This is a genomic window from Aurantimicrobium sp., from assembly GCF_036667855.1.
In the GTDB taxonomy this organism is placed as follows: Bacteria; Actinomycetota; Actinomycetes; order Actinomycetales; family Microbacteriaceae; genus Aurantimicrobium.
The window spans coordinates 57,672-259,245 of record NZ_JAVWTF010000001.1 but is presented as its reverse complement, the minus strand read 5'-3'; the positions used below and the strand labels follow the sequence as shown (position 1 = coordinate 259,245).

Below are 201,574 nucleotides of genomic sequence, written 5' to 3'. Positions count from 1 at the left end.
GTTAGTCAATACAGAGTTCGCTTCAGTCAAAACACAGTTGATGCTTCTGTCTATGAAGATCAAATAAACAAAAAAAAAAGACTCTCCGTAAGGGGAGTCTTTTATGACGCCTAATTACTTAGGCAGTTCACAGACGATCCAATCATACTTGACTTGATCGTTGTCAACCATGGGGCCAGAGCAAACAGTGTCGCCACTGGCTACAACCTTACCGGTTGGGTGATCAACCATGTGGTCGAGGTGGATGTTGAAACGTCCACCTTCAACCGTAAAGGGAATGATCGCAGGAATGCTCCGACCTTGCGTTTGAACTTGATTGAAGATGTGTGCGTCAACGTGTGGGATAAGATCCATGATGAAACTCCTTAAAATACTTAACGATCATCACTCGTTAAGCGGTTAGAAAATATGCTCCACTATTAAGAGTATCGGTGGCTAACCCGACCTTTCTTAAAAGCAGAGACTTTTGATTTATACGTCCTTAGCCAGAGGATCGCCTATTCAATCATAGGTGAAGTTTAACATCTAAAGTTTAGAGTCCTAGGCGGTTACCAGATGAGTAGATCTCACCACCAGACTTGTTTTCCTAGAAAGGTAAATGAATTAAGATTACTCTTAACTCACATTAAGTATATATCGCTGAAATGTTTTTATTTGGTTATACGACATAAAAGGTATCCCGAAGGATACCTTTTTAGTTAATATGTCTTAGTAAGATCAAGTAGCTCAAACTTGGAGACTTCAGTGATGCTAAACGACTGCTGGTTAAGTTCAGTAATAGATTCAAGCAAATCTATTACAACGTCAGGGTGTGGTCCCATATCATTTTCAACAACCATATTCAGATGAGATGGTTTCTTAACGATAAGGATCTGTCCATTAGCCACACTAATCATTTCAAACTTATTCTTCTTAGAATAAGCGTGAACAGCTTTAATACGACCATCTAGACCACGTTCTACGATGTAGTATTCTTTCTCGAAGATTTCGGGATTGTTATTATGCAATCCAATAATCGAGTTAAGATCACTGTTTAACATAGTTATCCTTTCCAAGTTTTACTTCACCGGGTTTGAATTGAACATAGATGACACCTTGATTATCGTATTTAATCACACTACCAGTATCAGTAGTGAGAATGTAACGTTTAGGTGTAGTATCAGTTGCTTCTTCGATCTTGTACGATCTGATATCTGAAATGAAATAGTTCTCAAAGATACCATTCTCGAAAGCATAACACTTAGAAGACTTCAGTAGCTTCTCTGAAATAGGTAAAGCTAACAGATTACCTTCTACGTGTCCTACTTCACCAGGTCCATACTCATCAACAATGATACCAAGTTTGTTCTCATAGATGACTTGTTTAATTTCATCTGTGAGGCAATCCGATACCCAGTGTTCCTTTACTTCACCAAACTTTTCCTTGAAGAGATTGGCAATCCAAACATCGGATGCATCAGGTTGCTTTTGCTTATTGAGTTCAGGAATGGTTTTTACCCATTCCTTGACATCAAAGCACGGACATTCCTTAGTAACACCAGGAAAATCATGATGACCACAAATTTCAGCTTGAGGCCATTGTCTCTTTAACTTCACCAACAAACCAATGAGGCTAGCGATTTGTTCATTGGTATAGTTGACTTCACCTGTTACACCATCTTCTTCTTTGACACCACCAATTAGGCAAATGCCTAAAGTGACAGTATTCCATCCAAAGACATGTGCCCCAATAGAGAACATATCACGGCCATCCTCTACCTGTCCGTTTCGTCGGATAACGAAATGGTAACCGATAGTAGTCCAGCCTTGTTCTAAATGGTTATTGGTAATTTCGGCTACGCCAATATCCTGAGACGGTTTAGTAGCAGAACAGTGAACAACCAAATAGTCAGTCTTCTTACGTGGTGCTAATTTTTCCATGTCTTTTACCTTTTAGTAATAGTCGCTAATGAGTGTGGTTTTCTTTTCATTCAAGAAATGGAAACCCAGAGTTTCGAGAATCAGATAGAAAACCTTAGACAGATTTACTACCATTTCACGAGTATCGATTGCAGCCAGAATCTCCTTAGGGATACCCTTACCTGCTGCCGCTTGAATTGGAATCTGCATAGTAGGGATTTGATCCTTTCCATTTGCATGTAGCCAACCAGCAATACGTTTAGACAGAACTTTGTCTTCCATGGCATCAAGCCACTCTTTAGTAGCACCAGGAGTATCCAGTTTAGTCTTAACACGAAGCACTTGATATGGAGGCTCTCCAAAGTCACCGTACTTATCAGCAAAGCAACCCTTCCACAACAGGTAATGCATGTAGTTAGATTCCATTGGTGGTTTGGTGTAAGACTCACTAGTCTTGATTTCACCCAGACGGAAGAACTTGGTATCAGCATCAGCAATACCTTTATAGATCTCACGTTCAATATCGGCAACGAATGTGAGTTTCTCTTCAATCTTAATCAATTCACCCTTACGAACTGTATAAAGGATATCCTTCATCAGTTTCTGTGCAGCTTCATTGATATGTTTAGGCGCATTGGAAGACTTAAGGTGAACGCCCTTAATATCAAACTTGTACTTCGCTTCTGTGTAGACGTTACCCTCTTGACAGCTAATCACACCAAAGTAATGTTTAGCCACCTTGGTAGGAACAATCACTGGATAATAGAACTCGTTCTTCATCGCAATCTGACGAAGACGTGAATCCTCCACGCCAGCATTCTTAGACATAATAGCCAATACATTAATGATCGACTGACTAGCCAAGAACACCATCATAGCACCAACTGCAATAGCCTCTGGATGGAAACCCAGTTTACCGTGATACCAAATCTGCCAATCCTTGACGGTAAAGATGGTCGAGTCTGTATCACTGATCAGAGCAGCACGACGAATACTGTCTGGGAAGTAGGGAGTAGCAGCAGGAATGTTCTTAGTTACCAAGAATGCATCGATGAAATCAGTGAAGTCATGGATAGTTTGGCTAACGTTCAAACTAGTAGCAGCCAAGGTATTGAGTTCCTTGGTTCCTTCAATAGCCTTGTAATCTTTACCTTTACCTTCCATCTCCACGCTACAGATTTGATGAGCAACCACAACGTGGTCTTCATTCAGTGTCTTTACAACACTGACTGCATTGTCGATTTGTTTATCTTCTACCTTGGTAATCAAACGTGTAATCAGATCACGCATAAAAGCTTCATTGTGCTTCTTGATGTGGTGCAGGTCACCAGTATAGACGAAAGCAGCACGTTGCAGACCGTTGAGTCTCTCAACGTAGGATCGAACCTTCAACATGTTACGGTTCATATCCAAACCATAGAGCGAAGCACTGTAGATAATGCAATCCATGACATCATCTACTGAAGGAGTATGAAGACCGTACTTCTCCATTGCAGCAGCAATCTTCGTATAATCACTATAACTAGTAATACTAACGATATTGTTGAGGATGATGTTAAAGTTAAAGTAATGTCGATTACCCGAGAGTAGCTTCTCGTTGTTTGCATTACCATAACCACTAGTCATACGGCAGTTACTAGTGAGCGTGCTGTGACTAGATGGATTAAACAATGGATTACTTGGTGTTGCATGGGCACCAGAGATACTATTGTTTTGAAGCTTAGTACCCTTTTGTGTAATGTTCTCGAAGAACTGACGAACCTTATCACCACGAGCTTCTGCTGCAAACATGGCTTTCTTAGCTACACCACGTTGCTTAACCTTATCATCAATATCCAGTGCCAGAATACTCTGACGTTTATCTGGAGGCATGTACGTAGTCATGGTGGGTGCCATGATCTCACGATTCTTAATTACTTCACCGATGTATCTACTCAGAGGAATACGTTCTACACGACGATCACCAGTATCTTCATCTCGGTACAGATACGTAACCATCGGATCTCTCATACGAGGGAACTCACGATTCTTGATCTTCTCAATTACTAGCTCTCGTGCTCGCTCCACCGCAATACCTTTGGTAGTATGGAGGAAATGTGCAGCCTGCTCAACGTAATGTTTCACTGGACTGATATCACGAGTATAGTGCTCAGCAGGGAGCAGGAATGGATTTTTAAATTCCGAAGACATCTTTTTTCTACCTTTCTACTTCACACAAAAGATAGGTCTAGCTGATAATAATTACAAAATGAAAAAGACGCGGCATAAAGGTAGGGGCAGCCCAATGGCCACCCCTACCCTCTCGCTTCAACAACACAACAACAAAATATGCACCTTTTTGTTTTTACAGGTTCCACCTTACACCGATTAGTGGAAACTATTTAATAACATCTTATACGTCTTCGCCTGACGATATGGTGGTAAAGGAACAACGACTCGAATCCACCTAGTGTTATTTATAGCTCTGTCTACCTCTTACATAAAGACCCTTTATTTTGGACGAGGAACCAAAACGGGTGCATATCGACGTGGGTCTTTAGAACTCTTCTTTTTTCAATACATACTATATAGGTTTTTTCAAAAAGAAAAATAGACAACATAAAAGGACAGCCCTGAGGCTGCCCTAATATTAGTACTGACGCCAGGTGAAGGAACGCAGCTTGGGGTACTTAACGTAGTCCCAATCTTCGTAATCTGCGACGTTTTTGTTTTGCTTGAAGGATTGACGCCAAGCACGTTTTTCGTACTCAGTGTAGCCCTTGCAAACTCTGAGATCAATGGGACCAGCCCCATTGAGTCTAGCCCAGAGATCCTTATCGTTAGCTGCTTGAGCTTTCTTCAAAGCAACGATCAGACCGGGATCTCGTCTGTAGTTCTCATCGTAGAAACCCTCGACGCTCAGGTAGTGGGTAGCGTAACAGAAATTACCATCGTAGAACTCACCGAAGTGTTCGATTTCTTTAACGATGTTGTAATCCTTGTAGTACCACTTTTGGTGACGAGGATGAATACGGCGGATAGTTCTTGACATACATGCTCCTAGATTAACTAATATCTACTAAGCATGATGCCTCCTGTTGAGTTAAACAAACAAATCTCCTAACGGTTAGGTGGAGAGAACACTCACTGTGCTGAAACCAGCCAGTCCCAGAATATTCTTGATAATGGCGATGTCCTTTTGAGACGCGCCATGGATGCGAATGTCTTGATAGGTGTCAAGACTCTCCTGAATAGAATCAGTTCTGATCCATTCAGATGCAATCATCAGATCACTACCACTGTCCTCAGACCTGAAGAGGTAGTAGGTATAAGTGGTCTGATCACGACTGATGCCTTCTGGTAGGTAAGCGGCTACCATAGCGGCTGTAGTATCCACAGGATAAGTCTTAGCTGCCAGACGATAGCTAAACTCACCCTCCAGTACCATGTTTCTGAAATTGTGCCCTAAGACTGCTGGTGCAATCGTAGCGAACGTGTATTTGGAACCATTCTTTAAAGTACCCATTTCAAATTCCTTTTAAATGGTATCCTCTTCCAAAATAACCATTCCATTATTGACATCTACGACAATATAAGGAAAGGTATCTCTACCTCCCTCCTTGAAAAGTTTATTCTGGTAAATGATACCGAACAAAGCCAGACCTACTGGCTGCAACATATTCATCACAAGATTTAATTGTTGCTGCGTAAGCTTGACTAGATTCGGCATGGTTCCAGTATCAGTAGCAAACTTTGAGAGTGCTTTGATATTCCAGAAGCTACTAGCGTAGGCCATGTTCAGATCCATGTTCTCGACAAGGTAGACAATGACTTCGTTAATAGCTCTGAAAGGAATCGTCTCACCAGATGCCTTCATCATATCGTTGATGATAGAGAAGGCTTCTGATGGACTAAAAGAAGCCAATTTCTTTGACATTTATGTTTCCAACAAATGGCTCTGCAATGAATACACAAATTCCACATGCATCCACCGGCAAAGGCACATAATGCATTCGGTCATTGCGATGAATCTTCAACGCTAAGACAGTTTCCATAAGCTTCATAGCTAGCGCCATGAGAAGCTCGTGGTTTTTCTTGTTGTACTCATCACCATCGTATTCATTAACGACGAGATCTTCCCGTAGCAGATAATCATTGAGATTGATACCTGATACGGCACGTTTAATATCCAACTTATCTTCGATCTTTCTATCGAGTCGATTGAGGATGTCTGTGATAATCTGAGGATAATCTAACAGACCATCATATCGGTTGTCTAGTTCACCAAGGATTGCAAGATGTTCACGAAGAGAAACGTTCATGTGATCTCCAGTATTGGTTTCTAAGAACATGTCCCTCACATCGTTGTCTATTTTACCTTTAAAATTCATTTCACGATCTTCCAGAATTAAGGTTAATTCACCATCAGAAGATATATCCTCGAAACTTACGTAGGCTTTACAAGCATCAGGATTGTCAGCCACGAGTTTCATCAAATACGTGAGAGTTTTACGTGTTACGCTTTCCAAATCATCGTAACTATTATCGCTAAAGCCTTCAAGTACTTGAATGCTATCGTAGATAAGCCAATTCAGATAAGTCATCTGAACTGCATTGTTTACCTTACAGATATTGATACCATCAACCAGTGCATCCAAAAACCCATCGCGGTCAATTGTAGAACCACCTGTGTTTTCAAAAATATCAATAGCATCCAGTAAACTTTTCATTACAGCAGTGGATATTTTATCATCCAAAACCAGTTTACGCAAGATCAATTTACATTTAGCCATACGACTAATCCTTCCTTACCTAAAACCTTGATTCTCTGACTGTGATTGAAATCTAGGTTCAAGAGTGTGAATTGTGGCATGAGGTATCTATCGAAAAGCATCGTATAGAAATACTCTAACCCTAGGTATAAGACACTGTGGTCTATACTCATGAAATCGAGACTGTACTCTAATTCATCATCCATAATGCTCATGAAGTCATCCAATGTAGGACACTCCAAAGCATAGTAGAACAAATGCCAGAAGCTAAAGTTCCTTCTCAATGCAGAAAAGAAACCTTGTTGAGCACTCTCGAAAAGATAAGCAAAGTCACCTACTGACAACGAAAAAGTGCGTGATCCCCTCTCAACAACAGAAAAGGAATCCTTTGTCATTCTGTGGACGAGCGCTGTATCTCTTGATAGTTGGGTTAAAGACACCATGGTTACTCATTGCCGCTGATAGTTGTTGAAGAATATAATCCTCAACCATCTTTTTTAAGTGTTGAGCTTGTAGAAGTCCATCCTCTAACGTTGCACCATTATGGATAGAATACTGTACTGTGAGTAACTCCATCAAACCAGAGATATCCTCAACTAACTGCAACGATTCTTTCGGAGAGTAGTACTTTCCAATTGATTGTGCAATTCCAAACACAAACTTCTCTAAATGTGTTTGCACAGTGTGGATGAGGTTGTTGTGATCAATACCTTCCTTCACCCACTTCCTACGAACATAGGCTGCTACATGGTCTTCTGCTACACGCAGATTAATGATGTAGCAGCGTTCATTAGGATTGTTCGGTATCTTGCTGTTGCTTATCATATTGCTGTTGATTCCACATGTAAGCACGCCAGTCACCGTAGCGCTTCAATGTAAGACGGAATCCATCATATTCCACTTCATGGACATTCCAATCCTTTCCATGATAATGATCGATAATGGATCTGATGAACGGATCAATGCGTTCGACAATGTACCCACAAACATCATTGACATCGTACTTTCTATCGATGTAGGGCTCAATAGCCTCGTAGACATCAAAGACTGCTTCCCAGTTGGAGCGCTTTGAGATATCATCCTTTACGAATGCAATCAGAATCTCGGTTGCAATTGCAATCTTGGTTCTGGGTCGATAATTCTTTCTAGAACTGAGGGAGTTGAGCACAATGGGATTACCATTGAGCAGATAATCACCATCCAGCTTCAGGAAATTCTCAAAAGCCACTACCTCACCTTTAGAATCGAGGATTTTATCTGACTTCTTAACAATAACCTTTGCACCACTATTAGTGATGTAAGCTGGCTCCATTTCGATGAGGTACTCTTCAATCATTGTTGTGAAACGATTGACGACATCCACGATGTTGATTGTTACAACATGCTCAGGTATCTTAAAGAACTCCATCGGATCTTGAATAATCATCTTGTTGTTCCTAGATATCAATCTTAGCAGTTGTTGCGATGATAACGTTTTCATTTGATAGCACTGCTTTTGCTGTTAGGTTCTGTGGAAGCCTATCGAGAATATTGGCATTCTGGTCTAAACAATAAACAAATGCTCTAATGTACTCTGGTTCGATGGCACTGAAGATATCGCGGTAAATGGCATTGACAGTGTGGCCTCTGACATCTATGAAGAATCGTTCTTTCAAAATATGATTGAACGACCATTCAAACCAATTACCTAAATCGAAAGTATCCGTTGGTTGCTTTACAAATGAAAGGATCTCCCTAAATTCAGCACTGATTATAGGTTTATACTTACACAGTAAAGTTCCCACATTGGATATGAGAATATACGACATTTATACCCTTTCAAAAGTACGGGATTGTCATAAAGCCCCTACTCTACACAATATATAAAACGCTTGTAAAATTTTAAACATTCTATATGTTGAATAAAGATAAAATTTGCAATCATAAAAGCTACTACCCGAAGGTAGTAGCTCTTTGATTATCAGAACATCAAGCCATTGCTCTCAGCCTTGTCACCGCTGCTGAGGATGCTACGCTTGCTGGTGCGTGCACGAGCTTCCTCGTCCATGTCTTGCAGCATTTTTTGCTGCTTCTTGAACATAGCTTCAATCGTGCCGTCGTAGATCAGATAGTTGACCGGCTCGTTGTTGAGCTGATCATTGGTCTTCTTTTGATCGAAATACCCAACCGTCTGATAGTCCACCATGAAGCCGTAAGACTTATGGTTGTCACGGCTAGGTGACAGGACAGCCGAGGCAATCAGATGATGCTCAGGGCTCTTATTCACGTCTCCAATCTGGATAACCAATTGGGAGAAGGAAGGAGCAAAGTGCGTCACCTTGTCGTAGTTGAGCCAGTTGCGCAGATCTTGTGTATCCAGTCCTTCGTTGTTACGAGAGAACAGGGCAGAGAGCATGATCACGTTATCCGAGATACGCTTGTTCACAGCGTTCTCAGACGAGTCCACACCGTTTTCGAACATGCAGGCCACCACAGGCTTCTCGCGCAGCTTAGAGATCGATTCATACGTCTTCATGGACGCAATCACGTTCTCCAGTGCCTTGCGGTCTTCGTAACTGTTAACGCCGAAGAAGATCACATTCTCACCACGAGAGAGCAGCTCGCTGATCAGGCTCGGTGCAATCACAGAACCAGAGCCACCACTGTTGGAAGCAATGACAATGTTGATCTCAGCGGGCTTGAACTTGAGCAGGACTGGGTTGACGTTTTCCATGATGACATTAGCCACATGGCGACGATTCTTACCAGCGCCGTCTGCATCTTCGTAGATGTAGACATTCGGATCTTTGGCAGTCAGACCACCGAGGTTGCTTGCTGAGGTGTCCAGGAAATAGATCTCACGATCTGCAAAAGCATCGGAGTTGAATTCCTGTGAACGATTCGCAATATGGCGAGCAATGTTGATGCCAGTGCCGCCGCAACCATAGATGTTCATGATACCTTTTGTCATTTGGATTCCTTAGAAAAGTGGATATGAGAGGTTTTGAGATTTTTAAGCGTTCTCGTCGCTTTTTCCGAGCACGATGCCATCTTCACCAACAACTGCATTTTCAACAATTGCGGTTTGGACATCGTGACCAAAAGTATGGTCTTGCTCTTCTGCTTCATCGACAGCCAACTTCTCTTTGACGATGTTGTTGTGCATCTTGAGCAAATCGGTCAACTGATCTTGATCGAGTTCATTGAAGTCAATGGATTCGATGTTATGACCAAAGAGACTATTGGTCACAGTGAGTGATTGCAGAACACGAATAGCTTTGGAGCCATCCGTATTGGTGACTGGTTCACAGATGATCGTGGTTTCGTTCATCTGGAGAATCGCATCAGGATTCTTGAGGACCATGTCGAGAGCAGCTTTCAGAATAGATTCTTCAGCCACACAGATTGCCACAATAGGATCACGAGTCACCTTGGACTTGACAATGATGCCCCAATGCTTTTCATTAGGCAGAACATCGTCACTGAAACGCAAGTCAGTAGTGAGCACATCCAAGAAGAATGTGAAACGCAGCATTGCGAACGAAGGTGGGGAGACCATGATTTCGTTGGTACGAATATCTTGACCTGCCAGATCTTCTTCAGTAACCGGATTCATAATGTCGGACATGTTACCCTTTCAAATGTTTATGTCGCTATTACACACATCAATGATATATTGTCGTAAACTTTTTAAAACAACAAAAAAAAGAGTACCGTGAGGTACTCCCTTTATGCTGCCTTAATAATCAACAGGGAATTTGTACACCATCTGCACACGACCTGTGAGGATGGAGGTAATCAATTCCACTACCAGATAAGAGTTCATATCGTCACTGATTGCTGGATCAGGATCTTCGATAGTGATTTTCTTATGACCGATGTGAACATCTTTCGCATTATCACCCATGAAATGATCTACCACAATATCGTAGAGGATCTTGGAATCAGCCCATCCAGTCAAGTCCTTGTTCTTTTCAAAAGGACATTCCTTAATAGCCTTGTAGAAGGCATCAGCTAATTCATGAGAGTTTTCGGCAGTATGATGGAGGTTGAACATGATTAAATATCCTTAATATCACCGTTAAGTCTGGCGAGGATATATTCATATTCCATCTCAGCCAGCTTGGCATGATATTGACGTGGCTTATTAAATTCAGACAAAATAGTTACAGGTTGTTCTTTCACGAACATTTGTGTAACCAAAGTCTGTTTCAGCTCACGATGGGTCTTAGCAATCTTGGCAACGTACTTACCGCTACTACCACCCAAATAGCAACCTAATGCACGATTGACATTATCGTTATACTTTTCCAAGCAGTCATTGATGATGATAGTACCAACTTCAATGTTCACTGCAATGTCGTTAATATTTCGACCACGGATTTTATCCTTGTGCCAACGAGGTAGGACTTGCATCAAACCTCTTGCTCCACTACCAGACTTTGCCGACGTTTTAAAGGTCGATTCGTTCTTGATAATAGCGAGTAAAAGCAATGGGTCAATCTTATGTCTTTTGGCCTCTGTAAAGACATGACGAACGATAGTGTCAGCTTGCGCTTTGCTAACGTTCTTATTGACTGAAGGAATCCAATCACTAGTTATTAATCTGTTATTCACTCGTACTGGATCAGCAGCTAATGCACTGGTCATGTGAATGAATACTAGACTAACGATTAATAAAATATGGCGAATCATTTTAAAGCTCCTTAAAAGAGTGGATCATTGATAAAGAGTCGTTTAAACTCGATGCAATGATATATGACTAAATAAGTTTTGTATGGAGTTAAGCTATGCAGTTAAACCCAATTGATAGAGCAATCTTTGAAATAAAGTTTGCGATACCAAGGGAGATTTTAACAGAGGTCTTTAAGCCACTTACCTTTTCGTGGACACCAGCCTCAGTAAATCTCGATGAACAGATCCTGAATAAAGTTATTAGACCCAAGGTATTTGTAGACGCTAACATCGTAGGTGGATCGGAAGTAATTATTCCTACCCATTCCCTAGCTAGAGATAGTAGCGACGAATACACGACAATTTTTCACATTCCGAAGAACTTAACTCAAGGTAGAAGTATCCTAGCAGTGCTAAGTATTTCTTATATGGATGCAGCTACTCTGTCAGCTTATAACAGAACAGCTATCTATGATCCTTGTAGTATCACTGCGAATGGACAGGCAGCAGAAGCTTTGTTTAATTCCGCAAACACTATTATCATGCCGTCTACAGCTAGAGTCGAACTCGTAGCTGAGAACACCGTCATGGTCAGAGATACAGCTAGAGTACAAGCAACAGGCTTCCTCAGATGCCTACTCGCTTATGATGCCTCTATGTCTCAGATCCAGATCGGTTCTATCTTAGACTTTACGGAACTTGCCGTATTAGGTACTAAAGCCTACATCTATAATGAATATAGAGTGAAGTTAGATGAAGGTAAACTCAAAGGCGGTTTTGAGTTAGGCTCCTTTCGAGAAATCGTAGAGTCCTATTCAGACTCTAGAGAACAATATAATGAATACCTACGTACCATCTGGCGCAAAGTCGCACACATGAACGATAGAGAATCTTACGAACGATTAATCCGAGCACAAGTCGGTGGCTTTAGATAACAGGAGTTTTAAATCATGTCACTTATTCAATCTGCACTAGAAGAATGCAGTTCTTGCAACTCTAACAAATACGGTTATTCCGAAGTTAAGCAAGGTCAAGACACCAACGGTAGATTAAAAGACGGTTTCACCTATGACGATAGCAAAGGTGTTAAGGATAGCGTTATCCTGACTGGTCCCCTTTCTGAAGTCTACACAAAAGCATTAAACATTACATTAAGAAAAACACCACTGATTAAACCAGAAGAGGATACTCCTGATCTTAATACGAATGTTCGTGTCAAAGATGACAATGGTGTTAATCCGATTGTTGGTACAGAAGCTTTGAAGGAAGAAGATGATACCTTGATAGTACTCAATCTCCTCAAAGACAAACTGACTAAAGAAGAAGCTACTGAAGTAGATGAGAACTATGAGTTCACTACTTTAGCTAGCGATCCTTCTAATGTGGTGGCTAACATTGCTGTTATGACAGCATCTGATGCTATCCGACCAGAGATTGTGGATAAGATCCAATCCTACAAAGAAACTAACGCCAACCATGATACGATCTTGGTGGTGTCCGTTCCTACCAATAGCGGTTCAGAAGGTACTAAGGTCTATCAGAAATTGATTAACCTCAACCCTAGAGCTAATGTTCTTGGTAATGATGCTCCTCAGCTTGAGAAGGCTTTCGAGAGTCTGTATGAGAGAAACGGCATTAAAGTGTTCTACGGTGCCGAGGGTCTGATTGAAGCTATCAGCTACATTGGTAGGAATTTATAATGTACGCTGTAAATAACGTACTTGGTTTGAGTCTGGAAGAAATGGCTACCTTTGATAAGATTCTTGAAGGTAGTCTTGCCCTAGCGATGGAAGATAATAAGACTTCTTCCATTGGGCAACTCAATAAGATGTTTGAAACGTTTGCTGACTACGTTGACATTGATCAACGTTTAGCAGACAGGATCAACAACTTCCAGATCTCCTTCGTTAATAAAAACGAAGACCATATGGCGTTCTTTGGCGGGAACCTAACTGGAGTGCAAGTGGTTAGGTTTACGGTGGACGATCTTAATCGATTCTACTCGGACGTTATTGGGATTGATGATGTCGAGATTGAAGAGCAGCTCCATGCTCTTTCGGTCATCAATACAGAACGAATAGTTTCTTCTGATGTTTTCGTGCATATCTGCATGTGGTTGATCCACAAGTTCATGACTTCTAAGCTGAACAAGAAAACTATCGAGAGAACAATTCAAAGTTTAAACTTGATTATTCTATATAAGTTCTTAACCAGCTTATTATTTAATTATTTCAAATTCCCAGCAGACCCCCAAATTGCTGCTGCGACATACGCACAATTGAGTAATAAGTTCGCTATCAAACAGTTCGGTTCGTGGTCAGCACTGTTAGAAAATCGTACTAAAGATATCTGTAGTGAGCAAGGTCTTCATTACAAAACAATCTATAATTACATGGACGATGATGCCATCCTCTATGCAATTACGGATACTCAAAGTAGAATTCGTGACATGCTCAAGAACATCTACTCTGAGTTTATGAAAACCTACGAGAGAGGTAACAAAATCAGAACGTCTTCAAACTCTTTTGAATTTGAAGGTGAAGAAGTTCTAAAGGATAAGACCAAGAATCTTGGATCTTACGTTAACTATGTGTATTCCGTTCTTCCAGAAAGAAATACATTCATTAAGCCTGAGATTCTCGATGCACTAGAAGGCGTGGTTCATACCGCTCCGAGAAAACTAGTAGAGCAAACTTTAGAATGGGTCTCTGATAACTATCGCTATCATAGCTCAAAAGACATTGAGGAGTTGGTTAAACTAACTCTACTGCATAGCTTCAATTATCTCTCTGATAATAGAACCGTTATGAAGAATAATGCCAACCTGATCAATCTCTCGATCAGGCTTAAAGGTATTTACATGTCTTCTAAAACTAATGATGCCGAGATTAAACGCATTAGAGAACTCTCTGAGAAGATTGTTAGAAAAGCAACCACCACTAAAAATAACAGCTTGGTTATTAGTGTGAGAGTAGCTCTATTACTTTATATTGTTATCCGAGCCTTTACGATGCATTATTATTCGGGATAATAGAAGTATGGTTACTTTATCTAAATGGTTAACTTATCTCTTTTACGCAATCATTGGTAAATGGGTGGTTACAAAACACACTACAGATGGAAGAAATAGTCTTCTGTTTGAGGGTGATATAAAAGGTTATTCGGTAAAGTTCTATTGCCAAGACATTGTGTATATAATGCATTTTGAGAGGCGATTCATACCTGATAAAAAGATTAGGTCTTATAGATTCAGCACTGTCATCGATGATTCGGCGCCTGCTGAGATTAAAGAGAAATGTAAAGAGGTTATCTTCTTCCCGGACTTCAGTCCAGGATTTCTCCTTAGTACAGATAAAAAGAAGCATATGTTGAATGTGTACCTTGATGTTATCAACCTTAAGACTACTTAATCGGCATAAAAGGAGTGGCCTAGGCCACTCCTACTTATGTCGTCTTTATACCTTCTTGATTGGGAGACCAGCCACTGAGAGCTTCAGTGTATTGCCAGCATCAATCTTCAAGAACTCAATATAGATATTGGAGTAAAGATCCAAGTTACTGTTAACAGTAATGTCTTTATCCCAAGATGTGATTGGTTGCTCGAACCTAGCACCATCCACCACGATAGCGAAGTGGGTAGGCATTACAGCACGGTCTTCTCTGATGATATTGAAGAGTGGTTTAGTGTTGTAATAGAGTTGATCAATCCATGCACCAATATTACCGATATCATTCTTCAGGTTAACCTTCCAGAGATTCTGGTTAGTCATAGCTGCTGAAGCTTCAAGGTTCTGACCAAAGAGGTTAGCTTGATTAGGTTCAAAACCAATCTCAAACTTAGAACCAGCCACGTTACCTGCACGGCGAAGGATGATAAACAATGTCTGAGTATGAATGTAGTCAGGGAAGGATTCCGAGACATCACTCAAGTTTACACGAACAGACAGATTCTGAATGTTGTTGTAAGTATTACCAGCCCAGACATCACTGTTCTCATTGAAGCGAACAAATGCTGTAACATCAATCATGATATCACGGCGCAGATCCATCAGGAACCAACGAAGCGTATATACACTCAATGTATTGTTCCACTCTGGGTAAGCGTAGAGCTTAGGAGTGAACACACCGTTTTCGACTTGAGTCAGCAGAGTAAACGGTTCAGTGATGAACTTACCATCAGAAGAAACCGCACCATAGACCGTTTCATCAGCATCTAAACGATAAGACAATACTAGAGGTACTTCTTGACCAACAATAGTCGCTACGAACGATTCAAGACCCAGCAGTCTAAACTTAGTACCATCTACAGGTAAGCTACGGATACTACCATCACTATAATGGACATTACCGTAGATATTCAAACCAGCTACTGGAACGTTGATAGGATACTTGATAACACGAGTATCGGTAACATCCAAGAATGGTGTCTTGATCGAAACATGTGAGATGTACTTCTGATTAGCATTCACACTTCTAATGTAAGAAGTATTCTCAGCCATCAGCACTTTCTTACTTACTACTCGATCAGTTTGGCTATAGATCACCAACGTCAGAAGTTCACCATCTTTGATAACCTTGTTGGTATGGGCAGGTGGAACATTCTTGATTGTGTGGTTATCATGGCTATCGTAAGCAGCCAACTCCAGAGCGATCTTATCATCAAGATATTGACCATTGGAGTAAACCACAGATACCACTTCACCAGTTGCCGACAAATCAGTACCACGGAAGATTCTAGCATAGCTAGTCATGCTACCCATGACCTTCAGTCGTGCATCCACACAAAGTGTAGCTGGCACAGTGGAAGCATCAACATAGACACGGTAGGTTTCAGATTGTCTACCAGCACTAGGGCCGATAATCAGATCTTCGTCCAACACATCCCCATCGATAGCGTTGACATCAACCATAGTAGGTATCAGTAATGCACTGAGACCAGTAATGATGAAAGTTTTTCTATTAACCAGATCACGGACGTAGTCGTTGATCTTAGGTACGAATTTACGAGTCGCAGGTCCACCAATGTAGATTTCATCTAGATTCCAGATAGTCCATCTACCATCGGGATCATACTGCGGTACGGCTCCATCTGAGCCGATAATGTTCGGATTACTAGTTGCCATAGTTAAATTCCATTATTAAGCCGTTTTTACTGAAGGTGAAAGAGTTACCAGACCTCTGCAATACTCTTCAACGACCTTGTGAATGAATCTATAAGAGTTCAGATTCAACTCAATGACGTATGGCATTGGGTGAGGATGGATAACTACGTATCTTATATCTTGAGAGTTAGGATCTTTAATAGGATCAGCCTCAAGCAAATACTCATAGGGTTTACAGATATCCAATACTTCTTGTCTACTGTATCCCTTAGCTGTAGGTGGAATTCTGAGATAACCTAAACGCAGATCCATAATCAGTTTCGTAATGAAGGGACTGAATACTTGATAACGTCTTGGAATAGCCACCAGATCACCTCTAGGAGGTTGTGGGATCTTGATAGTCATGTAGTCACTCACTACCTTGTCAGTAGCAATTGACTTATCTCTTAACTCGTAAGTATCACTCACAGTGTATGGTTTCACTGGGACTAAGATATCTTTCACCAGATAAGGTAAACCGTTGTGGTCATCAGTAATACTGACTCCGCTATGGAATTCAGAGAATACTAAATCGTTTTTGTGGTAGAATCTACCACCAACAATTACTCGCTGAACCTTATCATCACGGATATCGTATCTATTGTTATTAGATAAGAGACCATGTTCAATGAATCCAACATCTCCCTCCTCCATAATGGAGAGGTCTTTCTTACAGAAACCAGCAAAACGGACATGGATATTCTGTTTGAGTCTCAATGGATCATTCAGATATTCCTTGTTGGTAATAATTACCTTACCTTCTCTGTAGAAGTAATCTAATCCACGGATCAAAGATTTCTTATTGAGGAAGACATCTAATTGACCTAATGGGACATCCATCTTGTACAGAGCCAATCCAGTACCACGATCTTGCTTAGCTGCAAGTTCTATCTCCAGTTGACCAGCAGTCATGAAGATCTCGTAATCCTTGGCGTAGAAACGTGAATCACTTCTGAGCAAAGGATACTCAGTAGTATCGATACTCTTCCATTCAAACAACCCATTGGTTACGGTGTATTTATCAGTACCAGTAATGTCTTTATATTTCGTAAAGATGTTACCGACTCTGTTTGACGAATAAACACGATAACCGTAGACATCATTTAAAGTGGCTGTACGAACATCTGGAGTCTCATCCAATACATCGCCACCCCAACCCACAATAACCTCAGCATAGGCCGTTAAATCAGATTTAACAACATAGTTCAGTCCAGTGTAGTGATGATGCCAACCAATGAGAAGACCTTCTGCATCGTATTCGTAAACAGTACAACCGTGTCTAGCTCTCAAAGGTAATTCGATAGCAGCTAAAACAGGACTAGGAGTAATCTTAACTGGAGTGTCAGCCAAGTATTTACTAGCAGCGTTGTACATGTAAGCTTTTTCAGCTAATTCCACAGTAACATCATTGAACATGCTTCTGAGCATTAACATGTAGTCACTGTTTTCAAGATTAGCAGCTTCCCAGACATCCACAGTAGAGTCGAGTCCAACCATAGCTCTGATAATTTCAGAGTCTGCAAGCTTATAGAGTTCTAAGATACGTTGATGTTCAAACTTCAACTCTCTCTTAACACCAGCATTTCTGATATGTAATCTTACAAACATATCGTCAGCAGCTAATGATGCTCTTGGAACATAGAGCTTCTCGAAAGTATTAGCGAACTCTCTAATATAAGATGGAACTACTGAATAGTCTCTATGAGTCAGATTACGGAGACTGTCTTCATCGTTCTTATGGTAATAAACACCACGTTCACTAGGACCACCTGCTCCTAACTTTTGTATCAGATAGACATCAATATCATCTTGATAATCAATCTGGAAAGAATCGTTCTTTGGTCTATGAACCAACAGCTTACGTTTCTTATCTAAGATACTCTCAAATGCTTCCAGGGTCTTTACCTTGAATTCAATGACATCATAGACAGAAGAGTCGTAGACTAATTCAGCACTATCACCTACTTCTAGAGGATGATCGTTGAAACTCTTTACTAAGAGACCATTGACATAGCAAGAGACAAGTCCAGTGTTATGTGCAAGTAGTTCAGTTTCTTTTTCGTGTAATGCATCGATATCAGCAGCAGTAGCATTCTTACCGAAGACTACTACCTTAGGGATATCTGTTGATCTCACAGAGTTGAAGTAAGCATTAGAGTATACTCTCAAGTACACCTGCTCAACATCCAAATCAATCTTGTACTTGTCGTTAAACTTAACAGCTAAGATCAAGCTGTTATTTTCAGTATAACGATAAAAGGTATCAAATCTAGGTAATTGGAAACCAGATGCAACGTAAGCATCAGCCAACATACCACGATCATTACAGGTATCAGCTAAGCTAGTCCAATCATCACACTTGATAAAGAAGTTCAAGACTGTGGGATGGATAGCACCAATTTGATAGACATGCCAAGTGGATGTATCGTCTGGTAGGTTAACAGAACTCCACAGATCAACAGTAGCGAATCGTTTCTTTCCATAGACTGGCGTAAGTCTGAAAGGCTCGATGATACACTGTCTATCTTGAGTTGGTGAAATGAAAACATTGCTTAGAGCATGTTTCCTAAGATAATCGTATTTGTTCATTGTTGCTCTCAATAAAAAAGAATCGTCATAAAGGAGTCAGGCTAAATAACCTGACTCCAATATTAACTTAAAACATTAGAGCCTATCAGTAACCTGACTTTGCTTTTGAAAACAAATTCTTCATCGCTCTAGTGAATTCAACTTCACCCTTGTTGCCGCGATACTTATCAACGACCTTAGAGAGACCTGAATTCTTAAATGATCTTTCAGTGAAAGCACTGTAGAGGATAGTCACCCAAGTAGGGGGATGTTCCAAAGCAGCACTAACAATAGCTTTACCATTAGTACCAAACCAAGTACCAGAGATCACACTGATAATAATACCAACGTTCAGATCATCCAGTCGTGGATTCTCAGTACAGACTTTGATAGAATCTACCAGATCCTTAAGATTCGAGAGATTATTGATCTTATCAAGAGTCTCAAAAATCATGTCCGACTTAGCAAAGGTAGCTGCTGCGATGTTAGGCACACAGGCTACTTTCTGATTCTCAGTCAGAGTAGTTTGTTCGTTAAACAAGTTAGAATAGAACGCAGATGCAACGATTGAGATAATCAGTTGATCTTTAGGATCTAAGCCATAACGACGAGCAATACTCTCAGATACCAGTGAAGCATAAGCTGCCATAGGAGTCTTAGAGAGATACTTGAAATCGTTATACTTCTCACCACCCCAGTAAGCAGTCAGAATAGCCATAGCTTTATTCAAACTGTACTCAGTGGTCAGTCTAACATTAAGTTGACCAGCAGCATCGAGTTGATTGCCACTAATAAAGGGTCTGCCATCAAAGACTACGTAAGACTCACTCTCTTTATCTTTAGTAGGACTATTAAAGAAAAGAGGAAACGGAAATGCAGGAATAGCAACTTCTTCTGGTGTAGTATTGGTCAACACAGTAGCTGCTGGATTCTTACAATTGCCAAAGTCTTCATTAGCAATACGACGATTGTTATCGGCGAAATTTACTTTAATGACAGCCATCTGGAGTTGCTTCACGATAGAATCGTAATTGGTTTTGAAACCCGCTCCAGTGCTGGTATCAAAAGCCGTATTGTAGATAGTCATCTTACAATCCTTTATAAATCTAGGTATATTTAATCTCTAATTAGAAAAGAGGCCCGATACCAAAAATAAAAATTGGATATTATACAGCTATCACAAATAGCGGATTCCATAATACTTATGATTCGGGCTATAGTTGCAGACGGCCTGCATCTTTTCTTACACATCATTTAAAGTTTGCTGCCCGAGTAATATAGTAATATTTACATTGTTTTAGATAGACCTTTATAGGAGAAATTTGATGACAAACTCAACGATCATCAACGCAGCACCTATGCATAATCCGCTAGGTACTCAGGATCTGAGTACTCGTGCGTTGCCTTTCGAATTTGAGTCAGTACCGACCCACCTTCCTAAGCAATACATTTATGCAAAGCGTGGCCCTACTACTCCACAATTGGTGGTGGGTGCAAGCCGTAACCAGATGTACGGCGATGATACATTTGATCTGAGAAAGAAGTGGGCTAACCACTCTACTCTGTATTCAAATATGTTCAATAGCCAAGGCAATGCCCAGATGATCGAACGTATCATCCCTGCGGACATTGGCCCAGTTGCTAACGTATTGCTGAGCCTCGAAGTGACCGAGACCCTGGTTAATGTTTACGAACGTAATCCAGATGGCAGCTATGTGTTGGATCAATTGACTCTCGAACCAGTGGTCAAGGGCCAAGCAATTGGTCACATTGGTAAGTGGGTGACTTCTACCATCTCGGATAAGGATCAGATCCATACCTTTGGTGAAGCTGAAATCCAAACCGGATCTTCTACTGGTTCACTGCCTGAAGGCGACCCTACCTCTATTGAATTAGTGGGTATCGTGGTTAATCCAGGTACTGTTGCTCCTACCACCTCTAAGGTTTATCCTATTCTCCAATTCAGAGCTTCTTCTGTTGGTGAAGATGGTAACTACACCGGTTTCCGTATCTGGACTCCTACCGAGACCAGCGCTTATTCGTTTGACTCACGTATCCTGCCTCGTGGCAAGTACTACCCCTTCCGTATGGCTGTGGTTCGACGTGAAGAAGCAGCTACCACGGTTACCATTAAGGAAAACCTGTCTGGTGAGAAGAACGTCCTCGTGACTCTGGCTCCTAATGCTACTAACCCGATCACTACTGGTTCTATCAGCATTGGAGATGTGTTCCTGGATGCTTACCAGAACGTGAAGGATGTACGTTATCCTATCCAGTTGGGTGACTTCGGTGATGTGCATGTGTATCAAGAAAACATTGATCTGCTGCTCAAGAAGTTCTCTGACCGTGAAATGGCATACATGAAGGCTCTGCCTGTTGGCACTGAGTATTCTTCAGACTTCAATCCCGATTCAACGGAAGATCAGAAGTACTTGATGAACATCTTCGGTGGTCACAGCTTCTCTGGTTGGAAGTATGATACTTTCCAATTGGATACGACTGGTACTACTCTGTCGTCTGTAAGCAACATCTTCAACCAAAGCGGTAGCGATGGTACGATGAATGATGTTGAGTTCGCTAAGCTGGTTTCAGCTCGTGTGAAGGAATACAACAATCCTAACTCGGAACTGCAAGAGAACGCTATCCACGTTGAGTCGGTTATGTACGACTCGGGTTACCCTCTGGCAACCAAGTACGATATGTTGAACTTCATTGCTCAGCGTAGAGATACTTGCGTGTTCCTGTCGACCTTTGAATCAGGTGCTAAGCGTCTGACTCCTTCGGAAGAAACCTCACTGGCTATCGCTTTGCGTACCCGTGCTGAGAACTTCCCTGAGTCTGATTACTTCGGTACTCCTGTGATGCGTGCTTATATCCAAGGCCGTACTGCCAAGCTGCGTTCTAGCACTTGGAAGGGTGATGTTTCGCCTCTGTACGAAATCGGTAAGAAGCTGGCAGCCTACATGGGTGCAGCTAATGGTCGTTGGAAGATTGGTGGTGGTATCGGTGGTGCTCCTAATTCCATCATGGAAGAGCTGACCGACTACAGTGCTCTGTTCACCCCTGCCCTGGCACGTAACCGTGACTGGGAAGCTGGTCTGAACTGGATCATGCACTTCGACCGTAAGAATGCTTTCATTCCTGCGACGAAGACGGTGTACCAAGACGACACTTCTGTTCTGAACAGCGTGGTTACGGTACTGGCGATCTGCGAACTGAATAAGATTCATGATCGTGCTTGGAGATACTTCTCTGGCGTTGATAACCTGTCCAATGGTCAGTTGAAAGAACGTTGCGAGAACTTCATTAACAACGCTATCGAATATAAGTTCGATGGTCGTTTCATCATCGAGCCTGAAGTTTACTTCACCGATGCTGACTTGAAGCGTGGTTATTCTTGGTCCCTGCGTTCCAAGATCTTCGCTGCTAATATGAAGACTGTAATGACCTCTAGCGTTGCGGCTTACCGCCTCGACGACTACGAAGGCAACCAAACACGTCAATAAAGTAAATAGCTCCCTACTATCATCCGTAGTAGGGGGTTTCTAAATTTTAACAGTTTACAGAGGATATCAAATGACAACGAGAGTTACTGAAGCCTTGCTAGAAGGCCGCGCCCAGTCTGAAGGCGTAACTAATCCAATGCTCGACCTCCGTTACGGTGGTCAATTTGGTCTGTCCAATGCATTGGGTGAATGGGTCAGTAACGCTGCTTATGTGCAGCGTAACATGTTCCCTATTCTGATTGCAGCACCTAAGTTCTTCCAGAACAGTATTCACAGTGCTTCACTGACTGCACAGCTTCGTGCATTGGTGGAACTGCATCCTCGTTCTATCGAAGGTCTGCAAAGTGGTCTGACTGTCGACACTACTACTACTCCTGTGGGTGGTGCTGGTGAAGAACAAGATGAAATCATCGATGTGAAACGTGCTCGTAGTGCACCGGTCTTTAACTTCTTCGAGAAGTATGGCCGTCCTATCCAGTCGTTCCTGTCGTGGTGGATTCAATATGGTCTGATGGACCCTGATACGAAGCAAGCAAACGTTGGTACGCTGGCCTCTGGCTATCCTACTGACATGCTGCCAGATCAGTACGCCATGACCATGATGTTCATTGAACCTGATCCTACTCATCGCCGTGTAGTGAAGTCGTGGTTGTGCACTAACATGTTCCCTAAGGGTACTGGTGATATTATCGGTCGTCGTGACGTGACTAGTGCATTGTCACTGCAAGAACTCTCTATTGAGTTCACCGCTATCACTCAGGTTGGTTTGGGTGTTGACCGCTTTGCTCAGCAGATCATGGATACGATTAACATTACCAATGCTAATCCTTATCTGCGTGAAGCTTTCATCCGCGAGATCAGCCAAGAAGTTCTGAACGCCAACGTTGGTTACGAGCCTGGTATTTCGAATCTGGCAGCTTCTGCCGTTCAAGCTACTGGCAACTTCTAATCCAACAAAAAAAGAAGAACCATAAGAGAGTGACCGTGAGGTCACTCTTTTTATGCTATCCTTTACCATATATTATGAAAGTACTTTAATTGAAGTATAGTTGGAATGCTTTACTTCCTGAAGAAGCTTGCACCCTTTTCATAAAGAACTTTCCTGTGAGGAGTTTCTCAATTTGATTGAGATCCAACTCATGTCTCCATTTACGGAGCAGCTCTTTAGCTATTTCTTGTTTAGACATTTCGGGTCCTCGAAGAAGAGTGGTTGAAGGGATCTTTATTCGTCTGGTGGTACATTCGAATAAAGGGCTATTAGTCCAGGGAAAACCCTGGGCTTTTATGCTGTCTTTTTCTTTGGATAATCCTTTTTAGTTAACGGAAAGATAATCTTCAAATTACCTTTGAGTGTTTTTCTGATGTAGAAGTTACCTTCACGAAGAAGCTTCTTCTGACGATCATCGAGATCATGGATATGTTTTTCAATAACCATCTTACCAAGCTCTTCTTTTGTCATACGTCATAAAGCCTAGGGTTTCCCCTAGGCTCCTTATGTTGTCTGTTTACGTTGCCAGAGCAAGTACCTTGATAGGTACATCGTACTTCTTCTTGTCCAGACTACGGTAGATACCGTCTACTGTGTAATCGTCAGCCAGCAACAGATTACGTTTCCCATTGTCTGGGAAGACATCTTCGGCTGCATTGAGTTCACGAACAGTCAAGAAGATACGAGCACCCACAGCTTGTCGGAGATTCTTAGGAACGTTATCCAGAATCTCTTTCTTGGTGTGACTGAGCTTGACTAGCAATGCCACGTTACTTTGGAGAAAGTCTTCCAGGAAGATCTTCTTCAGAGTCTGGGTTTTACCAGTTTGACGAGGGATACTAAAGCCAAGAGTATTGAACTCCTTAGAAGCCATCACATTACCCATGAGTGCTTCAGGTGGAGAATTCCATGGAGTTTCCAAGAAGCCCTTGATTACTTCATTGAGCAGCGGAATTCGGAGATACGGTTCTGGATGAGTGAGCATATTACTTCCTGTTCAAAGATTGGACAATCCAGTGATTGACATATCGTTTACGTGATTGGTTAATTTTACAAATCACACTGTCGATACTTCGAACCACCCGTTGATTGTTAGGATTCTTGTCCTTGATCTTCTGGAGTTGCTTGAGGGCATCTTCCTTACTTCTCCAGTTTGCAAGGTAGTGCCAAACACCGTCTTCCTCAATAACAGCAGCTTTGATGAACTTTACTTGATCTGATACAGGATCATAATTAAGAAAAGCTTTACCAAGTTCAGTGTAGAAGAAACTTTGCAATATCTTAGTCTTGGCTGTCGACATTATTGTTTAGCTTCCTTTGCTTTCTCACCAGCCATGGTTCTGGCATCATCGAAGATTTCTTTTCGGATACCGTGCTTAATTGCTTCTTCCATGGTTTCAGCAAAGATGCGATCATAGTTCTCATCGAAGAACTTTTGCATCTTCTCTTTCATCTTCTCAGATCCAAAGAGTTTATCGAGCATACCTTCAATCTCAAGATAACCTGGGCCAGTCATCTTGATCACACCACCTTGAGTATGCATGTTGTACTTACTGAAATGCTTACTGACCATAGCTGAAGCAGTTTGATGTGCAAGAGTAGTGAACTCAGCTTTGATACGTTCCGTAATTGGCTTACGGAGAGATTCTGTCATCTCGGCAATGATATCAGCCATTTGTCTACCTTTTTAAGTTATGCTAGAGTCACGTTCGAAAGTGTTCTGGTAAGAAGGACATTGACGCAATGTCTGAAGCATTACTTCACCATCTTGAATATTGCGCATGAAACCACGCATCTCTTCAAGATCAGCATTCGTATTTACTTCCACTTTAACATTTGGGAATTTGGAATCTGGCTCAACAGAAACCATTGCAGTAACTTCAGCTTTCTCGCATTGTTCTTGGAAACCAAAGAGACCTTTAGGAGTCACAACAAGGAAAGAGAATGTTTTCAGAGACAGAGAACGCATGATTAAGCTCCTTTTAAAATGGATTGATGTTGAAATCACGTTCGAGTGAATTCTCTTTCAGAGGGCACTCGCGCAATGTTTGAACCATGACGTGGCCATCTTGCACTTTACGCATCAAGCTGCGAAGATGTTCCAAGTCTGTGTCGGCTTCGAGTTCTACCTCGACATCTGGTAAAACCTCATCTGGTGTGATCTGTGCCAATGTAGACAACTTTGCTCTCTCACACTCGACCTGGAGAGCAGATACATCTCGCGCACACTCAGCGCGGAATGAAAAAGTCTTCATGCTATTTTTCCTTTCAAAGATTGCTTTTGGATATTAGGGTTTTGTTGTTCAACAGCTTCAATGCGTTTCACAACTTCATGGTACTCATGGATAATAACATCCACAGAGAGTGGTGCGATAAGTAACACAATACCAGCAATGAGGCTGAGTACTGGTTTACCTTTACGTGCACCATAATAGAACAACAACAAAAATGCGATGCTGACCAAAGTAACCATGACTGTTCCTTAATTGCGAGAAGACTTGAGTTCTTTACCGTGTTTCACGATATACTTACAGTCTCCAGAGTTATTCTTAACGAATAGTGCAATCTCTGAAACCTGCTCTTCTGTTGCCGAGAACAAAAGAACATCGTATTTCTCAACTGCTTCTTTCAAGACTTCGATATCAGCAATGAGGAACTTGCGATCCCTTCGAGCTTCTACAGCCAGTACAGTCTGAAGGAGCTTTTCTTGAATCGTCTTACAATCTACATCCATGCTATAGTTGTAGATAAAAGCACGCATGATGTTATTCATGGAGACCATGTTCATGATGTGCTTGCGGAGTTTTGAACCTTTCTCGATGGCCTGCACAGATGCACGAACATCTGCAACAATATTGTTAATATCCTCTCGGCTAAGAACAATAGATTCATCTTCCATTTGGTGTACCTTAAATAAGTGGCATAAAGGGAGAGTTATTTCTAACTCCCCTTTATTATATATTGCTTACTTATTTTGGAATAGAGGCTTGAATTTCCTTGTGCGCTTCTTCAAAGAAACCAACGTAGAACTTAACATCTGCTTCCTTAAAAACGGTTAGCAGTGTTTTGTTCTGACGCTTAGCCATGAAGAAAAGTTTCTGATAGAAAGCATTCGGCACACGTTCTCTCAGATCCTTTGCAAACTGGGCCATGGCTTCTCTGGACGTATCCTCGGAAGAAACACACATTCCCTTATAGATTGCTTCCAGTGCTTGGAATCTGAAATCAACAACCTCCTTGATGTAACGAAGACTTTGAGCCCACTCTGGGAAGTAGGCAGAGAACTCCTCGATCTCACCAGTGTATGGAATCTGTGCGAGTTTAGACAAGCTAGGGGCTTCATCTTCACCCTTGATGTTCGCCACCCAAACATAACGGGGACTCTTCATCTTCAAACGGATACCATTTACTGGATCGTAAACCACCAAACCTTCTTTCAGACCGTTTAGAGATTTACAATACTCAAGAGCTTCTTCCTTGGAATTGATTCCAGTAATCTCCTTCACCGGTTCAACGTTTTTGAACGTCTTACCAAGATAATCGGCCAGTTGATCGAAATGTTCTTGATCAATCGGATACTCATCGGGATGATTCAAGAAGATATTCAAGAGGATCATCTTGTCTTCTTGATAATCTGTGATCACTTTATTTTGTTTGGTGCAAAGCTCAAAAACAAAACTGAAATCACGGATGTCATATTGAAAAGCATTTGCAATGATGTCCATCTGTAGTTGGAAAGCTTTCTCATTGCTACCCAATGTTTCATAGACCAATTCATCGAACAGTTGATATGGAGGGCCACCTACTGTTTTGACTGGACCCTTACCGTCAATGGTTCCCTTGGTGCTGATACGCCATTTATTCAGATCTCTATCAAACCAGAAAGCAATCAGACTGCCATCTTCCTTAGGATAGTATTTGGCTCTGCTGAAATCGACTTGACCAGTGATATCAATCATTTCTCCAAAATTGAAGAAGCGATCATATTTACGACCAACTGTCATACCTTCACTGTTAACGATAAGACCACGACACTTCTGACCATACGGGTTCGAGTTGGAGCAACTGATCATGCTATAGATCAAGAGATACTTTTCCGTTTCTGTATCCTTCTTGACCTTAATCCCGTTCTCCTCTAGGATCTTAATAGCATCAGAGATTGTATTGTTCTGAAAGAGATCATAAACAATACCACTGCATTCGTAAGCTTGAGTCATTTTCTATTCCTTTAAAGCAAAAAAAGAAACCATTATAGTTTCTTTTACCTACTTGTTAGGTAGGTTGTTGTTCGGTTGGTTCGAACGGTTTGAGACGATTTCGACGAAACTTAGCTTGTTCTGCTAAGCCTGTAGATCGGAAAACATGTTTGATATCAAGTTTAAAGAACTCATATTCCGAGAACTTGATAAACAAACTAGGTGTCATTCCATCGTAGAGGCTGAACTTTATCGTGTGAAGATCTTGATAATCGATATTGATTAATGCAAAATCCATAAGGAAACTTTTGATGATATCACCGGCATCGCCGAGAAGTCCTTCTACTTGTTTCTTCACTTCGACAAAACTCTTAATCTCCGTTTCGGTGGTTTGGAGATTATAGGCGGGATTATGGTTTTGTTGATTGACTATAAGAGTCTCAAGTTTATGGGAGAGATCGTGTTCAAACTTGAAAGACTTATCTGGATCACTTAACGAATCAGCAGCAAAGCTACAGACCATATTGTGCGTAGTATTGACATTCCCGTGAATCGATAGGAACTTCATGCCATTACGCTCGAAGCACGTATTGATAATGTCCAGGTGTTTTTTCAGATCACTCACCATTTGGCATCTTCTCCCGAAGAGTCTTTGCAAACTCATTGATTTTGAAATTATGCATCAAAGCCTTGATAGGCTTAAGCTCTTTATTGGAAGAATTCCCAAAGAAGTTAAAGACCATCTCTTCATTGAAGAACACTTCATCATCTTTACCAATGATAATGTTCGTCTGAGAAATGGATTTACCTTCCATGAAAGGAACTAGCCGATTGGCTATACCCTTTAACATAGCAAAGAAAGGTAGCAGTTCAGCATCGTTTATTTCGAAATCAGGGAATACACGACTGGCGCAATTCTGAGAAATGAAATAGATTTTGTAACGTGTTTCACTAACAGCTACAATTTCAGCGATGCTGGATAATTCATCACCATGTTCACAAGCTTCCAAATGAACAGTGAGATTACCACAGATAGGAATCAATACACGGATCTCTGTTCCGAAGATATTGTTATCCTTCAGAAACTTAGCAAGATACAAGAGAGAGGCGGAAGATTTATTTACCATGTGCTTTAAAGTATGCTGTTATGGTTGTTAAACGATTATATTCAAATTACTAGAAGCTTCAGATTCCATGGTTTGGAGATCTTTATACAACTCTTGAATCGTTTCGGACTGAATATAAATATTGTCAGATCTTTCACCCTCTAGTCTAGAGATGTTAATAACGACAATTTTATCATCTGTAATAGAAGTGGGTAATGGAATATGCTTCCATCTAGATCCAGTTCCATCTTTTTCTGGTTTTGTTTGTATATTAAAGTAGATACCATTACCGCCATCTGGATCTTCTCTAACAATAATAATACTGATGAAATCACAGCCTTTTTCTTTAAGGACTGTTTTGATTCTTTTAATAGCGAAATGATGCTTTACGTAATCAATCTCCATTTGAAATCCCCTTTTTGATTAATGTGATTGCAATCTTAACGCCAATCTTTTCCATGGCGTTGATAATTGCTTCCATTCCCATTTCCTTATTGCCTTTACTGACTTCGAGGGCAGACTGTCTGGCAACATCCGAGATAGCACTAATCAAAAGAACTTGATTTTCATCACCAGCAAACTCTTTCAAATAGAGCGCACATTCTTCTGCTGAATTAAGATACTCAGCAGCGTCGAAATCTTTTAACTTGATAGCTTTTGTCAACTGACACTCCTATGGACGTGGTTGGAATTGCATGGCTCTGTAAGCCATATCGGTTGCTGTTCTCAGATTAAGAGTATCAGTAGGTTTGAAACTCTTATGTACATATTCACCTTTGTACATGTGAGTCTTCACACGGTCTTCCATACGGAAGAGATGAATCTTTGTTTCTTCAACATAATCGAAGTCAATCGTATTCATGTTGATAATCAATTTCCAGATAGTAATATCACGAACTTGATTCTTTGGATTGAAGGTTCTGATAGTTTCGATGATATAACGAAGCGCTTCAAGAACCTGCAAATCGGTGAACTTAATCTCTACCTCTTGATTCGGTTTAGTCGAATAAGAAATAACGATATAGCCGTTGGCGAGAACAGCTATCTTTCCAATCTTGACTTCTGGAACACCACCATTACCTGTAGCCAATGCACAAGTAAACTTTACTCGGTTGTCTCGTTCCACAGATGCAGAAACATTCAGTAGCTTGGTTTGATACTTAGCACATTCTGAACGCAGTGCATGAAAGCCTTTAACATGGTTATTCAATACGAGTTCCACAGTCTTTTCCTTTTTGAAAACATGGAACTGGAGTCATAGAAACTCTCAGTCATGATATATCATCCAAAAGGTTTTATTACATTTTTAAAATAATATGACTAACTACGGCTTTCCTTTATAAGGAAACAAAAATAAAGGAACTATGTATGATATTATTTTTAGAGGATTGGGCTAGATACCCCAATGCTAAACCAGACTATGATACCAAGAATGAATCCTACCTAAAGCTAGCTGGTACGTACTATGCCATGGGTATAAAGAACTATGCCTTTATGTTAGCTTTACATGATCAATCTTTAAAAGGTATCGATCCATTCTCTCCACTACTTACTGAGTTGGAGATGATTAAAATTGCTATTGAGTGTAAAGTTAATCCTTGGTATTACTTTAGAGAAATTGCTAAAGTACCAGCACGTTCAGGCTCTGATGCTGTGCCTCTCTTAGCTAACCGTGGAAACATTGCTCTGTATTGGAGTTTCTTCAACCATGTGATGACCTATCTAGTGCAGATTCGTCAGACTGGTAAATCAATCTCCACAGACGTTCTCGATAGCTATCTGTTAAACATTCGTTGCCGTGGCACAACAATCAACTTACTTACTAAAGACGATGCACTTCGTTCAGAAAACATTCAACGTTTGAAAGACATTATTGATGAAATGCCTTTCTATCTGAAGCAACGTAGTAAGAAGGATTTGGATAACACTGAGCTGATCAATATCAGCTCATTAGGTAACTGGTACAAAGCACACCTTCCACAAAAGGCTAAGAAGTTCGCTCTTAACACTGGACGTGGTATGTCTTCTCCAATCTTCCGAGTTGACGAAGGTCCTTTCCAGGCCAACATTGAAATCTCCTTACCTGCTGCATTGGCTGCTGGTGTGGCTATGCGTAATAAAGCTAGAGCTAATAACGAGCCTTTCGGTACTACTCTTACTACGACGGCTGGTAAGAAAGATGACCCGGATGGACGTTACTTCTACCAACAGATCTGTGCTGCTGCCGAGTGGACTGAGAAGTTTTTCGACGCTAAGGATGCTACAGAGTTAGAAATCATGATCCGTGCTGTGAGCCGTGGTCTTAAAGAAAAGATGAGAGTTGGTGATGAAGTTATTCGTGGTGAGTTCGCTGTGAACATTACCATGAACCATCGTCAATTAGGTTATGATGATGCCTGGCTCTTGACTGCTTTGGAAGAAACTAAGTCTGTAGGTGATGCCGCTGACCGAGACTTCTTTAACAGATGGACATCAGGTAGCTTGAGTTCACCTTTGACTATCCAGCAAATGGAAACCATTCGTGGTAGTCAAAAAGAACCGATGTACGTTGAAGACTGTAAGATTGGTTCCTTCCGTGTTCCATGTCGCTGGTACATTCCTAGGGATAGTATAGAGATGTACATGGCTAAGAATAGCTCTATTCTCTCTGCTGATACTTCAGATGGAGGAGGTGGTGACGATATTAGCTTATCGTTAACTGATGTTAAGACAGGTATGCTTATTGCATCCTTTAACGTTAATAGAATTAACTTACTGGCTTTCAGTGAATGGGTTTGTGAGCGTTGGATTATCCAATCTCCTAACGTTACATTGATCCCAGAACGTAAATCTAGTGCTATTGCTCTCATTGACCATTTACTGTTGATTCTCCCTGACCGTGGAATAGATCCATTCAAGAGAATCTTTAACAGAATTGTTAATGAACCAGATGAGAACAAGACTGCTTTTGAAGAAATCAAACTCCCACTGAGTAGAAGACCTCATGACATCTACGTTAGATACAAGAAAGCTTTTGGTTGGGCTACCTCTGGTGGTGGTTTGACTAGTCGTTCTGATTTGTATTCTACTACGTTAATGTCTGCTGCTAGAAACTGTGGTCACATGGTAAACGATAAAACTACTATTGATCAGATTCTCTCTTTAGAGACTCGTAATGGTAGAGTTGACCATGCACCAGGAGAACATGACGATGCTGTTATTGGTTGGCTCTTAGGTCACTGGATGCTCACTAAAGCTAAGAATCTGGTCTACTACGGTATTCAGGTTACCGATATTCTCTCTAGGAATAGAGGTGGTAGTGAGAATGGTGGTCAGATTACCAAAGAGCAACGTGATCAAATCTTCTACAGAGATAAGATCAAAGAACTCTTAGGTAAATTAGAGCAAGAACAAAACGAAATCATCTCAATGAAGATTGAGAATGAATTACGTTTCTATAACTCTAAGTTGGTTATCGAAGAAAATGAAGTATTGTCTCTGGATGAATTGATCGCTAAGACCAAAGAAACTAAGAAACAAAACATCATTGGTAGAAATAGAAACAACTATGGAACTGGAGTCTACGACAGATACAATAATCCGTATTCTAGTAGAGGACAGTCAGTATACGAGTACAAGTACTAATACGTCATAAAAGCAGTACCTTCGGGTACTGCTTTTTTATGTTGTCTTTCTTCTTAAAAGATCTCAACTACTACGGATTGTAGTTCCTTCGGTGAATAGACAGTCAACGAAAGATAGAAGTCGTCTTGATCTAGCTCAATATCGAAGAAGTAATCCTTCGAAGTTTGATAGACTAGTTTTCTAATGAAGTCTCCGACCTTTGAGGCAGATACATTAGAAAGCAAACCATTAAGCTTTGCTAGATCTTGGTTCAGTTTGAGCAAGGTACATTGTCTGCGTGTAACATCAATGGCCTCACCAGTGACTTGTGCTGACTTATACTTTACCAGAATTTCAGTGAAGTTATCGGGTCTATCATTGTTCAGAGTAACTTCTTTTTCAAAGAGTCGCTTATAAACACTGGAAGTAACCTCACCCTCCAATTGAAGATCCTTTACCAAATCAATCAGAGACTGATCTAGAAAATGTAGGAGCTTATTGGGGCCGAAGTTATTTTCATTACCCTCTTTCAACTCAGACTCGAAATTAGTCTGAATTCCCGTATCGTTATTCACCACTTTTGTTTCCTATAAAAAGTTTGAGGAGATTACTCAAACCATTTACAAAAAAGAAAAAATAGAAGCAACTTATAAATAGGACACCCGAAGGTGTCCTATTTTAGCTTAAGCCTCTACTCTTACGCCAAACAATCAATCGAACTTGAGTGCGTCACGAGCAGCACGGTTTGCGTGCGACACAATCAGATTGTGTTGACCCATGTTGGTGCCAACGTGATAGTGCTTCACGTCAGTAGTGATCATGCCAGCCGTTTCAGGGGAAGTACCACGATGGATCGTGGATGTGATGCTGTCACGGCCGAACATAGGAGTGGTCAGAGTGAACGATTCTGCTTCGGGGTTCGCAGCCAGATGTTCAACGCCGAGCACCATTGCTGCATGGTCATTGATGTTCGATGCCGAAGCGATGTAGTTCAGCAGGATCTTTGCTTGCTTTTCATCAACGCCTTCGGGCAGATTGCTGGAATGGAAATCCTTGGTCGCCTTGGCTGTGTTATCCTTGATACCACCATTTTCTTGGCCCTTGATGTTGGCAACGAGCTTGGCACTACCTTCGGTAATGTGGGCTGCAACATCCTTCAGTTCTTCAGTTGCTGCGGTGGTAGCTGTGTTCTTGGACATGAAACTATCTTTCAAAGTTTGATTTTCGGTAGCGTTTAAAATAGGTGCTACCAAACCTCGTGGATATCAGTAGCGGCGGCTGGAGTACCCGCCACGAGACTGATAGGGGCGTTGTTGGAAACCATCACGACGAGGCGGTTGCCACTGTCGTTGAAGATCTTCAACACGTTCTTCTGCCACAGGCTCTTGATGAGCATATGACTTAAGCGTATGTTTGGTTGCAAGACGTACATCACGATAGGTGACGGGCTTGACTTCGTCTTCAGTGAGCGTAGCTTCCTTACCAACTGCATTGGATGGAAGAGCCACCGCGATCATGTTGCCTTCGTATTGAATGACAACAGGAAGCTTGATTTCATCATGGATGAAAGGAGGCTTCAGAGGACTGACAATGTATCCATTATCAGGCGTGATCTTCTTGAACATGGCTTGGCCTTTCAAGAAGCGATCAGTGTCGTAAGTGACACCGTTGAAAACAAATGTCTTCTCAGTATTCATTCAAATCTTTCATAAGGTGTGTGAATGTTCATACTGTACCAAAGCTGATTAATTTTTTCAGTTTTAATACAGTATGAATTAAAAAACTATCAGAAGCTCACATTGATGATATATGGTTGAAAAATATTTAAACAGACTTTTTACTACCTGTATAAACCTTGTATTCTTCAAACAACTCAGTCACTGGTATTACTTTGATCACTGTCATCTTATTGAATAAGAGTCTTTCTATAAAGTTAGCCATTCTAGCAACCTTAACAGTTTTCTCTGTAAGGTCTTCAAGCTTCACTCTATAGATCGTTTTACGTTTCCTAAACAAACGTACTCTGTAGAAGTAGTTCTCTAGGAAGATATCAATAGATGAGAGTTTCTCGCTATCCTCTTCTGATATTGTCGTTATGGGAAAACTCACTAGACCTGAATCAGCATCTGGTTTACTCTCCACGTTGAAGAAATGTAGACTAGCCAATTGCGATACATTGGCTATCATGATTTCATTTACTTTCACACCTAAGGGATTAACTAATGTTCTAACAGTATAACGAAAGATTTCATCATAGTTACTAGTATCCATGGTGACACCATTGATCTCATAGATACTGTTAGTTTTCAAATCCTCGATAATAGATCCAACATACAACTGGCTTATTGACATTTAGGTTCTGATTTCAACAACATCTTTGTTGATGAATTCTCCTGTAAGTTTTAAGATTGGGATATAGTCCAGTAATCCACCCCACATGTTAATAGTAACAGTATTGGTAGTTTCTTCTGGATACGTGATCTCTTTGAGTTCGAATTCAGTAACATCTTCCTCCAAGCTCTTTTCTATATCCCATTTAGTTTCCATGACCACATCGGGTTCTGGTGAACTAAAACAAATGAGGATACTCTCCAAGAGTTTCATGAAGTATGGGTTCAGATTTTTGACGATAAACTTAGGAAGCTCAGTTAACTGATAACCAAACTTACCCTCATTATTGACTACCACCACATTCGATAAAACTCCCAGACTATTAGGAGGTGTAATTCCTGTATCTTTATCAAAACCAAAGATATGGTTGAATTCATCCACTCTGACTTTGAAAGCTTGGAAAGTATAGCCTAAGAACTTACCAGGTTCTTTCTTACTATAGACCTTGACATCGGCACTACTGTTGGCTAGACCAAACATATACCAACCATCTTGAATATCAATAAGTATCCAAGTAGCATCACCTTTCTTATAGGTGAGTGTGGTTCCTATTGGAACATGTAGATCTGCATCAACTTTGGAGAAATCTCTCTTTACGAAATCAATTGGACTTAATTCATTAAACTCAATGAGGTTGTTTAAATGAAAGTAATCAGTCGGTTTTCTTTTTTCCATCATAAACCCCATATAAAGTATTCAAATAGCTTTTCATAGCTTTATCATAATTAATAAGGTAGCCTATAAATAATCCATATATCAGTGGCATGATTACTCCAATTTATTCCAATATTTCATTTCAGCAACATGGTAGTGACTATCATCACCAAGTACCAAACCATAAGAGGCTGTTGCTGTGCTAATTACTGCTTTTAAAGTACCTTTCATCTCTGTGAATGTATTGAGAACTCTTACTCCTTGAAGTGGGCTACCTAAATCGATATTAGTAATCTCTTTGTCTTTACCAAAGATTAGGCTAGAGAAATTAGTAATAGCGGTGTTCAAGCTACTCATTCCTAAGCTGGATACTTTACTAGCATCCCCTACAGTTAAATATTCTCTAACCAGTTTATCGCCACCATATGGTGACATGGATAACATAGCGTCCAGTTTCTCCAGAGCTTGTTCTTCGACATCTTTAGCTTGAATCTTGTCAGCCAATGGAGCAGTCTTTGAATTTCTTACCAGATGAGCCAGGTGAATTACATGGTCTTTGATTTCACGAATAACGTCGAGCATAATGTTTCCTTAAGTTGCCGTCATAAAATGAACAGATCTACCCGAAGGTAAACCTGTTCACTTGTTTTTAGATGCTAACTGGATTCAGATCAATATCACCCGAACCACCACCGATGGCAACACCATCACCAGACATTGGACGTACATCTTTCATATTTTCACCTCTTGATTTCAACATCAACTCTCAAGTCCAGGCAATACATCATCTCAATTAAGATGTCAATTGAGAAATCAGATATCTTACCTTTCATAAGATTCGATATTCTGGGTTGCGTAGTCTTACACATCTTAGCAACACGGCTTTGGCTATAACCTTGTTGTTTGATATGTTCTTGCAGATTTTGCATCAGTTTAGATTTGATCCTCATCACTGCTGCTTTTTCTGGAGTCTCAATAGCATCCCAAACACTATCGAATGTAGCAGGTTTGGTCTTGTTATCGAATGTTGTTGGAAGACACATTCTTTATCCTTTCATACTGAGGCTCATGCATTTCTGAACAAGCTTTAGACAAGATCTGATGCATCTTATTCCAGAACTTATACTCGACTGCGTCATTGGCTTTCTTAGCTGCTTGCCTATTAAGAGAAGCAATGGATAGCGAATGACTGATATGATTCAGGAACTGAGGAACGTCATCTTTAATCTCTGCCATATTTATCCTCAAGACGTTTAAGTTGTCTCAAGTTCTCCACATTAGGTTTGGCTTTGATATAACCCAGTTTCAAACCTTCTTCCCAGTGGAAATCTTCAGCTTCATAGTAAGCTTTCAGAATGGCATCATTACGAGGCATTCTGGTATCCAGATCAAAGACTTTATAGCCACCAGTGAAACGAGTGAGTTGCACTCGTTCAATAATGTCGTTGAGATCCTTAGAGTAAGGACGCTTAGCCTTGATTATTTTGTAGTTAGGTCTACCAAAGGTACGACCAGGACTAAAAATAGACATCAGGAAAGCTTCAGCTTCTTGAAGAGCAACTCTCCAATCACCATTATGGTCACGATCAAAGAAGATCATTACACGACGCTTATAACGAACTACCCATGACTGTGTAGCAGTCTTAGAAGCACGTTTAACACCGTTGTAGACCATTACACGATCACCGTTACTGTGTTGATAACAATAACGTGTGGGCTCTCTTACAACCGTATTACTTTTCATGTGGCAGCAGTGGGTTTTGGCTTTTGATTAGTTCGACGTTGACAGATTCGCTGTAGTAACCGTTAGATTCACCAAACCAGCGAAGATCAACATATCCCTTAAGAGTTCTGAACTTATAGAATGTCCAGGTTTGACTCTCTGGCTCATACTTATGTGAAAAATGAGGCGGTGTATCAGTGCTACTAGATTCAGTAGCATCGAGGATAGGAGTGTTGATTAAGTCCTCTACATCTCCAACAATGCTTTCGAGATAAACACATTCACAGCAGTCTTGATAGTGATCCATTTTATAGACACTACCGTCACTACATGTGAAAGTAATCTCTTTACTCTCTGGTGTCATTCCTTCGATGCTAACGAAGGTCTTACCAATAAAACAATCAAGCTTATTGATAGGTGTGACATCTGCAATTTTAGAATCAGTCATTTTCTTTTCTCTCCACAATTACATCAAAACCATTGCTGAGTAATTGATCTTTGAGGTGTCCTATTACCGTATCGCCATGACAGCGTTCGGGCGAACAGAAACAAACAAGTTGCAATACCCCATGTTCAATAGCTAAGTTAAGTAACTCACCTATGAGTTCAACATGATAAGATAATGCACTTTGGAAGTAGGATTCGTATTGATCACAAACACGATTCCTCTCCTGTATGGTTTTAACCGTCATTGCAAAAGGATTACCCAGAGGACTGGGTCTTCCAATATAGTAATACGGTTTGGTTGCATCGTAGGTACGATTACAAAGCCTTAACGTGATGGTGGTTAACATCTTGTAAGGTATTTCTTCTCAGTGATAAGAAGTTCATCGCGCCTTTGAACAACACTGATCCCATCAGTAGGAAAATACAATACTTCTTTCATCATGATAGCATCACCATCAAAGTAGTGGTATCTCATATCTCCAACCTGAACGTCAGCACCGAGCTTATGTAGCTCTGAAGCTACTAAACTCATGGTATGGGCATCCATCAAAGTATAGGCAAACTTACTAATAACACTTTGTAAAGATTGCTGGATGACAACCTTCTTTAACTCAATATCAGTTGACATGATTTACCCTTTACCAGATTTGTTTCCACTTACGTTTTATGAAATCTTTGAGATCAGCTACTAATAAGCAACATACTAGTACAAATCTCGCCAGTTCTTTACGCATAGAGCAAATCCACAAAAGAAAGACCACCACTAATAGGAAGCGTAAAGCCTGCGGCGTTCTTATGGCCGCCACCACCTAGTTCATGAGCAATGTCTTTACCTACATCCAGTTCACGAGTATTGTCACAACGTAGACTGAATACAATCTTACCATCCTTCGGAACAATGAACCAGCAAATAGTGAAATCTATTTCTGGGTGCTTTTTGAGGAGCTTGTTTCCGATTTTCGAGAGATTGTGGGTGGTTTGATAAATTGCGACTTTATACTCCTTACCGGGAGCAGTGAATTTTCCGAACTTAATCTTATCGCTGTTGATAATGTCGTCAATCTCAATATTTTCAAAGTAGAGTTTTTCATGGCCATGAGAGAGTAATTGATCGAGGGTCTCTGGGAACTTGTATAACTTATCCCAGAATTCCATTGATCGAGTATCATGTAGAGTCGAGATAGCATGGAAGGCTTCAGTCCCAGGTAGATCGAATTTCCAAAGATCGTAATCGTCTACCAACTTTACAATTGCAGGTGGTTCTTGATTATTAAACAAGATATCCCATGTCATACCTGCACCAGCTTTGGTATCAGAGAACTTAGCAAAATCCAAACCTTCGAGTTCAGCCTTTGCAGTAGCATGGTGATCAAAGACGTGAATCTCTTTCACCAACTTCTTCATAGCGAGTAGTTGATCACGTTTGTACGAGAAGTCAACGATATATAGAATCGTGTCATTCCACAGATGATGCAGTGGTGCAGGACGGCTATACTGTACCGGTACAGTAATAACTTCTGCGTCTTGCTCCGTTACTTCATAGTAATGTTTAACTACCCAAGCTGCACAGCAGCCGTCGTTATCGTCATGGTGGAAGACCACTACACGCTTTGTCATGATAATCCTTGTTTGGTTGTATCAAGTGATTTCGATAGAACGTTAAAAAAACAAAAAAAAAAGAATATACTAGATATTCTTCTTAGCTAATGTTAGTTAGCTATTGAGAGGATATGGGATAAAACAGTATCCAGTGCAGGAGTTAATTCAACTCCTAAATCAGACGCTACATCTTTATAGAAACCTACATAGATGTGGACGTTCTGCGATTGTGCAAAAGTGTCATCTTTGTACTTTTCTTTTCCTGCTTTATTCACTCTGATGCAAGAGTTCAAGATCTGAAGAAAATCGAGTCCTTGCTTTTTGAGTTGCTTGACACTATGCGACTTTAAGATTGCCGTCAGCTCTTCATTACTAGCATTGTATTCCATGGTAAACATCCCTTCTTTTAAAAAACTACTGTAGAGTCAAAGAAAGTATATATTGCTAAGATATTTTTATTTACCAACATAAAGAGAGTACCCGAAGGTACTCTCTTTTTATGATGTATAAACTGTATCAACCCATTCAGGTAGATCAACCGTTTGACCAGCTAAGCTATGTGTACAATCAGATAAGAATTGAATCCTACCTTCTTTAACAAATGAATGACAAACAGCAGGAGGTGCACCATCCTTACCAGCATCTTTACCTTCATACGTAACTAGTACTGAAGGATCAAATGTAGGTTTAGTGAATGAACCATTCCAATTCCATTTAGGAGTTTCTTCCCATCCAAACTGAATAGCGTGTTCAGTATTACAGCCAGGACATCTGAATCTCAGAAGTTGATCATTTTGTTTTATCAGTGGTGCTTGCGTAGTCATTGAGTTTCTCTCTTACTTCTTTCTCCATCTTAATACGGATATCAGGTGGAAGTTTCTGAATAATCCCCTCAACGCCTTGTTCCAACATTAAGTTCATTAATTTGGAACGCTTTATCTCCGACATTGCTGAGATCATATTCAGATTAAGTAAAGTTCTTCGATCTAATCTCAAAGAAACCTGTACAGTCTTTTTACCGTGATAGTTATTTAAACCATTATTCAGTTTGATTCTATCAATGATCTTATTAAAACGGTTAGCAGTGTTTTTCATTTTTGACCTTAGGCTAATGGCATGATAGGAGTTGTCTCCAATGTTTCATAGAAATATGGGAACTGTTTCTTAATCTCACTATCAACCGTACTGTTTAAGAACACTTTACCTAAAAGCATAAAAGCTTCATCCTTGTAGTTCTTTGGATCAATCTTCAATACTTCTGGTTTAACGTACTTATCAGGTGGAATGATAACTTCATTACCAGCCTCATCTGTTGTAATAGTTGGATCAGGTAATCCGATTTCATTCAACAGCTTAGTAGGATTGTCTAAACCATCCATCGGATAAGCAACTTGAAGATTACCCAGATTGTATTCAGGGTTCTTCATTTCGTTCAATTGTGCTTCCAATAAATCAGCGAAGAATGGATTCTCAGCAATACCAGTAGCATCAATAGCAGTTATCTTACCAGATGAGTATCTAGTCCAAGTAGGATTGATATTAGCAAAGATACCCTTAATCACTTTATAGAATCTAGCATACTCTTGTTGAGAGAGGTTATCTGGTTTCTTAAGCTTAGCTTTAATCTCTTTAATGAGATTAGGAACAATGACTGGAATTTCTTTACTAACAGCAGTGGTAGCAATATCACGAATCATCTCGAAATCACCTTCCTCTACTGCACGACGCAATAAAGGTTTAGCAATCTCAATCATTAACTCTGGTGACTTATGTTTAGCAATAGTTTCAAAAGGTTTAGGAAAACCAGCCTTACTAGCTAAATGTACAGCACCTGCGATAACATTACAATCTGCTCCATCAGTTTTGCTCTTTACTTCATAATTACCACCAGTGATGGTATTAATGATATTAGCAATAGCATCTTTATTCTGTTCACTAACTTGTGGACTGATAGTTCCAGCATTGCCAGCTACAGTAACTTTATTATCAGCAAAGATTTTCTCTTCGGTTAGACCACGTACCAAAATCTCTTGAGCTTCTGGAGTAAGGTCTCTTACAGCGGAAGATAAATCATTGTTAGTAATATTCTCAATCAAACGAGTTGGTGTAAGAGTGCCATTATTCTTATCGTACTTGGTTGGTTCAGCCAAAGTACCGACTCTATTAATGGCTGGTCTAGTGATAGCTGTTACAGCACCTCTATCACCGCCTAGGATGACATCTAGATCATTATTGATAGCAGAGCTTAGGTTGTTAGCTAAAGGGCTCAGAGAGCCGTAATTCACAATACTGGAAGCTAGTGTCTCTTGCAGTGAAGTAGATTGATTACTGGTTGTTCTATTTCTGTATCTGTTATTAAGACCACCTGAGAGTCTATCGCTAACTCTACCGATAGCAACCACACCTCTGAAATCAATATTAGGATTAAAGAGATTATCTATTCTAGTGGCAGTACCTAAGAAACCATTGGCCAATTGACCACCAGCACCTAAGATACCAGAGATGGTTCTTCCTGGGAATTGAGCTACGCCATTGAGAATACCAACAACACTACCTACAGCTCTTTGAGCAGAACCGATAATGCCATTGACACTACCGAGTGCTCCATTGGCTACATTCATTACACTACCAATAACACCATTGACCATTCCATATGCGGAATTAATAGCACCACTGATAGCATTAAGATTAGAGTTAATAAAATCAAGGCCACCTTTAAGACCTTTACCGAAACCAGAAACACCGGACAGAAATCCATCCAATGAATCCATTACACTGTGAAATTGTTCCTGATAGCTGTTAACAATAGAGTCACTAGTTTCTTTGTAGACATCAACTACGCCTAGCTTATCCTCCGGTCCAGCTATGAACACTGTAGCAGTAAGTTTTCCTGACGACATATGTTCTTCCTTTGTTTATGGTAAGTCATAGTGATTTCAACAAAAAAAGAATAGACATCATAAAAGGAGGAGCCAAAGCCCCTCCTTTTAATTATTCAATCAATTAGACTGATTGATGCTGAACTTCTTCAGTGGCTTTGTCCAATTGGACAGAACCCAGTACTACGTTTTCCGAAACAGTCTTGACTGCGAGATCAACTGATTCTTCCACGATAGGTTTGTCTGCTGAGCCTACCTCTTCAGCAGCCGTGTCTACCACACTGGGAATAGCACAGTTAGCGCTGGTGCTGATGCGTTCTTCAATCGAATCAACCTTAGGACCATTTGCAGGGTCTTCCAGATTCTTTTGAATGTCGTCCAGCAACAGATCACCTTCTTTACCATTCTCAGGAACAGCAGTTGGGATATTCAACTTACCAGCAGCGTCATCCAATGCCGCTCTGGCTTCTGCAACCTTAGCTGCACTAGTAGCAATACCAGCTACGTAACCAACATCGCCATTAGACGTTTGTTCACGAGGCTTTTCAATCCCCAGGTCAATCGTGAGCTTAGACAGTTGTGGCTTAGGCCAGTCAGCAATCGCTTTGTAGTACGACTTCTTCATGGCATCAGGGCTGAGCAGAATATTCACAATGTATTCATGACGATACACTGGCAGTATATTCGAAGCCTGCTCTTGATCTGCACGAGAGAGGAATGATTCCAAACGCGGGAACGTCTTGAACTTCAATGCACGACGGACTTCATAGAGAGCATTGACCATCAGCTTAGAGACTGCGGTACGCTTCTTGACGCCATTGCGGACACTGTAGTAATCGAACGGCAGCTTGCTATTCACCAATGCATCAGCCAGCGCAGGATACGCCAACATCTTGCAATAATAGCCCAACACCATGACAGCGAAGATGCTTTCTTGCTTGGGGAATTCATTGATAGTGCGATACAGTTTTCGGATCTTGAAATCCTGAACTTCACGGAAACCATCAATCAGACAACTGGTACGATAGTACGCCCAGAGACACTTCAACGATTCAAAGGTATCTCCTTGAACCTTACCATCTTTATCTACTGGGCCGAAAGCAAACGGTAGTCTGTTCTCGGTAGACAGCAGTGCACCAAGCTCTGTTTGAACATTGGTGAAGAAGTTGATATGGTCTTGTCCATCCACAGCCTCTTGGCGAAGAGGCAGCAGGCCACGAGTCGAGACTTGTTGACGGTGATCAACTTGTTTCGATTCATTGGACTGGGAGATCTTGAACAGTTCAGACAGCTTATTAGCCATTTGATCGTTCAGTGGTGGTTGCTTACGTTTTTGAAACCCCTTCTTTTTACGGGGATCAAATTTCTTCTCTTGTACGGTAGGAGCAGTCATGTTTAAGTTCCTTCATTTTTTACAGGAGGACGTTTGATGTCGTCCATAACCTTCAAGGAACTAATAGAAAAAACATTTAACAGCAATACCGCGATATACCAACGATTCTTGGTGAGATACTCCTTGACGGTGTTATTCGTTGGAACAATACCATCGGTCAAGTTCTTGATCAATGTTTTACTGACCTCAGTATCAATCCCCAAAGAGATAGTACTAACTGCCACATTCTCAAGAGACGAGATCAGATGATTAACACTGAAGTTCTTATCACGAATACTCATGATAGTAGCGAACTTCGTGAAGAGAGTCAGGATAAAATCCCTGACCATTGCGTCGGCAATAACCTCGTTCTCAATTTTAGCCAATGTATTCCTGTTGAACATTAAGTACAACGGAAAAGAGCAGACAGTAGCGACAAACTTAGTTTGCCTTTCAAGAACGGCTGATCCCTGAACAATGCCCATACCATGGACATACGCTAATGTCTCCGCGAAGGTTTCCTCTACTCGTGTGTCGTCAATGAATAGAGGAAAAACCTTGTCAGAGTCTTTCGAAATAGCCATCTTAATCCTTTTTCTTATTCATCTCGATCAAGTCTTCCAGCCAAGAGTCCATTTCTTTGTTGTTCAATGGTGTCTGTGGCAATTGGAATTCACTTGCATCGAAGTTACCTTCATTTTCCAGTTGCGAGATGTTGACTGTTTCATCAACGTAGAAGTTACCACCATCGTCATTTGATGCAATGATGATGATACGGAATTTAGTAAAGCGCAGGAAACGCAAACCCTTGCAGAATACAAACCAACTCATGCGATCATTCATGAGTTCGTTCTTGGTGTTACCACGAGTGTAAGTGCTTTGTTTGGGTGTCAGGGGTCTTGCCTTATTGGTGGAGGCAATATAGTCATCCATGTACTCATTCCACTTTTGTACAGGATTGCGACCCGAGGAGAACACCAACTTACGAAAGATCTTACTCAATACGCTCTTCACATCGGCAGAGCTTCCATTGATGTCTTTCGGAGAAAAGATTTGCAGACCACCGTTGCGATTACGTGGTTTGTTGTCATTGTCCTTAGCCATTTCAAATTCCTTTACTTGATTGACTTACCTAAGAATACGTGAGCCAAATCACCAACAAATTTATACATATACTCCAAATGCATGTACAGCGTCTTGCAGTTGGCATATGCTTGCGTGCCTTCCGTATTTCGATTCTTTTCAAAGAAGTCTATCAGAAATACCAGGGCCTCTCTTATACGTGTAACATAGTCTTGAACATTCAAGATGTTACCGGCTTCATCTGTAAAGAAAACGTAAGTTACTACATTCTCTAGTTTGATGGTTTGCCTATCTTTTTCCTCGAAGATGTTCTTCTTGCAGTGTTTTACCAACCTTTCTAAATTAAGGGTCACCTTTACAATGTCAGAACCAATCGCTCTCATCGAGAGATTAGCATTCTGAGACAAATTTACATCTTCATTGAAATACTTCTCAATACCTTGAACCAAGAGCTTGAGTGGTAACAGTGAAACTTTTGGCATAGCATCGTTCTTGAATGGGAAGAACCTATTGATAAGGCTCAATTCAAATTCATAGTAACGTTGCTTCAAAGACTTACTTTTCATAAATAGCTTGTTCTTTCTTACCTAGGTATTCGGTTGCGACCAGTCATAAGACTATATAGTTTTATGGACTCTTTTACAAGTCTCAACCATATCATTTCTTATTGAGAAATTCAGCTATTTTGATGATCCGGCCAAGCAGTACATGAATGATTGGAATGACATTTTCATCAGGCATACATTGCGTAAACTCGAAGTCATCATACTTCAACGCATGTGGGCCACGACGATTGATGTAAGTTTTGATTCGGATTCGATAGAAAGCACCATGGCGAATACCTTCTTCGATTTTATCCAAGGACTCGTAATCAACCTTGCGAATCGTGTCATTAGATGACAACGTAATCACAGCGTTATAGTCTTGTGGATTTTTCAATTCCAAACTGACTTCTTTACCACTCTCATACCTAGGGTAGTCGAAGTACTTGGAAAGAGAATCGTTTTCTACTTTGATGAAGGACATGTTTAATGCCTGAGTTGGATGTTGTACTTCGAAGAGAATTCTTCAAAGATCGGTCTGATTTTCAGTTTACCCTGATCGGTATATGGTGAGACTCTTACTCCTTTACCAAGCAACCAAGCTTGATCGAAGAGTACATTAATCATTCCTCGTGCTAAACCTTTTCCTTGGAACTTAGGATGCACAGATACGATACCCACACCGACAAAATCTGGATCTCTACCAGATGATTCAACATAGGTTATGAGACCTACTACTAAACCATCTTGTTCAGCCACGATGATCTCTCTACACATTCGTAGATCATCACCCCAATTCCAGATCCCTTTTTTAACTTTGAAACGATATCGTTCTTCCTTAGGAATTTTACGGAATAACATAATTAGTCTCTAATTAATGTGACTGATGTAAAAAACATTTTACATGCTCTATTCTATTATATATTGTCATTTATTTTTTAAAATTTTAAGGAGAATCTTAAATGTCACAAGAAAACAAGATCATTCCTTTCAATGGCCCACAAGACGCTTTATGTGATGAAGCGGAGCTGCTCTTCTCTAGAAATATACGTTTAGAATTAGTTAAACAGTATACCAGAGACGGTAAGATTCCTCAAGATCCAGAACAAGCTGAAGTTTTACTTAAAGCCTTGAAGGATATGGATGCTTCTACCTTTACCCGTATGAAGATTAAGTCTGATGAGAAAAATACTGCTGCTGTGGCTAACTCTGCCGCATTGGTTGCTGAAGCTCTGAAGTCTATTAATGGTAATACTGGTCGAGGTGAAATTATTGATGTAGCTGTGGCTACTGTCGTAACTCCTATAGTTCAAGAGTTACCAGATCACTTAAAGAGGAAGGACTTTATTCCCGGTGAAATGGATCAGGGTACTCAGAATACTACCTACGATGCCTTCATGAAGTCTACTGGTGCTGCTGCCGCTGAAGCAGATAAATAACAAACATAAAAGGAGTGGCCTAGGCCACTCCTGATTATGCGTCATTTAAACCTAATTCCTCTTTTCTCTTTTGGATAAAGTCTGGAGGAAGTAAGGCAGAGAACAATGGTGTTTCATAATACTCAAGACCAATGAACTGACCACAGATGAGTTCGATTTCTCTGAATGGGTCAAAGTTACCTGCATCAATGTGTTCTTGATAGTCCTTCTCATTGTAAGTTTCATTTAAGAAAAGCTTAGGGGCAATGAGTGTAGTCTTAGGCATTTTGTGTTGCATAGTCCTGGGATCATCCAGGATATTATTCAACCACCTCATGTAATCGTACATTACAATGAATGCGAACTTCTGACCAAACCAGCTTGCTGGTAGTTCTTTCGGATCAACATTTAAAGCATGGACGTTTACACGGTTTTGCTCTAGATCATAGATGGGTTTGAGAATCATCTCAATGCCTTCTTTGTCAAACTCATAAGGCCAGACATTGACATAGACATTGATCTCTTTCCCACCTGGAGTATTTCGAAGATGTTTAACGTTCTCTTTGAGATGATCTTTCACCATTCCAATAACGTTTGTGAGTAATGCTCTAGAGAGGACATCATTATCACGATCATCGAATAACTTCTTGAAAGCTTCTTTACTGAGCCTAGGGAAAGCATCCTCAGTACGATTGGTATAACCAGCCTCGTAAACTAAGGTCGCGTATCTGGTATCGATCTTATCTAGAATAGCTAAACGAGTATCGAATAGAGAATCCAAATCAACGTAGATATCTCTGCCAGCTATAGGCTCATTTTTAAAAGTAGCTGCCTTTTGGTTCATAGAAGTGTATTGCGTAAGTGCATAGATGTAAGGTAAGCACTCAATGTCTTGGTAGACTCAACACCTGTAGCCAGATGATTAATACCCTTGAGTGTTACAGTGCCATCAGTGCTAATGGTTCTATTCATGGCATTAAAACCACCCTTGTCGCCACCACGGAACTTCATGAACTCAATCAAGCTATTAGGTAGATTCATCCCCATCAAGAATTGTAATTCTGGATATGAGATTCTAGCTGATCTGGAATCCCCAGCAGCTTGACCTGATAACTGATCGATGCTTCTATTGTTCTCTGGTACAGAAATCTTCTTTACCAGTAACTGTGATTGACGCCTAATAGGTAACTCTAAGATAATGTATGGAACATTAGTTAGATACTTAGGACGTTCAGGATCTTGTTGGTCGATCCAAACTTTCTCGAAGAAATTATGACCAATCTTCTTTGCTATTGCAAAGTTTCTCTCAGTGGACAGTTTATGTTTACCACCGTTAGGGACGTAGATAAACGGTCTTTCTTTACCGTTGTTAATATCTTCCATCCATTGGTCAAAATCTCTATCGGACATCTTGGAGAAGAATACTTCGTAGACTTGACGGTTACCGCCACCCGGTAGGATGGCTTCAACCATATCTAAAATTATCTTCTCACCTTCCTTGCGGTTTCCAGCCATATAAACCCTTTGGTAGATCGTTGTCTACAATAAAGGGTACAAGTTTTTCAACGAATACCCTAATCCAATCTGAATCACTGAAGGGTAAACCCAATACGGCACGCTCCTCGTAACCACCAACTTCAACACCCATGAACTGTAGATTCCAAAAAGCTATCAGTACATCACGTTGAGCCTTAGGTCCAAGGTTAGTTGCGTAAATAATGTTTACGTCAGTATCAAATAATTGCTCAACTTTATGCTTGAGCCCGTGGCGGATCAGGATATCACGTACACATTTGATCATGTCAAGATCGCCAATTTGGCGTTCGTCTCTATGGACGGTGTTGACAGAGGTGAAAGAAACAGGAGCGTTCATTTTATTCGTAAGGTTTAGAGTTTGCGTATTCAGGTTTGCGTTGCTTAGTAGCTGGGTCCATCCAATATGGGAAATACAGACCCTTACGCATCCTGAGTAAGTCAATTGTTGAGAGGAAGGGAATCAGCTTTGGATCATCATTGTTAGGGCAATACCAACCACGAGTATTCAAAAGCACATCCCAGTCGTAGCCTTGATCCTTCAGATCTTTGTAAAGCTCTTCTGGAGAGCAATTAATATCGTCACGAGCAACGATAACAGGCTTCAAATCACGGAACTGAAGTAATTCAGATAGGATATTGGTAGCACGCTTTAACTTATAGTCGTCTTCAAGCTTTCGGCGGACTGTAGTTCTTGACAGTTTGACCTCGGGATACAAAACCAAGTTATAGTTCTGAAGATTACCATCGAGACCAAAACGACGTTCCTTAATATAATGGAACTCTGTAAGTTCTCGTTGAACGCCTAGGGACTGTGAGAGGATCACCGTCATAGTGAATCCTGATGGCCCATACTTGTTTCTTAGGCATTTCAACTGAATTTCAAACAGGTCGTTGTCGTTCTTAGCCTTGAAATCTTTATCAGATTTTTCCATCGGATAAAGTGGCCCATCTTCCATACGACTGCCGTTGAAAAGACCCTTAGCAGTAATTGGTTGATAAAGAATGCTTGACAGGAATGAGAACTTGCTAGTGACGTTCTTCATCACTTCACCGTTCTTCATTGCACCTAGAGATTTCTTAGGCGCAGCAGGCATCGGACCAGATTGGATAGAAACTTCATTACCAATCTGAGCTACCATGCTCATGTAATGAAATTGAGAATTGATGATTGGGGAGAGTTCCATCAAGAAACGTGTCTTGAACAAGCCACTCTTCATAAACCAAGTATTTGCACCTGACTCACCCAGTTCATTCTCTTCACTCATGTTACGTTCAGTATCTGTGTCGAACTCAGTGAGGGAGTCTACACCACCAAACGTTGGAAACTTACACTTATAAAGTGTTTTGTTATCTCGATCAAGAAATGGCAGCAGAACAAAATCTTTACTGCCATCTTTCTGTTTCAAAGACTCCTTCATCACTTCAAAGAACTTATTGCCAGAATACTTTGATTTATCCGTGACCACCATATTACCAGAAGTAATAGGGTCGATCAGACGGAAAGTCGGGAACTCTTTAGCAAAAGTACGGATGTGGTCTTCGTTCTTGTTGATCTCAGTATCGTACTTCAACGTATCTGGGATAACATCAGTGCCGTAATGAATTCTATCCTGTGCTGCCAATTCAGCCCACTCAAGGATAGCAGATTTAAAGACGTTACCAGTACCTGCCATTCCATTAAACAGTGTATACCCACCGTTCATGATGGACTCACCGTACTTACCACGAAGTACAGATGCAGTCGGAACGTCGAAACAACCACCAATATTCCACAGAGGTCTTACTGGTTCAGATCGGTCGACTGTACTAAAGATGCTCATTTTAATGTGATTCCTTTTAGAGAAAAAGTATACCCTTTACAAACTATATTAACGGATATTTAAAATTAGAAAAACACAAATTGTTTGAATAGACATATGGAACTTCGTCCAACACATCTTTTATAAGGTACGTATAATGTTAAATGTTAAAGGCAATACCGTCACTGGCACAGTGGCACTGGAGATGCTGGCCTTGGAAGCTGAGAATTCCGGCAACATCCTACAATCAGCCGTCAGTCTGATCCCTAATGTAATGAACGATTTGTCTACCAGTATGAATGCTCTGGTGGAAATGGGTAAGGCTTTCTCGTTCTCTGAACTGAAGTCTAAAGTTCATTCAAACTTCTTTGGTGTTAAGGATGTACCAGAAGATGCTTTGAATAAGGTGTTCGTGGCTACTCCTGAAGGTTTCATCGGTAACGTTGATAAATATCAAACGTCTTTGGGCTTCAGTATTGATTACTACGAAGAAGTTACCTCAGTGTTACTCAGAGAGTTCTATGTTACTGTGGCTGCTTTTGTCACTAATAAAGATAGAAAGCTCTCTATCAAAGATGACACTGCTAAATTCAAGGGTTACGAAACTGCTCGTGCTGGATTGACCAAGGACATCTCTTCACACTTCAGTAAGGGTAACACTGGTCGTACTCTGTTTCATGACGCCTACGACTCATATGGTGAGTTTAAGAAGGTCTGTAAGGACAACAACTCCCTGACTAAGCGTTTGGATCAGATTGATCTGAAGAAAGTAGCAGGTCAAGTCAAGAAGATCGTTGATACCTTGGACATTGCTATCAAGTCAGCAGAACGTGGTGACTACGATAAAGCCAGTAACGAAGCATTGATGAATATGGCTAACGGTACTTTTGAGTTAGCACAGCAAGTAGAATTCTTTGCAGCTACCGCTTATCGTATCAAAGCACTCACCTTTGCAATTGGTGAGACTGAAGACAAGATCAAAAGTCTGTAAGTAAGAGGACTCTCCGAGAGGGGAGTCTCTTATGACGTATCCTGACCTGAGTAAAATATCCATATAACACTACAGGGGGGAACCCTATAGGGGAGGGGGGCTTTTATGTGTGTATACTTTATACAAACAAAGTGTAGTATAAACACTTAAGGTTAACTACGAAGTAGCTAGTTTCTTTCTACTATACGTCATAAAGGGAGAGTACCGGTTGGGTACTCTCCTTATGTAGCATTAAGCTGGTTGTAACCCTTTAATGTTTTTAAACAAATGCATAAGGTCATTACGCATTTCTTTCTTGCTGCCATATCTTAAGAAGTGTGGTGAATTCTCGATGAAGGCATTGCTGAGGATTCTCAAGTCTTTCATTGAAGTCTTACCTTCTTTGAATTTAATAATGTCAGCGTACACTAGACCTTTGAGCTTGAGTTCCCTATCTGGATCAAAATCACACCAGATCTTAGAATTGAACATGATTGGGAAAAGTAGAGAGTTACTCCTATTGCCCATGTTCATTAAGTTGTTAAGTCTTTCAGCTAAGGCTGATTCCGGTGTTTGGATGTCTCGTAAGTATCCTGTTATACTGGATATGAAAATAAGTCTCTTCACGTTGTCGGGAAGAAACCTATTTAGTGTCTTACAAGCCAGTCCTCTAAAAGATAGACTCGCAGTCATTTGAATTCATGTTAAATAGATTATTGAATGAAAAAGATTCCTATCAAAACAGATAAACTTGATTTGAAAAGAAACCTGCCCAAATGCCAATTTCGTTTTTGGCATTCTTGATCACAATGTAATACCTAAAGCACTTGTCGGACTCCATTTCAGTAATGCAGAATACTTCAGGTGTAGTTGAATCAATACGCTTTAAGCAATTACGATCAGGTAGATCGATGTTAAGAGAGAGAACAATTTCTTTTTCTCTCTCCTCAGACTCATAGGTTCCTGAGGTATGTCGTTCCTTAATACCCATGTACTTAACTTTAACTTTGGTACTTGGAGTGCCAACCTTAAAGCTAGTCTTGAGAGTTCTGGTAACTACCTCTTCACCCTTGACCGTCTTTTTACTGGTATCGTAGAAATGATCAGTGATATCTGTAATAGCAAAGTTTCCTCGTACACCCAAACGTCCATCTTGGAACATTTGTAGACGATTGAACAAAGTATTCAGATTATCAAACGTCCTCAGAGCCAATCGTGGTGGATTGATATCTCGAAGGATAGGCTCCTTATCAGCAGAGTTCAGATCAATACGTTCTGGGTTCTTCTGAATGAAAGCACTAATACCGTACTTGACCACATCTTCCGATCTATTGTTAGCGAATAGTGCATCAGTCCTGATAAACGCTAGTCGGTTGATATCTCCAGACTCTTTGTGCACATACTCTTTTAATAGATCCAATACAGGATCTGGTTCTGCCACGCAAACAACTCCTAGGGAGCCATCTGGATCAGCGCGCCCAATGAAATCATCATCCTTACCATGGTTCCCCACAAAGTAGACGTTTTTCAAATTATGACTTTCACCAGTAATGTACAAAGTTCTGTGTGAAATCATTGGGTTTCGTTTGGAAGTATTCTTCCAGTAACCTTCTACATCGGTAACATTGATCAGAATTTCATCAATTCCAACCTTAGCTTTCTCGCTACCAATATTAGCTAACTTATCTGCCATAATGTTTCCGTAGATACCGAAAACATCTTTGATGGAGTCTGTATGACCTTTGACCCACATCACTTCAATTGTTTGACCGTTTCTGTTAGCTTCAGCAATCTCAGCTAGTACATCTTTCCAGATATCAGCATTAGGTACAGGAGTACCATCACGTTTATGCCAGTTATTAGAGATCCATGATGCCGACCAGATCTTAATACCACGCTCAACGTATTGACTATCTGTTTTAATCAAACCAGTTTTAACGTTTGATCTTGCGATGACCTGAATGGCTGTACGTGCTGCCAATAGTTCTGCGGTATTGTTTGATCCAAAGATGTCAGTAGAGCCAATCACATCTATGTAACATGTAGGTTCTACTACAGGATCAGGATTTTCCATTCCTTTATATTGCTTCGAATCAACATACCCTGTCTGAGTCAGTACCTGTAAGTGATTACCTGTACCTTTCTTAGGTGTACTGTTGTTGAAAGCAAAACCATGGATACCATAGCCGTTGTGACCTGGGTTCTTAGGCTTAGTGCTTCCATCACAGTAGAGGACGATACCGTCCCCACTGATTTTGTCTTTATCAAGAGATACGTTTTTCATCTTTTCATCCGCCAGAGTAATATACATTAGATTCGTGTAAAATCTAAAAAATTGATTATTCTGGTATCTTAGATATTACTTTCCCGTCTTTTTTGATGACCACTTCCTTATCTGGCATTCTCTTTTGCAAGATGTCTGACAGAATTTGGTTGGTCTCTCTCAAGACTAGGACTTCGTGCTCGACTTCCTTTAATCTCTCAACTTCGGCTTTCTTTACTTTCAGCGTCTGTTGGGTAGAGTACAGCTCTTTAGTTAATATACCAATAGCAGCGAAGCAGGTACTGATAGTTAGGATCAAAATAGCTATAATTAGCTTACCTAACCATTTGGTTTTTCGCTTCCTGTTGTTACTATTAAAGACTTCCCTCACGAGATCAAATAAGGAGCTAATTATTTGAGGTGACATCATTCCTTATTCTCCATAGGTTTCTTTTTATGTTTATTATACCAGTGAGGTAGATAAACATCAATAAGTCAAAAGGTTTTTTTATGCATCAGATTAAAGGTTTCTATAATGTTGATGGTCAAGTCAACAACAGCCCTGACACTGTAGCAATGTTTGGGGAGTTATCTTCCAAGTCTAGGACCTACGCTCGTGACATCAAAGAATACTTCAATGCAACTTATCAGAACGTAAAGTTCACATTATTTTCATCGAAGTCAGGCTCTGAAGAAAAGGCGTTAGATCTAACGACTAGGGATATTATCCTTAATATTGGCAGTTGGCTGTACAGTCTAGGTGATGCTGTAACTGGTAGTACTACTAGCTCTGGCTTGGCTACTATGCTCCAAAATAACTTTAATACGGTTATTGTGGATTCACGTTGCGGCCCTATTACATATGACACTATTCGTAGACTCCCTGCTTGGGTAAGTTTCAGATTAAGAAACAGTACCGTAGAGACAGAGATCAAAGTTTGGTTAAGTGATTCAGCTTTCCAGACTGAGTATGATTCTTACACTATTAAGATCATTCCTCCGTTTGAGAACATTGATCAATTCTTTATGCCGACTCCTGAGCTTAAAGAATTAGTCGCTAAGATCAACCCAATTGAATTAGCGGACCGTATCAATGAAGCCAGAGGTGAGTATCCTGACACGATGCTTCGTGCAGAGTCAACTACTTACATCAATCCAAGCAACATCAATGATACTCTGACCGTTTATTGGCACGCCATTATTTACGGTAGAGCAGGTGATGATTCTAGTTTGATTCGTCAAGCTATCATTGAATACATTGCAGCTAACTCTCGTTCTTCAGAAAATGAATGGAAGACTATTCTTCCTGATCTGTTTAACGTAACTGCTTTCTATATCTTACCACGTTGGGATAAGTACGCTATCCCTAGCCGTAGAACCATCCCAGGTATCTACTCTCCGATTACTAATCATAGTGAAGTCGTTAACTTTGTTAATTTGAAGTTAAACGGAATGATGTCTAAGGCTCACATTGAACAGAATCTGGAGATCACTACTCATCGTTATAAGAGTTTGACTCTTACCATGATTGGTGGTGAAGATAACCGTAGAGGCTTGTTCAAGATTTCTGATTACTACGGTGATTACATTGGTGAGGAATCTACCAATGAAGACTTTAACCGTCAGAAGGAATCTACCAAGAATTGGACTAACATGGTTACGGAGTTACTCATCAAGGCTGAGAACTACGAAAATAATCCAACTCTGCCATCTAGTACCAGATTGGTTTCTCGTAACGGATTGAACTTCTTGGTTAGAAAGTTTGAGAACATTGAATACTACGTTGCTCTCAAGAGTAATTATTCAGCTAACTAAAGGAGTTTAAATGTTTACGCCACTAGTAGATAGCGCTGGTACGTTTAAACTCAAAGCACCTTTTGATAAGCTAGTCACACCTAATTCAGTTTATACTTGTAGAAGTATTCGATCTATTAATGATTATCTGGCATTAGGTGATAACGTATTCGAGAAGTTCTATGAACCTTTCAATATCGACCTTGAGATCTATCAAGACGATTTAAAGAATAACGTTAAGATTGCATCTTTGCAGGCTGGTATAGGTGAATGGATCTATGTACCGTGTAGCTTCATTGAAGAAGCCCCCAGTATTAATGGTGTTAAATATGTCTCTTTGGCTTTAGGTATCTTGTTAGGAGCTATTCCTGACTCAATGAACCTAGAATCGATCATTGAGCAATTTAAAGAAATCACCGCACATACTTTGGGTATTGAATCAGAAGTCAAAGCAGTACTCCTAGATCATCCAAGTTTAATTAGCCACGAAGACCATCTTAGATTAGAAGCAATCCGTGCTAGTAAGATTACTAGCTCTGGTTCTGACAAGTTCATTATCCAACAGCTTCAACGTGAAGGCGAGTTAAAGGATAAAAAGATTGCAGAGTTAGAGAAGTACATCAAATCTAAACTTTAACGTCATAAGTAGGAGTACCCTAGGGTACTCCTCTTTATGCCGCCTATGGCGTTTCTAGTACGTCTACGCCTAGATTTAAGAAGAAGGCTCGACTATCGTAGTAGAGTCTATGCGGTGTATCAGTACCAGCATTGATTACACGATGCTTCTCATTAACAGAATCAAAGGTTCTATTTGGCATGTAGGAGTTAACTACGTTAACTGCCCAGTGTCCATCTTCATAGGTTTTCCAGTATTCTGCTGTTCTACCTCTACCCACGAAGAGTAGACTCTTGGGCTCGTCGTATGACGTGAACATACCAGGAAGCTTAGAACCTCGTATGTAATCAGTAGTCCTGATAAGACTAGGTGTATCGACAACAATAAAGAAAGACTGTTCATGGGTAATGTACTTCTCAAGTACCTCATCTGATAAGAACTCTTCCACATTAATCTTGTCAGGATTGTCAGGGAAGACCGTTAAGTTCAAGCTACTGTAGTCGATAAAGTTTCTTGATTCGAAATACCTTTCAATAATTGGCAGATCAGACATACTGAGCAGCCATTCATTGTCACCAATCTTTCTGAAGTTATGTTCATTAGGGAATACCAAATGACCAGCCAAGCTAAGAATGATAGATTTGTTCTGGTATTTAGGATCGATACTGAACACTACCTCGTTGGCGTACTTACCTTCAGCGCTCATCTTGGAGATGATATTCTTAGTAACAGGAAACTGCTCGATCTTAGCAACATCTTGGAAACTCAAGATACCAATCTGATTACGTCTTGATCTGAGTAACGACTTACCACCATTGAGAATATAGAGGTTATCATTATCGCAGTCTGTAGGATAGAAGTAACCATTCAATGAGACTAAGCAATGATCGTACATGTACTTAGCATTCAGTCTTGATCTAGTGATACTGACTTCCGTCTTGTTATCACGTCTACCAGCACCATCTGGTGCACGACCAGGTTCATTGATATCTACTTTATAACCTTGAGAGAAGGCATCTCCAAAGGTAGCCCACTTCGTTTTGTATTTAGGAATACTATCGACAGTAGGTAATGCTCTATCACCAATCTCAGTGAACAAGTCTACTAACGTACCATCGTAGTTAATGAACTCATCTTTAAGATCAGCTAAGTTTACGTTAACAGGGTCGCTGATGAGTGGGTTAGTTAATACTAAATACATTTCTCTGTATTGAGTATAGATCTGCTTCACAGCTAGGGTGGTGAGATCTGCATTCCCCCAAATACTATCCAGTGAAACACCAACACCATAGGCTTTTTGTAAAGAATACATTTAAACCATCCTTAAAAAATTAAAAATCTACTATCCAGTAGATCGAAATACTATAGGTTTCATATACCTTCTTATTCAAAGGTACAATATGTTATTTTTAATCGACTTACTACAAGGGGTATAGTTAATGGCTGATTATACATACCCAGAAGATCGAACTGGCACTAGAGCTAGTAATTTGATCACTGGCGAAGAACACGTTCTAACTCCTGATAATCACAGGAACTTCCACTTCATCATACCGAAGTTTGCACCTTTCTATGCAGAGTCTGTCAAACTATTTAAATCTATCAACGGTACGCTGTTGGAGTTAAAAGAAGGTATTGACTACCACTTCTCTCTCGAATATGTCTCTGCTAGTTTGAGTACTGGTAAACCTGTTTATGGTGGCATTTCTTTTGTAGACTTAAGCTTAGATGCCAAGGTTGTTCTCCAACAATACAGAACCGTTGGTGGACAGTGGACTTTAAATACACAAGAAATGTTGGAAACCATAGCCAACATTGTCTTTAACCCTAGAAAACTGACTTGGGATCAGATTAGTGGTAAACCTGTAACGTTCGGGCCGACTGACCATACCTTTGACTTTAACAATCTGCTCACCGAGAAACAGATTGGTGATAAGCTCAGAGATATCCGTGATGCTATCCTGACTGCTGCACAGGCTAACACTGACCACGAGAACAGAATGGATAATCCTCACAATGTGAGTGCCATTCAATTAGGTGTGGGTGCCTTCTACCAAAAGGGTATTGCTACCATTACGGAAGCATTGGATGGTAAAGATCCAGATAAGGTTATCACTGCATCTGTTCTGAAGTCTGTTCTGGAATCGTTAGGCATCATTGATTTAGCTTCTACTGTCTCTAAGTTCAATGCTCACCTTGATAGAATTGATAATCCTCACGAAGTCATTAGTCAGCAACTTGACTTAGACTTGGTAGAGAACTTAGAAGTAGCTAACCTGTCAGACGTTCTGTCTAAGCGTAAGGTACGTAAGTATGTTACTCTAGATGCGTTGATGGACTACATCCGTATTCATGGATGTGCTACGGCTGATGAAGATAAACGTAAGTATCCAGTTAAGGATAGCTTACTGTCCTCTTACTGTAAGGTAAGAGACAATATGGGTATTTATGCTGACGGTTATGGCGGCACCTACGAGAAGATCATTGAAAACAACAGTGCTTCTTGCGGTTACGTTCCTCCACCTTCAAGCCCACAACACGCTGCTAAGGGTACTATCCTTACCAGATATTGCGTTGGTTTCGAACAGCATGGTTTGTATGCAGACGGCTACGGCGGTACATACAGTAACTTTATTGCAATGAACTCACCTGCCTGCGGTTATACCGGAGACAATGGTGGTGTTACTCATCCCCCTGCTGGCACCATCTTGGGTCAGTATTGCGATGGTACGACTCAAGTTCAAACTAAGGCAAACGGTAGTGGTGGTAGCTATGAAGATAGAGTACCTAACAGCTCCGCTTGTACATCTAACACAACCTATCCACCAAATGGTACTCTGATGAGCACCTATTGCGATGGCACCAATCAAATGGGCCGCTACGCTGATGGTAAGGGTGGTACTTATAACGCTGTGGTTCAGGCCAATAGTAGCCAGTGCGGTTGGGTAAGTCCAACTCCTGCACCTACTCCTCCGCCTCCAACGCAGCCACCAGTGACGCCTCCACCGACACTGCCGCCTTCGAATAACCCAACTGTATCATACACAATCACCACTGGTGTGATTAATGTTAATACTTGGGATGCTAACTTTGTTCAATTAGCTGGCTTTACACCTAATAGTGCGTACAGCGTTGAATTCTGGATGCAAGGGCCTGGTGCATTTAATGGTATTGCTACTAAGACCACTACTGTCAATGGTAACGTTGATGCTTCTGGTAGAGCAACCATAGATAAAGGTGTTACCGCTGCTGGCGTAGTCCCTGCTGGTAATTACGATGTTTGGGTTGTGGAAGCACGCACTAACATCAGAACTAACAAGCAAGTGAAACAGTACGGTGAAAACCTTGGTCTGTCATTCTCTACTAGCAAGTCTATTGCTAAGGGCGGTGACACTTATCGCTTGACTACATCACTCTCGGGTGGTAGACCTAATAGCACGTACACAGTTACCATCATGGAACGTGGAAGTAGCTTTGGTAGTAGAGCTAAACAAACTAGAACTATCTCAACTAGTTCTAATGGTACTGGATCTGATTACGTTGATATTTACTACGATGGTTCTACTGCATACAGCGGGTCTGTGTTCATGTGGGCTGAACTCTCTGGTACAAAGTCTAACGAGATCTCTGTTACGTTCACACCTAACAGTACTCCAGCACCTACGCCTGCCCCTACTTCGGCACCGCCTCCAGCTAGTAACTTCAGAGCAGTCTTTAGTACTTACCTTGGTGCGTCTAATGGATCGTCACCACATACTGAGGTTCCAACGAGCCAAAGAATGGGTATTGACTTGAATGCTTACGGTGGTGGCTCAGTTGGTGTTGGTGTTCTCAACAGTACTGGCTGGTCTAATAGCCTTAGTAAGACATATGCTCTGGCACTCACTGTGCTTCCAAAGAGCCGTGTTATTATTCAGATTGAAGTCTTGGATGCTTCTGGTACTATCGTACTGGCGAGATCTAATCCTTCGAACGTGAATACCAATGAAGTCAATAACGGTTGGTTTGAATGCCAAGCCTATACTGGTATTCCTGGTAATGTTCTGGCAGCAGGTATGAACTACATTGTGAGAATCGTTGCAACCAACGTTAACTCCGGTGAAGTAACTCGTAGTGCTAACTACAATGCTTACTGCTTCTCCACTCCTGTTTATGAGGGTGGGGGTTAATTAGTGACGGGTAGTAACCTTTAATTTCTAACTGAAAGAAAAGATGGCAAGAATCATTTTCTTAAAGAAGGATGTTACTGGTCTACTACCCGATAACTTTATTCAGGATGAAAATCTTGTAACAGTTACGGGTAGTAATAGACTGGTCATCCCAGAGTATGGTGCTTTCTTCGAACAAGACTTTGAACTAAGAGATGCGAATACCAATGACATTATTCCTAAAGACGATTATTACTTCTCTGACCTTTACCAAGAAGCTTCCCAAGAAGCAGGTAAAGCAGTTTGGAATATCGCCATCATTAAGAATCCAAATGTCAGTACAGCCTTAAAGATCAGCTATAGAGCTTTCGGTGGACCATTCTCACGAAACGCTAGACTGTTGGTCGAATGGATTAAAGAAAGAGAACAAGACTTCATCAACCCAGCTACATGGGATGAAGTAGATGATATTCCAAAGAAGTTTGCTCCTAGTTTCCATTACCACTTACTAAGAGATATCTTTGGTGGTGAGTATTTCGAGCAAGGATTGAAACGTATCGAGAACAGCATCCTGGCTGGTAACTCTGAGATCATTCAATCAATCATCAAGGAAGTCATTGCTAAACTTGATGCTAGTAGAGAAACCGCGCTACAGTTGAGTAAAGCTATTGTTGAAGCAAATACCAGTAAAGTACTTGGTGAGATTAATAAGAAGTATCTGGGCTTAGATCTGGTAGTGAACTTAGATCTGGCAACTAAAACAGAAATGGAAAAGGCTGCTGATATCTCAGTGAGTCAAGCCATGTTCAATGAAGACAAGTATATCAACAAAGATAGACTTAGAATCTTCTCTGATTTAGTTAAGGACTCTATTGTCTCAAGTAAGAGTACTAACTTAGGTTTAGAAAAAGGTGTTATTGGTGAACCTACCAAAGCAAATATCATTGCTACAGTTAATGGTGCAACGATTGTTTTGGATTCAATGGAAAATAACAAGGCTAACAATGTTATCTACGAACAGGTAGTTTATCCTAAGAACTATCCTCCTAGTGATCAATTCACTATTGTTAGAATTGCCAATAATCCTAAAGACAAAGGTGGTATCTGGTTAGGCTTCAATACTGCAAAGTTAGAAGCTTATATCGGTATCATGAATGGGGATGAATGTTTCAGACGTATGCGTTGGTATAAGTTCTATACTGACGGTAACTTAGCTGACATTGCACAACGTGTTAAGGATCACATCAGTGACACGAAGAATCCTCATGAGTTGACTAAGGAACAAATCGAATTGGGTGATGTTGAAAATTATCCAGTAGTTACTGAAGCTCAGATTCTTGCACAAGAGTCTGTCAAGAGTTACATGACTATGGATACACTTCAATACTTCATGGCTGCGCATTTGCTCAACCTTAAAGCCAATCCGAATGAAGATGGTGAAGTAGACTTGAAGGCTGATCTCTTTGATAAAGCTAACATTATCTACACCCCATGTGATAAAGTGCCTGCACCTGTCTGTCCTCCTAAGGGACAGTTAATAAAGACTTACTGCGATGGTAGTGAGAAGATTGGTCGTTGGACTGATGGTGCTTGTGGATTCACCGATTCTGTTATGGAATCTAATTCGGATGATTGTGATTACTTCGATCAACCTAAACAAGGTACAGAGATTAGTACTTTCTGTGAGGGTTATAACCTCATGGCTAAAGTCTCTGATGGTCGTGGCGCAACATTCGATTCACTTAAAGAAGAAAAGAGTCTTAAGTGTGGATGGAATCCTCCTGAGTTAGGTACTCTTATCTCAACTCGTTGCGATGGCTATAACACTATTAGTAAATATGCTGATGGTTTAAATGGTAACTATGAAGTAACTACCAGTGTGAATGATCCTAAGTGTGGATATGTGCCTCTGTCTGTGGAAGGTACAGTCATTACTGAATTCTGTAATGGTCCTAACAGGATTACTAGACATGCAGATGGTAAGGGTGGATCGTTTGAAGTCATTAGCGCTATCAATGATCCAGAATGCGGTTACGTGGCTCCGACTCCTCCGCCACCACCTCCACCTACTGAGGCACCGCCTCCAGGTGAGACACCAACTCCTCCGCCTATTGATTCTGGTGTTAGCATATTCTCTAATACTTCACTGGCTAACGTTGGTGATAAAGAAACTATTAACGTCAAGCTGATCAATATGAGACCATATGAGTCTTATACAGTTACACTCAGCTCGTACGCTACTATTAATAGAAATGGTAAACAAACGTTGGTTAGCCAACAGTGCGTAACCGATTCTAATGGTAACGGACAGTTCAGCCATGAATACTCAGTAACAGAGGATATCTTCAATATCGCTGGAGCTACCAGTAACATGGTTCAGATTGTGGTTAATACAACAGCTACTGCACAATTGTCAGTATCTGTAAATGGATCTAGTAGTTCTGCTACCTCCAATGAAATCAGTAAGCAGGTTAGACGTGGCGGCGGTACACCACCGGTGACATCAGCTCCTCCTCCACCTTCTTCTGGTAACTACAATGTGTTCCTGGCTCTTGACCCGGATAATGATAGAACGCAACCTACTACGGTTGTTCCTACTTCGCAACAACTTACTTTGACGAAGATCTATGACTCTAACAGTTACAATGTGATGGGTCTTACTTACTTCGAGAGAATGTTTGTTGAGAAGAGAATTAAGTCTGTAACTACCGGTAGTGCGGCTGGCGTGTACATTACTCATTACTTGGAAATCTTAGATGACCAAGGAAGAATTGTATTGGCTAGAGATAAGATCGGTAGATCGGTAACATCTGCAACAGGTGCTAACTGGATTAAGCTTTACTATGTTTACGTTACTACAGCTATGTTCGCAGGCTTGGGTAATGGAATGACCTATAAGGCTAGAATCAAGACAGTACGTGAATCGGATAACGTCGAGTCTTACAGCGAGATGTGGCCTTGTGTATATAAGGTACAACCTACCCCTGAGGGTGGTGGTTAATTGATGTAAACGTCATAAAAGGCCGGGGTCTCCCGGTCTTTTATGCTGTCAATACTTATGATTAGCTAAACATAGACCCCTAAAAACGAGGTTCAAATGGATGAAATTTTCGAATTGCCTCTTGATAAAACTGGAAATTTATCAAGTAATAGAATTAAAGATGAACCACACACTTTAGCTGAGCAGAACGTTAGAACAGTATCTCCCCTTAAAGGTATTTTCTTCTCTGACTCTTTATTGATTGTGGATAAAGAATTGGGTAGAGATCTTAATGTTATTCAGGATTACATTATCACTGAACATTATCACAGTCTCAGTCAGTTCTATGGTAAAGACATTGCTGGTATGATTGTTATCACTAATCCAAATGTTAGTGATAATATCGAAATTACGTACCAAGCAGTTGGTGAACTCTATAACGTGAAGGATGAAGTCCTTAAGGAATTCTTGGAAAAGAAACTCAAGGATAAAGATAGCTCTTCTTTACTGTGGGAAATCTACAACAGTCAGACTCTATTCGTGCCAAGTGATGCTCACCTTGATGTTGGTGATCAAGTTGGTTTCGAGTATGTCATGTATGGTCTAGAGAGAATCAGAAACTCTATATTGTTATCTGATTTCGACATAACTACTAAGCTCATTGAAACCATTGATCTTTATCTTGAGAATCTATCTAACCTGATGGATGAACGAGTAAAGGATAAATATCTTCCAATCGTAACAGAGTTTATTAAACAGTTTGACAAAGTTAAACTTAAACTCGACAAAGTTGCTAATCTGACAGTCGCTACGGTTGAAGATATGCGTCTCATAGCAGACGCTGATTATGTTTTCAGTGGTGAAGATAAGTACGTTACTCTCAAGGGTATTACAGCACTTAAAGAAGAAATCTATAACCGTTTAGTAACTAAGAAGCAAACCAATTTGGGTGTCCATTATGGTGTCATTGCTTTTCCATTACTGACTACCTTAGAGACCATGTCTAATGGTGCTACTGTGATCATTGATGCTTACGATAACTATAGTCTCTCAAGTGCTATTGTTTTCGACTCAGCAGTTTATCCAGAACTCATTACAACATCAGACAGATGGAGTATCACTAAGATTATTAACAATGCTGATAATCGTGGTGGTGTCTTATTAGGTGTTAATCTCAATACGAGTGAGACTTACATTGGTGTCCTTCGTATGGTGGAGACATCTACTCCTAGTATTGTCTGGAGAAAACAGTTAACTGAATACGACATCGAGATTGTTTTGGAGAAACTCTCCAAACACATGGATGATAAAAACAATCCACACAAGGTAACCAAAGAACAAGTTGACTTGGGTAATGTTGAAAACTTACCGCCAGTCACTAGAGCAGATATTGCTGCTCGTAAACCTGTTCGTAAGATGGTCACATTCGATTCATTGCTGCACTTCATGAATTCATACATGAACTGTATCAAGACTGTGGCTGATATGGATGAAGAAAACTGTGAGTCTAATGTCATTAGAAACATTAAGTTAGTCTTTGCTCCGTGTGGACCATGTGGTACTTGCTGTACTCCTAATACTCCTGTAGATTCTACAGAGGCACCTAGTAACCTGCCTACCGTTGACCCCTTCGATACTCTGTATGGTTGGTTCTGTCAAGGTAACGCCAAAATTGGTATCTATGCTGATGGTCTTGGTGGTACTACCACACGTCAGATGGAAGAGAACAGTAAAGATTGCAGTAATGATACTGGTGAGGAAGTACCTACTACTCCAACACCAACTATTGCAGCATAACAAATACTTACCAGTACTGAGGATTCTTAATGCATGATAGACTTAAAAGGTATCTGCTAGATCCATCAGGTACTAATCCTGATAATCTAGTAAGAAACGAAGAACACATACTGAGTAAGAATAGAATCAGAGCGGTAGTGCCTATCTATGGTGCTTTCTTCTCTGATTCATTAGTACTCTTTGATAAGATAAATAAACGCCGTTTGAACTACGGTGTAGACTTCTGTGCTGCTGGTCTGTTACAAAACGAGACGATGTCTTTTGGTAAATCTATCAATAGCGTGGTTCTTATTCTCAACAGAGAAGTTAGTAACAATATCTCCATTACCTATCAAAACTTAGGTGGCGATTATGAGAGAAACAATGCTGGCTTAGAAGCTATCTTAAAGCTCAAGAGACCTGATAATGATAACCCAGTGTTTAATGACATTGAGAAGTTACCAACTACTTTCAAACCTACTTTCCATAAACATGACTTCGGTGACATTTATGGAATGGATTACTTAGTCTTCTTGTTAGAGAGACTGAGGATGGCAGTGATTTGGAAGAAAGTTGAAATGGTGATAACTGTCATTGAGTATATCAATGACTTCTTGAATCAATTATCACTAGATGCAATTATCAAAGCTGATGATACTTTCGACAGTCTCTTGATCAACTTCAAAGCTGCTTTCAATAAAATTACCTATGGTCTAGGTCTGATTAAAAATCAAGGTTTGATTACAGTTGAAGAAGCTAAAGCTATTTTCAATGATGAGTACTTCGATAAGGTTAACGAAGGTTATCTCTCCATCACTGGTTTACTGGCTCTAAGAGATGAACTCTATAGTTCAGCCGTATCTACCAAACTTACTAACCTTGGTAAGTCTCATGGTACGTATATCTTGCCTACCTTGACCGCTTTATCGGGAGTGGTGGTTGGATCAGTTTTCATACTGAATTCATACGCCGCTAACAGTCTCGATAGTGTTCAGATGAATGCTGCTATCTATCCAGATATCAATAGAAAAGATACTCGATGGAGTTTAAAGAAGATGTCTGGTAAGGTGACCGAGGTTGGTGGTATGTTCTTAGCGACAGCTTTGAATGATAACTCTACATTTATTGGTAGACTTCGTGTCAATAGCCTCAATGAATTATTCATTGAATGGAAGGCACTCTTAAATAGTCTCAACTTGGATTTCTTGGTTGATTTAGAAGATCACCTTAAAGATAAGACTAATCCACACAGAGATCATAAATCTAGATTGAAGCTGGGTAATGTTGAAAACTTACCAGTCGCAACTAGAGAAGAGATTGTTTGTAATATCCCTGCAAGATCTTACATCACGTTTGAGAATCTCATGCTTTACATGAAGCGTTTCCAAACAGGTGAGAAGAACGTAAGAGATATTGACCTTCAGGAATCTGAAGCCAATACTAAACGCAGAATGCAAGCTATCTTCTCTCCATGTGGTCCTTGTAATACTAACAAGGACGAATGGAATCTGATCGATGAGTGCATGGTAGTGGCTCCTCCAGAGAAGGTGCCTAATGCTATTTACGAAACTGATAGAAACCTGGTCACTAACGAAGCTGACTTTGCTACCCTTACTAGTTATCTGGAAGACTTCAGACCTAGTCAAGAAGTTACCATTAAAATCTATAGACGTGTAGTTGACTACCAAGTACCAACTCCACCCCCACCTGTTACAGATCCTCCACCACCTGTTGCTAAATACTATTTCGCTACATGGACTGGTTGTGAGAATAATGAGCCATATTGTTTAGACGCTTACATGACTCTACCAGTTGGCGATAGTACAAAGATTCCTGTACCTACTGCTGCTTTAAGAACTGGTGTGGTTAAGAGCGATATCGGTGATGTCATTCACGCTGGTGTTTCATGGGAAATGCAGACTGAAGAGTTTGAATACATTAGCAGTAGTGCTAAACAGTTGGTTAGAAAACTTACTGAAGCTAATAGTAAATACGATGTGACTGGTGCCGTGATTAGTATCCAGCCAGGTGTCATGGATGATTTTGCTATTAGAGGTCTATACAAGGAAGTACCTTTTATTACCGCTGTGAGAAGATTGACATTTGTTGGATCTTATCAAGGTAAAGTAGTAGGTACTATGAATTATGTACAAGAAATCAAAATTGACGTTCTCTAATAGAAGAAAGGTTTAGAAATGACTGAAGGTTTCGAGTTAGTGGGAACTCTCACGATGAGAACCGATGACAAAGGTTATTTGGACATCGTGACCCACATTGATAAAACTAGTAACAGTTCAGCACCTTCAAACCGTGACTTCTATTTTGAAGTAGCGTATAAGGAAAACCCGGATATTTTAGTAGCGGCTAGTAACACCTTAACTATTCGACACTTGGTTCCGGGTAATCCTGAGATAACGTTAGCCACGGATAAGACAGAAGTTGTAGGTAATGATAAATCTATACTCACTGTCAAAGGTACTGATTTCTTGAAGAATGTCAGTTTGACTATCAAACTGTATAGAAAAATAGATAGTCCTTTAGCTTCTATTATTGAGACTAAGAATGTAGTTACAGATGAGAAGGGTGAATTCTCTATTGAGATTCATCAGAACTTTGGCAATGCCGCCGTAATACCTAGTGATCGTGTCTTCTACGCTGAAGCTTCGTATCAGATTAATTCTGATATCATTACTAGTAATGAAGTTACTGTCGTACATACTGACGAACTCGAACCTGCTTGATTTAGTAGATAACAACGATTATATGGATCAATATTAGATATGAAAAAGGTCTTGAAGTAATGGAATATTTGTTACGTTACCCTCTTGACCTCACAGGACGAAATCCAGATAACTTGATTAGAGGAGAAAGCCATGTTCTAAAGGACATGCGCTTCAGAGCTATTGCACCTTACTATGGTGCTTTCTTTGGTGACAGTGTCACGCTCTTTGACGAATTCAACAATCGACCTCTAATTAGAAATAAAGACTTCGTTACTGCTGAGGTATTGGTAGATAAAACTTCATTGACTGGTCAACCTGTTAATGGTATTATCTTGATTATCAACAGACAGGTTAGTAAGAACGTTAGAATTAATTACCAATGTTTAGGTGGTGATAATTTTAAGAACAATCAGTCTATTGAGAATCTTTTAAAAGTAGAACACGATGACTATGTTAGTAAAAGCTACATTGACATCAATAAGAAACCAGAGACATTCAAACCAACGTTTCACAAACATAGTGTCGCCGAGATCTATGGGTTTGAATATGTAGTTTACTTATTAGAATCTATCAGAAATGCTGTCGTCTGGAAGAAGTTAGATTTAGTCAAAGAACTCATTACGAGAGTTGATCAAGAAATCACCTCGATGTTGGAGACTAACATCAATAATTCAGATGAGGCATTGAATAAATTCCTCTCTGATTATAAACACTCTTTTAGAAAAGAGATATTCGATCTAGGTTTCATAAAGAACTATAGACCGAGTACACAGCAAGAAGGTATAGCGATTGCTAATAGTGAAAGAGTTAATCTCACCGATGAAGCTTATATCACTATCCAGACCATCTCGTTCTTTAAATCAGAACTCTATAGTTTCCTGTTGGATAAAACCAAAACAGGTATAGGTACTGAATACGGATTGGTGGGTAATCCTACTAAAGAATACTTAGCCGATGCTCCTAATGGAACTAGATTCTTTATTGATAGCCATGACGTGGCTGTTAAGTTAGAGCAAACATTTGATCTGACGGTTTTCCCAGATCTACAAGCTAAGAGAACTAAGTTCACTATTTATAAGTTGTCTAATAATGCAGCAGGTAGAGGTGGTGTCTTTATGGCTACCAACCTTATCACTGCAATGACCTACATTGGTAAACTTACCATGCATGGCGACAACTTACTGATGGAGTGGAAACAGTTACAATTGGCATCTATCACTGATGAAAACTTTGCTGATGTAATCAGTCATTTGGGTGATTTCAATAATCCCCATAAAGACAAAAAAGAACATGTAGGATTTGACCTATTGGAGAATCTTCCCATTGCTTCGAAGGAAGATGTCCTAGCTCAGATAGCTGTTCGTAAGTATATTACCGCTGAGAACCTTCAACTTTACATGAAGGGTTTCATGGCTGGTCAAGTCGACAATAACGAAATCAAACCTGATCCTAAGATCAACGTTATGAAACGTTTTGATATTGTCTTCTCTGATTGTGGTGATAACTTAGTCAACACTGGTAGTAACATTTGTAGCATTGATGAGATTGATTTCTCTTTCAATGTTTACACTCAACGTGTTAAATACAGAAATGCCAAGAGACTGGCAGAGAATCCTGAACTTAAGGATTTCAACCCAGTTATCTACGAAGGTTTCACTAAGTTGGTTGGTAACACATTGTCAACTGATCACAGTACTCGTACTGGTGTCAGATTGGTTAATTTACCAGAAGTTTTAAGCATCAATCAAACATGGAATTTCGGTACTCTGTATCAAGGTTTCAGATCTGGTGTTTACGACTACGAAACTACTGATCCATATTACGATACTCTTTTAGTGGTACGTGGTGCTAAGACTAAACCTAGTATCAATGGTGCTCTTGAGTTGAGATATGTAAAGAGTCATGATGAACTCTTAGCTGAATTTGGTGGTGTTCAAGGAGTAGCTGACGAGTTTGAATTCCAGATGAAGAAGGGTGACTATTTGGTATGCTTTAGGGCATTCAATAAACCCACTGAAGGCGCATCTGAGCAAGCTATACTGGACTTCGAGAAGAAGGAACAAATAACCAAGATTGAAATCTTCAGTACCGGTTATACCTTCCACATTGATCTGCGTTCAGCAATCTTCGAAGACTATAATTACATTACACTCAAAGAAAAGAATAGTCCTAAAGTTATTCCTAGTATCCATTATCCAGCTCCGCCTGAGAACTGGTTCAATAATGAAACACCACAAGAAGGTGCTGGACTGCTCAGTACGGTTATTGTTGGTAAAGCTAGATTGGGTCCTAATGCAATTGACATTGAACCCGATGAAGATCTTGGTGTTAATACACTGATCGAGAACTTTAGAGACAACCCACGTAGACCTGGTTACGTGAATGGTACATTAGGTATGTCTGTTGTTAAACTGAACAACGATGGTACTACTAAGGTTGATTATCCAACCCATGTAGATAACATGCCAAGAGATCAGTTCTACAATGGTATCTTAGGTATCTCTATTGAGAACGACAAAGCGACTACTGTTTTCCAAGAACAATTGGATTTAACTAAGTCTGTAAACTATAACATCTTCTTAGATCCGTTTATAGATGTTACTAAGGTTACTAGACCCATTCCTTATGATAACCTTACCTTCAATAACCCATACGCTTCTGGAAACAACAGCGTAGGTGACACTAAGTTTGATGCTTTCTTACAGTACATGCGTTTAGGCTTTAATAGAGCCAATGCATTGGACAATGTAAGCGAACGTCTCAACTCTAGTAAGGGTAAGTTAACAGTTAGAGTAAAGAACCCACAAAATCATAGTGAAGAGTTTGTGGTAGAGATTGAAGAAGGTTTGCGACTCAATAGAGATCTGTTCAATTCTCTTTATGTGAACTACATCACTAATTCTAGTAGAAAGAAGTACTGGGGTCAACCCACGACTACTCTGCCTTATACTGAGTTAGTAGAGATTCCTAAACGTTTTGTTAACCAATACAAACAGGAATATAGAATCATTGAAGGTGATGGCAGGCGTGAATTAGAGAAAGCTAATGTATCGGCTCCAGATAACATTGAGATCGACATTATTGAGGTAGGTCGTCTTGAATCTGATTATATTCTCGCTGGATATGAAAAGGTTCAATACAATGCATTGTTTAACAATGTGGCTATTCTTAAGAACTGGCGTTTCAAGGGTATCCGTGAGGTTATCTCGATTGATAAGTACATTGCTGGTGAACGCTATCCAACATACCAAGATTACAATATCGATAGATCTGTAGCTAATACGGAGAAAGATGTAACGATCTTTGGTGTGATAGATCTTGCCTTCAGTAAAGAGGCTAAGTACTCCGAAGGGATGTATGGTGCTAAGTCTTTTGTAGCTACTGCTGTGAATGATCTGCAACGTCGTGAAATCGTCATTAAACTTGATGATGATATATACGATGAGATCGCTAGAGAAATCGGTGAATCTGTAGCAGGCGATGATCAGTACAAGGTTGCTGAAGATGGTTTCAGTACTTTCAACATTATGTTTGGAGAGTACAATAGTGAAAACCATTTGAAGTTTGATAGAGAGACTAAGAAGATTACTATTGACATGCAACATGTCGGTCAGGATCATCAGTCTATCTTCTTTAAACACCATTTAAAATACATCAAGTGGAAATTCAAGGTTGAACTTGTTCCTACTATCATCACTTCTGTTCTGTACCCTGTGGTGTATCAGAACTTGATGACTGCTAAGGCTTCGTTGGTAAGTGTGAGGTATAACAACTTCGCTAAGTACATCAAGAATACCGACTACATGAAGACAGACTTCGAACTGTTGTCTGCTACTGTGCGTCGTGTAATCGGTTACCTTACCTATAGAACTGAAGACTACATGAAGACAGACTTCGAGTTCATCAACGCTCGTGTCCGTCGTGTGATTGGATATCGTACTACTACGATGGATGATTACGCTAAGGCAGACTTCGAATTCCTGAGAGTTACACATCGTAAGGTTGTTGATTACATCGTATATAGAAACTATGAACCAGAACTTATGCGAAGCAAGTTTGAACTTGTGGAAGTCAAAGTTAAAACAGTGAGAATACCATAATGAAAATTGGATTTGCAGGTCGATTTGAATTCGTTGCATCAGGTGGTGCACGAGGAGAAGTCAAGTTAGCTGAGATGAATAACAACATCACCAATGCTGGTCTTGACCGTATTGGTGTAGGTAGTATTGCAGATTGGTGTCGAGTAGGCTCTGGTAATAGACCAGCAGTCGACGGTGATACTGCTCTGGTAACACAAACTGCCGAAACTAATTCAACTCTTACTTGGACTACTTTCTATGAACCTGGGCCACCCCCTCGTTCAGCCGTAAGAAGAACCTATCGCTTCGCAAAGGGTGCTGCCGCAGGTACTCACTCAGAAGTCGGTATTGGTTGGAAAGAGACAATCGCTGGGCAGACTGTCAATGGTCTGTGGAGCCGTGCTCTTATTAAAGATGAAAATGGTGATCCACTCTCCATTACTGTCCTCTCAGATGAAGTGTTGGATGTTATCTATACACTATACATGTATCTGGACTTGACCGATGATGTTAAACAGTTCGTCTATAAAGGTATTAACCGCAAGGCTACTACTCGTTTTAGCGATGTTAGAAACCATGGTTTCATGTACAGTATCATGACACTAGGTTTACCTACTGGTACTAGTAGTGGTTGGTCACATTGCTGGTTTGGTGGGGCTACTTCCGTCTTAGGTGATGTCTATACACCACCTACCATGAGACCGGGTGGTAACAATACTACCGTGTACGGTAAGAGTATGGCTATTTACGTTAACGGTTCTCGTGAACGTGAATGTACTTGGACTATTCCAGATACAAGCTATACCTCTGATAGTAGAATTGGTGTGATTGTTGTTACACCACACCACAGTCAAGGTAGCTCTGGTGGTACTCTTGATGTGAAGACTCAGTTTGAGCCTCCACTTGAGAAAGACTACACTGAAGAGTTCACTTATACTGGTAAGATCAGTTGGGGTCGTTATACCCCACCTGCTGGCCCTTAAAATAGATGTTTACAGATAACCTGTTTTCATCTAAGGTAGTAGCGGCAGAGCTACTCCGTCCTGACGAACATGATCCTGAATTCGTTCGAGATTATGAACGCGGTGGTATAGCTCTGCGTGAAACCTCTGGTGGCATTAATCAAAAGCAATGGATGTTCTTTATAGAAGGAATGACCATTTATGCGAAGATTATGGATACTGAAGATAAGTTCCCTGTCCTTTCAGGAAAGAACTTCAAGGAAGTAGTTGGTTCATTCGATAGAAACATGAACGCTGTTCTAGTCTATTTCGCTGATAATGCCTATTACTTCTATTGGTTCGATACAGTGACCAATAAATACGTTACTGAGGAACTAACATCAGATGTTACCAGTCCAAGATTGTGTCATGATGATAAGAGAGATGAGGCACTTGTTTATAGTGACGTTATTCTCACTTATATCAAGGATACGAAATTGATATATCGACTACAACGAGATCGTTTTACAGTGAATTACATTGCTGGTGAAAAAGGTATCAAAGGTAGAGAGATTATTAGATTTGGTATGAACAAGAGTCTTCGACTCCAATGGACATTAGACCAAGCTAGTAAGTACAGATAAAAAAAGAAAGCATAATCAGGAGTAGCCCTAGGGCTACTCCTTTTATGTCGTTAGACCTTCACAGGGAAGACCAAACATTCAGCTTCGATCATCATCAATTCCTTGAGATGTAGTTCCATGGATTTCTCCACAGCCTTCAAGCAATCGGTGAAGATACTCGATCCTGCATAAACTTTTACGTCAGTGCAGTGTAGGAGTAGATGAACACGTTGTTCAGGATCACCCCGCATGGCCATTTGTTGTCGCAATGAATTGAAGACGTAATCCTTCTCTATACTGGTATGATAACCGGGTTTGTCAGCTTTGTAGGTGAGTCCAGTGCGTTCGATGAACTTGTCTTTGATGATTGCGTCATAGTCAATGAGACCAACACGTTGAACATTCTTGAATCCAGCAGTGGTATTCTCGGAGATGATCCAATCTTTGGCTGCATCTGTTGAAACATCCACTGTCAGTACTTGTCCCCAGAAACCGACAGGATCTTCATTGACAATGTTAACACCGTTGTTCAAGACAAGAACCTTTCCGTGGCCTTGTTGATTCTTGAATTGTCGAATCAATCCAGGTGACAGCAGGGCAAGGATCTCATGGTAACGTTTCGTACGCAGGTTATATACATACTCGTTAACATTGAACTTGCAATGTTGGTTAGATACACGCAAAGGTGTGTAGAACTGAGTGATCATTGTGCATCCTCAGGAATGTCAGAAATGGCGGTCACGTACTTGCTGATATGGTAAAGGATATTATCCACCACAGTGAGTAGGTGTTCGGCTTTCAGATAGGTGCAACGGACTTCCACTTCTCGCAGGAAATTCTCGATGGTGAAGGAGAGGATGTATTCCTCCATGAAGCAACCACCCCGAACCACGACGTTGTTGGTAGCGACAACCTTGTAGTTTGATTCAGCATAGTCGACTCGCTTGATAGCTCTCCAAGTAGAGCCTTCTTTTTGTTCTTGGATGATTTCATAACCTCTCTCGGCCAGAGAGATCTCAATATCACTATTGACTGTGATGGACATTTGTTTTCCTTTGAATGTGGATCGAGAGAAAGAAAAGAGGACTAAGCCTCTTTCCATTTTTTACTTGGCAGTGTTCCAAGGTTTGTGTTTTTCAATGAGATTGTCAATCTCTGCCAAGGTATTGAGTACCTTCGGATCATGGCCACTCACTGAGAAGCGCTTGGTCTTCTCGTCGTAAGTCGTAAAGAGCCCAGCATCACGGAACGAACGCTGAGACTTACGAGTTTGCAAAGGTTCACGAAGAGCATTCATGTAGTCTTCGTTGGTGAACCAACGCACAGTGCCAGGCGACACTTCCTGACGGCTGAGATAGGCAATCGTAGCAAGGGCTGCAATGTCTTCGACCGAATAGGTCGTGTACAAGAAGTTCAGATGCTTACAGAGCCTGTCATAGTTGGCACGATTCAGTCGGGACTTAGAACCCTTGAAGGTTCGTGGAGCCATACCGTTGTCGTATTCACGACGAACATCGCCACGAGTGAGTAAACCGAGTTGTTCGAGTTCACTCAGACCGGAAGTGAAGCCAATGTAACCTACTTCCAAATCTGTCTCTTGCATCATCTTGGGCGTGGTTATCAAGCTCTTACCAAAGATGGAAGAGTCACGCATGATCAACAATGCAGTGTGGCCTTTACGAGAAATCCAGTTGGCCTTCCGCTGAACTACTTTAGTCATTTTATACAAATCCTTTAAAAGTGGATATTTGAAGCCTATCTAGAGATAGGTTATTTTACGTCTTACTTTCGTAGAGACGACGCAACGATGCCAGACTCTCGTCTAGCTGTTTGTCCATGTCACACTTATCGAGCGTATGTGTCAGTGCAACATCTTTGCGACCAGGATGGTAGTTGAAGCAATAATACTTCCCATACCAGAGAGCAACCATTGAGAACAACACGAGTTCATCCTCAGTCTCAATCTTGATCTTCAGAGTCTCCACATTAAGTCTCAGACTAGTAATACCGGCATTTTGAAGTGCCTGCATAGCTGAAACGAAGAGACTACTGAAGCTCCGGTCATCGTTATGGAAACGAGTGTAGAAAGCCATTAGCTAAATTCCTTTACTACGTTATCCATGATAGATTTGATAGCCGATGCTCCAATCGGGTTCATCGAATGGACACTGAATTTGAAACCTTCTGGTAGAGAAAGTTCCTCGTCGAGCATCTCATTGATCAACCAGTGAATGAAGACGATACTGGTATCTTCACCACCGAGGTCATGGTCAAACGCAATCTCGTTCGGAATACCAAACTCAACTACGATATCTTTAGCCTCGGCACTAGAGCGTGCAACTTTCCAATCGTTGGTGACCGGATCACGCAGATCATCGATGAATAGCTTATACGTCATTAGTACAGATTCTCCGAGAAGAGATGACCGCCATTCAATGTATCACCACCAACACGTCGGCGAATCTGACCAGCAGGTTCTGCAATCTTCCATGCTGCCGTACGATCATGGAATTGACTGAAACGGTCAATGAAGCCTTGCTCAGAGCGAAGGAACAGTTCACGAATCTGTCCAGTACTGAGCATGGGGTACTTAATCATCAGACCAAGTTTGTAGACTTCATTGTTCTTGTGGAACAATTCATCGAAATGACGGACTGATGGGATGATGTAGAAGTCCTCACCAATCTTCAAGCGTGCAGCAGCGCAGATGATGTAGTTTGCGTGTTCAAGCTTCGGTTCTGACATTTTGTTCCTTTAGAGATCTTCTTATCGCTGAAATACTCAATCGAGTTGGGAGTATAGGTTATTTTTGTGTTATCAGCTATTGTCAAGAGCACTACACTACTGACTTCGCTTATTTCATTGATAACTCTTACCTTTCGGTTCTTGTACAGATGCTCAAGATCAATATAACCTATACGTTTGAATTCAGTATCTTTCAAGAACCAATGTTCCTTATTCTTCCTGAAATCAACTACTGCCGGTGGAACGAATGGACGCTCTACCGTGCAGTACACTGACTGTCCTCTTATGTACGGGACACGTTCAATATAGTCCTGGAGACTCTCCCCGTGAATGGTATCGAGCTTGGCATGATCGAAAGCATCACTCAACTTGAAGCTATTAACTCCAGAAGAGACTGCTCTCAGACAATGGTGTACCAAAGGCGATACACAGATACGAGGAATATCTCCTTCCTTTTCTAAGTTGCATAGACTAGGAAGTTTCGCTTCTAGAGTAACACGGTCTCCTAAGTCGTGTTTACTAACGTGAAAGAATCGTGGATAGTAACCCATCTCTATCGACCCTTACTTACGTTCGTAAACGTTGAAATAATCGTGGATGCCACAGAAACGATAGGAGTTATTGTTCAACTCATCGGCAATGTCACTCTTGGAGAGGATCTTGTTCTTTCTCTCCATTTCATAAAGAATTTCGAAGAACCGATTAGAATCAGTACAACCACCTTGACCTTCACCGTTGGTGATCAGGATATCACCACGTTTCATACGGCGAAGCACAGAGGTAGAAGCACCACCTTCCATATCGCACCAAGAAATCAGGAACGTATTGTATCCACTGATGTCTTGACTCTCGATAGACCCCAGAATGTCTGGAGAGAAGTCGGTTATGAAGCTATAGCCACCTTCTGGATTTGGCTCCTTACCTTTGTAATCTACTGTATCCAGTGTCTTGAGATCAATTCCATGTTTCTTCAGTTCTTCACCAAAGACACATGCACCCGAACCCACATCAAGAACTTTACGTCCTTGCATGAGTTTTACCAAAGTGTCGATGTTTTCCTTCGTGATGATAGGAAAACCATTACGTTTGACAAACTCATAACGGTACAGGAATCCAACCGACATGGCGTTGATCTTCCAGTAGTTGTAATAACGAACAGGTTGGAAGTTCTTCAGATCGGTTGGACGGAATCCTGCATCGGGGAGTTGATCCATGGGGAGACCAGCCTTGAGCAAATGGCTAGCCTTATGACGACTGAAGCCTTCGGCTGCCGCCATTGCGTTAGCCTTGTCGAGAATATCCTTGGGAATCGAGCATTTATCAAAGAAGCTACCCATGTCGTTGATTTTGCGAAGGGAGTCAATGTCGTGCTGGAGAACTTGCATTTCAATACCTTTAAAAGACGGCATAATTGGAAGAGCGTTATTGCTCTCCCAACTATAATATATGGTTGAAATCTTTTTATTACCGGCTAACCAACTGACTTCTGTTTTCTCGTTTGATCACGAGTACTGTGTTCAATGTGATCAGAGATATAATCAACCTGACTAATCCCCATCTCCTCATAATTAAGACCACCAAATGATGGTTGATTATGTTGTTCATTGACAGAGATCAAAGCTTTGCGGGTTCCGCAAAGAGCAGCTTCCAGAAAAGCTACACGCTTAACCAGTTCAGCATGTTCTTTGTGAACACGTTCACTGTCTTTGGCAGCTTGCGCGCGATCTTCTGCGGCTTGTGGATCATAACAAGGCATGGTGTCTCCTATCGGCAATCGCCAATTACTCTTGGCTTAGGTGGATTTTTGAGGAAATCACGCTCAGCGTGTTCAGCCATTTCCCTAACATATTCTTGACCAGTGATTCCCATCTCTTCGTAGTCAAGACCAGCAAAGATAGATCTACCGAGTTCACGGTTAGCATTAATCATTGCTTTACGAGTACCGCACAATGCTGCTTCCAAGAAGGCAATTCGTTGGCTAAGCTTAGCTTGATCAGCAGAAGCTTGCGTTGATACCTCTTGCGCGCTATCAGCGAAAGGTGTAAGACATGGCATATTTAACTCCTTAGAATTTAACCCAACCTTGAAATATACCCAGGGGCAGTTCAGCCGCTGAGCATCCATCTGTTTTTCTGAGATAATCTCGTTGTAGCTCTGCACCAATTTCTTGCACATAGCTACGGAATTCATTGACTACATTTTCTTCTGTATCTTCAGTGGTGAAAACACCAATACAGCAATCAGAGACATCTCGATCAAACCAGAAGAAGATATATTTGTTCGGTGTATCTTTTACTTTACCGAGAACTAGAATATCATCATTGAAGACATCTAGTCTTGAATGAATGTAACCAGTAGGGTTCTTGAGAACAAACTGGTAAACCTCTTCTTTGGTTTTAAATACATGATCCACCCATTTATTTTCCATGGGTGGTCTGTGTTGTAGTTTCAGATCATCGTTTTCACGCTCTTCATTCCAATCCCTGTAGCGATTCATCAAATAACACTTGATTGGTTGAGCATAGTTAATGAATCCATTGAGAAATGTCGATGACACATAACTCCATAGGGTGCCGTCTGGTAGAATATCGCCACCCAGGATATTAGGGTAATCGACACCATCAGTAAAATACTTCATCCCCATTTTAAACTCCTGATTAAGTGGGTATTGATTTTTCTAGCTTGGCTAAGCTTTAATAGACTGAAAGCAGCACTCTTGACAATTTCAGGAAATGCTTCGTAATTTGCCAGACACGTAGTCATAGACAAATCACCACGGTTTATCAAACACTTGTGAGGATGGGATATTGAATCCCATTCTCTATCAAGCCTTTGACAGATTTTGTCGTAGTCATTATCATGAATCACATTAGCATCCATCTGATAATAGAGATAACTATTGATCAAATAAAAAGGAACTAACAGATTCGATCTTAATGACTCGATTATTCTACTGTCAATGATTTCCATTAATACATGACTACATGTTTGTTGTAGACAGAATTAGGTGGGAAGATAACATTCATGTCATTGAGAACACAGATCTCGCAGTTGGAGAGTGCACCATACTGACTAATGTCGTGACTAATTAGGAACATTTGTGTAAACGAATCCTCTTCCATCAGATTGTTAATCAAGTTAGTGGTAGCTCTACGATGCACGCTATCCATAGTCTTACCAAACTCATCCAAGAACAATGGAGAGTCACCCATCTTCAATGCTTTCAAAGCACAGATTCTGAATGCGATGTCGACCACTTCCAGCATTGCGGAAGAACCTTCACTCACGTCCTTATGATCGCCTTCTACACCATTGACAACCATTGGGAACTTATAGGTCAGATCAATCGACCCTTCCTCACCAGTATTACATGGTTTAATGATAAATGGATAACTCCAGATCTTAGCAATGACTGCATTCATGTTACGAATGAAGACTTGCATGAAACCATAAAGACCTTTAGCAATCAAACCTTCAGTAGGTGATAGCACCTTCAATCCCACCTTCAGAGCTTTTTCTTTCTCTGTCAGTTCACCAATTTCATTCTCCAAATCCTTAATCATGTTGATTTGATTGACAGATTCGTGGAGAACTCGCTCTTTGGATGCAAGGATACTTTGTAGATCCCTTAGAATGGCGTTAAACGCCTCTCTACGCTGATTCTCGAAGACGTTAGCAGTGTTGGTATTCAGATCGTTGATGGCCTCTTCTATGGCCTTCTTACGACTTTCAAGTAAAATGACTGCATTGTTAAATTTAGTCATCTCTTCTTGTTTGTTATAAGTAAGAGTCAGGCTAACATTGTTCTCATGAATCTTGTTATTCAGAACTTCCAAACTACTCTTCACTGTTTCGTAATCTTTATCCTTATTCTCAGTAGCTAGCTCAAGGAGTTTAAGTTTCTCAATGACCTCAGCTTCATTTTTTCGGATCTCAATATCAATACTAAGGTCGTCTTTATAACTAACCAAAAGAGTACCGATAGCTCTTGGAGATTGATCGAAGTGATCGTCCTCAGTAATCTTGTTCCAGAAATCACCAATGATACCGGTGTGTGAAACAATACTACGGAAACTTTTCATGTAGTCCGAATAGACTTTGAAACGTTCTCTCTCTTCGAGTAGTAGTTTATGTGCAGCTTCGGATTGCTCGATCTTGATTAGCAACTCTTTCATTGCGTTTTCAATGTTGGCAATATTCTCAGCAGTTAATCCACGATACCAAGTATGATCACATTTAGGACAGGTCAAGGTTCCTTCATCTGCATGATCTTTCCGATGATCATACAGGACCTGTAACTTATCACGTTTTCCATACAAGTCTTTAAGTGCATTATCCGAGTTAGCAGTCTTCATCATGAGGATCTCTAACTGAGCACGATTGAATATACTCTTGTTCGGATTTGCTTCTATATTCGTAGTTATTTCTTGGACATCTGCAAATATAGCACCGATGGTCTTAATGGCTTCTTCAGGATTATAATGAACATCCTTACTGAAAGTTTTATTCTCTTTCAGTTTACTAATTGCAGAACGACCAAATTCAATATCACTGGAGAGCTTTGCAACACTCTCTAGTTTGGTCTTCTCCAATATTTCGAATACCTCAGACTGTTCTTTATGTTGATTAAAGAATTCAGACTCTCTAATCTTAAACACTCGGATGTCAGAATTAACTGCACTGAGTTCATCTTGAATAGTTTCTGGATTGAAATCTGACTTACCGATAAATCTGAAAGCTTTTGCAACACTCTCAGACAGATTATCAATATACTCCAGTAAACGTTTACGATCTGATTTCAAATCATCAAGATGATTATCTAATGGAATACGGCGCTCTGCCAGATATTCGATCAGATGATAAAGACCTTCTACATCCTTACGAATGGCATTGAGTTCATCATCTTTGATTGCCTTACTAGTTTCTGCAACTAACTTTCGCTTAGCTAGTTTCAGACCACCACTAATAACACTCAACTCATCTTTGAAACGAACATAAACACCAATGAGATATTCAATGTTAGCATCGGAGAGTCGAGTAAACCATTGGCGACGAACATCACCCTTCATGGAAGTGAAGAGGATCTTACCAATCAACAGATCTTGTATTTCTTGTGTAACACCAGTGTAGCGTTCTGCTAGCTCTGCCTGAATAGTTATCAAACCAGATTCATTCATTTCTACACCATCCACCATAAAAGAATGGAATGGTTTTGGATTGAATACACTGGTAGCTATAATGCTTTTCCCATCCTTACGGATATGAATTTCTTTCTTACCAGTCTTCTCGAACTGGGCTTTATCTGCTGGAAGAGCAGATAACTCATGGAAGATGGATGACTTACCACAGCCGTTTGTGCCAATAATGATTTGATCACGGGCATTGAAATCAATTTCAATATGACCAATTTGCCCCAGCTTAAGTCTCTTGTAACCATCCAGTATGATTTTTTCTATCTTATACATGATGATTCCTTTACTACACTAGATTTATATGACGTGTAACATTTTAATTTAATAAGGAAGTCTATGTTCGATTCTCCAGATATATCGAAACTTAGGTTCTACTCGTATGCCACGCTAGCAGCTAATAAGAAGCTTTCTTCAGACCTCATCGAAGCTATCCCTCATGAGCAGAATCCACTCTATGATGGTGAACTCACAGACGATACTGAGAAAATTGAAGCTTCAGGTACTGATAAAGACGATGCTGGTTTCAGTGCAAGTTTAGATACAACTGCATCCATCAAAGCCAAATGGCTATCTTTTACTGACACCAATAGATTAACCTCACCTGATGTAAGACGTGGTGAGGAAATTGTTCTATGGCAGTTCGGTGATACTGATCAATACTGGTGGACCACACTACATCAAGATAAGAAGCTACGTCGTTTAGAAACTGTGATCTATGGTTTCTCTAATAATAGTAAAGAGAATATCGAGAATGCCCATGATTCAATGTATTGGTTAGAGATCTCTACCCATAAGAAAGTAGTTAGATTTCATACTGCAAAGAATGATGGAGAACCATTTACTTACGATATTCAGATCGATACCAAGAATGGTAACATTACTATTGAGGATGACGATGGTAATTATATCTTCTTAGATTCAAAAGAAAGACATATTAAACTTAGGAATAAGGATAATAGTTTTGTTGAAATGAATAAGAAGATTATCAATATTGAATCTCAAGATGAGATTAATCTTAAGACTAAACGTTATACATTAAAAGCTTCTGAATCTATCAAAGAAGAAACAAAGACTTACGATTCTAAGTCTAACAAATATACGCATAAAACTAGCAATGCTACCATTGATTCTCCTAAGACGAGAATTACTGGTAAACTCAACGTTGGTGGTAATACTACTCTTGAGAGTAACTTACACGTTGGAGGTAATCAAACTACTGCTGGTAGTTCTGATAATCATCACAGCCATTAATAAACAAAAAAAAGAAACGGCATAAAAGGAGTGGCCTAGGCCACTCCTACTTATGTCGTCACTTAGACCTTGGATACCAAGATCGTTGCGTTGTCCAACTGACTACGATAGATCTTGATGATTTCGTTGTCAGCAGTTACCAACCAGTGATTACCGTAATAGATATCACCTTCCTTGATGTAGTCATTGCTCACCAATTCGTCCAAGAACTCATAGATCTTGGGGAACTGATCACGATGGACCACGTTGGATTGGTTAGGAACCAGATCAACTTCGAGTTCATGGTAGAGGAAGTCCACCACAGTTACCGAGCTACGGATCTTGATGATTGCATTCACCAATTCGCTCTCACCATTACCAACCACTTCGTACTCATCGGCAAGAGTCAGATAACGTGCAATCAATGCACGCTCGTTCTTCTTGAAGATGGAGTATTGGTTAGGATACGAAGTCCTGATGTCTTCCACCAAGTCGCTGTAGTCGTCCACGAAGCTGGAGAGCCCCGTATAGATCGTCAGACCCAATTCATTACGAATCGCACCCAACACTTTGTGCTTGATGTAAGAATCCAGTTGAATCAATGCACTGTTGAAGGCCAACGAATGTTGATCATCCAGCAATGCTGCTTTCAGCTTTGCAGCCAATTGATCCAGATTACTCACTTGGAGAATCTTACCGAACTCGTCGTATTCCTTCTTCGGAATCACAAACATACGATCCAGATCAAAGTCGATGCGGTGTGCACCCAGTTGATTCAGATCAGTTGTGAGAACCTTCATCTGACGAGCTTTGTTGATGGCAGCATCCAAAGATGTTTCGGATTCTTCCAGCAAACTATAGCCACCCAGGAAGTATGCATTCAAATTCTCATTGAACTTTTCTTCCGTTGCACTGAAGGCAGCGTCATGGGTGCCTGCAACTGTATCCAGAGAGACTTTCAGAAAGTCGCTACGAGAGCCAATTGCTTTACCCTCTACCTTCATCGCTGTACCACGATTAATGGCAGCAGCAGTCGTTGTACGATGTGCATCACGATCCATTTTGATTTCATCCTGTGTTTTCTTTGTGAGTTCGTAAACAAGCTTACCGTTCTTAACAGTCAAGGTACGCTTGCTATCGAATGGAGCGGCAGGAACAAAGGTCTGTTCTTCTGTTGGTTTCCAGGTTTGGTTTGTGCTAGCATTGATCTTCTGGGAGAAGACCTCAGCAGGTTCAGCATGTTTGACCACAACATCAACAACCTTTGCCTTTTCGGCAGCTTGTTGTTGCATGGTAGCTTCATGTTTCTTTGCCAGCGCTGCTTTTTCTTGCGGGCTGAGCAAATTAACAATACCACCAACATCAATTTTACCACCACCGTTGTTCTTACCCGTAGACAGAACACCAGATCCAGCAAAACCTTTGTTTTCTTCTTGTTGGCGAGCATTGACAAACGGACTCGGCGCTGCCGCAGGACGATTGTTTCCTGCATTCACACCAAAGCCACCACCAAAGCTACCTTGTTGTGGCATCGAACGACCAGTCGTTCCAAAACCAGCATTACCAAAAGCATTGGAATTGTTGTTACCACCAAATCCGGTTGTTGGTTGTTGCTGCTGTTGGTTGAAACCATTACCACCACCGAAACCACTGCCATTGTTAATGTTTCGATAGACCACACTGTTAATATAGCCAGCTACTTCATTAGCCACATTGACGTATTGCTGCGCCATTTGACTGATGGTTTGCTGATTCTGTTGTGGATACATCTTGAGCAGATCTGGGAAGATTGCGACGATGTATGCTGCACGAGCTTCAACCACAAACTGAATCGATGCTTCTGCTGCCTGTTCAATGTTTGGGAAGGCATTCTTAGCCATACCCAATGCAGTGTAGTTTGCAGCCAGAATCAATGTATCCATCAGCTCCTTGTTCTGGCCACCGTTTTGGCAGAACAGGTTCCATTGATACATACGGCCTGGCGTTTGAGTCGCCTTACTAGCCGATGCATTCAGGATACTGACGATGAAAGAGTTTTGCAGATTCTGCAACTCTTGATGGATAGGCAGATTGTTGAATGTAACCGGTGCTTGGTTAAAGCGTTGCGGTTGAATCATTGGGTTATCTGCTGGAACATTCTGCAATTGAATGTTCGTGAAATAATTCGATTGAATCATGATGACAAAAATCCTTTCAAATTTGCTTTTGTCGTTGTTTACATGCGACGGATCTTGTCTTGAGTCTTATCAAGAGCCAAGCGCGTTTCCTTACTTCTTAACACACGTCCATGTGAGTCAAGTTCAATATAAGGATTCAGGCGTTGTGATCCTACTGGTGTTTTACCTGTGAGGTTACTGTAGTTACCTACGTCCACGAAAGAAACGTGCAGTCTCTTTTCTGGGTCCTTCAACTGACCGGCATCATCTGAACTCCCCTTACCACCACTCCTCTTTTGAGGATTCATGACGGATGTGATTTTCAGGAACTTGTTATCCCCCGAATACGAGAGACTAGAGATTCCATTTTGTGTCTTGGTAATACCAAAGATTGCTCTGGCTCTAATCGTCACTTCCATGATCTTTTCAATATCACGGACACTCAGACCCTTACCAGCATTGCTTTTGGCAGAAGACTTGAGCTTGAAGAAACAATTAAAGATTGACGATGTCACCGGAATGAGTACGTCGTAGAGGATCGAGAGTTCCTTGTCGTAGAGAGAATTGATTCTGTCAGATGTACTGATCATCCATTCACCGAAACGTTCAATAATCAAAGCCAACAACTCATAGGTGTCTTTGACTCTAATTCCTACTGATTCCAATTTGTCCAGGATGATTGTATCCAGGTATTCATCAATTGACTTGAAGTGTTCCTGAATATCGCTAAGCAAGATACCTCGGTGTTGGTTTTCACCAAAATAGATGTATCCCATGATCAGCATCCATTTCTCTTTGCTTTCGAGCCATTCGATGTTCTCGAACTTTTCTGGGAAGTGATCCAGCAAATAGAAGAGAGATCCAATCAGTGCATGTACCGTTGGGGTCGCGTTATCAATAGGTACTGCTACCCGGAAGTCGACATATTGTTGTCCATTCTTCATTCCCCTTCGTTTCAATGACCTACTACTTTGGAAGATCGAATATTGATCATTGGGGTACTTGGTTGAATTAACAGTATCCGCATCGCCAACAATGCAATCAGTTCCACCGAAACGTTTAACCGTCTCTTTGAAACCATAGCGGCAAAACAGATATAACGCTAGTGCGCACAGCGCCTTGTTCGTCTTTTCTTTCTTACGTTCTTTGCTGAGATGGTAAATCTCCGACCAGATAATAGGTACGGTAGTGATCCTATTATTCACATAGACAGTATGATCTACACGTTTTACTGCAAACTTGTCACGCAGCAATCGGACAAACACACTCTCCCGCTCAAATGACAGAACGATGTCAGAGATTACCGGACTGATAAAATATCGTGAACCCGACAAGGTGATGGACCCGGCTGGACCCGCAAACGGCAGGAACAAATACTTGCGCTGCAATGGTTGTGGCTTAAGGTCTGGTTTTCCAGTCAGTGGATCAATCTTCGTAGGGTCAACATACGTGAAGTCCAAACCAACCAGATACAAATCGCTTCTGGCAATATCAATCACCAACTTGTCGTTCTTACGACGTTGTTCCTTTCTCAGCTCCTCTTCAGGAGAACATTTGATCATTCTTTCGAACTTAAGACCCGGCAACAAACCGTTGAACACATTTCGCACAATGCCTTCAATATATCTCATTGCGTGAGGCAGATGTTCAACAGCCAAACCGTTGACAACACTTGAGTTCATCTTAGGCGTACTGTCCTTGATGAACTGTGCCAAGTATGGGTCCATTTTTCTATCCTTTCAAAGATGACTAGAAGATGCGATTAATGAGCCCACCTACCACGCTACCCAACTTAAGGGTCTCATCAAGGTTCTTTCGTGTAGCCGCCTTTGATTCGATATCTGCTTTCTCTCTCGCTGTCTCGATGGACAGCAGACTCGTTTCTTTTTCCATTTGATGTTTGAATACCAAACGGTCATGTTCAAGCGTGTTGAGAAATCCAGCAGTTTCAATCTTCATCTTCGCACTAACCATTTCGGTAAATGCTCCAAGCCGTTCACGCGCAATATCACCAACAATCTTCTCACGGTTTAACGTGGATTCAAGATGGAGAATCTCAAAGCGATCATCTATCTTCGCATTCTCGAAGACTTGTCGTTTGTTTTCCGTACTAGCTTTCACTACTTCTGTTTTCAACTCGACACGACGAATGTCAAGCTTTACATCTTCAGCAGCGGCTTTCTTGTGCTCGGTGGAGAACCTTACACGTTCCAATTCAATACGGTCTTCAACCAACTTTCGGCGTGCTACTTCTTCGGGGTCACCATTAATCAAAAGATCTCCCTTAGTTCTAAAAAATCCATTTTCTACAGCTTTCGCAATAGGAATGAACTCTGTCACTACGTTAAACCTTTTGTTCTGGTCATCGAACTGATGCGTTATGATCCGAATACCTTCTTCAGTACCTTTCATCATGACAGCTTCTGTCATGCAAACTTGCTTGCCCAGGAAATAGAAATAGTTGTCCGGTACATGATCCGGTGCAACAACCTGAATAGTCTTTGCGTACTTGAATCCATCGCGGTATTCATCGCTAGCATAAACTCTCAGTGGCTTGAGATTGTAACGCATGGCCAGTGTTGGATTACTGGACATTTGAAACAATGGTACGCTGGTTAGCGTCATATTACATTCTGGGATGTATACCGTATCTACACCCGACATTTCCTCTGCATCCACATACATCACGAAATCGAAATTGTAACTCTCCATATACTGAAGAGTACGATTCCGTTGTTTTGCGTAAAACAGATTGAAGTCTTTTACCAACTCTTGCAGAACAATGTTGTCCGTGTCCTTGGGGATATTGAAGATGAAGCTACGAAAGCGTTCGAGTGCCGATGATGACACTTTATACTTGAACACGATCATGAACCCTTTTGGGATTCCATCAATATCAATACTATTGTATTCAACACGCACCCCTGTGCTATTCATGGTGCTTACCGGAAACCCCATGTTGTTGAAATACTGCACCTCCTCCTTAAAAATTGGAGGTTGTCCCTGGACAATAAGATTGAGCCCACGACCATGATCATTTGAAATGTTTTTCCACAATGATACTTTTGCCGTTTTCTGCTCCCGGTAAAAACTTGGCATTACCATATTTAATGAACCCCTTTCTTTCCAAAATCAAGCTTCTCACTAAATCCAGTATAATAATATATTGTTATAAAAGTTTAGGAACAAAAAAGAAAAGGATCATAAAGAGAGTACCCGAAGGTACTCTCTTTTTATGCCTTTAGGCTTTGATCACAAACTCGGAAGGTGGATAAGGGTTGCGTTCCCATTTCTTCACAGAATAGGATTTGATCGCTGTCTCGTATTTGCTTTGCACCTGACCATTACGCATACCAACCTGACAGGCTTGGAAGCGAGTGAGGAAGTATCCGTTATCAGTAACAAAACCATACAAGCATCCCAATTCGATCATCGGGATCTTTGGCTTATCTGGATTCAACTCATGGTACTCTTCACGACTATAGCGATAGTCGTTATAGAGCGAATCATGGTTACCAAACGCACCAGAGAGGACTTTGATCTCCTTGAAGAGTTCCTTGGACTGAACCATAGCGCAACCACAGATTTTACCTGTGAAAGTCTCTGGATCTAGATTATGATCATAGATCAAATCTGGTCCAATGATAGCCTTTAGATTGATAGGCTTTTTAATGTCTTCATCCGAGAAGAAATCAAACACATTCGACTCAAACATTCTCTTCCTTCTTTTCTTTCTTGACTACGGTGGTCTCCAAGATATTAGGATAGCTGCTTTCAGTGCCATCGTTTCTCTTGAAGATGTGTGGTGCTGTGACCAATTCCATATCAGGGAACAACTTGGCAAAGTTATCCTTGAAATGGTTGATCAACAAGGACAGCTTGACGCCAAGTCCATCGGACAACTTATCCTTGTCCAAGGTTACGGTCTTGAACATAGGAGTGAAGACTTCATTAATTATCACATATTCGTGAGGTACTTTAACCTGATTATCGAACATCTTCTTGAAGTCTTCTTCAGTCTTTCCACGGAAGTCAATGTGGAAGATTCGGTCACCACGATCACTCAATTGACCATAACTGGCCCGAGGATATTGGTTGGTGAAGATCGTTCCATCATCAGCAGCCAGGATATAGCCGTCGTATTTGACTTCATCATCATAATCACCAGGCACCTTGTGGTGCTCCTTGACAGTCAGTTTGATGAACTTGATATCTGTGGGCGTTTCATTAGACCACATCATGTACGGTTGACTGGTGGAGATGCGGTCATTGTAGACAAACACACAAGCGTAGATTTCTTCACCGATAGAATAGCGACCAGTTTTTACTTCAGACATTTTGATTTCCTTTTAAAGATGGATAGAGATTGTGGTAGCTTTATTTAGAAGCTGCTACTTTAGCTTCGATAGACTTAGCGAAGTCTTTTTCCTTTTTGATCCAATCACTTATAAAACCAATAGCCCCTGGATATGTGTCGAAATCGACCCACCTTCCAAAGGTTACCGTTTCAACACGATACTTACCATCAAGTGTTATTACAATACCAGTTGGCGCATCACCGTAAACACTATTAGTAACGTAATTCTGGAGTTCAGTGAAGAGCTTGAAAGGATTTATGGTTGGTTTACCATATTCCTTTTGCTTCGTAAGACACACTGGTGTATCTTTGAGTTCCTCACCAACACGGCCTACTCGTTTGAAAACAGAATAGCTGCGGTTGTGATTCTTAAGCAACCTGTCAGCTTGCTTGAGAGCGTCCTTGAGGGACTCATGACGGTAAGGTCTGAAACCAAACTGTACGGTGTTATCATCGACTTCCATCCCGATGATGTAGTTGTGATCCTCTTTGAGATTACCTTCAACCTTACGGCGAAGCTGCCCCATAGAGCGACTGATTGCTTTCTTTTGCTGGCGAAGAGCAGCTTTGAAAGCTCGCCAGATGACTTCAGTCTTACGGTCAACGAAACGACCATAACCACTACCTGACATTTCTGTCAGATCCAGCTCATTTCCATACAACGACTTGAAGGTTGCAAGGACAGACATATGAGAAGGGCAATCTTCCTTTTGGTCAGGAATATCGCCATCATCCAAATCCAGAGTAGGTAGATCAATGTTTCTCGGACTGACACACGCTGTCTGGCGGATGAACTTTTCTTCTTCCTTGCTGATTGGTTGAGTCATAACGTTTTTCCTTTACCAGGGATACAGGCCGTTGTTGGTTACGATCATGAGTTCTTCCCAGGTAGAGGGATAACCAGTGAACTCGATCTCAACCCATTTGACTTGGTTGTTCATTTGATAATTACCTTTATTCCTGATTTACATTGATACTCTATACGTATCTCTTTTTTCCAACACGCTTTACCGCAGTAGAACTGTTTACCGGTAGGTGCCTCAGAGAGTAATGTACAGTCGTCTTTTTCAAGTTCCCGCTGGAGTTCTGTCTTAACAGGCGGTCTACTTCCAAGAGGAAATATTTCCATAGCAGTCCCGATTATAGCTGTTACTCCTAGGATCACAGCAGCTACAGCCATAAGAACTACAACAGGATGGAGAGGCTGATTAGTCTTTTCGGGCGTTGACATACTTCGCAGCTTCTTCGAACTTGAACTTGGAAGGGTGGCCAAACTTGACCAAGGTATGTTCCTTGTACTTCAAGAAATGGACACGATTGAACAAAGTAAAGACGATAGAGCTACCGTCTTGCACTGCCTCACAATTCCATCGAAAAGCCCAGTGCCTGAACTTATAAGACTTGAGCATAGCCCATCCACGCAGACGATTAATCCAGCTACGGAAGAACGCCACTTTATACCATGCAAAAATATCTACCATGATGATTCCTTTCTACTAATCAATAACCAAGACCTTGCTTATTTTCAGCCAACGCCAGTGCGCTGATGAGTTGTATGTTTTCAGTCTCAATTATCTTTGGAAGATAATGTTGATACTTATTGATTACGAATTCACTAGATTGCGACTTCGTATAACCAACCATCTCACTTTCAATGTAAGTGAGTAGATAAAGTAGAGCACCATGATAAAAAGGGATATTCTTTTCTTCCCATTCATCACAGTAGCCGTAAACTTTGTCGCCATGGGCGCCAATCATCCCGCCACGGAATGATTCAGATGCTGTTTTACCAAAGACAGCTTTATGGAAATCTTCCCACATATAGTGAAGATAGTTGTAGTGATTCTTGATCTTGCGAGAGTGCAAGTATTCAGCCACATTACCTTCCTGATATGTAGGAATATCAGTGATAACCCAGTCACCCAATTCCATTGTGCTGAATTCACCAATGTTGATGTAATCGCTACTTTCTACATCGTAATGGCCTAGGACAATTGTATCATGTTTGGTTACATCGTTTTCAACGTGTGCATGATACAGTGATGTTTTGATAGCTTGAATTTTGCTACCAGCATTGGTTCTCAGGTTATGAACACAAGACCGAATACTAGGATTCTCATATTCAGACAAACGAGTAGGTGTCATAAAAGCGTAGCGACTTGCAGCCATGATATTCCTTTAACGTGGGATTTCGAACCAATACGAATCGGGATGGATTTCGAACCCTTCACGAGTCGTAATACCATACCAGCAGCCATCCTTATAGAATGCGCCTGCAATCAATTCTGTCTTATTGCTTGGATCACGATCAACCACGACAACACAATTAGAGTGTTCAGGTGGATTGGTTACAGAATATGTGATAAGCTCTGTAATAGTTCTGGCTTTTCCTGTCATTTCTTTTCCTTTAAAAGAGGTTAAGTGATATTACTCCTAATCAGTATATATCGCTGAAATATTATTAATTGAAAAAGACACAGCATAAAAAGGGAGCCCCTAAGGACTCCCTTTTTAATTTGGAAACTAATCCCCCTATTGCTAGAGGGACCCTTAAGATTAAGGCAGTTCCTTGAAGTGCAGAGGCACGCGGCTGGTAACCACTTGTGGGATACCGGAAGCCTCGATCCAACCCATCACAGGCACGTTCACGATGTGACGGAAACGTGGCGAAACCACCAGTTCCTTTTGCACACCACCCGAACGCTGCATTGGCAGAACCAGAGTCATCTCAGGCGACCACAGCATGTTACCGAAGTGGGCTGGGTTCAGGCTGTTCTCACCTTGCGATGGGTAGCCGAATGCCACAGCGATCTGACCTTGCATACGCTCGTCAGGAGTGGTAACAACCTTGAACTCGAAGTCAGGACCGAACGAACGGGTATCACCGTCCACGATCAGGTAACGAGCAGTCATCGGGTCAGTACCGACCATGATCGTTGGGTTACCGGAGATACCAGCAGCACCAGTTTCAATCATAGCTTGGAAACCTGAATCACGGTAAGCGCGGTAAGCCACGTCACGGATTGCAGAGATCAGGACAGCAGAGATGTCCTTGTTCTTTTCGTGCGACGAGATGCTGTTGATCACAGCGTTCACATCGATCTTCAGACCAACGAAGGTAGGCTTCACCAGGAAACGAGCCACACCGAACATGTCGGGAGCGATACCGCCTTCCACGTTTGCCTTACCAGCAGTGTATTCACCCAGTTGCTCAGCAGTGTTCAGCAGAGTCGTCACGGCTTCGTTAGAAGTACGAACGAAGGTAGCTGCAATCAGAGCTGCCAGATCGGCTGCATCAGTTTGGCTGGTGCTGTTCACAGGACGTGGCACAGTGATCGGGCTACGCAGAGGCACAGTCCAGATCTGGTTGTACACGGTCGTGTCCAGCAATTGGCCACGTTGACGACGGTTCAGGTTGGAGCGATATGCCTTGATATCGTAACCAACGAACGAAGTGGTCTTGCTCACCAGAGCCGACAGAGTCTGGCCAATACCAGAAGTCAGAGGCAGAGCTTCGCCATCTTCATTGAACACATGCAGAACATGCAGATCCAGAGCGTACACACGCAGTTGGCCAGTCGACACCGACACGTCACCAGTCACCTTAGCGCCCAGTTGCAGAGTCAGCTTTTGGTTCTTCACTTCAACCAGATCCACCAGATCGGAGCCATCAAATTGCTTGGTGATTTCCGAAATGTTCAGGGTCTTCGTATCGAAGTTCAGAACTTGAGTACGGCTGTCATCTTCAGGAGCGGCAATGAAACCAGTCTTTGCCAGACCATTCAGACGCATCTTCAGAACGTCGGCACCCAACTTCAGGTAGATGGCGTCCAGTTGGATAGCCGGATCAAGCGTGTCACCGTTGTTCATCAGGCCGCTGTCGATCAGGGCTTGAGTCGAGGACAGACCAATCACGTCACCAATAACTTGGTTGAACTTCAGAGGAGCCGTACGGATGGTTTCACCTTCCAGATCCTTGTCGTATGCACCAACAGCGCTCACGTCGAAGTTAGCGTTGTTATTAGCATTACCAGCCAGGAACACTGGAACCACACGGGTGCCTTCGTTCTTCAGGATGGTGTGGTCGAGCATAGCGCGAACCACGTTACGACGGTTGAACGAAGCCAGCTTGCCTTCAGTCGAACGCTTGAAGTCTTCGAACACAGTCACCAGACGGATCGACACAGCCACACCAACGTTGTCGTTAGACACGGGCACGGTTGGGAAGAAGGTTTCGCCGAATTCATTCTGACGACCAGCTTCCAGGTTGTAGGTCACGGACAGAACTTCAGCGTTACGGTTGTCACGCTCGTCGAAGTTTTCCACAGCAACGCGTTGTTCAAACGCATCTGCCAGACCTTCCATACCGATCACGCTGTTGAAGGTACGGCCATCAGCGCTCAGGCCGGGCTTCACGTTCACAGAAGAGATCTTCGTCTTAGCGAAAGCGCCAACGTCGGAGATAGCGATAGCGGCACCGATAGCCGAACCCAGTTGCGAACCGCTGAAGCTTTCGAGGCCCAGATCAGTACCCATCTTGGTCAGACGTTCGCTCAGGCGATCCATCGTGTCCGAAACCATCGTGTAACGTTCTTGGTCGAACGATTCACTTGCATACACGTAACCAGCCAGGGCCTTGTTGGCACTAGCTTCCATAGTCTGGGCCAGAACGTCTTGCACTGCGCCAATGGTCTTTTCCATAGCAGCAGACGCGCTACCAGCAGAGACCGACTTCTTGAATAGATGTTGAGTTGACATTTGAATTCCTTCGTCTTATCAAATAAAAAAGGGTTTAAATAACTGAAAAAGGTGTCCTACTTTAGAGGGAATCTTCCATAGAACGCAGATAATCTTTGAAGATCGGAAGTTCCGAGACTTCGTGTATCTCAAAGTATTTATATAAAAGTTCAAGAAGAGCCTCAATATAGGCCACTTTATTACTATTAGTCAAAATGTACTCGGCAAAGCCGGGGTAAATAATGACACCGTAGTGTTCTCTATCGAGATCTACAACTCTATACGGTACAGTATCTTTCGCAGATTGATTCGCTAGGAAACTATCCTTGATATAAGCTGTAGCTGCATCTTCGCATGACAGAGGGACTACGGTAGAATCCAGTTCTACCCTTTCGTCGTTTTGACAAGATTGTTCCCAACTGCTTAACAAAGCATTGTTTTCACCGGATGTGATACTGTAATTATCGCAGTTCTGAAATTTTAAAAAGGCGCTGAGATCGGAAAGCGATAATAATCCAAGTAACTTAGAATAGTTAAGTGACTCTGTTAAGGATAGATTACTTCTTTTGAGGACTTTCTCGATCCAGAACGGAACCAAAATTAAGTGCTTTTGTTTCACAAAATACTCCTACTCTTTATTTACCGTAGATCGTTACAATATACATACATATTTAGCTATAGAAATAGACAGTTAAATATTGACAATCTACTACCTAAAAGCATCATATTTGTAGCAGTTTGTGAAGTGAACCAGCTACACATTATTAGATAAATTAATTTCTTAGAGTGCAATGAAATCAAGTGATAAGAATTCACATGAAAGAGATAAGAAATGAACGACCTTCTTTTGTTAGTTAAGTCCATCACATTGCTGTATCGTGAAAGTCTTCTTGACATGGAAGAAGACAGTACTAAAGATCTGGTAAGAAAAGTCATTGAAGCAATTAAGACTCCAGAGGTTAGTATCGGTATCACGAAGGATTTGGAAATCATCAACGCTCTGAAAGCTACGGCAACGGAGATGGTGAATCACGATAAGTCACATAAGTACCAGAAAGATATCCTACTCCAGCAACTACAAGTTAATTGTGGTGCTGATGAATCTACATACGAGTCTCTTCAGTCAGGTATTGAACCTGAGATGTCTGAGGATGAGAATAAACTCACTGTCATCAATATTCGTACTGCAATTGCTACTCACTTCAAGTACGGTAAGATTGAAGAAGTATTGTCTAAGAGATTCTCAGAGTTTAAGTTCAAACGAAGTGGTATCAAGAATATCAACAAGTGGATCAATACAATGATCGCTGAGCTTGAACCATTTCAAGTGGTTGGTCAAGAACGTGACTCAGCTATCATTGATGAAGTCGATATTAGTGACAAGGAATCCATTAACCGTGTCTATGCTAGTATCAAAGAAGAAAATGAAGGTGGTGGTGGATTCATTACTGGATTCCAAGGTATCAACGGAATGATTGGTGGTAAGTTCCGTTTAGGTGAACAATGGGGTTTGTATGGACTCCAGCACAATTACAAGACAGGCTTTAGTTTGACTATCTTCAAACAAGTCTGTATGTACAACACACCAGTACTCAAAGATCCAAAGAAAAAACCACTACTGCTTCGTATCTCGTTCGAAGACAGCTTGGTCTTGAACTTCCAGTATCTCTACAAGAACATGTGGGAGAACGAAACTGGTAAGGTTCTTAGCAAGAAGGATCTGGCTGAGATGGATATTGGGGTGATGACTGAGTACGTCACCAACAAACTGTCCGCTACTGGTTTCCATGTCAAGCTACTGTTTGTCAATCCTAGTGATTGGACTTACAAGGATATCTGTAATCTGGTTCTCAAATATGAGGCTGAAGGTTACGAAGTCCAGATGGTCATGGTCGACTACTTGACCAAGATTAGTAAAGAAGGATGTACACAAGGTGCAACTGGTCAGGATGTCCGAAATCTATTTGAACGTGTCAAAGCGTTTATGGCATCCAAGGGAATTCTCTTCATTACACCACATCAGCTATCAACTGAAGCTAAAGGCTTGATGCGTGATGGTTTTAATGACTTTGTGAAGCGTTTGCCCGGTGGTGGTTATACTGCTGACTCTAAACAGATTGATCAGGTTATCGATGGAGAGCTATTCTTCCATATTGAACGACTCAAGGGTAAGAACGAAGCTTACTTTACAGTTCAAGGTGGAAAGCTGCGTCGTATTGAGCAAGTTGATGAAGACGATAAGTATCGTGTTTATAAGTTTGTTCGTAAGGGTGTCATCTTGGATGACCTCAACAAACCTGATTCGTCTATGTTGAAAGTAGGTGGTACACCTCTGGGTGAAATGACAGCAGAAGAGAACTGGGATCAATACACTGAAGCTAAAGATGAAAGTATGGTTTAATGTCTAACTATCAAATAGACATTGAAGAGCTTAAGGATGCCACTAGATTGATGTCTAGTGGTGTTCAGAAGAATACTTCAATAATTACTCCAGACGAATTAGGGTCAGACTTCTTCTACCATATCTCGTTTGGAAAGTTCAATGAGTTTGTACCAAACATCAGTAGACGTTCTGGTATGACTGAGGACAACACTGTTCCTAGAGTACATGTTGCTGATACCTTAAATAACGCATGGAACGGTTATGCTAGCGGCCCTTACATGATGGCCAATACACAACCTAGTAAGAATAAGGCAAAGGGTTTAAAAGCCGAATACAAAGGTGGATTCTATATTCACCGTATTCCTTTTAGAGCTTGCTTGAGACCAAACAACAAATTAGTTTATGATGCATCGTTTACTAATGAACATTGGTTGGTTACATACAACGAAATGACTAGAGTCTTTCCTGCCACATCTGTAGGACGTGTAGTGGGTGAGTCTGTGACATTTGTACCACGTACTGATAAAATGCCAATCGAGCTTAGTACGTTAGTTCTTGAGATTGACACACCAGATGGTTTGAAACTAGCCAAAGGCATTCATCTCAAGAAAGGTTTCTATCGTTATAAGACTAGTACGCAGTTTGGAGTACAAGATATTGAGGAGATTAGTAAATCTGAGTTCCTCTCTGTCAAGACTACCAGTGCTGCAATGTTATCTGAAAACGATACAGAAGTACCAAGATATCTATTTTAATAATATGAGTCTTAAATGAGTGTCTAAGTGATTGATTTATTGGTTGCTTGGATATTCTGCCTTGGTAGTGATCTTAACGGGTTGCTATTGAGGTGGCCGATTATGACGGCCAAACAAAAAAAGAAAGCACATAGAGGAGTACCCGAAGGTACTCCTCTTATGCCGTCTTGGTATAAAAAGAGCAGGGAGGGTGGTGCACCACCGTTCCCTACTTGAAGGTGCACGCATCAAAGTGCACCGGATGTCAAGCGTCGTCGCCGAAGAAGTAGTCCAGAGCGCGATAGGTGCCGTATGCTGCGGCAGCCACGACCACACCGGTAGCCACAGCGGTTGCAGTGGTTTCCCAGAATCCACGTTCTTCAACGCGCACGGTGATCAGTTCGGCCTTTTCAGGAACGGTTGCCACAGGTTTGGTCGGACGACCAGGTTGAACAGCCAGTTGACCGGCTGTAGCAGTTGCTGCGATGTCGTGGGTCACTTCGTTCTTGACATGTTCCACGGCTTCTTGCACCACGTTGGTGAAGTCATTGCCGAGGGCAGCCAGTGCAGGACGTTCTGCGAGTCGAGCGATCAATTGATCGTTTTCGCGGCGAAGCAGTTCATTTTCCTGGTCGATCTTGTCTGACTTTTTGGTCAGTTGAACAATGCCGTTGATCGTTTCTGCATTGCGAGAACCTTGGTGTTGTGCGAGCAGCAGATTGAAACCTGCCGGGTCACGGTAGCTCTCCACGATAAAGTCTTCGAGAGACATTGGTTTCTCTGGATCACCAGAAGCGATCTTCAGAATCCAGCGGCTGCCTTCTGCTTGCATGTTGGGGCCGTAGGGATTGATGGCAGATGCCAGTTCCAACACCGATGGGTGTGGCTTGTTGGTATCATGGCCTTCAGCCGCCGCCTTAGCGAGGACGGCCTCGTTAGACAACTTTTCATCCGAAGCGGCACCTGCCGCAGCTTTCTTGTTAGGCATAGTGCCCTCCTTCTGAGTGGTTTGAGGTTTGGTCAATTGACCGAGATCAGCGAAATCCTTGACTGCCGTAGCTTCGCCTTTTTGAACTGCCATGATTTGGTTTCCTTTAAAAGTGTGGAATATTGATAGACAAAGAACTTTAATTACTCAAAGCTCCCATTTACTATATATGGCTGAGATCTTTTTATTTGGACTATTTCGGGCAAATAAAAAAGACGGCATAAATAGGCTACCTTCCGGTAGCCTAGTTTTATTAGTCCAAGACTTATTCAGTCGGTTGGTTGAAATCCTTGAAACCAGCACCCGTAACTTGCACGTTTTGTTCCAGGATCTTGGCAACCTTAGTGCCTTCGTTATCAGTGATCCATGGCTCTTCGTCACCGCCATGGTTCAGAGTAGTACCCAGATCACCAGAGTTCAGACCGGTGAGAACTTCATCGAGGTTGGTGCCAGGTCGTACTTCGATGATTTGATCGATAGACAGATCAGAGCTAGTGAAATTGATGGAGTGAACGTTGTCTTGCTCAGGAGCGTTGTTTTCAGTCGACATGGTAATTTCCTTTTAAAAGGTTGATGAAAAAGATTTGACTAACGGTACTGGAGTGTAAGGATCGTGGTCTTACACATTATGGGGTTTCGACGTAACCTTTTTATTTTTTACTTTCCACTGACATTCGAATCTGATTGCAAAGCATAGTCAGATCCATCTTAGCTGCTGTGACAGCCATATGAGGATACACTGGTGTGCTATCTCGGATCAGTTCAATACCAGCTATCACATCTTCATAGTTCCCACGAAGACGTAGAGTATGGCTACCACCGTTGTGTGGGTAACCGGAACACATATCACCGAGGAGTTCAGAGATCTGTGTGTTGTAGTACATCTTACCAATGATGATACCTAATCCACTCTCCTGTGGGCTAGATAGATCAACAGTTACAGTTCCGTCTTTACGGATATGAAGTTTGTCTGCTTTGAATGTCATTTAGATCCTTAATCTATTTTGTAGTCTTTAATAATCATTCCCAGTTTGATATCACCAGCAATGTACCACTTAATACGTTTCTTAATTCCACGTATCGTTTTCCAATGTCCCCGTCTAATGTGTAATCTCTGTTTCGTTCCTGTGTTTTTACTGACAACTTTTGAAGGACTTGATTTCCGAATAGGAAGCATCACATACGTGATACCTTTAAATTCAAGATTCTCAGTTATCTTCATGTCCACTTTAGCGGTGGCTGGTAAAGACATGATGTTTAACTCTAAAGAGAGGCAAGCCGACAGTATATGTTGCTTGAGTAGTTCTAAATCCAATTCATGAGTATTAGATAAAACCTCCAGTGTAATTCCAAAAGTATCGCTACTCTGAGAAACTCTCACTACAGGCTTACTCTCCAAATAAGAGATTTCAAAGATACATTCTGGGAAAGGCAGAACAATCTCTTCATCATGGATAGTTGACACTTTTTCATTGAAAACACCGTACCAGTTATGATCAATGAAAATGAAAGGAATGTCTATCAAATACTCACCGCCACCTAAATCAAAATCATCGTCGTCATCGTCTAACAACTTTGGATTGATAGAACCCTTATTAAAAACCCCTGAAGAGATTAAATCATTTTCTCCAATTACGACTTTGATCTTCTTAATTAAACCATCGAAGTATTCTTTCGCATTTGCTCTTGGTGTCCTCATTTCAAATCTCCAGCATAAAAGGAGTGCCTAAGCACTCCCCTTATATCAGTTACTCAGACTTTTCATTGATATTCTGCCAGCGAGCAGCAGAACCAAATGTGTTAGGAACATTGTTCTTCACACACCAACCACAGCCCTCATGCCCAATAACGCCAGCACGGGAACAGTTAGCGCGTTCCACATCATCTTGAGTAGGTGCACGCTCAGTTGCCTGTTCATAGATCTCGGCAGTGATCACTGGAGGGATGAAGTTCTTCAGGACAATATCAGTCCATGCTTCCAGTTTACCTTCAGTGGCCAGCACCGCCAGTTCTTCTGGAGTCTTGAAGGACAACTTCTCAATGACACCAGGTTCATTAGAGATGAGCTTATCAGCAAAGCCATTCACATTCAATGCGATAGGCAAAGCAAAGTGATAGCTGTTCACACTCTCTGGACCTTCATCGATGTAGAAAGGTGTAGCCGTGAGAATCAGATTGAGTAGATCATCCATCGTGTAGTAGTCAGTGATTTCAATACCGACTTCTTCCTGGATCTCTTTGATCAACTCAGCCATCACTACGTTCTTTGGCAAAGCCGTATGTCGAATATAGACGTGATCAGTCTTGAGTGCAGGGTCAACATACTGGTTAACAGAGATGTGACCACCTACGCCCACAGAATACTTATCGTGCAGCTTGTTCTCTGCACCCTTCTTACCGCGCTTGTAAGTCAGGTAAGTGACAGCACCGGTTTCTGGGTGAATGTCACGCAGGATGATGTACGGGATCATCTGGATGAAGTTGTAGTTCTTCTCGCACTCTGGACGTTTATAGCCAGAGAATTCGAGATGTTGGAACTCACCACTCTCCAGTTCATAGACGTTCTTTTCGACGCCAGACAGAGTCATGATTTTCTTCGGCTTGGCCGACGCAATGAACTTATCACGGGGGGTTACCATTACGATTTCTTTTTGATCCGACATATCTTACCTTTTGAATGATGATGGGCTGTTAAGGACAACCAAACCTAGCTAAGAACTTACGACTATCTAATCCCTCAGCTACAGACCAGATAATAATCATGCCACCCAGTATCGGAACGACAGCGAAGAGTACCATGAATATCTTGTAGCTTGCCATACTGAATTCACCTAGAACATCAACATTCTCCATAAAGAAGTCAAGTTCATAGTACGATTGCAGATGGTAGACGAAGAGAACTATGGTTGTAAGTGTTATGGAAACCCACATTACCTTAATCAACCAAACATGTGTAATCACTAGATCAAAGATCCACATGGTTCTCAAAACAAAATCTTCCAGCATAAAGAAGAGGGTAGTAAACTACCCTTCCCTTATCAGGATCAAAACAACGCCAGTGCTTCTCTAGCCAACCCCATGGGGACTGATAGATCAGGTACTGCTATTGAGTGATCTGGTGTTTGCTTAGTAGCAGTCTTGGCTGGTTTTACAGCCTTAACTGGTTTAGCAACTTTAACCGGTGCTACCGTCTTTTTAACGGGAGCTTTCTTGACTGCTACTTTTGTAGCAGCCTTCTTCGTTTTATCAGCGACTGCCTTTACCATATCAAACCTCACAAAAAATAAATTACAGAATAGGGCAGCATAGACTGCCCTACTCCATAATATTAAATCAAATTGAGACGACGCTCCAAAGCGCGTCCAACGATTTTGTAGCCGCCATCTGGACTGACGACTAACAACATACCGGCAAGATCGGTGATCATGGCAAAAGCAGTTACCTTTCGAGCGTCTACTCTGTAATACCATGTCTTGTAATCACCTTTCAATTGAAGCTCGATTGTGTTCTGGTCAATGATTTCGTAACCCGTGATCCTGGCAGCAGTCAGGAACTTTGCATCGGGTTTGAAACTATCCATTCCAATCTTACAATTGAATGCAAATTCTTCGAACTTCTCGTTACCATCAATCCAAAGGAAAGGTTTGATGTATTCGATACATTCGGAGAGTTGTGTCTTCAGATCGAACTTCGTCTTTACGATCTTCTTACGGGGTTTTGTGAAGTTGTTATAAGTAGGTTCTTGATCTGACTTAACAATAACTTCGACATTGCTGAGATCGACACTGTCGAGGTCAGTCTTATTGAAGACCACGATCACCGTATTGATGTTCGTTGGGCTATTGAATTTCAACAGTTGCAGTCCAGTGCTTTGTTGAAACTTGGTCTTGACGAAAAGGAGTTTATCGTTTTCACGATACTCCCTCACCATTCTGTTGACCAACATCGATATATCAGACGGGAATCCAAGATTCCCGAAGTCATATTCGATGTATGGGTCATAGTGAAACATTCCCATATCTACTCCTTAAAAGTACGGTTAAGAGTTTTTACAGTCTAAACTCTACAACCATGATATAGGACTGAAACTTTTTTATTACCGTTTACTTACGTAACCAGAATCTGCGCAATGTTTACGGATCTCCTTAAACAAAGCAAGTTTCATATCAGATACAGCGGCAGTATCTTTTACAAAAGCATTGAAGACTTCACCACGACTGAGGATCTTGTTATGCTTTGCTGCATCCAAATGCTTATTGACGTAACCTTGGATGATCTTACGATGATCCTTAATTACGCCCAATAGTTCCTTGACCTTGGCAGTCTTCGTAAAACGAGACATTTTATCGAGCGCCTTAGCCTCAGCTATTTCAGAAGCAATGATTTTCAGTTGTTCTTCGTAGTAAACAACATCATTGGACAACTGAATAGCTTCACCGACCGAATGCTTGACAGGTGGAAGTGCTACGCCTTCTACATCAACAAAGTTCATGTCTTTTCCTTTTGGTGATTCAACATCTTCAACAACTACTGGAGCCATTGAAGCTCTTGGTGCCATCAAGGCGGCCATTGCCATGCCAGCCAATGACGCCCCTAAACGATTACTTCTCATACTGCTACAGGGTATTTGATAGGTGGAAGGAAGTTATCATAACCAGTGATTTGAATATCTTCTGGTTTGAATTCATCGATACTGGTAATATCCTTGTTAAGAGATACACGAACAGTATTACGAAGTGGTAGACGTTGGAGATGATCCTCAGCCAATTCCATCTGATTGTCATAGATGTGAACGTTAGAGCCAAACCATACCAATCGTTCAGCTACGCAGCCAGTTACCTGAGCGATCATGTGGGTCAGCATTGCATATTGTGCAATGTTAGCCACAGTACCTACCAAGAAGTCTTGTGAACGGCAATAGAGATTACACGTCAGGTATTTTGTACCATCTTCTCCACGACGTACGTTGAACTGGAACAACGTATGGCAAGGTGGTAGGGCCATTTGATCCAAACGTCCTACGTTCCAAGCACTCACCATAATACGGCGACTGTTCTCATTGTTATTGATTTGATCGATAACTGCTTGGAGTTGATCGATGTTCTTCTTAACAATAGCGCGTTCCACCACATCGATAATATCTTCGTAGCCAGTGATTTCTTGAGTCTCTGGATCACGAATAGGTTTCTTCCCGTCTACATTTTCGTTATAGGTAGCGAGTTTCTTATAACCTTTGGCTTCGAACTTCTCGACATCTTCTAATGGGATAGTACGAATATCTTCCCACTTACGCCACTGAGCACCGTAAGCACCATCACCAATCGATCCAGCCAGTAGACGACTTGTAGGTACTTCCTTACCAGTAACAGCAGCAACAGTTGCATTGACTAAGCTGGTATCAAGTTCCTTGAATACGTCTTTGTAACGCTCGTCTAGCTTGATAACACCCTGCTTCTCAAGTTCTTTGAGGAAGTTTTGAGGATCATTGTCATATTTAGCAGTTTCTGGAATAACCCAACTATTCCAAATATTGACATTGTTATCAAGTAAGAACTTGATATTAGTATCACCACTGATAAACCAAACCAATTCGATAGGAAGGAAACGAATTGGAACCTTGCGGGTACTGAGCATTGGAATCTTACCATCAGTAAGATCAAATTCCATAGTACGACCAAAGACTGCACGAGTACCTACACCTGTACGATCTTTATGGGTAGATCCATTCTGAATGATATCATTGGCAATAGCCAGATAAGCCTTCTCTTCTTTAAACAGCATTTGATTTCCTTACTTGACGATGTTTGTAGGTAGTTTTGGTAACAGTCTTAGGAACAACCTTAATAGGTTTCTTCCCATTCTCTTTACCAAACACATGGTCACGTCTTCTTTGCAGAACATGACCCATGGTGTCTTTGATAAGATTAGGATTCAGTTTCATGAACCCTTTATCGAGAAAGTTCTTCATTTGGTTCTCGATTCGAATTGTTGATTAACGAAATCAACTGCCAGCTTACCTGATGCTTCCTGATCATTGGCACCTGTATCAATAATGCAAGTAGGGAGCAGATAGTAGTAAGTCTTGAAACATTCGCTGTAAGCTTGTTTCACAGTCTCTTGGTAATCAGATCCCTTTGACTCAATTGCATCCAACGTACCACGAGATTTAAGCATTCTCTCTTTTGCAATATTGGAATCACAAGTGAGATAAATGGTAGCGAAGTTACATTCTTTGTAGAATCCTGCTTCCAGTGTTTCTTCGAACGCTGGCAACAGTAGTTTACGAAGACCCTTATCGCTGAGTTGATAAGCAAAAAAAGAAGCCTGCGAACGATCCACCAGAACAATATCATAATTGTCCTTAGCTTTAGAGATATCTTCAAGAGTAGCAACAGTAGATCCAAGCATAGCCAACGCTGCTGGAAGCCCCGTCATAGCTCCACCAGTCCACTCCTGATAGAAAGCTGTACCGACTCTTGTATGTTTAATCAAATGCGTTGCAGAGATTCTCAGTTTGCTGCTAACGAAGTTCTTGAGGATAGCATTCATGATAGAGCTTTTACCTACTCCATCTGCACCTTCAATGAAAACAAATAATGCGCTCTTGTTCATTTTACAAACCTTTTCAGTGTAATCAAATAATCCTAAGGTAACATAAAAAAATAAACTTTAATTCAAAAGTTACGCGCCACGCGCCACAGAGTGATAATATACGGTCAAATCTTTTTTATTTAGACTTTTATAAACGGCATAAAGGGAGTCCCGGAGGACTCCCAATTATGTTGTATGAATTACGTTCTGTAAGCAACAGTCGTGTTACCTGTGAACAGCTTATTCACTGAAGTAGCAGTCAGAGTGAAACCACCCGATGCAGGTAGAGCGGCATCGACCACGTCAGTCGTGGCCAAGGCAATGCCCAGTTCTTCGTTGATAGCTGGAAGCAGTTGGTGGACTGTCGTAGCTGAACCCTTCACAACTGAGACGTTAGTCACTGTGTTGAAGTTAATACGGTCATAGGTAATAGAGATACGACCCACATACAGCGAGCTTAGAGCAGGCAGTGCATAGATACGAGTATTACGAACACCGGTAAAAGGAGCAGGTGCTTGGAACACGTACTCGTTAAAGTCGATAAGGGGTAAACTATTGTCAGCACGGTCCTTATTGAACATTGCTGCCAGTTTTTCCTCTGGGGTTGGAATTGCCATTTCTAAAAACCTTTATTGATTAAGTCATCAAATTATTTCCTCATTACATTTGGTATGAAATCAATCTTAGTGAGTCTACCATTGTAAGAGACCTTCTTCAGTTTAACCGTTAAACTTCCACGGAAGTAATAAGAGTCAGGCAAAGCATCAATTTGAATAGTTACTGTTTGACCAGTAGTCAGTGTAGGTAAGTTAAAGTTCTTAACATCCTTAACTGACATTGGCATGTATTTGTCCTGAACAGTAAGTGGACCACCCTCCTGATAAGGAAAGAGGCACACCTTATTCAAAGCATACAGTAACTGATGCAATGTCTTCTCATTTTTTACAATTACTTCGACTACATCTTCAGCACTAATGGCTGTTAGATCATAACGCTTGTACAAGAAGTTTTGATCTATGTAACCATTAGATTTTGCTTTACTCTTCACATTCACTTGATCCATCTTGAGATGGGGAATGAAAACAGGTTTACTGAAGACAAAATCATATTCATTGACTCTAACCCCAGGATAGGAGTTGAGCATTGTAATTAACTGTTTCATACTTTATCTTCCAGTGTTGCTACCAAATCAATACTAGCTGCTGGCAGAGTACTTAAAACTGTTGCTACTAACTCCATTGAAGCTGGTTCTCCTTCGATAGGATCGACATTTACTTCAATCTCAACCTTACCAGTATATCGCAGTGATTCTGGTCTAGCTAAGATAACAGCATACATCTTTCCATTTGGGAATTCCTTAATGGTAGTATTGTAGACATCGTTAGTAGTCAGTCTTAGTAGATAAGTCTGATTAATTTGATCAAGGATTGAATAGAGTTCAACTTCTTTATCAACATTAATACGTCGTCTTGGCACGATGTTCGATACAGAGAAGCTAAGACTCTCTCTATCGTAATGTGTGATGATGCTGCCTCTATTCGGCACAGGATTTCTGGGATGTAATTCGATATACGTATTGCCCAGTAATCTGGTTATTGGGTTAAGATTGTTCTTAGGAATACCCAATACATAATCAGATACATGAAGACGAGGATTGTGTTCCTTCAATAATCTATCAAGTAGAGTTTCTTCGAACAATCTAACGAACTTACCGTTCATTTAACTAACCTCAGTTCTTAAATATCACCATGTCCTGAATAGACAAAGGACTATCGAGTTCTAAGTACACACCGGTATAGATGCCATTCTCATCAAAACCGATGACCTTAGGTTTCTCCACAATGAGGTCATTGCTATCTATTTCTTCTACTATCACAGATGCTAAGAATGTATTAGCAATTTGATCAATAGCGTTTACAGATTTAACAACTGGTAAATCAAAGTACTCGTCGCCAGTTAAGAATTTATAACTACCGTCCTTACGTACTCTCAAACCAATCAGAGTAGAGACCCCTGTTATAGGATTACGAACCCTATTGAAGATTATAAACCCATCAGACTGAGGAAAGATTCTATCGAAATGGAATAAACCAATCTCAGGTTGGAAGAAATCCTTATAAGCTTTCTGAAGATTTCCATTGAAGGTAGTATCCAAGATACCTTCCATAGTAAACTTTAGAACTGGCAGAATATAGTTATTCTTATTGAGATGTTTATCGCCGTAGACTTTTATACCATTGATTGTTGGTACAATCGGTTGGCTAAACATGTTTCTAAGGAGAACGTAGAAACCATCCACTACGCCACTATCGTTGCGAGAGACGACCATGCCTTGGACTTCAATATCGAGACCCAATACATCACCAATTTGAATCTCAGGCATTTCAGTATTAACTGAACCGTTCTCATTATAACGCTGGATCTTAATTACACGTTTAGGAGTGTATTGCATCTCTGATGCAGCAATGAAACCTGTCTCTAATGGAAGTACTTTATCAACCATCAATGTCATATTGGTAGTGACTAACGTATTATCTCGTTCACCCTTATTGTTGTAACGATATAAACCAACTACGTTACCACTGGTGATATACTTTCTCTTATCTGCCAAATAGAACTTACTGCCATCTGGTTTACTGGAGAAGTTAACATCCTTTTGGTAAACGTTATCGAATCTAGCTACCTTATCGACAGCAACGACCTTACCAATTCTATTCACAGTTACACCATGGTAAACAGTATTACCTTGTGAACCAGTAATATTGGCAGGTACATCTAAATCGAAGTCACCAAATACATAGGCACCATTGTCGATTAATCTGACACCCTTGATGTCAGGAGTACCATTTACAGTAACACCGTCGAGGAATCCAAAGTACAACTCTTCCGAGATACTGGTATTGATATTGGTGATATCAGTATTTGTTCCATCGCTGATAAAAGCCAACCCTGTGACTGCGTTCTTCACACCAGGATCATAGGGGTTGAGTTTTTCATTAAGCACCAGCGTATAGTTACCTCTGAAAAGATAAGAGGTAACCGCAGCTACTACATCCACCGTAGCACGAAGTGTTCTGTCGTTAGGATCGTCATAGATGATATCTGCATCAACAATATCATCTGCTGTAAGATAGATACCCAATTCCAAATTGATCATGTCCAGTATTTCAACTAGCTTATCTAATCCAGTTGTCTTAACTTCCAGATTGATACGATCAAAGACTTCTGCTAAATCCATACGGTTGTAGTAGATATGGAAAGCATTATAGCCACTAGAATCAACAACGGGTGATGCTAGGACTCTAGTATTAGTTTTTCTCTGTGTGTCGTTAAACGCCTCCACACTAGAGAGAAGGAAGTCATCAGGATTGAGCTGCAACGCATTAAGAGCATTAAAGCGATCAAAGATGACTTTCTTTGGTTCTTGCTTGATATTTAAAGCTAACATTTATAAATCCTCTTAGATACCCTTAAGATTTCAATATAGTTTATTTTCCTACCTCTTCAGGTACAGCAGCATAAACGAATAACGAAGCTTGGCTAATGTGACCTGAGGGAGCCATCCCTTGAACGGTAGATTGAATCACACCATGTACTTTTAACAGCACACCTTGTAACTCTTTAACTTCTTCTTGATCGCTATAAAGAACCTTTACAGGCATCCCTGGATACAGTAGACTAATATCAGCGTTCTGCCAGACAAAGCTGAACAGACCACCATCTTTCTTAGCCTGTTTACTATATTCTTTAAAAGGATTAGCATGTATTCTAGTCTCTGCCATTTCCACGGTATTTTGTTTCTCTAAAGGAACAGAGAGATACTCGTGGTTGGTCTCTTTACGTTTAATAGTAGACTTGTTGTCTTTTGTCTCTGTTATCTTGTTCATAAACTTACGAGCATCAGCAAAGCGAACACCATTACCTTCTTTGAGTAACATGGCTTTGTTGATGTCAGAGAACTTAGACTCACTGGTTGCAAGAACGGTTAAACGTTTATCGTCTAACTTGTAGGTTCTCTCAATGTCAGTGTATCTATTCTCTGGAACTCTAATAACAGTAAGTGTCTGTTCTTCGTCGTCAAATCTCTTCAGATTGGCGATAGGGTAGATGTAGATTTGATTATTCTGGAAAAAGGTATTGATACCTGTACCATAGACTCCGCCACATTTACTTTGAATGTAGTTAGGAACATCTAAGATCTTAGTCCCATGAGGAATTAAGTAATGTTCTCTCTCTTCTTCATTGTCTGGTTTAATCAGAGTAATCTTCTCTACGGCTTTACCTTCATCAATTTCCAAGTCTTCTGTAAACTTAGCCATAATGCCATTGATGACATCTTCTGGTTTTTGTTTACGAACAATTGCACCCATAGTAACCTTACGTGTCATCTCTAAACTACGATCAAGTAATTCGAAATCAATCTCCAATGGAGCAAAGGTTGTATCGAGTGTGAATTTATCCTGCATCGCAAAACGTGAAACCTCAATCTCAAGATCTTCTCTCATCTGAGGAATACAGTCATAACTCACAGTTACAATTTCACGATCTGGATCTACTTCGTAAGTAGATTCAATGAGTGGTGTCTTAGTGACGGTACAAAGTAAGTGCTCTCTGGCAATGAAGAGAACTTTAACCCAAGTACCATAGGGAACAAAAGCTCTGAGCTTAAGGTAGTCCCCATAGTTCTTCTCGTAATCTCTCTCCGTATCGAGAGACAAGAACTTTAAAGGTTTATAGATCTTCTCATTGAGTTCTTCCTCTAAAGCTGTCTTCTTGTCTTTCTCAGTCAATGGCAACTCACCTTCGAATGTGTCCTTTATTTTGAATTCTACTTCCCATCTAAAGAACACATCCTTTGGTCCATCTTCTATGACTTTATCCACCTCATTCATTAGGGGCGAGTCATCTATTTCCATTATTACCAATCACTTGTTGTTTCTGTTTAAAGACATCAGCGAAAGATTCACGTTCTCTGTTCTCTGGTAGATCTGCAATCTCATCTTCAGACATTTCACCAGAACCAGAGAAGAAGCTTCCAAGGCCAGCACTCTCCAACATCTTCTCAAAGAAGCCACGTTCATCAACACCAGTTTCCAAGAACTTAGAGTGACCGTATACCTTGTCGGCTAGTTGTTCCAGTGCAAGTAAGTCATCAATAGGAAATGAACTCTTATTGAGTCTTCTGTTACCAGACATCTTTCTAGCGAAACGCTCTAAGTGATGTTGAATGTACTCGTGGATAACCAAAGTATCTTCAGTATGAACTACATGGAAACTAATACCTTTTCTGGTATACTCTACCATGGTTGCAATACTAACATTAGTCTGTATGCGTTCGTTCGCTACTTCTCTATTGATACCAGGATCACCTGAGTCGATGAACCCTAACTGGTTAATGTAGTCTCCGGTAGTGATCTCAAGTTGATTAACACTGATAAGAAACACTACGTCAAAGATGTAGAAGGCGCTATCTTTCTCATCATCAATTTGTTCATAACGACGTGTCATTACATCTCCATGGTCTGAGATAAGATCAATAGGATAAGGATTGGCATGAAATAGAATTGATTAAGTTTAGACCAATTCTTATAATCCTTAGTTAGTAATTCCAGAGCACCTGGACTGTAATTCTTATCTCTGAGGTAATTCAGAACTAAGACTTCAATCAAAGAAAGATTGTCAGATTCAGTATCATTCTTAGCACATTCGTAGAAATCCGCAGAGAAGACGTACTTACTATTGAAATCGACTTCATTAATAAGAGGTAGAGTCTTATTATCGTAAGTGATTGCTGGAATCGTTGGGTAGAGATAATCACCAGTTACTGGGTCTTTAGGTGTAGTCTTATCAAAGAGACCGTAAGTCTTTTGAACATAACCACCTAATGCACCTTTATCCAAACGATTGTACTTATCGTCATCGTGGGTTCTATTGCTTACTGGATATACAATGAAGTCTATCCCAGTGTAGCGAATATTTTCCATCATCGGATCGATATGGAAAGCCTTAGTACTAGCAACACCCATGTTGTCATTGGCAATCTTCAGCTTGTTCAAATCTCTATACTTTAAAGCATCGAAGATTTGAGGATAACCAAGATAGTTATCATCCTGAATATTGATAGACTGGAAATGTTGAACTCTACTACTTACTTCCAAACCACCTGCAATTACCTTGAAGAAATCTTGGATATAGAGATCTAAGATGGAATTGGTTTGACCAGGAATCAGTAAGGCTTTGTATTCGTTGCTGAAGAACCACAAGAACATATTACTCGCAATCTCTTCTGCCGATCTTCTAAGTCTAAGTAGAGTGTTGTAATCATGCTCGATGAGTAAGGGGCTCTTATTGTAAGCCAAGTATTCTTTAACGTAGTAGACGCTAACGTTTACCTTCTCTTCGAGTTGTTTGAACTTCTCTAAATCGGCTTCTTTGAAATAGCTGAGGCTATATTCGATCTGATAGACCGCATCTGCCATGATAGACAAACGCTGGGATCTCGTAACGTTGTAGACGGCTAATCTACCATCACCAACAGGTGCAGTAAACATATCGCCTTCGTTAGGAATCAACCCATTATGAATAACGGCTGAACCTCTAGTAACGAATACTTTATCTTCATCGTTTTGATCAGATGTATTAGGTGAGTTAACCTTAATCTCTAGGTTTTTGATCTTACGATATTGTTGGAACAAAGAACTGTCACCTACGTCTTGTGATTTCAGTGCGCTGTCTTTGTTCAGCATTTGATGATAGTAGTCAACAGTAAAGTTATAACCACTAACATACGACTGTAAATTACTAGTCGGAATCTGTTTGTTATCAACAAATACTGACTGTCTTTCTTTGGATTGAACCTCAGGTTTAAAGTCTACCTTTGGTTGAACTATTGGTTTCTCTTCAATGATAGGCATATCAAATCCTGTGTTTTCCGTAAATCTGGTTGTACAACTTAACGTTAGTACCACGAACGACATTGTCTTTTGATCCAGCAGCCACACCAGATACCAGAACAGTATTAGACTGTACTCTATTAGTATCATAGAGGCTTCTAGGAGCACCTATGTTAGGCATATCCTTAAACAGATGTGTGATATCTATTCTTGGTCTTAAACGTTCCAGATGAACTCTGTTAGTTTCTGTAGCTAAAACAAGTCTCTTGAGAATCTCTGGATACTTCACCATACGCTGGATAGCTCGATGGTCTACGTCCAAGATGTTCTTAGCAATAGAGAGTCTTACACGGTTAATAACGCGTTTGTTAAGATTCTCTACAGTCACGAAATTCAAGTTCTCATCAACATAAGCTGATTCATGGTGAGCTAAGAATGAATTCCTGTAATACGAGATATGTAAGAACGATTGATAAGGTTTGAAGATATATTTCCATTCCTCATCTTTGATGAACTGTAAGACTTCTTCATTAAACAGATAGTTACCTAGATCATTCAGATTAAGTAAGAGTTTAGGGGTCTTCTCATCAACAGAACAAATTGCTGAGAATAAAGTCCTAGTACCTGAGACATGATTATCATAGATGATATCATCGTAGTTAGGTATTCTTACATAACTATCGTGTTCCACCAGTTGATCTAAGATATTATCTATCTCCCATTCTCTCATGTGTTTAATGGAGGATGAATAGAATGTCTTTCTCTTCTTTGAGAGATCAACGCTATCGTGGTCAACCAATCTTCTATCGACTAGTTGATTATGGATAGCTACTGGGAACTTCAATACCTGATTAGATGGTTTCTCGTAAGTAAACTTGTAAGCAAAGTCTACAGTATACGTAGAACCCTCAGAATCCTTCTCAGCCTTCTCCATTGTGCCAGTGAAGTCAAACATACCCAAGATACGTGTTGCGGTCTCCTGAAGGCTGTAATGAGGATTGCTGCCCTCTAACCTAGATATCTGTGTTAAAGCAGGTGAAGCATAGCTTAAGAAATATGGTTCAAACTTATCACCGTATCCATCTACGTTCTCTCTGAGAGCATGAAGATATCTAATAACACTCATAAAAGCGCTACTGACTGGTACAGTGTATGTTACAGTATGAACATTCACATCACGCATATTACTAACCCTAGCCCAGGTATCATGTCTGATCTTACTAGCTAAAGATTTTGATCTCGCTTTATACTTGAAGTTAATAGTGACTTCAGTTGGTATATAAACTAACTTTGCAGTAATTCCAAGTTTATCATCATGGAAGAACGGGGTGTGTTCTGGTTGATTGACAGCAATAGTACCTAAAGCTTCTTCTAAGAAACGTTCTGTGACCTCAATGCTAAGTTGACTGTTACCAGCCATTTGCACATGTTCTACATTACCAGCAGTAGAGACTGGATTGGCAGCGTCACTAATAAGGGAGCCAGACTGATAGACAGAATCACTGTCACCCTTAAATACAATTCTTGTGTCTTTAGGTATCTGTAGAATCTCCATGACCTGATCTGCAATATCCAAAGTAACAGGTCTAGAGACTGCCGTTTCAATACCAGTATTTGGTAGCATCATAATTGGCATGGGAAACCTCTTTTCGTTAACATAGGATTTGATACAACATAAAGAGAGACCCGTAGGTCTCTCTTTTATGATTACTTAGCTTGAGCCTTCTTAGCCTGATTAACAATCATAGCTACAGCCGCCACATACGAATCGAGTAGATCCACAGACAGACGAACAATGTTCATCGTTTGGTTCATGAGCAAAGCAATGAACTTAATCACGCCATTGACCATTTGCATCTTGGAGCGCATGAGTTTGATGCTCTCTTCCGACTCTTCAGTGTCAGTACCGATTTGTTTATTGAAGTCATGGACTTTGTTAGCCATGCTTGCCGTGAACTCGAAGCATTCCTTGTTCATGACAATCACTTCTTTGAGTTGATCTTTGAGAATGGCATTGATAGACTTAGCATTGCTAGGGCCACCATACATTGCAATCTCAATTTCATTACTCTCGGGTTTCTTCACGGATACTGAGTTACCAGAGATTTCAATCGAAGTACCCATAGTGATTGGAATAGATCCACCAAAGAGTTCTTCCATCGTCTTTTCTGTAATACCAGCAATGGTTTCTTTAGTAATAGGCTTCTCTGCAAAACCTTCGAGCCCTGTCTTCTCTATTCCATTCAAAGCAATCTCAGCCTTGTCAGAAATCTTCTTCAGAGTCTCTGCAAATTCAGCCTTAGCTTCCACATTACTAGAGCCGAAGATAGCGTTGTAACGATTACTAATGAGAACCACAGCCTCTCTACCAGTGAGGATACCCTTCACAATAGGAATCAACTTATTGTAGTCTACTTCACCATCTTCAGATGCAGCATTGTTTTTACCAACGACCGTACCGTCTGAGAGTTTCACACCAACACCATGGAGAGGGGGAACATCGGTAAATTCGATCTCCTCGAAACTCTTGGCAAGCATCTCACCAATAATTTCCATACCTTTTTCCAAGCGTTCTTGAAAGACTTCTGCATCAGTTTTCTTCTTCTTGAAGAAACCAGCAAACCAATCATAGATACCCTTGAAGAACTTAACAATGGCGTCCCATGCTCTTTGGATAATGTTTCTATTATCCTCAATAGCAATCTTCAAGTCATCTTTACTGGCGAAGCCTTCGATAGCAACACCCTTGGCTTTACTGTCACCCAATAGACGACCACGAATAGATTCCATAGCAGTCTGAATAACGCGACGACTAGCTTCTGGAATATCATCGATATCGCTGCCTTCGAGAACATCATTCATTCTCTCTAGCGTACCTGTATCATCCACTGCTGTTGAGAAAGCTCTACTCACCATGGGGGAGAAAGGGCTATCAGCCATAGAGTCACCTGCTAAGGCATCTCTTTCGCTTTCAGCATCAAGAGCCATATCAATCTCTAACTCTTGCTCCTGTGCTTCTAGACCCAAACTAAATCTTGATTTCGACATTTTCTTTTTCCTTGTTTAAACCCAAACTTTGGATCTACTTAATTTCTCCGTGACTCTATAACACTGTCCTCTCACGGAGATTAAGGTGTCAATCACAGAACTATCCACATTATTCATTATCTTGGTAATGCGGTATTGGAGATCAATACTGGTGAAGATACTAGAGATAATGTACTTTCTCAACCAGTCAACTAAAGCACCTGCTACCTTGGCACCAACTAAACCTACTAAAGCAGTCAAACTCGCTGCCTTAACAAACAAATCAACCACTGATAGGAGCTTACCCGGAAGAGATTGTTTAACGGCTTCAAGGTTATTACCATTGGACAAGAAGTTCTTGATAATACCAAAACCTGTAACAGCAACTGCAAGACCAGTGACGATCTCAGTTACTCGGCTAAAGAATTCTCTATCCTTAATTAACTTTGGAATACTTTCACCGTTGTAGCGATCTAAAGCTTCACCAGTTGATTTAAGCAGAGTTAACAACTCCTTAGCGTCGCTGAGACTAAAATCTCTGAGAGTAACAATCTCAACATTGATATTGTCATTACCCTTTACTCTTGAGCCGTAGATATTCATCTCACGAATCTTTCTACGAAGTTCACTACGAACATCTAAGAGACTGGCACGATTCCTATCAAAAGAAACAGATACACGCTTACCGCCAATGAGGACACGAGAATGTCTTTCATTACCTTCATCATGTCCAGCTTTGAAAAGGTCTTGTTCAGCTAACTTACCAAGAACATCAAAGTTAAACAGATTAAGATTCTTAACCATAGTCTGTTTATAGGGTGTGATGAATGCTACTGATTTAGCAGTATCCTTAGACATACCTTCTGTGAGTTTGATGCTTTGAGTGTAACTATTGAGGAAATCAACAATAGCTGTAACATCTTCTCGGATGATTTTCATGTAATCGCTCTTTGTAGCGATTTTTCTATCTCTGGTGAGTTTAGCTGTATTGAGCTTTACTTTGATGTCAGCTCTTAATGAATTACTTTCAGTAGTAGCTTCATTGATACGGTCTTCTAACTTACTGACTTGAACTCGATAGACTTCAATCAGATTCTTAATACCGAACCAACGCTTCTCGATAAGCTTAGCAATGATATCATACTCGGAGCCAAGATTAACAATACCTTGATTAATCTTCTCGATCAATGCCTTAGATAGCTCAGTGGCTTTGATCACGCCATTGACTGCCGCCTTGCCAGCTTTACCACCAACATCAACGGCACCCTTGGCCAGAGCCACCGATGATTCAGCAGTAGATTTAACCAAGTCTGTTAGACCTTCTGTAGCAACGTTGAAACCATCGTATTTATAGTTCAAGTTAACGTTGATAGCTTTAGTAATTAGATTGAGTTGCTTGATGTCTCTATTGTCAATGAACTCTTTAGAATACATCGCACTATGATAGTCGTCCAGAACATAGAGTGCTTCTAAACCTGTTTTATAGTTCTCCATTCTCTGTTCAATTTCTTCACGAAGAATGAGATCACCGGAGATCATGTCATCGATTACTTCTAAATCGATATCAAGACTATCTGAATCTTCTTCTGGCATCACATGGATAGGTAGATCGGACATGTTGTTCCTCTTAAATGTTTAACATACGATTTGATCACGTCATAAAAAAGGAACACCCGAGAGTGTTCCTTTTATTTACTTAATAGACGAAGCAGCCCATGCAATCATGCCACGCAACACTGCATTGTTCATGTAAACAATCTTAGTGTTAATGTCTTGTACACGGCCTCTGAAGATCAAGCTGTTGTAACCACCAACAATACCTAACAGTAAAGTCTTGGCAGTGCCCTTGAGAATATCAGTGATGCCAAGTTTAGCGACCTTATAGTAGACTTTGAAAGTATGTTCTTGTTCATCAATGTGTTTGATCACATCTTCGAGTAACTGAATACATTCTTTCTTCGACAGGCTTCTCACAGAACCGCTATCTGCTTTCTCAGTTAAACTCCATGTATCGTGATTGAACTGAACCACGAAGTTAGCCTTGAGGTTTCTCATCAAATAGTTATTATCACTATTGTCAGGAACACGAGCCGTCAGGATAGCACCAGTGAGCTTCTCTGGATTCAGGTCATAAGTAACAGTACCTTCAGCCTTATGGATAACACGACCTTTCATGTCAGTCACCATTTTGGCCAGATCGTACTTTGATCCTTCGCCAGCACCAAGAGACTCATATTTAGATGTACTTGATAAGATTTTCAGAGAATCAATCTGACCTTCTAATGCTTTCAGTACATCCTTGTAATTGTTGAATGGTTTCGTTTTGTAGCCACGCTGAAGAGCCAGCAGAGTTCTCTTATCAGTTACTTCACCATTCTTGAATTCTGAATCATCCGCATCACGAACTCTATCCAGAACATCCTTGGCATCTGATCTGAGCTTAGCCATACTACCAGTAAACCACGAGAAGTAGTTGCTGACACCATTACCAAAGTTCTCTAACTTAGCCTTAATGGTTTTGGCTTTATCTGCATTCTGATTGGTGATAGCTTCAAGTGCAATTTTACCCTTCTCAGTTTGAGTAAGAGTTTTATCTTGATACGATTCAAAACCAAAACCACTGAAACCATCTTTACTATTACTATAGAGACTACCAATAGTTTCTACAGCAATATAGATTTCTTCATCAGTGAGGTCCTCACCACGATTAACCTTAGCGGCTAAAGTAGTTTCAATTCTCTTAGCAGCTTCATAAGAAGCTACATCGTTTGCCATCTCTTCCAGCTCAATACCGTCGCTTATAGTGCGTTGAAATTCAGCAGAATTATGAATACCTTCATTATCCACTAAACCTTCGTAGTGGTCTTCCATTGCTTGTTGAATAAGTTTCATTTCTTACTCCTAATAAATCGATCATCATAAAAGGAGGAAGGTTACCCCTCCTCCTTTTTTAGACTAATACTCAGTCACCTGAGTTTAGAATTACTCAGCAGCCTTGACGGTTGCCAGCGAACGCTCAGCGTAGTCGATACCAGCCTTAGCAATTTCAGTACCGATCTTACCACCGAAGGTGAACGCCTTGATAGCGCTGTTACCAGTAGCGGTGATGGCACGTTGTGCAATACGGCTGTCTTCCACGATTGCCGATTGGCCTTCGCCATCGGGAGCGGTTTCAGCAGTCTTCTTAGCTGCTTCCACAGCCTTGCGGATACCAGCTTCGAACTTGGCCACAGCAGCCTTTTGGCTCAGATTGAATTGAACAATCTTTTCAGCAGCCTTCAGAGCAGTACCAGCTTCAGCCACAGACAGAGCTTCGATTTCGGGCTTGTCGGTGAAAGGAACGTTTTCCTTGATGGTGATAGCGAAGTCCTTCAGGGCTTCCCATGCGCCACGGGCGGAATCACCAATCGACTTTTCAGCGAACTTGGCATCGATACGAGGACCGATAACCTTACCGTTGAACGATTGAACCTTAGCGGCTTCCTTGTACAGGTCGATAGCAGCCTTGGAGTTATCCAGGAAACCAGCGTCCTTACCAGCGGATTGGTTGATGCTCACCGAACCAGCGGTCGTAGCCAGCTTGTCGATGATGCTATTGGTCCAACCCGACAGAGCCTTCAGTTCACCTTCGGTAGAACCCAGGATGTCCAGCACGCCAGCCTTGTCACCCTTGCCCACGGGCTTGGTGATACCAGAAGCCTTCACGCTACCAGTGGTTTCACCCTTGGAAGCAGCAGCCTTCTTTTCCAGCGCATTGATACGAGCCAGCAACTTGCGGTTACCGTCGAACAGCTTGCCGAAGAAGTTCTTCACGAAGTCGATGATCTTCTGGAAAGCGTTGACCACGGCAGCCCAGATCTTCTTGACGGTTTCCTTGATGTCTTCGATAGCCAGTTGGGTAGCACGCTTGCGACCAGTCTTGCCCGAGAAAGATTCCAGAGCAGGATAGGAACTACGTTGCACACCCAGACGAGCATAGATCGACTCAACAGCCACTTCAGCGATTTCAGCAGCGACGGGGTCCAGACCACCTTCGGCTTCAGCAGTTTCAGCGGTATCAGCAATACGCTCCAGGGTATCAGCGTCAGCAGTAGCTTGATCAACTTCAGCAGTGCCAGCTTCCACATCAGCAGAAATGTCGGTAGCTTCCACCAGATCGGCTTCAGCGGACTCAGCACCGGTTTCATCGATAGCCAGTTCTGCGGCTTGAGTTTCGTCTTCCATAGCGGCCACTAGGCCCTTAGCAAAAATAGACATGTCTATATCCTTGTTAAAAAAAGTTAAAAAAGCGCCTTTTTACTCTAAGTAGTTTTTTCTACTCAAATAATAACGAACTTGTTGTAAACAAGCAGTAGGCAAACTGCTTGTTTTGGACATACTATTTTATAAGTAATCAGGAGATCCCATACTCTTTTACAGACTCAGCGTGATAAGCTGCTAAGAGTTGAGAGTATTTCTCATAATTATTCTCGATTACATTATAACCCTTGACTACTACGTTACTTAAAATAACGCAGATTAATCCGAGTAATTCAGCAATAAGTGCATCGAGTTGATTACCAGTTGATTTAAACTGTTCAATCGTTTTCGTATAGTTTTCAACATCCTTACTAAGTGCTTTACCCTTAGCAACGATTACTTCACGATTAGCTTGAATAGCCTTCATCCACTCAAGAATCTTATTAGCTTGATCCTTGTTATTAATCAACGGGATCTTTGCACCCTTAGTGCTGTCGTCACCGTAGTATGAACCAAAGCGTTGTTGCTTAACAACGTTCTTATCAATACCTTGCTTACTTTGGCCTCTTTCAATGAACTTGAAATAATAGCCGGTATTCAAAGTCAGTACTGGGGTTTTGAAAGCTATATAGTTACTGAGATCTTCACCAGGAATCATAGTTGCTTTCTCTAAACCGTTTGTGTTCAGATAAGAACTAATGAAACCACGAGCACCAAGATTCTTGATGTCGTCTACTTCCTGTGCTTTGAAAACATCATCAAGTAACTTTTCATATCCAGCAGCAACATCATTGAGACGCTTGAATTGTTCCTTGAGTGAGTCGTTCATCAAAACGAAACTCTCGTTAATAGAAGCAGCGCTGCTAGGATCTTTACCAGGAACTAACAGGTCACCTGCACGTTGACTTGAGAAAGTTGGTTCATCAACTGTTTGACCATCTTTGGTCTTACCCTTGAGTTCTTCCTTCTTCTCAAGACCCTTGATCAGGGACTTATTCGAAGCTTCCATTGCTTTGAGATCTTCTCTCGCACCTCTGACAGACTTGTCTTTCTTAAAGAAGAAATCTTTAATCCAACCAGTCAAAGCTCTGAACATGCGGACAATAGCTTCCCAGACATCACTCACAATACCTTCAAAAGCCACCACCATTGCATCGGTATACTTCTGACGTGCCGTAAAACCGCTTAAATCCTCCATAGCAGGCATTTCATACTTAGTCTCATGGGTGATACCCAAACGAGTCTTAATGCTCTCTACGGAGATGCTAAACATTTCCAGCGCAGTATTAGAGAAGTTGTTTCTCTCCTTAGCAGAGTGAATTACTTTACGAAGTCTAGTCAACGTAGCGTAACTCTCAGTAGCTTCAGTGAGTTGTTCAGCATCATCATCTGACAAACCTTCTTCATCTACTTCCCCGTCTTCTGCGTTAGCCTCATCCTCGTCCCCGGACGACTCGTCAGTAGATACGTCTTCGTCAGTTGACTCGGGGTCATCGGAGCCCTCGGCATTTGCTGCGTCCCCTTCGCCCTCAGCAGAGCCGGTATCCTCGGTTGCTCCGGCATCTCCGGTAGGGTTGGTTGGATCGGTAGTTTCATCGCCTGCTGCCTCTTGCTGTTCTTGCAGTGCCGCTAACTCTTCTTTATAGTTAGCGATTTTGACAACCTTAGCAGGGTCAGTACTGTCCTCGTTTTGAACCATGTCATTGGCTTTTTCGAGTTCATCTGGTTTACCGTTTGGATCAGCCAGTCCGCCGTCTGCTGGGGTTTCGTCCTCAGTTGCTATGCTTAGAAATTTTGACATTATTGTCCTGCCACTTTCTTCTCGGTTTTACCGAAGATTAGATGGAGAGAAATGATCATGTCTTCAAAGCCCTTAGGCTGAGCAGTCCAACGTTGAATAGTGCCAACGACACTGTGGTCAGAACTACCAAATTCTTCCTGGAAAGAATTGAAGTATGTATCATAGTCGAATGGAATCTTCTTACTCTGGAAAGTAGCATTTTCCTGAGAAAGAGTAAATTCCCATGGTCTAAGACCAAACTGTCTTTCACCGGTACGGATGAAGTTCAGCGTATCTTCCAAGAATCTACGATGATTCTCGGTAAAATAAAAGCTGTCGGATTGTAGTTTGCACCAGTCTTTAAAAGAATAGGTGCCAAAGGCTCTGATAGCTTCAATGAGTACAGCGCGTCTATACGAGAAAGATGTCAGGTCACGTTCATGCTTCATAAGCTGAATGTACAGCTTATCAATTGCATCATTGAACGTACCATATCCCTTCATCTTAGTGGTAGGTTTCTGGAAACGAACGAGGGCTGCTTGTTTACGAATGTCCAGTGTTGGATCATCCTTTCGAGTCATGCCATTTTCGAAACCTAAGAAACCTCTGCCATAGATAATGACATTGGCCATTAGAGTCCTACGCTTTCTTCTTGTTTACGGATGTTCTCGCTGAGCTTATCGATTCTGGATTGAACCATTTCGATTTCACGCTCAACACCAGGGTCGCTGTGTCCTGAATCACGAACACTAACCAGGTTCATAAGGCGTAATTCAAGATTGGACTTGAGTTCCTTATTCTCCTTATATTTATTACTCTGGTATTCTGCAACAATCAAACCAATGTGATAGATAGGATTCATAGCGAACCCTTGCAGATTGTGAACACCGGTAGGGTCAACCTTGATAGCACCAAAGGTTGCTAAAGCGGCTTCAGTATCTTCATTGACCAAGACATCAGGTACAGTGCGAATAGTCTTCACAAAGTCTCTATTGCCTTCAGTAAACGACTTCAGAACACGACCGAAGATATTCAGACGGCTACGCAGTTCACTGATTTCACCCTTGGAGAGTTGTTTAGCCAAGTAGCTTTGTTCACCAGTAGTCGCTTCCGTCTCCAGGATATAGAGATAGTTGAGCAAACGCAGGCTGTAACGTGAAGAGAAGCTGATCAACTCCAAAGCCTTGATGAGGGATACCTTGTAGACAGTAATGCCTGCAACCACGATTTCATTTTCGAAATCTTTCTCGATCAAGTTCTCGATACTAGTCGCAGTCTTCTCCAGTTCAACCATACGGAACCAGATATCAGCAACAATACCCTTGTTATTGGTAGAACCAACAGCACGGAAATATTCTTTCTCGATAGCTTTGATTTCCTTTGATAGAACCTTGTTGTTCAAAACATCCATTGCTTGCTTGTAAGAAGGAATGGTTGAATTTTGAATCTCTGTTCTTACGATGCGTGCATCTTCAAGCAGTCGATCCTTTTTAAAATTAGGAAGCAGACTGGCGGCGTATTTTAAGATTTCCATTTTCGATCCTTGACTATTAGATTATTTACTTTAGAAGACTGGGGCATTACCGCCCTTGAAAGCCGCAAGTGCTTCCATGATATTAGGCCCAGAACTCTTGTTAGCTGCTTTGATATCTCTCAAACCAACTGAGGTACTGGTACTGATACCATAGTGATACATATTAACACGCTCATAGTTTCTATCGATAACTACCAGAATCATGGCGTACGTCTTATCAAAGATCTTTTGACGATCTTTGTAATTATCGAGGTTGAGGTTATGTTTAACTCTCAATTGCATTGCGGTCTCTTCAGAGATAATCACAATGTTAGAAGCTTCAGCCAACGATGGATTCTTGGAGAAGAAGCTAGCGAGCTTACTATTCTTAGCACGCTTTGCAATCTCAGAGTAGACTCCGTCTTTATCCGTCATAAGAGTACGTTTCTGCTCACGGATCAAGTCCTGGCAGAAGACGAGGTCTTTAATGAAACTGATACGACCAGCACGCCACTTGAACCAACGTTCAGAGAACGAAAGATCAACGCTACCTTGAGAGAGCAACTGCACGCAAGATGCAGGAGGCAACGTGTTAACCATTAAACGGAACGAGATTGGAATAACAGCTTCTTGTCCATTATTCTTAATAGTAACGTTAATGAGTTTACCAATGGAGAGGTTGGCAAGTTCAGCAACATTATCTACTTTGGCAATAGCGCCATCTTTATCGCCTTTATCACCTTTGGCTTCCATAGCAATGGTAGGTAATTTATACTTCATGCTCTCAGAAGCATAAGTGTAATTTTCCTTACCGATACCGGCGTTTACAATAGTTTCCAAGAAACCATTTGTATCTACTTTTCTGTTCGGATTGAGTTTGTCAAGCACACGACCAACATTGACATCACCGACATTGGTGATGAGGCTGAGAGCTTGTAACCAATAACCAACGAAAATGCTTTGAGTGGATTGAAGAATATCTGGAAGGTATTCTAAGAATAAACAATCCTTGTCAACGATTACGATAGGCTCAACACGGGCAACGGACGTAGCACTAACAAGACTACTGGTTTTCATATGTGAACCAACAGCCAATGCTTTGTTATATGTGTCCATAACAGTCGATAGAACGCTACCTGCTGCCAATGTGCCCTCGTTTGTGGGGCTAAAAAGAGTAGACATATTTTCAAAATCCTTTTTTCTTTAAGGAAAATTATAATGGACGCTATAAACGATACTAATCTAGTTAAAGTGTCTGTGAAGGACGTTAACCAGTTAGGTTTTGGTAATCATTCTTTGTTCAATGTAGATACCAGTGTAAGTCAAGATTCTTTCTTCGATCTGTCTAGATCTGAAGGAAACGAAATGACTAAGAACGTCTACGGTATTAACCATAGACAAACACCGTTAGCTATTCCACAAAATAAAGATCACTACGGGCTAACATTCTTCACAAGACCTCAATTGAATTTCAGAGCAGCAAATCTGAGACAAAACAGATTATTTACCAAGCTTCTCACTACTGAGCCTCTATCTTATTTTCGACTGATCAGGAATACACTTGATCCTCGATTAGATAGTGCCTATGGTACTGGAGTATCTGGTGTTGATAGAATTGCATGTCCGTTGGTTGATCCTCAACAGGCATTTATTCCGATCCTAACAAATAATCTACTTAACATATCAGGATGGCCTGATGTCAGAGTTGATACCTTTACTTCAAAATCTGGACCTTATAAAGAAGAATGGTCAATAGTCGACGGCCTGGCCGTTAACTATTCGGCATACGATTTAACTGCTACCTTCAGAAACAGCAAAGGTGACCCAATTACAATGATGATGTATATCTGGGAACACTACATGTCAAATGTTTTCGAGGGTGTATTAAGTCCATATCCTGACTTCTTAATCAATAATGAAATTGATTACAATACTAGAATCTATCGTTTAGTTTTAGATGCGACTAAACGTTATGTAGTTCGTATTGGTGCCTGTGGTGCAAGCTTTCCTTATGCTGCACCATATGCCTCTGTTTTTGATTTCGATGCAACTAAACCATACCATGATGGGAACAACGAAATTCAAATTCCATTCAAGTGTATGGGTGCTATTTATGACGATGATATTTTGATCAGAGCATTCAATCAAGTGGTTGGTTATTTTAATACTGGAATGAAGGTTAATCGTATTAACGATACGCCTGGCCCTTCCATGGTTAAGATTCCTTTTGAGTATCTGGATATTTTTAACAATCGTGGTTATCCTAGAATTAATCCAAGGACTAGAGAATTAGAGTGGTACGTTGGTGCTGACTATTATCTCGCTAAGATCGATGCTTACAAAGAGTTCGATTCTAGACTGGATAACATCTTAGGATTCAATCCAAGAGAAAATGCCGAGTTCGGTGAAGAAGGTGAATAAACATGTCAAATAACTTTTCTGATCTGCTATCAGAGAACACAGCGGTAGGTCATGCTTTAAGGAAGTTAGATTTAATCAATACTAACCCTGCAAGCATTCAGCAATCATCTCTGGAATTACTTCAGCAATATCTCAATGGTGAATCGGATATCGTGGATGCCACTAATCCATTCATGAAGTTAGTTGAATCCAGTGCAGTGAATACCGCTGGTTTCATCATTGATAACGAGGTAACTACTAGAGCGCAATATCCAAGCTGTGCTCAAACCTTAGATGATCTTTATCTGCATATGTCTGATAAGGATTATATCGATAGATTTGCTTCACCAGCAATCACGAAGTTTACTATCGTGGTTCCGATGAAACAAGTTCTTGCTTCAATGATCGCTGATCCAGTAACTGGAATTAAGAAGATTGTAATTCCTAGGAACAGTGAGTTCATTATCGAAGATACTGTATTCTCTATCCAGTACCCAATTGAGATCAAGCAGTTGATCCACGGTGGTATTCAAGTTGTCTATGACACTGATAACAAGTCACCGTTACAAACTTTGGCAACTAACGTAGTCAATTACAAGATCACTAAGATTAAGAATCTCGACGATGATGTCTTAGTTATGGATGTAGATGTTGTTCAGTTCACTATTAAGTCGAAGACTACTGAGATTAATAGTGCTAAGCTCATGCGTCAGACCATTGACTTCAATGATCAATTCTACTATGCAAGAGTTTATTACAAGAACAATGCTTCTAACAGTAAATGGAAAGAGATCAAGACTACGCACACTGATCAAGTCTATGACATTGGTGAGGTAACTGCTGTCTTGAAGGTTATCAACAATAAGCTCGAAGTTTATATCCCACAGATCTACTTTACTAATAACATGGTATCGGGTTCTGTTCGTGTTGATATCTATCAAACTAAGGGTGAGATCAGCATTAGTCTGGATAAGTTCAAACCTTCTAGCTTTAAAGCAAGATGGATTGCAATTGATAAAGCCGATAACACAGCAGCAGTTGCTGCCTGGGTGAAGATTCCAGATGTGTTCATCTATTCTAACGAAACTGTATACGGTGGTAAGAATCAATTGTCTTTCGAGCAATTGAGAAAACGTGTAATGACTAACGCTATCGGTGATAGAAATGTTCCTATCACTAATGCACAGATTACCGCACATATTGAGAACCGTGGTTTCGATATCGTGAAGACAGTGGACTTAGTTACTAACCGTATCTTCCACGCTACTAGAGCTTTGCCTAAACCTTTTGATGAGAAGTTAATCACCGCAGCATCGACATCGATGGAATCTATTATTCTGTCTATGGATTCTATCAAGGATCATCCTGCTGTGTTCAATAACGGTGATCGAATCACTTTGACACCTGACTTACTTTACCAAAACAATAATGGCATAATCAGTATCGTTCAAGCTAACGTAGTAGCCGATATCCTGAGTAAGACCCCTGATCTGATCGCACCTTTGGTTAGCACTGGTAACTATCTGTACACACCCTTCCATTATCTGTTGGATGCTACCAGTGAAGACTTCAGCGTCAGACCTTATTTCATGGATAGACCTGAATTCAAGTTAGTAGAGTTCGTTGATCAAAACGATACTACTATGCTTCAGGTTAATACTGATAAGTTCACCATCACTAAAACAGTTTATGGTTATCAGGTTTTGATTGAAACGAAATCAAACGATGACTTCAGAAACTTACCTGATGATGCAGTACATGTACAGTTATCGTTCGTCCCAGAATATGAAGCCAGTAGAGTTTTCCTTAATGGTACTTTACTCCAAACACTTCAATCTGGTGAACGTATCTACAAGTTTGATATTTACACTAGTTTCGATATTGATTCTGAGAATGTTCTGTTCTTGAATTCATTTAGACTCTTTGGCAATATCTCTACTCGCTTCGGCTCTAAGCTGTCTCAAGAGTTTGATATTGTTTACAGCACTAGCACGAATATGAATGCTGGTTGGTCTAGACACGATATTGATAACTATTTGGGTGAATTCCTGTTACCTACTCGTATTGCTGCTATCACACATGAGAAAGCTACCTTTACGTTTGGTAAGTATCTGGAATATCTCTGGACTAGTAACAGAAGTATCGCTAGCAGTGCACCTTACGAGAAGTGGGATGTAAACGTTCCGGCTGTCTACGAACAAGACGTTTATAACATCGATCCTATCACAGGTAGTATCTTTAGTTTTGGTACTAATGGTGAACTGGTGTACGATATCAAACATAGAAAGGGTGATCCTGTCTTAGATGCTAATGGTCAACAGATCTATAAGTACAAGGTAGGGGACGCTAAGTTAGATACCAAGGGTGAGATTATCCCAATTGGTCAGAAGTACGTTTCTAGACAACTAGACATCATGTTTGTGGAAGGTCTTTACTATTTCAGTACCGATCCTTCGTCTACACTTTACAGAGAATCATTCATCAACACTGTGGTGAATTGGATTACGTATGAGATTGCAGAGATGAATAAGGTTGGTCTGGAGCAGACTAGAATCTATTTCTATCCTAAGTCTAACTTGAGTAACATTCGTGTTATGGTCGGTGGTGGTACTATTACTCAATTGGAAGCTAACCAAGCTTTCAATATTAAGTTAACGGTTACCAAACAAGTGTATGAGAATTCAGCTCTTTGCTTATCTCTTACTAACTCCACTATCAGAACGATTGACGAATACCTCAAACGTGAAACTATCTCAATGTCTGCTATTGTCTCTGCTCTTGAACGAGTCTATGGCGACGATGTAATTAGTTTATCTGTAACTGGTTTAGGTGGTGATCTTAATCTTGATGCATTGACTGTATTGTCTACTGGTGATCGTTGCTCTATCAGAAAGAGACTCTCGAACATCGGTGATGGTAAGTTGATTGTTCAAGAAGATGTCAGTGTTGAGTTTGTCAAGCACGACGTAGATTAAACAAAAAAAGAAACAGCATACTAGAGAGTACCCGAAGGTACTCTCTTTATGCCGTCTTACAAATCCAGGATACATTCCAGTTGGTCGATAACGTCATCGACCTTATCATGATTTGGTATACCCTTTTGGAGTTCCTCATGAAGCTTATTGTAGAGCTTCAGTTCGTTCTTATTGAGAGAGCCAGCCTTCATCAGGATCGCTACGTAACGATTGATCTTGATGACTCGCAAAGAACGGATCTTGGCATTGATGACCAGACGTTCCTTGAGAAGAGCTTGCATATTGGACATAACAGTTTTTCCTTAAAAGTAGGATGATTGATGAAGCTATGATTATAGCTCAAAACTGTTATATATCGCTGAAATGTTTTTATTTAGCAAAAAAGAAAAGCACCCGAAGGTGCTAATTTCTAAAACAAATGGTACTGAAGAAGAAACCGTTTGTTGTTAATAACCTTATCACCACCAGCACACATTTCAACAAATGCGTGGATGAAGGTTTTGTACTTCTCAACAAAAGCGCGAAGGATAACACGGTCCTCTGGGATCTGGCCATCGATCATTTCTTTTATTAGCTTTTCTTCAGTTATGTCTGCTTTGCCTTCAAAGTAATACAAACCATAAACGATTTCGGCGGCGAGTTTAGCAAAAGTTATGGATTCGTCAGTCTCCATACCACCTAACATTATGCCAGTTGCCATGGCATACAAGAAAGCACCTCCTTTACTAGGGATGCCAGCCGTCGCTGGATAAAGCAAATCCATAGGAAAGATCAATGGAAAAGGAAGTCCAGTGTCGCCAGTTTTAGCAATTAAAGCTTTATATTCTTTCTCTACCGCAGCTTTGAAAACACCTTCCTGATCGGGTTTTAAAAAAACAACCATAATAGTCTTTCATGAAAAGAAGAATAAAGAATTAACTGATTGTTAATTCTTTATTAGAATATATCACCAAGATATTTTTATTATGGCATCATAAAGGGTAGCCCGAAGGCTACCCAATATCTTATCGTGGGATAAGGAACTCAGAACTATAGAGTTGAGTAATGAGTGCTCTCTTATCTGGATCTTCATCCGTACCATCTTCAATAACCACATTGTTAGGTGAGAAGGGTAGTTGACCAATACGTGCAATCAATTTAATCTGCTCGACAGTAAGATCATTGGCTTCGAGAATCTCTTTCAGTTTGTCAACCTCTAGATCAATCTTACACCATTCGGAAACCTTTCCTTTGGGATTCCTAAAGACATCAACTTCGAAGTTCATATCTTTAGCTTTAATCTCAAACTCAAGATCACCTTTCTTACCACGAATGGTTTCTGCTTTGAAAACATAACGGGTCTTACTCATGAAAGTATCACAGACACCCATGAAGAGATTATAAACCTTTTCATTGATACGTTCCGTGGTTTCAATACTAGCTTGAACACCTTGTGCTTTTTGCTTTTCCTTACTCGTCATCTCGTAGACAGGTTCCTTACCTTCTACAGTGATCTTACGAATTCGGACAGAACCTTTGGCAGACTTAATCTGTGCTTGCTCATGCTGCTCAATGTGAACAGCTTGTGCCAAACCATCAGGGTTAGTGATCTTGGCATAGATCACTACTTCTGTTTCTTGTTGACTCGTATTCTTCTGTTCACCATCTTCCATGGCAATCTTAATAATACTCATAATTAACTCCTTAGCTTGATAGAAGCATTCTGACAATCTCCGAGAAGAATGTCACAATGGCTGACAGGATGCCTGTTTCTGCCATAGTGCCGCTAGTCAAACTAGTGTAGATGACAGTTACAACAATTGCAACCAAGCTCACCAAGAGTAATGAAGAAACAAAGATGAGTAAGTACTTAACCCACTCTTGCATTCTCACTCTACTCAGCATTCTTGATTTACGCTCGTTAAGCTTTTGTTCAACAGTCTCAGATCTCAACTGTTGTCTAAAATATGCTCTCAGAGCTTTCGCTTTATCTTCCTCAGATAGATTTGCGATGGTTGCTGTAATTACATTTTCAAGAGCTTCATCATCTGCAACGAAAACCTCGTTGCCACCATCAAGATCACTGAAGTCAGTTGGGAAAGGGAATCCACCAGGATCTCTTCCACCACCCATACCTCCACCAGGGAATCTACCGTTATTAGGTAGTCTCTTAGTTGGTGTGCTCAAGTTATGAACTGAGTCTTTGTCGAAGTCGCCTAAACCTAAAGACATTATTTAGACTCCTTCTTTCCCTTATCTCTTTCTTCACCAGCTTTCACCTTTTCATTCATGATGTTAGTGATTGCTCTTTTATCTGCAACGCACATTCTCAATTCTGAAATCAATGACTGACTGTAGCGAATCATGAGATCTTCTCTCACTTCATCAGAAGCGCTTATGTAAACGCTTTTCTTAGGTGGAGCAGGAATCGTATTCAACTTCAACAAATGACTGGGTACAGTCACATAAACAGTTTCTATTTTGTAAACAGGAACTTCCTTAATCTCAGTCTTAACAATCGTGCCGCAACCCGTAATGAAGAGAGCAGTTAATAGAACGATAAATTTCTTTAGCATCATTTAGCTCCTTTACAATCTGGATCATCATTCGAACCAGCACAGAATGTCTCCCATAGAGAATTAATCCGTGCTGTTGCAATCTCCTTGGCTTTTTGCTTAGTGAGTGCTTCTTTCATCTTCTCGTCAGTCATCGCAGGAACATCTTTATAATGATCGTTGATTTTACTGATAGTTTCAGATAGATTCTCTCTAGCTTTGTCGGTATCTTTTCTGATACCTTCTTTCTCATCTATATTGACTACAATTTCTTTATCGTCAATACGTGAATTCTCGATGATAGTTTGGTTCTTATCTTTTAAACCTTTGTTCTCATCTTTCAATACACCGATGACTACAGATTTACCATCTTCGACTTTCTTCTCCGCATTCAAGTAATGATCTCGAATGAGTTTATTTCCGCCAATGATGAAAAAGAGAATTACCAAACCAGCCAGGATGTATTTGAAATTCTCTTTGAATAGATCTTTTATCAACGTTAAGAATGCTTTAAAAACCATGTTAACCTCTCAATCTTAATAACTCGCAATAACATACAGCCGTAGCATCTATAGAGTGTTCGTCAAGAGTATTGAAGTCAACCATGTCTAATTCTTTAATTAGCTTGATGGCTTTCTTAACGGCATCCTTATCTCCTCTAGCTTGTGCTCCTACTGCTTTCTTAACAGAAGGCGGGTCGATCATGTAGAGTGGCTTATAATCATCCCAAAGATGTAATGCTCTTTGCAATGTAAACACCGTCTCTACTAAAGGGGCATAAGCATTAGGTCTAAACCTATTGAAGAACGGGGCTTCTGATGCGATAACTGTTGGGTTAAATACGGTCAGTACATGTGAAAACTTTTCGCTAATTAATCTAAGTCTACTATATTTAGCTGAATGAATTTGTACTTCAAAGGAATCTTCATCTAGGAATCTAGATACCTTCTCTGTCCACGGAGTAACTGATACTATTTTAAGATCGTCTATGTTAACTTTAATGATAGAAAATCCGATAGTATCAGTACCGGGATCAATACCTAGTATATTGAAAGTCTTCTTTTCAAATATACTACTATCGGATACTATCTGCATTACTGAGTGAGTTTGAACAGAGGCTCGATAGCACCGACTTCCAAGTCGATATCGAAACCACCACGTTGGCTCTTTACAGGTTGCAGTGCACTGATGTGATGTGTGGTCTGGGCAGCAATAACTTCATTGAAGCTAAAGGAGTTACCAGAACCATTCGGTACTGTTACAGATCTATTGACACCAGAGACCAAACCGATTTCCGAAATGAAAGCGTAATCTTCACTATTGTGGAGAATCATAGCAGCATTAAGGATCTCTTCTGCATCAAATGCATCCAGAGTAATCTTCAGCTTGACGCTAGCAGCAAGATATTCACCTTTAACAGTATTAACTGCGGTAGGGCTCAGGTCTTGCGGTACTGGGTTAAGGTTATCGCTGGTTGGTTCGAACAGGGTAATAGTGGTCTCACCATTTTCCACATGTCGTCTCTCAGGAACAACCGATAGAGATTGTTTACTAAAACGACGTGCATAGTAAGCAAAATATTGCTCACCACCTACCGTGATAGTTGTACGGAGTGCAAAACGTGCTTGTTGTACTGACGTAATATCATTAGCGATAGGACGCAGGACAAAAGGAAACAGTTTAAAAGGAGATGCATCATCTGACTTATGAATCTTGTTCGAAATCAGTGGAATGTCATCTTGGCCAGGTACACTCATGTGACCACCGATACCGATAGTCATATAACCTACTGTGGGCATCTCATTAGCACCTAATGAAGCCGTAGGCTGAATATTCAATTTCTCATTCAAAGTAGAGAATTTCTGAATCAATGCGGGGATACCAAAAAACTGTGCAGCTTGTAAGGTGGCCCCGTAGATAGTTCTGCGGTAAACTTCCATTTTTTAAATCCGTATTGAGAGTTTCAAATTAGCTAGGGGAACTAACCCCTAGCTCACAAAAGATTTCCTTATTTAAAGTCGCCAGTTAGTTATATCTAATGTACTGTTAATATAAGTAAAGACGAACTTAGGTATAGTTCTGTGCGAGATAACGTTCTTGTTAGCCAGCGTCTTAGACAAGAACTGAGTACCAAAGGTCTGAGAGACATTATATTCAAATCTTGTCAATCTAACGTTTGCTAAATCAACATGACCAATACCAAGTTTAGTAGCAAAACTACCATTACCATATCTGAATTGCAGGGCACCCACGTTGAAGTTACCTGTATTCATTGTAGTGGTTTGAGATACTTCATAATCCATAACGAAGTATGCATATCCACCTAATGGATTATAAGGTGTTGGTATTCTAGGAGCGCTAAACTGAATATACGTAGACTTAATATCGAGATCACGATCACCACCAGGAGATACCAGAGTACCAGCATCCAGATCATAGGAAGTCATCTTCATTGGTTTCAATGAGCCAGACAGAGATCTGTAAGTGATAGTAAATTCAGCATGAGCATAGTTATACCAATGCATAGTCACATCAAAGTTCAGATACTGAGGTTCAAACACAATAGTTCCATCTTCATAGACTGTTGTGATTGGAGGAAGCTCAGTCTCAATATCACCAGTCTTCTTGATACTGTACAATGGTCCTAACAGAATACCGCCAGTGTATTCTTCACCCTTCCAATTGGTTTCCTCTGGAACTTGTGACATATACTTGAACGACTGTGCTTTGTAATAACCCTTAAACACTTGATGATTGATAACAAAGGTATCTTCAATATTGTTATAGAAGCCATCCAACACAACCTTAAGATCATCGTTATAGAAAGCTTCGTAGGTCTTACTGACATAGAAGTTAACATACGAATCCATAATGTTGAGTCTTGGCTTAACGTTATTGACACCAATCTTCAGAGACTTAGCAATCGTACCAACATCCACATTCGGGATAAAGTCGTCTGGTGTAGGATAGTTCGTGTAAATATCTTTAACCTTTTTCTTCTCTTCCGGTGACAAGTCATAGTAAGGCTTAAACAACGGTATCTCGAAGAGATTAGATCCAGCACAATACGGTCCAATGTGTTGATTGAGTTTAAACATACCCAAATCAACAATCTTCTTATTACTGATCTTAACATCACCCATGATATTGACAGGGAGATCAATGAACTCTACTTCTAGATCTGATCTCAATGTAAAGTTCTGTAGAAGATCTGGTAGTTCAATCTCGAACTTAGGATAGTTCTTGATGATGAGATTAAACACGCGCATCAATGCTAACTGTACTTGGTACAAAGCTCTACCAGTATATTTAACATCCCCTAATCTAATAGCAGCCCAGTTAAGAACCTTAATACTAGATTTGTTGATGCTCTGAACAAACTGGATAGAATAACTAGATAACTGTCTGAGCAATGAAACCATTGCCTTTTGCAGATCACTAGTTACACTGGTAGCATTCATGTCTAGACCAGTAGCCTCTTTATATATCTCTGTATAGAGACGAATCCAATCATTGGTCCCCAACCCTTCAATGTCGATGTTGTTAAACCTTAAGATCGTCTCGAAGTCCTTACCAGTAAATTCATTCTCAACAACTGCAACCTGATACAGACGACTCACGGCATTATGAACCAGACCTCTGGTGTACATGTGTTCATGGTTAGCTGTGAAGTATGTTTGCTTAATGGCAGCGTCGTGATGCTCAATTACCCATTCTGTAAAAGCAGCAGTCGAGATAATAGTTTCATGAGGCTTATGCAGGCTCAGGATGAAGTCTATATACTCTATAGGTACATAGTTCTTATCAACTATTGAGTAGATCTCTTCTCTGGTTGGAACAGGATCAATAGGCACTCTAGTCGCAACCAAAGGTGGTACAGTCTTTACATTAACTCCATGTGCTTTACAGTAAGCATAAAGGAATAAGATTAGACCAACCTTAACATCTACAGTTGTTGTGGCACCAGATACCGGATTGGTAATTGGTATATAAGAAGTATATTTATTCTTTTGAGAGAGATAGATCCAATTATTCAATGCAACATCAGCCTGAGTAATCGCCATAGAGTCTGTATAATCAAACATCGCTGATTCTAAGACTTTGGTCTTGTATCGATTAGTGACACTTCTCTCAAACTTACCAGCTATATCAGCTTCATGTATAGCTCTGTACTCTGGGTTACCTACAGCCTCTGGTTCTTCCTTTGACAAGATATATGCCAAATTGTAGATACCTGCATCATGTTCATAAATACGTGCTTCTTCGTTCAGTAAGCGTTTTCTAAACATTGCCTTTGGAGTATTATCCTCTGGCATTGAGGTAGTATCATGATGCATGTTGAATTCAGACAACGGAAGCTTTCTATCCGTCATCACTTTTTCAACTAACCATTCGAAGGTTTCTCTCTTACCTGAATTACGTTCAATGTAATTAATGTTCCTGTAGAAGAATAGAGCCTGTTTACGGGTCATATTGGACAAATACACATCCAACATACCGTGTGACTCTAAGTACTCTCTAACGTGGAAACTATGGGCTTCAGGGGTCTTACAAGATCTCAATCTCAAAGAGATGATCAATGATGGTAACTGTAAGAACATAACAGCTAAAAAAGCTGAGATGTAATTAGTATCTGTCAAGTTGAATTGACGATTATACCAACGTTCTCTAAACCCATAAAGCCATTTGTTAATGTTATCTACTAACGATACTTCGTTATCTTCTATTAGATTAGTAGGATAACCAATGACTGTAAAGTCTTCAGCCTCTATGGCTTGCTCAATATTAACAGGATAAAGGGCACCCAGGATGAATTGTTCGTATTCTGGAAACTGGCTCAATAGTTCTCTATAGTAACGTGTACCATACTCGTAAGCTTTAGCTGTTGCTCTATGTATAGCTAGAGTATCTCTACTGAACTCAATGGTTTGTAGAGTGTCCAATGATGTGACATAGATTTTTTTGTCAGTGCTATGGTACTGGCCAGATAAGTTAAGATAGTATTTCCATGTACGTTTATCATCAGCATCAAATACGTCGCCGTGTGTAGCCTTTAATCTCTCATTAATTGAGTCTGCTACTGCTTCTACTTTGATAACCATGGTTTTGGATAAATCCAGAACTTGATTAACGTAGAGTTTGTAATAATTGAGACTCATCAAAAATCTCCATTTCAAAAACGTTTACGAAAAAGGTCTGCAATGAGTAAAGATAATTTCAGGGCGCTTGTTTCCGCGAATAACAGCGGCAAACAAATCCCAGCAGTCGATTTAGTGCGAGATACTCCTATTATTGCTGCCACCCTGAGTAAGTTAGTCCAACCAACTGACCGAAAAGAATTCGATCAAAGTGGCAACAGAAAAGTAACTGCACCAAATCATTCTAACATCATAGGGATTTCCAAAGATATTGCGCAAAAGAAGAAAGACAACACTAATGTCATGGATTTATTTCCAGAGTTAGGGTTGGCTGGCGATATCTTAATTAGCCTTATTAATTCACCAAAGGACATGTACAGCTCAGAGCTGAGCATCACTGTCCCAACTGATCTTCTGGTAACTCCTATCACTAATTTGATTCTTCCGATTATTGAGGATTACTTGAAAGAAGAGTATGGAATTAACGAAGAGATTCCAGTAATGTTAGAGAAAGTACTATTGAAAGATGGTGCTTATCCAGTTGTTGTCATTCCAGAAAACTCTGTGGATGATCTTATCAATGGTAAGGTAGATATCTCCCTAGAGAGTCTTCAAACTTACATGGATGACAAAGGTATCTTCAAGGCTGTGGGCTGGTTAGGTCCTAACACTATTGCAAAAGCTAATATTCCGGCTAAGAACTTTGGTCTAGAAGATTTCCTTGGTAATTCAGGACCACAAGCAGGAACAGTTGATCCTGTTGTTAAGTTCATGGATAAGGATAAGAAAACAGTAGCTTTAGAAGATATTATCGTGACTGATAATTTCTCTGCGTTGAAGTTGCCCAAGATTATTGAGACCAGAAGAAAGAATAGTTCTAGAAAACTTCTAGATGCTAATCTTCAATCTAATAAAGTGTTCTCAATTGGTACAGAAAGTAATTCTAGAATTACAGACAAACAACTGACGAGCTTACTCTATAAGAATAAACCTCACACTACTGTTAATCTGCGTAGAGTCAAAACTAGTAATCAACTCGAACGTGATACTGTTGGTGCTCCACTGATTATTAAGCTACCTACTGAATCGGTTATCCCGATTTATCAACCAGGTAATCACAGTGAACACGTTGGTTATTTCGTTGTTCTGGATAGTGAAGGTAATCCAGTTAGTATTGATAGTGACTTCTCTGCTTATGACGATATGCGTTTTAAGCATTCAATGTCTACCAATATGAACTCTAGTATTGTTCAACGTACTGCTGACCAATTCGAGGTTAATTGTGATGCTGTTACTTTCGACAATATCAGCCGTGTATATTCCGACATCATTGAAGCTGACTTACTGTCTCGACTGAAGAATGGTATCATTGGTGAGAACGTCTCTATTGCTAAGCCAGAAGAGATCTTCCGAATCATGACCGCTAGAATGTTAGCTAAGCAAAGAACCCAGATTCTCTTTATCCCTAAAGAGTTGATGACTTACTTCGCTATTGATTTCAGAGAGAATGGTACTGGTAAGAGTTTGATCGAAGGCATGATGGTGCTCAATGCTTTACGTGCAGCAACTATGTTTGCCAACGTTAATCGTGGTATCGTTAACTCCATCGGTAGAACAGAAGTCGAAATCAACGTTGATGAGAATGATCCTCAACCTAGAAAGACTCTTGAGATTGCAATGCATGAAGTGTTAAAGACTAAACAGTCTCAGACATTACCTGCAACGATTTCACCTGTTGACATTATGACGTACATTAATACGTCAGGTATTCAATTTAAGTTTGGTCAAATTCCTGGTCTGCCTTCTACTAACTTGAACTTCAGTGAAGTATCAACTAGCTATGAGAAACCTGATTCTGATTTGGAAGACTCTCTGAGAGAGCGTCAGATCATGGGTATTGGTATTCCTGTGGAAATGGTGGACAATGCCAAGGGTGTTGATTTTGCTACTACAGCAACCAACAACAACATCTTACTCAACAAACGTATTATTCAATACCAAATCAAGTTTGAACCATTGATTACGAATAACGCTAGAACGATTATTCTTAACCATGGTGGCTTGATGGGTAAGATTAAAGCAGCTATTAAAGAGAATCTCTCTAAGCTTACAGAAGTACAAAAGACTAATGAAGTCTTTGAAGAGTACAAGAATAACGAAGATCTACTCACTCATCTCTTAGCTCTAGAAGTTGTATCTAATTTTGAGATCAACTTACCAAGACCTGATGTTATTGCCGTTGACACTATTACTGAAGCTTATACTAAGCATGAAGAAATGGTTGACAAGGGTATTGATGCTTGGTTCAGTTCTGATATTCTGGCTTCTGCTTATGTTGGTGAATCTAGTAGCGAACGAGTAGATGAAATCAGAGCTATGATCAAGGCTCAGATGATGAGAACATGGATGGTCACTAACAACATGCTTCCAGAGATGGCTGACATGTTGACAGTTGACGATGACGGTAAGTATGTATACAACAACGTTGAGACTCAACGTCAACACGTTTTTGCAGCTACTAAGTTCATTCGTGACCTCTTAGAGAAGACTGTTCCTACTGCACAAGCGGCAGATAGAGACATTAATAAAATCACTGGCGGTGAAGACTTAGGTGATGGTTCAGTATCCGGTGGATCTGACTACACATCTGATGATACTTCTTCGTCTGATGATACCTCGTCTGAAGAAGACGGTGGTGGGGATGACGATCTGGATGCAGGTTTAGATATGCCTGACTTCGGTGACATCTGATACAACATAAATAGGAGTGGCCTAGGCCACTCCTTTTATGCCGGATTATTCACACATGTCGAGCATGTAGTTGTTAATCACTTCATATACAGTAAACACTGCACCGATATCAGCCAACAAAGCAGTCATGATAAACTTAGCTTCATTGATTTTACCTGAACACTCCAAAAGAGCATCCAAGTTATCTTTCAGAGTACTGTTATCTTTCTGAGTCTCAAGACTGTTTGCTTTCTCAATAGAGTCACGAATGACCTGCTTACAGTAGTCGTATGCTGCGATACGGCTTTGAATAGCAACACTGAGTCTGCCAGTACCAATGAAACCGAAAATGCCGCCAATAGTAGAACTATTACTATATTGACCTTCGTTACCAATGCATGAACTATTATCGTATTTCCATACTTTAGGTTCACCAGTTGCTGGATCAATCTCGTAAGCCTTTGGACCACCAGTTACTCGATGAATATCACCGAATACCAAAGTATGGATGGTACTGTTCAGGGAATCACTACGGAACACCTTAGACAGGTTTTCAATGAACTCACCAGTCTTAGTACCCTCGAACTCTCCACGCATCACCTCGGCACGCTTACGGCCTTCCTCGTAGTCGATCAGATGAGGTCTCAGCAGATATAATCCAACTGACATCAGATCAGACCATTTGAGTTGTCTACTGAAAGAACACTTGACATGTTCCAGATCATCTGATTCATATTCGTTAAGGAAACGAATGATGTTCTTATTGAACTGGATAGCAATGTCAGTGTAAGCTAAACGCTTCTCTTGAATTTCCTGATCAGCGACTTCTAAGAGCTTGTTACCTAACTCTAGGACAGTTGCTTTAAGATCAGTATATGCTTTCTCATAATTAGAGCGCATCAGAGTCAGAGCAGGTTTATATTCTGTCTTTGACTTCTCTTCAGTGTAGAGATTAGGATTACCCATTGGTTGTCTACGAACAGGTGGAGTGGATTCTTCACCTTCTTCTGGAGGTTGCTTAGGCTCCGGTGGAGCTTCTGTTTCATTACCTTCCAGATCTTCAATGATAGATTCTACAGCAATTACGTCTGCTCTGCTGATACCACCAGATTCTTCGATCTCTGCTGACTTATCTGCCAACTCAACCAGGCGATCTTCTCTTGATTTTTGGATTACAAATTCAGCATCCAACTCTGGTAAACGACGCGCTTGAATGCCCTTAGTGAAAATAGTTTCATCAGGTACATCGTTAGAAGCTTCTCTACCTCTTGGTGGAGTATCTAACACAGCGGGTTTTTGACCATCAGGATTACCAAACTCGTTATCGACTTCGTCATTGAGTCCCATTTTTAATTACCTCTTAATTGTGCGGCCTTAATGAATAAGTCATTGGAGGCGAGTTCTTCTAACAAACGTTGAGTATTCTTTCTCGATGAAAGTACCCAGTTACTTGGATAGATGATGTTACCAGCGATACCCAAGATAGACGTGAAGTCTTTGGTCTCATCGATGATCTTATCAACAGCGGCTAACGTGACCAAAGTCTTGCTAGAAATTCTCCTGTCAAGACTCTTGACCTTCAGTCTTGAGATCAGTTGTTCTCTGATTCGTTTGTATCTAACTTTCAGACTATCGTAAACATTACTGGAGTCTGAACCAATAGAACTATTCCAAGAGATCAGGAAGAACAATACAGCACCGAAGCCAAGGAATGGTAACACACCAGCAGCACCGAGTAACATTGAATAACTGATCAAGGACAGTTCAACCAAGTTAATCAGGAAACGAGTTTCTCCAGAATACTCTGGAGAACCGTAAGCACGGTGAATCTTTTCAAGACCAGTTACCAGTTCACGACCAAGACCCATACGAGTAGCGTAGTTATCTGCCAGTGCTTCGTATGTAGTCTTATCGTAAGCAGCCGTACCTAACTCAGATACACGTCTTTCTTGAATCTTAGCCAAAACTACAGTCGTTACAACAGTAGTATCAGTTTCATCCTTGAGTTCGGCGTAGACACCAGTACTAGGGCCAATTCTCTTCTCAGCCAATTGCAACGAATACTCAAAGAGTTTCTGATCATTGGCAACCAGCGACTTATGCAATGCTAAAAGAATTTGGTTAGTTTGAATGGTATTGAAAGCTAATTCGTAACCAACAAAAGCGTGTCCTATCTCATGCATGAAGACTGCGGCTGTTTCAGCAGCAGATAACTTCAACGTCTTCAGATGTCTGAACCCCATGTAAATCTGGGTAGGGATGGTAGCAAAGGCACCTCCTACTTTACCAGACTTAAGGTCAACGAAAGTCTTCTCGCTGTCTTCAAGTTGCTTAATGACTTTATTAGCATCCTTACTGTAGTAGGATTTAAAAATATCATCACCAAGAATACTATTTGGACTGATATGGATAGGAAGCATACATGGAGGATAATCCGTGTTGAACTTCAAATCAATCTTCAGACCAGTTTCTTTTTCAATGTATGTCTTGAGTGTTTTAGCAGCTTCTGACTCATCTGCTTCTTTACCGCTCTTGGATTTCAAGATGTCTTCCATGAGCACAATTAGTTGGTCGGCAACTACAGAAGATTGAAAATCAATCGCCTCTGTAGCAACACTCGTGCCGTTGATGTCTAAAAAATTCATTTTGTATTCCTAGGATAAAAATGTACGTGAATATTCAAATTATTAAGTACTTAATAACTAATATGCGAAAGCGAAAGGATTAGAAAATGAAAGACTTTTTGAAATTGGATCAGGGTGAAGTTGGAATCGAATGTCGCTTCGCAACGTACGTCAAACCACCCGAAGCTGGATTACCTGATTTACACCTGGTAAAAGAGCAAGTACACAAAGCCGATGGTACAGTTGTACCAGTCGTCAAACCAGTATATAACTACGAACGACCTTATTGGATCGTTAAAAAAGGCTATCGTAATTTCGAGCAGCCAAAAGAATGGATTGAAAAAGAACGTGTCAATGAATTCCATTCGACACAAGGAGATTTGCTATTTAAGGCAGCAAGTTCTCTAGGTAAACCATACTTTAAAAAGTCCATCAAAGACTTAGCTGCTGAGAATCCTTACCTCTTTGGTATTGATATCAAGAGTACAGCAGTTATCAAAAACGACTACATGGTCAAATACCCTGATCTCAAAACAGAGTATTCGGTTGGCGTATTCGATACAGAAACTGACGTTATTCATGGTACTGAAGAAATTACCATGGCTACTTTTAGCTTTGGTAAGATTTGTTTTACGGCAGTCCAGAAGAGTTTCTTTAAGGGTGTAGCCAATCCTGAACAAGAGGTTCTTGAAAAAACCAATAAGTACTTAGAACAGTACATTACAGCCCGTGGCATTAAGCCAGTCTTGGTTATCGTTGATTCTGAGATCGACGTATTGATTGAGACCTTCAAAGTCATCCATGAAGCCAAACCAGACTTTCTGTCTATTTGGAACATGAAGTTCGATATCGGTAAGATCCTAGAAGCATGTGATCGTGCTAACTTCCCAGTCGAGCATTTGATGTGTGATCCATCTGTACCTAACGAGTATAGATCATTCAAGTTTATACTTGGACCTAATCAGAAGAAAACCGCTAGCGGTTTGGTAATGCCTATTAAGCCAGCGGCTCAATGGCATACTGTTAAATGCCCTGCCTCTTTCTACGTGATCGATGCAATGTGTGCATACAAGCATACACGTATGGGTGAACAAGAAAAGAAGTCTTACAGTTTGGATTTCATTCTTGGTGAAGAACTGAACTTGGGTAAGCTTAAATTTGAAGAGGCTAATCATCTCTCGGGTTTAGCTTGGCATAAGTTCATGCAAGAATTCTATCCTGTTGAATATGTTGTCTATAACAGATTCGACTGTATCGGAATGGAGTTACTTGAAGACAAGGTCAAGGACATGCGTGTGGTTCTCCCGCAGTTCTCAGGTTCTTCTGACTTTGAAGACTTTAAGTCTCAACCACGTCGTAAGATGGATGTATTGCATTGGTTCGTTCAGAAACATGATCGAGTCATGGGATGCACTTCATCTGCTCTGGTATCTGAGCTTGATCCAATGATTCTGGGGCGTGATGAATGGATCATTACACTGGCTCCATCTCTCATTACACGAGAAGGTCTTCGTGTTATTGAAGAGAATCCAGAACAAGTTACTTCCATCTATGGTCACGTTGGTGACCTTGACGTTAGTGCTAGTTATCCTAATGGTGAGACGTGTTTCAACATTAGTAAAGAGACCACAGTTCGTGAATTGTCTACTATTGAAGGCATTCCTGAAGCTGTGTTCAGAAAACAGAACATGGGTATCAGTGCAGGCCATGTGAATGCAGTGGACTATTGTTCTACAATGATGGGTTTCCCAACACTTTTTGAATTGGAAGAAATGACATGGTAACCTACTCTTTTGCTGCTGAAGCGAAAGAGATTTTCAAGAGGGCGGAGCTTTCCGCCCTTATTGATTATCTCGATAGTAAGACTGTCCACATCCTTCATGGACATAAGTTAGATGAGATTGATCGCATCTACTTCCATCAAGAGTTCGATAAGGCTACAGAAGATCTCGATCCTAAGATATTAGAGGACTTGGTTATGCTGCGTATCTATTTTAATAACTGCATTGGTGGTTCTATTAAAGTATCAGCAGAGCATCAAATTCAATTTGATATCATTGTCAAACGTTTCCAGGAGTACACACAAAATGCCATTGCTCGTAGGATCAGGACTCACGGCCCTAATCAAAGCTTCTGACCGTTTAAATAAAACGGTTACTGATATAACAGGAGAGAGTGGCGCTCTCTCCCTTAAGCTTTCAAAACCTCTTTCTACCTTGGTTGGTAAACCAACGGCTTTCAATCTGTTGACTATTTCCACCATGGGATCTATTGCCCTATATAAAAATCAATTCATTCCTTATTTCAACTATCTAGACAACAAGATAGTCGAGATGAGGGCGGAGTTCATTTCTATCACTATCTTATATGAGAGTGAAGAAGTTGAAAAGAGCATTAGTCAATTCGAGGACTTGTACTTCAAGACCTTGGCAGAGATAAGCTCCATTCATTCCGTGAAAAGAATTGGCTATAGGAAATTAAAGATTAAGTTGGAGCGTGTTAACTACATGATCCTCAAACTAGCTAATTTCGTTGGCCAGCTACATATGAGGATGCTACATGAACTTGCAACAAAGAGCGCACAAAATGGCAGTCCTACAAAGACAATACCCAACACATAGTTTAGCTTTGCAGGAGAGCCTGCAAAGGTTTACTGTTCTGAAGGATTCAGATCCTGTACGCTATGTGAAGCTAACAAAGATACAAAAGGCGTTACATTTCCTCTCATACAACAGACAGGCTCTGTTGACTTATTGGAATAAGATTTCGCCTTATGTTCTGCTTATTTATGAGAGCGTGGCTTCCATAAACATGCTCTTTAGAGATGCCCACAATAGCTCTGATCTATTAATGGCCAGAGATATTGATAACCTAAGACGTTATAGAAGGAGGATTCTATCGAACCGCTTACTACTCGAATTAGAGATAAATAAGATGTCTAGAAGACAGATCAACATTAAAGTGAGTCAAATCTACGATGATGCGCTGTCTTTCCAATTAATTGCAGACAATCTATATAAGAGGACACATAATGGGATTTATTAGTACTAGACGAAACATGAAAGCTTTGTCTAGTCTTGAGAAGGAAGTTAATCTGATAGAGATAGATCTACTTGCATTTTTGAGTTACTTCAATAAAGATCCTAATACTTTCAAAGGTATCACGGACCTCTTCTACAAAGATAAAGCTCTAAAAGAGAAACGTTTCTCAAGATTTGGTGAAGCTATAGCGCTCAACGTCCAATCAATTATACTTCATATGGAACGTATGAAGTTAATTCTGGATAAGCAAAAACACAGTGGTTGTTGCCATACCTCAGAATTACGCCGTCTTATAAATCTAAGAAAAGGTTTCTTAGATAGGAAATGCGATGAGTTTCTAATTGCAGTCTATGATTTCCGTATTGAAGATATGGAAATAGATAAGACACAATTAAGATTCAGTATAGCAGATACCTTAGAACGTCTCAAGAATGAGACTAGGAAATATTCTCTAAGTCTCGAATGATGTACACGACATAAAGGGAGTCCCGAAGGACTCCCATTTATGCTGTTTATGAAGAAAGAACATCAACTTGCGCTGAGTCTGAACCAACCCAAACTATAACCTAAGAGAGAGGGAAACTTGGAGTAGTTCCTTCATCTTAGCTTGCCATATAGAGCGAACTCTACATATTATTAGACAGTCTTTTGAACGTACTGATTGGGTTGATAGAAGAGTCGAACATCCGTAGAATATTCGATTTCATCACCACCAATATAACGATAGATCATCTGGATCTTAAAGTTATTGACAGCGTTTGTATCCAATCTTCTGACAATATAGACGAAGACTACATCAAGTACTTCAATGTTAGGAACCACTCTAGGGAACCCAATGGATTTGAAGTCTTCAACGAAGTTATTTACACCTAGATTAAGAATCTTCAGATCCTTCAACTCCTTGATACAACGATTATAACCTTCCTGCAATTGGAAGTACATATCGTTGGCATCAGAGTAATTAGTCTTAGGATAGACTGCATAGCCGGCGATCTTATTAGGATCATGGCTACGCACATCCTGAATCATCTTATTGATTTGACGCTCAGTTAAACGACTCACATCTTTCTCCTAGGCAATACTGGCTCTGGTGGTTGGTCTTGATACTTACCGCTGCGATCACCATAAGAGACTTCACAGGGCTCAGTACCATGAATGAAGAGAACTTGACAAATGCCCATACCAGGAGTCAATTTGATAGGAGAATCAGTCTTATTGCTAAGCTCAAGGGTAACGTAACCTTCCCAACCAGCTTCCAATGGAGTCACTGTAACACACAAACCACAGCGGGCCAGAGTACTCTTCTCCATACAGATAGCTGTAAACTCGTTACTGAGTTTAATACGTTCTTTGGAGACACCCAACATGAAACTGTGAGGTGGCATGATGATGCATTCATCTTCTCTCAACTCATGACGTGAGGTGAGATTCTCATTGAAGTTAACTGGATCAATGACATCTGGCTCGATTGCATCACGAACGCATTTAATCTCAAGGTTTCTATTAACGATGTTAGCAGGGTTAAAGAACCTGAATACATTCCCCAAACGAATATCGTATCCAAAACTAGAAAGACCGTAGCTAGTCACAGGAGTACCATCTTCGTTATTGCTGCGTGATTCAGCATGAAAGGGTACAATCAGTTGTTCATTTTCGGCTTTCTGCCTGATCCATTTATCTGACATGATAGGCATAAACTACTCCTTATGTTTCTATGCAAAGTATTCAAAACATAGATAAAAATTAGATTTGTTTATCTAAAGATCTAAACCACTTAGTAGCAATCCATTTTGTACCTTCAATAACTGGAGCACCAGCATGAAGCGTCTTACTCTGGGGCGTAGGGTTAGGGTAAGAGAAGAATAAAGCACTGCCTCTCTTACAATGAACGTGAAGATTCAGTTCAGGAAAGTAAGTGGTTCCGCCTCTTACTGGATCACCGAGATAGAGAATCAATGTAGCGACACGTTCACCGACCCCTCTTACGAAAGTACTACCATCAGCAAAGAAATCGTGGTGTGGTTTGTATTGTTCACCGATACGATATCTCAACACTTGCAAACTATCTGTGTCGTGGTTGTTCCAGTTAAACAGAAGACTAATTCTATCTTCTACATTCTTAACGATATCATCTTGCCCTTTGATGAGTCCAGTGCTATCACTGGTTCTATAATCGGACAAAGTAGATTGACCTTGTCCGTGTACTGCAACAGTACTCTTAGTCAAACTAACTGTAGCTAAATCAATCAAATGTTGGCATTCAATTGGATCGAGAAGATTCTCCAGTAAGATTACTTCTGGATTTTCCATGGACATCACAATGTTGACTTCTCTTCCATCTACCTTCAGTACATTGTGTTTTTCTTTCATCTGTTTGATGTACGGGTTAATGGTAGAAATACGAACGTTGTTAACTGCTACAGTTTCAGCTAAAGCTCCTTTAGCCTGATCATTCATCGCTATAACTAAATTGATGAGTTCTTTAGAATCTTGAATAGATAAACCGAACTTAGAGACTAGGTCACTAATGATAGCTGTATCGGCTTTAAATTGGGCTAAGGCGGTTCCAATGAACTGATGGTAGTCTGGTGTGAGTTTGGCTGGCATTTTGATTCCTAACGGTCATAAAAAGGGTATCCAAAGGATACCCTTTAAATGTTATTTATGCATTATTCTGCATCAACAACCGTACCATTGAGTTCGATAGATTCAGGCTCCATAGCCAGAACCGTAACTTCCAAAGTACCAGTCAGGGGAGCAGCCAAGCCACCACCCGAAACAGTCAGACTCACGGTAGCAGTACCGGGGGCGACAGGGGTTACCTTACCCACGGTATTACCAGCACCAGAACCAACCACGGTAACGAATTCGCTACCAGCAGTCACCGACCAAGCGTACGTAGCACCAGCAGGGGCAGCCACGGCAGCACCGAGTTTGTCCTTGAAGACCACATCGATGTTAACCAGCTTACCTGCAACGTCAACTGAAACAGCCATAATTAACTCCTAGTTATAACAAAAAAGAAATGTTGATTAAGGATTATCCTCTACCGATGATTCAAAATCAACAGCAGTAGGTAATTCTTCACCGATCAACACAGTGAAGGTATTAGTCAAAGTGACAGGACGATCATTATCAAAAGTATCCTTGAAAGCGACCGTACAAGTAACTTTAACAGTACCCTGTTCTCCAGATGCATTGGGAGCAATCTTTCTAATAGTCCCGTCTCCTGGAGTAATTTCGGAGATCGTAGCAATCACTGGATTGTCGATAGCCCATGTAAATACTGCATCCGCTGGAAATGGGAGTTTAGTATTCTCTGAGTTTTTTCCGACCACAGTGAGTGCCAGAAACTTCCCTTCAACAGGTATTAGTACTGACATAGTTATCACTTCTCTCGTACTTTAATATATTAAAATTGATACCAGTGTTAGATCGATGGGATGTTTTTGAAATCATTTTCCATTCATCCGCAAGATCTTCGACGGTAGTATCGCCTTCATAGTTATTAAGTACTTCGGTAACGACAACTGTATCTGCGACCTTTAAAGCACGTTTAATTACGTTACTGCCCCCAATAAACCAGATGTCTTTCCTTCTATAGAAAGCTTCGTTAGTTGCTTCCAGGATAGAACGTGAAGTAATAACTTCTGGATGATAAAGTGACGAGCTAGTTAATACGAGGTTTGTTCTATTAGGTAGGGGTTTAATTGGGAGAGTCTCCCATGTCTTTCTACCCATGGCTACTACACAATCTCGTGTAGTTTCTTTAAAATGCTTTAAGTCTTCTGGTAAATGCCAGGGAAGATTTCCTTTATCTCCAATGACATTGTTCAGACTCCTAGCATAGATAACACCAACCTTCATCACTGATTCTCAATGAACTTCTTGATGCCTTTAGCATCCGCCAAAGCGTTGTGTGGTTGTTCACTTGGAGCATCCACACGTTTGAGAACAAAGCTGAGTTTATTCGGTGTGTCTATACAAACACCCGGTGCAACGATCATTGCTTCACAAAGGTATTTGATATCATCTGGCCAATCAGCAACCACTACCAAGTCTTTATATTTGGTAATGAAAGCTTCAAGTTTCTGTTTGAAGTCGTGTGGTGCAATGGGTTCTTTGTTCAGGATAGGTATTACATTCTCTGCCACCCATGGAACAGGATTAGGGCAACCCAGTACTTCGTAGAAATAGTTATTGTCATCAATAACTAAAGCCAATGAAATCAGGTCACCTTTGTAACCGTTGAATTCACAATCAAGATACGCTACTGTCATTTTGATTCCTCTCAATTTTCTTCAGGTTGATTTCTCTGATACGGTTCTCTATATCAGAAATAGAACATCTCATCCAGTCTAGCGTTGGTCCTTGTGCCTCACCATCATCCATATATGGTAATTCTTCATGAGCAACACAGAGCAGTCTTCTCAACTTACGCTCGTCTTGACTAGCAGGTATTCCATCCGATCTTTTCTCAGTGGTCATTCTAGTCTCCAAACATAAAGGGAGGCCGAAGCCTCCCCTTACTTAGTTACCTCTCCAACCTGCCCAATCAGCATCAGTTGTAGGTTCGACACGCAGCATTGCGTATGCTGAACCACCACCAGAGAAGAAATCGTGGGTTTCATCTCCAGCAGGAACCAATGATGCCATGACAGCAGGGTTGACCTTACAGATCTCCGGTGGGAATATAGGATCGAAACCCATATTCATCAATGCCTTGTTAGCATTGTAGTGGAGATAATTGGTAACGTCCTCAGTCATACCCAGATCATCGTAGATGCTTCGAGTATATTCGATTTCGTTTTCATACAACTCCATCAGGAGTGAGTATGCTTTGTCTCGGATTTCTTCTTGACGTTCAGGAGTGAGTTCCTTAAATGCCAGTTGGAATTTATATCCGATGTAATGACCATGCACACCTTCGTCAGACAAGATCAATCGAATCATGTCAGCGGTGTTAGTCAGTTTACCACGACTCGACCAATAGAACGGAAGATAGAAACCAGAGTAGAACAGGAATGATTCCAGCAATACACTAGCTACCTTACGCATCAATGGGCACTTACCATCGTAGTAACTCAGGATGATCGTTTGTTTCTTGATGAGTAGCGGATTCTCACCAGTCCAACGGAACAGATCATCGATCTCTTCTGAGCTACAGAGAGTGGAGAAGATACTGGAATAGCTCTTAGCATGGATAGCTTCCATAGCTGCAATGAATTCCAGATTAGCATCCTCGTGAGGAGTACGCACATCTGGCTTCATCGAGAGAGCACCAACTTGTGATTGAACGGTGTCGAGCAAAGTCAGTCCAGCAAAGACTTCCATCGTCTTACGCTTTTCAAGATCAGTGAAGGTTCCCCACGACATAATGTCATTAGAAACTGGCACACGTTCAGGCAACCAGAAGTTGCTAGTCATGCGATTCCATACTTCAAGATCTTTAGGGTCTTCAACTTTATTCCAATTGATAGCTGGAATAAGTCTTGGAGTTGTGTTATTTTCCATTTGAAAGCTTTTCTCTTTCTGCATTCAGGCGATTGATTTCTTCGTCTATCTTACTAATCTTATTACGCCTAGAGATTTCCTCATCGGTAAGTGTTAAATCAGACAGATCTTTGAGCCTAATATATTCACCATTATCATCCGGTAACATACTAGGGGAAGAATGTCTATCAACATAACCTACCTTAAAGCGTCGTAGATTCTTAATAGCAGCTAAAAGATCCTTGTACTTAGTCTTGATTCTAAGTAAAGATTGGTATTCATCCTTAGGGATTGCTATGTTATTCGAAGAAGGTGTATAACCGTCATGCATTGTTTACTGCCTGATATGTTTCTTCGAAGATGTCAGGTTTACAGGGATAGAACTCGCCCTTGGTTCCCTGAATAATCCAATCACCCTCAGTTGCGATGTGTTCAACTTGATGGGAGCTTCCAGGCGCACCGTCTTCCAAAGTTAGAATACGGACTTGAGCTTTAGACTTTCCATCTTTAGCTTTCATTGGAGTTCCCATGTTAGCACCAACCCAATCAATCAATTCTTGACTAGTTGGATATGTGAACTGCATAGCACGGACTCGGACTGGCTTCTTGACGAATTCACCAACTCCGGGCGGTAGTTTATCGATCTCAATAACTGACATCTTCGTTTCCTATTTGATTAAACAGCGCAAGACACGCAACCTTCCACTTCAGTTCCCGACAGAATCGACTTACGCAGACGAACATAATAGATCGTCTTGATACCTTTACTGCGTGCGTAGATCTGCATTTTGTTGATGTCACGAGTAGAGACACCATCATGCAAGAAGATTGTCAGGGACAATCCTTGATCAACGTGAGGTGTAGCAGCAGCGTAAACATCGATAACAGCCTTGTAACCAAGCTCGTATGCATCAACGAAGAACTCAAGGTTATCGTTGGTCATGTGTGGAGCAGGATAGTAGCTACGACCAGTCTTACCTTCCTTACGGATTTCAATCTTAGCAGCGATTGGGTGAATCGAAGCTGTCGAATTGTTCACATAAGAAATAGAACCAGTTGGCGGGATAGCCATGCGGTACTGGTTGTACAAACCATGCACCATTACCAGATCACGAAGAGCTTCCCACATTTGCTTGGTAGGAACTTCGAAACCATATTCAGCAAACAGTTTTCTGATTTGCTCGGTTTGTGGTGTCAGATCACGATTGAGGTATTTATCAAAATAAACACCGCTAGCGTAGTCGGACTTCTCAAAGCCTTCGAATGTTTGCTTCTTCTCTTGAGCAATCTTGCAACTCGACAGAATCGAATGATAATTCACTGTCATGAAAAACAGATCAGTGAAGTCAATGGAGGCTGGACTACCATACATGATACGGTGATGTCCAAAGAATCCATGGAGGTTCATTGCACCCAAGCCAATAGCATGGGACATTTTGTTACCATTATCAATCGAAGGAACACAAGCAATGTTCGATAGATCAGAAACCTTAGTCAAGGCACGACATGCAACTTCAATAGTCTTACTGAAGTTAGGTGAATGGAATGTCTTGAAAACGTTCAGTGAACCGAGGTTACAAGAAACATCTTTACCAACAACCTTGTAGCTGCCGTCTTCGTTCATTTCCGAATCCGTCTGTACTTGCAGGATTTCACTGCAAAGATTAGACATACGGACATATCCATCAATCGGATTAGCGGCGTTGACCACGTCTTCGTTCATGATGTAAGGATAACCAGATTCACCGTTAATCTTACCGATAGCTTCCAACAGCTTACGGGCATTAACCTTCTTCTTACGAATCCCCTTATTAGCTACGAGTTCATGATACCTTTCGGTAACATTGATCATACTCAGAGGAATACCATACAGACGCATCACGTCATATGGTGAGAACAGATAAAGAGCTTCGTTCTTCTCACACATCTCGTACAAGATGTCTGGAATAACCACACCAATACTCAAGGTCTTGATGCGAACTTTCTCATCGGCATTTTCTCGTTTGGTGTCGAGAACAGCCATAATGTCAGGGTGACACGCATGGACATAGACCGCACCAGCACCGTCACGTTGTCCAAGCTGATCAGCATAACCAAAGCTGTCTTCATAGAGCTTCATGATGCGGACTAAGCCAGCCGCAGCACCATCAATGCCTTTAATAGGGGCACCAGCCTCACGAACGTCGGTCAAGCAAAGAGCAACCCCGCCGCCGCGTTTAGACAATTGGAGGGCAGATCCAATCGAACGTGCAATCGATTCCATGTCATCTGGGACATTAATCAGGAAACAACTTACAGGTTCACCACGTTGTTTACGACCAGCATTCAAGAACGTAGGAGTTGCTGGCTGATAACGGCCAGAAATGATCTCTTCAGCGTAATCAAATGCTTCTTCAGTACTGCCATCGCCCAAATAAAGGGCAGACATAGCCACACGATCTTCCAGACGTTCTAGATAACGTTGGCCATCGTTGGTCTTCAATGCATACTGTTTGTAGAACTTGTAAGCACCCTGAAAAGACTCAAATCGGAATTTATGCGCATAAACAGATTTGAATATCTTCTTGATATCTTCGTATGAATACTTATCGAGAAGTTCCTTCTCGTAGTACTTATTATCGACCAGATAATCAAGCTTTTCCTGAAGATCATGGAAGAACACCATGTTCTTATTCACATGTTGCAGGAAATATTGTCGAACAGCAATCTTATCCTTGTCAAATTGAATTTGACCGTCTTCACTTAGCAGGTTAAGCATTGCATTGTAGGAGAAGTAGTCTTCTGCTACATTACTAACTGTTTGATCCATTTTCGATCCTCAATTGTTTCTGAATGATTTCTTGTACATTTGAGACATCAGTTGGAGTACCTGATATCTCGAATTGATACAATAGTCTAGTCCTGAAGAAATGACTAACAACTTTAGCAGCTATACAGAACTTGCTACCGAAGTCAGTATTCCCTCCACCAATCACACCACGCATTAAGCTACTGTTTTTCTTATTAGCTAAGAATCTATTAACAACTTTTGGTATCGCTGTCTCAACAGTATCCCCGTAACTCGGTAAGATAAGGATAAATGGTTCATCTATCTCTACCTCACACGTACCATTCAAAGGCAGTCTAATATTTTCAATATTAAGTTTTTGAACGAAACGATGGGTGCTTTCGGATTTACTAGACCAATAAACTACTTTCACAGAGCACCCAACAGGTCAGGACGGAACCCAGACCAGTGCTTTTCACCAGAAACAACCACAGGAACTTGTCTATAGCCCAGATCCGTAACGGTCTGTGCTGCTTGTTTATCTTGGCTGATGTCAATTACCTCAAAAGCAATGCCCCTTTGTTCCAACTTTTTCTTCGTTTGGGTACATTGAGGGCAATTTGGCTTTGAGTAAACTGTTACATTAGACATCTTCGTTTCCTTTGAATTGGTTAGTTAGTGAGAAAAAAGGGGTTTTGGGTTTTCCCCTTCATGCAAAGGATTTAGTGATAAACTTTATTTATTGACAAAAAACAAAAAATGAAAAGAATCATCATAAAGAGAGACCCGTAGGTCTCTCTTTTTATGGTCTTCTTTACAGAATCAGGCAGTTTTTCTTATCGATTCCACAGGAATCTTGGCACCCAATGTGGATGACTTTATGTTTACCGTCAATTTCCATCGTACGGGGCTTAGAAGTGCAGTAGTCAGCTACGTCTTCCAGATCCACATGGATCTCCCATGGAGGGCACTTGACGTGTTCTGGATGGTTTCCGTAGTACTTCCAACCCAATACCTTACCGCCATTGCGGATTACCTTCAGATAATACTGAAGTTCATGGAACTGACCACCCATTTTGATAACACCGTTGGCATCAATGGAGAACCATTCGCCTTGTTTACCGATGTAGAAACGTCCGTCAACACATTCATAGGAACCAACATTCTTGTATCCAGAGGGCTGGATATGCTTACGCATCCAATCTGGAATGAAGATGTGTTCCTTCAGCAACACCCCAGTCGCATTATTGGGGTAATGGAAATAACCTTTTGTCTCATATTCCATCCACTTACGAATATTATTCATAGCGTCGGAATCAGTATAAATTGTAACTTGCATGATGCTTACCTTTTAAAATGTCTAATAGTTATCAGTTAATAGACTGGTTAATTTTTACTAAGTGAATCTTAGCTCACTTTTACTATATATTGCTATAAACTTTTTATTTAAGCAAAAAAGAAAAGCACCCGAAGGTGCTAATCTTTTAGGTTATTAACCTACGTCTTCATTTGCTTCAGTAGATTCAACCGGTGTTTCAACAGGAGTAGATGGTTCACTCTGGAAGAGTTTATCCATTTCCGTCGAAATCATAATGGCTGAGTCGGTAAAGTTAGTGAAGGCATAGAGTTGTGCCATGCCATTGAGAGCACCATGAATGTGGTCAATATCTTCTTCCTTATCCTTGTTCAATTCAACGAACTTGGACAGGACTCCGATATCTGTTTCAGTCAAAGGTCTCAGAGCCGCCATCTTCAGGAACACATACTGAATGCATTCCTTCATATCAGCAGGCCGGAATGTAACCGATGACCCCAGAACATCACTGCTCAGTGTCATCAGTTTACGAGTACTGAAATCCACAGACTCGGTTTCGAATTCCTTAGCAAACAGATTATTAGCCACCATCAAGACGGCAACACGGATGGAAGTAGCGTCTGGCAGTTCAACATTATCTTCCGCCATCAGTTCATTGATACGACGGACGAAGTTTTCATTGACCAGACTACTGAACTTCTTGAAGATCACAATGTCGATCAAACTGATCAGGTCATTGGTGAACAATGGGTTATTCGCTGCAATGTAACTTGCAATCGAATACATCGTGGCTTCGTGCTCTTTGGCATTGAGACGTTTCACCCACTCTTCTTCGGACTGACCCTCGAACTTGTGGTAGGGATCGTATTCCGAAGTTTCTTGAGTGGCCTTTTCTTCCTCGACCTTTTCTTGCATAGCCTTTATGGCTGCTTCTTCGGCACCGGTGAAAGCACGGAAACCTGGTGGGAAGTGTTGCTCTACTACCTCTTGGAGGACAGTAGAATCAACTATTGGTTTTTGTGTATCAGGGTTGATGGATGTTTCATCCACTGCCGGGTGGCCCAGGACTTCGATTTCGATGTTACGAACCCAAGTACTGATCTTCAAGAACTCTTCACGCATTCGATTGAATGCTTCACCGTTACCACTATCAACTTGCTGGTTCAGGTAGTTGAGAATGGTGATACGGGCAGAGGACAAATCGATGAGTCGTTCTTCAACTTCACCAATGATACCGGAAATGTACTCATCTTCTTCTACCATGTGACCGGTACGTGGAGATGGAACCATTCCGATTGTTTTTGAGATTTCACGAGTCTGCTCGATAAAAGACTCGATTTGTTTTTCACGGAATTCCATGATGATTCCTTTTACAGTATGGAACTGATTACGGTTGCACGTCGGCGCGGCTGGTATTGACGTAGAATCCACGTCGCTTGAACTCGTTTACCAAGTAGTTCAGAACCACATCAACGTGAGAGATGTGATTATGAAACTCAGATCCGAGAACAAGTTTCTTGTCGTTCAGTGCTCGTGCCACCATCTCATTGAGTTGTGGCATAACTTTATCGCTACCCAGGCTTACAGAATTCTGGAACCAGCGATTGTATTTGTTATAAGCGAATTGGCGTTCGCTTACACTGTCCATTGGGTAAGTCATCCCCAACGGCCGAGCATCTAGATTGATCTTCGTGGAATTGTGGACAGAATTACCCACCACGTCGATGTTAATCACTTCGGTCATGATAGTATCCTTTCTTTACATAACACTCTTATACAAGAGGCGGAGTGGTAGTGTCAAGGTCTCCAATCATCTTGACAAAGCTATCGTCCTGTACATCCTTTTTAGCTAGGACATCAAATACAGAGACGACCATTCGGTTTTGGAAGTACGACAATGTGTAAGTGAAGTATTCGCCAATGCCCACCACCTTAGCTTCGACGATCTTCTCTCCACGCTGCACATAAACCAAGTCACCGATAAAAACTTCTGGCTCCTTATCTTTCATAAGCTTGGCGCGCAGAAGTTCCATATAAACCCGAATAACAAGTTTCGGGTCCAAGCCAAAGACCGCACTACGGTCATTAGCTCGTCCTGTTCGAACGAAAGGACTAACGTCTTGCCATATATCGACGAGACTCCATGTTCGTTCTTGATTCTCGATGTATTGGTGTTTAAAGGTTTCCCAAAGACCGGTGTATTCTTTGGTCAACTTACCAACTCGATTACCATCGAGATGTTTGTTCAGTTCATCTTTGATACCTTCCAGTTGTGATTCATCTGCAATCACAAACATTGGAACTTGTTTTTCAACACCGGAACCCTTGAAGGTCAGATCCAGGCGGTGGATCTTGGGAAGGTTCTCCAACATGTTGGACCACGAACGGCCAACTGATCCGAATTCGAATTCGGCAGAACCCATATAGTCACCATCCAGGAAACGTCCAATAGTTGGAACGTTATTTGCTTCCTTTTGGTTTACTTTGTCTTTTGTCTTGTAACGTTGAATGTAGTACATTTGGATTTCCTTTTAAAGTGTACTTTTTTAATATTAACTGATCCAGGCGAAAACAAAATAATTATTTTCGAAATCCAGTTTCTGAATAATATCTGTTAGAGCTTCGAGTACTTCTTTGTACCTATCTTCAGTATCAAGCATTAAGAAGTACTCTCGTCGTTCAATTAAAGTGGAGAGTTTACTCTCCAACTCTTCTTTATTATAGAGATAATAATCACATTGATTATGTGGAATAATTTCTGTGAAAATATCTCGACTAATCGAGTTTTTTCTGAAATATTTAAGATGTTCAAATTCCGAAGAATTAATCTCGTTATACTCAATGACTGAAAGCTTGTCACAATCAAGGATACTTTTCTTATCAGCTATTGATTTTGGAATCGAATAATAATCTACATCTAATCCCATATCTATCCTTTCAATCCAAAGAATTCGTTCAGTAATTCTGATAAAGCTCTTGCTTGGTTTACTGGTGTGCTGGCAAAACAATCTGTCAACACATAACCTGCATCCGCTGCTCGCTCCGCAAGCTCAAACACTAGGTCTATATTCTCAGCCATCCAAAATGTCCAGAGTTGTTTATAACCCTTATACAGTTCTTCTGGAGACTTTCCATTGGCTGGTCGGAAACCTTTTCCTTTACGCCAATCCAATCCGATAGGATCGCAACCCTTACCGAATTCATCTGTACATTGATAAAGCACTTCAATAGTTAGATTATCAAAGCGCTTTATCTTTGCAGAGAAGGCGGAGAAACGTTTGTCACCTTTCGATGATACTTCGTAACCGCCTCGTCTAGCCCACGAATATGGTTGATCCATTAGTCGTCTTCACCCAAGATGATGTTTCCATCTTCTTGAATAGCTTCGAGTGGACGACCAGTGTTACCGTATTCAGCAATCCAGACAGGAGTACTGTCTTTGATTGTGTAGACACCACCCTTGTATCCATGGAGTGTTGAACCCAACAGCTTCTCACAGATATCCAATAGAATACCTGCTTCCATGGTGAGACTGGAATCAATCTCAAAAGCAAGCTGCTCATGGTAACCACGATAGCTATGTGGATTAGCCAGTTTGTAAACCGGAATCCGTGGATCAAGCCTCTTGAGGGCTTTAATCATTTCAGCCAATGTCATTTTTGTTTTCCCTTCTTGGTTAGAGACTGTTCTAACTTATCCAAACTCTTCAACCAAAAGTCTGCATTCTCACGCAAAGCCGTGACGTTAGGTCTTCTAGCCATTATTCGAACACTGTCCAAAGTCTTCGGTAAAAAATCCCTGATCATCTCAGAGACTAGACACATATTACTTATAGCACATGTGGTAGAAACTTCATAGCTAGCAGCTACAGACACCGATGTCTCACCTCCAACGATTCGTCGGAAGATATCGTGTTTTTCCTCTCGTGTAAAGTTCTTAGCCATTCTTCACACTAAGAGAGTAGAGCAGTATCGACTTTAGGACGAGACTCTTTATTCAGAGTTTCAGATTTACCCCAGCAGGTTTTGCCGTCAGTGAAGCCAGCAGAAATCAGTTCACGGAATTGACGTTCCCAATTCCGATTATCGCCTACTTTGATATAGCTCAGAACATTATAGAAACTATCATGGTCAAGTCCTTTATCAAAGATAAAGATTTGTTCTGGACCTTCTTTGGTCTTGGTAACCACATATTTCATTTCACGCATCGTTGTTCCTTTTAAGTTGATGCTACGAGAGAATGGAGTTCATCAGAACTCTTGCAGATGATCGCCTTTTTATTGGGACCATCAGGATTGCGGACATGAATGGTTCCGTCAGCTTCACAACTGAGAATGAAGACTTTCAGTTTACGTTTATTGGGAGACGGAAGCTCAGACAGGGTATAAACAATGTTATTGTTGCTACCCAGAGTAGCTACAGGAATGCTGTAGTTAGCCGGAATGTGATAGAGAAGGTGATAAGCGCTATCACTAGTCTTTGGGAAAAGTTTACCGGCTTTGTTCCAATCGCGTAACTTATCAAGTTCGACATTGAAGTTCCCCATCTTGAAGATTGCTGGATCTGTTGCTACGGTCATTTTGTACTTCCCTGTTGTTTGGCTACTTCTTCGAGATGTTGCTTCACGATAGTTTCACCGCTATCTGGTACACTCTTGAGGAACTTTTCAATATCCTCAGTCGTGGCTGTACCTTCTTTAATCGAACGAAGCCACCACAATGCTTGCATTCGATGTCGATCATATTGAAGAGCCAGATTACGCCAAGTAATAAGACGGTCTTGCTTCTCGGCAACTTGCTTTTCTAGATCTGTTACTAAACCATAGAGCTTATTAAACTCTACGGCACTTACAAAAATACCCTCACCAATAACCGAATGTAGTGGGGTCTTTCCATCGGCAGCAGTAGCCTTTACCATGATGGTCTTTTAAAGGGTATTGCTAGACAGTGCGTCTATACGACGGATAGCAACTGGACCAATAGATTGATCAGGCAACGTACCGAGAACCACCAGATCGTCGATTCTCAGTTCAGAGAAGTTCTTGGTGAGACGACGCAGGAAATCTGTAGGTATACCAATATCAGGACCACTACGTCCACGGATAATGGCCATGTCAGTTTTACCTTCTTTGAAGAACTGAGTGATAATGCCATGCGATCCAATGAAGGGACGTTCGAACGGATAGAAATGACTTTCAGGTGCCACTGCCGCAACATCAACTTCTTCTACAACAACTTGTTCTGTGGCCACTTGTTGTTCTGCTACGGGTTTCTTTCCGAAACCACCATCAATAACATTCGACATGAAATACCTTAAAAGTTAGGTTATAGAGATAGGCACGATACTAGTACCAACGACATGATATATTGTTATAATAATTTTATTGCAACATAAAGAGAGTCCTATTATAGGACTCTCTAATATGATTTCTATTAAATAAATATACGTTTATTTCTTTCGTCAATACTACTATTAGTAAATGACTCAGGTTGAACCTCAGTAATATATCTACTGAATTCCTCACCTTCTAAATGTACTTTCTTTCGTTTGATATAAATGCCATTCTTGAATTTAGAATCGACATTATCCCAATCGAATTTATGTACTTCTTTGATAATACGAATTCGTTCAACGAAAGTCTTATTATCAATATCTTTACTAATACCTAAATGGCTACTAATAGCAATGATGCATTTCTTGGTATTTTCTCTCTCAGCCCATAAGAGAGCATTACCAGTCTCTGTTCTATTAGGTACTCTAAAGATAGTGACATCGAAAGTTGGATAGATACCTCTATCGTAGAGATCATCAATGTCGTTGGAGTTAGCTAGCTTCAAAGAAAAATGACTAGCAGCAGCACTAGTAATAGCACTAACTAGTTTCTGTTTCTTACCGCCATAATCAAGCGGTGTCTTCTCTGTACCATGAAGTACTAGTGTGATCTCACCAACACCGACATGTGCATACTTAGCTTTAAAGGTGTTAAGCAGATAAGTAGCAGTTTGTTGTATTAGATCGAAACCAGCGGTATCAAATGGTTGCTCGAAAACTTTAGAGAAGCGTCTAATGTTTTTAAAAGAGACTCGCACTAATAGAACACTATTTGATGGATTGAATGCCTGATCTTTCTCTTGATCTTGATAGTAGGACATTCGTTCATAAAGACACATTCTACTTTTTTCTTTAGTAGTCAGTGGTTGACCGGGTATGGGCTTTTCTTTCATCGCTGTCACCTTTAAGTTACTGCATAATAACCGTATTATACACATAATGTTTTTTGTTTATTTTATTTATCATTACTACGGCATAAGAGAGGGGCATCCCCCTCTCTCCTTTTATGATGTCAATAGAGCATTTCTGTTTCTATGAATCCATGCGCGATCAGCCCTGTCTTTGTTTCGCTTAGGGATGTCTTTCTTCTTCATTCGAAGGACACGATGTAAGAAATAGTTCAAGTGCTGCTCTTCATTACACTTGGTAGTCATCATGTAAGCAGCATTGTGTTTCTCACAGTAATAGAACTGACCTAAACTCTCTGGCTTAAATCCGATACTGTGTCCTGGGAATACAATACGACCATTGTCGCTCTTGTATGAAGGAGGTGCATGGGTAGCAAACTTATCTTCTGTCAGGTCGTAGGAGAACGTAATCACACGCTCATCCTTAGGAACCTTAGATGTCAGAACATGCCACTCCCGGTCACCTTCAATAATGCTCTTCAGTTTTGTTGCCATTTTCGTTACCTTTGGAAGCGATATATCGAACACGCGGGATACCACGCAAACAATCAATAGGCATCACACGTAGTTCATACCAAGCATCAAATGCTGCTTTTAAGACACAATCCAATTCAGCTTGCATCTCTTTAATGGTGACATCAAAGTTATTAGGTTCAATGGTTGTACCATTGTCTTTCCTGGCCTGTTCAAACAATTGGCCAAGAGTCGTTTCTTTGGTAAGGGACATGTCTGTTACTTTCTTTTTGCCGAGTAGACTAAACTCTTTTTGTGTCCAAGTTATCAAAAAAGAAAAAGCAGCAAAAAGAACCACCCACCGAAGTGGATGGCCTTTATGCGTTTGATGATTCCTTGCTGTCTTAGTAAAGAGATTTTCAGAAGAAGAATCTATTATTGAAGATAGTATTAATAATAGATGATCTATATTGATAACTCTTAACATTCCTCACCGAAGTGAATGCAGTCTAGGAACCACCCTAAACTATGCTCTTTAGAGTCCAGTTTAGGTTCCCCCGTTGCTTGAAGCGGGTGGGTTAATCCGGTTAGTATATAAATAGTAATAGTATTATCCCTATAACCTAATGTTAAAGAGATGAATACTAGATAGTGTTAAAGCGTCGCGTTAGGGGGATTACCCCTAACGATCCCGGCCTTCACGGGATTGGACCTAGCGCACTATTACTTGCGAGCAGCAGTCTTGGTAGCAGCGCGAGGAGTTGCCTTCTTCGCAGCAGCCACAGCTTGACCTTGTTCCTTGAATGCAGTCAGCACCTTCTCAGCATTGGCTTGCAGCCATTCGAGAGGAACACCATGTTGCAGTTCACGAGAAACAGGAGCACCCAGCAGAACCATCAGTGGGATGTAATCGCGGGTTTCAGCACCGTAAGCACGAGCCAGTGCAATGTTCTTGGCGTTCTCACGAGCCAGTGCAATCTGACGATTGGCAGCGCGGATCATTTCGAACTGTGCACGAAGTTCAGCTTCAGCAACTTGGTTGATTGCCATGATTTCCTTCACGGCAGCACGAGTTGCTTCCTTACGAGCGCTAGCTTGCTCTTCTTCCATGATGGCTTGGATCTCAGCATCATGAATCACGGGCAGACCGAATGCAGCCAGAGCTTCCTTTTCAGCAGTGGAAGCAGCCAGATCAGTCAGGGCATGGATGTTAACAGCGATGAGCTTGTTCACTTTGATTTCCTTTATAGAAAGTTTTGGTTTGTATCCGCATTGCGGACTGTTTACTTCAATATCTCTTTCATAGCTACCACCACATCCATCAGCTACTTTAGCTACTAGTTTGTGGGAAATGCAAGAGGTACTAAGTATTATCCCATTTGCTGGGTGTTGTAACATATTAGTAGTCTTTCAAGTTAAACTTTCATTTCTTCATTTGGTGTATCCGAAATGATCGATCATTTGCTTCACAGTGATACCATCACTGTAGCCACATTTAACACTATTGTATTGAGCAGCTACTTTATCTCTAACATGAGCACCCTTACCATCGGACCTCATGTAATAAAGATTCACACCATCACAGAAAGAACCTACGATCTTACCAGGATGATCTTGCAATGAGTTAGCTAGTTTGGCAACCTTATAAACCAATTGGTCATATGTACCATTGTTTTCAATGATGACATCGAATTCATCTTTCGGAATATTGAAAGATGTAATTGGTTCCAAAGGAACACCTCGCCCACTAGCATCAACCCAAACCTTTAGATCATAGAGATGTTTAGATGCATTAAATTCTTCAAGATCACGCATCCCTACATAGATTTGGTGTTCCTGTAGAATCTCTCTAGACAGCCTTGCCTTATCGGGAGTATTGTAGTTCCTGATAAGTTCATAGAGATAAGGTCTATGGAGACTTCTCTTCTCGTAACATTCGGCAAAGCTACTATATCCAGTGTGAGCCATAATGACATCTTCTAGGACTTTCATAGCATATGCTGATGATGAGCTAGCTTTATAATTGTTGAAATCACAAAGCAGATCAGCTACAGAGTCTTTACCATGTTGACCATGGCCACATATTAGTAACTTCATGCGAAAACTTTCATAGCTAAAGATACAAGACAAACACCTACCGCACCCCCAACAAAGAATGCGATAGCCGTTCTGACTATATTTCTCTCAAACTGATCTCTCTCACAGGCTACACGAGAGTGGTTGAGTAATTCGATAGCAAACTGCATGTGGTCATTCGCTTCTTTCTCAGTCGAATACCATTTAACAACCTGCTTATCGAGGAAAGAGATCGTAAGTACCCATACCCAGCGATCACCGCCAGGTCCAAGTGCAGCAGTCTTCTCAAGCTTTACTGCATGAGGATGGAATCGTACATCAATCGGCATCAGATTGATCTCCCTGTTTGACATGGTTCATAAAGTAGACGGCAGCTTGTTTACCAACTGCTACAGCTACTGCTCGGGCATCTAGTCCGAGTTCCTTGATTTTGTCACCGAGTTCATCGGTTACATCACATACAACCCAACGCACGTAAACACTGGTGTTCTTAATATCTTTAGGATCAAGAAGCTTTTCTTGCAACTTAAAGATACCTTGCTCCAGGCGACCAGATTCCAATGCAGTTGTGGCAAACGCGGTAGATGCATCCATGAGTGCAAGTTCTTCTGGAGTCTTAGGTTCTTTGACCTTAACGTGCTTGACGCCCTTAACCTTGAAAACCAGACCTAGATGATTCTCAGGGCCTTCAATAGCCTGCCAGACAATACCCTCACCAATCAGTGGTTCATTGAAATCGTTAGGAAGATGGAATCTAGCTACTGGGCAGTTCTTCTCAACTTCATAGGTGTAGTCTTGAAGAATTTGTAGTACAGAGCGAAGCTCCTCCTCAGATGCTCCGAAATCAACCACTTGTCTGAAACCAGGATACTGGGTAATGAACATAACAGATTCATTACCCAGATCATGATAATTGCTAAGTTTCTTATAGCCAAGCTTTGTCTTGTTCTCTTCATCGTCTTTGATAACGATATCGAGGATAGCAGCTCGACGTTCAAGATGTTTAACGCCAACCTTACGTTGAATACCCTGACCAAAGTATTCGGTGAAGATATAGATGTCTTTATAGTCTGCCGGATAATAGGACTTACGAACAGCATCAAAGATCTTCTCAAGAGCTTCTTTGTTCTTTTGAACAAAGTCATACGCACCAAAGAAATTGTTAGATTCGTTAACGATGGTCTCTCTGGTTTGAATGATCAAACGACCATCTGGTTTCTGACAGATACCGAGGTTGCAACCATGGATCTTAACAGTACCAGTGAAAGTCATTACAGGTGGTCTTACGCCATGATAATTAGAATTCTCAATGATTCGTTTAGCAATGTATTCGAAATCACGGATCTTAGAAAAACCAATATCGATAGTCATTTTCAGTCTCTTTGAAAAAATGATGGCATAAAGAAGAGGATGAACCACTGTTACTTATCACCCGGCCTTGGGAGGGAGGAGGGAGGAGCTGGCCAAGTAACTTTCACAGTGGTTCAAACGGGTGGATCACTGACGTATAGTGTCAGATGAATGGACAAGTTAAGCTGTAGGCTTTTCTGCAACCATCAATGATCCGTAAATATGCACCGTTATGACTTAACAATTCCGATGACTCTGCCTTGTACTTCAGCTTTAGCAATTACCCGCAGTGCAGGTTGAACCCCAAATAACTCGCTAGGTTACCGGAAGCTGTATCGTGAGATACAGAACTACAATTAAGCAGTTCACCGCCGTGGGTGTTTTTATGAATTGGAATACCAACGACTAGTGATTGTTAAATCACAATAAGCCGATGTAGATCTAACTGCATTCGTCAGTATTCCAAAGGTGGTGCCCCGAGCCGGGATCGAACCGGCACGCTACTAAATTCGCGGGGGATTTTAAGTCCCCAGTGTCTACCAATTTCACCATCAGGGCTTTTGTTCCTACATCTTATTACTTAGTAGGAGTAAGATTTTGAAGATTTACGAAAGGAGTAGCTTCACCAACAACTTGTGGGAGAACACCGTTCCATTTCTCAATCGCCAGTTGGGTCAGAACCTGTGGATTAGCTTTCAGAGCTTCACCACGGATACGAGCAGACTCTGCTTCACCCTTAGCCAACGCAATAGCCTTAGCGGCGTCGGCGTTTGCAGCACGAAGTTCGTTTTCCTTCTGTTGTGCAATCTGTGTAGCAGCAATCTTGTTATTGATTGTCTTATACACAGCTTCAGGTAGCTTCATCTGACCAACAAAGTAAACGCTCTCGATAGTGATACCCACTGCCTCGGCACGCTTACGTACATCTTCTTCAACCTTCTTTTGAAGTTCAGCTTTACCTGCACCATATGCATCTTCAACCGTAACTGAAGAAGCAGCAAGATTCAGAGAATCACGAATCATTGCACGCAGATAAACCTGAGTAATCTCATCAACACCTCGACGGTATTTCTGGAAAACTGCTGGAGCGTTTTCTGATTTGATGAAGTAGCTAATACCTAGGTCAGTCTTCACAGAGAGACCTTCAACGGTTTGGAAAGCAAACGATTCGTCTGAACGACCATCTGCCTTATCGTTGGTATTGCCATTATCACTAGACCAAACGAATGATTGAGTGAATGTTGGAAAGAGGAACAAATCGGTATTGGGACCAATCCAGTAACGGCCAGGGCCAAGCACCGTGACGTTGACGCCACGTTCATCACCATACTTGTCAATCTTGACACCAACATTGCCTGCGGGAACTGGACTACAACCTGTAGCAAAGATACCCATTGCAATAATACCAACAATCATCCATAGACGCTTAAGCATTTTCTTCTACCTCTTTCTTAGGTTTGATAAAAAACAGTTTCTTAACCACTGCAAAGACCATCCAAATGTAAAGGAACCACATCAGTGGAACCATTGCAAATGTGAATGTGCTGTTGTAATTAACCAGCATTGGTGTAATGCTTCCGACCAGATAGACGAAAAGCATTATTAGTACTAAGAGTACAAAGGTTTTAAAGAATGTAATATTCTTCATGATTCATCTTCTTCCTTGTCTTTAAGGACTGATAAACGATCACAGAAATCAATGGTTGTTGCTTCTGCTATTTCTTCGACGGATTGACTCTCAATCTCTTCGACTGATTCGAGTCTACCACAGCGCCTCTCATCTTCCCAGGCAGCAAACAGTTTATACAACTGTGCTTTAGTAACTGTGATAACTTCACCGGAATTGGAAACGTGAGTATTAGTAACCATGTCAGATACTACATACAGTGTAATTAATAGGATATTGTCTATTAATTTCTTGAATGATCGGGAGTACATCAGTCTCCCAATGCAAGCCACCTAAACCACAACCAATCTTTGGTATGGTAATAGCTTGATGAATAGCTGGTGTCATTTTAATCGTATATGCCAAATGTAACAAGGCTTTATAGATACTTGTTTGATCTGCATATCTACGACCATCTTTACCGTAATATTCTTGAGTGAATAAATTGGCAATCATAACACCACCACCATGGTCGACCAATTGGAGAGTACCTAGTAGTGGGTGGCTTCTAGTAGGATCGCAGAACCTACTGAATACAAAAGAATTATCCACGTTGCCAGTGTCACAAAGTTGCTTATATTGATTATAAGCAAGAGGATAAATTTCTTTAATCTGTTTAGCGACTCCAGAACCCATCACGCCTTGGCAATTAACACCATGAGCTATGATGCTATTAAATCTAAAATCAAAGATTGATTGGTTACAATACGTAATCATTTAAAATCCTTGTGGTGGGACCGCCGAGATTTGAACTCGGGACTGCTGAATTATGAGTTCAGTGTTATAGACCGCTTAACTAAAGTCCCGTATTGTTATTATTGTTGACTGAACAAATAACCCCACTGATTAACAGACGCAGTAGCTGTTAATTTGAACTCATGAAGACTAACTTCTGATGGAACATTATCACCAGTTAGAAATACCTCTATAAACACTTTAGCGTGTTTATAATCATCTAACAGACGAGCTAAAAGATTGATACGTTCTTTATCCGATTCACTAACTGAATGGATATTAAATACGCCAAGACTTTTCATGAAGAGTGTTATCTTCGAGTGATAAGTTTTATTGTAGTCCTTACCAATACTAATAATACTCTTACCATCTTCGGAAATACCTTCACTTACAGAGGTATCTTTAAAGATATTGATATAAACAATTGGTTGTTTATTAGCATCATTACGAAGTGAAAAATCACGTAATTCGTAATTGTTAGATTCATCAAAGAGTTTCATTTCAAACTACTTTCTTTTCGATTAAGAAAAAAAGAATCCCCTTAGGGGTGACCACTGGGGATCGAACCCAGAACCACAGGGGCCACATCCCTGCGCTCTACCATTGAGCTATGGTCACACCTAAAAGGACACTATTGAATTGGAGCATCCAGAGAGAATCGAACTCTCATCAGTAGTGTGGAGCACTACTTAACGCCCTGCATATGGATGCTTCGTTACTGGAGAACGCAATAGGATTCGAACCTATGTATCTTTCGATTCGGATTTGCAATCCGCTGCCTTTGACCTCTCGGCCATGCGTCCAGTTTAACTAATACAATTGGCGGAGGATAGAGGGTTCGAACCTCTGTGCCCTTTTCAGGACGCCGGTTTAGCAAACCGGTGCTTTTACCAATTCAGCCAATCCTCCGTTGATACATGGCTCCATCTCCTGGGTTCGAACCAGGGACCAACAAGTTAACAGCCTGCTGCTCTACCGACTGAGCTAAGATGGAATGTATCTATTCAACAATAACTCGTCCATGAGTCAAAGTAGTAACCTTATCTAATTTTTTCTCTTGCCAAGTTTCCATCCAAGGTCCACGGAAACTAATAGCCCAAGTTACTTCCTGTGCTACGATCTTGTGGAAACAATCTCTTGGTGTAAATTTAGGCTTGAGACTAGGACGCCAAGGTAGTGGTGTTCTATCATCAGCAAAGTACTCCATGACTCTACCCTTGATCCACCAAGTCCATGCATTGAAAGCATGGCTGTGAAATGCTTCACGACTACCTTTAGAGAATCTCAATATCACAATTGAGAAACCTAACTTCCATTCAATCAACCAATACCCAGTTACACCTGAGTTTGGTCCGCCATCGTGACTCCTTTTAAAGAGTTCGATTTTCATAGCTTACTCCTTAAAAAGATTGGCCTGCCCGACTGGGTTCGAACCAGTGACCCACAACTTAGCGTACCACTATAGTTTTCACTACCAACTAAATTACCATACGTTAAAGGATCTTAAGTTGTTTGTGGTCTGGACTATGTCTTGATCGTAGATTAATAATCGCTATATCGTGGACTTTTTCGACAAAACACGTCGATAGTAATCACGAAACAACTAAGTAATCCTTAGACCGGAACCGTCTAGTCTCTACACCTTCTTATCTTTCGATAAGCTTGGCACGGCGTTGACATACATTCCTTTGGAAGCATCATGAAATGCTTTTCGTCTTTCGACTATCCTTGGTAGCTTTAGTGTTCGCCGTTTTTGATTCCATTCACCCATTGCTGTTTTACCGTCTTTCGATTGATTGTTACGCCTTTCGACTACCAATCATTTTTTCGGTGGTGCTCCTGTGAGATGTAACTCTCGTTAAAGGTTGTTGCTCTATCCAACTGAGCTACGGGCAGTTATGTTTCAATTCTTCGGTGGTTCAGGTTCACCGAACTGTTCTAGACATCTTGCTGCTGGCTGACTCTTGTCAGCAAAACATGCTGTAAATTCAGCACGAGCAGGTCCAGTAGGATCACCGCATTTCTCCAAGATAGCACCAGCTTCAATGTACCATCCTGGCGATAACTCATTAGACTCTTTGATTGCTGTGTCTAGCAATTGACAAGTCTGATACGTAGTTTTGTATGGCACTACAGTACAACCACCAAGGAGTACTGCTGCTACTGCTACCGCAATCTTTACAACTTTCATGTTTACTCCTTAAATGGCGGAGACGGTGAGATTCGAACTCACGACCAGTTTCCCAGCTCCGGTTTTCAAGACCGGTGTATTCAGCCACTCTACCACATCTCCAATGCGTACTCTTTGTACATAATAATAATCCTAGCAATAAAAAATACATATCCAACAAAAAAGAAAAGCACCCGAAGGTGCTCATCCTTATCGGAAGAAGTATCGTTTGATCTTTTCCCAGAATGTTGGAGGTGGAGGAGGTGGGTTCTGAATGACGGTGGTCAAAACATGAACTTGACTATTACTCTTAAGAGTAAAGATTCTGTACACTTTCTGAACTTCGTTTTCGTAGTGCAGAAAGATAATCTTCAACTTAAGGTAATCGTTGATTCGATCTTCCATGCTCATGTCTCTGAGAGCCTGACAAAATACTGCTGTACACAGTTCAGGTTCAGTGATGAGTTGAGCTTGGTTAAATCGATTCATGTAGCCCTTGACATGTTCTACTATGTCAAGTAAGGTGCTAAGGTCTGAATAGCTAGCGAAGCTCTTCTGATCAACATAGCCATCTTCAATACTGTTGTACTGGAAATAGCGTGTTAAATGATCCTTAGTTAAACCAATTTCAACAAAGCTCTTACCGCCTTGTTGCCTTACATGTATTATATTACTTAAACATACAGTTGTTCGAGTGTTTAAGACCCCTTCTTGCTCAAGAATCTCAGCAACAAATCCATCGTAGAATACACACAGATCAATGAAGTTATCGTAAGATGAATTGTCCAAGTATTTGTTCATTTCCATCATTGGATAATGGATCTTACTATACACTTGGGAATTGATGATTTCCTTGGTTTCTCCTCTGATAAGAGTGAATCTTACCTGGACTTCGAAGTACTCAAGATACTGTTCTTTACCATCTTTTTGGAGTTCCTCATAGATCTTACCGTAAAGGTGATAATAAGGTTGTTTTCCATTATTATCAACAACATCAACCTCGGTTTTGAGATAGATGCCTTTACCCAAAAGCAGGCCATTTAATTTAGAAAACGGCTCTGTAAAAGTTGTATATCTATCCTTGATTTCTCGACCAATAGATCCAGAATCACACACCTTCAACAAGACTCTTTTTTTATGGTAATCAATCAGGGAGGTCATCAAAATCTCCATAACTGACTACCAAATTCGAATCGAGGATATTATCCACGATCCCGTGTTGTGCCAACATTTCTTTGATCTGCTGGAACGTCATACGAGTGGTATGACCATGTGGATCGTACACCTTGTTGTAAATGTTGATAAATTCTTCATAGGTGTCTGTACCATAGAGAATCGTAGCGGCATTCTCACAACTCATACCCTCTGCATCGTGTATGGACTTGACTCCATACCCGGAATGGATTTGTTGTGCGAAGAACCTACCTTTGGTCTTTCTACCAATGGTCAGAGAGAACAACTCGCCATCGGGGTTTACCAGGTAGACAAAGTTCACAAAAGGTGACAGACGCTTCTGTTTAGCCTCAGTTGGGTTCTTGAGGTAATCCAATACCTGAACCTCGCTACGATTGGTCGGAATGAACAAACCAAACTTCGTCATGAAGTAACGAATGTCAAAGATCTCCGTAGTCGGTTTATCGTTAGGTGTTACCTTGAAACGATTATTGAAAATGATGTTATCACCATGGATGATCATTGGACGGCTAGAGGTGGCCATTATCTTTTTACCTTATAAGTAGGTTAGATGAACTTCTTCTTTTTCAAGTCGTAAGCTGTGAACTCTTTGCTGATGGTTCCCTTATATTGGGAAACACCTTTGAACACTTGTGCAGGTGTCATTCCAGCATTGAGCATTGCAAAGACATAGGAAGGCGTAAACAGCCTCGCTTGATCTTTATCACTATTGTGGCTAACTACTCTTTTGTCGCCACGGCCAGCAGCAGTGACCAAAGAGAAATACTTCTTAGCACTGGTGCGGAAAATTGCCAACATATCAACATCAATATTCGTGATGATTTGATCGAATGTCAGTGTAGTGCTATCTTTATCCTTCTTGGATTTGATCTCCGTGCTGTAGACTTCGAAACCGCGCTCAAGGCGTTCGAGGATATCAGGGATGTTCTCAGGAACATTACCCATGATGGCAATAACCACTCTACCACTCTCCGAGATGAAGATCTTGTTATCGGTCAGAGATGGCGCAAAATTCTTATAGTCATGGATCTGAAAGCAATCAGCATACAGGACATCTTTATACAGGAAACACATCGACATTCTTTATCCTTTCAAAAAACATGGAACGTCATAAAAGAGAGTACCCGAAGGTACTCTCTTTGAATCATCGATTAAGCGCAGGCGGCTTCGAATTGAGCACGTTGTTCAGCACTCAGGACAGGATTACCCTTGCCGGTCTTCTTGGGCTTTTCTTCGGCAACCAGAGTCCAGTTCGTGGAATCTGCTTCTTGCGTCAGGAAAACCGTTTGACCCACTTCGGGATCTTTGATGGCAGACACATCCACCTTGTATTCACCCTCACGGCCTTTGAGGACAATGCCGTCTTTCTCGATCAGGTCAACGATAGCGAAGTTTTGTTCTTTGCGGGTGAAAGGTACGAAGGACATTTTGTTTTCCTATGAAGAAGGTTGATAAAAAGCTTTTTGTCAAAGTATTACTGGTTGTAATACATAGAGATGATATATGGTTGTAATTATTTCAAATCGACATCATAAGCGGGAGTACCTTTCGGTACTCCCTTTATGACCCCTTGGTGATAGCGTCAGGCTTACGATCTAAACAACATTTGAAAGGATAGAAAGAAAAATGTAAGATCAAACACGAAGGCGCTACCGCAACGAGAAACTGATTAAATATAAATACCTAGTCATCCAGTGTATTCTTTCTGTAACACACCTTCTAACCACATACTATATTTAGCTAAGTTTATTTTTAATGAACTCAGCTACAGCATTGACTGTCAGAGGCTTATCTTGGAAAGACTCCTCCCAGTCTTCATCAGGAATCTCAAGACTAAATTCGTCTTCGAGAGCCATGATGATTTCTACAACGTCCAATGAATCGAGTTCATCAGCAACGTTCTTATCATATTGATTGTCCTCGATATCATGAGTGATATGATTATTGAGGATTTCAACTACACGTTTTTGGATTTCATTCAGTTCCATATTTACCTCAGGCAATACTCAAAAGTTTGTTGACCAATACCGTAGTTTCCAAATCACCATTGAAGACGATCTTGGAGGCATCTCGGTAGATGTCTTGAACTTCATGAGTGTTGAGTGAATTGATGTAGGCGCTAAAGAATTTAATCTTAGCGTTGTATTCCTTAGAACCAGCCTTGAGTGCCTTGATCTGGTTGAACACAAAAGGAAACTCACTGGTATAACTCGGTGCTGGGGTTTCAGCAGGCGGATCGATCATGTCCTTGGCTTCAGTAGATGCAGTAGCACCTACAACAGGTCCCAAAGAACTACGATCAACAGCGACTGGTTGAGCATCCGTCAAAGCCAATTGAATCAGACTCAGCGCAGTCACGATCTGAGAAGCCACAGCTTCATTCAGTTCAGAGAAAGAACTCGTAGGATCATTCACCAAGTTAATGAACTCGGCAGAACGTTGTTCAGTAACTTCGAAAGCCTTCTTACGATCTTCTCTCTTAAGGCGAGGGATGATTCCAGCAATCTTGTTAGCATCGATCTCTGTGACTTGTACCACATTAGTAGCATTAGTCAAAGCATCGATTTGTTCAATGAACTCATCCAGTACAGGCACTACAAAAGCTGTAAAGGCTTCTGGGGTGCGGGTGTGAATGACTAGCAAGTGTTGACATTCATGAGCAAAACGAGCAGCACCAGGATTGTCGCTGAGCTTGAACTTCGAGATGTCTCTGAGCATGTTGCGAACAGTATTGACCTTCATCTCCAGGCCAATGTATTCTGCATTACGACCACCAGTCAAGTCATTGTTAACTTGATTGATGAAGTCAGCAGCCATATGGAAATCACCACTACTGATTGTGGTGTTGATACCAGAACTCAAAACATCATGGAGATATTTGAAGTGTTGGTAATCTTTGGATTGGAAGAGTTGACGAACTGCATCCAGAAAAGAAATTTCACCCATTTTAAGCACTCAGTTGTTTTGTATTGATAGCGTGCAAAGCGCTATCAAGGAATTGAACAAAGTATTGGATATACATAGCGTTACCCAGCCACACTGCTTCATTAGGGAAGTTAGGCTCTTGAGTTTGAATCAAGGTCGACTTAACCACCTTACCGTTGAGCATCAACAGCGACAGAGGTGTACCTCCACGGCGATAATGCATCATCAGCTCACCAGCTTCTGAAGTATCAATGTACAGGAACTTGATACGACCATTGTAGACCTTTACCATAGTCTCCAATGTACCCAACATCTTTCCGCAGCTACTGCATCCACCAGCAGTGAATGTGAGCATCACAGGAATAGGGCTATTTGCTACTTCGTCAATAAACTCCATAGCGTTGATACGTTTGACTACTTGAGTCGCATGTGTTTGGTTCATTTCATATCCTTCATTAGGTTGTTGTACCTAAATTATTCTTTACCTTTGTTAAAAAATAAAACTTGATTGGTGTATAGAGGACGCCTCTCATCAGAATAATAGCTCTCATGTATTTGTTTCTTCTCCTGGGCTATTCTAAAAGCTTGCCAAGGATCTAAGAACCAATCATCTAAAGTACTAAAACCTACAATATACTCTTGTATTCGAGCATATAAAGGGTTAGCACCCAGGTACATATAAAGAGCAGTTATACTGTCGTGGTGTGTGATGAACCTAGTGCCGCTAATAGCCTTACCATGGTAGAGTAAAGCTATAGCATGGATTTTATCTACTTTATCAGTAGTTACCTCACTAGCAATTTTCAACGATGGACCTTTGACACCTTCTAGTATTTCTCCATCGGCCAAATTATACATCTGTATATAACCTTTGGAGTCCACTTGTCTATAGTTCCATGTAAGGTAATCTTCAGGTAATGGCATTACGCTGTCTTATTACCTGCTGCATTCTTCATCTTGAATGGCTTGAGGTCTTTAATCACATACGGTGCTGCGAGTTTAAAACCTTCAGCTATTCCACTCTTGTAGAACTCTTGAGCATTCTTATTAAAAGTCTCTACTCGTTGCTCGACACCTAAGTTCTCATATGCCAGAGGAACGCTGTGTTTTTGTCTGGTGCCTACTGCACCTTCCTCGTAAGCATCGTAGTAATAAGGACGGATACAAATACGAACCTTATCAATGATGAGAAAGGCACCCAGGTTCTTATCACCTTGCCACAATACAGCAGCATGACCTTTTTCAATCTTCACCAAAGTGTTGTTCGTCTCTTCCTCTACATAGCCACCTAACTTCTTTACATGGCCTATGAGAGTATCCACATCCATTATCTTATCGGCATCTGTGTAACTTGCCATTTCTAATCCTCTAAAAGATTGCATCCTTGATGAACATAAAATGATTCATCAATTCGTCTTTGTTCTCACAAACTTGTTTGGTCAAACATACACTGGTATCATCTTTCTTTTGCTTCATCAGCTTAACATGATACGTATCTTGACCAGCTACCATGACCTTACTCACCAGCAAGGATAGTACATCATTACTTTGATAGATGGAATGCTTTTGACTAATAGCTTGTTGAAAGAAACTATTAACCTTATCCAAACTACCCACTACTGCTACTGATTGTCTCATGGTAGAATCCTTTCGCCCCTAAGGCTCTAGACGTAAACTCGCTACTGTAGTTCTGAAGTTCAATGACTTGAACTCAACCTCCCTCAAATAGCGATCACATTTATGGTTGAATGCTCCTTGACTCTCTATCAAGTAAACATAACTCCCATTTCTTAATTCTACTTCCTTGAAGTATTCACTCAACTCATGAGAGGCCAAATGGTACTGTGGTCTAAAATGAATATATTGACTACAGTACTGATCGTATTCCCAATCAGGGACATTAAACAATTGAGCAGTTGTCTGTGCCAACCAAGGAAGCATCACATTATCAAGATGTTCTATGGTAAGTAAACTAGCTTGAGCCACTTTAATGAGATGCTCTTCTACATTCTTTTGTTCTTGCTTTACTCTACTTTGTAGACGTTTATCATAAGTGATTGGATGAAACACATCACTAAACTTAAAGAGTGGTTTTGGATCTTTTTTCAAAGCTAGTATATGGTCTAGTGCTCCTTTGAACTCTGACCTAGCCATATGCAGCTCCACCACTAGCTTATCGTACCTATCGTTGTTGTCGTATATCTTAATAAAGTCCATTTCATTATCCTTTCATAGAGTCATAGATACTGACTCTTTATGTACTATTAAAAAAATACTGTTACTATTGATACTGTGGGTACGTACATACATACATAATGGGGGGCTACGCCCCCCTAGTATATAATATTAAGTTAGTATGTCTACTGCGTAGAAGACTCCGTAGGATGGTCTTCGCTCGCTGGTATAGTCTCCTCCCTCGTCTACCTTCGGTATCCTCAGTCCTCGTCTATCCTCTAGCTCGCTCAGACTGAAAAAATCAATCTGAGCATACTATTGAAGTATCAATAAATTTTAGATAAAACCAAATAGATTAATAAAGTAAAGCTAAAGGCTTTACAATAAAATCATTTAATTCAATAGAGTATATACGAGTAGTTTACTACTCGATTAAGAGAGTAATAAAGACATGTATATATAGGGCGCGCAATTGAGGCGTGCACTTTTTAAAAATCGGCAAAATAGGAGTGGCCTAGGCCACTCCCTTTATGACGTTAATAATAGATCCTACTCTTTACTGCCTCACCTATATGACCAGTCTTTAGGTTGATACCTAAACGACTCTCCCATTGAGGTAAGGTTCTGTAAGTACCTAAACCGTATCTCTGAATATCTATTAAGTTAGCTGTGTTAGTAACTGGCCCTATTTGGAATAGATATCTTAGTCTATCGTAAGCAATACGGTTATGATAGTTAACCTTTGCAATATGGTCTTCCCAGTGTAGAGTTCTATCTCTTATATTGGTTCTATCCATGATGTTGTAGTAATGGTACATATAGCTTTCAGTTGGTGCATATATGTCTATACCATGTGTGTAAAGCCTCAGAGCATAGCTAGGCTCTTCCCCAAAGAAGTAAAGGTTCGGATCATAGGGCACAGTATCAAAAACGCTCCTATGTCCAAATAATGAACCACCTGCAATACCGAATGTACCACATTCATTAATTGGTTTTACTGCTCTAGGTAATATTCCTGATGAGAATCTAGGTATACCTGGATCTCTGAACTCTTTAATCAGGAAGTAGATGTAAGCATTCTCGTTATAATTTATAGGCTGATTAGGTGTGTAGTTTGGTGGGTAGTACGATATGACAGCATTACGTTTACCAAGTTGACTGTACATGTTAAGTAAGGTTTCATCCCACCCAGGTTTGAATCTGGAATGTGAATCGATCTGTAGAACATATTCTTCTTGTTCCCTTAACTTAGTAAGTATTCTTGATCTAGCCCAACACACCCCTTTGGAATCCCTATAGTCCATGACCTCTTGCCTGATACGCCTACCAAAAGAAGATAAGAACTTGAACTCTGTTCTTCTATCGATCTGGCTTAATATGCCGACGTATACGCGTTCAGGATACTTAGCCTTAGCCAAGAGATCAGATACGGTCATAAACGTCTCTGGGTCTCTATACGAGGCCACAGAGACGAATATGGTTGAATCTTTATTCACTCAGTACAGTTTCAGATGTAATGTCACCTTCGCTGTCGTAGGTAACTCTATATCTGACCTCTTGGAGAATGGTAATACCATCTTTAGCAAAGATAGTAACTACCTTAAGATTCAACTTAGGTGGTACTTCTGCTGGCACATCAGGATCTACTTCATAAGTAGTCCTTCTGATTATTGTTCCATTACCTCTCTTATGTGTAATGGTTTTGAATCTACCAGTGGTAGGGTCTTTGTCTTCGTAATCGGTGTTGACATCCAAAGCAGAGTGAACCGAGATATTCTCCAAGAATAAAATACGATTCACTACTGCTGTCATATCAGCAGCGACACGTTTAGCTAAGGCAAGACCTTCAGCCCAAACGGTCATTATAACTTCCTTTCAATAAACGTACTACCAGTAGCAGTACCAAGTGCTGCTTCATACGATGCCACTAGATCTACTGGGTCACCGATATCATCTTTACCAATAGCTCCGATATTCTCACGAGCTTGACCTTTTTGTGCTACAGTCAGACTCTGTCCAGTATTGAACCTAACCATATTACCAAGTTCAGTAGCTAAACTAGTAGCCAGACTAGGATCACTTGCAAGGTAAGCTGCTAAGGAGCTAAGCGCATCATAAGCTGCCGCATGGTTATCAAGTAAATCATTCTTGACATCCATTTTTGCTTGCAGTAGTTGATCGACTATCTTTGCTACAGACCAGGTGGCATCTGTAGCAGTGGTAGAACCATCTTTGATAGTTACAGCACTGGTGATCAAATCCAGTTTGTGTTTCATGTTAGAGATATCTAGGAGGATTTCCTTAATGTCTCTACCAATAGTGAAAATAGTCTGGTTATACAACTTGGTTGGGACTGGGATATTATTAGCACCAGTCTTACCATTCGTATAATCGGCTATAGCGTTGAAGTATTCGCCAGCTAACTTGAAACCGCCATCTTGACCGTAGGCAATAATGTTATCAGGATCTTCACTAACGAAGACAATCAAACCTCTTGCTCCTGCTGAGATAGCATAGGGTAGAGCATTCCATGCATGGATACCATTACCAATTTTAAAGAAATTGGAGTCTCTTTCCACACCGATTTCAAGGTTGGCTAATACTGGATTGCTGGTAGTCCATTGTGCACTACTATTTTTAGTAATGACATATGTTCTATTAGGAGCAGTTGCCATATTTAACCTTAATTACAGTAAAACGTTTTTATGTCAATTACCTCATAGGACAACTGTTGTGCTTCGTTAAAGACATTAACCATATTCTTAGGACAGATCATTAAATCGAATTTACCAGAGAAGCGTTTAAACAACTCTGCTCGATCACCAGGTTCTGTCTTAGAAGAACTCTTATATTGAATAATGTCAATAACAACTTCGTCATCATACAAAGAGGTGTAGAAACGAATACCTACATCTTTTTGTTGATACTCAGTTACCATGAGTACTTTTGAGAAATCCAAGAGAGTAACTTGTTGGCTTGCAATGTATTTGTTTGCATATTCTGCCAGTAAGCCACCGTCATAAAATTTAACATTCCAGAAATCTTTGAGTTGCTGATAGGGGCCGTCTTCCGTAGCAACACCAATCTGAGTGAAGTGGTGAAGAGCTTTCCCTAAATAAACCTCTGCAATACTTGGTCTGGCGGTTCCATCGTGTGGTCCCTTGTAAGTATCATTATAGTAAGTGTGGATTTGTGACTTCATACAAAGAAAAAATAAAGGACAACTACTGAAGACGCATAAGCGTCATAATCAGATAATTGCCCGTTACTTTATAATTTAAGTTTAAGCTGCTCATAGAGATAGATGTTTAAATTCTTAGAACGTCCAACGTTCTTGAATCCCATCTCTACACCGAACAATGCAATGGCGGCAGATCTACTGACACCCATATCACATTGAACAATAACATTCAAATTCTCAGCCAAAGCTTTGACCAAGATAGAATGAATTTTATCGATATCACTCTGAGTAGGTTTATCAACCTCAAAGCTGTTGTCAGTTTCTTTGACATCGTGAAAAAAGAATCTGTGACGATTCTCTTCTCTTACCCATTTGGATAAACCATCTGGATAATTGTTGATCTCGAAAGAACTGATCTGTATCAATACACAATCCGACTTATACTTGAATAGCTTATCCTTTTTAAAGGAGTAGCCTGAGTATAAATCGAATCTAGAGAAGTTACAGATCCACGGCATGGTTAACGTTTAATCACAGTTGCAGGAGCACAGCGGTACTTGGTGCCGGTTGTGTTAAGTGCTTCGTATTCACGCTTGAGATCCAGACACGCCCTTTGGTCTTTAAACTCATCGAGCTTGGTTGGTGCGAAAGTACCTTGACTGCTGACAGCAATCAAAATCCACAGAGCAAATTCGGTCATCATTCTTCATCCTTAAAAGTATGGTTACATAAAAAGGAGGAGCCTAGGCTCCTCCTAATTACTTTTGCTGTTGTGGCACCAAAGCCACGATAGTTTCACCTTCTTCCCAAATGTGTGTTGCCTTCAATTGGGTAGCGAAGATGCGGCTACGTTTCTTGTCTTCAGTGACGAAGCGATAGAGTTCGTAGCCAGCAATGCTTTCGTAGGTGATGCAGGAACCCTTCACAGGGAGAATCGATTTCATCACATCACGACTCATGCCCGAGGGGCAGGAGAATACTTCAATGATGAAACGTCGTGGAACACCCATCAAACCCTTTCCTGGAATTACCAGGAGAGTTTCCTTGCCATGGAGCATGGAGATTTGACGGACTTGATCCAGGCGCAAGCGGTAGCCATCTGGATCATCGATCTCACGCAACTCACGAATGGCGTTGCGGATGTTTTGCTTGCTGAAAGCACGTTCAAGTGTCACACGGATATTGTGGATCTTGATTTGTTCAGCAATAGTTTTAATGCCTTTATGGGCATAGTTGATGTAGAGTGCAATGTCACGAACGAGGTTCACCAAACACATGATGTTGGATGGATTCTCTTTCATGAACATGAGTTGGTTGACGTTGTAAGCAATGCTGTTATCAGCCAGTGCTTGCTCAGCGCCATACCAATCGTCGCAAGGACGAATGATCTCCAGAGTATTGGTCTCCTTGAGCTTTTCGTACATGTTACGGTAAACAAACATTTTGGTATGCAGCTTACCCATGTAGCCCTTCAGAGATTGCTCTGGAATGTAACAACCAAAGTTGATCACTTGATCAAATTCACCAACAGGTGGCTTTGGCTCCAGGGGGTGGAAAGAATGGACAGTGATGTTCTTGTCGAAATCCAAACGGCTGATCCACAGAGCAGCGCCCACCATCGAATCGATATTGTTCTTATCAACGAGACAGAGAATCGTCTGACATTTGTTCTCGATTGTCACTTCTTCCACATCCATTACTACTGGATCGAGCTTACCACGAATGATGCTACCCAGACCTTGGAAGAAAGACTTATTGTCGAGTACGAGAGAAGACATGAGGGTTCCTTTGAAAATAGGTTAAATTGCGTAGAGTTATTTCTAACTCATAACAAGAATATATCGCCAAGATATTTTTATTTAACCCTAGTGGAAAAAGAAAAAAAAGATCAATAGATCTTTTTCACGTTAAGCTTATAGCTTAACCCTTGTTGCGCTTTTCCTTGATCTCAGACCAAGCCAGGTAAATGCAGAAGATACCAGCAGCGATAGAAACGGTGATGTCGATGGCGTCCATGATGATTCCTTGATGTAAGATTTAAAACCCTAGAGTTTATCAGACTCTAGGGAGATTGGTCAGAAGACTAGATTAGTCTTTCTTGGTGGAGAACTCAGCTTCCAATTTCTTGGACTCTGCTTCGAAGCCTTTGGCGATGAAGCCAAAGTTCTGGAATGCGGCCTTGAAGGACATCAGCAATCCGACAACACTGTTGATGATGTTGGCGTAGGGCTTGGCGTACTTGGTGACCAGTTGCATGTAGCGGATGTAGTAGTCAGGGTTGAGATCAAAGCTGACATACTCTTGACCACCTTCTTCGTAGTAGTTGACCACGACTTTGTTGGAGTCGCCGCGTTCAATCACATCCTTTTGAATGTCTTTAACGAACTTGGCGAAGTTGTTCTTTGCATCTTCAGCGCAACGCACCATCTCGTCACGGGCACGGCCCTTAGCGATGTCGATGCTGACCAGCATTGCAACGACTGCACTGTTGGAAGCGTTGATTTCGTTCTTGGAGATAATAACCTTCATGATGTTGTTTCCTTAAAAGTGTTTAACGTTCATCACACGTTAAACGGATTAAAAAGTAAGCTAGATGATTCTAAGCTCACTTTTACTATATATTGCTGAAAGTTTTTTATTTAGAATTAATGCAGCATAAAGGGAGTACCTTTCGGTACTCCCTTTATGACGTTTACTTTTTGTTCAAGAACGATCGGCTTCCTTGAAGAAAGCATCAACCAATCCCAGAGGGGTCATGTCATGTAAGTAACCTGCCCAGAAAGAAGGACTAGTCATTTCTTGTATTTGTCTATAACGTGCCATCAGACGCTTATTAAACTTCTGTGCAACGTAAATATTCTTACCTAAATTGTTAGATGCCAGTACTGAAATGTAATCAGTAAAGATAGTATCTTCATCGAAGATACCTTCTAAAGGATCTAGAGCAAAACCAGTTGCAATAGGCATGTGCATCACTGTACTAAGGTCTTTAATAGTGAAGCTCACATCGATAGCCATGGCTTGCTTCTTCTTATTGAAACCGAGATTACTAACACCACGAGTAATCTGTAAGCTATCAATGATACCTAATCTAGTTTGACATCTACCTTGGTCAAAGACTTGACAAAGGAAAGGTGAAGTATAGGATTGCTTACCAGTAGATAATGGTAGAGCACCAGCTAAGATCATACATAACGGAATGTAGATGTTGATCATCTGGGATAATGGATTACCATAAGGTGCAACCAGTTGCATGGTGTAACTCATTCGTGGCATAGTGGACGAAGAGTTCTGCCAGTATTCTGGAATGTCTGCATAAGCTGCACCAGCGCCTGCTTTAAGAGCAGGCATGATAGTACTACCGATGAATGGGATACCAGAGATACCACCTTCAATAATAGAACCTAATCCATTCTTAACAGTATCTATAATACCGCCATCAATGTTACCACCAAAGAGTGAAAACTTAGCAGCACGACCTTGTGCAGAAGCACTGTTAAACTTCTGAGCAATATCTGTTTCACCTGTACTAGATTGGAAGCTTTCTTCCACTGATCCAGTATGATCTACACGGAACGTAGCAAACTCTGCACCATCCTTAAGGACAGCTAAAGTATGTTTACCCCAACCATCGATATTCTGAGCCGAATGCGGAGTAGGTCCCTTAGTAGGATCTTGTCTCTCAGCACTTTCATTATTAGATGAACGCATAGCCTTCTCGTTACTGAGAATGGTATCTGAGTCACCTTCTGCTGGCTTACCGTAGCCAGAATCCATGAAAGAAGCCCAAGCTTGTTCTAAGGTAGCACCTGAATAGTTAGCACGATTGTATTGACGTTTACCATCTAAGAAATCCTGAGAGAATTTCTTAAAGTCTTCAATACTACCACTATTTTCCATTGCACTATTAATGTCGTCGTTGACAGACATTCTAATACGCTCTGCTCTAGTAGCTGCTTGATAAACATCAATGAACCCAGTAGCTGAAAACACATCAGGTAAGAACTGATGGAGATAGTTAGCTGCGTCTGGGTCCATCTCACTTTTAATGCGAGTCTTGTCATCTAAGTCAGGATTAGTGATCTTACCAGTAAAGCTAGTCCAGCCACGATAAGATGCAATCATATTAACCATGTTAGTGACGGCTGCCCAATAGACAACCATGGTAGGTCTAACATAGTAATATTTACTAGCAGGAATCTTGGCAATGAAAGTAAAGAAGCTCGATACAGTCTTCAACGCATACTCGACTAAATGTAGCGCCTTGAAGGACCATCCAACAATTAGCTTACTCCCGTAATAGAGGAAGTCACTGATACCTGGAGTAACTCTACCCCTAGTAGCTAATCGGTTTAAATCATTGTTAAAGAAGTTTCTAACATAACCCAACATGCTATTGAATTCTGGAATACCAAAACGCATGTGGATTGTTTGGTGTGTGTCATCTATGGCTTCAGCATAGTAGTGACCCATACCGAATCTACCTTTATCTTCAGCGACAGATACATCCTTAGTATCTGACATGATACCTCTTGATCTAGGATCAGCGTATCTGGTAAATTGAGGTCTTGGATTAATAACAAAGTTACCACCCAAAGAAGTATCTTCAAACTTTAAATCAGCAGAGCTAAAGAATCGAAGCATGTCATCACCTGCTTCATAGGTCAAACTACGTGTCATCATGGAATGACTCACCCAGCTTGAATCCTTAATTCTTTCTGTAGTATCTGCACTAGTTAATACACGCTTCTTACGAAACACATCATCGATTTTCGCATTAATAGCGTCGCTAGTTAAACCAATTTTATCTAAGGTATCATTTACCTTACTGGACATTGTAGCGGCATCGGCGGTTGTTTTAAGAAGACTATTGACGCCTAATAACATATTTGCAATCCTTCTTAGAAAATAATCATCATCACATCATATTTGGGAGTACCCGAAGATACTCCCACTTATGAAATTAAACTCTAAGAATAGCTTCGATTTTTTCAGTACGTTCAGTTGGGTTAACTAAAGCTGAAGTCAAACCAACTGAGAAATAGCTACCAGCTAACTTGTTGGTAGTATTACTAGCAGCATAAGCCACGCTACGTAATGGGATCGTAACGAACTTCTTAGTCTTAAGGTCTTCTCTAGTATTGATCATGGTTCTCAATGCAATGTTTCTATCCTTAGCATCTCTAAAGATAGTAGCAATAAGCATTTCAACCACTTCTGGATTTGAACCAACACTAGTTCCACCGTGTTTACCGGCAGTCTCAAACATCTTACCGGAGTCTTCGTAACTCATGTACCATGGAATGTTTCCTTTAGACATGAATTCATCATAGATACGAAACACCAGAACGTCATTCATAATCAGGAAGGTGTTCTTGATAACAGTACTACCCTTCAGGAAAACAAATTCGAAGTAATCCTCACCTTCGATATTAACTTTATTAATAGCGTCTGGAGTGATCTGGATCAAAGCATTGATGTTACAGAACGAATAGTAAGTATCATCAACTGTCATTGCAAACATACCGACAATGTAATTATCAACACCTAGATCAGCTAAGTTTCTCTCAGCGAATCTAGCAGGGATGTAGATCTTACATCCCTTGTTAGTAATCAGTGAATTATCGGCTTGTTTCTTTAACTGACCTTTAATCGCATCTGGATTTCTAATCAGTTTACGAACATCCATGATTATCGGATCAGGATTTGAGCCGAGACATAATCGGCCACGTATTCAATGGTTGCCACATGTAGAGCTTCTTCCAAGGAAGTATTACCATCCTTAGTGAGTTGATCCACAGTAGACAAGAACTTGTATACGTCAGTGTAGAAGAATCTAGCACGAGCTACCAAACGTGTCACAGTTCTGTAGTGATCATTACGATCTTCCAGTCCTACTTCACGAAGCTCAATTTCCAACAGCTTGGCAATTTCATCCTTAGCGTTGGGGTTTTGAGCATGGTACTCAGCTTCTGCTTCAGGCATGTTAACCATGTCTTTGTAGAAACCGTCCCTCAATGCAGTGATGTAAGCGTTGTGGTATGAGTTACGATAGCTGCTGTTCAGAGCAGATCTATGGACACCCCACGCTTTCAGCAATTCATCCTTACGCTCTGCCAATTTGACTGAAGTAAAGATATTACCACCCACAATAGCAGCACCGTACAGTACTTCAGGAGTGTTACCCTTTTCCAACCAAGGCAGGTATGTGGCTGAGCAGACCTTAATGACTTTGTTCACCTTGTCGTGTGACAGAATGATCTGATCATTTTTCTCTGCATCTTCCATGACCTTAATGAAATCAGCAACCTTGTAGGAAGATACTTCCAGGAACTGCTTCAGTCTTGAGCCGAAATCAACATTACGTTGACTCTGCCCAGAAGAGAAGATTCTTCTAGCCAGTAAGAAGATAGCAATTGCACGATCATACCCATGGGTGTAATCATTCAGATAGCTAATCATATTCACTGATTCTCTACGATGCTCCTTCGGATCAGCAAAGAAGTTCTCATAGACCTCATTGAGGAAACCAGCTTCCTGGCCAGCCAGCCAAGTACCGATACTCACATCCAGATTACCACTACCAGTTGAAACGGCTTCTGGTAACTTGTCCATCTCAATATTGGCCAGATTGAGCACACCCTCAGGTTCGATGTACTTCTTCACACCACTCATTGAATAGCCTTCGATCTCATTTCTGATACCTGTGTTGAGCAGGAAGTCAGGTAGAGACACACGTTCAATGCGAGTATCAATTACTGATTCAGCAGTGTAGCCATCAAGGTGAACACCCAGATACTTAACTACTTCTTTAATGGCTGGATTGACAACATTCTTAGCGAAGTCAATATGACTACAGACTGCACGAGAAACAGTACCAACCAATTCATCCATCATCGAATTATGGACAACGTTGTCAGATTCAAGTGCAATCTTCTCTACGATGTTATCGCCAGCATCAAAGCCAGTGATAGTTGTATTGTTACAGAGTAGAGCCAAAGCAGTATCAGCACCAGGGACAGCTACCTTACCCTGGTCATTGATAGCCTTGGACAAATCTGAAATACGTTCCAGAGTTGAATTAGAAATCATGCTTAGCCTTATAAGTTGTGATTTGCTTTGATTCTCTGGACAGTTACATTTCTCACGATATCAAGCGTGGGAACTTCTTGTTCAGTAGAACTAAAAGATTGATTGAGAACTTCCATGGCGATACCAGCAGCCAACTCAGCAGCGTTTGTGAGAGTGGTCATGGTGGTAGCAGCATTTTGTTCAGATACAGTAATGTTGCTCATTATTTAATTCCTTTGTAAGCCTTGTAGGCTCGTTCACCAGCAATACGTAATAAGACGTTAGTCGTTCCGATAGTAACCGGACTATTCACGATACGTTTAAAGATAGAGAGAGCACCAAACCAACCATCTAACTTGAGTCCTGATTCTGTTCGAATATCATAATCGATAATCTCCGAGAACACAGTCTTCATTTGGTTAGCGAACACACCCTTATCTCCAACACCTGCACCTACGACTGCTGTCATGTAGATACAGATCACTAAGTTATCCAGCATCAAAGGCTCGCCATCTACACGGTATGATTCATCAACCGCACCGGTAAATACCTTACTACTCTTTGCTCTTAAACGTTTAGCCAATTTTCTATCAGATTCATTTACGATTTCTCGTAAAGAGGTAGACATATCATCTTTGCTACCATTGTAGTAAACTTCAATGCGCTCTACCACACCTTCCATTTTAGCAGTAGGTGTCTGATTACTCAACATGGCTAATGTATCAATAGTGTCAGCATCAAACAGATCGTTGTTAGCTGTCACCTCGTCTTCAATGCTACAAAGTATAGTATCAAAGTTAACGCTAGTGCCTTCCTTGATCAAACTCTTTACGGTCTGATTAAAAGCAATAGTGACCTTCTTAACCTTAGTAGTCTTAGTACCTAAACGTTCAGACAATTCTCTAGTGATAGAGGAAGCATCTTCGTGAGTCTGTTTAGTTTCAGCCAAAGCTACACGAGCAATGGATGCATACTTCATCATCACGTTTCTAGGATTGACCAAGTCTTGCTCGAACCAATCACTGTTGAAAACAATGACATCTTCAGCAGAGAACTTATCACCAGGCTTCATAGTAGCACGCATGGTGTGTGGAATGGTTAAACCACCAGCATGGCCATAACGTCTACCTAATTCAAATCCTTCAGTCGTGCCATCTTTGTATTTAACAATGACGCCATCTTCCGTTACGGATTCAACAACACCATCTTGTTTAGCAGTACTAACGTAACCATCACCAACTCGGTTACCGACGATTTGCTCATACCCAGTACGAACTGTAACTGGTCTGGAATCTACAGTAGCGATAGTGTGGCTGTTTTGAATACCAACGAAGTTAACACGCTTAGGATCATCGGTGTCAGATCCAGGTGCTAACAAAGCAGATGTACTAAAGAGTTGAGTGCTATTGATATCTTGCGGAGTAACGCGGTTGGTTAAACCACGTACCGAGCTAAAATTAGGATTAGCAGTAGTATAAACGTTGATAGCAACATCACTACTGTCGACCGTAGACTCTGATATAACTCCAAGATCATTCGGATCATATTCACGGGACTCTCTAGTTAATGAACGGCTATTACGACCACCGACACCGGAGAAAGTAACAGCTTCGATTTCTTTAAGTGCATTAATTGGATTAATGTCTTCTGTGATCTTGACAGCAGGATCTCCAACAACCTTCTTCCATACGGCAAAAGGTTTCAGATCAATAGTTGCACTAGATCTTCCGAGCTTACCACGATGTTCACGGATAGAGTTAACCATCTCAGAGTAAACAGCGCCAGCAACACGTTCGTATCCCTTGATACGTTGGAAGTTCAAGTCTAGAGATCTTGGATGCGCATCTGTCAGTAACAATTCACAAGACCTCATGATCAAACCACGATAAGTCGTAGGTTCATTCATTTCCTTGAGAATTGATTCTGTAATAGGATCAACGAAGAGTTTATCCAACAGATCAATTTCACGAAGATAACGAGTAGTAATCTTTCTCGATTCGAGGACATTCAAGTAAACAGAACGTTTATCAAATTGATAAACACTGTAACTCTTGATAGCTTTCTCGTAATCCAAGAAACCACCCATTACCAGTTTAGCTAATTCGTCATCTCTATTGAATACCAAGGTTTCATCAGAGAAAGCCAAAGCGTATTCATAGTCTTGTAAGTTAACTCGTGTACCGGTATTGACTCTACGTGGGGTAACCTTGAGCATAGCCAAGAGTTTATCCAATCCATAGAGATAGCCCAGCACCAAACCAACTGGAATATTCATACCGAATACTCTGGCCTCAGCCATTTCAACTGGCGGCACTTTATTCTCAAAGCCTAAGAACTCTTCGATACTAGAGATAGGTTCAGGATCACTACTTGGGAAAGCAACATTAATCATGTTGTTTATATCAAGAATAGCAATACGGCCATCCTTGTGCTTACCAAGAATGATAGATCCCTTTCTCTCGAACTTCTTAATTTGATCAGGAGTAAACTGTTTGGTTCTCTCAACTAGATCAAAATATAATTCAAACCCAGATACGTCAATACGGCGATAAGCCATAGATATAGATGAGTAAGCTCTCGGTGTAATAGCTTCATGATTAAACACATTTGCAGGATATGCTGTAACAATATTAGTGTTACCATCAATCACTGCGTTATTGATCTTACTCTGAATCCATGCACCATAATCGGCCACACGTTTTTCAGATCTGTTTACAAAGGTCTTACCATAATAGCTAGTCAAAGCTACACGGTTTGGTGAGATCTTTCGAATAGGTACGTCACCACGCTGTTTACGCATACGGTACTTAGTACCACCCACCATGAATTCACCGTTCTCACGGATCTTAGGAAGTTTAATACGAATGGTACTAGACTTACCTACAATGGGGTTAATACGAATAACGTGTGTTTCGGATTCACCTAGGATATCTTCATGGGTTTCGATGTCGTATTTACTAACTACGAAACCTGCTCTCTGTAATGCCATAGGCATAGAGGCAATATCTTTAGGTAAGATCTTAGTAATATAGTTTCTATCAAATACTTCCAAAGAAGATTCCAACATGGATTTATCTACCACGTTGTACTTATCTTTAAACTTCTTAGGTTCCTTGATGATGATATCATCTTGATTGATCTTGATGTAATCGGTAATATTACTCTTACCATCAGGAGCAGGCAGAGAACCAATCTTATCAATTTGCGCAATGTACTTACGGTACTCAGCACCAGACATCAAGCCATCATCAGCTAAAGCATCACAAGTATCTTTTAACACTTGTTCTGGAGATTTCTCTACATCGAAGTCTTTAAGATTAATTGGAACATTGGCGACAGCATTAGCTATTGTCTGATTCTCTACTTCACTCTTCTGTAGAGACTGTTCAATATCTTGTTCTTTTTCAATAACTTGGAGTTGATCAAGATCCTTTTCAAGATCTTTGAAACGTTCTTCAAAGGTATCGGTAGAGACTTCTTGAACCTGTTGGTCAGCACTTGTTGCAGTTTGAACAGTGGCATCGTCATTCTTTACAACGAACGTATCACCATTCTCACCCTTAACTACAGTAGGTTCACCGTCAATGTTAGCTTCTTCGTCCTTACCCATATCTGGATCGACTGAAGCATCAACAGTTCTGTACTCCATCAGAGCCATGAGCATTCTCAAGAAACACTTACGGATCTTATCAGGAACCAGTTTACCATTAGGTTGAATTGGTGCATCAGGATCTGTAGGCTTTTCAACCTTTCTCAAGATCCATGAATTAAGCAGCCCAAGATTGAGAACCAGCATTCTACCAGATTCTTGGTAGACAATATTAATCTTAGACATGTCGGAAACATCCAGACCTGCTAAGATACTATCCTTACGTGTCTCAGGATCGAACCACTTCCAAAACTCCAACAACATCAAAGCGTTTTGATCTCTGAAGTAACCGATGAAGTTAGGGTTGACCTTATCGATGAAGTTATTCAATCTAGCTACCGATGGCAATACCTTTGGTAACTCCAAGAATATAAACTGATGTCTCTCAGATGCTTTAGCAATCTTACCAGCAGAATCCCAAACTGTCTTATGAAGATTCCACCAGCGATTGTATTCAGCATACAAAGATTTCATGTAACGTGAACTCTTTGTAAGTAAAGCATAGTTAATGACTGCCAGAGTGTTTTCATCTCTAGGGATGTTCTCCAGCTTCATTGCGCGTCTATAACGCTTGTGTCTAATGTGGAACTCTCTCACCAATGGTTCAAGAGGAATAGCCACTCTACGAGGGTCACCTTTGGATGCCGTAGATTCTAAAACATGGTAGACAAAGATCTTCTTCTCGATATCCCTGTAGAGATATTCGTGAGTGGAAGGTCCAGTCACAATGTTATCCATCGTTGTGAAGTGATGGATGGAGTTCTTTGGAAAGCTAAAACCCTCCAAACTAGGAAGATTAGGTGCTAGTAAATGCTGAGGCAGCCTAACACCCGATCTCCTAAAAAAGGTATCGTAAATAATCATTGGAATCCTTAGTCGATTTCGCCTTTAGGTTCACCAGTTAGGTTTTGAACCAAGTAATTCACTGTGTCTGTAGCCAAGCTAAACGAGATCTTACCCGAAGTGTTGACATAGAAACTCCTACTATTTAGTTTGTTTCTAACTTCTTCAATAGCCTCTTCAGAGTAGGCAATAATAACGGAACATGTATCACCGTCAAAGTCTGCACCAAGAGTCTCCAAGTGTGATGGAGCTGGTGATACAGAATTGAAGAAAGAACCTTTAGTTGGGAATTGCCAAGCCACTGGTAATGTGTCATCTATCTCCCATGAATCAGACAATGGTCTGAGTTCTTCCGTCTTAACTGTAGTCTTCAAATGCAGAGTAGATGGATAAATACTACCGAATCCCGTCACTGGATAGCGTGTAACGAAAGCTGGATATCTCTTATAGAAAGGATAGACAGCCAGATACATTAATTCAGTGAAAGTAATTGGGGTAACCTTGGATCTATCGTAGGCTTCAGGCATTTCATCAATGTCACCAAAGACTTTGAAATAACCTTTGTCTTTATAGATAAGACCCATGTAGTAACCTTCAACCTCCAGAGCTTTGTGTCTGATACTTTCCTCACCATACATGGAGATGATTTTATCAAGACCTTCCTCTGACATCCAAAGATCATAGTTCTTTGGTTTTGCCAAATGAGTTACTCTCTTGAGAGTTTTCTTATCTACTAGGTTAGCTGGTACACTAGGACCAGTAAAGACAGTACCTAAGAAACCAGTTTTAATCTGATGCTTGGTTACCGGTAAGGTAGCCTTCATGTACTGGTACAAACCAATAACAGTATCGTTAAAACCAGGGTTACCCTGACTGCCAAGTTTATTAACCGGAATGTTCGAAGTAGTGATAACATTACGTGTCCCATTAAAGACGGCACGGGTAGCCCACTTACCCATATAGAGTTTCTTCTTACCTTCCACACTGGACTTCAGTAACTCATAGAGTGCATTGAAGTTATGTTGAAGAGCGTTTCTTGAACTATCTAACAACTCAGGACTGTAGCCGAAAGTTTGAAGAGAGATAGAATTACTAATCGAGAGGATCTTACGATAGAGGTTATTTACCTCGTCTTCTGATTCTCTACCATCCGCTGTAATTTCGTAATCACGAAGACCAGCGGGCATTACAACGATCTTATCGATGAATGCTTTGTTCCTGTACTTGTCAATCAGTTGGATATTAAGTTCACGGCTATCGGATTTACGATCAGGATACTTAATGTCTTTCCAATGTTTAACAAAGAAGTTAAACCCAGTTTGACCATCGAGTTGATTTGATTTAACAAAGTCACCCAAGCCCTTATCAAAGACTGCATAAGTCTTGCCTTGCAGAATCTCACCATAAAGACGTTTAACTTTAGAGAGAGTCTCAAAAATGATAGGATGGAAAATTGGGATCTTGATATCGATGTAGGAAAAACGACGGCTTCTCGCCTCATCACCAACTCTACCAAAGATCGATTGAGAGAACAATCCATCTTCATGGAAGTTCTTAGTCATGCCTGAGAAAACGTCATTGGTTCGAACAGGCTTCAAACCTCTGAGCATATTTTCATCTAATACCAAGAGGCTGACGTTAAAGGGTATTGCTAGGTTACTCACATAAAACCTTTCGAATTTTTAAATTCCTATGAACTAATGAAACAGATGAATATTATTTAAAATTAATTTATCTGTTAGTCTGTATCAAATCATTTTAAATTGGAGCTTGTCATATGGCTAAATTTCTAAAACTAAGTTTAGGGAAAAAAGCTGAGCCAGATGATGATCTGGACATCCCGGACTTTGAATTCGGTAATCCAGATACGAAAGATGATAGAACTCCTGCAACAAAAATCGCTCTGTCAGCCAAGCAAGGGTTTACCAATGCTTTAACCGATAGAGAGAATATAAAGAGAAAGTTAAAAGAGAATCTCCCTACTGAGTATGGAGAGGCTGCTGACTTTGTCTCAGATAGTGTTACAGAGACTAAAGATTTCATCGATCATTCTGTCAAGAGCTTAAAGCCTGCTGCTAAGAATATCGCCAAGTCTGTTAAGATGTTTCTGCCGCCCGGCATGTCACGTCTTCAAGAGAGACTCGATAGAATTGAGAAGTGGGCTGATGATGAACAAAATAAGGGACCCAGTGTCGAAGCCCAGAGAGATCAAGAGATCGGGATCGGCATTGGTCGTATCTTCCAACAGCAAGCATTACAAGATGAAGTTAATGAAGCTAAGGATGATGCCAAAGAGAAAGTTAACCAGGCTATTGAATTTGGTAGACATAAGGATCAGATTGCTATCCTGAATGCTATCAATAAAGCTGTTACTGGAACGAATAACTATACCACGAAGATTAACTCTGAATGGCAGAAGAAGTCGTTAGAGTTACAGTTCCGTTTACTGTTTGCTACCAGAGACATTCTGGAAGTAAACACCAAGTCTTACGAAGATACTAAAACCTTACTGGCTAATATTCAAAAGAATACAGCCTTACCTGAATTCCAAAAACTCAAGCTCAATGAACGATTCATGGAGCAGAGCAGAAACAAGTTTATCGGTAAAGGTTTGGATACCGTAAGCGGTTATGGTAAACGAGTAGTTGGTAACGTCAAGAGACAAATTCAAGCTTCTATCGATACTGTCAATGACATGTCAAGTATGTTGGCCACAGGTGCTGACATGGCTAAGATGATGGAAGACTTTGAAGGCAAGAAAACCATGGGACAGCGGGCAGGTGGCGCGGCTGGTGGTTGGGTTGCTAGTAAGTTAATGGATGTAATGATTGGTAAGGGTGGGGCCAAGCTTAGAGCAGATCCTAAACGTCTGGATAAGTTTGCTAAAGTCACCAACCAATTAGGTTATCTCTTAGGTAATAAAGATAGATTACTTCAGAACCTTGAGAACATTGACGAAGATGATCCCAACATCGTCAAAAGAGGTGTTGGTAAGTTCATGAGAACTTTCAGTGGTAGTCAGGCTGTCGACACTTCCATGAGAAGAATGGGTGTTGATGAAATGCAGCAAGGTGGTGTTTTCACCAACCGAGTGGCAAAGTCTATTACTGATATCATTCCTGGTTATCTGGCTAAGATCTTGAGAGAGATCACTGTACTCAGAACAGGTGATGAGAAAACCAGTCTATTGACCTATGATCATAAACGAGATAAGTTCATCAAAGAGAAGACTTTAGTACGACTTAATAAACGACAATTCGAGAAAGGCAACAAAGCCGTCGAAGATAAGATCAAACCAATTTTATCAGTTGTTGAAAGTAATACTAAACTCAATGACTCTGAGAGATCTCAATTTGTTAGATTCTTGATGGATTATTCCATGCAAGGTGGTTTATTTAATTTTGCTAACTTTAGTAAACCAAGTCTCTACAATGGAAAGCTCTCTCCAGAATTAGCTGAAAAGGTTGCTGGTGCATTTAAGGCCCACACCGATAACATTGGTACTGATGGCTCCGAATACCATAGACAAAATAGAAGACTGTCAGAGTCTTTCAATTCTATTGGTTCGAGTATGACTACCAGTGCTAAAGATGCACAAGACTTAGTTACCTTTGGTCAAGAACATATTGCACGTAAAGCTGGAATGATTAACCAGTATGGTTCCTATAACCTCGATGGTCAGAAGAATCATGTTGCAAGTAGAATGTCTGCCGCTGGTCCATTGGCTCCTAGAAGTCAAGAGGATATCGATAAAGATAACATGCGTGAAACTGAAGCCAGTGACATGGACGCAGAATCAAGGCAGCAGACTAATCTGGATAAGAGTAAGGATCTCGAATCTGACATCTTGGCTAAAGAGAATATCAAAACCACTAAGAAGGGTGGTCTCTTAGATAAACTCAGAAAGCTTAAGCTCTACGATTGGAACTATAAAGCAAATGCCAAAACCAAGGATGGTGGTAAACCACATACTGGTCCAATGGCACAAAATGTCAATAACATCCTGGGTAGTTCTTTTGCACCGGGTGGTACTAAAATCGACATGGCTAACATGAATGGTTTCTTAACCGGAGCTACTCAAGAGTTAGACGATAAGATTACTAATCTGGAAGGCTCAATTAATAAAGGTGGTGATAAGGGTGCAGTTCCTGAAAACACTCTTAACTACTCTATTAAACTGTCTGAACAAATTAGAGACAATACAGCTAAGATAGCAGCAGGTACTTTACTGAGCTTACGTTTCATGGGTAACTTAGACTTATCCAAACTCAACCTCTCTAAGATTGATCTTAATGCTCTGGTAAAGGGCAGTAAAGAAAAGTTAGGAGTAGGTATCGATAAGCTTAAAGACAAAGCACGCTGGGGGTATGACTATGCTAAGGATGGTAGTATCCTCAGTCATTTCCACGGTTTGTTAAATGCTGGTTTAGGTATTGGTGAGAGTGTTACTGGCTTAGGTACTAAAGCCTACGGTAAACTCAAGACTGCTGGACAAGACATCTATGGACGTGTCAAGACTGGTGCTAACTGGATTAAGAAGAATCCATTAGCCGCTGCTGGTAACTGGTTAAAAGATAAACATCAAGATGCTAAAAACTCTTATGATGTTTTTGTTAAACCAGAAGATGCACCTAGAATGACATCGAAGAAAATCCAAAGAGGTGACTACTTCGATTCCACAGATAGTACCAAACCACTGAAGACCAAAGAAGAGATTGAAAACACCAAAGGTGACATTCTTGACAGTAAGACTGGCCAAGTGGTTATCTATATTGGTGAGATCGATGATATCTACTTTAGACAAACCAGTCTTGGTAAAGTCATCAAAGCTGCACGTCGTCTTAAAGATAATGTAATGGGTGCAGCACGCACCATTAGAGGCTTTGTTCCTATTGCCTATACCTTTGCCTGGAATATGGCTAAAGGAGCCTACAAGACCGCTTTAAACTGGATTGAAGGCCCTACTGATGTGTATGTCAAGGGTGAGGAAGTTCCTAGGCTCTTTAAACACGCAATGATTGCTGGAAAGTATATCAGAGCATCAGACAGTAAGGTAATTGAAAGACCTTCTCAGATTGATGGCATGGTTTATGACATGAATCAAGAAGTAGTCCTGAGTGCGCAAGACTTTGCAAAAGGTATTGTGAACTCCAAGGGACAACCTTTCACTGGTCCAGTTAAGAAGATCCTCTCCAAAGCCAAAGACTTAGCTAACTTCGCAAGAACTAAGTTAGTCAGTGGTGGTAAGCAAGCCTTAGCTACTTTGAAGAAGGTAGGACAAGGTGCTGCCAGAATAGCTACTCATGGTCTATCTGGTGCAGCGCAAATGGCTGGAGTTGGTGTAGGTGCTATGGGTTCTGAGGGTATCGACATTCTCAGAAGCATTAGAGATATCTTAGACGCTAGATTGCCTGGAGGTGGTGGTATCGGTGTCGGAGGAGTTAAACATGATGAGAACGGTAATGAAATTGCTGGGCCGGTTGCTCCTAGAAACGGTGCTAAGAACTCTTTGCTTAGTTCTGTTAAGTCTTATAGCTCTGGTAACTCTATTGACGCTGTAGCTGGTTTAGCCAGCGCTGCTGGTAGAGGTATCGGTGGCCTTTGGAATAAGTTCAAAGGTAGAGCCGATAAAGCCAAGACTGACTTTGATGAGTCAGAAGCTGGTCAAAAGGTCAAAGACCTCAAGGATAAAACCAAAGCTGAAATTGACAAATTGAGAAAATCTTCTATAGCTGAGAAAATCAAAGCTAAGAAAGATAAACTCATGGAGAAGATGACAGCAGGTAAGGAAGCTATTAAGGGTCGTGTCGGTGGATGGCAGAACATGAAAGAGCGTGAGAACGCTAATAAGTCTGACCATAACAAAGAACTCAATGAAGTCAAGAAGTATGAAATCAGAAATACCTTCGACATCATTGGTGACATGATCAAGAAAATTAAAAACGGTATCGGTGGTCTCTTTGGTGGAGACGACGATGGTATCGATGTAGATGTTGATAGCGACGGTAAGAAACGTCGTAGACGCCGTGGTAGAGGTAGAATGCGTGGCCGTATGGGACGCATGGCTAGAGGTGCTGGTAGACTCTTAGGAGGAGCTGGTCGTTTAGCTGGATCTGCCTTGGGCGGGGTTGGTAGAGTTGCCATGTCTGGTGCTGGATTAGCTGGTAGAGCTTTGATGAGTACAGGCGGCTTAGTAGGCCGTGGTGCTTTAATGGCTGCCGGTATGGTTCCAGGTTTAGCCAGCGCTGCCGCTGGAGTAGGTTCTGCACTCTTAAGTGGTGCAGGTGCTGTGCTTGGTAGTATTAGTTTACCAGTAGTTGCAGGTGCTCTTGCAATTGGTGGTTTGGCTTATGGTGGCTACAAACTCTATCAATATCTGACTAAGAAAAAATGGAACGATACTGAGAGACTCCGTATGATGGAGTATGGTCTCAGAGGTGGTGACGAAGAAGCTTTCAAGAAGATCTACTCTCTGGAGAAGATGCTCACTGATGCTGCTACTGTTACTGACACCGATGTTACTATCGATAACAAGAAGGTGAAGGGTGAAGATGTCTACAAGATCTTCGGTATTGATCCTACTTCTAACGACGATGAACAAGTACAACGTAAACACATGTTCGATGTCTGGTACGAACAACGCTTCTCTCCTATTTTCTATAAGTGGTTGAAGGCAGTTCAAAAGACATATGATGATAAGAGTCTGGACAAACTGGAATCTGCACCTGAGAAACAATACGCTGTAGTTAAAGAAACATCTACCGATAATACCGGTTGGTTAGTTCCTAACAGTCCATTTAATCTTCAAAATCTGAATACTGATACTAACATTATCAGTCAGTTCAGAAAAGCTGTTTTAGATAAACTGTCTAAAGATGCGAAGATAGATGAGAACGATAAGAAAGATATGGCTAAGGTTGAAGGTGCTTCACCTGAGGTTGCAAAGGCTGTATCTGCTGGAGCTGCTAGTGGTATTGCTACTAACAGTAAAGATGTATCTGGTGCATCGGAGACAGCTTCTAGTAAAATGATGTCTGCTCTTAAGACGGCTTTTGGTTACACACCTATGGGTCTAATGGCTACTGGTATTTCCAAAGCGATGGGAGTGGGTGCTTGGTTTGCTGATAAGGTAAGCGGAGCAGGTGGATTGAAGATGGCTTTCACTAGTCCTAGAGAGTTCTTCTCTAATATGTTCAGTAAGTCTGTTAGCGCTTTAGAAGCTATCAAGATGAGAGCATATGGTTTGGGTAATATGGAATCATCTAAGGTCAACACACTTCGTAAACTGGAAGAGTTGCTGATCAACGAAACTAAATTTGGTAGTGATGGAACTATTACCTGGGATGGTGATCTTCAAGTATTAGCCGGTGGAGCCAGAAAGCTCTTCGGTATTGGAGATCAAGATATTCCAGAGAATAAAGCATTGTTAGAATACTTGAGTAAGAGGTTCATTCCAACTTACTTGATTTTCTATACAGGTATGAATTCTGTTATCGGAAAAGCTGACATTAAGGCATTGAGAGATGTCATGGATGTTATCTCTCCGGCGGCTGCAATTGATATTGGTAATAGACTGGTTGGTTCTAGAGATATCTGGAATGTAACCGATAGTCCGTGGAGAGATTACAAACTCCTCACCAACGCAGAAGCAGTAAAAGAGAATCTGGCATTCTTATCCCAAAAGGCTAAGAGTGAAACCATGCCTGAGCAAAAGAAGGTAGATTCTAAGGGTCTGATACCTACTGCTAGTGCTGCTACAGTTCCAGAACGTACAAACAACCCGACCACACAACCTGCTCAGGCCCAGTTCTTTAAACCACCTGAGCCTGAAGCTAGTCCAGATGCTGAAGGTAAAGAAATTGGTGGTGGAACTAGTGGCGGTAAACCAGTAGACAATGCTACTGGTGGTTCTGTACAAGGTCGTTTAGTAATGGCCGGTGGTGAGTTAGTTAACGGCAGTGGTGCTAGCAAATTCATTACCTTAAAGGGTGGTGCCAATATTGCTAACATGAACCCTGACTTCATGAAGCTCTTTAACGGTATGGTTGAAGAGTATGGACAGAAGACAGGTAAATCCGTTCAAGTTAACTCAGGCTGGAGATCAATGGCTGCACAAGCCGAACTCTATGCTAAATTGCCTAAGGGTAGAGCTGCCAAACCAGGTAGTTCTTTACATGAGTTCGGTCTGGCTATGGATGTATCCTCAGCAGACTTAGACGCAATGGATAAAATGGGACTGCTGCGTAAGTACGGTTTCACGAGGCCAGTTGCTAAAGAGCCATGGCACATTGAACCTATTGGTATCAATAGTCCTGAGTTACTGGCTGCTGTTAAGAAAGATCCATCAGCAGCTAAGACAGCTATCGATGCAGGTATTGGTAGAGGTGGTGGCGGTATCGGTGATACTCAACGTAACGCTTCTAGATACTATCGTGATTGGAAGGCACACAATGCTATCTTTAATAGCAACGTTCCTCCTTCTAAGGAAGATACTGAAAAGATGCTGGCAGCTTTACCTGATACAGGTTATAACTCCAGTGTCGAGAAATTAAAGAAAGACCAAGTACAATTACCAGGTCAAGGTAACATGGGTGGTAATCTTACATCTTCTCCAGAAGGTGAAGGTAAACCCGGAGCTAGTACTTTAGGTGGTGGTTCTAGTAGTACATCTACTGCTGCTGCTTCTGGTATTGAAGCACCACAAGGTGGCTTCAAAGCTAACGCTGACAATCTCGATACTCTGAAAGAATCAGGTGGTTCGGGTGGTAAGACTTGGAAGGATCTTCCTAATAGTAATGGTGCAAGTTGGCAGGCTCAAGGTGCAATGATCCAAGAGGCTGCTAAGTGGGTTGGTATTGATCCTGGATTAGCTGCTGCGGTAGCTGCCAAGGAGTCAGGATTCAATCCTACAGCTATGGCTAAGGAAGCTAGTCCTAAGGCCGCCAGAGGTATGTATCAATTCAAACCTGATACATTCATGGAAATGGTTAAGAAGTACGGTTCCAAATATGGAATCACTGCACAGAATGCTAACATCATGGACCCACGTCAAAGTGCTCTCATGGGTATGCATTACGTGAAACAAGGTATGGCTAATGCTGGCGGTAAATCTGCTGGTTGGGCTTACCTGACACACTTCTTAGGTCAAGGCGGTGATCTGAATAAGTTCAAATCCATGGGTGATAGCGATATCCCAGCAAAGGTTCTACCAGGGCCTGCTGCTAATAATAAAGCTGTCTTCTACCATGGTGGTGATCTGAGTAGACCTCGTACAAAGGCAGAATTGATTGCCTATTGTGATAACGAGATGAAGAGAAAACTCACTGAGTTTAAGGTTCCGTTAAATCTTGAAACTGGTGCTACTGTTCAATCCACTGGATCAGTACCTAGTACTGGTTCTGTATCAGATACTGCTAGTGTTTCACCACTGGCTCAAGTACCTGCTGTGGATAATAGTAATCCAGAGATGCGTCCAGAGACTCGTCAGCAAACTAAACCTAGTTCTGGTTTTGGTAAGTTTAACACACCCACTAACGAACAAGTTGTGGCTGCTAATCAACCAATCCAACGCGGTACAGATCCTGCACGAGATGTTAAACCTATGGATGAAACCAATCAGATCCTGAATAGACAACTGGATGTGATGACTGAAGTTAGAGACTTGATTGGTCAATTAGTTTCTAACTATTCTGCTAAAGAAACGGAACCAGATGCTAAGGTAGAGCCTACTGCTTCAAAGCCAAATGAGCCTAGTAGATCTAGACAGAGAGAAATCCCTGTCAGCACGATGACGAAGCCTATGGTAAGTAGAGCACGTACTACTGTATAAACAAAAAAATAAACGTCATAAGTAGGAGTGGCCTAGGCCACTCCTTTTATGCTGTCGTTATCCGTGTTTCACAACAAAGATACAGTATTCTTCACCAGCCTTACAATAGCCGTCAGAGATAAACTCCATCTGGCTTGCAAGTTGAGAAGCAGGTAGAATAAACTTGTAATTCTTGTAAGGGAAATTCTTGATGAGTTCCCGAATCATTGTCTCTTGGGCCTCTTCTGGCGTAGAAACAGACAAGTCTTGGTTCTTGAAATGGGTAGCCATTTCGGAGAAGATCAAAGTCTTGAAGAGATTCGCTTCAACCGTATTCTCGGTCAAATCAATTTGGATCATTTCTTCATTTGGTTGGAACATTATAACCTTTCAAAGTTATTCAACATAGACAAAAGTAGCCACTTTGTGGCCTTGGAATTGGAGACGCTTACTAACAGTAACCAAATCTGCTTCGAAGAAAGACAAAGAGATCAGGAACACGCAGTCGCTGTAAATACCAGTGAGCAGAGCTTCTGCTTTGTAGTCGGGATTAACCGACGTGTACTTCTGGCGATGCAGAGTGAGTACATTAGACAGAATGTCCCAAGCTTTTGCTGCTTCGATAGTTTGTGGCATACGGCCACTGATATCGTAGACAATGTGAGTTGGTTTGATTTTGAAGTTACCGACATCTTCACCGAGGTCGATGAGTTCTTGTGCAATACGAACCACACGTTGATTATTGATACTATCAGTGAGAAAGTATTGAGTATGTTTGCTCAGGTTGCTCTTCCTGCTGATGCTCTTAACAGCATAACGCCATTCGACATCAGGAGTTTCTTGTGTGAGATTGTGATTGAACAAATACAGTTCAACAGATTTCTCAACACAAACACGGGTTGGAATGAGGGCAGACATTTTGATTTCCTTAAAAAGAGGTTAGGTGTTTAAGTTAACAAGTAACTCAAAATAAGGATATATCATTGAAATGTTTTTAAACAAACAAAAAAAAAGAGTACCCGAAGGTACTCTTTTCATTAACCTTTACTCACGGTCTTCAGGAAGTCCGAATTGAGAAATGGCTTTTCTTTTACCTCTGGGCGAGGAAAGTGTTGATGAACAGTACGTTGAACGGTAGTAGATAAATGACCGAGAGAATCAATCACTATATTAGGCTTCCTTTCTAACGAACTGATATTTCGAGCAAGCGCAGTTAAGGTGTTATTCGCACCATTTACAAGAGTCTGCCGAAATCGTTCTAACCCTGCTGCAATGTTGCTTGGTGATTCGAGGTTTACAGTCCATCTGTTAAAGAAGTCCCGATCACCATGCGGCATCTGAATTAGCTGACGATAGAGATCATTGTGCATATTCTCTAAACCACGGTTGATGATTGGATAACCCCCACGCCATAAAGCAGGAAACCCATTGAAAACGTCCCCGTCAAAGTCACCGCCGAGTATTCTACCTCGACCCATTCGACCCATGAATGGAGCATCATCGATGTAGGCAATCACGCCACGTCCTCGTGGATTACCTGCCACTCGTTTTATTCTACGTTCATATTGCTTGAGTATAGCCAAAGGCCGTTTACTCAGATCAATGATGTAGTCATGGAACCCAGTAGCTTTCATGAGGGCAGACATCTCATCCACAAGATGCTGTTGGTTGAAAGTAAACGAAACATGGTTTCTTAAGCCACGCACTTGATCGAAGATAACAAGCTTCTTCTGCTCACTATAATTGGTACTCAATGTCGGAGTACCATAGATAGTGTTTCCACTCTTGTAGTCATCTTGTACAGAAAACGCAATAGTGCAGCAGTTACGTGGATTCTCAGGATCGGTGATGCTGAAGGCAAAGTAAGTACCATTACGCATATAGCTATGGTAATCGAAGATACAGTGACGCATCTTCGAGCCTTCATCAAACAAATCAGTACCATTGTTGATCAGTTTGACATCAAGCTTATTGCCATCGACGGTGATTGTAGTTCCTTTCAGTTGAGGGAATTTATGAATACTGAAGAAGTTCTTTTTCTTCCACTTCTCACGACGTTCTCTTTCGAGAATCTGTTCACGGTCACAATCACGTTTCATCTGAGATAAACGCGAATGTTCATCGGCAAAGCGTCGCAGACTCCATTTACCAGAAAGAACTACACCCAGATCTTTTACAATCAATGGATATTTAAATTTCAGGTTTTGGAGACTGTCCCACATTCTGATGTGGTCAATTATATCCTTAGCTGCTGTGCTAAGAGCGTCGGTTCCCTTACCGCACTTTTTGAGAAACAGTAAGATCTCTTCCACCAGATCCATTGACACTGGTTTGCTGATGAACACATCAAGCCATTGCAAAGCATGAGTATCAGTACCGATATGCAGGCATTTAGCCAAGATCTCCAGAGCCCGATCATTCTTATACCATTCAGATAGACCGAATTGTTTCTTGACAGGGATCTTCACCAAAGCTTTCCATGCACTTGGTGTGAAACGTTTCTTGAAGTCTTGAATCCCGTATGTTTGATCACGCTCATAGATACCAAACTCGAATGGGTAGATGAGGCCACTGGAATCACGCATCTTGTAATAGAAGCGATAGATAAACCAAGGGGTGTAGCCGTCTTCAACGTTCTTTTTGAAGCGCTCGAAATTCTCTTTCTTATGCAGATTGAAAATCTTAATCAAAGGGTTAGCAACATGGGCGGCATAAAGATGACCATATTCACCAAACAAATTACGAACAGCCCCCACCAAGCGTTCGTAGTTCCTGCGTTCATCTTCTTCAATAGCTCTTGCTATAGCTGCATCTTCGTAGCAGTCTGTTTTCTTATTACTAGCCTTATTCTGAGGACGGCTAATAGTGTCGAGACTAGCAGCGTACTTGTTCTTTTTCACAGAAGTATCCTTTAAAGTTTGGATAGTTGATAAGTTGATCTAAGATCACAATTATGATATATGGTTATAAACTTTTTATTTGTTAATACTTTATAAATCAAAGAAATCAAGTAGAAAGGATCAACTATGAAAGCAGTAATTATCGGTACGGCAGGTAGGTCTCATCGTGAAAGCTTGTCAATTAAAGTATGGTCTAACATGGTAGCAAAAGCCAAGGAGATCATCCCAAAGGGAGCTATGGGTGTCTCTGGTGGCGCAGCTTGGGCAGACCACGTTGCTGTTGAACTCTATATTCAAGGACACCTCAGTCAATTGCAGCTTCACTTACCAGCACCTTTAGATAACATTAGTTGTTGTTTTATGGGAGGCTCCATGGGTGGGCCAAAGAGTGCAGGAGCTGCTGCCAACTACTACCATGGTATGTTCTCTAATATACTAGGTAGGAACACTATCCAAGATATTGTAGAAGCCTCTGAATCTATTGGATGTGGTTATACGTACCAACATCACGATATGGGTCTTCGTGCTATGTTTGTTAGAAACGCTGTAGTAGCAAAAGAAGTATCAGAAGGTGATATGGCTTTAGCCTATACTTGGGATAGAGGTGAACTCTCTGACTCAGGTACTAAGAATACTTGGGATCAAATAAAGATTACCAATAAGCACCATGTCTCTATGTTTGACATGGTTAGTTAAAATTGTATGCTTAATAGAATCTAGATAAGAGGTAACGTAATGTCTGGAATTCCAGAGTCTATAGAACTAACCGCAACTATTGTTAACAAAGAGG

At 41.0% G+C, this 201,574-nt stretch carries 219 protein-coding genes and 7 tRNA genes (1 of these 226 running past the window's edge); 31 read left to right on the top strand and 195 right to left on the bottom strand.

The annotated features are described in order from the left end of the window. Positions 1-114: 114 nt before the first annotated feature. The 15 genes from RR877_RS01330 to RR877_RS01260 form a co-directional block, all read right to left on the bottom strand. Positions 115-354, bottom strand: a complete 240-nt coding sequence (locus tag RR877_RS01330) for a hypothetical protein (protein WP_332627592.1) — start codon at positions 352-354, stop codon at positions 115-117. Between the two features lie 344 nt (positions 355-698). Beyond that, positions 699-1,040 (bottom strand): hypothetical protein, encoded by a 342-nt coding sequence (locus RR877_RS01325; RefSeq protein ID WP_332627590.1) that lies wholly within the window; start codon positions 1,038-1,040, stop codon positions 699-701. Beyond that, entirely contained in the window at positions 1,027-1,920 is an 894-nt protein-coding gene (locus tag RR877_RS01320) for an N-acetylmuramoyl-L-alanine amidase (RefSeq protein WP_332627589.1), read from the bottom strand. Before RR877_RS01320 ends, RR877_RS01325 begins: the two co-directional genes overlap by 14 nt. Positions 1,921-1,932: 12 nt before the next feature. Beyond that, the gene (locus RR877_RS01315) at positions 1,933-4,089 is read right to left on the bottom strand and encodes a family B DNA polymerase (RefSeq protein ID WP_332627587.1); all 2,157 of its coding nucleotides are present in this window, start codon (positions 4,087-4,089) and stop codon (positions 1,933-1,935) included. A gap of 439 nt (positions 4,090-4,528) precedes the next feature. Continuing rightward, a complete protein-coding gene (locus RR877_RS01310) occupies positions 4,529-4,930 on the bottom strand; it encodes a hypothetical protein (protein ID WP_332627585.1) in 402 nt (133 codons plus the stop codon). A gap of 75 nt (positions 4,931-5,005) precedes the next feature. Further along, on the bottom strand, positions 5,006-5,404 hold the full coding sequence (locus RR877_RS01305) for a phage DNA polymerase-associated SH3 family protein (protein WP_332627583.1): 399 nt from the start codon (positions 5,402-5,404) through the stop codon (positions 5,006-5,008). Positions 5,405-5,416: 12 nt separating this feature from the next. Further along, positions 5,417-5,815 carry a hypothetical protein gene (locus RR877_RS01300; RefSeq protein WP_332627582.1) on the bottom strand — a complete coding sequence of 133 codons (399 nt, stop codon included), beginning with the start codon at positions 5,813-5,815 and terminating at the stop codon, positions 5,417-5,419. After that, entirely contained in the window at positions 5,790-6,671 is an 882-nt protein-coding gene (locus RR877_RS01295; protein WP_332627581.1) for a hypothetical protein, read from the bottom strand. Before RR877_RS01295 ends, RR877_RS01300 begins: the two co-directional genes overlap by 26 nt. Before the next feature lie 345 nt (positions 6,672-7,016). Further along, positions 7,017-7,370, bottom strand: a complete 354-nt coding sequence (locus RR877_RS01290) for a hypothetical protein (RefSeq protein ID WP_332627579.1) — start codon at positions 7,368-7,370, stop codon at positions 7,017-7,019. 70 nt (positions 7,371-7,440) lie between these two features. Then, positions 7,441-8,076 (bottom strand): hypothetical protein, encoded by a 636-nt coding sequence (locus RR877_RS01285; protein WP_332627577.1) that lies wholly within the window; start codon positions 8,074-8,076, stop codon positions 7,441-7,443. Positions 8,077-8,086: 10 nt separating this feature from the next. Beyond that, the gene (locus tag RR877_RS01280) at positions 8,087-8,458 is read right to left on the bottom strand and encodes a hypothetical protein (RefSeq protein ID WP_332627576.1); all 372 of its coding nucleotides are present in this window, start codon (positions 8,456-8,458) and stop codon (positions 8,087-8,089) included. Between the two features lie 152 nt (positions 8,459-8,610). Then, on the bottom strand, positions 8,611-9,600 hold the full coding sequence (locus RR877_RS01275) for a hypothetical protein (protein ID WP_332627574.1): 990 nt from the start codon (positions 9,598-9,600) through the stop codon (positions 8,611-8,613). A gap of 42 nt (positions 9,601-9,642) precedes the next feature. Then, complete coding sequence (locus RR877_RS01270) at positions 9,643-10,257, bottom strand: hypothetical protein (protein WP_332627573.1); 615 nt, start codon at positions 10,255-10,257, stop codon at positions 9,643-9,645. 111 nt (positions 10,258-10,368) lie between these two features. Then, complete coding sequence (locus RR877_RS01265) at positions 10,369-10,686, bottom strand: hypothetical protein (protein ID WP_332627572.1); 318 nt, start codon at positions 10,684-10,686, stop codon at positions 10,369-10,371. Positions 10,687-10,688: 2 nt separating this feature from the next. Continuing rightward, complete coding sequence (locus RR877_RS01260) at positions 10,689-11,324, bottom strand: lytic transglycosylase domain-containing protein (protein ID WP_332627570.1); 636 nt, start codon at positions 11,322-11,324, stop codon at positions 10,689-10,691. A gap of 95 nt (positions 11,325-11,419) precedes the next feature. On the opposite strand from RR877_RS01260, the gene RR877_RS01255 reads away from it, so the two are divergent. Genes RR877_RS01255 through RR877_RS01245 form a run of 3 tightly spaced genes read left to right on the top strand, consistent with a single transcriptional unit; the run spans position 11,420 to position 14,334 of the window. Then, on the top strand, positions 11,420-12,238 hold the full coding sequence (locus tag RR877_RS01255; RefSeq protein WP_332627569.1) for a hypothetical protein: 819 nt from the start codon (positions 11,420-11,422) through the stop codon (positions 12,236-12,238). A gap of 15 nt (positions 12,239-12,253) precedes the next feature. After that, the gene (locus tag RR877_RS01250) at positions 12,254-13,003 is read left to right on the top strand and encodes a hypothetical protein (RefSeq protein WP_332627568.1); all 750 of its coding nucleotides are present in this window, start codon (positions 12,254-12,256) and stop codon (positions 13,001-13,003) included. Further along, positions 13,003-14,334: a hypothetical protein gene (locus RR877_RS01245; RefSeq protein ID WP_332627567.1), complete on the top strand. Its 1,332-nt coding sequence runs from the start codon at positions 13,003-13,005 to the stop codon at positions 14,332-14,334. The genes RR877_RS01250 and RR877_RS01245 overlap by 1 nt, the downstream gene beginning before the upstream one ends. Positions 14,335-14,758: 424 nt before the next feature. On the opposite strand, the gene RR877_RS01240 is transcribed toward RR877_RS01245, so the two are convergent. The 3 genes from RR877_RS01240 to RR877_RS01230 form a co-directional block, all read right to left on the bottom strand. Next, positions 14,759-16,426: a hypothetical protein gene (locus tag RR877_RS01240; protein WP_332627566.1), complete on the bottom strand. Its 1,668-nt coding sequence runs from the start codon at positions 16,424-16,426 to the stop codon at positions 14,759-14,761. 15 nt (positions 16,427-16,441) lie between these two features. Continuing rightward, positions 16,442-19,033, bottom strand: a complete 2,592-nt coding sequence (locus RR877_RS01235) for a hypothetical protein (RefSeq protein ID WP_332627564.1) — start codon at positions 19,031-19,033, stop codon at positions 16,442-16,444. Between the two features lie 85 nt (positions 19,034-19,118). Beyond that, on the bottom strand, positions 19,119-20,099 hold the full coding sequence (locus tag RR877_RS01230; RefSeq protein ID WP_332627562.1) for a hypothetical protein: 981 nt from the start codon (positions 20,097-20,099) through the stop codon (positions 19,119-19,121). A gap of 238 nt (positions 20,100-20,337) precedes the next feature. Between RR877_RS01230 and RR877_RS01225 the strand changes: the two genes are divergently transcribed. Continuing rightward, positions 20,338-22,518 (top strand): hypothetical protein, encoded by a 2,181-nt coding sequence (locus RR877_RS01225; RefSeq protein WP_332627560.1) that lies wholly within the window; start codon positions 20,338-20,340, stop codon positions 22,516-22,518. A 70-nt stretch (positions 22,519-22,588) separates the two neighbouring features. Next, complete coding sequence (locus RR877_RS01220; protein WP_332627559.1) at positions 22,589-23,467, top strand: hypothetical protein; 879 nt, start codon at positions 22,589-22,591, stop codon at positions 23,465-23,467. A gap of 85 nt (positions 23,468-23,552) precedes the next feature. On the opposite strand, the gene RR877_RS01215 is transcribed toward RR877_RS01220, so the two are convergent. From RR877_RS01215 to RR877_RS01145, 15 genes are all read right to left on the bottom strand, one after another. After that, positions 23,553-23,705: a hypothetical protein gene (locus tag RR877_RS01215; protein WP_332627557.1), complete on the bottom strand. Its 153-nt coding sequence runs from the start codon at positions 23,703-23,705 to the stop codon at positions 23,553-23,555. Between the two features lie 95 nt (positions 23,706-23,800). Continuing rightward, entirely contained in the window at positions 23,801-23,977 is a 177-nt protein-coding gene (locus RR877_RS01210; RefSeq protein ID WP_332627555.1) for a hypothetical protein, read from the bottom strand. 46 nt (positions 23,978-24,023) lie between these two features. After that, on the bottom strand, positions 24,024-24,491 hold the full coding sequence (locus RR877_RS01205) for a hypothetical protein (protein WP_332627554.1): 468 nt from the start codon (positions 24,489-24,491) through the stop codon (positions 24,024-24,026). 1 nt (position 24,492) lies between these two features. Then, a complete protein-coding gene (locus RR877_RS01200) occupies positions 24,493-24,807 on the bottom strand; it encodes a hypothetical protein (protein ID WP_332627552.1) in 315 nt (104 codons plus the stop codon). After that, positions 24,807-25,181, bottom strand: a complete 375-nt coding sequence (locus RR877_RS01195; RefSeq protein WP_332627551.1) for a hypothetical protein — start codon at positions 25,179-25,181, stop codon at positions 24,807-24,809. Before RR877_RS01195 ends, RR877_RS01200 begins: the two co-directional genes overlap by 1 nt. Before the next feature lie 12 nt (positions 25,182-25,193). After that, complete coding sequence (locus RR877_RS01190) at positions 25,194-25,475, bottom strand: hypothetical protein (RefSeq protein WP_332627549.1); 282 nt, start codon at positions 25,473-25,475, stop codon at positions 25,194-25,196. A 13-nt stretch (positions 25,476-25,488) separates the two neighbouring features. Further along, positions 25,489-25,761, bottom strand: a complete 273-nt coding sequence (locus RR877_RS01185) for a hypothetical protein (RefSeq protein ID WP_332627547.1) — start codon at positions 25,759-25,761, stop codon at positions 25,489-25,491. Then, entirely contained in the window at positions 25,758-25,979 is a 222-nt protein-coding gene (locus tag RR877_RS01180) for a hypothetical protein (protein ID WP_332627545.1), read from the bottom strand. The genes RR877_RS01185 and RR877_RS01180 overlap by 4 nt, the downstream gene beginning before the upstream one ends. Positions 25,980-25,988: 9 nt before the next feature. Continuing rightward, positions 25,989-26,405: a hypothetical protein gene (locus RR877_RS01175; RefSeq protein WP_332627544.1), complete on the bottom strand. Its 417-nt coding sequence runs from the start codon at positions 26,403-26,405 to the stop codon at positions 25,989-25,991. A gap of 70 nt (positions 26,406-26,475) precedes the next feature. Further along, the gene (locus RR877_RS01170; RefSeq protein ID WP_332627542.1) at positions 26,476-27,723 is read right to left on the bottom strand and encodes an RNA ligase; all 1,248 of its coding nucleotides are present in this window, start codon (positions 27,721-27,723) and stop codon (positions 26,476-26,478) included. A 55-nt stretch (positions 27,724-27,778) separates the two neighbouring features. Beyond that, complete coding sequence (locus RR877_RS01165; RefSeq protein WP_332627540.1) at positions 27,779-28,270, bottom strand: hypothetical protein; 492 nt, start codon at positions 28,268-28,270, stop codon at positions 27,779-27,781. Positions 28,271-28,319: 49 nt separating this feature from the next. Beyond that, on the bottom strand, positions 28,320-28,829 hold the full coding sequence (locus RR877_RS01160) for a hypothetical protein (RefSeq protein ID WP_332627539.1): 510 nt from the start codon (positions 28,827-28,829) through the stop codon (positions 28,320-28,322). 27 nt (positions 28,830-28,856) lie between these two features. Continuing rightward, entirely contained in the window at positions 28,857-29,213 is a 357-nt protein-coding gene (locus RR877_RS01155; protein WP_332627537.1) for a hypothetical protein, read from the bottom strand. Further along, positions 29,203-29,472, bottom strand: a complete 270-nt coding sequence (locus RR877_RS01150) for a hypothetical protein (protein ID WP_332627536.1) — start codon at positions 29,470-29,472, stop codon at positions 29,203-29,205. The genes RR877_RS01155 and RR877_RS01150 overlap by 11 nt, the downstream gene beginning before the upstream one ends. A 9-nt stretch (positions 29,473-29,481) precedes the next feature. Beyond that, a complete protein-coding gene (locus RR877_RS01145; RefSeq protein WP_332627535.1) occupies positions 29,482-30,030 on the bottom strand; it encodes a hypothetical protein in 549 nt (182 codons plus the stop codon). Between the two features lie 146 nt (positions 30,031-30,176). On the opposite strand from RR877_RS01145, the gene RR877_RS01140 reads away from it, so the two are divergent. Further along, positions 30,177-32,432 carry a hypothetical protein gene (locus RR877_RS01140; protein ID WP_332627534.1) on the top strand — a complete coding sequence of 752 codons (2,256 nt, stop codon included), beginning with the start codon at positions 30,177-30,179 and terminating at the stop codon, positions 32,430-32,432. Between the two features lie 53 nt (positions 32,433-32,485). Here RR877_RS01140 and RR877_RS01135 read toward each other — a convergent pair whose 3' ends face one another. The 22 genes from RR877_RS01135 to RR877_RS01030 all read right to left on the bottom strand — a co-directional run bounded on the left by RR877_RS01135 (position 32,486) and on the right by RR877_RS01030 (position 45,962). Beyond that, entirely contained in the window at positions 32,486-32,989 is a 504-nt protein-coding gene (locus RR877_RS01135; RefSeq protein WP_332627533.1) for a hypothetical protein, read from the bottom strand. A gap of 132 nt (positions 32,990-33,121) precedes the next feature. Next, entirely contained in the window at positions 33,122-33,610 is a 489-nt protein-coding gene (locus RR877_RS01130; protein ID WP_332627532.1) for a hypothetical protein, read from the bottom strand. Positions 33,611-33,676: 66 nt separating this feature from the next. Further along, positions 33,677-34,108, bottom strand: coding sequence for a hypothetical protein (locus tag RR877_RS01125; protein WP_332627530.1), 432 nt, complete (start codon positions 34,106-34,108; stop codon positions 33,677-33,679). 127 nt (positions 34,109-34,235) lie between these two features. Next, positions 34,236-34,682, bottom strand: coding sequence for a hypothetical protein (locus RR877_RS01120; RefSeq protein WP_332627529.1), 447 nt, complete (start codon positions 34,680-34,682; stop codon positions 34,236-34,238). An 81-nt stretch (positions 34,683-34,763) separates the two neighbouring features. Beyond that, the gene (locus RR877_RS01115) at positions 34,764-35,480 is read right to left on the bottom strand and encodes a hypothetical protein (RefSeq protein ID WP_332627527.1); all 717 of its coding nucleotides are present in this window, start codon (positions 35,478-35,480) and stop codon (positions 34,764-34,766) included. A 90-nt stretch (positions 35,481-35,570) separates the two neighbouring features. Beyond that, the gene (locus RR877_RS01110) at positions 35,571-36,038 is read right to left on the bottom strand and encodes a hypothetical protein (protein WP_332627526.1); all 468 of its coding nucleotides are present in this window, start codon (positions 36,036-36,038) and stop codon (positions 35,571-35,573) included. 158 nt (positions 36,039-36,196) lie between these two features. After that, positions 36,197-36,499, bottom strand: coding sequence for an XRE family transcriptional regulator (locus RR877_RS01105; protein ID WP_332627525.1), 303 nt, complete (start codon positions 36,497-36,499; stop codon positions 36,197-36,199). Positions 36,500-36,678: 179 nt separating this feature from the next. Beyond that, positions 36,679-37,056: a hypothetical protein gene (locus RR877_RS01100; RefSeq protein ID WP_332627523.1), complete on the bottom strand. Its 378-nt coding sequence runs from the start codon at positions 37,054-37,056 to the stop codon at positions 36,679-36,681. Between the two features lie 133 nt (positions 37,057-37,189). Continuing rightward, complete coding sequence (locus tag RR877_RS01095) at positions 37,190-37,627, bottom strand: hypothetical protein (protein WP_332627521.1); 438 nt, start codon at positions 37,625-37,627, stop codon at positions 37,190-37,192. After that, positions 37,620-37,973, bottom strand: a complete 354-nt coding sequence (locus RR877_RS01090; RefSeq protein WP_332627519.1) for a DUF4326 domain-containing protein — start codon at positions 37,971-37,973, stop codon at positions 37,620-37,622. The genes RR877_RS01095 and RR877_RS01090 overlap by 8 nt, the downstream gene beginning before the upstream one ends. Beyond that, complete coding sequence (locus RR877_RS01085; protein WP_332627518.1) at positions 37,967-38,254, bottom strand: hypothetical protein; 288 nt, start codon at positions 38,252-38,254, stop codon at positions 37,967-37,969. Before RR877_RS01085 ends, RR877_RS01090 begins: the two co-directional genes overlap by 7 nt. A 98-nt stretch (positions 38,255-38,352) precedes the next feature. Further along, entirely contained in the window at positions 38,353-39,243 is an 891-nt protein-coding gene (locus RR877_RS01080) for a DHHA1 domain-containing protein (protein ID WP_332627517.1), read from the bottom strand. Positions 39,244-39,335: 92 nt separating this feature from the next. Then, positions 39,336-39,614 carry a hypothetical protein gene (locus tag RR877_RS01075; RefSeq protein ID WP_332627516.1) on the bottom strand — a complete coding sequence of 93 codons (279 nt, stop codon included), beginning with the start codon at positions 39,612-39,614 and terminating at the stop codon, positions 39,336-39,338. Positions 39,615-39,722: 108 nt separating this feature from the next. Then, positions 39,723-40,049 carry a DUF6527 family protein gene (locus RR877_RS01070; RefSeq protein WP_332627514.1) on the bottom strand — a complete coding sequence of 109 codons (327 nt, stop codon included), beginning with the start codon at positions 40,047-40,049 and terminating at the stop codon, positions 39,723-39,725. After that, positions 40,015-40,320 carry a hypothetical protein gene (locus RR877_RS01065; RefSeq protein ID WP_332627513.1) on the bottom strand — a complete coding sequence of 102 codons (306 nt, stop codon included), beginning with the start codon at positions 40,318-40,320 and terminating at the stop codon, positions 40,015-40,017. Before RR877_RS01065 ends, RR877_RS01070 begins: the two co-directional genes overlap by 35 nt. Positions 40,321-40,328: 8 nt before the next feature. Further along, the gene (locus RR877_RS01060; protein WP_332627512.1) at positions 40,329-42,125 is read right to left on the bottom strand and encodes a hypothetical protein; all 1,797 of its coding nucleotides are present in this window, start codon (positions 42,123-42,125) and stop codon (positions 40,329-40,331) included. Between the two features lie 103 nt (positions 42,126-42,228). Further along, entirely contained in the window at positions 42,229-43,497 is a 1,269-nt protein-coding gene (locus RR877_RS01055) for a hypothetical protein (RefSeq protein ID WP_332627510.1), read from the bottom strand. Positions 43,498-43,499: 2 nt separating this feature from the next. Beyond that, positions 43,500-44,060 (bottom strand): hypothetical protein, encoded by a 561-nt coding sequence (locus tag RR877_RS01050; protein ID WP_332627509.1) that lies wholly within the window; start codon positions 44,058-44,060, stop codon positions 43,500-43,502. Position 44,061: 1 nt separating this feature from the next. Next, positions 44,062-44,580: a hypothetical protein gene (locus RR877_RS01045; RefSeq protein WP_332627507.1), complete on the bottom strand. Its 519-nt coding sequence runs from the start codon at positions 44,578-44,580 to the stop codon at positions 44,062-44,064. Positions 44,581-44,591: 11 nt separating this feature from the next. Further along, positions 44,592-45,041: a hypothetical protein gene (locus tag RR877_RS01040; RefSeq protein WP_332627505.1), complete on the bottom strand. Its 450-nt coding sequence runs from the start codon at positions 45,039-45,041 to the stop codon at positions 44,592-44,594. A gap of 175 nt (positions 45,042-45,216) precedes the next feature. Then, complete coding sequence (locus RR877_RS01035; protein WP_332627502.1) at positions 45,217-45,585, bottom strand: hypothetical protein; 369 nt, start codon at positions 45,583-45,585, stop codon at positions 45,217-45,219. Between the two features lie 2 nt (positions 45,586-45,587). Next, positions 45,588-45,962 carry a GNAT family N-acetyltransferase gene (locus RR877_RS01030; protein ID WP_332627501.1) on the bottom strand — a complete coding sequence of 125 codons (375 nt, stop codon included), beginning with the start codon at positions 45,960-45,962 and terminating at the stop codon, positions 45,588-45,590. Positions 45,963-46,063: 101 nt separating this feature from the next. Between RR877_RS01030 and RR877_RS01025 the strand changes: the two genes are divergently transcribed. Next, positions 46,064-46,540 carry a hypothetical protein gene (locus tag RR877_RS01025; protein WP_332627500.1) on the top strand — a complete coding sequence of 159 codons (477 nt, stop codon included), beginning with the start codon at positions 46,064-46,066 and terminating at the stop codon, positions 46,538-46,540. A 34-nt stretch (positions 46,541-46,574) separates the two neighbouring features. On the opposite strand, the gene RR877_RS01020 is transcribed toward RR877_RS01025, so the two are convergent. The 4 genes from RR877_RS01020 to RR877_RS01005 are packed head-to-tail and all read right to left on the bottom strand — an operon-like array spanning position 46,575 to position 49,875. Then, positions 46,575-47,363: a hypothetical protein gene (locus RR877_RS01020; RefSeq protein WP_332627498.1), complete on the bottom strand. Its 789-nt coding sequence runs from the start codon at positions 47,361-47,363 to the stop codon at positions 46,575-46,577. Beyond that, positions 47,360-48,034 carry a hypothetical protein gene (locus RR877_RS01015; protein WP_332627497.1) on the bottom strand — a complete coding sequence of 225 codons (675 nt, stop codon included), beginning with the start codon at positions 48,032-48,034 and terminating at the stop codon, positions 47,360-47,362. The genes RR877_RS01020 and RR877_RS01015 overlap by 4 nt, the downstream gene beginning before the upstream one ends. Then, entirely contained in the window at positions 48,009-48,392 is a 384-nt protein-coding gene (locus tag RR877_RS01010; RefSeq protein WP_332627495.1) for a hypothetical protein, read from the bottom strand. Before RR877_RS01010 ends, RR877_RS01015 begins: the two co-directional genes overlap by 26 nt. Position 48,393: 1 nt before the next feature. Next, positions 48,394-49,875 (bottom strand): hypothetical protein, encoded by a 1,482-nt coding sequence (locus tag RR877_RS01005; RefSeq protein ID WP_332627494.1) that lies wholly within the window; start codon positions 49,873-49,875, stop codon positions 48,394-48,396. A 136-nt stretch (positions 49,876-50,011) separates the two neighbouring features. Between RR877_RS01005 and RR877_RS01000 the strand changes: the two genes are divergently transcribed. After that, entirely contained in the window at positions 50,012-50,845 is an 834-nt protein-coding gene (locus RR877_RS01000) for a hypothetical protein (protein ID WP_332627493.1), read from the top strand. 715 nt (positions 50,846-51,560) lie between these two features. Here the strand turns inward: RR877_RS01000 and RR877_RS00995 are convergent. Together RR877_RS00995 and RR877_RS00990 are read right to left on the bottom strand one after the other, a co-directional pair. Then, complete coding sequence (locus RR877_RS00995) at positions 51,561-53,135, bottom strand: RNase H family protein (RefSeq protein ID WP_332627491.1); 1,575 nt, start codon at positions 53,133-53,135, stop codon at positions 51,561-51,563. A 28-nt stretch (positions 53,136-53,163) separates the two neighbouring features. Further along, a complete protein-coding gene (locus RR877_RS00990) occupies positions 53,164-53,517 on the bottom strand; it encodes a hypothetical protein (protein WP_332627489.1) in 354 nt (117 codons plus the stop codon). 80 nt (positions 53,518-53,597) lie between these two features. Here RR877_RS00990 and RR877_RS00985 point away from each other — a divergent pair, with 80 nt between their 5' ends. Together RR877_RS00985 and RR877_RS00980 are read left to right on the top strand one after the other, a co-directional pair. Continuing rightward, positions 53,598-54,902, top strand: a complete 1,305-nt coding sequence (locus RR877_RS00985) for a hypothetical protein (RefSeq protein ID WP_332627487.1) — start codon at positions 53,598-53,600, stop codon at positions 54,900-54,902. A 10-nt stretch (positions 54,903-54,912) separates the two neighbouring features. After that, positions 54,913-55,518, top strand: coding sequence for a hypothetical protein (locus RR877_RS00980; protein WP_332627486.1), 606 nt, complete (start codon positions 54,913-54,915; stop codon positions 55,516-55,518). A gap of 43 nt (positions 55,519-55,561) precedes the next feature. On the opposite strand, the gene RR877_RS00975 is transcribed toward RR877_RS00980, so the two are convergent. Next, a complete protein-coding gene (locus RR877_RS00975; protein WP_332627485.1) occupies positions 55,562-56,809 on the bottom strand; it encodes a hypothetical protein in 1,248 nt (415 codons plus the stop codon). 127 nt (positions 56,810-56,936) lie between these two features. On the opposite strand from RR877_RS00975, the gene RR877_RS00970 reads away from it, so the two are divergent. The 8 genes from RR877_RS00970 (at position 56,937) to RR877_RS00935 (ending at position 72,788) form a co-directional block, all read left to right on the top strand. Further along, a complete protein-coding gene (locus tag RR877_RS00970) occupies positions 56,937-59,666 on the top strand; it encodes a hypothetical protein (RefSeq protein WP_332627483.1) in 2,730 nt (909 codons plus the stop codon). Positions 59,667-59,709: 43 nt separating this feature from the next. Then, positions 59,710-62,646: a hypothetical protein gene (locus tag RR877_RS00965; protein WP_332627481.1), complete on the top strand. Its 2,937-nt coding sequence runs from the start codon at positions 59,710-59,712 to the stop codon at positions 62,644-62,646. A 96-nt stretch (positions 62,647-62,742) separates the two neighbouring features. After that, positions 62,743-64,422 (top strand): hypothetical protein, encoded by a 1,680-nt coding sequence (locus tag RR877_RS00960; protein ID WP_332627479.1) that lies wholly within the window; start codon positions 62,743-62,745, stop codon positions 64,420-64,422. A gap of 29 nt (positions 64,423-64,451) precedes the next feature. Then, positions 64,452-66,578 carry a hypothetical protein gene (locus tag RR877_RS00955; protein ID WP_332627477.1) on the top strand — a complete coding sequence of 709 codons (2,127 nt, stop codon included), beginning with the start codon at positions 64,452-64,454 and terminating at the stop codon, positions 66,576-66,578. Positions 66,579-66,596: 18 nt separating this feature from the next. Further along, a complete protein-coding gene (locus RR877_RS00950; protein ID WP_332627475.1) occupies positions 66,597-67,142 on the top strand; it encodes a hypothetical protein in 546 nt (181 codons plus the stop codon). Positions 67,143-67,201: 59 nt separating this feature from the next. Continuing rightward, entirely contained in the window at positions 67,202-71,224 is a 4,023-nt protein-coding gene (locus RR877_RS00945) for a hypothetical protein (protein WP_332627474.1), read from the top strand. Further along, entirely contained in the window at positions 71,224-72,186 is a 963-nt protein-coding gene (locus RR877_RS00940; RefSeq protein ID WP_332627473.1) for a hypothetical protein, read from the top strand. Before RR877_RS00945 ends, RR877_RS00940 begins: the two co-directional genes overlap by 1 nt. A 5-nt stretch (positions 72,187-72,191) precedes the next feature. Beyond that, a complete protein-coding gene (locus tag RR877_RS00935; protein WP_332627472.1) occupies positions 72,192-72,788 on the top strand; it encodes a hypothetical protein in 597 nt (198 codons plus the stop codon). Positions 72,789-72,838: 50 nt separating this feature from the next. Here the strand turns inward: RR877_RS00935 and RR877_RS00930 are convergent, their stop codons facing one another. From RR877_RS00930 to RR877_RS00880, 11 genes are all read right to left on the bottom strand, one after another. Further along, positions 72,839-73,474: a hypothetical protein gene (locus RR877_RS00930; RefSeq protein WP_332627470.1), complete on the bottom strand. Its 636-nt coding sequence runs from the start codon at positions 73,472-73,474 to the stop codon at positions 72,839-72,841. Beyond that, positions 73,471-73,812, bottom strand: coding sequence for a hypothetical protein (locus tag RR877_RS00925; protein WP_332627468.1), 342 nt, complete (start codon positions 73,810-73,812; stop codon positions 73,471-73,473). Before RR877_RS00925 ends, RR877_RS00930 begins: the two co-directional genes overlap by 4 nt. 60 nt (positions 73,813-73,872) lie before the next feature. Then, the gene (locus RR877_RS00920; RefSeq protein WP_332627466.1) at positions 73,873-74,487 is read right to left on the bottom strand and encodes a hypothetical protein; all 615 of its coding nucleotides are present in this window, start codon (positions 74,485-74,487) and stop codon (positions 73,873-73,875) included. A 55-nt stretch (positions 74,488-74,542) separates the two neighbouring features. Beyond that, entirely contained in the window at positions 74,543-74,860 is a 318-nt protein-coding gene (locus tag RR877_RS00915) for a hypothetical protein (RefSeq protein WP_332627465.1), read from the bottom strand. Then, complete coding sequence (locus RR877_RS00910) at positions 74,860-75,165, bottom strand: cyclic-phosphate processing receiver domain-containing protein (RefSeq protein WP_332627463.1); 306 nt, start codon at positions 75,163-75,165, stop codon at positions 74,860-74,862. Before RR877_RS00910 ends, RR877_RS00915 begins: the two co-directional genes overlap by 1 nt. Beyond that, complete coding sequence (locus tag RR877_RS00905; RefSeq protein WP_332627461.1) at positions 75,165-75,512, bottom strand: hypothetical protein; 348 nt, start codon at positions 75,510-75,512, stop codon at positions 75,165-75,167. The genes RR877_RS00910 and RR877_RS00905 overlap by 1 nt, the downstream gene beginning before the upstream one ends. Before the next feature lie 563 nt (positions 75,513-76,075). Continuing rightward, entirely contained in the window at positions 76,076-76,897 is an 822-nt protein-coding gene (locus RR877_RS00900; protein WP_332627460.1) for a hypothetical protein, read from the bottom strand. An 86-nt stretch (positions 76,898-76,983) separates the two neighbouring features. After that, positions 76,984-77,268, bottom strand: coding sequence for a hypothetical protein (locus RR877_RS00895; protein WP_332627458.1), 285 nt, complete (start codon positions 77,266-77,268; stop codon positions 76,984-76,986). Positions 77,269-77,276: 8 nt separating this feature from the next. Beyond that, positions 77,277-77,567 carry a hypothetical protein gene (locus RR877_RS00890; RefSeq protein WP_332627457.1) on the bottom strand — a complete coding sequence of 97 codons (291 nt, stop codon included), beginning with the start codon at positions 77,565-77,567 and terminating at the stop codon, positions 77,277-77,279. 10 nt (positions 77,568-77,577) lie between these two features. Continuing rightward, positions 77,578-78,156 (bottom strand): hypothetical protein, encoded by a 579-nt coding sequence (locus RR877_RS00885; RefSeq protein WP_332627455.1) that lies wholly within the window; start codon positions 78,154-78,156, stop codon positions 77,578-77,580. Positions 78,157-78,481: 325 nt separating this feature from the next. Further along, positions 78,482-80,977: a hypothetical protein gene (locus RR877_RS00880; protein ID WP_332627454.1), complete on the bottom strand. Its 2,496-nt coding sequence runs from the start codon at positions 80,975-80,977 to the stop codon at positions 78,482-78,484. 63 nt (positions 80,978-81,040) lie between these two features. Here RR877_RS00880 and RR877_RS00875 point away from each other — a divergent pair, with 63 nt between their 5' ends. Further along, positions 81,041-81,955, top strand: a complete 915-nt coding sequence (locus RR877_RS00875) for a hypothetical protein (RefSeq protein WP_332627453.1) — start codon at positions 81,041-81,043, stop codon at positions 81,953-81,955. Positions 81,956-82,017: 62 nt separating this feature from the next. Here the strand turns inward: RR877_RS00875 and RR877_RS00870 are convergent, their stop codons facing one another. The 12 genes from RR877_RS00870 to RR877_RS00815 all read right to left on the bottom strand — a co-directional run bounded on the left by RR877_RS00870 (position 82,018) and on the right by RR877_RS00815 (position 93,803). Beyond that, positions 82,018-84,111 carry a hypothetical protein gene (locus tag RR877_RS00870; protein ID WP_332627452.1) on the bottom strand — a complete coding sequence of 698 codons (2,094 nt, stop codon included), beginning with the start codon at positions 84,109-84,111 and terminating at the stop codon, positions 82,018-82,020. Positions 84,112-84,149: 38 nt separating this feature from the next. Further along, positions 84,150-85,817: a hypothetical protein gene (locus RR877_RS00865; protein ID WP_332627450.1), complete on the bottom strand. Its 1,668-nt coding sequence runs from the start codon at positions 85,815-85,817 to the stop codon at positions 84,150-84,152. A gap of 22 nt (positions 85,818-85,839) precedes the next feature. Continuing rightward, entirely contained in the window at positions 85,840-87,195 is a 1,356-nt protein-coding gene (locus RR877_RS00860; protein WP_332627449.1) for a hypothetical protein, read from the bottom strand. Between the two features lie 136 nt (positions 87,196-87,331). Continuing rightward, positions 87,332-87,805 (bottom strand): hypothetical protein, encoded by a 474-nt coding sequence (locus tag RR877_RS00855; RefSeq protein WP_332627448.1) that lies wholly within the window; start codon positions 87,803-87,805, stop codon positions 87,332-87,334. Then, entirely contained in the window at positions 87,798-88,427 is a 630-nt protein-coding gene (locus RR877_RS00850) for a hypothetical protein (protein WP_332627447.1), read from the bottom strand. Before RR877_RS00850 ends, RR877_RS00855 begins: the two co-directional genes overlap by 8 nt. A gap of 40 nt (positions 88,428-88,467) precedes the next feature. After that, positions 88,468-89,274 carry a hypothetical protein gene (locus RR877_RS00845; protein ID WP_332627446.1) on the bottom strand — a complete coding sequence of 269 codons (807 nt, stop codon included), beginning with the start codon at positions 89,272-89,274 and terminating at the stop codon, positions 88,468-88,470. Between the two features lie 110 nt (positions 89,275-89,384). After that, positions 89,385-89,678 carry a hypothetical protein gene (locus RR877_RS00840; protein ID WP_332627444.1) on the bottom strand — a complete coding sequence of 98 codons (294 nt, stop codon included), beginning with the start codon at positions 89,676-89,678 and terminating at the stop codon, positions 89,385-89,387. Then, on the bottom strand, positions 89,656-89,928 hold the full coding sequence (locus RR877_RS00835) for a hypothetical protein (protein ID WP_332627443.1): 273 nt from the start codon (positions 89,926-89,928) through the stop codon (positions 89,656-89,658). The genes RR877_RS00840 and RR877_RS00835 overlap by 23 nt, the downstream gene beginning before the upstream one ends. Before the next feature lie 19 nt (positions 89,929-89,947). Next, a complete protein-coding gene (locus tag RR877_RS00830) occupies positions 89,948-90,616 on the bottom strand; it encodes a hypothetical protein (RefSeq protein WP_332627442.1) in 669 nt (222 codons plus the stop codon). A 9-nt stretch (positions 90,617-90,625) separates the two neighbouring features. After that, a complete protein-coding gene (locus RR877_RS00825; protein WP_332627441.1) occupies positions 90,626-90,844 on the bottom strand; it encodes a hypothetical protein in 219 nt (72 codons plus the stop codon). A 159-nt stretch (positions 90,845-91,003) separates the two neighbouring features. Further along, entirely contained in the window at positions 91,004-93,205 is a 2,202-nt protein-coding gene (locus tag RR877_RS00820; RefSeq protein ID WP_332627439.1) for a hypothetical protein, read from the bottom strand. A 61-nt stretch (positions 93,206-93,266) separates the two neighbouring features. Further along, entirely contained in the window at positions 93,267-93,803 is a 537-nt protein-coding gene (locus RR877_RS00815; RefSeq protein ID WP_332627438.1) for a hypothetical protein, read from the bottom strand. A 213-nt stretch (positions 93,804-94,016) separates the two neighbouring features. On the opposite strand from RR877_RS00815, the gene RR877_RS00810 reads away from it, so the two are divergent. Beyond that, positions 94,017-95,585, top strand: a complete 1,569-nt coding sequence (locus RR877_RS00810; protein ID WP_332627437.1) for a DnaB family ATPase — start codon at positions 94,017-94,019, stop codon at positions 95,583-95,585. Next, entirely contained in the window at positions 95,585-96,322 is a 738-nt protein-coding gene (locus RR877_RS00805; protein ID WP_332627436.1) for a hypothetical protein, read from the top strand. The genes RR877_RS00810 and RR877_RS00805 overlap by 1 nt, the downstream gene beginning before the upstream one ends. A 244-nt stretch (positions 96,323-96,566) precedes the next feature. Here RR877_RS00805 and RR877_RS00800 read toward each other — a convergent pair whose 3' ends face one another. The 26 genes from RR877_RS00800 to RR877_RS00675 form a co-directional block, all read right to left on the bottom strand. Continuing rightward, positions 96,567-97,382, bottom strand: a complete 816-nt coding sequence (locus RR877_RS00800) for a hypothetical protein (RefSeq protein WP_332627435.1) — start codon at positions 97,380-97,382, stop codon at positions 96,567-96,569. A 172-nt stretch (positions 97,383-97,554) separates the two neighbouring features. Continuing rightward, positions 97,555-97,839: a hypothetical protein gene (locus RR877_RS00795; protein WP_332627433.1), complete on the bottom strand. Its 285-nt coding sequence runs from the start codon at positions 97,837-97,839 to the stop codon at positions 97,555-97,557. Between the two features lie 100 nt (positions 97,840-97,939). Beyond that, complete coding sequence (locus tag RR877_RS00790; RefSeq protein WP_332627432.1) at positions 97,940-98,275, bottom strand: hypothetical protein; 336 nt, start codon at positions 98,273-98,275, stop codon at positions 97,940-97,942. Between the two features lie 8 nt (positions 98,276-98,283). Continuing rightward, positions 98,284-98,988, bottom strand: coding sequence for a hypothetical protein (locus tag RR877_RS00785; RefSeq protein ID WP_332627430.1), 705 nt, complete (start codon positions 98,986-98,988; stop codon positions 98,284-98,286). A 49-nt stretch (positions 98,989-99,037) separates the two neighbouring features. After that, the gene (locus RR877_RS00780; RefSeq protein ID WP_332627428.1) at positions 99,038-99,928 is read right to left on the bottom strand and encodes a hypothetical protein; all 891 of its coding nucleotides are present in this window, start codon (positions 99,926-99,928) and stop codon (positions 99,038-99,040) included. Positions 99,929-100,333: 405 nt separating this feature from the next. Further along, on the bottom strand, positions 100,334-100,555 hold the full coding sequence (locus tag RR877_RS00775) for a hypothetical protein (protein WP_332627427.1): 222 nt from the start codon (positions 100,553-100,555) through the stop codon (positions 100,334-100,336). Between the two features lie 62 nt (positions 100,556-100,617). Further along, positions 100,618-101,307, bottom strand: coding sequence for a hypothetical protein (locus RR877_RS00770; RefSeq protein WP_332627425.1), 690 nt, complete (start codon positions 101,305-101,307; stop codon positions 100,618-100,620). A gap of 78 nt (positions 101,308-101,385) precedes the next feature. Beyond that, positions 101,386-101,874, bottom strand: a complete 489-nt coding sequence (locus RR877_RS00765; RefSeq protein ID WP_332627423.1) for a hypothetical protein — start codon at positions 101,872-101,874, stop codon at positions 101,386-101,388. 23 nt (positions 101,875-101,897) lie between these two features. Further along, the gene (thyA, locus tag RR877_RS00760) at positions 101,898-103,070 is read right to left on the bottom strand and encodes a thymidylate synthase (protein WP_332627421.1); all 1,173 of its coding nucleotides are present in this window, start codon (positions 103,068-103,070) and stop codon (positions 101,898-101,900) included. 183 nt (positions 103,071-103,253) lie between these two features. After that, a complete protein-coding gene (locus tag RR877_RS00755; RefSeq protein ID WP_332627419.1) occupies positions 103,254-103,901 on the bottom strand; it encodes a hypothetical protein in 648 nt (215 codons plus the stop codon). A gap of 179 nt (positions 103,902-104,080) precedes the next feature. Continuing rightward, entirely contained in the window at positions 104,081-104,497 is a 417-nt protein-coding gene (locus RR877_RS00750) for a hypothetical protein (protein ID WP_332627417.1), read from the bottom strand. 32 nt (positions 104,498-104,529) lie between these two features. Continuing rightward, positions 104,530-105,042 (bottom strand): hypothetical protein, encoded by a 513-nt coding sequence (locus RR877_RS00745; protein WP_332627416.1) that lies wholly within the window; start codon positions 105,040-105,042, stop codon positions 104,530-104,532. Continuing rightward, positions 105,039-105,599, bottom strand: a complete 561-nt coding sequence (locus RR877_RS00740; protein WP_332627414.1) for a hypothetical protein — start codon at positions 105,597-105,599, stop codon at positions 105,039-105,041. The genes RR877_RS00745 and RR877_RS00740 overlap by 4 nt, the downstream gene beginning before the upstream one ends. A gap of 10 nt (positions 105,600-105,609) precedes the next feature. After that, positions 105,610-107,328, bottom strand: coding sequence for a hypothetical protein (locus RR877_RS00735; RefSeq protein WP_332627412.1), 1,719 nt, complete (start codon positions 107,326-107,328; stop codon positions 105,610-105,612). Positions 107,329-107,368: 40 nt separating this feature from the next. Further along, positions 107,369-108,796 carry a hypothetical protein gene (locus RR877_RS00730; RefSeq protein WP_332627410.1) on the bottom strand — a complete coding sequence of 476 codons (1,428 nt, stop codon included), beginning with the start codon at positions 108,794-108,796 and terminating at the stop codon, positions 107,369-107,371. Continuing rightward, on the bottom strand, positions 108,783-109,388 hold the full coding sequence (locus tag RR877_RS00725; protein WP_332627409.1) for a hypothetical protein: 606 nt from the start codon (positions 109,386-109,388) through the stop codon (positions 108,783-108,785). The genes RR877_RS00730 and RR877_RS00725 overlap by 14 nt, the downstream gene beginning before the upstream one ends. Next, positions 109,388-110,794: a hypothetical protein gene (locus RR877_RS00720; protein ID WP_332627408.1), complete on the bottom strand. Its 1,407-nt coding sequence runs from the start codon at positions 110,792-110,794 to the stop codon at positions 109,388-109,390. Before RR877_RS00720 ends, RR877_RS00725 begins: the two co-directional genes overlap by 1 nt. Before the next feature lies 1 nt (position 110,795). Further along, the gene (locus RR877_RS00715) at positions 110,796-112,409 is read right to left on the bottom strand and encodes a hypothetical protein (protein WP_332627407.1); all 1,614 of its coding nucleotides are present in this window, start codon (positions 112,407-112,409) and stop codon (positions 110,796-110,798) included. Between the two features lie 71 nt (positions 112,410-112,480). Next, positions 112,481-113,821: a hypothetical protein gene (locus RR877_RS00710; protein ID WP_332627406.1), complete on the bottom strand. Its 1,341-nt coding sequence runs from the start codon at positions 113,819-113,821 to the stop codon at positions 112,481-112,483. Between the two features lie 15 nt (positions 113,822-113,836). After that, positions 113,837-115,417: a hypothetical protein gene (locus RR877_RS00705; protein WP_332627405.1), complete on the bottom strand. Its 1,581-nt coding sequence runs from the start codon at positions 115,415-115,417 to the stop codon at positions 113,837-113,839. 75 nt (positions 115,418-115,492) lie between these two features. After that, complete coding sequence (locus RR877_RS00700) at positions 115,493-116,692, bottom strand: hypothetical protein (RefSeq protein WP_332627403.1); 1,200 nt, start codon at positions 116,690-116,692, stop codon at positions 115,493-115,495. 90 nt (positions 116,693-116,782) lie between these two features. Next, the gene (locus RR877_RS00695; protein WP_332627402.1) at positions 116,783-118,057 is read right to left on the bottom strand and encodes a hypothetical protein; all 1,275 of its coding nucleotides are present in this window, start codon (positions 118,055-118,057) and stop codon (positions 116,783-116,785) included. 136 nt (positions 118,058-118,193) lie between these two features. After that, positions 118,194-119,840: a hypothetical protein gene (locus RR877_RS00690; protein WP_332627400.1), complete on the bottom strand. Its 1,647-nt coding sequence runs from the start codon at positions 119,838-119,840 to the stop codon at positions 118,194-118,196. Then, on the bottom strand, positions 119,840-120,451 hold the full coding sequence (locus tag RR877_RS00685; protein WP_332627399.1) for a hypothetical protein: 612 nt from the start codon (positions 120,449-120,451) through the stop codon (positions 119,840-119,842). The genes RR877_RS00690 and RR877_RS00685 overlap by 1 nt, the downstream gene beginning before the upstream one ends. Beyond that, complete coding sequence (locus tag RR877_RS00680; RefSeq protein WP_332627398.1) at positions 120,451-121,353, bottom strand: hypothetical protein; 903 nt, start codon at positions 121,351-121,353, stop codon at positions 120,451-120,453. Before RR877_RS00680 ends, RR877_RS00685 begins: the two co-directional genes overlap by 1 nt. Positions 121,354-121,383: 30 nt before the next feature. Beyond that, positions 121,384-122,514 (bottom strand): hypothetical protein, encoded by a 1,131-nt coding sequence (locus tag RR877_RS00675; protein WP_332627397.1) that lies wholly within the window; start codon positions 122,512-122,514, stop codon positions 121,384-121,386. Between the two features lie 183 nt (positions 122,515-122,697). Between RR877_RS00675 and RR877_RS00670 the strand changes: the two genes are divergently transcribed. Continuing rightward, a complete protein-coding gene (locus RR877_RS00670) occupies positions 122,698-123,753 on the top strand; it encodes a hypothetical protein (RefSeq protein ID WP_332627395.1) in 1,056 nt (351 codons plus the stop codon). A 2-nt stretch (positions 123,754-123,755) separates the two neighbouring features. Further along, positions 123,756-126,707 (top strand): hypothetical protein, encoded by a 2,952-nt coding sequence (locus RR877_RS00665; protein ID WP_332627393.1) that lies wholly within the window; start codon positions 123,756-123,758, stop codon positions 126,705-126,707. Positions 126,708-126,763: 56 nt separating this feature from the next. Here RR877_RS00665 and RR877_RS00660 read toward each other — a convergent pair whose 3' ends face one another. From RR877_RS00660 to RR877_RS00620, 9 genes are all read right to left on the bottom strand, one after another. Further along, a complete protein-coding gene (locus RR877_RS00660) occupies positions 126,764-126,997 on the bottom strand; it encodes a hypothetical protein (protein WP_332627392.1) in 234 nt (77 codons plus the stop codon). A gap of 119 nt (positions 126,998-127,116) precedes the next feature. Next, positions 127,117-127,590 carry a hypothetical protein gene (locus RR877_RS00655; protein WP_332627391.1) on the bottom strand — a complete coding sequence of 158 codons (474 nt, stop codon included), beginning with the start codon at positions 127,588-127,590 and terminating at the stop codon, positions 127,117-127,119. 121 nt (positions 127,591-127,711) lie between these two features. Beyond that, positions 127,712-128,380, bottom strand: coding sequence for a hypothetical protein (locus tag RR877_RS00650; protein ID WP_332627390.1), 669 nt, complete (start codon positions 128,378-128,380; stop codon positions 127,712-127,714). A gap of 10 nt (positions 128,381-128,390) precedes the next feature. After that, the gene (locus RR877_RS00645) at positions 128,391-128,918 is read right to left on the bottom strand and encodes a hypothetical protein (RefSeq protein WP_332627389.1); all 528 of its coding nucleotides are present in this window, start codon (positions 128,916-128,918) and stop codon (positions 128,391-128,393) included. Next, positions 128,918-129,265: a hypothetical protein gene (locus tag RR877_RS00640; RefSeq protein ID WP_332627387.1), complete on the bottom strand. Its 348-nt coding sequence runs from the start codon at positions 129,263-129,265 to the stop codon at positions 128,918-128,920. The genes RR877_RS00645 and RR877_RS00640 overlap by 1 nt, the downstream gene beginning before the upstream one ends. After that, a complete protein-coding gene (locus RR877_RS00635; protein ID WP_332627386.1) occupies positions 129,262-129,762 on the bottom strand; it encodes a hypothetical protein in 501 nt (166 codons plus the stop codon). Before RR877_RS00635 ends, RR877_RS00640 begins: the two co-directional genes overlap by 4 nt. Before the next feature lies 1 nt (position 129,763). Further along, positions 129,764-130,336 carry a crossover junction endodeoxyribonuclease RuvC gene (locus tag RR877_RS00630; RefSeq protein ID WP_332627385.1) on the bottom strand — a complete coding sequence of 191 codons (573 nt, stop codon included), beginning with the start codon at positions 130,334-130,336 and terminating at the stop codon, positions 129,764-129,766. Then, positions 130,336-131,181 (bottom strand): hypothetical protein, encoded by an 846-nt coding sequence (locus tag RR877_RS00625; RefSeq protein ID WP_332627383.1) that lies wholly within the window; start codon positions 131,179-131,181, stop codon positions 130,336-130,338. The genes RR877_RS00630 and RR877_RS00625 overlap by 1 nt, the downstream gene beginning before the upstream one ends. A gap of 72 nt (positions 131,182-131,253) precedes the next feature. Beyond that, the gene (locus RR877_RS00620) at positions 131,254-134,400 is read right to left on the bottom strand and encodes a hypothetical protein (RefSeq protein WP_332627381.1); all 3,147 of its coding nucleotides are present in this window, start codon (positions 134,398-134,400) and stop codon (positions 131,254-131,256) included. 42 nt (positions 134,401-134,442) lie between these two features. On the opposite strand from RR877_RS00620, the gene RR877_RS00615 reads away from it, so the two are divergent. Further along, complete coding sequence (locus tag RR877_RS00615) at positions 134,443-137,130, top strand: hypothetical protein (RefSeq protein ID WP_332627380.1); 2,688 nt, start codon at positions 134,443-134,445, stop codon at positions 137,128-137,130. A 45-nt stretch (positions 137,131-137,175) separates the two neighbouring features. On the opposite strand, the gene RR877_RS00610 is transcribed toward RR877_RS00615, so the two are convergent. Together RR877_RS00610 and RR877_RS00605 are read right to left on the bottom strand one after the other, a co-directional pair. Beyond that, positions 137,176-138,456, bottom strand: coding sequence for a hypothetical protein (locus RR877_RS00610; RefSeq protein WP_332627379.1), 1,281 nt, complete (start codon positions 138,454-138,456; stop codon positions 137,176-137,178). Positions 138,457-138,458: 2 nt separating this feature from the next. Then, on the bottom strand, positions 138,459-139,754 hold the full coding sequence (locus tag RR877_RS00605; protein WP_332627377.1) for a hypothetical protein: 1,296 nt from the start codon (positions 139,752-139,754) through the stop codon (positions 138,459-138,461). An 86-nt stretch (positions 139,755-139,840) separates the two neighbouring features. Between RR877_RS00605 and RR877_RS00600 the strand changes: the two genes are divergently transcribed. The 4 genes from RR877_RS00600 to RR877_RS00585 all read left to right on the top strand — a co-directional run bounded on the left by RR877_RS00600 (position 139,841) and on the right by RR877_RS00585 (position 143,241). Continuing rightward, entirely contained in the window at positions 139,841-141,517 is a 1,677-nt protein-coding gene (locus RR877_RS00600; protein ID WP_332627375.1) for a hypothetical protein, read from the top strand. Then, entirely contained in the window at positions 141,511-141,870 is a 360-nt protein-coding gene (locus RR877_RS00595) for a hypothetical protein (RefSeq protein ID WP_332627374.1), read from the top strand. Before RR877_RS00600 ends, RR877_RS00595 begins: the two co-directional genes overlap by 7 nt. Beyond that, the gene (locus RR877_RS00590) at positions 141,821-142,354 is read left to right on the top strand and encodes a hypothetical protein (protein ID WP_332627372.1); all 534 of its coding nucleotides are present in this window, start codon (positions 141,821-141,823) and stop codon (positions 142,352-142,354) included. The genes RR877_RS00595 and RR877_RS00590 overlap by 50 nt, the downstream gene beginning before the upstream one ends. A 437-nt stretch (positions 142,355-142,791) precedes the next feature. Next, complete coding sequence (locus RR877_RS00585; protein WP_332627371.1) at positions 142,792-143,241, top strand: hypothetical protein; 450 nt, start codon at positions 142,792-142,794, stop codon at positions 143,239-143,241. A 170-nt stretch (positions 143,242-143,411) separates the two neighbouring features. Here the strand turns inward: RR877_RS00585 and RR877_RS00580 are convergent, their stop codons facing one another. The 70 genes from RR877_RS00580 to RR877_RS00235 all read right to left on the bottom strand — a co-directional run bounded on the left by RR877_RS00580 (position 143,412) and on the right by RR877_RS00235 (position 189,740). Beyond that, complete coding sequence (locus RR877_RS00580; protein ID WP_332627370.1) at positions 143,412-143,837, bottom strand: hypothetical protein; 426 nt, start codon at positions 143,835-143,837, stop codon at positions 143,412-143,414. Then, positions 143,834-144,469, bottom strand: a complete 636-nt coding sequence (gene dcd / locus RR877_RS00575) for a dCTP deaminase (protein ID WP_332627368.1) — start codon at positions 144,467-144,469, stop codon at positions 143,834-143,836. The genes RR877_RS00580 and dcd overlap by 4 nt, the downstream gene beginning before the upstream one ends. A 49-nt stretch (positions 144,470-144,518) precedes the next feature. After that, positions 144,519-145,382: a 2OG-Fe(II) oxygenase gene (locus RR877_RS00570; protein WP_332627366.1), complete on the bottom strand. Its 864-nt coding sequence runs from the start codon at positions 145,380-145,382 to the stop codon at positions 144,519-144,521. Positions 145,383-145,444: 62 nt separating this feature from the next. Beyond that, a complete protein-coding gene (locus RR877_RS00565; RefSeq protein ID WP_332627365.1) occupies positions 145,445-145,771 on the bottom strand; it encodes a hypothetical protein in 327 nt (108 codons plus the stop codon). A gap of 36 nt (positions 145,772-145,807) precedes the next feature. Continuing rightward, positions 145,808-146,158, bottom strand: a complete 351-nt coding sequence (locus RR877_RS00560) for a hypothetical protein (RefSeq protein ID WP_332627364.1) — start codon at positions 146,156-146,158, stop codon at positions 145,808-145,810. Beyond that, positions 146,136-146,642 carry a dihydrofolate reductase gene (locus tag RR877_RS00555; RefSeq protein ID WP_332627594.1) on the bottom strand — a complete coding sequence of 169 codons (507 nt, stop codon included), beginning with the start codon at positions 146,640-146,642 and terminating at the stop codon, positions 146,136-146,138. The genes RR877_RS00560 and RR877_RS00555 overlap by 23 nt, the downstream gene beginning before the upstream one ends. Continuing rightward, positions 146,642-147,055: a hypothetical protein gene (locus tag RR877_RS00550; protein ID WP_332627362.1), complete on the bottom strand. Its 414-nt coding sequence runs from the start codon at positions 147,053-147,055 to the stop codon at positions 146,642-146,644. The genes RR877_RS00555 and RR877_RS00550 overlap by 1 nt, the downstream gene beginning before the upstream one ends. Continuing rightward, positions 147,036-147,263: a hypothetical protein gene (locus tag RR877_RS00545; protein ID WP_332627360.1), complete on the bottom strand. Its 228-nt coding sequence runs from the start codon at positions 147,261-147,263 to the stop codon at positions 147,036-147,038. Before RR877_RS00545 ends, RR877_RS00550 begins: the two co-directional genes overlap by 20 nt. Before the next feature lie 42 nt (positions 147,264-147,305). Continuing rightward, complete coding sequence (nrdF, locus tag RR877_RS00540; protein WP_332627358.1) at positions 147,306-148,289, bottom strand: class 1b ribonucleoside-diphosphate reductase subunit beta; 984 nt, start codon at positions 148,287-148,289, stop codon at positions 147,306-147,308. Next, positions 148,279-148,599, bottom strand: coding sequence for a hypothetical protein (locus RR877_RS00535; RefSeq protein WP_332627357.1), 321 nt, complete (start codon positions 148,597-148,599; stop codon positions 148,279-148,281). Before RR877_RS00535 ends, nrdF begins: the two co-directional genes overlap by 11 nt. Next, positions 148,592-148,927, bottom strand: a complete 336-nt coding sequence (locus RR877_RS00530; protein WP_332627356.1) for a hypothetical protein — start codon at positions 148,925-148,927, stop codon at positions 148,592-148,594. The genes RR877_RS00535 and RR877_RS00530 overlap by 8 nt, the downstream gene beginning before the upstream one ends. Positions 148,928-148,944: 17 nt before the next feature. Further along, on the bottom strand, positions 148,945-151,077 hold the full coding sequence (gene nrdE / locus RR877_RS00525) for a class 1b ribonucleoside-diphosphate reductase subunit alpha (RefSeq protein WP_332627355.1): 2,133 nt from the start codon (positions 151,075-151,077) through the stop codon (positions 148,945-148,947). Then, positions 151,061-151,468 (bottom strand): class Ib ribonucleoside-diphosphate reductase assembly flavoprotein NrdI, encoded by a 408-nt coding sequence (gene nrdI, locus RR877_RS00520; protein ID WP_332627354.1) that lies wholly within the window; start codon positions 151,466-151,468, stop codon positions 151,061-151,063. The genes nrdE and nrdI overlap by 17 nt, the downstream gene beginning before the upstream one ends. Further along, positions 151,465-151,686 (bottom strand): glutaredoxin family protein, encoded by a 222-nt coding sequence (locus tag RR877_RS00515; RefSeq protein ID WP_332627353.1) that lies wholly within the window; start codon positions 151,684-151,686, stop codon positions 151,465-151,467. Before RR877_RS00515 ends, nrdI begins: the two co-directional genes overlap by 4 nt. A 163-nt stretch (positions 151,687-151,849) precedes the next feature. Further along, positions 151,850-152,374: a hypothetical protein gene (locus RR877_RS00510; protein WP_332627351.1), complete on the bottom strand. Its 525-nt coding sequence runs from the start codon at positions 152,372-152,374 to the stop codon at positions 151,850-151,852. A 153-nt stretch (positions 152,375-152,527) separates the two neighbouring features. Continuing rightward, positions 152,528-153,709, bottom strand: a complete 1,182-nt coding sequence (locus RR877_RS00505) for a hypothetical protein (protein ID WP_332627349.1) — start codon at positions 153,707-153,709, stop codon at positions 152,528-152,530. Positions 153,710-153,737: 28 nt separating this feature from the next. Beyond that, positions 153,738-154,094, bottom strand: a complete 357-nt coding sequence (locus RR877_RS00500) for a hypothetical protein (protein ID WP_332627348.1) — start codon at positions 154,092-154,094, stop codon at positions 153,738-153,740. Between the two features lie 28 nt (positions 154,095-154,122). Further along, a complete protein-coding gene (locus RR877_RS00495; RefSeq protein ID WP_332627347.1) occupies positions 154,123-154,869 on the bottom strand; it encodes a hypothetical protein in 747 nt (248 codons plus the stop codon). A gap of 33 nt (positions 154,870-154,902) precedes the next feature. Beyond that, positions 154,903-155,277, bottom strand: coding sequence for a hypothetical protein (locus RR877_RS00490; RefSeq protein ID WP_332627346.1), 375 nt, complete (start codon positions 155,275-155,277; stop codon positions 154,903-154,905). A 2-nt stretch (positions 155,278-155,279) separates the two neighbouring features. Beyond that, complete coding sequence (locus RR877_RS00485) at positions 155,280-155,690, bottom strand: hypothetical protein (RefSeq protein WP_332627344.1); 411 nt, start codon at positions 155,688-155,690, stop codon at positions 155,280-155,282. Then, entirely contained in the window at positions 155,690-156,007 is a 318-nt protein-coding gene (locus RR877_RS00480; protein WP_332627343.1) for a hypothetical protein, read from the bottom strand. Before RR877_RS00480 ends, RR877_RS00485 begins: the two co-directional genes overlap by 1 nt. Before the next feature lie 295 nt (positions 156,008-156,302). Next, positions 156,303-156,557, bottom strand: coding sequence for a hypothetical protein (locus RR877_RS00475; RefSeq protein WP_332627341.1), 255 nt, complete (start codon positions 156,555-156,557; stop codon positions 156,303-156,305). 11 nt (positions 156,558-156,568) lie between these two features. Continuing rightward, positions 156,569-156,928 carry a hypothetical protein gene (locus RR877_RS00470; protein WP_332627339.1) on the bottom strand — a complete coding sequence of 120 codons (360 nt, stop codon included), beginning with the start codon at positions 156,926-156,928 and terminating at the stop codon, positions 156,569-156,571. Then, positions 156,925-157,266 carry a hypothetical protein gene (locus RR877_RS00465; RefSeq protein ID WP_332627337.1) on the bottom strand — a complete coding sequence of 114 codons (342 nt, stop codon included), beginning with the start codon at positions 157,264-157,266 and terminating at the stop codon, positions 156,925-156,927. Before RR877_RS00465 ends, RR877_RS00470 begins: the two co-directional genes overlap by 4 nt. 9 nt (positions 157,267-157,275) lie before the next feature. Continuing rightward, on the bottom strand, positions 157,276-157,653 hold the full coding sequence (locus RR877_RS00460) for a hypothetical protein (protein ID WP_332627336.1): 378 nt from the start codon (positions 157,651-157,653) through the stop codon (positions 157,276-157,278). Positions 157,654-157,781: 128 nt separating this feature from the next. After that, positions 157,782-158,573, bottom strand: a complete 792-nt coding sequence (locus RR877_RS00455; RefSeq protein WP_332627335.1) for a tRNA(His) guanylyltransferase Thg1 family protein — start codon at positions 158,571-158,573, stop codon at positions 157,782-157,784. Positions 158,574-158,684: 111 nt separating this feature from the next. Next, complete coding sequence (locus RR877_RS00450) at positions 158,685-159,083, bottom strand: hypothetical protein (protein WP_332627334.1); 399 nt, start codon at positions 159,081-159,083, stop codon at positions 158,685-158,687. Continuing rightward, positions 159,055-159,528, bottom strand: a complete 474-nt coding sequence (locus tag RR877_RS00445; RefSeq protein WP_332627333.1) for a hypothetical protein — start codon at positions 159,526-159,528, stop codon at positions 159,055-159,057. The genes RR877_RS00450 and RR877_RS00445 overlap by 29 nt, the downstream gene beginning before the upstream one ends. Before the next feature lie 236 nt (positions 159,529-159,764). Next, a complete protein-coding gene (locus tag RR877_RS00440) occupies positions 159,765-160,274 on the bottom strand; it encodes a hypothetical protein (RefSeq protein WP_332627331.1) in 510 nt (169 codons plus the stop codon). A gap of 198 nt (positions 160,275-160,472) precedes the next feature. Further along, entirely contained in the window at positions 160,473-161,138 is a 666-nt protein-coding gene (locus RR877_RS00435) for a hypothetical protein (protein WP_332627329.1), read from the bottom strand. Beyond that, positions 161,135-161,446, bottom strand: a complete 312-nt coding sequence (locus RR877_RS00430) for a hypothetical protein (protein ID WP_332627328.1) — start codon at positions 161,444-161,446, stop codon at positions 161,135-161,137. Before RR877_RS00430 ends, RR877_RS00435 begins: the two co-directional genes overlap by 4 nt. Continuing rightward, positions 161,436-162,488, bottom strand: a complete 1,053-nt coding sequence (locus RR877_RS00425; protein WP_332627326.1) for an RNA ligase family protein — start codon at positions 162,486-162,488, stop codon at positions 161,436-161,438. Before RR877_RS00425 ends, RR877_RS00430 begins: the two co-directional genes overlap by 11 nt. Positions 162,489-162,936: 448 nt before the next feature. Then, positions 162,937-163,025: transfer RNA gene (locus RR877_RS00420), tRNA-Leu, on the bottom strand. Between the two features lie 18 nt (positions 163,026-163,043). Further along, on the bottom strand, positions 163,044-163,901 hold the full coding sequence (locus tag RR877_RS00415; protein WP_332627324.1) for an SPFH domain-containing protein: 858 nt from the start codon (positions 163,899-163,901) through the stop codon (positions 163,044-163,046). 210 nt (positions 163,902-164,111) lie between these two features. Then, complete coding sequence (locus RR877_RS00410) at positions 164,112-164,336, bottom strand: hypothetical protein (protein WP_332627323.1); 225 nt, start codon at positions 164,334-164,336, stop codon at positions 164,112-164,114. 1 nt (position 164,337) lies between these two features. Next, positions 164,338-164,850, bottom strand: a complete 513-nt coding sequence (locus tag RR877_RS00405) for a hypothetical protein (protein ID WP_332627322.1) — start codon at positions 164,848-164,850, stop codon at positions 164,338-164,340. Between the two features lie 12 nt (positions 164,851-164,862). Beyond that, positions 164,863-164,939 (bottom strand) — tRNA-Met (locus RR877_RS00400). 9 nt (positions 164,940-164,948) lie between these two features. Further along, positions 164,949-165,368: a hypothetical protein gene (locus tag RR877_RS00395; protein WP_332627320.1), complete on the bottom strand. Its 420-nt coding sequence runs from the start codon at positions 165,366-165,368 to the stop codon at positions 164,949-164,951. Positions 165,369-165,414: 46 nt separating this feature from the next. Beyond that, positions 165,415-165,486 (bottom strand) — tRNA-His (locus RR877_RS00390). A gap of 101 nt (positions 165,487-165,587) precedes the next feature. Beyond that, a tRNA-Cys gene (locus RR877_RS00385) sits at positions 165,588-165,671 on the bottom strand. A gap of 17 nt (positions 165,672-165,688) precedes the next feature. Next, positions 165,689-165,777: transfer RNA gene (locus RR877_RS00380), tRNA-Ser, on the bottom strand. A 9-nt stretch (positions 165,778-165,786) separates the two neighbouring features. Then, positions 165,787-165,862: transfer RNA gene (locus RR877_RS00375), tRNA-Asn, on the bottom strand. Positions 165,863-165,868: 6 nt separating this feature from the next. Continuing rightward, positions 165,869-166,258 (bottom strand): hypothetical protein, encoded by a 390-nt coding sequence (locus RR877_RS00370; protein WP_332627318.1) that lies wholly within the window; start codon positions 166,256-166,258, stop codon positions 165,869-165,871. 513 nt (positions 166,259-166,771) lie between these two features. Further along, positions 166,772-167,059, bottom strand: coding sequence for a hypothetical protein (locus RR877_RS00365; RefSeq protein WP_332627316.1), 288 nt, complete (start codon positions 167,057-167,059; stop codon positions 166,772-166,774). Positions 167,060-167,073: 14 nt separating this feature from the next. Then, a tRNA-Ser gene (locus RR877_RS00360) sits at positions 167,074-167,161 on the bottom strand. Positions 167,162-167,248: 87 nt separating this feature from the next. After that, positions 167,249-168,199: a hypothetical protein gene (locus RR877_RS00355; protein ID WP_332627314.1), complete on the bottom strand. Its 951-nt coding sequence runs from the start codon at positions 168,197-168,199 to the stop codon at positions 167,249-167,251. Further along, positions 168,183-168,755, bottom strand: a complete 573-nt coding sequence (locus tag RR877_RS00350; RefSeq protein WP_332627312.1) for a hypothetical protein — start codon at positions 168,753-168,755, stop codon at positions 168,183-168,185. The genes RR877_RS00355 and RR877_RS00350 overlap by 17 nt, the downstream gene beginning before the upstream one ends. 23 nt (positions 168,756-168,778) lie before the next feature. Continuing rightward, the gene (locus tag RR877_RS00345) at positions 168,779-169,312 is read right to left on the bottom strand and encodes a hypothetical protein (RefSeq protein ID WP_332627311.1); all 534 of its coding nucleotides are present in this window, start codon (positions 169,310-169,312) and stop codon (positions 168,779-168,781) included. A 71-nt stretch (positions 169,313-169,383) separates the two neighbouring features. Next, positions 169,384-169,659 carry a hypothetical protein gene (locus RR877_RS00340; RefSeq protein ID WP_332627310.1) on the bottom strand — a complete coding sequence of 92 codons (276 nt, stop codon included), beginning with the start codon at positions 169,657-169,659 and terminating at the stop codon, positions 169,384-169,386. A 309-nt stretch (positions 169,660-169,968) separates the two neighbouring features. Further along, positions 169,969-170,235, bottom strand: a complete 267-nt coding sequence (locus RR877_RS00335) for a phosphopantetheine-binding protein (RefSeq protein ID WP_332627308.1) — start codon at positions 170,233-170,235, stop codon at positions 169,969-169,971. Continuing rightward, positions 170,228-171,178, bottom strand: coding sequence for a hypothetical protein (locus RR877_RS00330; RefSeq protein WP_332627307.1), 951 nt, complete (start codon positions 171,176-171,178; stop codon positions 170,228-170,230). Before RR877_RS00330 ends, RR877_RS00335 begins: the two co-directional genes overlap by 8 nt. A 1-nt stretch (position 171,179) precedes the next feature. Then, positions 171,180-171,599 (bottom strand): thioredoxin family protein, encoded by a 420-nt coding sequence (locus RR877_RS00325; protein ID WP_332627306.1) that lies wholly within the window; start codon positions 171,597-171,599, stop codon positions 171,180-171,182. A 32-nt stretch (positions 171,600-171,631) separates the two neighbouring features. Next, positions 171,632-172,081, bottom strand: coding sequence for a hypothetical protein (locus RR877_RS00320; RefSeq protein ID WP_332627304.1), 450 nt, complete (start codon positions 172,079-172,081; stop codon positions 171,632-171,634). Next, positions 172,081-172,515: a hypothetical protein gene (locus tag RR877_RS00315; protein WP_332627303.1), complete on the bottom strand. Its 435-nt coding sequence runs from the start codon at positions 172,513-172,515 to the stop codon at positions 172,081-172,083. The genes RR877_RS00320 and RR877_RS00315 overlap by 1 nt, the downstream gene beginning before the upstream one ends. Positions 172,516-172,525: 10 nt before the next feature. Beyond that, a complete protein-coding gene (locus RR877_RS00310; protein ID WP_332627301.1) occupies positions 172,526-172,795 on the bottom strand; it encodes a hypothetical protein in 270 nt (89 codons plus the stop codon). An 18-nt stretch (positions 172,796-172,813) separates the two neighbouring features. Then, a complete protein-coding gene (locus RR877_RS00305; RefSeq protein ID WP_332627300.1) occupies positions 172,814-173,374 on the bottom strand; it encodes a hypothetical protein in 561 nt (186 codons plus the stop codon). 494 nt (positions 173,375-173,868) lie between these two features. Beyond that, a complete protein-coding gene (locus tag RR877_RS00300; RefSeq protein WP_332627298.1) occupies positions 173,869-174,828 on the bottom strand; it encodes a GlcNAc-transferase family protein in 960 nt (319 codons plus the stop codon). Beyond that, positions 174,821-175,195 (bottom strand): hypothetical protein, encoded by a 375-nt coding sequence (locus RR877_RS00295; RefSeq protein WP_332627296.1) that lies wholly within the window; start codon positions 175,193-175,195, stop codon positions 174,821-174,823. The genes RR877_RS00300 and RR877_RS00295 overlap by 8 nt, the downstream gene beginning before the upstream one ends. Further along, positions 175,195-176,007 carry a hypothetical protein gene (locus tag RR877_RS00290; protein WP_332627295.1) on the bottom strand — a complete coding sequence of 271 codons (813 nt, stop codon included), beginning with the start codon at positions 176,005-176,007 and terminating at the stop codon, positions 175,195-175,197. The genes RR877_RS00295 and RR877_RS00290 overlap by 1 nt, the downstream gene beginning before the upstream one ends. A gap of 8 nt (positions 176,008-176,015) precedes the next feature. Beyond that, positions 176,016-176,534, bottom strand: coding sequence for a hypothetical protein (locus tag RR877_RS00285; protein ID WP_332627293.1), 519 nt, complete (start codon positions 176,532-176,534; stop codon positions 176,016-176,018). Positions 176,535-176,602: 68 nt separating this feature from the next. Continuing rightward, positions 176,603-176,938 carry a hypothetical protein gene (locus RR877_RS00280; protein WP_332627291.1) on the bottom strand — a complete coding sequence of 112 codons (336 nt, stop codon included), beginning with the start codon at positions 176,936-176,938 and terminating at the stop codon, positions 176,603-176,605. A gap of 95 nt (positions 176,939-177,033) precedes the next feature. Next, a complete protein-coding gene (locus RR877_RS00275; protein WP_332627289.1) occupies positions 177,034-177,216 on the bottom strand; it encodes a hypothetical protein in 183 nt (60 codons plus the stop codon). Positions 177,217-177,271: 55 nt separating this feature from the next. Beyond that, a complete protein-coding gene (locus RR877_RS00270; RefSeq protein ID WP_332627287.1) occupies positions 177,272-178,291 on the bottom strand; it encodes a hypothetical protein in 1,020 nt (339 codons plus the stop codon). A gap of 310 nt (positions 178,292-178,601) precedes the next feature. After that, on the bottom strand, positions 178,602-179,042 hold the full coding sequence (locus RR877_RS00265) for a hypothetical protein (protein WP_332627286.1): 441 nt from the start codon (positions 179,040-179,042) through the stop codon (positions 178,602-178,604). A gap of 174 nt (positions 179,043-179,216) precedes the next feature. After that, positions 179,217-181,400 (bottom strand): hypothetical protein, encoded by a 2,184-nt coding sequence (locus RR877_RS00260; protein ID WP_332627284.1) that lies wholly within the window; start codon positions 181,398-181,400, stop codon positions 179,217-179,219. A 76-nt stretch (positions 181,401-181,476) separates the two neighbouring features. Beyond that, positions 181,477-182,202, bottom strand: coding sequence for a hypothetical protein (locus tag RR877_RS00255; protein ID WP_332627283.1), 726 nt, complete (start codon positions 182,200-182,202; stop codon positions 181,477-181,479). Between the two features lie 2 nt (positions 182,203-182,204). Then, a complete protein-coding gene (locus tag RR877_RS00250) occupies positions 182,205-183,605 on the bottom strand; it encodes a hypothetical protein (protein ID WP_332627282.1) in 1,401 nt (466 codons plus the stop codon). A gap of 8 nt (positions 183,606-183,613) precedes the next feature. Further along, positions 183,614-183,808 carry a hypothetical protein gene (locus RR877_RS00245; protein WP_332627280.1) on the bottom strand — a complete coding sequence of 65 codons (195 nt, stop codon included), beginning with the start codon at positions 183,806-183,808 and terminating at the stop codon, positions 183,614-183,616. Then, positions 183,808-188,097, bottom strand: a complete 4,290-nt coding sequence (locus RR877_RS00240) for a hypothetical protein (protein WP_332627279.1) — start codon at positions 188,095-188,097, stop codon at positions 183,808-183,810. The genes RR877_RS00245 and RR877_RS00240 overlap by 1 nt, the downstream gene beginning before the upstream one ends. 8 nt (positions 188,098-188,105) lie before the next feature. Next, a complete protein-coding gene (locus RR877_RS00235) occupies positions 188,106-189,740 on the bottom strand; it encodes a hypothetical protein (RefSeq protein WP_332627277.1) in 1,635 nt (544 codons plus the stop codon). A gap of 113 nt (positions 189,741-189,853) precedes the next feature. Here RR877_RS00235 and RR877_RS00230 point away from each other — a divergent pair, with 113 nt between their 5' ends. Continuing rightward, positions 189,854-197,905 carry a transglycosylase SLT domain-containing protein gene (locus RR877_RS00230; RefSeq protein WP_332627276.1) on the top strand — a complete coding sequence of 2,684 codons (8,052 nt, stop codon included), beginning with the start codon at positions 189,854-189,856 and terminating at the stop codon, positions 197,903-197,905. A 57-nt stretch (positions 197,906-197,962) separates the two neighbouring features. Here RR877_RS00230 and RR877_RS00225 read toward each other — a convergent pair whose 3' ends face one another. The 3 genes from RR877_RS00225 to RR877_RS00215 form a co-directional block, all read right to left on the bottom strand. Beyond that, positions 197,963-198,265, bottom strand: coding sequence for a hypothetical protein (locus RR877_RS00225; protein WP_332627275.1), 303 nt, complete (start codon positions 198,263-198,265; stop codon positions 197,963-197,965). Positions 198,266-198,280: 15 nt separating this feature from the next. Next, positions 198,281-198,802: a hypothetical protein gene (locus RR877_RS00220; RefSeq protein WP_332627273.1), complete on the bottom strand. Its 522-nt coding sequence runs from the start codon at positions 198,800-198,802 to the stop codon at positions 198,281-198,283. Between the two features lie 119 nt (positions 198,803-198,921). Beyond that, complete coding sequence (locus tag RR877_RS00215; RefSeq protein ID WP_332627272.1) at positions 198,922-200,784, bottom strand: PcfJ domain-containing protein; 1,863 nt, start codon at positions 200,782-200,784, stop codon at positions 198,922-198,924. A 126-nt stretch (positions 200,785-200,910) separates the two neighbouring features. Here RR877_RS00215 and RR877_RS00210 point away from each other — a divergent pair, with 126 nt between their 5' ends. Beyond that, positions 200,911-201,480 carry a hypothetical protein gene (locus RR877_RS00210; RefSeq protein WP_332627271.1) on the top strand — a complete coding sequence of 190 codons (570 nt, stop codon included), beginning with the start codon at positions 200,911-200,913 and terminating at the stop codon, positions 201,478-201,480. A 39-nt stretch (positions 201,481-201,519) separates the two neighbouring features. Next, a protein-coding gene (locus tag RR877_RS00205; RefSeq protein WP_332627269.1) for a hypothetical protein crosses the window boundary here: on the top strand, positions 201,520-201,574 show its start. 272 nt of this gene lie beyond the right edge of the window; 55 of the gene's 327 nt are visible here — the first part of the coding sequence; it begins with the start codon at positions 201,520-201,522; its stop codon lies beyond the right edge, outside the window.

Coding starts and splice junctions, on each gene's coding strand:
- RR877_RS01330 (WP_332627592.1), bottom strand. CDS start 354: ATGGATCTTATCCCACACGTTGACGCACACATCTTCAATCAAGTTCAA.
- RR877_RS01325 (WP_332627590.1), bottom strand. CDS start 1,040: ATGTTAAACAGTGATCTTAACTCGATTATTGGATTGCATAATAACAAT.
- RR877_RS01320 (WP_332627589.1), bottom strand. CDS start 1,920: ATGGAAAAATTAGCACCACGTAAGAAGACTGACTATTTGGTTGTTCAC.
- RR877_RS01315 (WP_332627587.1), bottom strand. CDS start 4,089: ATGTCTTCGGAATTTAAAAATCCATTCCTGCTCCCTGCTGAGCACTAT.
- RR877_RS01310 (WP_332627585.1), bottom strand. CDS start 4,930: ATGTCAAGAACTATCCGCCGTATTCATCCTCGTCACCAAAAGTGGTAC.
- RR877_RS01305 (WP_332627583.1), bottom strand. CDS start 5,404: ATGGGTACTTTAAAGAATGGTTCCAAATACACGTTCGCTACGATTGCA.
- RR877_RS01300 (WP_332627582.1), bottom strand. CDS start 5,815: ATGTCAAAGAAATTGGCTTCTTTTAGTCCATCAGAAGCCTTCTCTATC.
- RR877_RS01295 (WP_332627581.1), bottom strand. CDS start 6,671: ATGGCTAAATGTAAATTGATCTTGCGTAAACTGGTTTTGGATGATAAA.
- RR877_RS01285 (WP_332627577.1), bottom strand. CDS start 8,076: ATGATTATTCAAGATCCGATGGAGTTCTTTAAGATACCTGAGCATGTT.
- RR877_RS01280 (WP_332627576.1), bottom strand. CDS start 8,458: ATGTCGTATATTCTCATATCCAATGTGGGAACTTTACTGTGTAAGTAT.
- RR877_RS01275 (WP_332627574.1), bottom strand. CDS start 9,600: ATGACAAAAGGTATCATGAACATCTATGGTTGCGGCGGCACTGGCATC.
- RR877_RS01270 (WP_332627573.1), bottom strand. CDS start 10,257: ATGTCCGACATTATGAATCCGGTTACTGAAGAAGATCTGGCAGGTCAA.
- RR877_RS01265 (WP_332627572.1), bottom strand. CDS start 10,686: ATGTTCAACCTCCATCATACTGCCGAAAACTCTCATGAATTAGCTGAT.
- RR877_RS01260 (WP_332627570.1), bottom strand. CDS start 11,324: ATGATTCGCCATATTTTATTAATCGTTAGTCTAGTATTCATTCACATG.
- RR877_RS01255 (WP_332627569.1), top strand. CDS start 11,420: ATGCAGTTAAACCCAATTGATAGAGCAATCTTTGAAATAAAGTTTGCG.
- RR877_RS01250 (WP_332627568.1), top strand. CDS start 12,254: ATGTCACTTATTCAATCTGCACTAGAAGAATGCAGTTCTTGCAACTCT.
- RR877_RS01245 (WP_332627567.1), top strand. CDS start 13,003: ATGTACGCTGTAAATAACGTACTTGGTTTGAGTCTGGAAGAAATGGCT.
- RR877_RS01240 (WP_332627566.1), bottom strand. CDS start 16,426: ATGGCAACTAGTAATCCGAACATTATCGGCTCAGATGGAGCCGTACCG.
- RR877_RS01235 (WP_332627564.1), bottom strand. CDS start 19,033: ATGAACAAATACGATTATCTTAGGAAACATGCTCTAAGCAATGTTTTC.
- RR877_RS01230 (WP_332627562.1), bottom strand. CDS start 20,099: ATGACTATCTACAATACGGCTTTTGATACCAGCACTGGAGCGGGTTTC.
- RR877_RS01225 (WP_332627560.1), top strand. CDS start 20,338: ATGACAAACTCAACGATCATCAACGCAGCACCTATGCATAATCCGCTA.
- RR877_RS01220 (WP_332627559.1), top strand. CDS start 22,589: ATGACAACGAGAGTTACTGAAGCCTTGCTAGAAGGCCGCGCCCAGTCT.
- RR877_RS01215 (WP_332627557.1), bottom strand. CDS start 23,705: ATGTCTAAACAAGAAATAGCTAAAGAGCTGCTCCGTAAATGGAGACAT.
- RR877_RS01210 (WP_332627555.1), bottom strand. CDS start 23,977: ATGACAAAAGAAGAGCTTGGTAAGATGGTTATTGAAAAACATATCCAT.
- RR877_RS01205 (WP_332627554.1), bottom strand. CDS start 24,491: ATGCTCACTCATCCAGAACCGTATCTCCGAATTCCGCTGCTCAATGAA.
- RR877_RS01200 (WP_332627552.1), bottom strand. CDS start 24,807: ATGTCGACAGCCAAGACTAAGATATTGCAAAGTTTCTTCTACACTGAA.
- RR877_RS01195 (WP_332627551.1), bottom strand. CDS start 25,181: ATGGCTGATATCATTGCCGAGATGACAGAATCTCTCCGTAAGCCAATT.
- RR877_RS01190 (WP_332627549.1), bottom strand. CDS start 25,475: ATGCGTTCTCTGTCTCTGAAAACATTCTCTTTCCTTGTTGTGACTCCT.
- RR877_RS01185 (WP_332627547.1), bottom strand. CDS start 25,761: ATGAAGACTTTTTCATTCCGCGCTGAGTGTGCGCGAGATGTATCTGCT.
- RR877_RS01180 (WP_332627545.1), bottom strand. CDS start 25,979: ATGGTTACTTTGGTCAGCATCGCATTTTTGTTGTTGTTCTATTATGGT.
- RR877_RS01175 (WP_332627544.1), bottom strand. CDS start 26,405: ATGGAAGATGAATCTATTGTTCTTAGCCGAGAGGATATTAACAATATT.
- RR877_RS01170 (WP_332627542.1), bottom strand. CDS start 27,723: ATGACTCAAGCTTACGAATGCAGTGGTATTGTTTATGATCTCTTTCAG.
- RR877_RS01165 (WP_332627540.1), bottom strand. CDS start 28,270: ATGAAGTTCCTATCGATTCACGGGAATGTCAATACTACGCACAATATG.
- RR877_RS01160 (WP_332627539.1), bottom strand. CDS start 28,829: ATGGTAAATAAATCTTCCGCCTCTCTCTTGTATCTTGCTAAGTTTCTG.
- RR877_RS01155 (WP_332627537.1), bottom strand. CDS start 29,213: ATGGAGATTGATTACGTAAAGCATCATTTCGCTATTAAAAGAATCAAA.
- RR877_RS01140 (WP_332627534.1), top strand. CDS start 30,177: ATGATATTATTTTTAGAGGATTGGGCTAGATACCCCAATGCTAAACCA.
- RR877_RS01130 (WP_332627532.1), bottom strand. CDS start 33,610: ATGTCCAAGAACACAGCTACCACCGCAGCAACTGAAGAACTGAAGGAT.
- RR877_RS01125 (WP_332627530.1), bottom strand. CDS start 34,108: ATGAATACTGAGAAGACATTTGTTTTCAACGGTGTCACTTACGACACT.
- RR877_RS01120 (WP_332627529.1), bottom strand. CDS start 34,682: ATGGATACTAGTAACTATGATGAAATCTTTCGTTATACTGTTAGAACA.
- RR877_RS01115 (WP_332627527.1), bottom strand. CDS start 35,480: ATGATGGAAAAAAGAAAACCGACTGATTACTTTCATTTAAACAACCTC.
- RR877_RS01110 (WP_332627526.1), bottom strand. CDS start 36,038: ATGCTCGACGTTATTCGTGAAATCAAAGACCATGTAATTCACCTGGCT.
- RR877_RS01105 (WP_332627525.1), bottom strand. CDS start 36,499: ATGTGTCTTCCAACAACATTCGATAACAAGACCAAACCTGCTACATTC.
- RR877_RS01100 (WP_332627523.1), bottom strand. CDS start 37,056: ATGATCTTCTTTGATCGTGACCATAATGGTGATTGGAGAGTTGCTCTT.
- RR877_RS01095 (WP_332627521.1), bottom strand. CDS start 37,627: ATGACTGATTCTAAAATTGCAGATGTCACACCTATCAATAAGCTTGAT.
- RR877_RS01090 (WP_332627519.1), bottom strand. CDS start 37,973: ATGTTAACCACCATCACGTTAAGGCTTTGTAATCGTACCTACGATGCA.
- RR877_RS01085 (WP_332627518.1), bottom strand. CDS start 38,254: ATGTCAACTGATATTGAGTTAAAGAAGGTTGTCATCCAGCAATCTTTA.
- RR877_RS01080 (WP_332627517.1), bottom strand. CDS start 39,243: ATGACAAAGCGTGTAGTGGTCTTCCACCATGACGATAACGACGGCTGC.
- RR877_RS01075 (WP_332627516.1), bottom strand. CDS start 39,614: ATGGAATACAATGCTAGTAATGAAGAGCTGACGGCAATCTTAAAGTCG.
- RR877_RS01070 (WP_332627514.1), bottom strand. CDS start 40,049: ATGACTACGCAAGCACCACTGATAAAACAAAATGATCAACTTCTGAGA.
- RR877_RS01065 (WP_332627513.1), bottom strand. CDS start 40,320: ATGAAAAACACTGCTAACCGTTTTAATAAGATCATTGATAGAATCAAA.
- RR877_RS01060 (WP_332627512.1), bottom strand. CDS start 42,125: ATGTCGTCAGGAAAACTTACTGCTACAGTGTTCATAGCTGGACCGGAG.
- RR877_RS01055 (WP_332627510.1), bottom strand. CDS start 43,497: ATGACTGCTCCTACCGTACAAGAGAAGAAATTTGATCCCCGTAAAAAG.
- RR877_RS01050 (WP_332627509.1), bottom strand. CDS start 44,060: ATGGCTATTTCGAAAGACTCTGACAAGGTTTTTCCTCTATTCATTGAC.
- RR877_RS01045 (WP_332627507.1), bottom strand. CDS start 44,580: ATGGCTAAGGACAATGACAACAAACCACGTAATCGCAACGGTGGTCTG.
- RR877_RS01040 (WP_332627505.1), bottom strand. CDS start 45,041: ATGCCAAAAGTTTCACTGTTACCACTCAAGCTCTTGGTTCAAGGTATT.
- RR877_RS01035 (WP_332627502.1), bottom strand. CDS start 45,585: ATGTCCTTCATCAAAGTAGAAAACGATTCTCTTTCCAAGTACTTCGAC.
- RR877_RS01030 (WP_332627501.1), bottom strand. CDS start 45,962: ATGTTATTCCGTAAAATTCCTAAGGAAGAACGATATCGTTTCAAAGTT.
- RR877_RS01025 (WP_332627500.1), top strand. CDS start 46,064: ATGTCACAAGAAAACAAGATCATTCCTTTCAATGGCCCACAAGACGCT.
- RR877_RS01020 (WP_332627498.1), bottom strand. CDS start 47,363: ATGAACCAAAAGGCAGCTACTTTTAAAAATGAGCCTATAGCTGGCAGA.
- RR877_RS01015 (WP_332627497.1), bottom strand. CDS start 48,034: ATGGCTGGAAACCGCAAGGAAGGTGAGAAGATAATTTTAGATATGGTT.
- RR877_RS01010 (WP_332627495.1), bottom strand. CDS start 48,392: ATGAACGCTCCTGTTTCTTTCACCTCTGTCAACACCGTCCATAGAGAC.
- RR877_RS01005 (WP_332627494.1), bottom strand. CDS start 49,875: ATGAGCATCTTTAGTACAGTCGACCGATCTGAACCAGTAAGACCTCTG.
- RR877_RS01000 (WP_332627493.1), top strand. CDS start 50,012: ATGTTAAATGTTAAAGGCAATACCGTCACTGGCACAGTGGCACTGGAG.
- RR877_RS00995 (WP_332627491.1), bottom strand. CDS start 53,135: ATGTATATTACTCTGGCGGATGAAAAGATGAAAAACGTATCTCTTGAT.
- RR877_RS00990 (WP_332627489.1), bottom strand. CDS start 53,517: ATGATGTCACCTCAAATAATTAGCTCCTTATTTGATCTCGTGAGGGAA.
- RR877_RS00985 (WP_332627487.1), top strand. CDS start 53,598: ATGCATCAGATTAAAGGTTTCTATAATGTTGATGGTCAAGTCAACAAC.
- RR877_RS00980 (WP_332627486.1), top strand. CDS start 54,913: ATGTTTACGCCACTAGTAGATAGCGCTGGTACGTTTAAACTCAAAGCA.
- RR877_RS00975 (WP_332627485.1), bottom strand. CDS start 56,809: ATGTATTCTTTACAAAAAGCCTATGGTGTTGGTGTTTCACTGGATAGT.
- RR877_RS00970 (WP_332627483.1), top strand. CDS start 56,937: ATGGCTGATTATACATACCCAGAAGATCGAACTGGCACTAGAGCTAGT.
- RR877_RS00965 (WP_332627481.1), top strand. CDS start 59,710: ATGGCAAGAATCATTTTCTTAAAGAAGGATGTTACTGGTCTACTACCC.
- RR877_RS00960 (WP_332627479.1), top strand. CDS start 62,743: ATGGATGAAATTTTCGAATTGCCTCTTGATAAAACTGGAAATTTATCA.
- RR877_RS00955 (WP_332627477.1), top strand. CDS start 64,452: ATGCATGATAGACTTAAAAGGTATCTGCTAGATCCATCAGGTACTAAT.
- RR877_RS00950 (WP_332627475.1), top strand. CDS start 66,597: ATGACTGAAGGTTTCGAGTTAGTGGGAACTCTCACGATGAGAACCGAT.
- RR877_RS00945 (WP_332627474.1), top strand. CDS start 67,202: ATGGAATATTTGTTACGTTACCCTCTTGACCTCACAGGACGAAATCCA.
- RR877_RS00940 (WP_332627473.1), top strand. CDS start 71,224: ATGAAAATTGGATTTGCAGGTCGATTTGAATTCGTTGCATCAGGTGGT.
- RR877_RS00935 (WP_332627472.1), top strand. CDS start 72,192: ATGTTTACAGATAACCTGTTTTCATCTAAGGTAGTAGCGGCAGAGCTA.
- RR877_RS00930 (WP_332627470.1), bottom strand. CDS start 73,474: ATGATCACTCAGTTCTACACACCTTTGCGTGTATCTAACCAACATTGC.
- RR877_RS00925 (WP_332627468.1), bottom strand. CDS start 73,812: ATGTCCATCACAGTCAATAGTGATATTGAGATCTCTCTGGCCGAGAGA.
- RR877_RS00920 (WP_332627466.1), bottom strand. CDS start 74,487: ATGACTAAAGTAGTTCAGCGGAAGGCCAACTGGATTTCTCGTAAAGGC.
- RR877_RS00915 (WP_332627465.1), bottom strand. CDS start 74,860: ATGGCTTTCTACACTCGTTTCCATAACGATGACCGGAGCTTCAGTAGT.
- RR877_RS00910 (WP_332627463.1), bottom strand. CDS start 75,165: ATGACGTATAAGCTATTCATCGATGATCTGCGTGATCCGGTCACCAAC.
- RR877_RS00905 (WP_332627461.1), bottom strand. CDS start 75,512: ATGTCAGAACCGAAGCTTGAACACGCAAACTACATCATCTGCGCTGCT.
- RR877_RS00900 (WP_332627460.1), bottom strand. CDS start 76,897: ATGCAAGTTCTCCAGCACGACATTGACTCCCTTCGCAAAATCAACGAC.
- RR877_RS00895 (WP_332627458.1), bottom strand. CDS start 77,268: ATGCCTTGTTATGATCCACAAGCCGCAGAAGATCGCGCGCAAGCTGCC.
- RR877_RS00890 (WP_332627457.1), bottom strand. CDS start 77,567: ATGCCATGTCTTACACCTTTCGCTGATAGCGCGCAAGAGGTATCAACG.
- RR877_RS00885 (WP_332627455.1), bottom strand. CDS start 78,156: ATGGGGATGAAGTATTTTACTGATGGTGTCGATTACCCTAATATCCTG.
- RR877_RS00880 (WP_332627454.1), bottom strand. CDS start 80,977: ATGTATAAGATAGAAAAAATCATACTGGATGGTTACAAGAGACTTAAG.
- RR877_RS00875 (WP_332627453.1), top strand. CDS start 81,041: ATGTTCGATTCTCCAGATATATCGAAACTTAGGTTCTACTCGTATGCC.
- RR877_RS00870 (WP_332627452.1), bottom strand. CDS start 84,111: ATGATTCAATCGAATTATTTCACGAACATTCAATTGCAGAATGTTCCA.
- RR877_RS00865 (WP_332627450.1), bottom strand. CDS start 85,817: ATGGACCCATACTTGGCACAGTTCATCAAGGACAGTACGCCTAAGATG.
- RR877_RS00860 (WP_332627449.1), bottom strand. CDS start 87,195: ATGGTAATGCCAAGTTTTTACCGGGAGCAGAAAACGGCAAAAGTATCA.
- RR877_RS00855 (WP_332627448.1), bottom strand. CDS start 87,805: ATGTTTGAGTCGAATGTGTTTGATTTCTTCTCGGATGAAGACATTAAA.
- RR877_RS00850 (WP_332627447.1), bottom strand. CDS start 88,427: ATGTCTGAAGTAAAAACTGGTCGCTATTCTATCGGTGAAGAAATCTAC.
- RR877_RS00845 (WP_332627446.1), bottom strand. CDS start 89,274: ATGACTCAACCAATCAGCAAGGAAGAAGAAAAGTTCATCCGCCAGACA.
- RR877_RS00840 (WP_332627444.1), bottom strand. CDS start 89,678: ATGTCAACGCCCGAAAAGACTAATCAGCCTCTCCATCCTGTTGTAGTT.
- RR877_RS00835 (WP_332627443.1), bottom strand. CDS start 89,928: ATGGTAGATATTTTTGCATGGTATAAAGTGGCGTTCTTCCGTAGCTGG.
- RR877_RS00830 (WP_332627442.1), bottom strand. CDS start 90,616: ATGGCTGCAAGTCGCTACGCTTTTATGACACCTACTCGTTTGTCTGAA.
- RR877_RS00825 (WP_332627441.1), bottom strand. CDS start 90,844: ATGACAGGAAAAGCCAGAACTATTACAGAGCTTATCACATATTCTGTA.
- RR877_RS00820 (WP_332627439.1), bottom strand. CDS start 93,205: ATGTCAACTCAACATCTATTCAAGAAGTCGGTCTCTGCTGGTAGCGCG.
- RR877_RS00810 (WP_332627437.1), top strand. CDS start 94,017: ATGAACGACCTTCTTTTGTTAGTTAAGTCCATCACATTGCTGTATCGT.
- RR877_RS00805 (WP_332627436.1), top strand. CDS start 95,585: ATGTCTAACTATCAAATAGACATTGAAGAGCTTAAGGATGCCACTAGA.
- RR877_RS00800 (WP_332627435.1), bottom strand. CDS start 97,382: ATGGCAGTTCAAAAAGGCGAAGCTACGGCAGTCAAGGATTTCGCTGAT.
- RR877_RS00795 (WP_332627433.1), bottom strand. CDS start 97,839: ATGTCGACTGAAAACAACGCTCCTGAGCAAGACAACGTTCACTCCATC.
- RR877_RS00790 (WP_332627432.1), bottom strand. CDS start 98,275: ATGACATTCAAAGCAGACAAACTTCATATCCGTAAAGACGGAACTGTA.
- RR877_RS00785 (WP_332627430.1), bottom strand. CDS start 98,988: ATGAGGACACCAAGAGCAAATGCGAAAGAATACTTCGATGGTTTAATT.
- RR877_RS00780 (WP_332627428.1), bottom strand. CDS start 99,928: ATGGTAACCCCCCGTGATAAGTTCATTGCGTCGGCCAAGCCGAAGAAA.
- RR877_RS00775 (WP_332627427.1), bottom strand. CDS start 100,555: ATGGTAAAGGCAGTCGCTGATAAAACGAAGAAGGCTGCTACAAAAGTA.
- RR877_RS00770 (WP_332627425.1), bottom strand. CDS start 101,307: ATGGGAATGTTTCACTATGACCCATACATCGAATATGACTTCGGGAAT.
- thyA (WP_332627421.1), bottom strand. CDS start 103,070: ATGCTGTTTAAAGAAGAGAAGGCTTATCTGGCTATTGCCAATGATATC.
- RR877_RS00755 (WP_332627419.1), bottom strand. CDS start 103,901: ATGAACAAGAGCGCATTATTTGTTTTCATTGAAGGTGCAGATGGAGTA.
- RR877_RS00750 (WP_332627417.1), bottom strand. CDS start 104,497: ATGGCAATTCCAACCCCAGAGGAAAAACTGGCAGCAATGTTCAATAAG.
- RR877_RS00745 (WP_332627416.1), bottom strand. CDS start 105,042: ATGAAACAGTTAATTACAATGCTCAACTCCTATCCTGGGGTTAGAGTC.
- RR877_RS00740 (WP_332627414.1), bottom strand. CDS start 105,599: ATGAACGGTAAGTTCGTTAGATTGTTCGAAGAAACTCTACTTGATAGA.
- RR877_RS00735 (WP_332627412.1), bottom strand. CDS start 107,328: ATGTTAGCTTTAAATATCAAGCAAGAACCAAAGAAAGTCATCTTTGAT.
- RR877_RS00730 (WP_332627410.1), bottom strand. CDS start 108,796: ATGGAAATAGATGACTCGCCCCTAATGAATGAGGTGGATAAAGTCATA.
- RR877_RS00725 (WP_332627409.1), bottom strand. CDS start 109,388: ATGACACGTCGTTATGAACAAATTGATGATGAGAAAGATAGCGCCTTC.
- RR877_RS00720 (WP_332627408.1), bottom strand. CDS start 110,794: ATGCCTATCATTGAAGAGAAACCAATAGTTCAACCAAAGGTAGACTTT.
- RR877_RS00715 (WP_332627407.1), bottom strand. CDS start 112,409: ATGCCAATTATGATGCTACCAAATACTGGTATTGAAACGGCAGTCTCT.
- RR877_RS00710 (WP_332627406.1), bottom strand. CDS start 113,821: ATGTCGAAATCAAGATTTAGTTTGGGTCTAGAAGCACAGGAGCAAGAG.
- RR877_RS00705 (WP_332627405.1), bottom strand. CDS start 115,417: ATGTCCGATCTACCTATCCATGTGATGCCAGAAGAAGATTCAGATAGT.
- RR877_RS00700 (WP_332627403.1), bottom strand. CDS start 116,692: ATGAAACTTATTCAACAAGCAATGGAAGACCACTACGAAGGTTTAGTG.
- RR877_RS00695 (WP_332627402.1), bottom strand. CDS start 118,057: ATGTCTATTTTTGCTAAGGGCCTAGTGGCCGCTATGGAAGACGAAACT.
- RR877_RS00690 (WP_332627400.1), bottom strand. CDS start 119,840: ATGTCAAAATTTCTAAGCATAGCAACTGAGGACGAAACCCCAGCAGAC.
- RR877_RS00685 (WP_332627399.1), bottom strand. CDS start 120,451: ATGGCCAATGTCATTATCTATGGCAGAGGTTTCTTAGGTTTCGAAAAT.
- RR877_RS00680 (WP_332627398.1), bottom strand. CDS start 121,353: ATGGAAATCTTAAAATACGCCGCCAGTCTGCTTCCTAATTTTAAAAAG.
- RR877_RS00675 (WP_332627397.1), bottom strand. CDS start 122,514: ATGTCTACTCTTTTTAGCCCCACAAACGAGGGCACATTGGCAGCAGGT.
- RR877_RS00670 (WP_332627395.1), top strand. CDS start 122,698: ATGACTAAGAACGTCTACGGTATTAACCATAGACAAACACCGTTAGCT.
- RR877_RS00665 (WP_332627393.1), top strand. CDS start 123,756: ATGTCAAATAACTTTTCTGATCTGCTATCAGAGAACACAGCGGTAGGT.
- RR877_RS00660 (WP_332627392.1), bottom strand. CDS start 126,997: ATGTCCAATATGCAAGCTCTTCTCAAGGAACGTCTGGTCATCAATGCC.
- RR877_RS00655 (WP_332627391.1), bottom strand. CDS start 127,590: ATGGTTGTTTTTTTAAAACCCGATCAGGAAGGTGTTTTCAAAGCTGCG.
- RR877_RS00650 (WP_332627390.1), bottom strand. CDS start 128,380: ATGAGTATTATTAAGATTGCCATGGAAGATGGTGAACAGAAGAATACG.
- RR877_RS00645 (WP_332627389.1), bottom strand. CDS start 128,918: ATGTCTTTAGGTTTAGGCGACTTCGACAAAGACTCAGTTCATAACTTG.
- RR877_RS00640 (WP_332627387.1), bottom strand. CDS start 129,265: ATGATGCTAAAGAAATTTATCGTTCTATTAACTGCTCTCTTCATTACG.
- RR877_RS00635 (WP_332627386.1), bottom strand. CDS start 129,762: ATGGTTTTTAAAGCATTCTTAACGTTGATAAAAGATCTATTCAAAGAG.
- RR877_RS00630 (WP_332627385.1), bottom strand. CDS start 130,336: ATGCAGATAGTATCCGATAGTAGTATATTTGAAAAGAAGACTTTCAAT.
- RR877_RS00625 (WP_332627383.1), bottom strand. CDS start 131,181: ATGGAAGTTTACCGCAGAACTATCTACGGGGCCACCTTACAAGCTGCA.
- RR877_RS00620 (WP_332627381.1), bottom strand. CDS start 134,400: ATGAGTCTCAATTATTACAAACTCTACGTTAATCAAGTTCTGGATTTA.
- RR877_RS00615 (WP_332627380.1), top strand. CDS start 134,443: ATGAGTAAAGATAATTTCAGGGCGCTTGTTTCCGCGAATAACAGCGGC.
- RR877_RS00610 (WP_332627379.1), bottom strand. CDS start 138,456: ATGGGACTCAATGACGAAGTCGATAACGAGTTTGGTAATCCTGATGGT.
- RR877_RS00605 (WP_332627377.1), bottom strand. CDS start 139,754: ATGAATTTTTTAGACATCAACGGCACGAGTGTTGCTACAGAGGCGATT.
- RR877_RS00600 (WP_332627375.1), top strand. CDS start 139,841: ATGAAAGACTTTTTGAAATTGGATCAGGGTGAAGTTGGAATCGAATGT.
- RR877_RS00595 (WP_332627374.1), top strand. CDS start 141,511: ATGGTAACCTACTCTTTTGCTGCTGAAGCGAAAGAGATTTTCAAGAGG.
- RR877_RS00590 (WP_332627372.1), top strand. CDS start 141,821: ATGCCATTGCTCGTAGGATCAGGACTCACGGCCCTAATCAAAGCTTCT.
- RR877_RS00585 (WP_332627371.1), top strand. CDS start 142,792: ATGAAAGCTTTGTCTAGTCTTGAGAAGGAAGTTAATCTGATAGAGATA.
- dcd (WP_332627368.1), bottom strand. CDS start 144,469: ATGCCTATCATGTCAGATAAATGGATCAGGCAGAAAGCCGAAAATGAA.
- RR877_RS00570 (WP_332627366.1), bottom strand. CDS start 145,382: ATGCCAGCCAAACTCACACCAGACTACCATCAGTTCATTGGAACCGCC.
- RR877_RS00565 (WP_332627365.1), bottom strand. CDS start 145,771: ATGGCTGTTTCAGTTGACGTTGCAGGTAAGCTGGTTAACATCGATGTG.
- RR877_RS00560 (WP_332627364.1), bottom strand. CDS start 146,158: ATGTCAGTACTAATACCTGTTGAAGGGAAGTTTCTGGCACTCACTGTG.
- RR877_RS00555 (WP_332627594.1), bottom strand. CDS start 146,642: ATGAAGGTTGGTGTTATCTATGCTAGGAGTCTGAACAATGTCATTGGA.
- RR877_RS00550 (WP_332627362.1), bottom strand. CDS start 147,055: ATGACAGTAGCGTATCTTGATTGTGAATTCAACGGTTACAAAGGTGAC.
- RR877_RS00545 (WP_332627360.1), bottom strand. CDS start 147,263: ATGACCACTGAGAAAAGATCGGATGGAATACCTGCTAGTCAAGACGAG.
- nrdF (WP_332627358.1), bottom strand. CDS start 148,289: ATGGAAAATAACACAACTCCAAGACTTATTCCAGCTATCAATTGGAAT.
- RR877_RS00535 (WP_332627357.1), bottom strand. CDS start 148,599: ATGCATGACGGTTATACACCTTCTTCGAATAACATAGCAATCCCTAAG.
- RR877_RS00530 (WP_332627356.1), bottom strand. CDS start 148,927: ATGTCAGTTATTGAGATCGATAAACTACCGCCCGGAGTTGGTGAATTC.
- nrdE (WP_332627355.1), bottom strand. CDS start 151,077: ATGGATCAAACAGTTAGTAATGTAGCAGAAGACTACTTCTCCTACAAT.
- RR877_RS00515 (WP_332627353.1), bottom strand. CDS start 151,686: ATGTCTAATGTAACAGTTTACTCAAAGCCAAATTGCCCTCAATGTACC.
- RR877_RS00510 (WP_332627351.1), bottom strand. CDS start 152,374: ATGCAAGTTACAATTTATACTGATTCCGACGCTATGAATAATATTCGT.
- RR877_RS00505 (WP_332627349.1), bottom strand. CDS start 153,709: ATGGAATTCCGTGAAAAACAAATCGAGTCTTTTATCGAGCAGACTCGT.
- RR877_RS00500 (WP_332627348.1), bottom strand. CDS start 154,094: ATGACCGAAGTGATTAACATCGACGTGGTGGGTAATTCTGTCCACAAT.
- RR877_RS00495 (WP_332627347.1), bottom strand. CDS start 154,869: ATGTACTACATTCAACGTTACAAGACAAAAGACAAAGTAAACCAAAAG.
- RR877_RS00490 (WP_332627346.1), bottom strand. CDS start 155,277: ATGGGATTAGATGTAGATTATTATTCGATTCCAAAATCAATAGCTGAT.
- RR877_RS00485 (WP_332627344.1), bottom strand. CDS start 155,690: ATGGATCAACCATATTCGTGGGCTAGACGAGGCGGTTACGAAGTATCA.
- RR877_RS00480 (WP_332627343.1), bottom strand. CDS start 156,007: ATGACATTGGCTGAAATGATTAAAGCCCTCAAGAGGCTTGATCCACGG.
- RR877_RS00475 (WP_332627341.1), bottom strand. CDS start 156,557: ATGCGTGAAATGAAATATGTGGTTACCAAGACCAAAGAAGGTCCAGAA.
- RR877_RS00470 (WP_332627339.1), bottom strand. CDS start 156,928: ATGACCGTAGCAACAGATCCAGCAATCTTCAAGATGGGGAACTTCAAT.
- RR877_RS00465 (WP_332627337.1), bottom strand. CDS start 157,266: ATGGTAAAGGCTACTGCTGCCGATGGAAAGACCCCACTACATTCGGTT.
- RR877_RS00460 (WP_332627336.1), bottom strand. CDS start 157,653: ATGTCGAATGTTATTGATGGTGGTTTCGGAAAGAAACCCGTAGCAGAA.
- RR877_RS00455 (WP_332627335.1), bottom strand. CDS start 158,573: ATGAAAGAAAAGCCCATACCCGGTCAACCACTGACTACTAAAGAAAAA.
- RR877_RS00450 (WP_332627334.1), bottom strand. CDS start 159,083: ATGGCAACAAAACTGAAGAGCATTATTGAAGGTGACCGGGAGTGGCAT.
- RR877_RS00445 (WP_332627333.1), bottom strand. CDS start 159,528: ATGTTAAGAGTTATCAATATAGATCATCTATTATTAATACTATCTTCA.
- RR877_RS00435 (WP_332627329.1), bottom strand. CDS start 161,138: ATGAAGTTACTAATATGTGGCCATGGTCAACATGGTAAAGACTCTGTA.
- RR877_RS00430 (WP_332627328.1), bottom strand. CDS start 161,446: ATGCCGATTGATGTACGATTCCATCCTCATGCAGTAAAGCTTGAGAAG.
- RR877_RS00425 (WP_332627326.1), bottom strand. CDS start 162,488: ATGACTATCGATATTGGTTTTTCTAAGATCCGTGATTTCGAATACATT.
- RR877_RS00415 (WP_332627324.1), bottom strand. CDS start 163,901: ATGCTTAAGCGTCTATGGATGATTGTTGGTATTATTGCAATGGGTATC.
- RR877_RS00410 (WP_332627323.1), bottom strand. CDS start 164,336: ATGGTTACTAATACTCACGTTTCCAATTCCGGTGAAGTTATCACAGTT.
- RR877_RS00405 (WP_332627322.1), bottom strand. CDS start 164,850: ATGATTACGTATTGTAACCAATCAATCTTTGATTTTAGATTTAATAGC.
- RR877_RS00395 (WP_332627320.1), bottom strand. CDS start 165,368: ATGAAACTCTTTGATGAATCTAACAATTACGAATTACGTGATTTTTCA.
- RR877_RS00370 (WP_332627318.1), bottom strand. CDS start 166,258: ATGAAAATCGAACTCTTTAAAAGGAGTCACGATGGCGGACCAAACTCA.
- RR877_RS00365 (WP_332627316.1), bottom strand. CDS start 167,059: ATGAAAGTTGTAAAGATTGCGGTAGCAGTAGCAGCAGTACTCCTTGGT.
- RR877_RS00355 (WP_332627314.1), bottom strand. CDS start 168,199: ATGACCTCCCTGATTGATTACCATAAAAAAAGAGTCTTGTTGAAGGTG.
- RR877_RS00350 (WP_332627312.1), bottom strand. CDS start 168,755: ATGGCCACCTCTAGCCGTCCAATGATCATCCATGGTGATAACATCATT.
- RR877_RS00345 (WP_332627311.1), bottom strand. CDS start 169,312: ATGTCGATGTGTTTCCTGTATAAAGATGTCCTGTATGCTGATTGCTTT.
- RR877_RS00340 (WP_332627310.1), bottom strand. CDS start 169,659: ATGTCCTTCGTACCTTTCACCCGCAAAGAACAAAACTTCGCTATCGTT.
- RR877_RS00330 (WP_332627307.1), bottom strand. CDS start 171,178: ATGGGTGAAATTTCTTTTCTGGATGCAGTTCGTCAACTCTTCCAATCC.
- RR877_RS00325 (WP_332627306.1), bottom strand. CDS start 171,599: ATGAACCAAACACATGCGACTCAAGTAGTCAAACGTATCAACGCTATG.
- RR877_RS00320 (WP_332627304.1), bottom strand. CDS start 172,081: ATGCCATTACCTGAAGATTACCTTACATGGAACTATAGACAAGTGGAC.
- RR877_RS00315 (WP_332627303.1), bottom strand. CDS start 172,515: ATGGCAAGTTACACAGATGCCGATAAGATAATGGATGTGGATACTCTC.
- RR877_RS00310 (WP_332627301.1), bottom strand. CDS start 172,795: ATGAGACAATCAGTAGCAGTAGTGGGTAGTTTGGATAAGGTTAATAGT.
- RR877_RS00305 (WP_332627300.1), bottom strand. CDS start 173,374: ATGGACTTTATTAAGATATACGACAACAACGATAGGTACGATAAGCTA.
- RR877_RS00295 (WP_332627296.1), bottom strand. CDS start 175,195: ATGACCGTTTGGGCTGAAGGTCTTGCCTTAGCTAAACGTGTCGCTGCT.
- RR877_RS00290 (WP_332627295.1), bottom strand. CDS start 176,007: ATGGCAACTGCTCCTAATAGAACATATGTCATTACTAAAAATAGTAGT.
- RR877_RS00285 (WP_332627293.1), bottom strand. CDS start 176,534: ATGAAGTCACAAATCCACACTTACTATAATGATACTTACAAGGGACCA.
- RR877_RS00275 (WP_332627289.1), bottom strand. CDS start 177,216: ATGATGACCGAATTTGCTCTGTGGATTTTGATTGCTGTCAGCAGTCAA.
- RR877_RS00270 (WP_332627287.1), bottom strand. CDS start 178,291: ATGTCTTCTCTCGTACTCGACAATAAGTCTTTCTTCCAAGGTCTGGGT.
- RR877_RS00265 (WP_332627286.1), bottom strand. CDS start 179,042: ATGAAGGTTATTATCTCCAAGAACGAAATCAACGCTTCCAACAGTGCA.
- RR877_RS00260 (WP_332627284.1), bottom strand. CDS start 181,400: ATGTTATTAGGCGTCAATAGTCTTCTTAAAACAACCGCCGATGCCGCT.
- RR877_RS00255 (WP_332627283.1), bottom strand. CDS start 182,202: ATGGATGTTCGTAAACTGATTAGAAATCCAGATGCGATTAAAGGTCAG.
- RR877_RS00250 (WP_332627282.1), bottom strand. CDS start 183,605: ATGATTTCTAATTCAACTCTGGAACGTATTTCAGATTTGTCCAAGGCT.
- RR877_RS00245 (WP_332627280.1), bottom strand. CDS start 183,808: ATGAGCAACATTACTGTATCTGAACAAAATGCTGCTACCACCATGACC.
- RR877_RS00240 (WP_332627279.1), bottom strand. CDS start 188,097: ATGATTATTTACGATACCTTTTTTAGGAGATCGGGTGTTAGGCTGCCT.
- RR877_RS00230 (WP_332627276.1), top strand. CDS start 189,854: ATGGCTAAATTTCTAAAACTAAGTTTAGGGAAAAAAGCTGAGCCAGAT.
- RR877_RS00225 (WP_332627275.1), bottom strand. CDS start 198,265: ATGTTCCAACCAAATGAAGAAATGATCCAAATTGATTTGACCGAGAAT.
- RR877_RS00220 (WP_332627273.1), bottom strand. CDS start 198,802: ATGTCTGCCCTCATTCCAACCCGTGTTTGTGTTGAGAAATCTGTTGAA.
- RR877_RS00210 (WP_332627271.1), top strand. CDS start 200,911: ATGAAAGCAGTAATTATCGGTACGGCAGGTAGGTCTCATCGTGAAAGC.